The 171,994-nt window shown below is 40.0% G+C and carries 132 protein-coding genes, 7 tRNA genes, 1 CRISPR repeat array and 1 riboswitch (1 of these 141 only partly in view); of the genes, 56 read left to right on the top strand and 83 right to left on the bottom strand.

Annotated elements, in window-relative coordinates:
* Positions 1-739, top strand: a 739-nt coding sequence (locus QYZ87_09570; protein MDN4754761.1) for a fumarate hydratase, incomplete at its 5' end; no start/stop codon positions are given.
* A 21-nt stretch (positions 740-760) separates the two neighbouring features.
* Positions 761-1,321 (top strand): Fe-S-containing hydro-lyase, encoded by a 561-nt coding sequence (locus tag QYZ87_09565; protein ID MDN4754760.1) that lies wholly within the window; start codon positions 761-763, stop codon positions 1,319-1,321.
* Between the two features lie 132 nt (positions 1,322-1,453).
* On the opposite strand, the gene QYZ87_09560 is transcribed toward QYZ87_09565, so the two are convergent.
* Positions 1,454-1,828 (bottom strand): hypothetical protein, encoded by a 375-nt coding sequence (locus QYZ87_09560; protein ID MDN4754759.1) that lies wholly within the window; start codon positions 1,826-1,828, stop codon positions 1,454-1,456.
* A 441-nt stretch (positions 1,829-2,269) separates the two neighbouring features.
* Here QYZ87_09560 and kdsB point away from each other — a divergent pair, with 441 nt between their 5' ends.
* Genes kdsB through QYZ87_09540 form a run of 4 tightly spaced genes read left to right on the top strand, consistent with a single transcriptional unit; the run spans position 2,270 to position 7,385 of the window.
* Entirely contained in the window at positions 2,270-3,046 is a 777-nt protein-coding gene (gene kdsB, locus QYZ87_09555) for a 3-deoxy-manno-octulosonate cytidylyltransferase (protein MDN4754758.1), read from the top strand.
* Entirely contained in the window at positions 3,046-5,094 is a 2,049-nt protein-coding gene (gene dnaG, locus QYZ87_09550) for a DNA primase (GenBank protein MDN4754757.1), read from the top strand. Before kdsB ends, dnaG begins: the two co-directional genes overlap by 1 nt.
* Before the next feature lie 24 nt (positions 5,095-5,118).
* Entirely contained in the window at positions 5,119-6,072 is a 954-nt protein-coding gene (locus QYZ87_09545; protein ID MDN4754756.1) for an ABC transporter ATP-binding protein, read from the top strand.
* A complete protein-coding gene (locus tag QYZ87_09540; protein MDN4754755.1) occupies positions 6,069-7,385 on the top strand; it encodes an ABC transporter permease in 1,317 nt (438 codons plus the stop codon). The genes QYZ87_09545 and QYZ87_09540 overlap by 4 nt, the downstream gene beginning before the upstream one ends.
* A 165-nt stretch (positions 7,386-7,550) precedes the next feature.
* Here the strand turns inward: QYZ87_09540 and hemW are convergent, their stop codons facing one another.
* From hemW to uvrB, 13 genes are all read right to left on the bottom strand, one after another.
* Positions 7,551-8,705, bottom strand: a complete 1,155-nt coding sequence (hemW, locus tag QYZ87_09535) for a radical SAM family heme chaperone HemW (GenBank protein ID MDN4754754.1) — start codon at positions 8,703-8,705, stop codon at positions 7,551-7,553.
* A complete protein-coding gene (locus QYZ87_09530; protein ID MDN4754753.1) occupies positions 8,686-9,282 on the bottom strand; it encodes a LuxR C-terminal-related transcriptional regulator in 597 nt (198 codons plus the stop codon). The genes hemW and QYZ87_09530 overlap by 20 nt, the downstream gene beginning before the upstream one ends.
* Before the next feature lie 11 nt (positions 9,283-9,293).
* Complete coding sequence (locus QYZ87_09525; GenBank protein ID MDN4754752.1) at positions 9,294-9,989, bottom strand: hemerythrin domain-containing protein; 696 nt, start codon at positions 9,987-9,989, stop codon at positions 9,294-9,296.
* Between the two features lie 357 nt (positions 9,990-10,346).
* On the bottom strand, positions 10,347-11,231 hold the full coding sequence (locus QYZ87_09520; GenBank protein MDN4754751.1) for an NAD(+)/NADH kinase: 885 nt from the start codon (positions 11,229-11,231) through the stop codon (positions 10,347-10,349).
* Between the two features lie 19 nt (positions 11,232-11,250).
* Positions 11,251-12,228: a ribonuclease Z gene (locus QYZ87_09515; protein ID MDN4754750.1), complete on the bottom strand. Its 978-nt coding sequence runs from the start codon at positions 12,226-12,228 to the stop codon at positions 11,251-11,253.
* 9 nt (positions 12,229-12,237) lie between these two features.
* Positions 12,238-12,645, bottom strand: a complete 408-nt coding sequence (locus tag QYZ87_09510) for a MerR family transcriptional regulator (protein ID MDN4754749.1) — start codon at positions 12,643-12,645, stop codon at positions 12,238-12,240.
* A 116-nt stretch (positions 12,646-12,761) separates the two neighbouring features.
* On the bottom strand, positions 12,762-14,198 hold the full coding sequence (locus QYZ87_09505; GenBank protein ID MDN4754748.1) for an aspartate ammonia-lyase: 1,437 nt from the start codon (positions 14,196-14,198) through the stop codon (positions 12,762-12,764).
* Between the two features lie 81 nt (positions 14,199-14,279).
* A complete protein-coding gene (locus QYZ87_09500; protein MDN4754747.1) occupies positions 14,280-15,533 on the bottom strand; it encodes a DUF1015 domain-containing protein in 1,254 nt (417 codons plus the stop codon).
* Positions 15,534-15,550: 17 nt separating this feature from the next.
* Positions 15,551-16,477, bottom strand: coding sequence for an NAD(P)-dependent oxidoreductase (locus QYZ87_09495; GenBank protein MDN4754746.1), 927 nt, complete (start codon positions 16,475-16,477; stop codon positions 15,551-15,553).
* Positions 16,478-16,660: 183 nt separating this feature from the next.
* A complete protein-coding gene (serC, locus tag QYZ87_09490; GenBank protein ID MDN4754745.1) occupies positions 16,661-17,725 on the bottom strand; it encodes a 3-phosphoserine/phosphohydroxythreonine transaminase in 1,065 nt (354 codons plus the stop codon).
* 118 nt (positions 17,726-17,843) lie between these two features.
* Positions 17,844-19,130, bottom strand: coding sequence for a replication-associated recombination protein A (locus QYZ87_09485; protein ID MDN4754744.1), 1,287 nt, complete (start codon positions 19,128-19,130; stop codon positions 17,844-17,846).
* A gap of 4 nt (positions 19,131-19,134) precedes the next feature.
* Positions 19,135-19,734: a hypothetical protein gene (locus QYZ87_09480; protein MDN4754743.1), complete on the bottom strand. Its 600-nt coding sequence runs from the start codon at positions 19,732-19,734 to the stop codon at positions 19,135-19,137.
* Positions 19,735-19,864: 130 nt separating this feature from the next.
* On the bottom strand, positions 19,865-21,997 hold the full coding sequence (uvrB, locus tag QYZ87_09475; protein ID MDN4754742.1) for an excinuclease ABC subunit UvrB: 2,133 nt from the start codon (positions 21,995-21,997) through the stop codon (positions 19,865-19,867).
* Positions 21,998-22,249: 252 nt separating this feature from the next.
* Here uvrB and QYZ87_09470 point away from each other — a divergent pair, with 252 nt between their 5' ends.
* Together QYZ87_09470 and QYZ87_09465 are read left to right on the top strand one after the other, a co-directional pair.
* Positions 22,250-23,902: an alpha-amylase family protein gene (locus QYZ87_09470; protein ID MDN4754741.1), complete on the top strand. Its 1,653-nt coding sequence runs from the start codon at positions 22,250-22,252 to the stop codon at positions 23,900-23,902.
* 124 nt (positions 23,903-24,026) lie between these two features.
* Positions 24,027-26,549: an outer membrane beta-barrel family protein gene (locus tag QYZ87_09465; GenBank protein ID MDN4754740.1), complete on the top strand. Its 2,523-nt coding sequence runs from the start codon at positions 24,027-24,029 to the stop codon at positions 26,547-26,549.
* 118 nt (positions 26,550-26,667) lie between these two features.
* Here QYZ87_09465 and QYZ87_09460 read toward each other — a convergent pair whose 3' ends face one another.
* Positions 26,668-27,180, bottom strand: a complete 513-nt coding sequence (locus tag QYZ87_09460; GenBank protein ID MDN4754739.1) for a hypothetical protein — start codon at positions 27,178-27,180, stop codon at positions 26,668-26,670.
* 754 nt (positions 27,181-27,934) lie between these two features.
* Here QYZ87_09460 and rplU point away from each other — a divergent pair.
* From rplU to QYZ87_09430, 6 genes are all read left to right on the top strand, one after another.
* Positions 27,935-28,255: a 50S ribosomal protein L21 gene (rplU, locus tag QYZ87_09455; protein MDN4754738.1), complete on the top strand. Its 321-nt coding sequence runs from the start codon at positions 27,935-27,937 to the stop codon at positions 28,253-28,255.
* A 103-nt stretch (positions 28,256-28,358) separates the two neighbouring features.
* The gene (rpmA, locus tag QYZ87_09450) at positions 28,359-28,610 is read left to right on the top strand and encodes a 50S ribosomal protein L27 (GenBank protein MDN4754737.1); all 252 of its coding nucleotides are present in this window, start codon (positions 28,359-28,361) and stop codon (positions 28,608-28,610) included.
* A 293-nt stretch (positions 28,611-28,903) separates the two neighbouring features.
* Positions 28,904-29,344, top strand: coding sequence for an NlpC/P60 family protein (locus QYZ87_09445; GenBank protein ID MDN4754736.1), 441 nt, complete (start codon positions 28,904-28,906; stop codon positions 29,342-29,344).
* Complete coding sequence (locus QYZ87_09440) at positions 29,341-30,051, top strand: HAD family phosphatase (GenBank protein MDN4754735.1); 711 nt, start codon at positions 29,341-29,343, stop codon at positions 30,049-30,051. The genes QYZ87_09445 and QYZ87_09440 overlap by 4 nt, the downstream gene beginning before the upstream one ends.
* A gap of 41 nt (positions 30,052-30,092) precedes the next feature.
* The gene (locus tag QYZ87_09435; protein ID MDN4754734.1) at positions 30,093-30,812 is read left to right on the top strand and encodes a TrmH family RNA methyltransferase; all 720 of its coding nucleotides are present in this window, start codon (positions 30,093-30,095) and stop codon (positions 30,810-30,812) included.
* Positions 30,809-31,474, top strand: coding sequence for a peptidylprolyl isomerase (locus tag QYZ87_09430; protein ID MDN4754733.1), 666 nt, complete (start codon positions 30,809-30,811; stop codon positions 31,472-31,474). Before QYZ87_09435 ends, QYZ87_09430 begins: the two co-directional genes overlap by 4 nt.
* An 18-nt stretch (positions 31,475-31,492) precedes the next feature.
* On the opposite strand, the gene QYZ87_09425 is transcribed toward QYZ87_09430, so the two are convergent.
* Both QYZ87_09425 and QYZ87_09420 read right to left on the bottom strand, forming a co-directional pair.
* On the bottom strand, positions 31,493-31,807 hold the full coding sequence (locus QYZ87_09425) for a hypothetical protein (GenBank protein ID MDN4754732.1): 315 nt from the start codon (positions 31,805-31,807) through the stop codon (positions 31,493-31,495).
* 269 nt (positions 31,808-32,076) lie between these two features.
* On the bottom strand, positions 32,077-32,973 hold the full coding sequence (locus QYZ87_09420; GenBank protein ID MDN4754731.1) for a M48 family metallopeptidase: 897 nt from the start codon (positions 32,971-32,973) through the stop codon (positions 32,077-32,079).
* Positions 32,974-33,093: 120 nt separating this feature from the next.
* On the opposite strand from QYZ87_09420, the gene QYZ87_09415 reads away from it, so the two are divergent.
* The 8 genes from QYZ87_09415 (at position 33,094) to glyA (ending at position 41,100) form a co-directional block, all read left to right on the top strand.
* A complete protein-coding gene (locus QYZ87_09415; protein ID MDN4754730.1) occupies positions 33,094-33,627 on the top strand; it encodes a hypothetical protein in 534 nt (177 codons plus the stop codon).
* 35 nt (positions 33,628-33,662) lie between these two features.
* A complete protein-coding gene (locus QYZ87_09410) occupies positions 33,663-34,241 on the top strand; it encodes a cob(I)yrinic acid a,c-diamide adenosyltransferase (GenBank protein MDN4754729.1) in 579 nt (192 codons plus the stop codon).
* Between the two features lie 308 nt (positions 34,242-34,549).
* Positions 34,550-36,520 (top strand): threonine--tRNA ligase, encoded by a 1,971-nt coding sequence (gene thrS, locus QYZ87_09405; protein MDN4754728.1) that lies wholly within the window; start codon positions 34,550-34,552, stop codon positions 36,518-36,520.
* A 69-nt stretch (positions 36,521-36,589) separates the two neighbouring features.
* Positions 36,590-37,162: a translation initiation factor IF-3 gene (infC, locus tag QYZ87_09400; protein ID MDN4754727.1), complete on the top strand. Its 573-nt coding sequence runs from the start codon at positions 36,590-36,592 to the stop codon at positions 37,160-37,162.
* Between the two features lie 69 nt (positions 37,163-37,231).
* Positions 37,232-37,429: a 50S ribosomal protein L35 gene (gene rpmI, locus QYZ87_09395; protein MDN4754726.1), complete on the top strand. Its 198-nt coding sequence runs from the start codon at positions 37,232-37,234 to the stop codon at positions 37,427-37,429.
* A gap of 143 nt (positions 37,430-37,572) precedes the next feature.
* Entirely contained in the window at positions 37,573-37,920 is a 348-nt protein-coding gene (rplT, locus tag QYZ87_09390) for a 50S ribosomal protein L20 (protein MDN4754725.1), read from the top strand.
* 171 nt (positions 37,921-38,091) lie between these two features.
* A complete protein-coding gene (gene cysS / locus QYZ87_09385; GenBank protein MDN4754724.1) occupies positions 38,092-39,585 on the top strand; it encodes a cysteine--tRNA ligase in 1,494 nt (497 codons plus the stop codon).
* Between the two features lie 234 nt (positions 39,586-39,819).
* A complete protein-coding gene (gene glyA, locus QYZ87_09380) occupies positions 39,820-41,100 on the top strand; it encodes a serine hydroxymethyltransferase (protein MDN4754723.1) in 1,281 nt (426 codons plus the stop codon).
* A gap of 359 nt (positions 41,101-41,459) precedes the next feature.
* Here glyA and QYZ87_09375 read toward each other — a convergent pair whose 3' ends face one another.
* Complete coding sequence (locus tag QYZ87_09375; GenBank protein MDN4754722.1) at positions 41,460-42,602, bottom strand: IS256 family transposase; 1,143 nt, start codon at positions 42,600-42,602, stop codon at positions 41,460-41,462.
* 330 nt (positions 42,603-42,932) lie between these two features.
* On the opposite strand from QYZ87_09375, the gene QYZ87_09370 reads away from it, so the two are divergent.
* Together QYZ87_09370 and QYZ87_09365 are read left to right on the top strand one after the other, a co-directional pair.
* Positions 42,933-44,459, top strand: a complete 1,527-nt coding sequence (locus tag QYZ87_09370) for a PAS domain-containing protein (protein MDN4754721.1) — start codon at positions 42,933-42,935, stop codon at positions 44,457-44,459.
* A 345-nt stretch (positions 44,460-44,804) separates the two neighbouring features.
* Complete coding sequence (locus QYZ87_09365) at positions 44,805-45,392, top strand: TMEM175 family protein (protein MDN4754720.1); 588 nt, start codon at positions 44,805-44,807, stop codon at positions 45,390-45,392.
* Between the two features lie 541 nt (positions 45,393-45,933).
* On the opposite strand, the gene QYZ87_09360 is transcribed toward QYZ87_09365, so the two are convergent.
* From QYZ87_09360 to gdhA, 4 genes are all read right to left on the bottom strand, one after another.
* Positions 45,934-48,990: an NAD(P)(+) transhydrogenase (Re/Si-specific) subunit beta gene (locus QYZ87_09360; protein ID MDN4754719.1), complete on the bottom strand. Its 3,057-nt coding sequence runs from the start codon at positions 48,988-48,990 to the stop codon at positions 45,934-45,936.
* A gap of 11 nt (positions 48,991-49,001) precedes the next feature.
* Positions 49,002-49,349, bottom strand: a complete 348-nt coding sequence (locus QYZ87_09355) for an NAD(P) transhydrogenase subunit alpha (protein MDN4754718.1) — start codon at positions 49,347-49,349, stop codon at positions 49,002-49,004.
* A 77-nt stretch (positions 49,350-49,426) separates the two neighbouring features.
* A complete protein-coding gene (locus QYZ87_09350; GenBank protein MDN4754717.1) occupies positions 49,427-50,584 on the bottom strand; it encodes an NAD(P) transhydrogenase subunit alpha in 1,158 nt (385 codons plus the stop codon).
* A gap of 536 nt (positions 50,585-51,120) precedes the next feature.
* Positions 51,121-52,452, bottom strand: a complete 1,332-nt coding sequence (gdhA, locus tag QYZ87_09345; GenBank protein ID MDN4754716.1) for an NADP-specific glutamate dehydrogenase — start codon at positions 52,450-52,452, stop codon at positions 51,121-51,123.
* Between the two features lie 417 nt (positions 52,453-52,869).
* Positions 52,870-53,066, bottom strand: a riboswitch (cobalamin riboswitch).
* A 941-nt stretch (positions 53,067-54,007) separates the two neighbouring features.
* On the opposite strand from gdhA, the gene QYZ87_09340 reads away from it, so the two are divergent.
* The gene (locus QYZ87_09340) at positions 54,008-55,735 is read left to right on the top strand and encodes a DUF262 domain-containing HNH endonuclease family protein (GenBank protein ID MDN4754715.1); all 1,728 of its coding nucleotides are present in this window, start codon (positions 54,008-54,010) and stop codon (positions 55,733-55,735) included.
* Positions 55,736-55,867: 132 nt separating this feature from the next.
* On the opposite strand, the gene QYZ87_09335 is transcribed toward QYZ87_09340, so the two are convergent.
* Complete coding sequence (locus QYZ87_09335) at positions 55,868-56,041, bottom strand: hypothetical protein (protein ID MDN4754714.1); 174 nt, start codon at positions 56,039-56,041, stop codon at positions 55,868-55,870.
* A gap of 330 nt (positions 56,042-56,371) precedes the next feature.
* Here QYZ87_09335 and QYZ87_09330 point away from each other — a divergent pair, with 330 nt between their 5' ends.
* The 8 genes from QYZ87_09330 (at position 56,372) to QYZ87_09295 (ending at position 64,316) form a co-directional block, all read left to right on the top strand.
* A complete protein-coding gene (locus QYZ87_09330) occupies positions 56,372-56,623 on the top strand; it encodes a hypothetical protein (protein ID MDN4754713.1) in 252 nt (83 codons plus the stop codon).
* A gap of 531 nt (positions 56,624-57,154) precedes the next feature.
* Positions 57,155-58,438, top strand: a complete 1,284-nt coding sequence (locus tag QYZ87_09325) for a phage integrase SAM-like domain-containing protein (protein ID MDN4754712.1) — start codon at positions 57,155-57,157, stop codon at positions 58,436-58,438.
* A gap of 11 nt (positions 58,439-58,449) precedes the next feature.
* On the top strand, positions 58,450-58,875 hold the full coding sequence (locus QYZ87_09320; GenBank protein MDN4754711.1) for a selenium binding protein: 426 nt from the start codon (positions 58,450-58,452) through the stop codon (positions 58,873-58,875).
* A gap of 10 nt (positions 58,876-58,885) precedes the next feature.
* On the top strand, positions 58,886-59,905 hold the full coding sequence (locus tag QYZ87_09315) for a hypothetical protein (GenBank protein MDN4754710.1): 1,020 nt from the start codon (positions 58,886-58,888) through the stop codon (positions 59,903-59,905).
* A 223-nt stretch (positions 59,906-60,128) separates the two neighbouring features.
* Positions 60,129-60,437 (top strand): DUF3853 family protein, encoded by a 309-nt coding sequence (locus QYZ87_09310; GenBank protein ID MDN4754709.1) that lies wholly within the window; start codon positions 60,129-60,131, stop codon positions 60,435-60,437.
* A gap of 14 nt (positions 60,438-60,451) precedes the next feature.
* Positions 60,452-61,528 carry an AAA family ATPase gene (locus tag QYZ87_09305; protein MDN4754708.1) on the top strand — a complete coding sequence of 359 codons (1,077 nt, stop codon included), beginning with the start codon at positions 60,452-60,454 and terminating at the stop codon, positions 61,526-61,528.
* 207 nt (positions 61,529-61,735) lie between these two features.
* On the top strand, positions 61,736-62,689 hold the full coding sequence (locus QYZ87_09300) for a toprim domain-containing protein (GenBank protein MDN4754707.1): 954 nt from the start codon (positions 61,736-61,738) through the stop codon (positions 62,687-62,689).
* 226 nt (positions 62,690-62,915) lie between these two features.
* Positions 62,916-64,316 (top strand): mobilization protein, encoded by a 1,401-nt coding sequence (locus QYZ87_09295; protein ID MDN4754706.1) that lies wholly within the window; start codon positions 62,916-62,918, stop codon positions 64,314-64,316.
* Between the two features lie 48 nt (positions 64,317-64,364).
* Here QYZ87_09295 and lnu(AN2) read toward each other — a convergent pair whose 3' ends face one another.
* From lnu(AN2) to QYZ87_09270, 5 genes are all read right to left on the bottom strand, one after another.
* Positions 64,365-64,859, bottom strand: coding sequence for a lincosamide nucleotidyltransferase Lnu(AN2) (gene lnu(AN2) / locus QYZ87_09290; protein ID MDN4754705.1), 495 nt, complete (start codon positions 64,857-64,859; stop codon positions 64,365-64,367).
* A 24-nt stretch (positions 64,860-64,883) separates the two neighbouring features.
* Entirely contained in the window at positions 64,884-66,089 is a 1,206-nt protein-coding gene (mef(En2), locus tag QYZ87_09285) for a macrolide efflux MFS transporter Mef(En2) (protein ID MDN4754704.1), read from the bottom strand.
* Positions 66,090-66,415: 326 nt separating this feature from the next.
* Positions 66,416-66,500, bottom strand: a tRNA-Ser gene (locus tag QYZ87_09280).
* A gap of 33 nt (positions 66,501-66,533) precedes the next feature.
* A tRNA-Gly gene (locus QYZ87_09275) sits at positions 66,534-66,606 on the bottom strand.
* Between the two features lie 77 nt (positions 66,607-66,683).
* Positions 66,684-68,831 carry a SurA N-terminal domain-containing protein gene (locus tag QYZ87_09270; protein MDN4754703.1) on the bottom strand — a complete coding sequence of 716 codons (2,148 nt, stop codon included), beginning with the start codon at positions 68,829-68,831 and terminating at the stop codon, positions 66,684-66,686.
* A 360-nt stretch (positions 68,832-69,191) separates the two neighbouring features.
* Between QYZ87_09270 and QYZ87_09265 the strand changes: the two genes are divergently transcribed.
* Positions 69,192-70,334, top strand: coding sequence for an IS256 family transposase (locus QYZ87_09265; GenBank protein MDN4754702.1), 1,143 nt, complete (start codon positions 69,192-69,194; stop codon positions 70,332-70,334).
* Between the two features lie 361 nt (positions 70,335-70,695).
* Here the strand turns inward: QYZ87_09265 and QYZ87_09260 are convergent, their stop codons facing one another.
* The 4 genes from QYZ87_09260 to QYZ87_09245 form a co-directional block, all read right to left on the bottom strand.
* Positions 70,696-72,834 (bottom strand): M3 family metallopeptidase, encoded by a 2,139-nt coding sequence (locus QYZ87_09260; GenBank protein ID MDN4754701.1) that lies wholly within the window; start codon positions 72,832-72,834, stop codon positions 70,696-70,698.
* 336 nt (positions 72,835-73,170) lie between these two features.
* A tRNA-Leu gene (locus QYZ87_09255) sits at positions 73,171-73,256 on the bottom strand.
* A gap of 33 nt (positions 73,257-73,289) precedes the next feature.
* Positions 73,290-73,372 (bottom strand) — tRNA-Leu (locus QYZ87_09250).
* Positions 73,373-73,649: 277 nt separating this feature from the next.
* Positions 73,650-74,954, bottom strand: a complete 1,305-nt coding sequence (locus QYZ87_09245) for a solute carrier family 23 protein (protein ID MDN4754700.1) — start codon at positions 74,952-74,954, stop codon at positions 73,650-73,652.
* Positions 74,955-75,370: 416 nt separating this feature from the next.
* Between QYZ87_09245 and QYZ87_09240 the strand changes: the two genes are divergently transcribed.
* Entirely contained in the window at positions 75,371-76,915 is a 1,545-nt protein-coding gene (locus tag QYZ87_09240) for a DUF853 family protein (protein MDN4754699.1), read from the top strand.
* 380 nt (positions 76,916-77,295) lie between these two features.
* On the opposite strand, the gene dhaK is transcribed toward QYZ87_09240, so the two are convergent.
* From dhaK to QYZ87_09190, 10 genes are all read right to left on the bottom strand, one after another.
* Entirely contained in the window at positions 77,296-79,107 is a 1,812-nt protein-coding gene (gene dhaK, locus QYZ87_09235; GenBank protein ID MDN4754698.1) for a dihydroxyacetone kinase subunit DhaK, read from the bottom strand.
* An 11-nt stretch (positions 79,108-79,118) separates the two neighbouring features.
* Positions 79,119-80,258 carry a glycerol dehydrogenase gene (locus QYZ87_09230; GenBank protein MDN4754697.1) on the bottom strand — a complete coding sequence of 380 codons (1,140 nt, stop codon included), beginning with the start codon at positions 80,256-80,258 and terminating at the stop codon, positions 79,119-79,121.
* Positions 80,259-81,493: 1,235 nt separating this feature from the next.
* On the bottom strand, positions 81,494-84,880 hold the full coding sequence (locus QYZ87_09225) for a hypothetical protein (GenBank protein MDN4754696.1): 3,387 nt from the start codon (positions 84,878-84,880) through the stop codon (positions 81,494-81,496).
* Entirely contained in the window at positions 84,880-85,140 is a 261-nt protein-coding gene (locus tag QYZ87_09220) for a hypothetical protein (protein ID MDN4754695.1), read from the bottom strand. Before QYZ87_09220 ends, QYZ87_09225 begins: the two co-directional genes overlap by 1 nt.
* A gap of 420 nt (positions 85,141-85,560) precedes the next feature.
* A complete protein-coding gene (dnaK, locus tag QYZ87_09215) occupies positions 85,561-87,486 on the bottom strand; it encodes a molecular chaperone DnaK (GenBank protein MDN4754694.1) in 1,926 nt (641 codons plus the stop codon).
* A 274-nt stretch (positions 87,487-87,760) separates the two neighbouring features.
* Positions 87,761-89,140, bottom strand: coding sequence for a TolC family protein (locus QYZ87_09210; protein MDN4754693.1), 1,380 nt, complete (start codon positions 89,138-89,140; stop codon positions 87,761-87,763).
* 20 nt (positions 89,141-89,160) lie between these two features.
* Complete coding sequence (locus QYZ87_09205; GenBank protein MDN4754692.1) at positions 89,161-90,300, bottom strand: efflux RND transporter periplasmic adaptor subunit; 1,140 nt, start codon at positions 90,298-90,300, stop codon at positions 89,161-89,163.
* 36 nt (positions 90,301-90,336) lie between these two features.
* The gene (locus QYZ87_09200; protein ID MDN4754691.1) at positions 90,337-91,611 is read right to left on the bottom strand and encodes an ABC transporter permease; all 1,275 of its coding nucleotides are present in this window, start codon (positions 91,609-91,611) and stop codon (positions 90,337-90,339) included.
* Between the two features lie 13 nt (positions 91,612-91,624).
* Entirely contained in the window at positions 91,625-92,911 is a 1,287-nt protein-coding gene (locus QYZ87_09195) for an ABC transporter permease (protein ID MDN4754690.1), read from the bottom strand.
* Positions 92,908-93,588, bottom strand: a complete 681-nt coding sequence (locus tag QYZ87_09190) for an ABC transporter ATP-binding protein (GenBank protein MDN4754689.1) — start codon at positions 93,586-93,588, stop codon at positions 92,908-92,910. Before QYZ87_09190 ends, QYZ87_09195 begins: the two co-directional genes overlap by 4 nt.
* A gap of 983 nt (positions 93,589-94,571) precedes the next feature.
* Here QYZ87_09190 and uvrA point away from each other — a divergent pair.
* Positions 94,572-97,436 carry an excinuclease ABC subunit UvrA gene (gene uvrA / locus QYZ87_09185; protein ID MDN4754688.1) on the top strand — a complete coding sequence of 955 codons (2,865 nt, stop codon included), beginning with the start codon at positions 94,572-94,574 and terminating at the stop codon, positions 97,434-97,436.
* Complete coding sequence (locus QYZ87_09180; GenBank protein MDN4754687.1) at positions 97,426-99,744, top strand: UvrD-helicase domain-containing protein; 2,319 nt, start codon at positions 97,426-97,428, stop codon at positions 99,742-99,744. The genes uvrA and QYZ87_09180 overlap by 11 nt, the downstream gene beginning before the upstream one ends.
* Positions 99,745-99,847: 103 nt before the next feature.
* Here QYZ87_09180 and gcvP read toward each other — a convergent pair whose 3' ends face one another.
* The 7 genes from gcvP to clpP all read right to left on the bottom strand — a co-directional run bounded on the left by gcvP (position 99,848) and on the right by clpP (position 109,356).
* Positions 99,848-102,703, bottom strand: a complete 2,856-nt coding sequence (gene gcvP / locus QYZ87_09175) for an aminomethyl-transferring glycine dehydrogenase (protein ID MDN4754686.1) — start codon at positions 102,701-102,703, stop codon at positions 99,848-99,850.
* 83 nt (positions 102,704-102,786) lie between these two features.
* Positions 102,787-103,428 carry an MBL fold metallo-hydrolase gene (locus tag QYZ87_09170; protein ID MDN4754685.1) on the bottom strand — a complete coding sequence of 214 codons (642 nt, stop codon included), beginning with the start codon at positions 103,426-103,428 and terminating at the stop codon, positions 102,787-102,789.
* A 6-nt stretch (positions 103,429-103,434) separates the two neighbouring features.
* Positions 103,435-104,079: a 16S rRNA (guanine(527)-N(7))-methyltransferase RsmG gene (gene rsmG, locus QYZ87_09165; protein MDN4754684.1), complete on the bottom strand. Its 645-nt coding sequence runs from the start codon at positions 104,077-104,079 to the stop codon at positions 103,435-103,437.
* Between the two features lies 1 nt (position 104,080).
* Positions 104,081-104,971, bottom strand: coding sequence for a DUF3298 and DUF4163 domain-containing protein (locus QYZ87_09160; GenBank protein ID MDN4754683.1), 891 nt, complete (start codon positions 104,969-104,971; stop codon positions 104,081-104,083).
* 30 nt (positions 104,972-105,001) lie between these two features.
* Positions 105,002-107,185: a DNA helicase RecQ gene (gene recQ / locus QYZ87_09155; protein ID MDN4754682.1), complete on the bottom strand. Its 2,184-nt coding sequence runs from the start codon at positions 107,183-107,185 to the stop codon at positions 105,002-105,004.
* A gap of 170 nt (positions 107,186-107,355) precedes the next feature.
* Complete coding sequence (gene clpX / locus QYZ87_09150) at positions 107,356-108,639, bottom strand: ATP-dependent Clp protease ATP-binding subunit ClpX (protein ID MDN4754681.1); 1,284 nt, start codon at positions 108,637-108,639, stop codon at positions 107,356-107,358.
* A gap of 9 nt (positions 108,640-108,648) precedes the next feature.
* Entirely contained in the window at positions 108,649-109,356 is a 708-nt protein-coding gene (gene clpP, locus QYZ87_09145) for an ATP-dependent Clp endopeptidase proteolytic subunit ClpP (protein MDN4754680.1), read from the bottom strand.
* A gap of 455 nt (positions 109,357-109,811) precedes the next feature.
* Between clpP and QYZ87_09140 the strand changes: the two genes are divergently transcribed.
* Positions 109,812-112,091, top strand: a complete 2,280-nt coding sequence (locus tag QYZ87_09140; protein MDN4754679.1) for a lamin tail domain-containing protein — start codon at positions 109,812-109,814, stop codon at positions 112,089-112,091.
* Between the two features lie 389 nt (positions 112,092-112,480).
* Here the strand turns inward: QYZ87_09140 and QYZ87_09135 are convergent, their stop codons facing one another.
* From QYZ87_09135 to QYZ87_09120, 4 genes are all read right to left on the bottom strand, one after another.
* Positions 112,481-113,650 (bottom strand): alkaline phosphatase, encoded by a 1,170-nt coding sequence (locus QYZ87_09135; protein MDN4754678.1) that lies wholly within the window; start codon positions 113,648-113,650, stop codon positions 112,481-112,483.
* Positions 113,650-114,519, bottom strand: a complete 870-nt coding sequence (locus QYZ87_09130; GenBank protein MDN4754677.1) for an endonuclease/exonuclease/phosphatase family protein — start codon at positions 114,517-114,519, stop codon at positions 113,650-113,652. Before QYZ87_09130 ends, QYZ87_09135 begins: the two co-directional genes overlap by 1 nt.
* A gap of 115 nt (positions 114,520-114,634) precedes the next feature.
* Positions 114,635-116,272, bottom strand: coding sequence for a RagB/SusD family nutrient uptake outer membrane protein (locus QYZ87_09125; GenBank protein ID MDN4754676.1), 1,638 nt, complete (start codon positions 116,270-116,272; stop codon positions 114,635-114,637).
* A 24-nt stretch (positions 116,273-116,296) separates the two neighbouring features.
* Positions 116,297-119,428, bottom strand: coding sequence for a TonB-dependent receptor (locus tag QYZ87_09120; GenBank protein ID MDN4754675.1), 3,132 nt, complete (start codon positions 119,426-119,428; stop codon positions 116,297-116,299).
* 604 nt (positions 119,429-120,032) lie between these two features.
* Between QYZ87_09120 and QYZ87_09115 the strand changes: the two genes are divergently transcribed.
* The 4 genes from QYZ87_09115 to ppdK all read left to right on the top strand — a co-directional run bounded on the left by QYZ87_09115 (position 120,033) and on the right by ppdK (position 127,535).
* On the top strand, positions 120,033-120,416 hold the full coding sequence (locus QYZ87_09115; GenBank protein MDN4754674.1) for a BlaI/MecI/CopY family transcriptional regulator: 384 nt from the start codon (positions 120,033-120,035) through the stop codon (positions 120,414-120,416).
* Positions 120,417-120,418: 2 nt separating this feature from the next.
* Positions 120,419-121,816 (top strand): M56 family metallopeptidase, encoded by a 1,398-nt coding sequence (locus tag QYZ87_09110; protein MDN4754673.1) that lies wholly within the window; start codon positions 120,419-120,421, stop codon positions 121,814-121,816.
* A 529-nt stretch (positions 121,817-122,345) separates the two neighbouring features.
* The gene (locus tag QYZ87_09105) at positions 122,346-124,745 is read left to right on the top strand and encodes a transglycosylase domain-containing protein (protein ID MDN4754672.1); all 2,400 of its coding nucleotides are present in this window, start codon (positions 122,346-122,348) and stop codon (positions 124,743-124,745) included.
* Between the two features lie 57 nt (positions 124,746-124,802).
* On the top strand, positions 124,803-127,535 hold the full coding sequence (gene ppdK, locus QYZ87_09100; GenBank protein ID MDN4754671.1) for a pyruvate, phosphate dikinase: 2,733 nt from the start codon (positions 124,803-124,805) through the stop codon (positions 127,533-127,535).
* 81 nt (positions 127,536-127,616) lie between these two features.
* Here the strand turns inward: ppdK and QYZ87_09095 are convergent, their stop codons facing one another.
* The 4 genes from QYZ87_09095 to dapA form a co-directional block, all read right to left on the bottom strand.
* Positions 127,617-129,629, bottom strand: coding sequence for a DUF4954 family protein (locus QYZ87_09095; GenBank protein MDN4754670.1), 2,013 nt, complete (start codon positions 129,627-129,629; stop codon positions 127,617-127,619).
* Positions 129,630-129,711: 82 nt separating this feature from the next.
* A complete protein-coding gene (locus QYZ87_09090) occupies positions 129,712-130,233 on the bottom strand; it encodes a nitroreductase family protein (GenBank protein ID MDN4754669.1) in 522 nt (173 codons plus the stop codon).
* Complete coding sequence (locus QYZ87_09085; protein ID MDN4754668.1) at positions 130,226-131,476, bottom strand: nucleoside permease; 1,251 nt, start codon at positions 131,474-131,476, stop codon at positions 130,226-130,228. The genes QYZ87_09090 and QYZ87_09085 overlap by 8 nt, the downstream gene beginning before the upstream one ends.
* 41 nt (positions 131,477-131,517) lie before the next feature.
* Entirely contained in the window at positions 131,518-132,474 is a 957-nt protein-coding gene (gene dapA / locus QYZ87_09080; protein ID MDN4754667.1) for a 4-hydroxy-tetrahydrodipicolinate synthase, read from the bottom strand.
* A gap of 107 nt (positions 132,475-132,581) precedes the next feature.
* Between dapA and QYZ87_09075 the strand changes: the two genes are divergently transcribed.
* From QYZ87_09075 to QYZ87_09065, 3 genes are all read left to right on the top strand, one after another.
* On the top strand, positions 132,582-133,307 hold the full coding sequence (locus tag QYZ87_09075; protein MDN4754666.1) for a DUF5715 family protein: 726 nt from the start codon (positions 132,582-132,584) through the stop codon (positions 133,305-133,307).
* A 16-nt stretch (positions 133,308-133,323) separates the two neighbouring features.
* Positions 133,324-134,076, top strand: coding sequence for an HAD family phosphatase (locus QYZ87_09070; GenBank protein MDN4754665.1), 753 nt, complete (start codon positions 133,324-133,326; stop codon positions 134,074-134,076).
* A gap of 937 nt (positions 134,077-135,013) precedes the next feature.
* Positions 135,014-135,907: a mechanosensitive ion channel gene (locus QYZ87_09065; protein MDN4754664.1), complete on the top strand. Its 894-nt coding sequence runs from the start codon at positions 135,014-135,016 to the stop codon at positions 135,905-135,907.
* 53 nt (positions 135,908-135,960) lie between these two features.
* On the opposite strand, the gene QYZ87_09060 is transcribed toward QYZ87_09065, so the two are convergent.
* Genes QYZ87_09060 through tsaD form a run of 5 tightly spaced genes read right to left on the bottom strand, consistent with a single transcriptional unit; the run spans position 135,961 to position 142,704 of the window.
* Positions 135,961-137,889 (bottom strand): RecQ family ATP-dependent DNA helicase, encoded by a 1,929-nt coding sequence (locus tag QYZ87_09060; protein MDN4754663.1) that lies wholly within the window; start codon positions 137,887-137,889, stop codon positions 135,961-135,963.
* Between the two features lie 17 nt (positions 137,890-137,906).
* The gene (gene recJ / locus QYZ87_09055) at positions 137,907-139,628 is read right to left on the bottom strand and encodes a single-stranded-DNA-specific exonuclease RecJ (protein ID MDN4754662.1); all 1,722 of its coding nucleotides are present in this window, start codon (positions 139,626-139,628) and stop codon (positions 137,907-137,909) included.
* A 21-nt stretch (positions 139,629-139,649) separates the two neighbouring features.
* Positions 139,650-141,188: an ATP-dependent DNA helicase RecQ gene (locus QYZ87_09050; GenBank protein MDN4754661.1), complete on the bottom strand. Its 1,539-nt coding sequence runs from the start codon at positions 141,186-141,188 to the stop codon at positions 139,650-139,652.
* Positions 141,185-141,658: a CinA family protein gene (locus QYZ87_09045; protein ID MDN4754660.1), complete on the bottom strand. Its 474-nt coding sequence runs from the start codon at positions 141,656-141,658 to the stop codon at positions 141,185-141,187. Before QYZ87_09045 ends, QYZ87_09050 begins: the two co-directional genes overlap by 4 nt.
* A 5-nt stretch (positions 141,659-141,663) precedes the next feature.
* A complete protein-coding gene (tsaD, locus tag QYZ87_09040; GenBank protein ID MDN4754659.1) occupies positions 141,664-142,704 on the bottom strand; it encodes a tRNA (adenosine(37)-N6)-threonylcarbamoyltransferase complex transferase subunit TsaD in 1,041 nt (346 codons plus the stop codon).
* A gap of 542 nt (positions 142,705-143,246) precedes the next feature.
* Between tsaD and QYZ87_09035 the strand changes: the two genes are divergently transcribed.
* From QYZ87_09035 to cas2, 3 genes are read left to right on the top strand one after another with little or no spacing between them, the layout of a single operon-like run.
* Positions 143,247-147,884 carry an HNH endonuclease domain-containing protein gene (locus tag QYZ87_09035; GenBank protein ID MDN4754658.1) on the top strand — a complete coding sequence of 1,546 codons (4,638 nt, stop codon included), beginning with the start codon at positions 143,247-143,249 and terminating at the stop codon, positions 147,882-147,884.
* Positions 147,885-147,898: 14 nt separating this feature from the next.
* Positions 147,899-148,834 (top strand): type II CRISPR-associated endonuclease Cas1, encoded by a 936-nt coding sequence (gene cas1, locus QYZ87_09030; GenBank protein ID MDN4754657.1) that lies wholly within the window; start codon positions 147,899-147,901, stop codon positions 148,832-148,834.
* Between the two features lie 6 nt (positions 148,835-148,840).
* Positions 148,841-149,173 (top strand): CRISPR-associated endonuclease Cas2, encoded by a 333-nt coding sequence (gene cas2 / locus QYZ87_09025; GenBank protein ID MDN4754656.1) that lies wholly within the window; start codon positions 148,841-148,843, stop codon positions 149,171-149,173.
* A gap of 127 nt (positions 149,174-149,300) precedes the next feature.
* A CRISPR array of direct repeats spans positions 149,301-149,808; the repeat unit is 47 nt; unit sequence GTTGTTGCTAATATCAAAGATATTAAAAAATGAAAGCAATTCACAAC.
* 93 nt (positions 149,809-149,901) lie between these two features.
* On the opposite strand, the gene QYZ87_09020 is transcribed toward cas2, so the two are convergent.
* Together QYZ87_09020 and QYZ87_09015 are read right to left on the bottom strand one after the other, a co-directional pair.
* Complete coding sequence (locus tag QYZ87_09020; GenBank protein ID MDN4754655.1) at positions 149,902-150,048, bottom strand: hypothetical protein; 147 nt, start codon at positions 150,046-150,048, stop codon at positions 149,902-149,904.
* Positions 150,049-150,068: 20 nt separating this feature from the next.
* Complete coding sequence (locus tag QYZ87_09015) at positions 150,069-150,836, bottom strand: hypothetical protein (protein ID MDN4754654.1); 768 nt, start codon at positions 150,834-150,836, stop codon at positions 150,069-150,071.
* 124 nt (positions 150,837-150,960) lie between these two features.
* Between QYZ87_09015 and QYZ87_09010 the strand changes: the two genes are divergently transcribed.
* Positions 150,961-151,170: a hypothetical protein gene (locus QYZ87_09010; GenBank protein MDN4754653.1), complete on the top strand. Its 210-nt coding sequence runs from the start codon at positions 150,961-150,963 to the stop codon at positions 151,168-151,170.
* Here the strand turns inward: QYZ87_09010 and QYZ87_09005 are convergent, their stop codons facing one another.
* Positions 151,171-151,398 (bottom strand): hypothetical protein, encoded by a 228-nt coding sequence (locus tag QYZ87_09005; protein ID MDN4754652.1) that lies wholly within the window; start codon positions 151,396-151,398, stop codon positions 151,171-151,173.
* 497 nt (positions 151,399-151,895) lie between these two features.
* Here QYZ87_09005 and QYZ87_09000 point away from each other — a divergent pair, with 497 nt between their 5' ends.
* Positions 151,896-152,282, top strand: a complete 387-nt coding sequence (locus tag QYZ87_09000) for a hypothetical protein (protein MDN4754651.1) — start codon at positions 151,896-151,898, stop codon at positions 152,280-152,282.
* Positions 152,283-152,424: 142 nt separating this feature from the next.
* Here the strand turns inward: QYZ87_09000 and ribH are convergent, their stop codons facing one another.
* From ribH to QYZ87_08980, 4 genes are all read right to left on the bottom strand, one after another.
* Complete coding sequence (gene ribH / locus QYZ87_08995) at positions 152,425-152,925, bottom strand: 6,7-dimethyl-8-ribityllumazine synthase (GenBank protein MDN4754650.1); 501 nt, start codon at positions 152,923-152,925, stop codon at positions 152,425-152,427.
* A 215-nt stretch (positions 152,926-153,140) separates the two neighbouring features.
* Positions 153,141-153,213: transfer RNA gene (locus QYZ87_08990), tRNA-Phe, on the bottom strand.
* Between the two features lie 109 nt (positions 153,214-153,322).
* Complete coding sequence (locus tag QYZ87_08985; GenBank protein MDN4754649.1) at positions 153,323-154,345, bottom strand: M28 family peptidase; 1,023 nt, start codon at positions 154,343-154,345, stop codon at positions 153,323-153,325.
* Positions 154,346-154,349: 4 nt separating this feature from the next.
* A complete protein-coding gene (locus QYZ87_08980; GenBank protein ID MDN4754648.1) occupies positions 154,350-155,588 on the bottom strand; it encodes a pitrilysin family protein in 1,239 nt (412 codons plus the stop codon).
* A gap of 125 nt (positions 155,589-155,713) precedes the next feature.
* Between QYZ87_08980 and QYZ87_08975 the strand changes: the two genes are divergently transcribed.
* Entirely contained in the window at positions 155,714-156,349 is a 636-nt protein-coding gene (locus QYZ87_08975; GenBank protein ID MDN4754647.1) for an SIS domain-containing protein, read from the top strand.
* Here the strand turns inward: QYZ87_08975 and QYZ87_08970 are convergent.
* The 7 genes from QYZ87_08970 to QYZ87_08940 form a co-directional block, all read right to left on the bottom strand.
* The gene (locus QYZ87_08970) at positions 156,346-156,780 is read right to left on the bottom strand and encodes a DUF805 domain-containing protein (protein ID MDN4754646.1); all 435 of its coding nucleotides are present in this window, start codon (positions 156,778-156,780) and stop codon (positions 156,346-156,348) included. The two genes, QYZ87_08975 and QYZ87_08970, sit on opposite strands and share 4 nt — an antisense overlap.
* Complete coding sequence (locus tag QYZ87_08965; GenBank protein ID MDN4754645.1) at positions 156,770-158,263, bottom strand: family 10 glycosylhydrolase; 1,494 nt, start codon at positions 158,261-158,263, stop codon at positions 156,770-156,772. The genes QYZ87_08970 and QYZ87_08965 overlap by 11 nt, the downstream gene beginning before the upstream one ends.
* Entirely contained in the window at positions 158,250-159,107 is an 858-nt protein-coding gene (gene panC / locus QYZ87_08960; protein ID MDN4754644.1) for a pantoate--beta-alanine ligase, read from the bottom strand. Before panC ends, QYZ87_08965 begins: the two co-directional genes overlap by 14 nt.
* A 137-nt stretch (positions 159,108-159,244) precedes the next feature.
* Positions 159,245-160,873, bottom strand: coding sequence for a chaperonin GroEL (gene groL / locus QYZ87_08955; GenBank protein ID MDN4754643.1), 1,629 nt, complete (start codon positions 160,871-160,873; stop codon positions 159,245-159,247).
* A 30-nt stretch (positions 160,874-160,903) separates the two neighbouring features.
* A complete protein-coding gene (locus tag QYZ87_08950) occupies positions 160,904-161,179 on the bottom strand; it encodes a co-chaperone GroES (GenBank protein MDN4754642.1) in 276 nt (91 codons plus the stop codon).
* A 192-nt stretch (positions 161,180-161,371) separates the two neighbouring features.
* Positions 161,372-161,445: transfer RNA gene (locus QYZ87_08945), tRNA-Asn, on the bottom strand.
* 34 nt (positions 161,446-161,479) lie between these two features.
* Positions 161,480-161,553: transfer RNA gene (locus QYZ87_08940), tRNA-Asn, on the bottom strand.
* 822 nt (positions 161,554-162,375) lie between these two features.
* On the opposite strand from QYZ87_08940, the gene trxA reads away from it, so the two are divergent.
* The 5 genes from trxA (at position 162,376) to ispE (ending at position 165,788) form a co-directional block, all read left to right on the top strand.
* Positions 162,376-162,759, top strand: coding sequence for a thioredoxin (trxA, locus tag QYZ87_08935; protein MDN4754641.1), 384 nt, complete (start codon positions 162,376-162,378; stop codon positions 162,757-162,759).
* Positions 162,760-162,980: 221 nt separating this feature from the next.
* Positions 162,981-163,157 (top strand): hypothetical protein, encoded by a 177-nt coding sequence (locus QYZ87_08930; GenBank protein MDN4754640.1) that lies wholly within the window; start codon positions 162,981-162,983, stop codon positions 163,155-163,157.
* Positions 163,158-163,229: 72 nt separating this feature from the next.
* Complete coding sequence (locus QYZ87_08925; protein MDN4754639.1) at positions 163,230-164,138, top strand: type II CAAX endopeptidase family protein; 909 nt, start codon at positions 163,230-163,232, stop codon at positions 164,136-164,138.
* The gene (nfo, locus tag QYZ87_08920) at positions 164,128-164,976 is read left to right on the top strand and encodes a deoxyribonuclease IV (GenBank protein ID MDN4754638.1); all 849 of its coding nucleotides are present in this window, start codon (positions 164,128-164,130) and stop codon (positions 164,974-164,976) included. The genes QYZ87_08925 and nfo overlap by 11 nt, the downstream gene beginning before the upstream one ends.
* 8 nt (positions 164,977-164,984) lie before the next feature.
* Positions 164,985-165,788, top strand: coding sequence for a 4-(cytidine 5'-diphospho)-2-C-methyl-D-erythritol kinase (gene ispE, locus QYZ87_08915; protein ID MDN4754637.1), 804 nt, complete (start codon positions 164,985-164,987; stop codon positions 165,786-165,788).
* A 280-nt stretch (positions 165,789-166,068) separates the two neighbouring features.
* On the opposite strand, the gene QYZ87_08910 is transcribed toward ispE, so the two are convergent.
* From QYZ87_08910 to QYZ87_08880, 7 genes are all read right to left on the bottom strand, one after another.
* Complete coding sequence (locus tag QYZ87_08910; protein MDN4754636.1) at positions 166,069-167,211, bottom strand: IS256 family transposase; 1,143 nt, start codon at positions 167,209-167,211, stop codon at positions 166,069-166,071.
* A gap of 177 nt (positions 167,212-167,388) precedes the next feature.
* Entirely contained in the window at positions 167,389-167,772 is a 384-nt protein-coding gene (locus QYZ87_08905; protein ID MDN4754635.1) for a diacylglycerol kinase family protein, read from the bottom strand.
* 4 nt (positions 167,773-167,776) lie between these two features.
* The gene (locus tag QYZ87_08900) at positions 167,777-168,466 is read right to left on the bottom strand and encodes a phosphatase PAP2 family protein (protein MDN4754634.1); all 690 of its coding nucleotides are present in this window, start codon (positions 168,464-168,466) and stop codon (positions 167,777-167,779) included.
* Positions 168,466-169,245, bottom strand: a complete 780-nt coding sequence (locus tag QYZ87_08895; protein ID MDN4754633.1) for a tetratricopeptide repeat protein — start codon at positions 169,243-169,245, stop codon at positions 168,466-168,468. The genes QYZ87_08900 and QYZ87_08895 overlap by 1 nt, the downstream gene beginning before the upstream one ends.
* Positions 169,246-169,247: 2 nt before the next feature.
* Positions 169,248-171,080: a BatD family protein gene (locus QYZ87_08890; protein ID MDN4754632.1), complete on the bottom strand. Its 1,833-nt coding sequence runs from the start codon at positions 171,078-171,080 to the stop codon at positions 169,248-169,250.
* A 37-nt stretch (positions 171,081-171,117) separates the two neighbouring features.
* Complete coding sequence (locus tag QYZ87_08885; protein MDN4754631.1) at positions 171,118-171,858, bottom strand: hypothetical protein; 741 nt, start codon at positions 171,856-171,858, stop codon at positions 171,118-171,120.
* Positions 171,855-171,994, bottom strand: partial view of a VWA domain-containing protein gene (locus tag QYZ87_08880; protein MDN4754630.1) — the 3' portion only. Its footprint extends 901 nt past the window's final position; 140 of the gene's 1,041 nt are visible here — the last part of the coding sequence; its start codon lies off the right edge, out of view; its stop codon occupies positions 171,855-171,857. Before QYZ87_08880 ends, QYZ87_08885 begins: the two co-directional genes overlap by 4 nt.

Raw genomic sequence — 171,994 nt, 5'->3', positions numbered from 1 at the left:
CAAGCTTTCTGATCGTTCTCCTCTGGGTCAAGAGATCCTTGGGACACTCCTAGAAAATAGTGAAATCGCCCGTGATAATAAGAAGCCTCTCTGCCAAGATACTGGTATGAGCGTGGTATTTGTTAATATGGGTCAGGAGGTTGAAGTCGTTGGTGGTTTTATAGGTGATGCTATTAACCAGGGTGTACGTGAGGGTTACGAAGATGGTTACCTCCGTAAATCTGTGGTAAATGATCCTATTCTTAGAGAAAATACTAAGGATAATACACCTGCCGTAATCCACTACAATATTGTTCCTGGTGATAAATTTGAGATACACATATCTCCTAAAGGCTTCGGTAGCGAGAATAAGAGTCAATTGAAGATGCTAACACCTAGTCAAGGTGAAGAGGGTGTAAAGGATTTTATCCTACAAGTAGTAAGCGAAGGAGGAGCTAATGCCTGCCCTCCACTAATCATAGGTGTAGGTATAGGAGGTACTATGGAGCGTTGTGCATTCCTTGCGAAGAAGGCACTTCTTCGCCCTGTTGGAGAAAATAGCACTAAGCCTCATATTGCAGCTATGGAAAAGGAACTACTAGAGAGAGTCAATAAGCTAGGTATTGGCCCTGCTGGATTTGGCGGAGACACCACAGCTCTAGATGTGCATATTGAAGCAGAAGCTACACACATTGCAGGACTACCTGTAGCAGTAAACATTGGTTGCCATGCAACACGTCATGCATCGGGAGAACTATAAACTTAAGATAGAATCAATATCATGGAAGAAAATAGAAGAGTAATCACACCACCACTTACAGATGATGTAATTCGTACACTTCATGCTGGTGACATGGTGTTTATCACTGGTACTATCTATACAGCACGTGATGCTGCTCACCTTCGTCTTGTGGAGATGCTAGAGCGTGGCGAAGAGATGCCATTTGACTTTGAGGGTCAGATTGTGTATTATGCTGGTCCAGCTCCTGCAAAGCCAGGTGAACCTATTGGCTCTGTTGGTCCAACAACAGCAGGTAGAATGGATGCCTACTCCCCTACTCTTATGCGTAAAGGTCTTAAAGCTATGATAGGCAAGGGCCTTAGGAGTGATGAAGTAGTCCAGACGATTAAGGATGAGACTGGAATATACTTTGCCGCTATTGGTGGTGCAGCAGCACTCATGTCACAAGCTGTAAAAGAGGCAGAGGTTATTGCTTTCGAGGAGCTAGGAACTGAAGCGATTCGAAAACTAAGAGTGGAAAACCTTCCTGTGATTGTTGCTATTGATAGCGAAGGAAACAACTCATACATACAGGGTAGAGCTACTTACGAAAGAAAGTAATAGACTATCAATAAGTATTAGATAAAGGTCGGAACTCCTGTATTGGACTCCGACCTTTTCCTTTCGCACTAAATCCGCCCGCCCTTTGGGAACTGATTTTCATCTTCTTTTCCTCTGTACTCTTGATGGAAATTAATGTGCCTCGAAAATGCTTACTGATCTACCTTTATTCATTATGAAGGGTTGGTATCGACTAAACTTTACTGAATCAACACGTACAATACCTGAAAAGTCAATGATAGACCGCGAAAGGGCTTCAATCTTTTTCAGCCTGTCTTCTTTCAGTATCAATAATGTATTGATGTCATCGAACATCGTTAATCTTCTTAGCTCTGACATATCAGTATAACTACATATAATCCCATTAGCTTCAATCAAAGAATCTGAGTCCATATAGGGAATTACGACATAAAAATGAGTCCAATCTCCACCTTGTATAGTATCTAATGAAAAGACCTTATCGACTTCTATTCTTTCAACTTTAGTCTCTAATTCTTTCGAACTCATAGTGTTTTCTTTACGACAAGACACAAGAGAACAAAGAAGCATCATAAACACCCATGTAGCACTACTGATAATATGTTTATTTCCCATAATTAATAATCCTTTAGAAGTTTAAAATTGCTTCTTGACGACCTCTACATTTTTACAATTTTCCAGTTAATTGTTTCAGTACTATCAATGAACATCGGATAGTTCCACATCTTCAAAGATACATAAATGCAAAATAATCAGCATGAGTTATTTTTAACTACAATTCATTCAACCCATAACTTATATATCATCCTATTCATATCATGAAAAAAACAATTCACCTCTATAATACAGCTACTCATGTCATTTCTTATGTTTCTAATGTCTAACCCCTGAATAATATGATTCTTAATCCTAAAATTGTCTCAAACTTTAGTATATTTGTGTCTAAGTGAAATAATAGCGTAAACCCTTATGAATAGCAGTGCACAAAAGCTCAAGATTCTCGGAATCATTCCTGCTCGGTATGCCTCTACAAGGTTACCAGGTAAGCCCCTATACACTATTGGGTCTAAGACTATCATTCAGCATGTTTATGAGAGAAGCCAAGATGTACTTCAGGAGGTCATAGTGGCTACAGATGACCAACGGATATACGATGAGGTCAAGAGCTTTGGTGGCAAGGTTATAATGACTTCAACAAAACATAAAAGTGGGACAGACCGCGTGTCAGAAGCCTTAGGAAAAACGAAAGGTACATTCGACGTCATCATCAACATTCAGGGGGATGAACCCTTTGTGTCTAAGACGCTATTAAAGGATTTAATATCAGCCTTTAGTGATACTAAGACTGATATTGCTACACCTATTCATCCCTACCCTAACGGCACAAGTTTCGAAGAGTTATCAAATCCCAACCAAGTTAAGGTTGTGACGACATCGGATGGATATGCACTCTATTTTAGTAGATACCCAATTCCCTATTTTCGAGACCTAGGAAACGACTCACAACGTTCATCAATACATTACTATAGACATATTGGACTTTATGGATATCGCAGTGAAGTCCTCAAACAAATCACAAAACTCCCAATAAGTCCATTAGAGCAATCTGAGGGGCTCGAACAGCTTAGGTGGCTACAGGCTGGATATAAGATAAAGACAGTCCTCACAAATGATATAAGCATTGGTATTGACACACCTAAAGACTTAGAACGAGCTAGAGAATACTACCTCTCACATAATCTATAATGATAGAAAGAAGAATCATAGATCAGATTATTGATCGGGCAGAAATTGCGGATGTCGTAGGAGACTTTGTCACACTTCATCGAAAGGGACGTGATTATGTAGGACTATGTCCTTTTCATGATGACTCACATCCTTCATTTAATGTATCCGTTTCCAAAAATATCTGCAAATGCTTTGTCTGTGGCGAGGGCGGTACCCCTCTATCCTTCTTAATGAAGCATGAAAACCTTTCTTTCCCAGAAGCTATAAAGTATCTTGGGAAAAAATATGGGATACAGGTTATAGAGCAAGAGCTTTCGCCCGAACAAGAACAAAGAAAGAGCGAAAGAGAGAAACTACTGAATGCTAATAACTTTGCACGAGATAAGTTTGCTAACGAGTTACAGCAAGGAGCAGAAGGGAGAAGAATAGCTCTGAGTTATTTCAGGGAAAGAGGTTTGACGGATGAAACCATACAGAATTTCGAGCTAGGATACTCTCCAGCAGAGTGGGACTTTCTTGTAAAGGCTGCCAAAAATCAGGGGATTGATTTTACTATTCTCGAACATCTAGGATTGATCAGCAAAAGCAAAAAGGGAGATTGGTATGACCGCTATCGAGAAAGAGTCATCTTCCCAATCCACTCAATTAGTGGAAACATAGTTGGTTTTGGTGGGAGAATCCTCAAAAAGGTAGAGCATGTAGGTAAATATATTAATTCCCCTGCATCCGACTTATACGATAAAAGCAATGAGCTATACGGTCTATACTTCTCGAAACGAGAAATCTCAAAGAAGGATAAGTGCCTCGTCGTTGAGGGATATATGGACGTCTTATCTATGTTCCAAAGAGGGATTCAAAACGTAGTAGCCAGCTCAGGGACAGCACTCACCAGTCAGCAAGTCCAATTGGTCAAGCGATATACATCTAACATCACACTCATCTTTGACGCAGACAATGCTGGGCTAAGTGCTACCCTTAAAGGGTTAGATATATGCTTACAAAAGGGGATGAGCGTCAATATCCTTCGACTGCCTGAGGGAGAAGACCCCGACACCTTTGCAATGACTCATACTCTTGAGGATATAGAGGAATTTATCTCAGCTAATGAAGAGGATGGCATATACTTCAAGGAGCGGATACTCACCGAACAGCTAGGAGAGGAGCCACAAGCTAAGGTACAGATTATACAAGAGGTTTCAGAATCCATCTCATTCATAGATGACGACATCGTTAGAGAGGTCTATATCAATAATATTAGTGCCATCGTAGGGCTATCGGTGGAGGCTCTAACACAGCGAATCAATCAAATCCGACAAGATCGCTACGAAGAAGAAAGGCGGGCTAAAGCACGCGAAATAGAAAGGCAGAAAAATAGGCAATCTGCAGATGATTCACAGCAAAAAAGTGGTACCTTCACCAACCTTTCGACTCAGGCACCATTTAGAGGATACCAAAAAGTAGCCTCAAAGGTAAAGAAGCCTAAACTTGAACACCCACTAAATGTCTATGAGATAGAGTTGCTAAAGTATTTAATCCACCATGGCACCCGATTCATTGAGGCTTATGAGCTCAATTCCGGTGTAATTGGTGCCAGCGTGATAGATCTGATCTATGACCAGACTAGAGACCTCGAAGAGAAGGATGTATTGACACCAGCCTTTAGTAAGTTAATGGATGACCTTATAGAGGAGCAAGAGGTTAACCCATCTTTTAATCCTAAGACATTCATCCCTTCGTACGATGATCCCAGCATTCTCCACTTTGGTAATCAAATCATCACGGAAGATAATAAACTTAGTCCTCTGCATCAATCATTTGTGGAAGAGCAAGAAAGTGAGCAGGAACTGGAGAAGTTAATTCTAAAAGATATAACCAGTTATAAGAATGCTGTGCTAGAAAATGAAATCGCTTCACTGATCAAGCAAATCAATGAGGCGTGCAAAAATAATGATACAGATACTGGGATGTCTCTATTGGAGAGATTATCAGAGCTAAATAGACAAAAACAAACTATTGCAAATATACTTGGGGACAGGACACTTACCCCACCAAAGAGAATTAAGTAATCAAAAAATAGTAAATAAGAGACAATGAGTAACTATGTAATTGAAGTCAAGGACGTGGTCAAAGACTATGCTCAGCATCGCGCACTTGACCATGTAAGCCTAGATATCCCAGAGGGAAAAATCTACGGCTTATTAGGGCCGAACGGTGCAGGCAAAACCACTCTCATACGTATCCTCAATAGGATTACAGCTCCAGATAGTGGTGAGATTATTTTCGATGGCAGGCCTTTCCAACCCAGTGACGTTAATCTTATCGGTTATCTACCAGAGGAAAGAGGGTTATACCGAAAAATGAAGGTTGGGGAGCAAGCGATCTACCTAGCTCAGCTTAAGGGAATGAGTAGAAAAGATGCTAAGAGAGTCCTTACTGAATGGTTTGAGAAAATGGATATCATGCCCTGGTGGAATAAGAAGGTACAAGAACTCTCTAAGGGGATGGCTCAGAAAGTACAATTCATATGCACAGTTATTCACAAACCTAGGCTACTTATCTTTGATGAACCTTTTAGTGGTTTTGACCCCGTCAACGTAGAGTTACTCAAAAACGAAATATTAGAGCTACGAGATCAAGGACACACTATTATCTTCTCCACTCACAACATGCAGAGCGTGGAGGAACTTTGTGACAACATGACACTTATTAATAAGAGTCATGTAGTCCTTCAGGGAGATGTCCAACTCATCAAACAGAGCTATAAAGGAGATACATACAAGTTTGTATTTGAAGGGGATCTCAATATCCCATCCTCAACGAAAGAAAGGTACAATATCAGAGAAAATCATATAGATCGCTACGGAAGGACCACTATGGTTCTTGAAAATATGAATAACTTCGGTGCTAAAGAAATTATCACTGAGTGGAATAGCTTTTCGAATATTGTTCAGTTTGAGGAGGTCATCCCTAGTATGCATGAAATTTTCTTAGATGTCGTTAGTAATGGCAAATCAACTTTAAAAGAGAAGGAGGTAACACTATGAATAAATTCTGGATTGTACTCAGAAAAGAGTATCTATCGAAAGTCAATAAGAAGTCATTTGTCATCATTACGTTTTTAACGCCACTTCTTATTATTGCCATTACACTAGTACCTATGCTTTTAGGTATGAGTGCTAGAGATAATTCAGAAAAGACGGTTATGGTTATTGACCAAACCAATAAATATTTTGACAACATCGCATCTCAAAAATCCAAGGATGGATTTAAGTTTGTCAAAGGTGATGCAGATATAGCTCAGCTACGTGATAAAAAAGATGATAATTATTATGCCTATGTAATGATATCGGATGACCTGTTGGTTAATCCTAAAGCCATTACAATCTATTCACACTCATCTATTGTCCCCACTCTGGGCTATCACATATCGGAAGCATTGGAGCCAGCACTAAGGAAAGAAAAGATAGACTCCTATGGTATTCCAGGACTAGAAAAAATCATTGATGACACTAAAGTGAGCATCAATGTCTCCTCTGTCCAATGGAGCGACAGTGGAGAGGAAAAAGAGAGCTCTGCTATGGTGGCGATGGTTATTGGAGAAATCTTCAACATCCTGCTATTCATGTTCGTGATAACATACGGTAGTATGGTAATGACGAGTGTGATGGAGGAAAAGAAAAGCCGAATCGTTGAGATCATAGCCTCCTCCGTTAAGCCTACCACACTACTTTTTGCAAAAATGGTAGCTATCGGTTTGGTCGGTGTCACTCAGGTAATGCTATGGGCGATCTTATTGGTGCTAGCGTTCATCCTCTCACAAGTTTTTATGATAGGAAGTGCAACGCTTGACCTCCAGCAGCTGTCTGCAAATATGTCAACTGCAGGAGACTTTGATCCTGAAATGATTCAAGAGATCATCCTGCCACTTTCTAACTTTAACTTCGGAGGTATGTTCATTGCCTTTATCTTTTACTTTATTTGTGCTTACCTATCTTTCGCAAGTATCTTTGCAGCGATTGGTGCAGCTATGGATTCGGACGAAGATGTAAGCCAGATGACGATGCCTATCACTCTGTTCATGCTGTTTGGTTTTTATGCAGCATTCTACTCTGCTGATAATCCATTTGGACCACTAGCATTATGGGGATCATTCATACCATTTATCGGGCCTAACGTAATGATGGTTCGCCTTCCATTTGATCCACCAGTATGGCAGATAGTAGTTTCTACCATAATGATGGTAGTCACCACATTAGTGATGGTATGGCTAGCCGCTAAGATATTCCGAGTTGGACTATTAATGTACGGTAAGAAGCCATCCGTTAAGGAGATGATCAAGTGGGTCTCGTATAAATAACTCGTATAAAGGATGTTGCACTTCTTGCAACACTATCAAGTAACAAAATTCTTTTTTAGATAAAGCAAAAAGGTTGTACCGATTTTACCATCGGTACAACCTTTTTAATATCTGCACTTCTACACGTAAGATATATACGTTACCTCATCCTTGTCTTGCTAAGAATTATGATAATGAGAGCTGTAAAATGATAGCATCAGATAGGTTGATCCCAACCTCAGTCAACCGTAATCGATCACCAGACTGAGTTAACCAGCCTCTATCTATCATCATCTTAACCTGTGTCTGATCCAGTTCTTTACCCATCTCCTTTATATCCGCCAGAGAGATACCCTCTATAGTTCTCATTCGTGTCAAAAGATACTCCTCGAACTCCACTTCTCCAGAAATATACTCATAGCTTCTATTGAGAAAACCGGCTCCTCTCATTAGCTGACGATTATACTCATCTACATCAGAGGGATTGTATGACCTCCATGGATGAATATAACTATGTGCTGAAGGTCCTAAGCCGATATAGGGTATGCCTTGCCAATAAGATGAATTATGTCGCGACCGCCTACCTGGCTTGGCAAAGTTAGATATCTCATAATGCTCATAGCCCGCCTCTACTAATCTCTTTTGGACGATGCTTGACATCTTTAGACTCATTCCCTCATCCACCTCCTGAAGTTGCCCACTCTCAAGGGCTCTAAAAAAGGGAGTCCCCTCTTCATAAATCAAGTGGTATGTAGAAATATGCTCAGGGTCCATAGCTATAATTTGATCCAAATCAGCTTCTAGATCCTCAAGAGTCTCCTCAGGGATACCATAGATAAGGTCTAGAGAGATATTCTTCACCCCTAGGTTCTGAAAATAGCCATACATTCTTATGGTATCTTCTCTCTTGTGCCTCCGTCCCAAGGTATTTAACAACTTAGGCTGAAAGGACTGAGCTCCAATACTAAATCGGTTGACCCCATGAGCCATGTGCTTCTCCACATCCATCTGTGACAAATCACCAGGATTACATTCCATAGTGATCTCTATATCATCCTCTAGAAGATATGAAGATCTCAAAGTCTGTAAGATCTCCCCTACTTCGATATGACTAAGCAGAGACGGTGTTCCCCCTCCAAAATAAACACTTTGAATAGGTACACCCTCTAGCTCATATGAGCGTTTCACAGCCTCCACCTTCAAAGCCTTTACAAATCCGCTCTGATACTTGACCCCCTCTACAGAATAAAAATCACAATAAGGACACTTTGTAACACAAAATGGGACATGGATATAAATCCCAGCACATTCACTTCTCACGTTATAGGTCTTTAATATCATCTAATGACACAAGCTTATTCATGATAGCATATATGGTAAGACCAGAAGCACTATGAATATTAAGCTTACGGGCTATATTTCTCCTATGGGTGATAATCGTGTGAGGAGAGAGGTAAAACTCCTCTGCTATCTCTTTATTGGTAAGCCCCTTCACTACAGCAACCACCACATCCTTCTCTCTTGGGGTAAGAGCATCCTCTTCATACTCTTCGATAGCTAAGACACTCTCCAGTACATTAAATTTTTCAGCAAAGCTTTCGGTAACCAAAATCTTTCCATCAAAATTATTGCACATATCATCCTCAACCAGAGTAGAACAATAGGCAACTATCTTCAGATCAGCTTGTCCCACTTCCTTCTTCACAAGTGGTATAAGAGGATCTGAAAAGATGATAGGACTAACAATAAGAAGCTCTACGGGATCCTCTCTTAGCTCTTCCAACAATTGATAATTATCCTTTGCGGAACGAATATTAAGTGTCGCTCCGCCGACTGCTTTGAGTCCTTTCTTAAGACACTCAACCTCAGTCTCCGTAGGAAGTGCTATTAATACATTATACATTATTTCTTTGTCCACGATGTCCCTCCTTATTTTCTTAATTCCTTCTCAATTGACTTCACCGTAGGAATAAAAAGATAATCCTCGACGTCATTATGATCCCTCAGTTCGTCACCGCAGCTGAATAACTCATGCAATATATTATTAACCTCATAATTGGGCTTCATCGTGTAATATTTAATAAAGATATTCTTAAGCTCTAGCATCTTCAGCTCCACCTGGTCATGACGTTGCTCAAAAATCTCTATCGAGTACTTAGGATCAAGCTCCCCTTGGATCAACTTTTCGACATAAGGGAAGACAACCTCATCCTCATATCTCATATGATGATACACTTCTGAAACGTATTCATCAAAATATTTTTTGGTCACAAAGATTACTTCCTCAGGGGCATCTGAAATAACTTCTGTAAGTTTTCGCTGGATACTAGGCAGACGGTAATCAAGAAAATAGCTATGACTGTTTCTCAAAAACTTGATCACCAATGGTAAATTAAGCTGCTCATGAGTGTCATAACCTCCTTTTTCATGACCATAGAAAATAAGATGTACTATCTGAAGGAATGTATCCATATCTACATTATTCTCCTCACACACCTCTCTAATCGTTTTGTCCCCCATCCCTAATGGGATTTCAAAGCGAAAAATCAAAAGTAGTATTCGGTAATGATCACTTAGTAAGTCAGCCATCTTACTATTTGGGGTGTATTGCTTTATTCTTGCCATATCATTTGATGTTTACAATTATTTACTTATATACAAATATACATTTATATTTGTTCACGCCCAATAGCCCCAAACGGGTTAAGCATTAGAAAGTCTCTACTTTCTCTTACGCACCTATCATACGTGTACCTTCAAAAAAACATCAATTAACGAACCATAACGCCTAGCTATAGGGAGGAGAAATGTTTCCTATATAAAACATTTTTTCTTTCTATAGGAAGAAGAAATCGTTCATATAAGATAAATTATCACTCTTCCCAGAGGCGAATTTTTCACCCTCATTTTGCTACGCTATAGCTCTGAAATGAGTATGGCTGAGTATAGAAAAACAACAAACGGAGCAATTTAGTAGGAACTTTATAGGCGAAAGTCCTTACCCCACATCAACTTATTTCTAAGCGTCTCATAAAAAGAGTATTGCAATGGATGAAGGACATTTAATTTTTTGTCAGACAGCTTAATGTGAATCTTATCACCGACATTATGTGAGTGACTTTTGCCATCACATGCCAATAAAAATGTCCCTGTCCTACTTTTAACTGAGACTGTTACCTCTACTGTATTTGGGAGGACTATGGGACGCATCGTCAACATATGAGAGGCAATTGGTAACACGGTAAAAACAGGACTAGTAGGATGAATTATAGGCCCATTAACGCTTAGGGCATAAGCTGTAGATCCTGTCGGTGTTGAGACTAATAGCCCATCTGACTCATAGCTCGCAAGGTAGTCTCCATTGGCTTGGACATCAAGGGTAATCATACTAGCTGTATCTTGCTTAATCATAGCTACTTCATTCAGCACGACTCCTCTAGAGATGAGTTCTCCACTACTCTTTTCCACCACTATCTCTAATAAGTCACGTCGCTCAGTATTAACTACACCTGTAATAATATCGTCCCAGATTGCCCCGAAATCTTCTGGCTGTATGTTAGCGAGGAAACCAAGCCGCCCACTATTGATGCCAATAATCTTTGCTGGTGTTCCGGCAATCATCTTTGCTGCACGCAGAAATGTACCATCGCCTCCAATACTTAATAATAAATCAGTATAGCTATAGGTATGTGATGACATAATCCCAACGCCTCCTAACTGATACCCATTAGAAATTAGGTAAGCATAAAAGCGTTCTTCAATCTGAACTGAATGATCAATTGAAAGGTTAAGAATGAAATCCATTAGTCTTCTTAACTCTTCTGGATCTCCTTTTTGATGAATAGAACCGCAAACTGATATTTTCATATCTCTTCGAAAGTCTAAATTATTTTTGCTCCCTTAATTGTTCCAAACTTACTAATAGTCCATCCTCAGCAGCTATTGTATTATTAAAGAGGGATTGGCATTCATGGATAAGTTGGTCATTGGACTTTTTATTGGTATATCTTCCACTATAGTGCCCTATCATGAGATGAGATACGTTCGCTGCAGATGCAATACGTGCGGCATCACTCGTGGTACTGTGCATAGTCATCTTGGCACGTGCTTCCATATCATTCATAAAGGTCGCTTCGTGGTATAGGAGATCTACCTCCTTGACACACGGAATGACATTTTCAGAATAAGCAGTATCCGAACAGTAAGCATAGCTATATGGCCTTCTGGGCGGAGTAGTCAGCTTGGTATTGGGGATAACCGTACCATCCTCACAGGTATAATCATGTCCTCTCTTAATGAGTCCAAAGTAAGCCATCGGAACACCATAAAAATCAGCCATCTCTCTATTTAGATGAAGCATACGTGGACGTTCATCGAACCTATAGCCATAAGTTTTGACTCTATGCTTAAGGGGAAAAGCATGAACCGTAAGCGTATTATCCTCATAAATCTGATGATACTCATCGGTATCTATTTCATGCGAAATGATTCGCTCTTCATCATCTTTACAAAAGAGCTCTACTATCCCATCAATATATTTTTTTATGCCTTGAGGACCATAAATATGGACTGGATAATCAAGACCTATTAAGGACAGCGTACTTAATAGTCCCGGAAGCCCTAAGCAGTGATCACCATGGAGGTGAGAGATAAAAATCCGATGAAGATTCTTAAAGGGAACACCATAACGCATCATTTGCATCTGAGTCCCTTCTCCACAATCGATCATATAGGACTTATCTCGTATCTGCAAGACGTGAGAACTGGGGTAATGATTAGGCTTAGGTAACGCTGAACCAGAGCCTAATACTCTTATATTCATTCCGTCTCCTGCGATGATTTTTCTTCTATCGTTGTTCTTCACTCTATTTGCTTATAATATATCTGGATTGGCTTCGTCTAATTGCTCATCAACCATGGCTCTGAGTGCTGTCACTTTCTTTCTTATGTCCAAAAGTTTGTCACGAATCTTTAATTCTGTTTCTAGACTACCAAGGTCAATAAACTTTGAGACCATAGATAATTGAATCCCTTTCTCTACGATCAGATATCTTAGTCGCTCCACCAATTTCAAATCCTCATTAGTGTACATCCTAGCACCGCTACTAACAGAGCGTTGAGGTTTGAGAGGTGTATGCTTTTCCCATGTCCGAAGCATGTGCTCCTCAATATCAAACATCTCAGCGACTTCGCTAATAGAATAAAAGAGTCTCTGGTCCTTATCATGTCCTTGCTTACGCCAGTACACACCTTTGACATTAGATTTTTTTCGTCGTGCCATAATGAGTATTTCTTTACTCCAAAGGTACTAAAAAAGCCACACATAGCTGATAACGCTATGTGTGGCTGTGCTATATAAGCAATAAAGACTAACTAACGTCTCACTTATGTATGATATTAGCCTTCAAAGTCCTTAAGTGGCTTAATATCTAGGTGAACTGGCTTGATCAAGTTCTGTGGATCAAGGATAGTATCTAGTTGCTCCTTAGAAAGAATACCCTTCTCAAGAACAATCTCTACAATACCCTTACCAGTAGCTACCGCTTCCTTAGCAATCTTAGTAGAGTTCTTGTAACCGATGAATGGATTTAGAGCGGTTACGATACCAAGGCTATTATGAACATCCTCAAGGGTCTTCTCAGCATTTGCCTTAATACCAACGATACATAGCTCACGAAGAGTATCAAGAGCAGTAACTAGATAGTCAGAGCTCTCGAAGCAGCACTGTGCCATAACTGGCTCCATAGCGTTAAGCTCCATCTGTGAAGCTTCTCCAGCCATAGTAACAGCGACATCATTACCAATAATCTTAAGAGCTGCTTGTGTAGCAACTTCAGGGATTACAGGGTTAACCTTTCCTGGCATGATACTTGATCCTGGCTGACGAGCTGGTAGCTCAATCTCACCAAGGCCTGCACGAGGACCACTTGAAAGAAGGCGAAGGTCATTACTGATCTTGCTCACCTTAACAGCAATTCTACGAAGAGCAGCTGAGTATCCAATGAGGTGTGATGTGTCAGATGTAGCACCTACTAGGTCATGTGCTAAAGAGATATCCCATCCAGTAATATCACGTAGTGCATCAATACATGCTTCAGCATACCCTGGCTCAGAAGTAATACCTGTACCGATAGCTGTAGCACCCATGTTCACAACAAGAAGCTGATCAGAAGCATGCTTAAGATTAGGGATTTCTTCTTCAAGGATAGAAGCAAAGCCATTGAAAGTCTGTCCAAGTGTCATTGGCACAGCATCCTGAAGCTGAGTACGTCCCATCTTCACAACGTCTTTGAACTCTTCACCTTTCTTACGAAGTGCTTTTACCATCTCTTCGATATGAGGGATAATAGCAAGATAAGTTCTGTATAGACCTAAGTGGATAGCAGTTGGATATGCATCATTGGTAGATTGTGAACGGTTCACGTGGTCATTAGGTGTACAGTGCTTAGCATAATCACCTCTTTCGTAACCCATGATCTCTAGAGCACGGTTAGCAATCACCTCATTAGCGTTCATGTTGGTAGATGTACCTGCTCCACCCTGTATCATATCTACAGGGAAGTGCTCATGGTGCTTTCCATCACGAATCTCTTCACATGCTTGAACAATCGCGTCTTTTACCTCATCAGTTAGAAGACCTAGCTTGTGGTTAGCAATTGCTGCACCCTGCTTTGTGATAGCCAAAGCTTCAACAAAGTATGGATAAGTATTTACTTTGAATGGAGAGAACTTGAAATTAATCATTGCTCTCTCAGTCTGAATACCATAAAGATGCTCGTTGTCAATCTCCATAGCTCCCAAAAGGTCGCTCTCTGTACGCTTCTTATTTGACATATTATATATTAGTTATAAATTAAAAGTTTTTTTGATAGGCAAGTTCATAATGAACTCGCCTATCTTTTTTATATGATCTATTTACTTATCGTCCTCAAGTGAGTGAATTACGAGACCACTACGTAGCTTAGGTTCAAACCAAGTAGTCTTTGGTGGCATAATATTACCAGAATCGGCAATATCAATAAGCTGTTGCATAGAGACTGGATAAAGTGCTAAAGCAGCAACCATCTCACCGTTATCAACTCTACGCTCCAATTCTTTGAGTCCACGAATTCCACCTACAAAATCAATTCTCTTACTTGTACGAAGATCTTCAATCCCTAAAATATCTCTAAGAATTAAATCAGAAGATACTGTAACGTCTAGTACACCGATAGGATCTTTATCATCGTATGTACCAGGCTTAGCGGTCAGTGAATACCACTTACCACCTAGATACAAACCAAAGTTGTGCAACTTATTAGGCTTATATGTACCTTCTTTTTCTTCAACGTCGAAGTTCTTTGATACTTTTTCCAAAAATTCCTCTGGGGTATTACCATTCAAATCCTTAACTACACGATTATAGTCTATGATATGAAGGTGACTTGCAGGGAAACAAACTGCCATGAAGTAGTTATACTCTTCATCACCAGTATGATTAGGGTTATTACGACGCTTTTCGTCACCAACAAGAGCTGCAGCAGCTGATCTGTGGTGTCCATCAGCGATGTACATGACAGGGATATCAGCAAAAGCTTTTGTGATAGTTTCAATATCCTTGTCATCACTTACCACCCAGAAGTGGTGACCAAAGCCGTCAATCTCAGCTACGAAATCGTACTCTGGCTCAGTCTTTTTATACTTATCAATGATATCCTGTAGTATCTTATTGTCCTCGAAAGAGAAGAACACAGGCTCTACGTTAGCATTATTCACACGAACATGCTTCATGCGGTCCTCTTCTTTGTCTTTACGAGTCAATTCGTGCTTCTTGATGTTACCCTTCATGTAATCATCAACATGAGCCCCTACCACTATACCATACTGAGTACGGCCATCCATTGTCTGGGCATAGATGTAGTAACAAGGTTTCTCATCCTGTACCAACCAACCTTCATCGCGGAACTTCTTGAATTGAGTAGCTGCCATCTGATAAACATCCTCGTCATGCTCATCCTTTCCTACAGGAAAGTTGATCTCTGGACGAATGATATGATATAATGACATCTCATTACCCTTTGCTTCCTCACGAGCTTCTTCGCTATTAAGGACATCATAAGGGCGAGAATTCACTTTCAATACAAGTTCTTTAGGAGGTCTTATTCCTTTAAATGGTTTTACAATTGCCATTGCTGTTTCTTTTATAATTACTTATTCACTCTAAATTTCTCGTTACCATCTTTGATGAAGCCCACGATTTGAGAAGCAGCAGCCATACCTGCATTAATATTTGCTTCAGCAGTCTGAGCACCCATCTTCTTAGCAGTAGCTAGATATTGTTTTGGGAACTTCTCAGCGATTTCGGCTTCACAGTCTGGCTTAACATCAGTTAGATAGCTAAGGTCAGGACGATCTGCTAGGACTTTCTTAAGGTCTTCTTCATTGACAAGATCCTTACGTGCGATATTAACGATAATACCACCCTTTGGCATAGCGTTCATCATTTCATAGTTGATCATACCCTTAGTATTGGCTGCTGATGGCATAGCGATGACCATTATATCCACTTCACTGAACATGGTTTTTCTATCGTTATAGAACATATACCCATCTTTCCAGAAGTGGTTAGATGGAGTAGAGCGACTAAATGCTCTGACATCCATACCAAAACCTTTAGCGATACGAGCTGCATTCTCACCGATGTTACCATAAGACATAACACCAAAACGCTTGCCCATTAATTCACTACCGCTACCACCGCCTAAGTGAGCACGCTTGTGGTGAAGTAGAAGTGCGAAGACTAGCTCGGCAACAGCATTGGCGTTCTGACCTGGGGTGTTCATCACCACTACATTATGCTTAGTAGCAGCTTCACAGTCCACATTGTCATAACCAGCACCTGCACGAACCACAATCTTAAGGTTCTTAGCTGCCTCGATGACCTCAGCATCAATTTTATCTGAGCGAACAATCATAGCATCTACGTCAGCTACGGCTGCAAGAAGTTGACTCTTCTCTGTGTACTTTTCACATAAAACGAGTTCAAAACCGTTACCCTCAATAATATCTCTAATTTTTTCTACTGCAATAGGAGCAAAAGGCTTCTCTGTTGCAATCAATACTTTAGTTGCCATACGAATATTTAATATCTATTGTTATCTATCTTTAGTCTCTTTTATTTGCTGTGCTAGGTAGTTACTCTACATAGAATTGCAGAATAACTACCTAGCCAGCTAGTAAAATATATCTTACTAATCAACTAAGCTGTTTTTCCTATAGTAAGTTACCTGCTTAGAGATCCGTAATATCTTTGTCAATTAGATCTTACGCTCAAACTCCTTCATTACGTCGATAAGAGCCTTAACACTTTCAATTGGAAGAGCATTGTATGTAGATGCACGGAAACCACCTACTGAACGGTGACCCTTAAGTCCCATCATACCCTTAGAAGTAGCAAAGTCTAAGAACTCTTTCTCAAGCTCCTTGTACTCATCTTTCATCACGAAACAGATGTTCATTAGTGAACGATCTTGCTCACGTGCAGTACCACGGAATAGCTTAGAGCTATCAATAGCATCATATAGAAGACCAGCTTTCTCGATATTCTTCTTCTCCATTGCTTTCACGCCACCAAGCTCTTTATACCATTTAAGTGTTTGAAGAGCAGAATAAACTGGAAGAACTGGAGGTGTATTGAACATACTCTCCTTATTGATATGAGTACGGTAGTCAAGCATAGTAGGAAGATCACGATCCACCTTACCAAGTGCATCCTTACGTACGATAGCAAATGTTACACCTGCAGGAGCTAGATTCTTCTGAGCACCACCATAGATAAGGTCATACTTAGAAATATCAATAGGACGACTAAAGATATCAGATGACATATCACAAACCAAAGGAACTGATACTTCAGGATCCTTGCGGATTTCTGTACCGTAAATGGTGTTATTAGATGTATAGTGGAAGTAATCTACATCTGAAGGTACAGTGTACTCAGGGATGTATGAGTAGGTATCCTCTTTTGAGCTACCAATAACCTCAACTTCACCAACACGCTTTGCTTCCTTAATAGCCTTATTTGCCCAAGCACCTGTATCTAGATACGCAGCCTTAGTCTTTAATAAGTTAAGAGGAGCAACATAGAACTGAAGACTTGCACCACCACCAACAAAAACGACATCGTGTGTTTCAGGAATGTCTAGTAATTCCTTGAATAGAGCACGAGTCTCGTCCATAACAGCAACAAACTCTTTACTTCTATGAGAAATCTCAAGGATTGAAAGACCTGTGCCTGCGAAGTTCTCAACAGCCTTAGCAGTTTCTTTGATTACGCCTTCATTTAGAATAGAAGGACCAGCATAAAAATTGTGCTTTTTCATTTTAAATATTCGAAATTTTATAATGAGTTATTAAATTATTTTCACACGGCATAAAAGTACATATAATAAACAACATTTCCACGGTGGGTAGCTCAAAAGTTGCTATATATCATCATTTTCATTTTTTATGGTCTCTTAAATAGTCAACCAACCGCTGTTCTTGCGAATTTGGAGCAGGTTCCCAAAAGTTCATACCCTCAATTTCATTAGGCAAATATTCCTGCGGAGCATAATGCCCTTCGTAATTATGTGGATAGATATATTCTGCTCCATATCCTAGCTCTTCCATTAAAGATGTAGGAGCATTCCTCAAATGCATTGGAACGGCATAAGGAGGAGCTGTTTTTACGAATTGAAGTGCTTTATCAATGGCGAGATATGCACTATTACTCTTTGGACTACTGGCCAGGTATATAGTAGCTTCTGCTAATGGGATTCTTCCCTCAGGCCATCCAATCTTCTGGACCGCATCAAATGCAGCCTGTGCTATCAATAAAGCATTAGGATTAGCCAGCCCTATGTCTTCGGCCGCTAGTATGACGATTCGGCGGGCAATAAACTTAGGATCCTCCCCACCTGCAATCATCCTCGCGAGCCAATACAAGGCAGCATCTGGATCACTTCCTCTAACACTCTTGATGTATGCCGAAATGATATCATAGTGCATCTCTCCACCTTTGTCATAGACGGCAGGATTTTGCTGAAGGGAATTAGCAATAATCTGGTTCGAAATTACTATCTTATCCTCTACCTTAGCCTCTGGAGTAGTAATCAGCATCTCCAAGATGTTCAATAACTTGCGAGCATCTCCTCCAGCAGCAGCAAATAGTGCCTCACGCTCTTTGATTTCAAACTGATATTCCCGCAGAACAACATCTTCCGAAATGGCTCTCTCAAGCAACTCGTCAAGTGCCTTACTATCCAGGGGCTTTAAGACAAATACTCTACACCGAGATAAAAGAGGGCGTATAACTTCAAAAGAAGGATTCTCAGTAGTTGCTCCTATGAGAGTGACGCTCCCTCGCTCTACAGCATGAAGGAGTGAATCTTGCTGACTCTTGCTGAACCTATGAATCTCATCAATGAATAATATGGGTGTGGCTGCAGAGCCAAATAGGCCTCTTTGATTATCCTCTGCTTGCTGAATGACCTCTCTGACATCCTTAACACCCGACGACACGGCACTGAGGGTATAAAATTTAGTACCCAATTGCTTGCTAATGATGTGTGCAAGCGTAGTCTTACCCACGCCAGGAGGCCCCCAAAGAATAAAGCTCCTTAAGAGACCACTTCGGATCATTTCATACAATGGAGCACCAGGAGCTATAAGATGTTCCTGTCCTACATATTCTTCCAATGTGTTAGGACGTAACCTTTCAGCAAGTGGAGCTAATTGTGCACTCATCTAACTATAGTGAAAAATAGGTTTTGAGTAATCTAACCAATCCATCTTGTAGTGATTTTTTGCCTTCTTCAGAGAAGTGCTTAATACCCATAAACGCCGCATCACTACGATTAAGATATAAGTAGGTCATACCAGCCAAGTAGAGGATGACCTGCTCACGCACCATCTCCTTTTCACTTCCTTTGGGACAGGGTGCAAAGTCCTCGGAGAGTAATTCTACAAGCTGAATATCACGCTTCTGTCCTGTGATATAACCTAGATCAGTACTATCATCAAGTTCCCATAGCAAGAGTTGACGGACTTGATCATTTTCACTAATCCAGTCCAGATATTTCCCTAAAATAAAGCCATATCGCTCAGCCTTATCACTGATATGATCACCAGACTTCATTAATGTAGAAAGATATTTATCAAATCGTGCCGAGTAGGCATGCAGGAGATCTTTGATACTAGAGTACCTTCTCTTCAGTACCTTCATATCCATACGTGACTCTTTAGCTACCATGGTCATCGTAATATCCATCATGTCCACCCTCTTGGAAAGGGTTGTGACGGCATTGAAAATATCTCTCTCAACTTCTTTATTAGTTCTTCTTATTCTCATAAAGGAAACTGATATTATTTATTCGGATGTATGTGTAAGTAAATTTTAGAGATTAATATATTATTGCAAATGCTCAGAATTTAGCTCCTATAAGTGCTCCAAATCTACTCATGTAAAGGTACACAAAATGTTATTTACGGCTAGACTTTCGGTTCTCTAAATGAGCACTTCGCTGGTGTTCCACTGCGTTTAATCTCTTTGAAGCCATTCGCTCTTTATCTGTCACCTGAGAGGAATCTCCTAGGGCTGCTTGTAGCTCGAACAACCTATCTCTATACTGGGCTGCTGAGACAAAGTCCTGTATCTTGGATGCTTCCTCCATAGCCTTCCTCGTAATTTGAATCTGCTCTTCAAGATTATCGGCTTTAAGATAATCAAAGCTTCTCTCTGCCACAGCTGCCTTTTCCTTCTCCAACTTGTACTCCCGAACTGCCTTTGTTTCGATTTGACGACTAGGCCCCGTTAAGTCTAGAATAGATGCACTCTTTTTGAAAATCTGCTTAGGCGTAATGCCATGCTCCTTATTGAAAGCAAGCTGCTTCCGTCGCCTCCTTTTCGTCTCATCAATCGTCATCTGCATACTTGGGGTAACTTTCTTAGCATAAAAAATCACCATTCCATTGATGTTACGAGCCGCTCTACCCGCCGTCTGGGTTAGAGAGCGATGATTACGCAAGAAACCCTCCTTATCTGCATCCAAAATAGCGACTAGTGAAACTTCTGGCAAGTCAAGCCCCTCTCTAAGCAAGTTTACCCCTACCAGGACATCAAAGTCTCCTCGTCTCAGGCCTTCCATAATCTCTACCCTTCGAATCGTAACCACATCACTATGGATATACTCTGTGCGGATCCCCAATTCTGCTAAATGCTCTGAAAGTTCTTCAGCCATTTTCTTCGTCAGAGTTGTCACAAGAGTGCGTTCATTTCTCTCTATTCGAAGATTAATTTCATGCACGAGGTCATCAATTTGATTCTCCTCTGGACGAACCTCTATCACAGGATCAGGCAAACCAGTAGGACGGATAATCTGCTCTACCACTACACCCCCACTCTCCTCCAACTCAAATTCAGCTGGAGTAGCACTTACGTAGATAGTATTATTGGTCAACTGCTGGAACTCCTCAAACATCAAAGGCCTATTATCCAAAGCAGCTGGTAATCTAAATCCATAATCCACCAAATTAGTTTTTCTAAATCTATCACCAGCATACATCCCTCTTACTTGGGGCATGGTCACGTGACTTTCGTCGACAACCAAGAGGAAATCTTTAGGAAAATAATCTAATAAGCAATACGGACGCTCTCCAGCATTTCTACCGTCAAAGTAACGTGAGTAATTCTCAATGCCGTTACAGTAGCCGACTTCCTGAAGCATCGCCACATCATTTGTCACACGCTCATAAAGCCGAGTGGCTTCAATAGTGCGTCCTGTCTTATGGAATAGCTCTACCTGCAATTCCAGATCGTGCTTAATCATCTCTACAGCTCTCATTGTTTGCTCCTTTGTGGTCACGAAGAGATTAGCGGGATAGATATGGACCTCTTCCAAGACAGCCAGCTCTTCGAACGTCAATGGCTGAAAACAACTAATTCGCTCAACCTCATCCCCCCAGAACTCTATGCGATAAGCCATCCCATCATAGCCCTCCACCGCTGGAAATATATCCAAGGTGTCGCCATTATTACGAAACGTACCTGGCTTAAAGACTGATTTATCGTGGATATAATACGCATTGACCAAATCCCTCAAGAGGTCATCACGATTAATGACCTGACCAGACTGTATAATAACCTTCTTAGATGAATAATCCATTGGATTACCCATACCATAGATACAGGATATACTGGCGACGACTATCACATCCCGCCTGCCTGACAAAAGCGAGGCAGTTGTCTTGAGTCGCAACTTCTCAATCTCGTCATTAATAGACATATCCTTTTCTATGTACATATCATTACTAGGCAAGTATGCCTCAGGTTGATAGTAATCATAATAGGAGACAAAATACTCTACCGCATTATTAGGAAAGAATGTTTTAAACTCTCCATATAGCTGTGCAGCGAGGGTTTTGTTATGGCTAAGGATCAGAGTCGGTACATCTAACTCCTTTATGACGTTCGCCACAGTAAATGTCTTACCCGATCCAGTCACCCCCAATAGCGTTTGCTTGGGCTGACCCGAACGGATGCCTTCTGATAATTGTTTGATGGCCTCGGGTTGGTCACCCATAGGCGTATAATTGGCTACTAATTCAAATTTCATATACTACAAAGGTAACTTTATTCATCGAAAAATTGTACCTTTACTATAGGAAAAATGACTCTAATGGCTAGGGATACAAATTTTTAGCCTCTCTGAACTGAAGGCACTCTAATCAAAATTCGTATGATTTAGCCACGACTTCTGATGAAATCTGTTTTTTGAAAAGGAATCGGAAAGAGTCCTACACTTAGACATATCAGATTAGAGCCACCTTTTTCATAGAATAAAAACCATTACATAAGTGAGAATAGAATGAAAAAAAGGATATCCATCTATCAGGTACTACCTCGCCTATTTGACAACCCCAACTGCACCAATGAGCCTCATGGTTCTATCGGGACAAATGGTGTAGGAAAGTTAAACGCTTTTACCGACACTGCTCTTCAAGCTATAAAGGGATTAGGGTGCACTCATATATGGTACACCGGAATCATCGAACATGCTACTAAAACTAAGTTTCAGGGCATCGAGCCTGACCATCCTGATATTGTCAAGGGTGAAGCAGGATCCCCATACGCCATCAAGGACTACTACGATGTGGCTCCTGAATTGGCGACCAATGTAAGCAAACGACACTTGGAGTTCAAACAGCTTATCGAACGCTCTCACGATGCAGGATTAGACGTCATCATCGATTTTGTCCCTAATCACTTGGCACGTCAGTACTATTCAGATTCCAAACCAAGCTATATACATGACTTTGGCGAAGATGATGATACGAGCATCCCTTTTTCTCCACAAAACAACTTCTATTACCTCCCAAGTGAGACACTGACTTTCGGATCATATGTAGAAAGCCCTGCAAAAGCTACTGGGAACAATCAATTCACTGCCCAGCCATCTCATAACGACTGGTACGAAACAGTCAAGCTCAATTATGGGAAAGATTACCAAGACGGAACAGAACACTATACCACACCGCCCAACACTTGGCTAAAGATGTTGGACATACTTACCTACTGGGCTCAAAAAGGTATTGATGGGTTCAGGTGCGATATGGCAGAAATGGTACCTACAGCCTTCTGGAGCTGGGTGATCCCTCAACTCAAGAAGGGGTTTCCACATCTGCTTTTCATCGCCGAGGTCTATCAACCACACTTATACCAAGCATACCTAGCTGCAGGTTTTGATTACCTGTATGATAAGGTAGGTCTTTATGACACCTTAATAGGGGTCATAAAGGGAAAAACATCTACCATAGAAATAGGCAAATCGCATCAAAGCCTAGGTCATATAAATGGGCGTATGCTTCACTTCATGGAGAATCATGACGAACCTCGCCTTGCTAGCGACTTCATCGCACAGTCTGCAGAAAGAGCTTTCCCCGCTATGGCTGTCAGCACACTCATTGATGGAGCTCCGATAATGACCTACTTTGGGCAAGAACTAGGAGAAAAAGGAATGGACGAGGAGGGATTCTCTGGTTTAGACGGTCGAACATCCATCTTTGACTACTGGAGCTTAAAGTCTATGCAACAATGGATAGGTGTCGAAAAAGACTTCTTAGGCACTGCACTATCAACAGAGGCCAAAGCACTAAGAAATAGATACCAAAAGCTCTTACACTTATCTACCTCCCTACCCTCGATTACAGAAGGAAGCTTCTATGACCTTATGTATGTCAACCCTTCTCATGCAGAAAAAGGAGTGTACACCTTCATCCGTAAGAGTAGCCAAGAGATCAGCATAATCTGTGTCAACTTCTCTGAGTCACGCCATACCATTGAGACCCACTTCCCTCCTGAGTTCTTTACCCACTACACACTTGACCCTGCTCAGATTTACCAAGTCACAGAAGAACCCACTGGACTAAGGAGCATCACACAGCTATCCTCTATATACAACTATATCTTTGAAATAGAGCCTTTTGATTACAAAATACACTGCTTATGCCCCATATTATAATCAACGTCCTTTCTTAAATTATCTTAACAATATACTTTTTAACTCATAACCATTTTAGATTGTTACCAATTTTACTACATTTGTCGTGTATTACTAAACTATAACACCCAACCAATAATCTTTTATGCAAAAGTTTAACCTCTTTTGTCTCCTATTCATAGCGACTGCTATGGGGTATATCTTTGTGCCAAATCTATCGGCACAAGAGACAAATAACAAAGTAGTTGTCACAGGCTCTATCGTTGACGACACAGATGCAGAAGTACCCTTTGCCAAAGTCAAAATCAAGCCAAGCCTTGGAGATGGCAGCCAATACTTTGTACAAGTATCGGATAACTTGGGGGCATTCAGAATTGCTCTTCCAGCAGCAGGCAAATACGACATCTCAGTTTCCATGATCGGAATGGACGAATTAAACATGTCATTTGTAGTCCCAAAAGAAAAGTCCAATTATTCTTTGGGTAAGCTCAAACTCAAAGAATCGGCAACCATGCTGGAGAATGTGACCGTAACGGCTACTAAAAAACTGGTGACAGTAGAGGTTGATAAAATCTCATATAGTATCAATGAGGATCCAGAAAGCAAAAGTTCTGACCTGCTAAAGATGTTAAGAAAAGTCCCATTGGTAACAGTTGATGGTCAGGGAAATATCCAAGTCAATGGCTCCAGTAAGTTTATCATCTACAGAAATGGGAAACCAGATAAGATGACCAGTAGCAATCCGAAGGAAGTTCTCAAAAGCATCCCCGCTTCTTCAATCAAAAGCATAGAGGTAATCACTGACCCCGGAGTGAAGTTTGATGCCGAAGGGAGCAGTGCCATCCTTAACATCATCACCGACAAAAACACCTCTCTAGCCGGAGTAGCTGGTACTGCTAGCGTCTCTATTGGAAGCTATGGGAATTTTAATGGAGGATTATATCTGAATGCAAAGGTAGGAAAGTTAGGATTGACTGGAAACATTTTGCACGGTAGATTTGGAGGACGACCTACCGAAAGCTCTACTACTACCTATATTGGGAACAATCATATCTTAAATGATGGAGAAAGCGAAAACAAAGGGTATTACAATATGTTTAATGCCACGATTACTTACGAAATCGACTCCCTTAATCTCTTTTCGCTATCTACTAACGGTATGCCCTATAGAGCTACTATGGATAATAATACCATTGAGCAAAAATGGATCGACGATGTACTCGTTGAGAAAAATAAAAATCAGACCCATTCCTCTTATAATAGAGGTAGCTACTCTATGAACGTTGACTACCAGCACAGCACTAAAAGGGCTGGAGAACTACTTACATTCAGTTACATGTTCGATAGATCCCCTAATAGTAGCGAAAGCAATGTTATTCGAAATGTGCTAGATCTATCGACAGACGAAGTCCTACCCAATACCTTTGGAGAGCAATTATCTAAGACCAACTCGTCCATGAATGAGCACACAGCTCAAATAGATTATACCAGACCTTTCAAGTGGCACTATACGCATAACCTAGAGGCTGGAATCAAATACATCGCTCGTAGATCAGAAAGTACACCAGAGTATTTAATTAGGAATACACCTGATGGCACATTCACACCAGGCTCGCTATTTGGACAACACCTAAACAGTAGCGACCTTGATTATGGACAGGATATCTATGCATTATACATAGCTTGGAGGACCAATTGGAGTCAAAAACTCTCAACCAAAGTGGGCACAAGGGTTGAAAAAAGCACCTTAGACGTAAAGTACAAAGACCTTAAGGATGCTAACTTTACTAAAAGTGAGTTGGACTTTGTTCCACAGGTGAGATTAAGCTACAATATCACACCATTTGACCAAACCTCATTAAACTACAACTTTAGAATACAAAGACCAGGGATCTCTCAGCTGAATCCTTACCGCGACCAGACCAGTGAATTCTGGGTATCGTACGGTAATCCGGATCTGAAGGCACAACGCAATCATAACATTGGATTAACTTACGGACACTTCTCCAGCAAATTCACTATCAATACCTCATTCAACTTCACCTTTAGCAATAATGCCATCCTCTCTTACTCTAAGCAAGACGCAAGCCTACCTGGTGTCATCCAACATACTTACGGTAATCTTGGAAAACGCAGAGGACTCTCAGCCAATGCGTTCATTAACTATACTCCATGGACATGGCTAAGACTTTATATGAATATCAGCGGAAGTAACAATAACCTCTCTAGTAACACCTTAGATGAGACCAAAGACTGGAGCACATTTATTGGTTACACAGGTGGCACATTTACCCTACCCAAGAGCTGGGATCTAAGTTTTTCACTTGGCGGGTATAAGTTCGGTTCCTATCAAATGATTAATGACTTCTCATATTTCACTAGTATTTCTGTAGGAAAGAGTTTATTTAATGACAAGCTTTCACTGTCTCTCGACATCATGGAGCCATTTAGAGATACTATAACAAGGAAGATGCATACTTATGGTGAGGGCTTTGAAACGCATTCGATCAATAAAAATCCAGGTTCTAGAATGTTCAACTTTAGCATCAGATACCGTTTCGGTGAACTCAAAGAACGTATCAAGTCTGTCTCTCGCACCATCAACAATACCGACCTGATGGAAGCGGAGAAAAATCAAGGCAATGCACCTGCGAACACACCGATGTAAATAACATTGTCACGATAGAGTAAAAAAGTACGCTGGACCAGCTTAATGCAGATCCAGCGTACTTTTATCTTATCAGTTCCAAGTTCATTAATCGAACTTCAAGCTCATCTAATCACTATTAGATCGCCATCTCTTTTTGGATTTTTCCCCAGAGGCTAGAGGATGTCTCTACTCTTTGAATCTTTCCATAGGTGGTATGGTAAACCATTGCTGTGCCATTGGAGGCTAACCTACGAATGTCGCCCATTTTTCTACTCATTTTCTTGCCAGATCCCCAAAGCTTTATGTACTTTGAATTTACGTTATCAAGCTGAGCGTAATACTCAGCATCCTCCTGATCCGCGTCTAAGCAAATTGAGTAAACAGGAACTTCAGCATCTCTAGATGGGTTATTACTTACCCATGAATTAACCACTCTCGAGATCGCATCATCTACGGACCATACTACTAATATAGCTTCTGGTTTATCCGAAAATTCAGCTGCGAGATCCCTGCCATCCACCATTATACTTGGTATTTGCTCTCCAGGATTAAACCCCTTATCGGGCTCTGCTGGAAAGGCTCTTCCTGACACCAACATAAGTATGGTGCACGAAATGAGCAGACCAAGCAAGATAGTCTTTTGTCTCATATATGTCAATTTAGTTTACAATATTCCTACAGTCATAGACTTAATACAAGTCATTGACGCAGGCATCCGGGTTTCGGATCTTTATAGAAAACCTCCGCTGAGATTTTCATATTGAACCACAAAGGTAATAATAATTTTTTTACCACAAAATCCGTAAAATCTTTCCACTCAGGGGCTAAATTACATCGGCGACTATCGAAATGAAGTCAATAAGCCTTCACAACTGAAATCACAGAACACATCCCTACATTTACCTATAACCTCTAATCAGTTAAAAAATCATTACCCCAGGCACATCTTATAACGTTTCGTAACACCTCGCCACACAATTAATATATAGTAGTCCCCGACCATACGCATAACCCACTTACAATTAATCGACTACACATCTAAGATACACCTATCAAAAAGCAACAACCCCCTTACATACGATTGCTAAAAAGTACATTTTCGCCTAGACATAGGAAAGAGAAATCCTTCTCATAGGAAAAAATATTTTTCCTATGAGAAAGATAATTGTTTCCTATAGTAAGAAAATCCTAACCATAATTTTTGAGAGCACCCGTCATTTTCATTATCATAAGCTATTCTCATAAAAGAGACTGGATAAAGAGGTATAATGAACAAACAAAAAGCTTGACAAATTGGGGTTTTATTATTACCTTTGCAGCATTATTCCGCGTTGGGTATAGGTAAGCAGCCATATAGTAGGCTCACCCACCGGGTATCACTTTATATAGAAAGGACTATTATAATGTACGGGATCGTAGAGATTCAAGGTCAACAATTCAAAGTGGAGAACGGTCAAAAACTATTTGTTCACCACATCAGAGAAGCAAAAGAAGGAGATACTATCGAGTTTGATCGTGTACTTCTTTTAGATCAAGGGAATGATGCTGTAAAGATCGGTGCACCAACTATCGACGGTGCTAAGGTTGTTTGCGAAGTACTTAAGCCTATTGTAAAGGGCGAAAAAGTACTTATCTTCAAGAAAAAGCGTCGTAAAGGTTATCGTCGTCTTAAGGGACACAGACAACAGTTTACACAACTCGCTGTAAAGGAGATTTTAGGTTAATCCCTTGTTATCAGAATTTATTATCGTATCCTTTTTTCATAAATAAGGAATCGAGGTAATTCTAAGTTTTTGAATGAGTTTAGACTAAGGAAAGGAAAAAGAAATGGCACATAAAAAAGGTGTAGGTAGTTCAAAGAACGGTCGTGAATCGGAAAGTAAACGACTTGGCGTTAAGAAATTTGGTGGTTCAGCTGTAAAGGCTGGTAACATCATTGTTCGTCAGCGAGGCACAAAGCATCACCCAGGTGAAAATGTAGGTATGGGAAAAGATCATACCCTTTACGCACTTGTTGATGGTGTAGTTGTTTTCAAAACCACTCGAGGCGATAGATCATATGTTTCTGTAGAAGCATAAGGTAATTATTTGCCTTACGTCGTATCATCTACTTATTTTTTCAGCAACAGATGTACTGAAGATTCAAAATGAGTAGCAAATATTCTAAAGAGGCTCTCAAGTTTTATCTAAGTTATTCAAAATACTTGGAGAGACTTGTGAGCCTCTTACTTTATAGTTAATGATTGAGATACATGTATTATAGGAGATTTTGGTTTATAATAGTGCTTATCATACTGGTAAGTTTCACATCTTGTACCACCAGTCGGTATTCCTCTAGTCAGGTTTATCTCCCAAGCAATAAGGAAGTTTCGATGGCTGACCTAGCCTCTGCTTTGTCAAAAGAATTGGATATAAATATTCATGAAGTAGAGGATGACCTAGGGCTATATGCATTTGTAGCCGATTGGATTGGAACGCCTTATAGGTTTGGCAGTAACTCTAAAAAAGGAACGGATTGCTCTGGTTTCGCATACCTTCTGTATTTAGATGTATATGACATTAACATCAGCAGATCATCGTCATCTTCTCTCATGGGTAAATCTCAAAGAGTTAGTAGAAACAATCTTCAAGAAGGTGACTTGGTGTTCTTCAACATTAATAATAGGCGTGGTGGGAGAGCCTCGCATGTGGGGGTGTATCTCAAAGATGATAAATTTGCCCATGCCTCTACGAGACAAGGCGTTATCATCTCCAGCCTTAATGAGCCTTATTACAAAAGGACATACATTGGAGCAGGGAGGATAAATAAATGATCTCAATTAAATCAGCTTTGCCTAAGTCTGAACCAAAGCTCGTGCTCTTTGATATGGATGGAATACTCTTTGACACGATGCCCATCCATACATGGTCTTGGAAAAAAGCGTGCGATGAGTATGGGATTCAAGCCGAAAGAGATGAATTCTACTTATATGAAGGGATGAGAGGTATAGATACTATTAATAAGCTATACCATAGGACTTTCGGGGAATATCCTAGTGAAGAAACTAATAGAGAGATATACCAGAGAAAAACGCAACTCTTCCTAGAGTCAAAAGATCATAGCGTCAACAGAATCCCAGGCACACTTGAACTTATAAAATTTCTAAAGGAGCAACGCAATTGTGAGATAGCAGTAGTCACCGGAAGTACGAAGATGAATGCATATCCACGAGTGGAGAAGTTCTATGGCACACTGATACCGCCTGAATTAATCATCACAGCTGAAGATGTCACTAACGGTAAGCCACATCCAGAACCATACCTGAGAGGGATGCAACTTTTTCAACGCACGCCAAGCGAAACGCTAGTCGTAGAAAATGCACCATTGGGGGTTCGGTCGGCAGCATCAGCTGGGGCTTTTACCATAGCCATCACAACGGGACCTATACACCAGATGGTACTTAGAGAAGAAGGTGCCAACCTTATTTTTCCAAATATGAAATCTCTTCAGATATGGTGGAGCCAAATCTTTCCTATTTAAGTATTTCCCAAAGAGAACGCAAGTTGCTTAACTCTCTTAGGATGAAAAAACATCGGGAGCAGTTGTCTCTCTTTATCGCAGAGGGGGAGAAAGTGATCGAACAGCTATTATTCAGCTTCGAGCTGGAGCTACTACTAGTTAATGAATCTGTGGATCCATCCAGTACGAACCTGCTCAATCAGATCTCTTCTGAAAAAATCAGATCAATAGAGTCTAAGCTTATGAGAAATCTCTCTGAGCTAGAAAGCCGGCATGACTTCATCGCTATTTTCAAGAAAAAGGAGTCCCCTACTCTTCCGACTAAAATAAATGACCTTTGCCTAGGGCTGGAGGCCTTACAAAACCCTGGAAATATGGGGACTCTCATTAGGCTATGTGATTGGCTGGGTATCAAATCAATATTGTGTAGCAAGGGCTGTGTAGATCCTTACAGTCCTAAAGTAGTCCAAGCGACAGCAGGAGCTCTTGGAAATGTTACCATTTATCAAGATATAGACTTTCCCCAACAGCTTCCACTACTTTTTGATCAAGTCGTTGGCACAACATTAAGTGGATCAAATCACTTAGACTATACTCCGCCTTCAGACTCCACAATCATACTCTTTGGCAATGAAGGTAACGGACTTTCAGATAAAACCCTGTCGATTTGTAAGGAAAATTTATCTATATTTCCTGCCAAGAGTACTATTAGTGAATCACTAAATGTTTCACTTAGTGCAGCAATACTATTAAGTCATCTTAAACAACAAACAAACTCATGAAAAAAATACTCACCTTACTTTGTTTGATCCTAATGGGAATAACTTCATCCACTAATGCACAAAATGTCGAAAAACAAGTAAAGTTTGTAACTAATAAAGGCAGCTTTACTATAAAGCTATTCAACGAGACTCCATTACATAGGGACAACGTCTTGATGCTAGTAAAAGAAGGGGCATACAATAATCTTACGTTTCATAGAGTGATTCCTAATTTCATGGTCCAGGCTGGTGGTGGCATGAGACACAATGATAGCAAAGGCCTGGAATCGCTAATGGAGAGACATAGCAAAAAGATACCCAATGAGATTAACTACCCTAAGTTATTCCACAAAAGAGGGGCTGTAGCAGCTGCTCGTGTATCTAATGAAGTAAACCCAAATAAAGAGAGTGACCCTATTCAGTTTTACGTAGTTGTTGGGCAGTACTATCTCGAAAGTGAACTCACTCAGATGGCTAAACAGAGCGGAGTAGAGATGAGTGAGGACATTGTCAAAACTTATATGACTCAAGGAGGCTCACCTCACCTAGATAATGAATATACCGTCTTTGGAGAGGTGATTGACGGGTGGAAAACCATCGAGAAGATTCAGAAAGTAGAGACTGACTCCTCTGACGAACCAACGAAGGAGATCTTCATCAAGTCTGCCGAGATTTTGAATTAATATATTTCGTATAAAGACTTATTTTTTCTCCAAGAAGATGGTATAGGTCTCCGACTCAAGTCTTAGTTTTCCCTTCCATACACTATACTCAAAGTGGAGCTCTGTTAACTTTTCAGTTGATGGCACAGGAAAGAAGTGCGGCTTATTTTCGTTCGCCTTCAAGGTCATTTGATCTCTATCAAATGAGACATTACCATAACCCATACGGCTGACACTAACAGCCCCTTCTCTCTGATAACCAACTGAATATATCACGTTGGAAAAGTCCCAATACGGCACAGCTCCTTTAGGGATAGGTATCTCAATGCCAGAGTTATTATCTATCCTTACCATTCTCCACGTACCATCTATAGGCGATGGGGAAGTGTATTTATCACAAGAAGCTAATATGAAACACATTAGCAACACGGAACACAAATAAAGTTTTTTCACAATTATATATTTAATTCGTTATCTTTAATATTATTGGTTACTGCTCTTATTCAACAAGAGATAATCCTAATCAGTTATATTTTTCTTTCACAGCAAATATCAACTAATTAGGACTATCTTAAAGTATTATTATAACTTTATCAATCTCAAGAAGAAGAGGAGAATAAAAATCAATAGTGTGTCTTAATAGGAGTTTTACGATTTTTATTAACCTCTTTGAGGTTAGCAGAATTAGCAGGTGCGTTATTCTTTGGCGATGGTGCTGATTTTAACCCTGACATGAACTCCTGAACCTTTGGAAGCTCTTCTCTAATGGCTTTGATACGTTTTTCATCAGCAGGGTGTGTACTAAGGATATCTTGAGTACTTTTACTTCCTCTAGACATATTCATCCAAAACTTCTCAGCCTCTGTATAATCATACCCAGCGATAGCCATGAGGTAAAGCCCAATCTTATCCGCTTCATACTCATGCTTACGACTGTAAGGTAAAGAAAAAAAGACCTCACTACCCACATTATATAAAATACCCGATACCTGCTGGGTAACAGCAGAACTGCCACTAAGGAGCATCCCTAAAGCATTGGCCCCATACTGGCGTACGATCTGCTGACTCATGCGCTCATTAGCATGCTTAGCTAATGCATGTGCTACCTCATGAGACATCACGGTAGCTAACTGTGCATCATTTTCGGCCACGGGCAAAAGCCCTTCATACACTACAATCTTACCACCTGGCATACAAAAGGCATTAACATCATTGGAGGCAACTAAGTTAAACTCCCAGTGGAACTTCTCTACCTCTGCAGCCATGCCGGTTGATCTCAAGTATTGCTCTGTGGCATTCGCTATCCTCTGACCAATCTCCCGTACACGATTAGTTTGAGTCTTATTCTTGCTGACTTTCGCCTGCTTCATAAACGTTGCATACTGAGATGAACTGGCACTCAATATGGCATCATCTGGAACTAAGTTCAATTGCGATCGACCTGTTAATGCAACAGATGAGCAAGAACTCATTCCTATGGTTATCAATATAATTGATACTATATAATTAAATCTCTTCATAATCTAGTTCTCTAATAATTAATTTCTATATTTGACTTTCGATACTCAAAAGTATCTATTTTAATTGAAAGTCACCATATATTTGGAAGCAGATTGACCAACAAAGTCAAAAGCATCGTTATGAAACCATACAAAAGAAGAAGTCTATACCAGTATAAATTTATTAGGAAAATTCGATATGGAAGAGGTCACGGAGTCCACTCGCCTCTCGCCTTTCAAATCATACAGAATGTCATACAACCATATGGAAGATATTATGCTGAAGATGATTATTGGATAAAGGATAATGAACTGCTACTATTCAGAATGATTGCGAGAAGAAACCCTCAGACACTACACGTCATATCAGATGAAATGATCAATACAGATATGCTATTGGTGGCAAAAAGCGATCTATGTATTGTGAATAATATAGATCAATGTAGTCATAGATCATTACTATATACCGATAAAGCAGAGGTAGCTATAAACTTTTGTAACAAATGCAAAGGAGACATTATACTCACTAGAATCCGTGAAAATAGCTCAAGTGAAAAGAAATTCGAAAAGTTTATATCAAATATTAAGTCAGGTATTGTTATTGATCTATATGACACCGCACTCTTTGTGTATATTAACGATGTTGTGTATCTTTATCGGAGTACAAAAAAGTAATTTTTTTAGAGCAATAACACATGAATGAGAATAATATAAAGAAAAGTCGCCTCTACACAAAGGGTGGCGATAAAGGTATGACTTCATTAGTCAGTGGCAATAGAGTATCAAAGGCATCTCAACGTCTAGAAGCATATGGAACTGTGGATGAACTTAACTCAAATATAGGCCTATTAAGAGCTACGCTTCCTAAAGAAGTTGATCAGGATGATATCTTAGCTATGATACAGAATAGGCTCTTCTCTGCAGGATCATATCTAGCGACGGACAATACCGTAAAGATGGATTTTGAAATCCCTTGTGGGATTAGCTTTGATGACATTAAAACCTTAGAGAAAGAGATTGACACCCTGGATGCAGCCTTACCCAAGCTGAATCTTTTTATCATTCCAGCAGGAGGAATGGCTACAAGCGTAGCGCATATTTGTAGGACTGTCACACGCCGCACCGAAAGAAATATCTATAGATTATTGGAAGTAGATGAAAATGCTGAAGTAATTGAAGAGGTTCGCCTATTTTTCAATCGTCTCAGTGACTATTTCTTCATTTTGGCAAGGACTCTAGCTCGTGCTGAAGGTGGTGCTGAAGTTACTTGGGAAAGCCCTAAGAAGTAACATTTCTTCCAAACTTTAGTTTCTATTGACAGACGAAAAAGAGGAGATCTCGATTTCCTCTTTTTCATATATTTAGAAACTACACAACCTATTCTTTGAGCCTCATTCTACACTGAACATCTCTAGGATGAACAGAGATATATTTATGCCAACATGCGTCCTGATTTTTTTGAATAGGAATCGTGAAAAGTTTTGACTAATCAACAATTTGTTTTCCTCGCTTCAGTTTTCCTTTCTAAGAATAATTAATGTGATCGCTGAAAATTAAGTATATTTGCACCATTATTATAACAAGCCAATTATTGATAATGAATAACATAACTATCACTCTGCCTGACGGGAGTACAAAATCATACGAACAAGGGGTTACTGCACTAAAAGTAGCAGAAGACATTAGCCCTAGACTTGCTAAAGAGGTCTTAGCAGCGACTGTTAATGGTAATGTAGTAGATCTCACACGCCCCATCAATGAGGATGCGAACCTTACTCTTCATAAATGGGATTCCCCAGAAGCAAAACACGCTTTTTGGCATACAAGTGCTCACTTGATGGCCGAAGCTCTTCAAGAGCTGTATCCTGGGATAAAGTTTGGTATTGGGCCTGCGATAGATAATGGATTTTACTATGATGTGGATCCTGGTGAAGGGGTACAAATTAAGGAGTCAGATCTTCCGACTATAGAGAAAAAGATGAAAGAGCTAGTATCTCGAAAAGAGGAACTAGTTCGGAAAAGTATCTCCAAGGAGGATGCACTCAATTTCTGGAATTCAAAAGGTGATGAGTATAAGGTTGAGTTAATTACTGACCTTGATGATGGTACAATCACTACATATACACAAGGAGGATTTACTGATCTTTGTAGAGGTCCTCACCTACCCACAACGGCCCCTATTAAGGCAATAAAATTGCTCAGTGTAGCTGGAGCTTATTGGCGTGGTGATGAAAGCAGAAGACAGCTCACCCGAATCTACGGCATCACCTTCCCAAAGAAGAAGATGCTTGACGATTACCTAGAGCTACTAGAGGAAGCAAAGAAAAGGGATCACAGAAAGATTGGCAAGGAACTAGAGCTCTTTACTTTTTCACAAAATGTTGGAGCTGGCTTACCTCTATGGCTACCAAGAGGAGCACAACTAAGAGCTCAGCTGGAGGACTATCTAAAAAAGATCCAAAAAGCATACGGCTATCAGTCCGTAATTACTCCACACATTGGACACAAGAATCTATATGTCACATCTGGGCACTATGCAAAGTATGGCGAGGATTCATTCAGACCAATTACGACTCCACAAGAGGGAGAGGAGTTCATGCTAAAACCAATGAATTGCCCTCACCACTGTGAAGTATATAAGTCCAAGCCTCACTCATATAGAGATCTACCTGTCCGACTTGCAGAGTTTGGTACAGTGTACCGATACGAGCAAAGTGGTGAACTTCATGGATTAACTAGAGTAAGAGGATTCACCCAAGATGATGCCCACCTATTCTGTCGTCCTGACCAGATAAAGGAGGAGTTCATAAAGGTTATGGATATTATTTTTATTATATTCAAAGCCCTGAACTTCAATGATTATGAAGCTCAGATTTCACTCAGAGACCCTGACAATAGGTCTAAATACATCGGGAGCGATGAAAACTGGGAGCGAGCAGAGAGAGCTATTATAGAAGCCTGCGAGGAAACAGGGCTGAAAGCTGTCGTTGAATATGGAGAAGCAGCGTTCTACGGTCCTAAGCTTGACTTTATGGTAAAGGATGCATTGGGTAGAAAATGGCAATTAGGAACAATTCAGGTAGACTACAACTTACCTGAACGCTTCGAGCTCGAATACATGGGCGAAGATAACCAAAAACATCGTCCAGTAATGATTCACAGAGCACCATTTGGCTCTATGGAGCGATTTGTGGCCGTCCTCATTGAGCATACCGCTGGTAAATTCCCACTCTGGCTAGCCCCAGATCAGGTCGTTATCTTACCGATCTCGGACCGCTTCAATGATTACGCATATCATGTTATGAAGGAACTCAGCAAGAAGGACATCCGTGCATCGGTCGATGATCGTAGCGAAAAGATTGGTAGAAAAATCCGCGATAATGAACTGATGAGAATACCTTACTTACTGATTGTAGGAGAAAACGAAGCTCAAAATGGTACCGTTTCTGTAAGAATTCAAGGAGAAGGTGACCAAGGTTCAGAAGAAATTAGTATCTTTGCTGACCGAATACTCTCACAAGTGGATTCAGAAATGAATGCATGGCGTTATGAGAAGGAGGAAAAATAAGGATAGTAGTAATAATTATTATATCAGGAAACAATAAAAAAATAGATTTATCACCTACGAAAATACTGAATGGCGAATTTTAGAAGACAACAAAGAAATCAAAATAGTAATAAGGATAACGAACCTGATCTTCGTATTAACGAGCGAATTCGTGCTAGAGAAGTACGCTTGGTCGGAGACAATGTTGAACAAGGCGTTTTTCCAATTGCAGAAGCCCGCAGAATTGCTGACGAGCTAGACTTGGATCTAGTGGAGATCTCTCCTAATGCAGAGCCACCAGTATGTAAGGTTTTAGATTATCAGAAGTTTGTTTACCAACAAAAGAAGAAAGCCAAAGAGCAGAAACAGAAACAAGCAAAGGTCGTATTAAAAGAGGTTCGTTTCGGACCACAAACAGACGATCACGATTACAATTTCAAGCTTAGACACGCTATTAGTTTCCTCGAAGATGGAAATAAGGTTAAAGCTTTTGTATTTTTCCGTGGACGCTCCATAGTATTCAAGGACCAAGGTGAGTTACTCCTGCTGCGCTTTGCAAGCGACTTGGAAGAGTACGCCAAAGTTGACCAAATGCCCTTACTTGAAGGTAAAAGAATGACCATGTTATTCTCTCCTAAAAAGGGCGTGGTGAAAAAGAAATAAGAAAACAACCGACGAATGTGGTGCAAACCATTGAAGTCACTTTTAATAACTAAATAATTTTTGACTGGAATGCCTAAGATGAAGACTAATCCCGGTGCTAAGAAGAGATTTACTCTCACCGGATCAGGTAAAATCAAACGCAAACATGCTTACAAAAGTCACATTCTAACCAAGAAGACTAAAAAGCAGAAACGCCACTTAACTAACTCCGGACTTGTAGACAAGGCCAATAAGGGAGCAGTAAAGAAGTTGCTAGCAATTGGTTGATATAGTTGGATGACAACTTTTGAGAATTAAAGCAAATTGAGATTTTTATAACAGGATGTGGATGCTCAACATCAAAGTGCTAAGTTTAGCTTTCTAAAGATAGAAGATAGACAGCCGCTCACATCCAAAAGATTTTTAGAAAAATGCCAAGATCAGTTAATCACGTCGCTTCAAGAGCGAAGAGAAAAAAGATTCTAAAGCTTACCCGTGGTCAGTTCGGTGCACGTAAAAATGTGTGGACCGTTGCCAAGAACTCATGGGAAAAGGGACTTACCTATGCTTACAGAGACAGAAAGACCAAGAAGCGTAACTTCCGTGCTCTATGGATACAGCGTATCAATGCTGCTGCACGCCAAGAAGGGATCTCTTATTCTAAGCTAATGGGCTTACTTAAGGCTAAGGGAATTGAAATAAATAGAAAGGTCCTTGCAGACCTTGCTATGAATCATCCTGAAGCATTTAAGGCTATTGTAGATCAAGCTCGTGCTTGATAGTAGTAGCACACTGAATAAAGTTACATCGTAACTTAAGATGATATGAGACTCCTGGTACATTATTGTACTGGGAGTCTTTTCTTATAAGGGTTCATCAAAGGGCATAAACTATCTGAGATAATATTCTTATATTTGTAAAAGTATTTACCCCATGATTACATTGATATAATGAAGAATAAAGAGGAACTAAGAAATAACTTATCAATATATAACACTCGCACTCGTAAGTACGAAATATTTAAGCCCAAACAGTCTCCTTTCGTTGGGATGTACGTATGTGGTCCCACTGTTTATGGAGATGCACACTTGGGGCATGCTCGCCCTGCCATTACATTCGACCTACTCTTTCGCTACCTCAAGCATCTTGACTATAAGGTGCGCTATGTTCGTAACATTACCGATGTGGGTCATTTAGAACATGATGCAGACGATGGAGAAGACAAGATTGCAAAAAAAGCAAGGCTAGAGCAGATCGAGCCCATGGAAGTGGTACAGTACTATCTCACAAGGTACCACAAAGATATGGACCTATTAAACGTACTTCCCCCATCCATTGAACCGATGGCGAGTGGTCATATCATTGAGCAGATCGAACTCGTTCAGGAGATCCTTAATGCTGGATACGCCTATGAATCCCAAGGCTCTGTTTACTTCGATGTAGAAAAGTACAATAAAGATTATCGCTACGGCATCTTATCTGGACGCAATATAGATGATATGCTGGAGCAGACTCGAGAGCTTGATGGTCAGGACGAAAAAAGAAGTGCGATAGACTTTGCTTTATGGAAAAAAGCCAAGCCTGAACACATCATGCGCTGGAACTCACCTTGGAGCAAAGGGTTCCCAGGCTGGCACTGCGAGTGTACAGCGATGGGACGAAAATATCTAGGGGATGGATTTGACATCCATGGAGGAGGTATGGATCTTATTTTTCCACATCACGAATGCGAAATAGCACAAGCTGTAGCGTCAGAGGGTAAGGAGATTGTCGATTATTGGATGCACAATAATATGATTACCATTAATGGCCAAAAGATGGGCAAAAGCCTTGGTAATTTCATCACCCTCGAAGAGTTCTTTGAAGGCTCTAATAAGTTGCTTGATCAAGCTTATACACCGATGATGATACGCTTCTTCATATTACAAGCACACTATCGCTCTACAGTGGACTTTAGCAATGAAGCCTTACAGGCATCAGCGAAGGGATTGGATCGTCTTATGGATGCTTATTCAGCACTAAATACACTAACCGCAACGTCAAGCAATGTCGAAGAATTGCCAGATTACTTCGCGTCTTGCTATGCTGCACTTAATGAGGACCTTAATAGCCCTAAGGTTATTGCAGAACTATTTGATGCTACCCGAAAAATCAATCAAGCAAAAAATGGCGAAATAGGATTATCTGCGGAGCAAATTACAGAGCTAAAGGATCTATTTGATACCTTCCTATTTGAAATCCTCGGGATGCTACCTTCAGGAGCTTCTGAGTCCAGTGCTCATACCGAAGCCTTTGGAAAAGCAATGGATCTGCTACTAGAGATCCGCCAAGGAGCTAAGGAAGCCAAAGACTGGGCAACCTCTGATAAGATACGTGATGAGCTGAAAAAGATTGGCTTTGAAATCATGGACACCAAAAGCGGTGCCGAATGGAAACTACCTTAAATATTATTATAGAGGCTTAGAAAAGATGGAGGAGATGTCTGGGAAATCAGTATCTCCTCCAATCCTATGATACTGGCTCGAAACCCCCTACTCCAAAAATAGAGAATAACCATGAAATCTATGGTTGTTATGATTTAATTAGTTATTTTTGTAGGGAGCCTACGATACCAGTAGGATGATGGCTTTTCAAGCTCATACACAGATTATACATAACCATTTAATATTTCAATAATAATGAGAAAAGACGAGAAGATTTTCGATTTAATTGCTCAAGAAAAGGAACGTCAAATTAACGGACTAGAGCTAATCGCTTCTGAGAACTTTGTAAGCGATGAAGTACTTGCTGCTATGGGTAGCGTTATGACCAATAAGTATGCTGAAGGTTACCCTGGTAAAAGATACTATGGCGGATGCGAAATTGTGGACCAGTCAGAACAATTAGCTATCGACCGACTAAAGGAAATTTACGGATGTGTATGGGCTAACGTACAACCTCATTCAGGTGCACAAGCTAATAATCCAATCTACCTAACCGTACTTAAGCCTGGTGATACATTTATGGGATTGAACCTTGACCACGGTGGTCACCTCACTCACGGTTCTCCTGTAAATAGTTCAGGTATCCTCTACAATCCTATTGCTTATCAGCTTAAGAAAGAAGATGGTAGAGTAGATTATGATCAGATGGAAAGAGATGCACTTAAGCACAAACCCAAGCTAATCGTAGGTGGTGGTTCTGCTTATTCTCGTGAATGGGATTACGCTCGTATGCGTGACATTGCAGATAAGGTTGGTGCTATTCTCTGGATTGATATGGCTCACCCAGCAGGTTTGATCGCAGCAGGACTGCTTGAGAACCCTGTTAAGTACGCTCACGTAGTCACTTCTACTACCCACAAGACTCTTCGTGGTCCTCGTGGCGGTATTATCATGGTAGGTAAGGACTTCGAAAATCCATGGGGTAAGAAGACTAAGAAAGGCGTAACACGTACATTCACTTCTCTTCTTGATTCTGCTGTGTTCCCAGGACTGCAAGGTGGTCCTCTCGAGCACATCATTGCAGCTAAGGCTGTAGCATTCCACGAAGCCCTTGATCCTTCATTCAAGGATTACCAAAAACAGGTTAAGGCTAATGCTAACACTATGGCTCAAACATTCATGGAACTTGGTTATAAAGTTGTATCCGATGGTACTGACAACCACTTGATGCTCATCGACCTTCGCAAGAAATTCCCAGATCTTACAGGTCGTGTAGCTGAGACTGTACTAGGTCAGGCACATATTACCATTAATAAGAATATGGTACCATTTGATGACCGTTCTGCATTCCAGACTAGTGGTATCCGTGTAGGTGCTCCTGCTATCACCACTCGTGGTGTAAAGGAAGAAGAAGCTAAGGCCATCGTTAAGTTGATCGACCGTGTACTTTCTAATCCAACTGATGAAGCTCTTCATAAGAATGTAGCTATGGAAGTTAAGGAAATGATGAGCAAGCACCCTCTTTTCGCTTGGTAATCAACCTAAACTATCTATATAAAAAGGAGCAGACTTCTATTGAGGTCTGCTCCTTTTTATATTGAAAGAATAATTAAGAGCTCCTATCCACTGGGATAAACGTGACTGTGGGTAGTGTCCCCAAAAGTGTGTACGGCAGAATGCGTCTCTGAAAAGGGTAGTGTCCCCAAAAGTGTGTACGGCAGAATGCGTCTCTGAAAAGCAAACCTACATATTTTTTCGCTTTGTTTTCCATAAACATTAAAGATAGACCAATAAAGAATTAAGGCAAGGCTGTCGTAGCACCGCGGAGACACCGCCTTGCCGTATTCTTTTAGGTTGATATCTTTGTGTTGGAAAATAAAGCACATTGTTGTTATTTACTTTTCATTGTTCTTCCTAAGTCCAAGAGTTAGATCTCCTATTCTTTTCTTCAGATAGTTTGCATTGATTGCAATACTACCTATCAAGTGTAGAGCGGATTCTACGCTAGGTAATGCACATTTATATCGAGCCCCTTTCTTTACCTGTCTATTGAAGCGTTCTATCCAGTTAGTACTATGAATGTACTTGCGAACACTGACGTCGTATTTTAGGTATGTGAAGTAATACTCTATCCTCTGACCGTTAGCTATTTTTGTGAGAAAAGGATAGCTCTTACGCCATCTGAACGCAAAGTTTTTAAAGCTCTCTAGGCCATCTAAAGGTGAGCTTCTTGAGCCGTCTTTACTAAAGACCTCCTGTAGATCACTTGCGATGGCTGACTTATCTCGAGGGCGTATCTTTCGAGTTATTTCTCGCTGTAGATGCACCGTGCAGAGCTGGACTTCCACTTCTGTAAAGTGCTCACGTGCAACCTCTTCAATGTTATTCAACCCGTCTGAAATGATTAGTCCTACCTCTTCGAGTCCTCGGCTTTTTAGATCCTCAAAAAACTCGCCCCAGATGCCGCTTCCCTCTGTTGGATTATTATAGACACCCACGATGTCTCGACGTCCTTCGCTATCTAAACTCATCACTACAAAAAATGCCTCCTTGCTCACACTTTCTCCTCTCCGTACAGGAAGATATGTAGCATCGATAACAAGTGCCTCTAAAGTCCTCGGTAGACGTCTTTGACGCCACTCTTCTACTGCTTCTTGGGTCGATAAGGAGAGACGATTGATTTGACTCGTACTATAACGTTTACCATACAAACGCTCGAATACTCCAGAGATATCCTCCATCGTATTACCGCAGCTATATAGATAACCTGCTAGTTCTCCCATCTCTTTCTCTTGATCTTTGAGAACGCCTAAAATCAAGGGCATGAAGCCCTGCTGTCGAGTTCGGGGTACTCGTAATTCTAGCATATTACCACTCGCAAAGATGCGACGGGGGCGGTATCCATTGCTCACATCGCCACTATCTTCTTTATACAGTTCCCTCTCCCCTTGCATCGCTATTTCGATGATTAACTCCATTAAACGACCAACTCCATTTGGCTCTGTCATCACGTTTGATAGAATTTCCTTAAATTGCATTTGTGTAAGTCTCATCTTCTTGTTTATCTTTTGTTTTTAACTTTTCAAAGATAACATTCTTGGGACTTACACACTTTTTGGGGACAGTATCTGACTGTGAGTCTTGGATTCTTTTGGGCAACAAAGATATTGTGACCGCTTTCATCATGATAAATATCAATCCCATTCCTTATCCAACTAATAATTCGAAACTAAAACCACTAATAATCAAAGAGACACTATAAAAAATCAAAAAAAACACCGAAAGATAACAAAGACACCATTAGCTTGTACTAGATTACATATTATTTGTAGTACATTTATAAAGTATTAATTATTAAAGCAATCATTATGAATAAAATATTTGAGAATGTCGATCTTGACAAACTAACTAGAATGCTGGCAATAAAAAAAGAATTTGACAATGGTCATATTTCTTTAGAAGACGCCAAGAAAAGAATGAAAGAGGAAGTCGGGAAAATCTCGCCTGAAGAATATGCTGCGTCAGAACAACTTCTTAAGGAAAATAACCCCGATGAGTGCCGAAATGAAAACGTCAGAACAATGCTAGACATTTTCGATGGACTCATCCCTGAGACTCAAATAGAGCTCCCTTTTGGTCATCCAATTGATGCATACAAAAGAGAAAACATTGAACTTGAAATACTTCTTGCTACAGGAGAGAGCATTTGGGATCAGGAGTTTATTAAAAATCAGTGGTTGGAACTAATGGAGAAAATCATGCTCTATAAAGTCCATTTTTCTCGTAAACAAAATCAACTCTATTCTATATTAGAAAAGAAAGGTTTTGACAGACCCACCACTACGATGTGGCCCTACGATGACGCGATAAAGGAGGAGATGAATTCAGCGATGCAAGCTCTTCAGAATGATGACTTATCAGGATTTCGTTTCGCTTATCGTGAGATGACTATAGATCTCCGTGATCTTATGGCTAAAGAAGAATTAATCCTATATCCTACATCTCTAAAACTCATATCCGAAAATGAATTTGAGGAGATGAAATCTGGAGATAGAGAGATTGGCTTCTTCATGATAGATATGCCTGAATATATTCAATCCCCAAAAACAGATAAGGAAGATAAAGAAGGATTTGTAGATGAGCTATCCTCTTTACTCCAAAAGTATGGATTGGGAGGGAAAACGACATCCAACGAAGTATTAAATGTCTCAGAAGGTCAATTAACCTTAGAGCAAATCAACCTTCTCTTTCGCCATTTACCCGTAGATATCTCCTACGTTGATGAGAATGAGATCGTTAAGTTTTATACAGACACACCACATAGAGTTTTTCCACGTAGTAAGGGAGTCATTGGTAGAGAGGTCCGAAATTGTCATCCCCCTAAGAGTGTCCACCTAGTAGAGGAAATCATTGAAAAGTTCAGGACTGGAGAAAAAGATAGCACGGACTTTTGGATCAATAAACCAGGGATTTTCATTTATATCAAATACGTAGCAGTCAGAGACGAGCATGGAACATTCAGAGGAGTACTGGAAATGATGCAGGACTGTACGCGTATCAGAGAAGTTGAAGACTCGAGGACCTTACTAACATGGGATGAGGAGCAAAAAGAACAAAAGAAACAAGACCAAGTAGATCCCTCTACGAGTAATTCTCAAAGTGAAATAAGTGACGATGTCACGGCTAAGACAAAGCTGAAAGAGCTACTGAATCGCTACCCTCAGTTGATTCATGACTTACCAAAGATTGACGAAAAGTTCAAAATGCTCAACACTCCGATTGCTAAAGTTATTCTACCTAAAGCAACCATTCAGATGATGAGTCAACGTGCGGACATTCCATTGGATAAACTCATCAAGAAGATAAAAGGGTTGATTGATAACTATAAAAATTAAGATCTTAATAGTTCACTATATACCCCCCAAAAAAACACTATAGGGACTTTAAATAGTTCCTGTAGTGTTTTTTATCTGTCTGAGCATTAAAATAATCTGTTCACACATGGCACATTGAATGTATTTGTTATTGATATTAATATTAACCAAAACCTCCAACAAATTGTAAATAGCATATCTTCCAAACTTACTAATGGCATGCTATTTCTAAAAGGAGTTAGACGAATAAAATCTCCGATACGCAACATTCATTAATCTGATCGAATTAAAAGGACTTTCATGGCTTTTTCTTATATTTACTGAAAAGCATGAACTATACAATGAATAAGAAATGACATTACAAATATGAATAAGGGAAGATTAGAAGCCTTTAGCGATGGTGTACTGGCCATCATTATAACCATCATGGTGCTTTCTATGAAAACGCCAGAGGATGTTACTTTGTCAGCCTTATACCCGGTCATACCAGTATTTATGAGTTATTTATTGAGTTACATATACATCGGGATATACTGGATTAATCACCATCATATCATGCAAGTGACCGAGCGAATAGATGGTAAAATTCTTTGGGCTAATCTCCATCTGTTATTCTGGTTGTCACTTATTCCTTTTAGTACAAGCTGGGTGGGACAAAATCACCTTTCAGCTCTCCCTGTGGCAGTATATGGATTTGTACTATTTATGTCAGCAATTTCATTTAGATTACTTGAAATGGCTCTAATCAAATGTCACGATAGTGATTTCCCGTTGCGAAGTTTGCATAGCGGCGGAAAGAAAGAAAAGTGGTCTATCATTATCTACTTCATATCTATACCCTTGGCGTTTGTATCCGTATGGGGTTCCATCATTGCCTACTTCGGACTGGCATGCTGGTGGCTGATCCCAAGTAAAGAGCTAGAAAAGGAAATGGACGGACGTGACTCTCTCTGATGTAGCGATACACACCATAGCTCGTCTAATAACCAAGGCTAAATAAAACTCCAAAAGCAACTTTTGAAACGTCTTATTAAAGGGAGAGAGATGTTTACTATGAGTAAGCATTAGAAACAATTAAAATATCATTAAGCATTAGATAAATATGAAGGATCCCATACTAATCGTAAGCATGTTAGAGGTATCAGCCTAAAAACATTCCGTCTTCACGAAAATAACGGACATAAAGCACTGATATAAAGGAATAAAAAAATCATATCAAACGTAATCAGAAGTATATTTTTGAGGACTTAGAGAAGCCTCCTTTTTTAGTTATATGAAACAAAAATGTTCTCTATAGGAAAAATTATTTCTTTATATAAGAAGAAGAAAAGTTTCCTATAGAACGCATTTTGCTTGCTTCCATGAGGACTTAGATGAAAAGGCCCTTTCATTTCGTTATAAATATTAAGCACCCTCATAGGTAGTAAAACAAAGAGTGTTCGCTAAACGGTAATTTTAGTGAACACTCTTTAATCTTATCTATAAGTGTATCAGATCATCTTACTTCTGATAGAAGTTTGTCTAATGACTCCTTGGCATCACCGAGCAGCAATGTTACCCCTTCACTTCTTTCATAAAGAGGGTTAGGCACACCAGCATAACCAGGGTTTAGATCATAGTTACAAATAATAACATACTTAGCTTGATCCACATTCAGCACTGGCATACCATATATAGGAGTGCCTTCGGCATCACGTGCTGCTGGATTAAGGACGTCATTGGCACCAATGACAACCACTAAGTCGGTAGCCTTAAAGTCATCATTGATTGCCTCCATCTCATACAGCTCCTCATAATCCACATCGGCCTCGGCTAGCAGGACATTCATATGGCCTGGCATACGTCCAGCTACAGGGTGAATAGCATAACGGACCTTTGCTCCATTCTTTTCTAAGGCATCACCTAGTTGCTTAACTTGATGCTGTGCCTGTGCTAATGCCATACCATATCCAGGAACAATGATCACTGACTTAGCTGACTTAATAACCGTACCAAGGTCAGCCTCTTGCCCTCCATTATTAGAATCGGAGGCTGTACTTTGAAGGTCAGAAATAAGTTCTGCCACACTTTCCTTAGCATCTCCTAGCTTAAGAGTAACACCTTCTGACTTCTCATAAAGTGGGTTAGGTACACCGGCATAACCTGGATTGAGGTCGAAGTTACAAATAACGACATGCTTAGCTTGATCTACATTTAGCACAGGCATACCATATATTGGTGTACCTTCGGCATCGCGGGCAGCTGGGTTAAGGACGTCATTGGCACCAATGACAACTACTAAGTCGGTATCCTTAAAGTCATCATTGATTGCCTCCATCTCATACAGCTCCTCATAATCCACATCGGCTTCGGCGAGCAGCACATTCATATGACCTGGCATACGTCCAGCTACAGGGTGAATAGCGTAACGGACCTTTGCTCCATTCTTCTCAAAGGCATCCCCTAGCTGTTTGACTTGATGCTGAGCCTGTGCTAATGCCATACCATATCCTGGCACAATGATTACTGACTTAGCAGCCTTCATTGTAGCTGATAACTCATTAGTCTTATTAGAAGAGCTTGAAACAGTATCAGTATTTTGAAGCTCTGAAATAAGATTTGACACAGATTCTTTAGCATCTCCTAGCTTAAGAGTTACGCCTTCTGACTTCTCATAAAGAGGGTTAGGCACACCGGCATAACCTGGATTGAGGTCAAAGTTACAGATAACGACATGCTTAGCTTGATCTACATTCAGCACAGGCATACCATATATTGGAGTGCCTTCGGCATTACGCGCAGCTGGGTTAAGCACGTCATTGGCACCAATGACGACCACTAAGTCGGTATCCTTAAAGTCATCATTGATTGCCTCCATCTCATACAGCTCCTCATAATCCACATCGGCTTCGGCGAGCAGGACATTCATATGGCCTGGCATACGTCCAGCTACAGGATGAATAGCATAACGGACCTTTGCTCCATTCTTCTCAAAGGCATCCCCTAGCTGCTTGACTTGATGCTGTGCCTGTGCAAGTGCCATTCCATATCCAGGGACGATGATCACTGACTTAGCTGACTTTAGTGTACTGCCTAGACTATTAACAGGGACGGTTACATCAGCAGAAGAGCTCTTATGGCTTTGTAATTCAGTAATAAGATTTGACACCGTTTCTTTGGCATCACCTAGCTTGATAGTAACGCCATTAGCTCTATCATACAGGGGATTAGGCACACCTGCATAACCTGGATTGAGGTCGAAGTTACAAATAACGACATGCTTAGCTTGATCTACATTCAGCACCGGCATACCATATATTGGTGTACCTTCGGCATCCCGAGCAGCTGGGTTAAGGACGTCATTGGCTCCAATGACAACTACTAAGTCGGTATCCTTGAAGTCATCATTGATTGCCTCCATCTCATACAGCTCCTCATAATCCACATCGGCTTCGGCGAGCAGGACATTCATGTGACCTGGCATACGTCCAGCTACTGGGTGAATAGCGTAACGGACTTTTGCTCCATTCTTCTCAAAGGCATCTCCAAGTTGCTTGACTTGATGCTGTGCCTGTGCGAGGGCCATTCCATATCCTGGAACGATAATCACAGACTTTGCAGCTTTCATAACGTCGGCTAATGAGCTTTGCTTTACTTCAACAGCCTTTTGTGCAGTAGGTTGAGATAAAGGTGTACCTTTATCCTTCTTGCTAGATGGTGCAGAAGTTTTCCCTAATAGGATATCTAGCAAATTACGATTCATAGCTTTACACATAATCTGTGTTAGCAATAGGCCTGAAGCACCCACTATACCTCCAATTGCTACCAGCATAATATTACCAATAGCCATACCAGCAATACTACCAGCTACACCACTAAGTGAGTTGAGTAGAGAAATGGTAATAGGCATATCTGCACCTCCAACTCGAATAGCAAACAGCCACCCAAATAAAGCGGAGACAATCACTGCACTCAAAATTACGCCTGTGAGGGTATTCATAGTGACGAACCATGTCGCCCATACAAAGATAGCTAGTAATAGACCCAAAAGGATACCAATCATCATGGAGTGCTTCTTATACACTACTGGCTTTTGAGGAAGAACTTTATGTAGCTTACCAGCAGCGACTAAACTTCCTGTCAGGGTTAGCATACCAACCATGATAGCTAATACCGCAGTTGCAACCTCGAAAGAAGTCAGAAGAACTCCTGAATGATGGCTTGAAAATAGTGAAATAGCTACTCTCTCTGCAAATACCTCGGGACTCATTATGCCCATCAATGAAACGATACCCACCAGTGCGGATGCACCTCCACCAAGACCATTTAATAGCCCTACAGTTTGTGGCATCTGTATCATGGTAACTTTTTTAGCCAGCATTAGACCTATCAATCCACCTATTACAATGAATAATAGTGCTACCAATATAGAGACCATATCAGCTGCCCAAAGAGCAAATACTACTGCCAAGAACATCGCCAATATACTCAGGCGATTTCCTTTAACAGCACTAGGAACACGACTCATTAACCACAGTCCAAGTACGACAAGTACAGGAATCAATATATTCATAAATAACTCCATTACTTAACTCCTCCTTTCTGCTTTTTGCTCTTAAACATTTTCAGCATTCTCTCAGTAACGCCAAATCCTCCTACTATATTAACCATAGCAAAAATGATTGCGATGCCTGCAATGATGATTGCGACACCTAAAGCAGGGGTAGGTCCAAAGATACTTTCATTAAATATCTTACGAAGTGAAAGTGCATCAATCAACACAATTAATGCTCCTATCACTGTAATTCCAGAAAGAGCATTCATGCCCGACATTAGTGGGGTGTGAAGCAAGCTCGGAATCTTCCGAATAACAAAGTATCCTACTATCGAGGAGACTATAAATATCAATACTAATACAAGTGGATGAGTCATATCTTATTTACAAATAAAAGAGTAGCGTGCCGAGATCTAATGATTAGACACTCGGCACACCACATTAAAATTAAGTATTACTTAGCCATTGCTTCAAGTGTTCCTTCGTGAACGATCTCATGATCACGAGTAACTAAGATCTTCTGGCATATTTCGTCTGTCATATCTAACTGGATCTTACCATCCTTAGTCAAATACTTCACAAGGTGATAAATATTCTGTGAGAACATCCATGTAGAGCTATTTGGTAATAATCCAGGTATATTCTTAATACCATTAATCATCACACCGTGCTTACGTTCTTTATCTCCTGGAGGTGTGATCTCACAGTTACCACCTTGGTCAATAGAAATATCTACAATGACCGATCCAGGCTTCATCTGCTTAACCATCTCTTCAGTGATGATAGTTGGAGCTATCTTTCCTGGCACTAGTGCACTACAGAAGACGATATCCATCTCCTTAATAGTTGGGAGAAGCAATTCACGCTCTTTTGCCAACACATCAGCTGGTAAGTGCTTAGCATATCCACCTTCAGCAATAGCTAATTCGGGAGCGACACCAGTCTCTACAACTTTAGCTCCTAGAGAAGTAGCCTGTTCTGCAGCGGCAGGACGAATGTCTGCCGCATACGTAATGGCACCTAGACGTCTAGCTGTAGCAAGGGCCTGAAGTCCAGCTACCCCTACTCCAATGACCATAACCTTAGCTGGCTTGATCTGACCAACAGCTGTAAACATTTGTGGAACGAAGCTAGCAAGATCGTTAGCAGCCATCAAGATACCCTTATAGCCAGCACATGTACTCATAGAAGTCAAGGCATCAAGATTTTGAGCACGTGAGATACGTGGCACACCATCAAGTGTCAGGCCTATGACACCTTGCTTAGCGAGCATCCTGACCATCTCATGATTTACTGGTGATGCTGGGTGGATAAAAGTAATCAATACTTGCCCCTCGTGCATCAGTTCGACTTCGTGCTTTCCTAGTTTCTCATTAAATAGAGGCTCTTTAACCTTTAGAATCACATCCGCTCTCTGAAAAAGGTCTGCGGTATCTGTAAGTAGTGTAGCCCCTGCTTCCTTATAGTCATCATCATGATGAAATGATGGCTCACCAGCACCTGCCTCAACTAAAACAGTGGCTCCATCTTCAATAAACTTTTTCACAGTCTCTGGAGTAGCCGAAACACGACTTTCGCCATGCATAATCTCCCTTGGAATAGCTATTATCATATTAATATCAAATAAATTGTGACCTTCGGTCCTCTAAGGCCTTAGATCGGTTAATGTATTATAGTAATTTTTGAGTTATTATTTTTATATCACAAATCTATTGATTTCCCTTGCAATTTCAAAATAAATTATCGGCTCAAAACATTACTTTTATCAATATTAGATGAGTATTTCAAGATTAATTGTTATATAACATACTATTTGAACAACCAAAGACAATAGTTGGAGATTACCATTCATTTTTTTAACAAATAAATGACCTTGTTCTATTACAAAAAGATAATATTGCACGAAGGTCTATTCTCTCCGATAGTTCGAGAATCTGCAATGGAATTGGATGATAGATGAGAGGCATAGGGTTCTGAAGCTGAAATTGAAAGTATCATACTTAAGAACGAAAGGAAGTCCGAATGCGAAACGCAGTAGATCTGCTGTGTGGAATACTCTTCAAGCCTATGTAAACAAAGGTCTACATATAAAATATGGGTGTACCAGATATTTGGCACACCCACACTTTTAAGAAACAGAGTTCTAAGTTATACTATACCTTGCTCTAGCATCGCTTCAGCAACCTTCATAAATCCAGCAATATTTGCACCCTTTACATAATTAATGTAGTCACCTTCCTGACCATGAAGTACACACTGCTCATGAATATTACTCATAATTCTATGTAACGCTTCATCAACCTGCTCCGCGGTCCAAGCGAAGTGAGATGAGTTTTGGGACATTTCCAATCCTGAACATGCAACTCCACCTGCATTAACAGCCTTACATGGTCCATACAGCAACTTGTTTTGAACAAAATAGGTAGTAGCATCCAATGTACAGCCCATATTTGACACTTCACATACAGCCAAAGCACCGTTTGAAATGATAGCCTCCGCATCATCAAGATTGAGTTCATTCTGGGTAGCACATGGCAGGTAAATATCCGCTTTCTGCTCCCATGGCTTCTTACCAGCGTAGTACTCTACACCATACTTATCTGCGTATGGCTTAACTATATTTTTGCCACTATTACGTAACTCCAACATGTAATCTATCTTCTCCCCAGAGAGCCCCTCACTATCATAGACATATCCATCAGGGCCTGAAATACAAATAACCTTGGCTCCTAACTCGACAGCTTTTTTGACTGCACCCCACGCAACTTGACCAAAACCAGAGACTGCTACAGTCTTACCCTTAAGAGAGTGCCCATGAGTTTCAAGTAACTGATTCAGAAAGTATATAGCACCATAACCAGTAGCTTCCGGTCTTAAAATAGAACCTCCATATGAAAGACCCTTACCTGTAAATGCACCTGTAGTTTCATTCCTAAGCTTACGATACATGCCATACATATAGCCTACTTCACGTCCACCAACGCCCATATCACCAGCTGGAACATCCGTATTAGGACCTAAATGTCGATAAAGCTCTAACATGTATGCTTGGCAAAAACGCATAATCTCTGTATCAGATCTACCGCTTGGATTAAAGTCACTTCCGCCCTTTGCTCCGCCCAGTGGCAGTGTAGTCAAGGCATTTTTGAAAATTTGTTCAAAACCTAAAAACTTTATAATAGATAGATTCACATTGGGTTGAAAACGAATACCTCCTTTGTATGGGCCGATGGCATTATTGAATTGAACCCTGTATCCAATATTCACCTGCACCTCTTCATTATCATCTACCCAAGGAACTCTAAAGATAATTATACGATCTGGCTCCACCAATCGCTCAATAATTTTATTCCTCTCAAACTCTGGATGCTGGTTATAAACATCCTCTATTGAAGTCAAGACCTCTCTTACGGCTTCTAAATATTCCGACTCCCCTGGGTGTTTTTGCTGTAAGTCTTTTATAATTTCATCTGTTTTCATAATAAATTTATAGATAAAAGAATAATTTATTTATTTATTTTTCATATATGAGTACATTATACTCGCATCCAAAACTAATAAATAAAAACAACTATTCAACAGAAAAGAATCAAGAAACGCAACATTTAACAGAATTAAAGAATTGGACATAAAAAGAGAGTGGACGGGATGCAAAATCAAGTATCCGGCGTCCACTCTCATGAGTGGGAAAACAAAATACCATGGCAGTGATACTTTGTTTAAGCATCTCAATTGTGCAGTGCATACGACTACGGACAGCTTCACAGCTAAACGCACATCTTTTTGAAATATCATTACACCACCTTGAATACTTAGCCCTTAATTGCGAATTAAAAGAAAGGGAATTTATCGACTTGACTAAGTCCAAATGTGGCACCTCTCCAACCCTCGAGAGAGATACATAATGCACGCGACGGCAGGTTTTCTGACTTACTCCCTAACTTAGAACCTTCCCATAGAATAATTCTACAGTGGTTAAAAATCTAAGCAGTTCATGGAGCTCACAGCAGCGGGACTGTACAGGAATCGCACCTGTTTCCCTTTTCCATTATGGAACGAATGCCCATAACAGCACCATCGCGACAAAGATAATAGTTTTCTAACAATATTCATAATAAAACTAGATATTTTTTTCATTATTTATTTAGGCCAGAATAAAATAGTAGCCATCATAGATGAAACTCTGAAAAACAATGGCATTTAAGGCTTCTTAATCCGGATCTAAATTATCATTTTAAATATCTCAATTCTAAACACAAAAAAATTCTTATCATAAAAAAAGGTCCATACTAATAATAGCAATTAGAGTCACATGGTAATTAATAAAGTCAACAACGAAACTTTTTTAACCTTGAACACCATAAGAATATATTTTATTTCGAATGTATTATGCTAGAAAAAAGGTGTATGCTTTTTTCACATCTCCTCCGTCCAAACGAAATCATTACACTCACTTTTTTAAAGCTAATGTATTAAGCCGTATGTATCACATGTATCCAGCATAAATACTCCCTCAAAAGTAATAAATAAATGATGGCGAAATGTTTCAAATCTATAATATCTCCCGTTATATTTAGCAATAACAAAAGAAGAGGAACTCTGTACAAAGTATTAAGTTGGTAGATGGCGAAAAAAAATCATCCACTATCATCATAGTTCAATACATTTTACTAAATAATAAAGTAAAATTCAAAGCAAATAAATACTATTTTCAGCTCAAATGGTTTTATAGTTTTTTAACATTTTAAGTTATTACTATTAATTATACTTTCACTCAGCAAACACGGAAAACTCGTAATTTATATCTCCTTAATTATTCTTAGCAATATCGCACAAACAAAAATATTACTTTTAATGATTAACAGTTAATATTACAAGAAAATTAATAAAAAATAAGTTATATTTGCAATTGTACATTAGCTAACAATTTAAAATATATACCACAATAGGATATTTCCTGTTGATATATACATATATAAATTCAAAGACAAACAAGACTATAATAAAAGGATACAATAAAAAATACAATAAAAATATGGAAGCAGGTAAACGAACAATTAGAGATATATTCAATAGAGGTCGAAATTTAGAGATTCCATTTTTCCAAAGAGCTTACGTTTGGAATACAGAGCAATGGCAACGATTTTTAGAAGATATGCGTATGGTTTCAATAACCAAAAAACCATACTTTTTAGGCTCAGTTATTCTTAAACAACAAGAAACTGCTTCAAACAAAGATTCTATATTGACTGTAATTGACGGTCAACAAAGGCTTACAACATTAAACATATTTTTAAAAGTATTGTGCCTAAAAAACAATTCCGACTCTGATTTTACGGAAACTTTTAAAAAGCAAAGAGATAAATCAATCATTTTGCTTCACAACCATAACGATCAAGATTCCTTTAATAAAGTTGTAAATCTTGAATCACTCCAAATTTTTGAAGATATTTCAGAAAACGACAATATTCTCTCTGCATATAATTATTTTAAAGAAAATATAACTGAAGAAGACTTATCTTATTCATTAGACTTCTTCAATATTTTAGACAATATTTTATTTGTTGGAATTGACCTAGGGTATGAAGAAGATGAACAACAAATATTTGATACAATAAACTCTCTTGGAGTTCGTCTGACTACGGCTGAATTGCTCAAAAATTATTTCTTCAACCGCGACGAAATTGATAATTATGAGAAATATTGGAGAATAATATTTGAAAAAGATGATGAAACAAAAATTTATTGGGACAGAGAAATCACGACGGGTCGTTCAAAAAGAACATTTATAGACCTTTTCTTCTATTCATATCTCCAAATTAAAATTCAGGAATCAGAATTAAAAGTAAAAAATGACGACAAAATTGAGTTCTCAAAAGTTGAAAACCTCTTTGAATCGTATAAACGTTTTATAAGAGATTATCAACTAAATAAAACCGAAATCCTTGATGAAATTAGAGAATACGCGATTTTGTTCAAAAACAATTTTGACTATGATATTATATACAATGAACTTACTAATAATAGTGGAATCGAACGAATAAATGCAATAATTTTTGGACTTGAGACTTCTACTCTAATTCCATATACACTTTACATTCTCAAAAATGTAGATGACAGAAATCAACAAAATGAATTATTTGCATTTATTGAAAGTTATGTTATGCGAAGAATGGTTGTTAAGGCAACAACAAAAAATTACAATCAACTATTCACCGACAGACTTATCTCAAATAAAATCCTATCAAAGGAGCAGTTTATTCAATTTCTTGAAACAAGAAATGATAAAGTAAACTATTTACCAAGTGATACGGAACTAAAACAAGGGTTTCATAATTCTGTGCTTATTAACAAACAAGCATCAGGAATAATATATCTTATTGAATCTAAAATCAGAGACAGAGATAAACAGTCAACACAACTTTTAGGAATCAATAAGTATAGTCTGGAGCATTTAATGCCTAAAAAGTGGGAAAACAAATGGCCCAATGTTCCAACCAAAGAAGCCAAAGAGAACAGAAATTTCAAATTAAAAACATTAGGCAACTTAGCAATAATAACACAATCATCAAATACATCGATCAGGGATGCCAATTGGCCAACCAAGAAAAAAGGAAGCGGAAACAAACAGGGATTAAATCGCTTTTCGAGCGGAATTGAAACACTTGCACCATATCTTGAATTGAATGAATGGAACGAAAGTACAATAGAAAATAGAGCTAAATTCTTATTGAATAAAGCTAAAGAAATATGGAAAGCATAAGAGATGCGAAGTAAAAATACCTATGCATAACATAATTTAAAATTACTGGTGTCCGATAAAACCTAAAAAAATGAGATTCTCAATCACATATTTCATGCGGTTGAGACTCTCATTTTTTAAATCCAATCCCCCCTAATCAAAAAGAGAGAGCAATGTTGGCTCTTCAGAGCCTTCATTTAAGTATGCTTCCCAGTCTTTTTCTGGGTGATTAAAAAGGCTATAGAAGTCCACGTAGTACATCAGCGCTATTCTAACAATAGTTGCCAGTCCAGAGAAGCTCCAAGATCGCGTTAACCCCTTTTTCATTACCATCAAAAGCAAATTCGCTATCAGGGTTATCCAGATTTGGATCTTGATGGCATTGACACAACCTTCATAAAAATATTTCAAAAAAAAACTTTGCTTTAACTGTTAAAAAAAAGCCCTATCTCCCATCTATTACGATAGATAAAAATAGAATATTAAAGCTCGGCCTCCAGCTCATTAATAAAAGATGAGTTATCGTTTCTTCTCATATACTGATCCCCAAAAGTGTGTAAGTCTCTGGAATGTTATCTTTAAAAAGTCAAAACACAAAAGATAAACAAGACCATAAAACTTACACAAGTGCAAATTAAGGAAATTCTATAAAACGTGATGAGCAAACCCCAAAAAGTGACTCAATTAATTGAGCAGATCATAGAGATAGCTATAGCGGTCGAGCGTGAGCTTTACAAAAAAGGCAGTAACGATGTGAGCAATAGTTACTGCCTCCTTCGCATCTTTGCGAGATACAATATGCTACAATTACGAGTTCCCCAGACTTGGCAGCAGAGCTTTATTTCCTTGATTTTAGGCGTTCTCAAAGACCAAGAGAAAGAGATGGGAGAACTAGTAGGTTATATATAGTTGCGGTAACACAATGGCGGATATCTCTGGAGTATTTGAGCGGTTGTAGAAAAAAAGGTATAGCACAAGCCTAAACAAACGTCTCTTTTCATCGACACAAAAAGCAGTAGAAGCGTGACGTAAAAAACGTCATCTTCCGAGAACTTTAGAGGTACATGTCATCAATACTACATTCCCCTCCAATAGGTAAGAGAGGGGGTCGTGTCCGCCCCAAAAAATGTGTACACCTGTAAACAATGATAGCTATTTACATGTAGATTCTAAATAACATAAAAAAGCGAGAGTCACAACTCTACTGAGTTATGACTCTCGCTATACTTAAGAGATCTTTACTTTATTACCCTAAGGAAAGACCTTAAGCGGAGAGGGAGGCTCTCGAACCTGTGCTATCTCAAAATATCACATAATCGCAAATGTCTATTAATAACCAGCTTATTACAATCATAATTAAATCTAAATATTATTGGATATCGCTTGCTATTTCAATTTTTGGGTGTATATTTGGGTGCAGAATTTCAAATACACCCAGTCATGAACATCAAACGAAACATCATTTTTGCACCTGAAAGCCGCAAAAAGAATGGCGTTCCAATCGTGGATAACGTACCCATCCGTATGCGTGTTATATACGCAAGCCACCGCATCGAGTTTACAACAGGCTACCGCATTGATGCAGCCAAGTGGGATGCGGACAAGCAGCGTGTAAAAAACGGATGTACCAATAAATTGAAGCAAAGCGCATCCGAAATCAATGCGGATTTACTAAGATACTATGCCGAAATTCAAAACGTGTTCAAAGAATTTGAGGTACAGGAAACCATGCCGACCACCCAACAGTTGAAAGAAGCATTCAATCTGCGAATGAAAAATGGCAGCGAGGAGCAACAGGAAGATACTAAAATAAGTTTTTGGGAGATATTTGATGAGTTTGTTAAGGAATGTGGTAATCAGAACAACTGGACAGAATCCACATACGAAAAATTTTCAGCCGTAAAAAATCACCTGAAAGAGTTCAAAGAAGATGTGACTTTTGAGTATTTCGATGAGTTCGGACTAAACGAGTATGTAAACTTCTTGCGTGACAAGAAAGACATGAGAAACAGTACCATCGGTAAACAGATGGGATTCCTCAAATGGTTCCTGCGATGGAGTTTCAAGAAAGGATATAATCAAAACATTGCATTCGATACATTCAAGCCGAAATTGAAAACCACCTCAAAGAAGATAATCTTTCTGACATGGGACGAATTGAATAGACTGAAAGACTATCAGATACCCAAAGACAAACAATATCTGGAACGTGTCAGAGATGTTTTCCTGTTCTGTTGTTTCACAAGTCTAAGGTATTCAGATGTTCGTAACTTGAAGCGAAGTGATGTTAAATCCGACCACATAGAAGTTACTACCGTCAAAACGGCAGACAGCCTGAACATTGAACTAAATAAATACAGCAAAGCCATACTTGAAAAATACAAGGACATTCACTTTGAGAACAACATGGCATTGCCAGTCATCAGCAATCAGAAAATGAATGATTATCTAAAAGAGTTGGGCGAGCTTGCCGAAATCAACGAGCCTGTAAGGGAAACATATTATAAAGGAAATGAGCGTATAGATGAAGTGGCACCCAAATACGCACTGTTAAGTACTCACGCCGGAAGAAGGACTTTCATCTGTAATGCCTTGGCTCTCGGAATTCCGGCTCAGGTAGTCATGAAATGGACGGGACATAGTGATTATAAAGCCATGAAACCTTACATTGACATAGCTGATGATATTAAAGCTAATGCGATGAACAAGTTTAACCAACTCTAAATATATTACTTATGTACGAAGATTATACAAGACAATCCCTGCCATCCAAAGAATATAGGGAGTTATTAGGCAGTGCATTATGTGTTTTTAATTCCAATAATGCATTTATCATAGAGAATATCCTAAGAGAGGATGACGGAGCTAATTATAATTGGTATGATTTAATGGACAGAACATCAGGAAATCTATCGAAGCCTATTTCAGATACAATAACAAATAAAGCCGGTTCTAAGATTGCGACTTTATTTAACCAACTGGTAACTCAAAGAAATAGGATAATACATAGTTTCCAAATAACAGATAAGGATGATGAACAAAAACTTGCAACTAAAGATAAGAAAAACAATCAATATGTAATAACTAAAGAAATTCTGTTAGAGTTCATTAAAAATAACGAAGAATTAAGTACTGAACTACATAAGTTCAGAGGGTATTAAATTAAATCATATGGCAGGAAAGATACAGACGATGATTCCCCTATATGGAGAGCTCAACAGAATATACAGAGATTACATAGACAATCATTCTTTCTCTTTTGTCAGGCAGAAATTCATTTCGGATTTCTGTCAGCAGTATAGTGACACAAAATCTTTTGAAGCCGCCATCCTTGAACTGGTGCTTGACAGGCAAAAAGAACAATACACCTTGATACTCAACAGCCTGAAAACCGAAATAGAAAAGAGCATACAGGCTTATGAAACACACCCAATAAGTGATAGTGCCGTAGAGCGTGCTTGCTATCAACACATGGAAAGGTATTCCCTTGAAATTGAAGCCCAACAGGATGTAACAAGGAGCCTAAGCAAGCCGCTGAATGAAGCCAACAACAGGTATGATTCCATTGGCTACAGGGAACATACTGCCGAAGAGGAAAAACAGGCTGAAAAAGAATATGAACGCTGCAAGGCTGAATATGACAAGGAAAGAGCCAAACTGAATGAACTCTATGACCAGCAAAAGGCAGCAAGGAAAGAGGCATTCCAATATATGAAGAACCGTTGTGAGGACATGTACCGTCAAAGTTGCCTTTTTCTGGATATATTGAAGAAATACATTCCTGACGGGAAACGACAGGACGAGCCGAGCAAGCCAATCAGTCAGCAGGAAACGGCGGATGAACAACAAGAGTATTTCAGCATGAAATTGCTTTCGCTCATTCATGAGGTATGTGTTGGAGAACAGTTCGATGAAATTTCCGCACCGGATTTTTATGCCAATATGAACTTGCACCCCTGCAACTGCAAGTTGAGAATTAAACCGAGAGAGAAGATACGTGTATGTTATCTGATATTCCTCATGAGCGAAAAACTCTCCAAACAGGACAAGGACAAATGGAAAGCCGGGATACTGAAACTGCTGGATATTGATGACAGCTACTACAAGTCCAAGTACAAGGAGCCCGTTTCTGATTTCCCCAGTGACAGCAACCAGAATTTTGCCAAGGAAATGGAACATATATTCAGATAATCCGTGATATATCCTGATTCTTTACGAAAGTTCCACTTTTACCACTCAAATTAATTTTTGAGTGGTATTTTTATTTTCTGATATTCAATAAGATACATTGGCATTCGGATTATATCATCCCCATCCTTACCACCCGTATCCATATCTAATTTTGCATCGTTCGAGAACAGAAATAACAGCCAGTGCGCAGGGCTGATTGTTTAACGACTAATTAGATTGGACTATGACAAATATCCAAGAATTATTATCCAAACCCGTCTGGCAGATGACAGGCGAAGAGTTCATCATGTTAAGCAGGCACGCATCCGGTCAGCCGGAAGCGCAGCCGCAGCCCGTAACGGACACAGGCAGGAAGTATGTGTACGGAATACTCGGTATCGCCAAGTTGTTCGGGTGCAGCCTGCCTACCGCCAACCGTATAAAGAAAAGCGGAAAGATAGACAAGGCCATCACCCAGATAGGGCGCAAGATTATCGTGGACGCGGAACTTGCCCTTGAGCTGGCAGGGAAGAAAACAGGCGGACGCAAGTAACGGGAGGAATCGCTATGGACTATATGAAAGACATCCGGGAAATATCGGACGAACAGGCGGTAATCCTCTGGCAAGCCTCACGCCTGAGCCTGTCGGGAAAATACGAAAAAGCCCCTGAAATCCTCAGTGTGAAAGGTTCCGTTATCGGCACGTTGGGAAATTTCAGCGCATCCATCGGCAAAGCCAAAAGCAAGAAGACATTCAATGTGTCGGCTATCGTGGCTGCGGCATTGAAGAACGGAACGGTGCTCAGGTATGCGGCTGAACTTCCCGAAGCCAAGCGGAAAGTGCTTTACGTGGATACGGAGCAAAGCCCCCACCACTGCCTGAATGTGATGGAACGCATCATGCGCATGGCAGGACTGCCCGATGACAGGGACAACGAAAACCTTGAGTTCCTTGCCTTGCGGAAATACACGCCGGAGCAGCGCATAAGGATTGTCGAACAGGCAATCTACCATACGCCGAACCTTGGTCTGGTGATAATAGACGGAATCCGTGACATGGTATATGACATCAACAGCCCCAGTGAATCGACACGCATCATATCAAAGCTGATGCAATGGACGGACGACAGGCAGATACATATCCACACGATACTCCATCAGAACAAGGGGGATGAGAACGCAAGGGGACATATCGGCACGGAGCTGAACAACAAGGCTGAAACCGTGCTGCTCGTTGAAAAGGACAAGAGCAACGGGGACATAAGCAAGGTTTCCGCCATGCACATCCGTGCGATGGACTTCGAGCCGTTTGCCTTCCGCATAAACGAAAGGGCATTGCCCGAACTGATGGAGGACTACCAGACAGAAGCCAAAACACCCGGCAGACCCCAAGGCGGGAAGTTTGATGCCTACAAGGACATTTCCGAGCAGCAGCACCGGATAGCACTGGAAGCCGCATTCTCGTTGCAGGACGAGTACGGGTATAAGGAACTGGGCAAAGCACTGAAAGAATCGTATGCCTTGGTAGGCGTTCCGTTGAGCGACAACAAGCTGGTCAAACTCATCACAGTGTTAAAGAGCAAGCGGATGATAGTACAGGAAAACGGCAGGAAGTACAGGTACGAACCGGATTTCCACTATTAGCCCAATCATCGCAATCACTTCACTTTATTCTTGGGGTCTATATATTAGGATAAAGCGAAGTGGTTGCAGGGTAGCATCAAACCGCTTCACTTTAAGCCGTATTCTATATATACGACAATAAAGTGAAGTGGTTATACAGCCAGTAACCTATATGAAAAGGTACTGGCGAAAAGAAAAACAAACGATAACCGATAAAGACAATCATTTATGGATATACAGACAGCAAAACAAATCAGGCTGGAAGAGTATCTTCACAGCTTGGGATATAGCCCGGTAAAGCAGCAGGGCACCAATCTCTGGTACAAATCGCCGTTCAGGGAGGAAACCGAAGCATCGTTCAAGGTGAACACCGAGCGGAACCAATGGTATGATTTTGCACTCGGCAAGGGCGGCAACATCATCGCACTGGCTTCGCGCCTCTATGCAACGGACAGTGTGCCGTACCTTCTGAAACGCATAGAGGAACAGGCACCGCACGTGCGCCCCGTCTCTTTCTCTTTTCGCAAGCAGTCCTTTACGGAGCCAAGTTTCCAGCAGTTGGAAATCGTGCCGCTTTCTTCCCCTGCCTTGCTCGCTTATTTGCAGGAAAGGGGTATCAATCCGGCACTGGCGAAAAGAGAATGCAGGGAGGCACGGTTTACGCACAACGGCAAGCGGTACTTCGCCGTTGCGTTTCCGAACATATTGGGCGGCTATGAGATACGCAACCGATATTTCAAGGGCTGTATCGCGCCGAAAGACATCACCCACATACGGCAGCAAGGAGAACCGAAGGACACCTGTTACGTTTTTGAGGGATTTATGGACTATCTCTCATTTCTGACCCTGCGGCTCGAAAGCTGTCCGCAATGCCCCGATTTCGACAGGCAGGATTACATGGTGCTGAACTCTGTCGCCAATGTTTCCAAGGCACTCTACCCGTTGGGGAGCTATGAGCGCATCCACTGCTTTTTTGACAATGACCGTGCAGGAATGGAAGCCTTGCGGCAAATCCGCAAGGAATACGACAGCACCCGGCATATACGGGACGCTTCACAAATCTACTGCGGATGCAAAGACCTGAACGAGTATTTGCAGAAGCGCATGGCTGATGAGCAAATGCAATCCGTCAGAAAGAAGAATGACACGCTATCCAAGAAACCGAAAGGCTTCCGGTTATAGCCCACTATAACTACACGCTTCGCTTGCGTAGTTGTGGGCTCTCCCGAGGGGATTAGGGCTTTGCCCTAATGACCCACTCAGGGCGTTTCACCCCTGAGAACCCCGACCAAAGAGTGACCCTCTCTTTGGAAACTCCGCTTATGGGTTGCACCCCTAAGAACCCCATGCGGTTATGAGCGGAAAGCAGCAAACAAAATTAGTAATTACCGAATCAAAAATTGAAAAGATGGCAACAAAATCAAGCATACATATCAAGCCTTGCAACGTGGCATCAAGCGAGGCTCATAACCGGAGGACTGCCGAGTATATGCGCAACATCGGCAAGTCCAGAATCTACATCGTGTCCGAACTTACGGCTGATAACGAACAATGGATAAATCCGGATTTCGGCAGTCCCGAATTGCAGACGCACTATGAGAACATCAAACGCATGGTCAAAGAAAAGACAGGCCGTGTCATGCAGGAAAAGGAGCGTGAGCGCAAAGGGAAGAATGGCAAGATTATCAAGGTGGCGGGATGTTCTCCCATCCGTGAGGGTGTATTGCTAATCAGACAGGACACCACGCTGGAGGATGTGCGTAGGTTTGGCGAAGAGTGCCAAAGGCGATGGGGCATTACACCGCTCCAAATCTTCCTCCACAAAGACGAGGGGCATTGGCTGAACGGTCAGCCCGCACCGGAGGACATGGAGAGTTTCCAAGTAGGCGAAAGGTGGTTCAAACCGAATTACCATGCCCATATCGTATTTGACTGGATGAACCACGATACAGGCAAGAGCCGCAAACTCAATGATGAGGATATGACCGAAATGCAAAACTTGGCATCTGATATCCTGCTGATGGAGCGTGGGCAGTCAAAGGCTGTAACAGGCAAAAAACATTTGGAACGGAACGACTTCATCATTGAGAAGCAGAAAGCCGAACTGCAACGCATGGATGCAGCAAAGCGGCACAAAGAAGAACAGATAAACCTTGCCGAACAGAAACTCCGTCAGGTGAAATCGGAGATACGCACGGACAAGCTCAAAGGCGCAGCCACCGATGCCGCTACGGTCATAGTGAGCGGAGTGGGTTCTCTTTTCGGCAGTGGAAAAATGAAGAAACTGGAACTATCCAATGAAGAATTGCATCAGGAAATAGCCAAACGGGATAAGGGAATTGATGACCTGAAAGCCCAAATGCGGCACATGCAGGAACAGCACGGCAAGCAGATACGTAATCTGCAAGGAATACACAATCTGGAGCTTGAAGCCAAAGACAAGGAAATATCACGACTGAATGCTATTCTTGAAAAGGCGTTCAAATGGTTCCCGATGCTCAAAGAAATGTTGAGAATGGAAAAGCTATGCACTGCCATCGGCTTCACCAAAGAAATGATAGAGAGCCTTCTGACGAAGAAAGAGGCTATCAGGTGCAATGGCAGGATTTATTCCGAAGAGCACAGACGGAAGTTTGACATCAGGAATGATATTTTCAAAGTGGAAAAGAATCCGACCAATGACAGTAAACTGGTACTGACCATAAACAGGCAACCGATTGGCGAATGGTTCAAAGAACAATGGGAGAAACTTCGGCAAGGTTTACGAAAAACAGAAGAGCCAAGAAAAAGTAGAGGATTCAAGTTATGATGTAACGAGGGCTGAAAAAGCTGGGGGAATTGATCCTCCAGCTTTTAATTATGATTTTGAAATAGCATCAAGAATAGATAAGTCATGAATATCCTTATCCCGCAATTCATATCCCGAATGGAATACTTGTTGCCCTTTTGCAGAAATGCAAGGGATGCTTCTGCCTTCAAAGACTGCTGTTCCAAAATAGTCCGGTTGAAATTCATACCAGCCTCCATCCAAGTCGGCTTGTTTGGAAGTGCCGTCCGCATTCAAGACAAAAGGATGGATATCAATATAGCCTAATTCTTTGCTATACAGTTCCACACGGGTGGGCAACCAATTTGTTTCAATTTGATATCCTCTCTCCTGCAAAAGATCAAGGAGTTGGTCTGTATAATTGGCATCAAAATCAATGTCAATATCTCTATGCAAGCGGGTTTGCTGTCCGTACAAGACATCCACTCCCCAGCCTCCATCCAACCAAAACTGCATGTCCAGGCTTTCCAACAAGTCCAAAACTTGAAATAACTCTGTAATCGTAGTGTGTTCTTTCTTTGTCATATAATAATTCTTTAATAAATAATACTATGCGTAATTATCCAACTGCTTGATTGAAGAAATAAAATTTGCACCCACTCCAATCAGAAAGATAACCCATCCGCTGATCATAAAGACGGATGTGATACCCCATGCTTCCACCCAATATCCTGAAGCTACGATACCCAGCATTGATGGAAAGGTACTCAAACTAAAGATGAGAGAAAAAGTCCGTCCAAGCATGTCCGAAGCCAAGTTCTGCTGAATAATAGCGATGAAAAGCGCATGGTAAATGGAATAGGCTATGCCTCCTGTAAATGTTAGGCAAACAAAACCTATAAATGCGCTTGATGGTAAATAACTGGCGCTAATCAGATACAATCCCAATATCACATAAGCCGTATGCATCACTAATGTTTGCTTGCTTTTCAAAGCCTTACAGGCAAGTACTAAACCGCCCAACAATGCCCCTGAGCCCCAACCCATTTCCACAACTCCCATTTGCAAAATGTTTCCGTTGAAATGCAGAAGCGTCATAAAAGGAAATAACGTAAAAACAGGCATAAGGACAAAAGTCACCAGCGTAAAGCATACGAATAAAGGCAAAATGCCCATTGTACGCCGCAAGGTATGCCAACATTCCGTCAGTTCTTTTTTGAAATCTGGAAGAACTTTCGTTTTTTGAAGAGAAGGAATCTGGACACAAAGTAAGGTCAGACAAGCAGCAACAGCTCCGATCACATCTATGAGCAGAATATACTGTATGGGAAGCCAAACAACGAGGCTTGCCCCTACAACGGGAGCTATCACCTCACTGAAGGATTGAATGGAATGGTACAAACCTGATACCCTGACAAGATGGTGCTTGGGAACCAGTAGAGGGATGCTTGCCTGTAAAGCAGGTGCATGAAACGTACTGCCTATTGAACGACAAGCAGTCAATAGATAAAAAAAAGAAAGGTCTTTATAACCCTTGGTTATCACAATAAAAAGACATAGGGTACAGAACGCGATGAACAAGTCCGAATAAAACATCGTTTTCTTTCGATTCCATCTGTCAACATAGACCCCGGCAAACAAGCCTAATACAAATTGTGGTAAAAATCCAGCTAAAATAGCCAGAGATAAAGCTGTCGGGGATTTAAATTCGTTGCTAATCCAAAAAATAATGGAGAAGCCAACAATCGTACTTGTTAAAATAGATATGAGTTGGCCTATTCCTATCACGGCCAAAGTTGATTTCCAATGATTCATTGTGCTAATATTTCATGCGTTTATAGATAAGTACTTTCGTACATTAAGCAAAACGAAATTCTATCCACACAAAAAACTTGTATTATAATCCACTCCTGACGTTGGAATACAATAACAAATACTTTCAGGACGATGTAAAGTCCTGAAAAATCAAACTGAATGGATAGATAAATATTAGTCTTTTCTCATCGGATTCTTTTAATATCGCTACTCTTTTATTATGTAGTGGTTGTATTATCTTAAATAAAACAAAAACACCGACTTTACATTCTTGGGTGTAAAACTGGGTGTTTGTTTTGCAATCTGCTGATTTTCAGCGTTTGCTGCGGAGAGGGAGGGATTCGAACCCCCGGAAGCTCTCACTTCAACGGTTTTCAAGACCGCCGCGATCGACCACTCTGCCACCTCTCCTAAATCTTACAATCTCATTTGAGATTAGACTTGAGCGGAAAACGAGACTCGAACTCGCGACCCCAACCTTGGCAAGGTTGTGCTCTACCAACTGAGCTATTTCCGCGTAAAGATTACCTTTTCTGTTTTGGTGATGCAAAGATACACAAACTTTCTGAATATTGGTAATCTTTTTAGATGAATTTATTGGAATTTCGATCTATTATCTTCAATTTTTGATTTGACGATGATTTGATTAATTGCTTGTGACCGGATTGCTCCACTTCTAGCATTATTAACCATCATTTTCATCTCTTCTTCATTCATTGGAGTAGAACCTTCAGAACGGTTGGTAACATTAATTAAATAAACAGCTCTATCTCCTTTCACTGGCATTACTTTGTTCAACGGAGCATTCTTAGCTGCAGCGTTAATTGCTGGTTCATAACCAATATTTGCTAGTCTTGAAGAGCTATAGGTTACGCTATTAAGAGTATCTATTGGCTGATCGACAGCTGCTGCAAAATCATTAAGACTACTGTATCCTGCTGCAACAAGTTTATCAAACATTGCATCCACTTTTAGCTGCTCTTCGACAATAGGAGTGATCTGCTCTTTGACATCTTCAAATGGGATGATACCAGCGGGAATAAGTTTATTCACACGAGCAATGACGTACTTACTACCACACTCATTGATTTCAGAAACCTCATTCTTCTTCGCGTTCATTACCCAACGAACTACCTTCCGGCTATTATCTATATTCTGAGAGATCATTGGTTGTGATGCCATGACTCTGACATTCTCCATTACCTGATATCCAGCATTCAGAGCTTCTGCAGCAATATCTCCAGACTTATGCTCATTTAAGAATGTAGATACCTCATTATAAAGTAATCCTTGGGTCTCTGAGCTAGGAACCACTGTTCTCTGTGCTATTGCAACATTATACTTAGCAATAGGAGCCTTTGCTTCTTCCACAAGAATAATGTGTTCACCATACTTAGAGGTAAATACAAATGGCTCTCCTATCTTAGCTGAATAAATAGCATCACTAAACTTGGCACTAATAAAATTAGTCGCCATAGCTTCGTTCAGCCAACCAATTTCACCACCCTTACTACTAGAGTTTCTATCCAAAGAGTACGCAGTAGCAGCTTGTGCAAAGCTACTTGGGTTTGCCTTGAGTGCAGTGAGCAAACTGTCCCCATTAACTTGACCTTCGAAAGAGCCAGCAGGGGCTAATACAATGTGTCTTACCTTCAAGCTTTCAGGAGTATTTTTGACACCAACCAACTTAGCTACAGTGAACTTATCACCTTCATCCATAACCTTGCTAACTTCACCTACTGAAGCTCCAGATAGAAAAGCTAGGAAGTCAGCCGAAAATACTTGCGAATTAAACTCTGAAAGTGGAAGATACATATCCATGAAAGGAGTATCAGAAAATTCATCAAGGACTAAAGCTGGACTTTGACCTGAGCTAAGATCATTATGTGCTGTCTCAATATCTGACTTGGCGTTTTCAATATCTGACTTTGAAGGAACTATATTGGCATAGATCACATCTACCATGGCGGACTTGTCTATGGTCTTGAAATAATCTTTATGCTCGTCATAATATTTTTTCAGATCTGCATCTGTTGGGGTTACCTCGATATTAGTTGCTGAGTTAACGCCCTGTTGTACATAAAGAATATCTGCGATACTATTATCACCTTTCATGGCATACTCAACCTCTAGCTTATTGGCTAGGATCGCTCCTGCTAGCAGATTGACATACTTGTCATTAAGTTTTTGCTTCCGAACATTCTTTTCTATATCAACCCACATATTCTTGTATTGGTTGATTTGTGATTGTTCTTCAGGTGTATAATCTGCTTTAGAGTTAATTTGCTTAAGGAAATTAAGCAAGGCCAATTTATCAAATGAGCCTGATTCGGGATTGGCAAACATAGGGTTTTGGCTGATCACAGGAGAGATGTTTTCACCTTGGATCAAGTCAAATGTTTCAGCTGGTGACACTGTAATACCAAGTTTATCAGCTTCACTTAAGAGTACTTGCTCTGCAACCATTCCTTGGAAGACCTGATTTCTAACTTGATTGGTTTGAGAATCATCCAAAGTCGCCATTCCCTGAGATTTATACATCTCCATGACTTGGTTGACCTTGTCCTCATACTCTTGAATCTTTGTAGCCTTACCATTTACAGTAAAGGCATTCATTTCTCTATCTTGCATTATAGAGGAACCGCCTTTGATAATGTCTCCGAAGAGAAATGCAATTAGTGCCCCGCCAATAGCAATGACAAGACATCCTGCTCTGTTTCTAATTTTTTCTAATGTTGCCATATAATATATTTAATGCACTACTTTATTATTAAGTAATAATGCTTCATACCTTTTCAGTCAGCGAAGTTAGCAATTTTTTGATTATTTATCAAACTTTCTACGATTAGAAATAGCATCTTCAGTTTAATAGTATAATATTATTCATTTGAAGTCATACTTCTTTCAGTTCAAATTAACGAAAAGATTCTGGTAATTCATGGGATATATAGGTAGTTTCATATACTTTTTTGAGAAAGCATTATCTTTTATTCCATATAGTTCAATTCAAAGATACTGTCCCCAAAAAGTGTGTAAGTCCCAAGAATGTTATCTTTGAAAAGTTAAAAACAAAAGATAAACAAGAAGATGAGACTTACACAAATGCAATTTAAGGAAATTCTATCAAACGTGATGACAGAGCCAAATGGAGTTGGTCGTTTAATGGAGTTAATCATCGAAATAGCGATGCAAGGGGAGAGGGAACTGTATAAAGAAGATAGTGGCGATGTGAGCAATGGATACCGCCCCCGTCGCATCTTTGCGAGTGGTAATATGCTAGAATTACGAGTACCCCGAACTCGACAGCAGGGCTTCATGCCCTTGATTTTAGGCGTTCTCAAAGATCAAGAGAAAGAGATGGGAGAACTAGCAGGTTATCTATATAGCTGCGGTAATACGATGGAGGATATCTCTGGAGTATTCGAGCGTTTGTATGGTAAACGTTATAGTACGAGTCAAATCAATCGTCTCTCCTTATCGACCCAAGAAGCAGTAGAAGAGTGGCGTCAAAGACGTCTACCGAGGACTTTAGAGGCACTTGTTATCGATGCTACATATCTTCCTGTACGGAGAGGAGAAAGTGTGAGCAAGGAGGCATTTTTTGTAGTGATGAGTTTAGATAGCGAAGGACGTCGAGACATCGTGGGTGTCTATAATAATCCAACAGAGGGAAGCGGCATCTGGGGCGAGTTTTTTGAGGATCTAAAAAGCCGAGGACTCGAAGTGGTAGGACTAATCATTTCAGACGGGTTGAATAACATTGAAGAGGTTGCACGTGAGCACTTTACAGAAGTGGAAGTCCAGCTCTGCACGGTGCATCTACAGCGAGAAATAACTCGAAAGATACGCCCTCGAGATAAGTCAGCCATCGCAAGTGATCTACAGGAGGTCTTTAGTAAAGACGGCTCAAGAAGCTCACCTTTAGATGGCCTAGAGAGCTTTAAAAACTTTGCGTTCAGATGGCGTAAGAGCTATCCTTTTCTCACAAAAATAGCTAACGGTCAGAGGATAGAGTATTACTTCACATACCTAAAATACGACGTCAGTGTTCGCAAGTACATTCATAGTACTAACTGGATAGAACGCTTCAATAGACAGGTAAAGAAAGGGGCTCGATATAAATGTGCATTACCTAGCGTAGAATCCGCTCTACACTTGATAGGTAGTATTGCAATCAATGCAAACTATCTGAAGAAAAGAATAGGAGATCTAACTCTTGGACTTAGGAAGAACAATGAAAAGTAAATAACAACAATGTGCTTTATTTTCCAACACAAAGATATCAACCTAAAAGAATACGGCAAGGCGGTGTCTCCGCGGTGCTACGACAGCCTTGCCTTAATTCTTTATTGGTCTATCTTTAATGTTTATGGAAAACAAAGCGAAAAAATATGTAGGTTTGCTTTTCAGAGACGCATTCTGCCGTACACACTTTTGGGGACACTACCAATTCAAAGAAAGCATCGTGGCGAACTTTACTTAATTGTCGATGCGAAGACCATGGAAGTTAGGTTATAAAAAAGATATAAAAGTAGAAGCACATCAAAATAAGTTTTGATGTGCTTCTACTTTAGTTATGTATATAAATTAATATACACCTTTTCAATTACTTAATACCTCTTGCTGGGAGTAAGCTTGCTGCATTTGGCTTCTCAAGACCAGTAAATTCTGAGAAGCACTCTCCTAGATCTTTAGTATTACCACGGCTTAGTATCTTCTCACGCAAAGAATCACCTACTTCAGGATTGAGTGAACCATGAGCGGTAAAGTATTCTCCAACATTTACAGCGAGAACCTCTGACCATAGGTAGCTATAGTATCCTGCTGCATAACCACCACCCCAAATATGATTGAAGTAAGAAGTCATATAACGTGGTGGAATTTGAGGATCCAATAAGTTAAGCTTTGACAGAGCTTCATTCTCAAAGTTAGCAATATTATCAGCTGTCAAGTCATCAGCACTTTCAAGTGAATGGAAAGCCAAGTCTGCTGAAGAAGATGCAAGGTTTTCACCAAGAGCATATGCTGCATGGTAGTTAATTGATTCGAGCATCTTAGATTTTAGATCTTCTGGCATTGGCTCACCAGTTTCGTAATGCACCGCGAAGTTATTAAACACTTCAGGTACTGATGCAAAATACTCATTGAACTGTGATGGCATCTCTACGAAATCGCGTGTAACATTTGTTCCGCTAAGGGTTTCGTATTCAACATTAGACAATAGTCCGTGTAGAGCATGTCCAAATTCGTGGAACATAGTAGTTACTTCATCCCAAGTCAGTAGATTTGGCTGACCTTCTGGAGCCTTTACAAAGTTACATACATTGTATATAATAGGTAATTGATTGTTACGACGACTTTGGCTATGGAACTCACCCATCCAAGCACCGCCACCCTTAGTAGGCCTACGGAACAAGTCAATATAGATCATTGAGATCTGGCTGCCATCCTTATCAAAGATATCATAAACGCGTACATCTGGATGATAAGTAGGTATGTCAAAGCGTTCCTTGAAAGTAAGACCATAAACTTTTCCAGCAGCATAGAACACACCATCTTCAAGCACTTTTTCAGCCTGCAAATATGGCATCACATCTTCACTACTGAAGTTGTACTTCTCTTGCTTCATCTTGTCAGAGTAATAAAAGCGATCATATGGCTGAAGTTTGAAATCTGACCCTTCTGTCTTTTGTGCATAGGCTTCAATTTCAGCTGTTTCCTTATCTGCAGCAGGTCTGTAGGCCTTAATCAGATCCTCAAAGAAGCTCCATACATTCTCTGGTGTCTGAGCCATAGTATTACTTAGCGAATATGAAGCATAGTTAGGGAATCCCATTATGTTTGCCTTCTTATGGCGTAATTGTGCTATCTCCAAAATGACAGGATAGGTATTAATCTCTCCAGTTCCATTTGAGCGATTGATAGACGCATTATACACTTTTTCGCGAAGTGCACGATTATCTAGACTAGAAAGGATGCCTTGCTGTGTAGTATTGCTAATAACAATTGCATAAGGAGCAGCGATACCTGCTTCTTTAGCATCTGCAGCACACTGATTAATGGCAGCTTCACTTAGACCAGCTAGATCGTTAACGTCTTCAACTGCTACCATAGCCTTATTACGTGCGTCAATGTTCATCTGCACAAACTGTTGTTGCAACACAGCTAAGCGAGCATTAATCTTTTCCAGCTCTGCTTTCTTATCTGAGTCAAGGTTTGCACCAGAACGAACAAATCCTTTGTAAATCTCATCAAGAAGCTTTTTGTCCTCACCCTGAAGAGTTTCGAACTCATTATCATACACCACTTTTATGCGATCAAAGAGCTTATCATTAAATGATATCTCATCACTAAGGGCAGTCAAAAGAGGTATGACTTCATTCTCAATCTCCTTTATTTCATCTGTTCCATCCGCTCCTGAAACAGTAAAGAAGGCACTAGAGACTCTTGAAAGAAGAGCACCGCTATCTTCATAAGGAAGTATAGTATTTTCAAATGTAGGAGCTTCTTCATTATTTACAATAGCCTCAATTTCAGCTCGTTTCTCCTTAATACCTTCTTTAAAAGCAGGTAAATAGTGCTCGTTTTGGATTTTGCTGTAGTCTGGCACATGGTAAGCCAATGTACTAGGTTCCTTAAATGGGTTTCCGTCCATAGGATCTTTTTTCTCTCCAGAGCAACTTGCTGCAAGCATAGTAACTGCGGCCAAGCTCCCCAGAATCATTGTTTTAAATGTATTCGACATGAACTTTCTGTATTTAATTGTTAAACTTGTGTTATTCTTAGCAAACATACCCAAAAAAGTAGATATAGACACCACCTAATACAGGTGTTTGGATATCATAAAAAACGCAGAGTAATAAAGCTATCACTATTAATTACCTATAACTAGTGGAAATAACTTTTTTTTGCAAAAAAGCATCTGCTAACTATCGTAAATTTATCCTATAGGAGGGCGTTCACTTCGTTATATAAAAGAATGTTTTCTCAGGTATGAAGAAACGAGATCTTAGGCAAGATAACTTATTAGAAAAAACGAGTGAGTATTTGACCCTTATCAAACACTCACTCGTAATAATTGTGCACAGAATGAGACTCGAACTCACACACCGAAAAACCAGTACTACCCCCTCAAAGTAGCGCGTCTACCAATTCCGCCACCTGTGCATCATTCCTTCTTATATATACCGAATGTCTTTGTGCCCAAGAAAGGACTCGAACCTTCACGTCATTTCTAACACTAGTACCTGAAACTAGCGCGTCTACCATTCCGCCACTTGGGCAGATAAAACTAGGTGTCATCCGATACATATTAAATGAGGGGTTGGAATAGCCCTCATTCGTGATTGCAAAGATACATATTTTTTCTTTTTTACCAAATTAGCTAATTCGTATTTTTGTACACTGAATCATTTTATCTTTATGCTTTTAAAATAGACTGCTAGTTTTAGAGATTTATTTATTCTTCTATATATATCACAACACTAAATATCAGATCAAAAAAAAAAGACTTTCACTCTTCATAACCCTCACATCATAACGAAAGAGACTCATGAATATCTACTCTGATAATGGTTGGCGATGAAGGAGGTGTTCCATCAAGATCACACTAATAACTCCTACCACAAAACCATTGGCCACTATGGGTTGAATAAAGGCGGGGATACTATCAACCATGTTTTGAGGCAAAAAGGAAGTGTAGAGAGCAAGCATCAGAGGAACGGCTATAACCAACGCATCCTCAAAATTATTAATTAGGTGCCCATTACCGATAAGTTGCAATGAAGACCCTAGTTGCATACACATTAGGTAAAATAATATACCTCCCATCACAGCTTCGGGAATAGAGGTAAGAAAAATAACTACATTAGGAAAGACTGCACAGAGAATTAATCCTATTCCCGCCGGGATTAGAGCATACCGAGAAGCACAACCTGTAGTCATAATTATGCCTGGACTAATAGAGAAATCTACTGGCCCAATGATTCCAAAGCATCCATTCACAGCATTAGATAGCCCCGTCACTCTAAGGCCTCTGACATTTCGCTCCATCTGACGATCAGCACCTATGGCCTGCCCTACTGCTTGCACAGAACCTAACTCATTTATAAATAATGCTACGTAACAGCAGATAAAGGAGAGCAATACTCCTGGATCAAAAACGAATGAAGAGATAAAAAACTCTCTTTCGGCAGGGTCTCCCATAGGTGTACCAAGAGACCAATCCGATGAGATCGCTCTATATACCAGCGTCCCTATGATCATCCCCCACAGCAAGACAGTACTCTTCCAAATGCCACTCAATAGACGATTGGAAATGAGTAAAAATACGAAGAATGTAATAAAGAATAGATACTTTGTCCCCTCAGAAACATCGCCAGAAAAGCACATCTTCAGAATCGTCGGCGTCAGTGTAATAGCTATCAAAGCAAGTATTACTGCGATAATTCTAGGGGTAAAGATTGATTTAATGCGTTTAATGAGAGGTGTAAAAGAAAGAATAAATAAAATTAATCCACCAATAATGATAGAACTATAAATCGCATCAAAGCCCTGAGACTGAGTAGCGATAATCCCCACTAAAAGTACGGTAGCTGGTCCTATCACGATAGGTAAACGATGCCCCCACAATACCTGGACAATAAGAGCAAGTCCGACTAAAGCAAAAAGTTTTTGAATATAAAAAACCTGTCCGATCGAATTGCCATACTGTAGACCACCGACTAAAGCACCTACAATAATCAACGTTGGTATCGTCACCAAGAACCACTGTATGCCATAAAGCAAAAGTGGGACACCACCTAACTTATCTTCCAGTTCGTACCTAAAGCGTTTGTCCGATTTAGCTTCCATCTTTTTCTTCACATAGTTTCACACTTCTATCTCAATAATATCTCTTCAGAGAAAAAGATATCAATTCAGTTACAAAGCTACCCATTAAGCAAAGCATCGCAAAATCCTGAAAACATCATCTCCAGACTATCCTTATATATCAAATTCACAAAAGAGATCAACTCAAAAAGAAATAACACCACCCCTTTATTCCCCCAAAACGATCTCAGTTTGTTTCCTTTTTTTCTCAACTATAATCATGAAAGCAAGGAATAAAGGTCTCGTTGGCAAATATTAATATTTGTATCTGATAAATAATTACAAAGCTTAGAAATCACATTTTTCCGAAATATATCATACTCAACGCTTTGGTCAAGTAATAGGACCAGACAACTGAAATATTATTGATATATTTGTTTTACCGCATACAATAATTACATATCAAAACGATGTTCGATAATCAGAAACGTGCTTATATTGCTATCTCTCAAGACAAAGAGATCACATTAAATCCCCAAATGGCAAATCGCCATGGTTTGATTACGGGGGCTACAGGGACGGGTAAGACTGTTACCCTACAAAACCTCACTGAAACATTTAGTGAAATGGGGGTTCCGGTTTTCGTAGCAGACATCAAAGGGGACTTCTCTGGGATAGCCAAGGCAGGTGGCAATAATTCAAGTGTTATGAAGCGTGTCGAACGTTATCAATTGGCGAAGAAAGGTTTTGAATTTAAGGCTTTTCCCACTCAATTTTGGGATGTATTCGGAGAGCAAGGACACCCTGTACGGACAACCATTACCGAGATGGGACCGCTGCTTCTCGAGCGTCTCCTTAACCTCAATGATACCCAAAGTGCTATCCTATCCATGATCTTTAAGATTGCAGATGATAATAACTTGCTCTTAATTGACCTCAAGGATTTACAAAAAATGGTAGAGTTTGTGGGGAATAATCGCAACGAGTACACTACGAAATATGGTAACATTTCACCAGCAAGTATCGGAGCTATACAGAGAGCGTTACTGAGATTGGAGAATGAAAATGCGGAACATTTCTTTGGCGAACCAGAATTGATAGTGGATGATTTCATCCAAACCATTAATGGCAAAGGGATGGTGAATATCTTGGCAGCTGATAAGTTAATGCACTCTCCACGCATTTACACTACGTTCCTACTATGGTTGCTCTCTAACCTCTATGAGAGTCTACCTGAGGTCGGTGATATGGATAAGCCCAAACTGATCTTCTTTTTTGATGAGGCCCATCTACTTTTCAATGATATGCCTAAGCATCTGTTGGATAAAGTGGAGCAGATAGTCCGTCTCATTCGCTCCAAAGGTGTAGGAATATACTTTTGCACGCAAAATCCTGCCGACATTCCTGACTCCATATTGGGTCAGCTAGGCAATCGTGTACAGCACGCCCTACGTGCCTATACTCCTAAGGATCAGAAGGCGGTCAAAGTGGCCGCTCAGACCTTCAGAGCCAACCCCCAATATGATACCGAAACGGTTATCACGCAGCTAGAGACTGGAGAAGCATTAGTCTCATTTCTAGACGAAAAGGGAGCCCCGCAAATGGTAGAACGTGCTTATATTTTACCTCCTCAGAGCCAGATCGGTCCGATAACAGAGGAGGAACGCAACCAAGTGATCCAAGAATCGCTTGTGTATGGCGTGTATGAAAAGTTAATAGACCGTGAATCCGCCTACGAAATAATCTCGAAGCGACAAGATCTGAAAGCGGAGGAACAGCGACAAGCGGAGCTACAAAAAGAAGCCTTAGCAAGGGAGAAAGAACTAGAAAAGCAAAGAAGGGAAGCGGAACGACAGGCACGTGCTGAAGCTCGAGAAAAGAAAGCGGAGGGAGGTAGCATGCTTGAAGATTTGATTAAGCAAGTCGGAAAAAGCACTCAACGACAGATTAGCAATCAGTTGGGCAGAACCATCACCCGTACCATATTTGGCACCTTCTTCGGTAAGAAAAGGTAATCTCTCCCTCATTGAGTAGAGGCATCTCAGATTATAAATTCACTGAATAGATCTGCCAATTGACCTATGTTTTAACATCTCAAACATGTGTAGGTAGGTTTCTTTTTTGCCGATCAATCCTAGTGTTAGTTTTCAAAGATAACACTCATCTAACTTACAGCTGTATTTTATACGATACTGACTTGGTTGCGATGCCATATATCACGATGTAAAAACACACCTCTCTATCACTTTTTGCATGTAATAGAGAGGTGTAACTATATATTAGTTCAACATTTTCAATAGGCTATTAAAGCAAACGGACTCCAGGCATTGCAATAACTTGTCGAAGTAGACAAACACTTTTCATCACCTAATGTTGCTCGTTACGTAAAAGCTGTTTAGAAGTTTCTAGCAAATGCCGCTAGCTCTGTGAAAATAACTCCTATCCCATAGGCACCTGCATCAGGATAGCCGATACTTCTTTCGCCTACAGTACCAGCTCTTCCAAGATGAGCTACAAATTCCTTTGTCTTCTCAGCTCCCTCTACTGCTGCTTTTGCGGCCACTTCCATAGCGTCAATTAGCTGCATTCCCTGCTCAGCAGACTTTGTCAAGCTTTCTGCAGCAGGGTAGAGTGCGTCTATAAGCGTTTTGTCACCAACGACTGCCCCTCTTCCGAAAGACCTTTCTCCAGTCTCTTGGATTCCCTTTACAGCTGCATGCATCATCTCTGCTAATTCTTTTACGCCTATCTCCTCAGCAGTCTTAACTACCTTTCCTGCATATCTGAAGGCACTGCCCCATAGTGGGCCAGAAGCACCTCCGCAGTACTCCATAATGATTTCAGAAGAGCTGATTAAGAATTCTCCAATATTGCCCTTCTTCCGGGTTGCCCAGTCATTTTTCAACTGTCTAAAGCCTTTTGCGATACTCATACCAAAATCACCATCGCCATTTCGGTCGGCTTCGCAAAACTCTACCTCGTGAGCTATGATGATATCAGCCATCTTGTCAACTAACGTTACCATTCCAGCAGTATTGATAACATCGTTAATTACAGGCTTACCTTTAACCTCATAAGTCGTCTCCTCTCCGTCAATCAACTCTGGCTTTATGGTAACGCTTTTCTTCGCCTTCGTTTCTGATGGAACGGTGCCTAAGACTTTTGACAAGGCATCAATCGCTTCTTCACACGCCTTAGCACGTGAAGATATATCAGTGCCCCACGTCAAAGCAGGTGTAACTACAGGCTCATCCAATAGCTCTATGAGTTCATCATCAAGCCGTAAAAATGATAATGATGCCCCTGCCATATCAATAGAGGTCATGTAGTTACCGACCATAGTCTTATAAATATGGACCCCTTTTTCCTCTAAGATAGTGGTTACAGAGTTATTAAATAAGTACAACTCTTGTAATGGCGTTCCTCCGAAGCCATTGACCAATAATGCTATTTTCTCACCTCTCCTTAAGCCTAGATCCTCCATGATATCTGGGACCATTCTTGCAGCTAATTCATCTGCGGACTGGATCTTCTCACGCGTACGCCCTGGCTCACCGTGAATTCCGACACCAAATTCCATCTCATCATCACCCAACTCAAAAGTGGGTGTCCCTGCTGCAGGGACCGTACCTGATGTTAGTGCAAAACCTAGACTTCTAACATTGTCAGCTACTTTTTGAGCCACTCGCTTCACTTCATCTAATGAAGCCCCTTGCTCCGCCTTAGCACCCGCAATTTTATGTACAAAGACAGTACCAGCGACTCCTCTTCGTCCAACAGTATATAAGCTGTCCTTAACTGCAATATCATCAGCCACGTAAACAGCCTCTACATTTATTCCATCCTCCTTGGCTAGAGCTGCTGCATTATTAAAATTCATCAGGTCGCCCGAATAATTTTTCACTATCATCAAAGTGCCCTTCTCTGACTGAGATAACTTTAGTGCATTATAGACTTGGATCTGCGAGGGGGATGCAAACACATCACCACACACGGCGACGTCCAACATCCCTTTGCCTACAAATCCAGCATGAGCTGGCTCGTGCCCAGAGCCACCACCAGATACTAATGTAACCTTAGATGGATTTATCTCTCTCTTGATGACGACCTTGTATTTCTCTACAAATTCTAACTCTGGATGAGCCTTTGCCATTCCATGACACATGTCATAAACAAATGACTCAGGTGTATTTATGATTTTTTTCATAGTCCAGTTTCTTACCCTTTCTTCGCTTTACTCTTTGCCTCTCTACCTATCTTATCAGCAGTGATTATTGCAGCCTCTACGTCTTTGACAGTAAGAGGGAAGGGCATAAAATGAATACTTTCCTCAGGAATACAAGCCTTTTCTGCTACCTTGGTCAGTCTATCTCCAATATCTTTCACACCTAGATCCTCTAGGCAAACAGGAAGACCGACAGACAAACAAAAGTCTACAACAGTATCAATTTCCGCCTGTTTGGCATTTTCAAGCACAAGCTGACATATAGTCCCGAATGCTACTTTCTCGCCATGAAACATCCCATGTGCATCTTCGAGTACCGTCAAACCATCGTGAATGGCATGAGCTGCAGCTAATCCACCACTCTCAAAACCTAATCCCGAAAGGAGTATGTTTGCTTCTATGATATTTTCAAGAGCTGGGGTCACCACCTTATTATCATTTGCAATCTTTGCCTTATAACCATCTTCTAATAGAATTTTATAACAGAGCTCAGCAAGTGCAGCTGCAGCATTAGTCCCCCTAGCAAGTAGCTCTCCTGTTTCTCTATTAGCACCACATGGCAAGCCAGCATTGACATTACCAAATGACTGAACATTAGCTCTAGCTTCAAAATAAGTTGAAAGGGCATCTCCCATTCCAGATACTAAAAATCTGGTCGGTGCATTTGCAATCACTGTAGTATCTATTAACACTACGCTCGGGCTTTGCTTAAAGTAAGCATAGTCATCAAACTGCCCATCTGGTGTATACAGCACAGCTGAGTGTGACGTAGGAGCATCCGTAGCAGCAATAGTAGGAACGATAATTAACGCTTCACCCTCTGCTATAGTCTTAGCTGTGTCAATGGCTTTGCCACCCCCGAGCCCTATAGTACAGTCACAAGAGTTATCAATAGCAATCTTTTTTAACTTATCTATCTCCTCTCTAGAGGCTTCACCAGCAAAGTCCGCCTTGATAAAATTCACACCATACTTCTCTGCTGTAGCATCTAGTTTATCCTGCACTCTAGCAGCATCATCTTTATGTGCAACAAGTAATGCATTGGTTCCAAATGTTTTCACGAAATAACCAAGATTTAGTATCTCGTCTTCACCTTGTACATATTTTGTAGGACAAATGAAAGCTTTTCTCATAATATTTATTTTAATAATTAAACTATTTATGTAAATCACTACGGGTAATCTGGTTTGACTACACCGCATAATATATTGTAAAAACGATGGGGCTATCCACCCTTTATTCTTATTCTTTATTAGTGAAGTAGCAATTATGCCTTCAACTCCTGCGGAGACTCCACTAAAGTATTCCAATAACTCAGTTGCCGGTTACCTTAAGCCCTCAGTAAGATTTCACCAAGCTATAACAAAAATGTGATCTAAGATTGATAGCAAAAAAACTATTCATATAACTTAGAATTCTTGCTCGAATCATCTACATGACAAAAATCTTCTTCAAACGCAAAAACACAAACATATTGTCATCCCAAATATACCTAAATATATTTCATATCTAAAAGATTTACTCAATTAAGTTACCATTACCTACACATCATACATATCAAAAAGGCACACATTAATATAAAAACCATCACATTATTATCATTTTTGGGCAATACTACTTAAAGACAAAATCTCTCAATAAAAATTTGCGAGACCATTATCTTGTCTATCGAGATATCCTTAAAAAAAGAGACTTAATCTCCCTTTGCCCATAACATCGAAATAAGTCAATTAACAGCTTCGGTATCTTATTACGAACGTGAGTGGAGTCTATGTAAGAAACCACGTTCCTTTAGATACTTGGAAAACTCGAATAACTTTGCGGACAGATGGAGAAAAACTATACCTTCTGACTAAAATAGCTTATGGTCAACGGATAGGGTAATACTTCAGTTACCTCAAAAATGACGTCTGCGTTCGGAAGTACATTCATTACACCGACTGAATAAAACGTTTCAATAGAGATAGGTAAAGAAAGAAGCCGATATAAATGTGGGATACATACTGTGGAATCAGCTCTATACCTGATAGGTAGTATCGCAATCAATGCAACCTACCTGACGAAAAGAATGGGAGATCTAACGCTTGGACTTAGGAAGAACAATGATAAGTAAATAAGAACAATGTGCTTTATTTCCCATCACTAAGATATCTACCGAAAAGACACGGCAAGGCGTTGTCTCCACAATGCTACAACAGCCTTGCCTTAATTTTTTGTAAGTCGATCTTCACTATTTATGGAAAACAAAGCGAAAAAATATGTAGGTTTACTACTCGGAGACGCATTCTGCCGTACACACTTTTGGGGGACTTTAACCGAATGAATTTAAAAACAAGATAAGTGTCTTTTTGAGAGATATTTAAGTGCATTAATCCTTCAGATCTTTTATACTGATTCCCAACATTTGATAAACATCATATAAACATTGGTCTACAAAATCTAACTTCTCTTGTGAGTATTTCAATTCTAAGTAGAGCAACTGCTGAAACCCTTGAATAATCTGATTACTTAAAGGACCATTTTTTAATATATTAATAAATACATTTTTAATCTCGATTTCTTGTTGATTAATATCAAGTTGTGTTTGTGTAATTGCATCCACTAATTTTACACATGGCGTAGCAGAAACCATACTAATATTTTCCATGCAATTGGTATAGTAATTATCTTTAGAATTTATTTTCTTATAAAACTCTTCCAATAATTGTTTTGTAGTCAATGTATATCCTCTATATTTATTTTTAATAAATTCAAACAATGCTGGATGTTCGTCTCCTAAAATATTTTTTATATATTTCTCTGTACTCATTGAAGACTTAATATCGGGTAGATGGAATTTGAAATAAAAAAAGTCATCTGTCAACAATATAGCTTGCTTATCTTCACAAACGAACGAAGTATTAAAAATATAGTCAAAAACAATCCCTTTGTTATCATCTATATCTATATTTCTCTTGACATCAATAAATTTAGGAGAAACAACTGCTTCACAGTTCTTTTCTATCCATTTCAAAAGGCCTTCTAAATATATAATGTTGTTTTGATGTGCATTTTCTGGAATCTGATATTTTATTATGTCTTCGTTTGTTATGACAACTGATAATTCAGATTTTGGTTCTGATTTAAGAATTCTCAATTTCTGTTTTATCATATCTATGGTAATAACTGAAATTAGAAATTTGTGAGGATATGTAATGTCGTGTTCTTTTGCTATCTGGTAAAGAATAGCCAATGAAGAAAAGTCGATAACATAATTAGTTGTATTAACAGGCTGAGGTAATGATTCATAATATAAAAGAGGAATGAGTAAGATACCGTTGTGCTGATAAATCAAACTGGTATAACCACCTAAATACTCATTCCTAAATGCCTGTATTATAACTTCAGTAAAAGATAATTCTTCGTTATAGTATTTATTTATTGCTGTTTCTCTAAGTAATTCCTCTTGTTCGCCATGTTCCCCAAAAAAAGATATTAAATCTTTCTTCATTTCTTCTGGGTCAGAGCTAGTAAAGTTGAACGCTTCCATTGATAATCCCGAAAGAGGTTGCTTTGCTTCTTCTAAGATTCTATCATGTAAATAAAGATACTTATCCATTATTCGCAATATGCGAATTGAATAATCTTTGCTTGACATTTTTTTAATGGATATAACATCACCTAATTTGTGCCCTAATAACTCACCATAGAAATTGTCAGAATTTTTTTTATCCATTTCAAAGAAATAGATTTCGCCATTAGACTCATATTTCACGAAACAGCCATCTGTAATTTCATCAAATTCTTTAAAAATCTCTTTAGTTTGTGATTTTTGCGAATACAAACACGTTGCAGACAGATATGCAGAACGGACAGTCCTTTTATCAGAATACTTATAAAAAATCTCCATTCCTTCAAGAAAACAACCTCTATCAACCAATATACTCGCCACTATTGGTATATTTTGATCAATAGAAAAGGGATAGTCTTCAAAACTTTTTGCCATTGATTTGATTTCACTATCACACCAATTCTCATTAATAAGATCTAAGCACCTTAATTTTAGACATAAAAAAGTCTCATCTTTTTCATGTTTATTTAAGAATGTATTGCAAATTTTCAGGCATCTAATCCAGTTGTGCATAATAACACACAAATCCGCTTCAATTCTCAAGAGATCAGGTTGAAATGAAAAATTTAATCTCCAGTGTTCTAATAACATAAGTAATTCCTTTGAATTTCTTTTGGCTGCATATAAAGACTTAATGTATAAGAACAAATGAAGGTTCTCTACTCCGCTATCAACAATCTTTTTATATAAATCTACAGCAGATTCATACATTTTAAAATAATAGAAAGTATAAGCAATGTGTAATAATAAATTCGGTAGTTGAATAGTAGATGCTAATTCACTCAAAGTCGATATCTGCGTAGAATCCAATATTCCACTAATCAGTGATTTAACAATCGTTTCTATTAAAGTTTTCAATTCCTGATTTTCAAACTTCTTGTTTTGGATAATATCAGATAGTTTTAATTCATCTGTTTCACCTATACCCATTAATGTAAAAATTGAAGCAAGATAGTTATCAACTACATAGTTATCAATTTTCTCAACGGAGTTTATCCAGTCTCGTATTGCTATCCCACATTGGATTTTATCGTTTTTCTTTAGATAACAGAAGGCCCTCAGGTAAAGAATATTCGATTCTTTTAATTCAGAATCATTTAAGATTTCAAGAGCAAAATCTGTTTGTTCATTGAGTTGTAATACATTTGCACAAAGCAAAGCAAAAATGTGGTTCTTGCTTTCCAATTGAAGATATTGATTTCTCATTTTGGAAATATAGGCCTGTTCTTTTGTAAGTACACATTTGATATAAGAATCAAAAAAAAATAATGCTCCATATTTCTTTTCTATTTCAGACCCTTCAATCTTAGCTAAAATCTTCTTCAGAAGTACCTGTATTTTTTTTAGAATGTCAATATCCCCTTGGTTTAATGTCTGAAAAGTGAAGTGATACTTACGAATATACTCTTCAAACAATAAATTTATGTAAAATATATTTTCACTAAAGTTGTTTATTGTTACATCCTGAGGATTGTAACTTTTAAAATCAGGAAGCATTCCGAGCTCTTTCATTATCAAAATACTTTCATACAGATTTTTTTCAATGAAATAATTATACAACATCTGTTGAAATAATTGTTTTTGTTGAACAAATTTTGGTATAAAACCAAAATCATATGTCTTAGCTCTTAAAAAAATGATATACCATGCAACTATATTATACTCATCGTCATATAATAATTCTTTAGCAAGTTCATCAGCCTTATCTAAATCTTCAATTTGTAAATATGCTAGAGCTGCTTGTTCTTTAATTTGAACATTCAACTTGTTTTTTGCATAGGCAGAAATGAAACATTGACACATTTCATATTTGTTCCCCAATAAACGATTACATACTCCTTTTTGATATAATATTTGAGCACATAATTCATTTGAGGGTTGCTGCTTACTTCCAGTAAAACTTTTCTCCAGTTCTTGCAATAATGATAACGCTGTTTCAGGCTTAAACTCTTGTAGTTTAGCTACGTAAGTGTCAAATCTTTCTTTCCATTGTGGCTCTATATTGTCGTAGTTGAATGTACAACCGACAAAACTATCTGTAACATTTCCAATAATAGTATTGGATTTATCTCCATCTTGTTCTATACTAATTTCTTTGTGTTCCTGATTTTTATTTTTGCAAGAAAAACATTTGAACCGCTTCATTATTTTACATTTGTTGTATTACCAATATTACTTCCACTAACATCACCTATTACGGCATTTGAACTACTTCCTTCTTGCTCAATGCAATTTTTATTTTTAATAACAAAAGAATTGTCGTTTCCGACAAAAAAACTCGCAAGAGATACAAATCCTCCAAGAATAGCGACAAATGATTCCGCAGATGCCTCTTTAAAGGCCCATATAACTGTTCCTATCAAATAAATACCGTTTACTATTAGTACTGTTATTTTTGATTTCATTTCACATTTTCTACTATTTTTATTCCTTCTTCTATTCCCCTATTGAGCCAATCATTACATATACCCTAATGTCTCTGAGATCTGAAGATTATTTCGACATATGATTAGAATTAAACATGAAATAGGTATTAGCAAGGCTAAAAAAGAGTTTATAGATGACTCTGTTTACTTGATGTATTTAACCTCAAATACTTTTTGATTCAAGTCATGGTTTTGCACATCTACCCAAAATCCCTTTGAGTACCACAAATATATAAAAAAAATAACATTTTTATCCAGCTAGTATTACAATAACTCAATGAGTTTCATGACCGTTTGTAGGAAAGTTAAGATTAATATATAAAAGAGACGGGGAGCAAGGCGTGCCTTGCTCCCCGTCAGGGTATATATAGTACGCTCATACGAGCGTCGGAAGTATTTTTACTTCACTTCTTCAAAGTCTGCGTCAGTGACATTGTCATCTGAGTTACCAGATTGAGCACCTCCAGTATTAGCACCTGCATTGGCATTTGCTCCTGCTGTTGGGTCTGCACCTGGTTGACCACCTTGCTGTGCATACATCTCCTCTGACATCTTCTGAGCAATCTTATTAAGCTCTTCCATTGCTGTGTCAATAGCAGAAATATCCTGAGCCTTATGTGCTTCCTTCAGTTTAGCTAGAGCAGCCTCTAGTTCACTCTTCTTGTCCGCAGGGATCTTATCGCCCAAGTCAGTCAATTGCTTCTCAGTCTGGAAGATAACACTATCAGCCTGATTGATCTTATCCACACGCTCTTTCTCCTTAGCATCTGCCTCAGCATTAGCTGCAGCTTCTGCCTTCATACGCTCGATGTCGGCATCAGAAAGACCGCTAGAAGCTTCGATTCTAATCTTCTGTTCCTTACCAGTACCCTTGTCCTTAGCACTTACGTTCACGATACCATTAGCATCGATATCGAAAGTTACTTCGATCTGAGGTATTCCACGTGCTGCTGGTGGTATCCCGTCTAGGTTAAATCGTCCAAGGCTCTTATTGTCCTTAGCCATTGGGCGTTCACCCTGAAGGACATGAATCTCTACAGAAGGCTGATTATCAGCTGCAGTAGTAAATACCTGTGACTTCTTAGTTGGGATAGTAGTATTCGCCTCAATCAGCTTAGTCATCACACCACCCATAGTCTCAATACCTAGAGACAGAGGAGTCACGTCCAGTAGAAGGACATCCTTCACATCTCCACTAAGGACACCACCTTGGATAGCAGCACCAAGTGCTACCACTTCGTCAGGATTGACACCCTTAGAAGGTTGCTTACCAAACATCTTAGCCACCATCTCCTGAATAGCAGGGATACGAGTAGAACCACCTACTAGGATAACTTCATCTACATCACTTGCTGATAGGCCTGCATCCTTCAATGCTTGGTTAACTGGTCCCTTACATGCTTGGATGTACTTATCACTAAGTTGTTCAAACTTAGATCTTGAAAGGCTACGTACCAAGTGCTTTGGAATACCATCCACAGGCATAATGTATGGAAGGTTAATCTCAGTATTAGTGCTGCTTGATAGCTCGATCTTAGCCTTCTCTGCAGCTTCCTTAAGTCTCTGAAGAGCCATTGGATCTTTACGAAGATCGACATTCTCGTCCTTCATAAATTCATCTGCTAGCCAGTCAATAATCACGTGATCAAAGTCATCACCACCAAGGTGAGTATCACCATTAGTACTCAAGACCTCAAATACGCCATCACCTAGCTCCAGGATAGAGATATCAAATGTACCTCCACCGAGGTCAAAGACAGCCACCTTCATATCCTTATCGCTCTTATCTAGTCCATAAGCTAAAGCAGCAGCTGTAGGCTCGTTCACGATACGCTGAACCTTAAGCCCTGCGATCTCACCAGCCTCCTTAGTCGCCTGACGTTGTGCATCACTAAAGTATGCAGGCACAGTAATAACTGCATCAGTCACATCAGCTCCTAAGTAATCTTCTGCGGTCTTCTTCATCTTTTGAAGCACCATAGCAGAGATCTCTTGAGGTGTGTAAAGTCTGCCATCAATATCTACACGAGGGGTATCATTTTCGCCCTCAACCACTTTATATGGAAGGCGGTCAGCCTCATCCTTGATCTTTGAGAATCTCTCGCCCATAAATCTCTTGATAGAAGAGACTGTGTGCTGTGGATTGGTTATTGCCTGACGTTTAGCAGGATCACCTACTCTACGCTCGCCTCCATCAACGAACGCTACCACACTAGGTGTAGTACGCTTACCTTCTGCATTTGTAATCACTACCGGTTCGTTATTCTCCAGTACAGCGACACAAGAGTTGGTAGTACCTAAGTCTATTCCAATAATTTTTCCCATGTTCTTTATTATATTTTGTTTGTTATTATTTTCGTTCTTACATGTGTATAGTGGCAAATGATATGCCAACACAGATGACACCCTCAATCAAAGTGACAAAGAGTGCCAAAAATGACATTTTCGGCAGAGTCTCTCCGTATTCACTACCATTGTTATTAGTATTCGTCTCAGACTCTACAATCCCAGAGTTATTAAATGTACCATCCTAAAAAAAGCGGATGCGACATCCGTCACATCCGCTCACAGTATTGTAATTACAATGATAGGTCTATCCTTAATTGGTTAGATCAACAGGGATCTCACCGGTATTAAAGTAAGTCAAGTTTATGGTACGAAGCAATCTAGTATATATAGACTGTAGGTAAGATGCCTGTGCTTGCAACTTACGGTTTCGTGCCTGCTCCCATTCATACGTACTAATACGACCAGCACGATACTCTAGGTCTGCAATATCTAGTGCTTTCTGGCTTAGCTGCAAATTTTCTTTAGATACACGATATTGCTCTTCAGCCTTGAGAAGGTCTGCCTCCGCTAAGACTATATTACGTCGGTCACTATACTGCTGCTGTATGAGCTGTCCTTGTAGCCTAAGCTGTTGGAGCTTGGCTTGCTTGATCTGGTTCCGTACCTGTCCTTTATTATATATAGGAATATTGAGGGATACACCTATATAGCTACGTCCATTGTGTTTCAATTGATCACCAAAATCAGGATTTACCCCTTTAAATCCATCTCCAAAGTTATAATAATAGCTATTGGAATAACCTCCATTAAGAGATAGAGAAGGGATATAACGACTCTTAGCAATCTTGACATCATAAACAGAAAGTTCTAGATCTCTCTGTAATAATGCTGTACGAGGTAAGATCCATTCGTGATTCATGTTATGAGGAGTAGCCTTCTTAAGACTAGCAACAACCGTTTCAGGACTCACTTGCTCAATCTCCAAATCTGTCTCAGAAGTGACACCCATGTCTAGGAGGAGTGATCTTTTGGCACGAGAAACGTCAGCTTGGGTCTCCACAACTGCCAATTGGTCACGACCCATCTGGCTTTCTATCTCAATTTGCTGCGAAAAAGCTACTTTTCCAAGTCTTACCTGCTCCTTGACCTGCTCATAGTACTGCTCAGTAAGGGTTAGATTCTCCTTTGCAGTCATCGCCATTTCTTGAGCCAAGAGTAGCTGAATATAGCTAGAAGCCACCTGTAGAGCAATGTTATCCATAGTCTCAGAGACAATATAATCAGAATTCGCTAAGGCTGCTTTAGTCTTTTGCAATTGGTACCAACGTGCACCTCCGCTGAAGATGGTTAGTTCTCCGCCAATCTGAAAGGACGTATTGGCACTAGATACATCTTGGTACACTTGATTCTTATTCGGTGATCGACCAAATGAGACATTCTCTCCGACAGAAGCATTAACGCTAGGCAGAAAGGCTTCCTTTGATGCTTGATAATCCAAGCCAAGCATATCCACCTGAGGTTGTAAGCTCAGCAATTGTGGGCTATTCTTTTGTGCCAGTTCAATACAATCTGACAGACTTAACTCCCGTCCCTGCACCGAGACCATAGTACTCTTATCTTGTGCTTCAAGCGAACCAAAGCCACAGAAAATGAAGAGGAGGAAAAGGGTTAAAAATTTATTATTCTTCATAATGTCATTCCTTTCCATTATTATTTCTTCGTACTATCCGCAAGCGACAGGCGATTACCTCTCAACTTCTCGTTACCCTTTAGTCCGCTTATGACCTCTACCTTAAGACCGTCTGAAATACCTAACTCTACCTCTTGCTCTGTAAAGTCAGCCTCCTTATTGCCACCATTATTAGCGACAAAGACATAAGTCTTCTTTCCTCGATAACTAACTGCACTTTCGGGAATAGACAGTACATCATACTTACTATCTAATACCACTTCAGCGTTAGAGCTAAATCCAGCCTTAATACCCGTAAGATCATCTCCAGTAAGAGCAGCCTTAACCTCAAATAGTACAGTACCATTCTTGACTACACCTTTTGGTGAAACATACTCCACAACGGCTGGGAATGTACGCTCCTTCAAAGCACCTACTCTGATAATCACCTGGGCACCAACATTCAATTTATTCACATCACTTTCATTCACTTCACCAATGAATAGAAGGTCAGTAAGGTCAGCTATAGAGACTATAGTAGTACCTTCATTGAAGTTATTAGCTTGGATGACATTCGTCCCCACTTTAACTGGTTGCTCTAGGATAGTTCCTGATACTGTGGCACGAACAAGCGTATTATTCTGCTTCTCTGTTCGAGCACTAGATCCCTTTGTGACCAGCTGAAGGGTCTCTTCAGCTGAGTTGAATTCAATCTCAGCACTCTTGTAGTCTGCAAGGCTACGCTCGTATTGCTCCTTTGGAAGAATATTTTGGTCAAAGAGCTGCTTATCTCTCTCATAGATCTCCTTCATCTGCTTCAGTCTCACTTCAGCACTCTCTACCCTTGCAGCAGCATTTTGTACGGTTCCAACATCTGGCACCATCTGAATACGAGCCACTAAGTCTCCTGAGTGCACAAAGTCGCCTGGAAGATGATGTAACTCTGATACAATACCATTCATCTGTGGCTTTACCAAGATCTCATCTCTAGGCTCTATACTACCCGTAAGTACGGTACTCTTGATGATTGAATCATTTTGGGTAGGAGTGACCACTTCGTAGCTGTTACCTTTATCTTTCCCTTTTGTTAGGACAGTAGCGATAACGGCTACCACTACCAGCGCAGCAACAACCCATAGTATTGTGCGCATGATTTTCTTTCCTTTTTTCTGCTTTGCCATTGTAATTATAATATCTGATTAATATGCTTAATATTTTTACTCATCTCTAATTGCATCAATTGCCTTAATCTGCAAGGCTTTATATACTGGTAGAAGTCCTGCTAATACGCCTGCTACTACCATTATCACTACCGAAAGCAATAAGATACCTGGGGTTGGGTAAGGTCGAGTAATATAATTACCCAGTGGTGTCACCTCAGCTAATGACCCTATTCCTAAAGCCACCATCAGACCTAAGATAATACCGAGCATCCCAGCTATAATTATGATAACTAGTGCCTCAGCCATAAATTGCCCTCTGATGTCACTCGGTTTTGCACCAATAGCCCTTCGAACCCCAATCTCACGCTGTCTTTCCCGGACAGTTACCAAAAGAATATTTGAGACACTAATAACTCCTGTAATGAGTGTTCCCATCCCTACGACCCATATCAGGAGATTGATTCCGGTCCCAATCATATCAAATATATTCATGAAGACCTCCATACTCATCGCCATGATTACATTGGAATCCTCAGGGTGAATATTTTGTCGGCGTGCGATAATATCAAACACATCCTTCCGAGCCTCTTCGGTAGTAAATCCCTGCCTTGGGATACCTATGATGTACGTCTGCTTATCATAATTATTCTTGATAGCTAACCCCATTGGGATCTGTACAGAGTACTTGATGCTAAATCCCATATTAAAGTTATCGGAAAAAGGGGTAACCACACCCACCACTCTCATAGCGATGCCTGAGACTTCTATGTAAGTACCTACAATATCGGCAGGATCATCATAGAAATTCTTTGCCATCTCGATACCTACCATGCAGACAAGATTATTGTTATCAACTTCTTCAGGACTCATAGCCCGTCCATGAACTACCACGACCTTGTTGATCTCGGTAAAGTAGTCATATGGTACTCCAGCCACCACAGAACTCTGGCTCTTACTGTTAGCTCTAATTTCCATACTACCCCAGGATTGGGATTCTTCTGTAAAGAACGCAAAGCCAGACACAGTATCTAGAGTCTTATTTTGACTTTTGATATTCAGAAAATCCCTATAAGTGGTAATAATCTGCCGATTAGCCTTATAGCCCTGATAAGGCATGGTAGTTCGCCCAGGCATAAAGAAAATAGAGTTATTAGAAACACCCTCTAGAGATGAAAAGGCGGAGTTCCCTATCCCATTGCCTATACTTATAAGGACGGTGAAGAAAAACATCCCCGCAAAAACCCCTAAGGAAGTGACGATACTGCGTTTCTTATTACTCTTGAGTGTGTACCACAGCTCAGATCTCTGTTCGTTATTGAATAAAAACATCTTAACTTACTTTTTACTTAACATCTCGCATCGCCACAATTGCAGGTATCTTGATAGCTTTGCGGGCAGGACCATATCCTGCTATTACACCTGCAACAATTAGGACAATCAATGCACCAAAAGCGACACCCAAATTGACCTGTGGATTCTCGAATAACTTCATTGTCATCATTTCTCCTGACGTACCTGTCGGTATCATCTGTTGTCCCCAACGATTAAGCGTAGCTAGATAGTCCAGTAAATTAACTAGTCCTACCCCTACTAATAACCCTATCATTCCTGACATGATAGAAAGGAGGAGACTCTCACCCAAAACGAGTGTCATTATATCTATCGGCTTAGCTCCAATAGACTTGCGAATACCAATCTCTCGCATTCGCTCCTGTACAGTTACGTGCATAATATTCGATACACCTATCGTCCCTATACTAAGGCTACCAATCCCCATAATCCATAACATGATTTGGAGTCCCATGAAAATATCATCCATAGTATCTGCCTGATCGGTGCTACTTTCTATATTTATGGCCCACTCATCCTTAGGACTTACCTTTAAGAGTTGTCGTAATACAGCATCTAAGTCCGCTTCTAGGGCCTTAATTTTTGCAGAAGACTTATCGCGAGGATAAATATTGATGTCAGAAATTTTTATCAAGGAATTGGGATAAATACCCAAGTAAGTATTCAGCGGAACATACGCAATTCCAAAGAAAGGATTTGGAGATTTTATAACCCCTACAATCTTAAAGTTCAACCCCTTTAACTTTAGAAGCTCGCCCATAGGGTCATGCCTTTTCCCAAAAAGTTTAGTTACATCAGCATCTGAAATTACTACTACTCGTGCAGCATCATCATGCTCCTGAGCTGTAAATAACCGACCCGAGGTCATCTCTAAAGTATTATATTGCTGTTCCTCCAGAGCTAAAGTAGAGAACCTAAAGTAAGAAGAACCATAATTAGTTGCACCCTCTGAAAAAGAGTTTATAGTAGGGATAACCACTTCTGCCCTGTCTTGGAAGGCTTCTTTTAGATACTGAAATTGATTCTTATTAAGAAAGACAGAACGACCCTCCTGATAACCAGCATACGCCAGCTGTGTCTGCCTTAATTCAATTCCGAGAACAACCTGATCAGCACCTGTGGAGGATACCATACTACGGATACCATTTTCAACCCCCTTACCAGCACCTAGCATGACCACCAGAATGATGATTCCCCATGCAATAGAAAAGCCTGTCAGGGCAGTCCTCAGTTTATTATTTCGGAGCGAATTGGATAGCTCTTGTAGAAATGATTTCATATCTTATCGGTAATTAATCCATCCTTAATATGGATAATCCTATCTGTGGATTCAGCCACACCAGGCTCATGAGTTACGATAAGCATGGTTAGCCTGTCCTCAGTATTAATTTCTCTAAGCAGATTCATCACCTCTATTGTGGTAGTACTATCCAGAGCCCCAGTAGGCTCATCAGCTAATAATATAGCGGGCTTAGTAATGAGAGCTCGTGCCATAGATACTCTTTGCTTTTGGCCACCAGACATTTCGTTCGGTAGGTGATCTTTCCATGCCAAGAGCCCTACTCTATCTAGGTACTCTTCTGCCAGAGCCATACGCTCTTTCCGTGGGACTTTCTGATAATACAGTGGCAAAGCCACATTTTCTGCTGCGGTCTTAAAGGAAATAAGATTAAAAGACTGAAAAACAAAACCGATCTTACGACCTCTAATGTTTGCTGCATCTACTTCCGACAAATCCTCAATAAGTTGCCCATCCAAATGGTAACTGCCTTCATCGTAGGTATCCAAAATACCTAATATATTAAGGAGTGTACTTTTTCCCGAACCACTAGCCCCCATTAGAGAGACCATTTCGCCCTCAAAAACTTCCATGCTTACCCCCTTCAATACATGTAGAGGTTGTGCTCCTGGATAAGTCTTGTGCAGATTTTTAATATCAATAATCGCTTTACTCATTTCTTAATATATAGTTCATTTAATTCAGTTACAAACATTTGGCACCTGATGCAAATGTAATAATTCTACAGTATATTGCAAAACAAACAACCGCCAAAATCTAAAAATCATCAAATCTTTTTTTCTAACCTGACCTACTCCCGTAATTTTTACAGTAAATAAAATAGTTTTTCACTCAGTGTATAGTGGATAAAGACTATCATTTACTCAGTTCGTACTCCGTTGCAGAATTAACCATCACAAAACAGTAACAGTGTATCACATTACTAGTACACGGCAAATGTATGAATAGTTTTTTAAACCACCAAATATGTGAGATAATTATTTATCCAAACTAATGACGATGCACTTGGTTTTTTGGCGTTAAATAGAGATAAGCACATAGATCTAATCCAATATACACAGCGTTGTAAGCCTTACTAAGCACCCTTATTGTAAACCATAATACATTGGTGCAAACATTTTTATGGCGGTAATCACCGACTCGCACTCATTCCAATACACCACAATATAACTCGCATTTGTAGTGTCAGGAATGTAAAATACAAGTCACAATACCAAGTTGATTTTTAGTGACTTAAACGTTAATAACAAAACAAATGACTGACATCATTATAATGCTAGAATTGTTCCTATAGGAAACCGTTCTCCTTGTCATAGGAAAAAAATATGTTTCCTATAGGAAACATTTCTGCTAGACATAACTAAAAAAAAGCTGTACGAAATGGTATCTTTTCTGAATCATTTTGGAATCTCATAAGTGGTTAACTGCAGCTTAGAAACATCCCACCTATACCCTCCATCGTCAACTTAATCTCCTCTATCCTTTCTTCACTCTACGTAGTCTTAAATAGCACATCAACCTCCCTTCAATAGCCTCGATGATTTGATGGCCCTATTATGACGTTCAAATTTCTGGATAGGTCCCTAAATATTGATTACCTTTGCGTGTTAGGCTTGGATGATATTAGGATACTAAGAAGATGAAAATAAATAAGGAGCATATAGGGGATTATCTGGAAGTTGAGGGTGCTCGTGAGCACAATCTTAAGGACATCAATGTGAAAATCCCTAGATATTCGCTTGCAGTAGTGACTGGATTGAGTGGCAGTGGGAAATCCTCATTGGCGTTTGATACGATATACGCTGAAGGCAATAGACGATATTTGGAAACCTTCTCGTCGTATGCAAGGGGGTTTCTAGGTGATTTAGAACGTCCTGATGTAGATAGAATCACAGGTTTATCGCCCGTGATTTCGATAGAACAAAAGACTACAAATAAGAATCCACGTAGTACCGTCGGAACAATTACGGAGGTGTATGACTTCCTAAGGCTCTTGTATGCTCGTACCGCTTCAGCTTACTCTCTTTCATCGGGCAGGGCACTAACAAGCCAAACTGATGAAGAAATCGTGGAGAGTATATTAGAGATATATGCCGGCAAGAAGGTACACCTCTTAGCTCCCATAGTGAAGGATAGAAAAGGTCATTATAGAGAGCTTCTAGAAAATATGCGGAAGAAGGGCTATCTCTATGTCCGTGTCGATGGGAATATGATGGAACTTCGCCCAGGTCTCTCTCTCGCTAGATATCAGAGCCATAGGATTGAGGTCCTTGTGGACAAACTCATTATTGACCCTAAGAATAGTGAAAAGGTTGCTAGATTAAAAGATGCTCTAAGGAAAGCCATGAAACTAGGGAAAGGGCTAATTATGATACAGGGCATCGAGGATGATAATGATTCTCCTAAGTATTATAGTAAAGAGTTAATGGATGATGAGACTGGAGAAAGCTTAGAGGCACCAGCTCCGCACACCTTTTCATTTAATTCCCCACAGGGTAGCTGTCCGAAGTGTAAAGGAATAGGTATGATCCCAGCTCCAGACATGGATAAGATTATCCCAGATCCTAAACTAAGCATCAAGGAAGGTGGCTTGGCTCCGCTCGGAAAGTATCGCCCAAATATGATTTTCAAGCAATTAGAAGCTATCACAGCTCACCATGATACATCTATCAATAAGCCTATTAGTAGCTTTTCTGAGGAGCTGATGGATGATATTCTCAATGGGGTAGATTACACTCTCAAGATCAAACTTGAGAGCACTGGCAAGGTACAACGCCTCTTTGAGTATGAAGGACTGATTGCTTATATGAACAATCTTATAGAAGATGAGGAGGCAAGTAAAAAGGTAATAAAATGGGCCAACCAATTTAATACCTATAAGGTATGCCCTCTTTGCGAAGGGAAGAGACTCAAAAAGACATCTTTGGCCTTTAAGATTGATAATAAAGATATTGCAGAGGTGTCAGAAATGGCATTGCCTCATCTCCTTAAGTGGGTCAAGAATGTCCCTAATGCCATTGAGGAAAGGAAGAAAGTAATTGCGGTTGAGATCGTTAAGGAGATAGTCTCGAGACTAGAATTTCTGCTAGACATGGGACTTGACTATCTGTCGCTTAATAGAACCACGGGGAGCCTCTCTGGTGGTGAGATGCAGAGAATACGATTGGCGACCCAATTGGGTAGCAAACTGGTGAATGTGCTCTATATCCTTGATGAGCCGAGCATCGGACTTCACCAGAGAGATAATACCCGACTTATTAATTCGCTTAAGCTCCTCAGAGATCAGGGTAACTCATTAATCGTAGTCGAGCATGATAAGGAGATGATGCTAGAGGCTGATTATGTGGTTGATATGGGGCCGGGTGCTGGTCGAAATGGAGGAAAGGTCACCTTTACTGGTTCTCCTAAAGAGATGTTGGATGCTGAGACCCTCACAGCACAATATTTAAGAGGCGAGAGAGAAATCAAGATTCCTGAGACGCGTAGAGAGGGGAAGGGACAATTTCTTAAATTGATTGGTGCTACTGGACATAATCTAAAAGGTGAAACGTTGTCGTTACCGCTGGGTAAATTAATTTGTATCACTGGGGTGTCGGGTAGTGGCAAATCTACTTACATTAATGACACGCTATACCCAGCTCTTTCGAAACACTTTTATCGCTCCCTAAAGGAGCCCTTGCCCTATGGTTCGATTGAGGGCATTGAGTTTATTGATAAGGTAGTCCAGGTGGATCAGTCTCCTATTGGTCGTATTCCACGTAGTAACCCAGCTACATATACTGGAGTATTCACGGATATCAGGAACCTCTTCGTAGAGATGCCAGAAAGTAAGATTAGAGGGTATCTGCCAGGGCGTTTTTCCTTTAATGTCAAGGGTGGTCGTTGCGATACGTGTAAGGGCAATGGATATAAAAAGATAGAGATGAACTTCCTTCCGGATGTATATGTCCCCTGCGAAACCTGTAAGGGGAAGCGATATAATAGAGAGACCTTGGAAGTTCGATATAGAGGGAAGTCTATTGCGGATGTCCTGGATATGACTGTTAATATGGCAGTAGAGTTCTTTGAGAACACGCCAAAAATACTAAATAAGATTAAGGCTATTCAGGATGTAGGGCTGGGGTATATCAAGCTCGGGCAGAGTAGTAGCACGCTGTCTGGTGGCGAAGCTCAGAGGATCAAGCTAGCTACAGAGCTGATGAAAAGGGATACGGGTAAGACGATATACTTCTTGGACGAACCGACTACGGGGCTTCACTTTGAAGATATTAGAGTACTTATGAAGATCCTGAATCGATTGGTGGATAAAGGGAACACGGTGGTCATCATAGAGCACAACCTAGATGTCATCAAGGTGGCAGACCACATCATAGATATCGGTCCAGAGGGTGGTGAAAAGGGTGGTAAGATAGTATTTCAAGGAACACCAGAAGAGATGATTCTACAAAATAAGGGGTACACGGCCCCATACCTAAAGGAGGAAATGAGCAATCATGAAGAGTAAAGAAGAGTTACTAGAAGGATTAAATGAAGAGCAGCTACAGGCTGTTCTCCATCGAGGTAGTGATAGTCTGATATTGGCTGGTGCTGGTGCTGGTAAGACGAGGGTCTTGACCACAAAGATAGCCTACTTAATTACGGAGGGGGTAGCTCCATTTCAGATTATGGCTCTGACCTTTACCAACAAGGCAGCCAGAGAGATGAGAGAGCGTATCGCTAACTTGGTGGGTGACAAGATGGCCTCCTGGATCACAATGGGTACTTTCCACTCTATCTTTGCTAGAGAGCTAAGAAAGTATGCGGATAGGCTAGGCTATGATAGTAACTATACCATCTATGATACAACAGACTCAAGGGCGTTGATAAAGATTATACTGAAAGACCTCCAGTTGGATGAAAAAAAGTATAAGCCTAATAAGATTCAATCGCTTATCTCGACAGCAAAGAATGAGGGTATATCAGCTGACGAATTATTTTTCAATCCTGAAGGGGCAATGTTTTACGCCTCTAAGGATATGCCAGCGATGGACAAGGTCTTCAAGGAGTATGAGGAGCGGTGCAAGCGTGCCAATGCCATGGACTTTGATGACCTCTTGCTGAATATGTATAGATTGCTCAAAAATGATGAAGCAGTGAGGGCTGCATTTCATGAGCGTTTTAAGTTTATACTCGTTGATGAGTACCAGGATACGAACCGTGTGCAGGACAAGGTGGTCAAGCTGCTCAAAGCTGAAGATGCCGAAGTTACGGTGGTGGGTGATGATGCTCAGAGTATTTATTCCTTTAGAGGGGCGGTGATTGACAACATCATCAACTTTGGGCAGAACTTTGGGGACGTAAAGCTTTTTAAGCTCACCAAGAACTATCGCTCCACTGGCTCCATAGTGAAGGTAGCAAATAGCTTGATAGAGAAAAATAGGTACCGTATCCCTAAGACTATTGAAGCTGTCGCTGGAGAAGGTGAGAACTTACTCCTCTTCGGTACGAATATAGCTCCGATGGAGGCTCAAATGGTATCTGCTCAGATTTATAAACTGATTGAAGATGGTGCCAATCCCGAAGAGATAGCAATTTTATATAGAACGAATGCCCAAAGCCGTTTATTCGAACAGAACTTAGGGATGTATGGCATCGGTTATCGGATATTTGGGGGGCTCTCTTTCTTTGATAGGAAAGAGGTAAAGGATATTTTATCCTATCTCCGACTTATTATAAACCCTAATGACGACGAAGCCTTTAGGCGTATCTATAATGTCCCAAGTCGTGGGTTTGGGGCAACAACCTTCAATGGACTAGCTCTTGTCGCTAATGATCAGCAGTTGCCTCTGATGTCCGTGGCTAAGAATCCTGAACTGATGAAAGGGGTGGTCCGTGGGGCTGGTATCACTCGCGTCACGGAGTTTGCTACACTTATTGATGAACTTTCGGCTTTCAAGGATGATCAAGAGCCTGATGAGTACCTTAAGAATGTGATCAGGATAACGAAGATTGCCGAGCAGTACAATGATGGATCGGTAGAGTCTCAAGCTAGGTTAGAGAACATTCAGGAGCTCATCAGCACACTTAATGATTATATCAACACGAAATTCGATGAAACAGGACAGACGCCCACTATAGAGGAGTTTGTGACAGAGATGTCACTCTATACTGATAGAGACCAAGAGGATGACGGTAGTCCAAAGATTACTCTTATGACCATGCATGCCTCTAAAGGACTGGAGTATGAATATGTCTTCTGTGTGGGGCTGGAGGAAGGATTAATCCCGAGCGATCGCTCATATAGCGAGTCTGCTATCGAGGAGGAACGTCGTTTGCTTTACGTCGCAATCACACGTGCCAAAAAGTTCTGCACCCTCAGTTTTGCTCGCGAGAGGATGTTACATGGCAAAACTCAAATGTCCTCCCCCACTCGTTTTCTTCAGGACTTTGATGCAACATTGATAGATGACTCTGCTGGGATCATTAAGAAGCGTCGCACTTCTACGGGAAAAAGATCAGCTTATGATCAGGATGATTTGAGGGACAATAGAGATGAAGGAGAGGCTCCAAAAAGAAGGGTTACCAGAATAATCCGAAAGAAAAGTACTAGCTCTGATGGGGTCACTAAAGTTTCGACTCCTACTTCACCTGCTACCAACATCACCTCTTATGAAGACTTAAAAGTTGGAGATATAGTCTATCACGACCACTTTGGTAGGGGTGAGATTCTTGGTTTTTCTGATAGTGTTTCAGGACCTAAAGCATCGATCAAGTTTGATGACGAGAGTACTCGACAGCTCATACTGAAGTTTGCCCGCCTTCGTAAGGAGTAAGTCTCAGCACTTTGATACTAAAAAATTTAAGGGGGTGCCTACATCTTAGCAGGTACCCCCTTAGTTTATATAGTTATAGTAGCCATCTTAAGGCTATTGAGATTTAAAGATCTATATTACAGCAACTGTAAGTAGGGATAAGATTACGGTCGCCATACCCATTATCGATACGACCAACATTAGTCCAATACTTATCATCCTTCAGATACTCCAACGCAAAAGCAGCCTTCTCACGAGAGTATGGGTGCTTCCAATCATCAGATGTGACCTCATACAATGGGTGAGGAGCATTCTTAAGAACATTATCTTCTTGATCAGCTTTGCCATCAACGACCTCTTGGATCTCAGCACGGATAGTTTTAAGAACACTAATAAAACGATCCAACTCAGCTAGAGACTCACTCTCAGTAGGCTCAATCATCAAGGTTCCGTGTACAGGGAATGATAGTGTTGGGGCATGGTAGTTGAAGTCCATCAATCTCTTAGCGATGTCATTCTCATCTATACCACTCATCTCCTTAATTCCACGGCACTCAAGGATCAGCTCATGGCCAATGAAACCATTTTCATCAGTGAAGGTAATACCATAATCATTGACTACCTGAGATTTAATGTAATTAGCATTCATGATAGCTACGGCAGTAGCACGCTTAAGACCTTCAAGTCCTAGCATACGGATGTATGCATAAGTGATACCATACACTACCGCACTACCAAAAGGAGCTGAAGCTACTGGTATCATGTCATGACCATAGTGCAGTGAATGGCTAGGTAAGAACTCAACGAGATGCTTAGCTACACAAATAGGACCTACTCCAGGGCCGCCACCACCGTGAGGTATCGCGAAGGTTTTATGGAGATTCAGGTGACAAACATCGGCACCCATGAATCCTGGGTTAGTGTAACCAACCTGAGCATTCATATTAGCTCCGTCCATATAAACCTGACCACCACACTCATGTACTATGTCGATCAATTGGCGAATCTCACGTTCGAACATACCATGAGTACTTGGATATGTAATCATAGTTGCCGCTAAGCGATCTTTATTCTCAACTGCTTTTTTACGGAAGTCTTCAACATCAATGTTACCATTGTCATCTGACTTAACAATCATGATATCATATCCCGCTAGCGAAGCTGAAGCCGGATTGGTACCGTGTGCTGACGCAGGGAGAAGTACTAAGTTACGATGGCCTTCGCCTTTGCTCTTGAAGTATTCCATGATTACTCTTAAGCCTGAATACTCACCAGATGCACCAGAGTTAGGCATGAAGCTAGCCCCTGAGAAACCAGTGATAGTAGTCAACAAATCCTTAAGATTGTCTAGCATCTCGATATAACCATCTGTTTGATCAGCAGGAGCGTAAGGGTGCATCAAAGCAAATTGTGGATTGCTAAGAATAAATAATTCTGCAGCAGCATTAAGCTTCATGGTACATGAACCAAGAGATATCATAGACTGAGCAAGAGATATATCTCTTTTCTCAAGCTTCTTGATATAACGCATTAACTCTGTCTCAGTGTGATACTTTTGGAAAACCTCAAATTGTAAGAAGTCACTAGTCCTACGGAACTCGTCAAACATATCAAGATGCTGACTTGGAACCTCTGGAGCAGGAACTTCTATGCCCTTAGCTGTCGCAAAGATGTAATACAATACACCTAGGTCACTGTCTTGTGTTGTCTCATCAACGCTGATACCGATAGAACCATCTTCATAGTAGCGGAAATTAACACTACACTCCAAAGCTATCTCACGTATCTTACTTTGTTCTTCTTTTGATAAGCCATTAATGTACAGGGTATCAAAGTAAAACTTATTACCTTGCTTATATCCCATCTTAACTAACCCATCAGAAAGAGTCCGTGCATAGGTATGAATACGACCTGCAATGTCTCTAAGACCATCAGCACCATGATAAACGGCATAGAAGCCAGACATCGTAGCTAATAAAGCCTGAGCTGTACAAATATTGGATGTAGCCTTTTCACGCTTAATATGTTGCTCACGAGTTTGAAGTGCAAGACGGAAAGCAGGCTTATCATTATCGTCTTTTGATATACCGATAATTCTTCCAGGGATCACACGCTTGTACTCATCTGTAGAAGCTAAGTAACCAGCTGATGGACCGCCAAAGTACATTGGGATACCAAAGCGTTGAGCTGATCCAAATACGATATCAGCCCCCCACTCGCCTGGAGGAGTTGTAATGACTAAAGACATAAGATCTGCAGCGACGGCTACTTTTATTTCATTTTCATTAGCCTTTCTTACAAACTCCTTATAGTCCTTTAGTTCACCATTGTCGTTACTGTACTGTATGATCGCACCAAAGAAGTCACTTGAGAAATCGAACTCCTCTGCTTTACCAATGACTACCTCTATACCCCATGGGATAGTCCTAGTTTCGATAACTCTACGAGTTGAATAGAAAATATCCTCTGCGATGAAGAGTTTATTGGCGTCTTTGCGTTTGCGACTACGAATATTCAATAACATACCTGCAGCCTCGGCACCAGCTGTCGCTTCATCAAGAAGAGAACAGTTAGTAAGGCTAAGGCCAGTTAGTTCTGTGATAGTTGTCTGAAAGTTAAATAGAGCTTCTAGGCGACCCTGTGATACCTCTGCCTGATATGGTGTGTAAGATGTGTAGTATCCAGGATTCTCAAGTACATTCCTCTGTATCACAGCAGGGGTGTAGTTGTCATACCAGCCCATACCGATATAAGAAGTAAATACTTTATTCTTATTACCAAGTTCATTGATGTGTTCGATCAATTCGCGTTCGGTCATAGCATCTGGTAGTTCTAGTTCCTTATCTAGCCTGATATTAGATGGGATGACCTTATCAAGAAGCTCATCCACACTACCTACACCAATGCTAGAGAGCATCTTCTGCTCATCTTTGGGGTCACTAACCCCAACGTGTCTGATTGTAAAGTCGTTGGTATTCATAATTATATTATTTCTTAGTAAAAAATATTTTCAAGTCAAATATACATTCTTTTACTCAAAACAACTAGATGATATCTAATGTTTTATACATAATTAGGTCTCTCCCTCCCTATGGTTGTTATAGGACCATGACCTGATAATACAAGTGTACTATCAGGCAACTTCATGAGGACATTTTGGATAGAGTTAATAAGAGTTTCATAGTCGCCGCCCCACAAGTCGGATCGGCCCATTCCATTACAGAAAATAACATCACCACAAAAAATCATCCCATCCCCATTAGGGTCGTAGAAGGTGTAATGTCCAGGTGAGTGCCCAGGGGTCTCTAGAATCTTCAAAGAAGAATGACCAAAATGAATAGTGTCACCCTTCTGTATATCCATTGGAATAGGTGTGAAGTCACAATCAGGAGTCTTAGGCATCCCAAAGGCAGATAACTGAGTAGAAAGATCAGGCAAAACGTTCATATCCACGCATGGTACCTCTATATTAACTCCGAAATAGTCTTCAATAAAACGAGCTCCAAGAATATGATCAAAGTGCATGTGTGTAACGATACAGCGTTCCAGAGTCAATTCATTTTTATTTAAAAACTGAATAAATTGCTGTTGCTCTTCGTGAGAGGAGAACCCTGGATCGATGAGACAAGCCTTATTTGTCTCATCCCATACGATATACGAATTGACTTGCACAAAGTTAACTGTAAAGCAATGGTACTTAATCATATCCGTTTATAATGGTATATATACTATTTTCTTAGTTTCAAAAAATTCATAATCAGGGATATAATTCAGAATATCCTCCTCTATTGCAATCCTCCTGTATCGTTTTAATTCTTCTTGGAGATCCCCACCCTTAAGAGCTATCACTCCGTTGGGCAAAGCATTATTTTGTGCTTTTGTATCAATGAGTCGCTGGGATATATTTACGAGTAAATCCATCTGCATAGCAGCTCTACTGACCACGTAGTCACCTCGGTCACCTTTATACTCCTCAGCCCTACCCCTATAAGTTTTAGCATTTGACAAATTTAATGCTTTGATAATTTCGCTAGCTACGGTTATCTTCTTAGCGATACTATCAATCAATATAAATTCGACATCTGGAAATAAAATAGCTAACGGAATGCCAGGCAGTCCACCTCCTGTACCGACATCGAACACCTTAGTATTAGGAGCAAACTTAGTAAATAAGGCTATACTAAGTGAATGGAGAATATGATGAACAAAAACATTCTCAATATCCTTACGAGAGATCACATTAATTTTAGCGTTCCATTCCTTGTATAACTCCGGCAGAAGTTTGAATTGCTCTTCTTGCGATTGTGTAAGCGAAGGAAATAACCTTTTCAATAGAGTAACTTCTTCGTTATTCATTTTATAGTTTACCTAAAAATTGATACTGTGATCTAAAATATGGAGCTAACACACTATATGGGACCGTTACCTCTGTGGATCCATAGGCATATGCTGCTATTTCATATGGATTATAGTAAAATGTGATACCCTTTTCGGAGAAGTAAAATTCATTCGACATCACGACTTCTGAACCTGTAAGGCTAAATATACCATTGGACTCCTGAAGTTCTTTAATCGATTCTACACCATAGTCAGCTAGGATTTGATCCTCAATCGCATCCAAAATCCCTTGAGCCTTAGGATCCTGAAACAAGGTAGATGGCGATATCGGGCTATGATTCTTCAGGTCATAACTACGACAGCTAAAGATAGAGGTCCCATGGGCACCACCTGAGTACTCGTAATTATTTAATCCAATAGAGACAATCCCATTTTTATTATATAGCAACGAATCACTGAGATAAAACTCCTTCACTAAAAGGCTAAAAGGCGTGTGATCTCCTTCTAAATAGATGCTACTTATTTCACTTATCTCCTCCTTGAACATTGAGATCTGATAGTCCACAAAGCTATTCACAAAAGCCTGAGGATCATCTGCCTTAAGATTCAGTATTTCATGACCATCTGCGACAAATCGATCCAATAGAAAGTCATGTAACTCCTGCCTTAATGGTTCATATTTCTCACTATCAGTACGTGGAAATAACAGCTTTATGTCCACTTTACATTGATCGTCAAGCTCTATCTCGCTTAATGCCTCTTGTACCTTAGGGTCCGTATATCTCACAGAGCTAGAGTAATACTCCCATGTTATAGCATCATTTAATTCACTTCCATCGTCCTTCTTACGACAGGAGGTAACAGAGAATACTATAAGGATCAAGAATGATATTTTGTAAAGTGTCTTCATCGTACTATATATTTAAACAATAAAACCAAATTAATTGGCTAATTCTGACAAGAACATAATTCGAACCAGACGTATTTCATCTTCTTCGTACACCTCTAGTTCGCTCATTGCCTGTTCAATATTACCTGTTGGGGACTGTTTGAAATAGTCAAAGATCTCATCAATAGCATCCTCATCCATGACATCCTCGATGAAATAGACGATGTTAATCTTCGTTCCACTATATACTATAGCTTCAATTTCATCTAACAATTCGGTAAAATCCAGATTATGAGTATTAGCAATATCTTCTAGAGATACCTTTCGATCGATCAACTGAACAATAGACACCTTAAGCTTAGACTTATTTGGTACTGTTCTAATCCTAATATCCTCTGGACGCTCGATCTCATTTTCTCTGACATATTCACGAATAAGCTCCAAAAATGGTTCGCCATATTTCTTTGCTTTGCTCTGCCCTACTCCAGAGATGTTCTGGAGCTCAGTCATGTTAATAGGATAGAATGTAGCCATGTCTTGTAGGCTAGCATCTTGGAAAATAACATAAGCTGGGAGCTCAAGCTTTTTTGCCATCTTTCTACAAAGATCCTTAAGAACAGCATATAACTGAGGGTCGGCTACTCCCGATCCCGCATTTTTCTGCTCCGCCTCTATTTCTTCATCCGCATCATTAATTTGGATTTTAAAAGACGTTGGCTTTCTGATATATGCTTTTCCTTTTTTTGTCAATTCTAGCACACCATACCTCTCCACATCCTTATTGAGATATCCATCTATCAAAGCCTGACGAATGACGGCCTCTAAGACTTCAACCTCTTCACCTTTGCAGCTACCAAACTCTTCTAATTTATCGTGTTTATAATTTTCAACATCCGCAGTTTCCTTACCTGTTACAAAGTCAATAATGTATTCAGTCTTAAATTCTTCCTTTAATATCTTGACTGCTTCAAGTATTGATAATAAACATTCTTTTGCTTCCACAATCTTCTTCTTATTCTTACAGTTATCGCAATTATGACAATTGTCATGCTCATACCTCTCTCCAAAGTAGTGTAATAAAAATTTTCTTCGGCATATTGGAGAATATGAATATTCGGCTATCTCGTCTAAGAGTTGTTTACCAACGTCTTTTTCACTATTACTTTTATTTTTACTCTGCAGGAGCTTTGACATTTTCTGGACATCCTCTTCACAATAGTATGCTATACAGATGCCTTCTCCACCATCTCTACCTGCTCGCCCTGTTTCCTGATAGTAGCTCTCTAAGCTCTTAGGAATGTCATAATGTATTACATATCTGACATCGGGCTTATCAATACCCATCCCAAATGCTATTGTCGCCACAATAACATCAATCCTTTCTTGTAAAAAGGCATCTTGAGTCTCGTCTCTCACCTGGCTATCCATACCTGCATGGTATGGGAGAGCCTTAATGTTATTCGCTTGCAAGACCTCCGCAAAAACCTCTACCTGATTTCGGCTCATGCAGTACACAATACCAGTCTTACCACTATTTGCCTTGATGAATCGAATAATGTCTTTATCGATATCCTTATCTTTTTTTCTCACCTCATAAAATAGGTTCTCCCTATTAAATGAGCTGGTAAAAACATTAGCCGACTCCATCTTGAGGCTCTTCTTAATATCCTCTTGAACTACAGGTGTAGCTGTTGCTGTCAGAGCAACAATAGGACGTGGCATGATCTCATCAACGACAGATCTAATCCTCCTATACTCTGGACGGAAATCATGTCCCCATTCAGAAATACAGTGAGCTTCATCAACGGCATAAAAGGACACCTTTATCTCTCTTAATAGCTCAATATTTTCAAGCTTTGTGAGACTCTCTGGTGCCACATATAGCATCTTGGTAACCCCACTTCTTAAGTCCTCATGAACCTTATCTATTTGAGCTTTAGATAAGGAAGAATTAATGAAGTGGGCTATATTATCATTATTTGAATTGCCACGCAAAGCATCGACCTGATTTTTCATCAATGCAATAAGCGGAGAAATAATCACCGCTGTCCCCTTACTAATTAGTGCAGGCAATTGATAACAAAGCGACTTTCCACCTCCTGTAGGCATTAGGACAAAGGTATCATTTCCGTCCATGATACTATTAATAATCTCTAGCTGATGACCTTTAAATTGATCAAAGCCAAAAAATAGTTTCAGAGTATCATAAAGCTTTCTGGTACGTTCGTCATTCATATTCCAAATAAATCTATTTTCTTACCTATTCTGTGGGTTTCACATCACACTGCAAGAAATTCTTCTTTGCTTAAAGATACGAAATAAAAACGTACAGAAACACCATTTATCCATTTTAACAATTGCTAAATTCTACCAATTCATGAATAATTACCAAGATACACAGCACCTTATACCGCTGTATTTCTGATATGCTTTTCGGCGTATTTCCGAGTGATCCTCATACTCTTTTTGTTCGTTGATGGAGCTTCAAACATTGCATCTTTCATCAACTCCTCAAAGATGCTACGCAGTCCTCTGGCACCAGTTTTATACTCCATCGCCTTTTCGACAATGAGGTCATACACATCATCATCTACCTTAAGGTCAATACCATCCATAGACATTAACTTATGGTACTGCTTGGATATCGCATTGTGTGGCTGTGTCAGTATTGCTCTTAATGCCTCCTTATCCAACGGCGTAAGATAAGTTAGCACTGGTAAACGACCTATCAACTCTGGTATTAACCCAAAGGATCTCAAATCACTTGCCGTGATATACTTTAATAGGCTATCTCCTTCTTGTACATTCTTACCTCTTAGGGCACTTGTATAGCCTACCATTCGAGTATTGATTCTCTGTGCTATCTTTTTTTCAATCCCATCAAAGGCCCCTCCACAGACGAAGAGTATGTTAGAAGTATTTACCACGATCATTTTTTGCTCCGGATGCTTCCGCCCTCCCTGAGGTGGGACATTTACTTCTGTTCCCTCTAAGAGCTTCAGCAAACTTTGCTGAACACCCTCTCCACCTACATCACGGGTGATGCTTGGATTATCCTGCTTCCGAGCAAGCTTATCCAACTCGTCCACAAATACAATACCTCTTTCTGCCGCCTCGACATTATAGTCAGCTACTTGGAGTAACCTAGATAAAATACTTTCGACATCCTCCCCTACATATCCAGCTTGAGTAAAGACAGTAGCATCCACAATCGTAAATGGGACGTTAAGCATACGAGCAATAGTACGTGCCAAGAGGGTCTTACCTGTACCTGTAGGACCCACCATCATGATGTTGCTTTTCTCTAGCTCAACATCATTGGTTTCTTTGATACCCTTCTCCTCAAGTTCTTGATGATAAATCAATCTTTTGTAGTGGTTGTAGACAGCTACTGCCATAGTCCTCTTGGCATCTTCTTGTCCAATCACATACTGATCAAGAAAATCTACAATTTCAGCTGGTTTAGGAAGATCCTCTATCTTAGGCAAAGCAAACTTCTGAGATCTCTGTTCCATCTTTTTAGCCTTCTGCACCGCATTATGTACTGTTGTAGCACATTCATCACAGAGGTTACCTATGGGACCCGGAACCAAGTACTCTACCATACTTGCAGGACGACCACAAATATCGCAGCGTTCTTCGTGTTGCTGACCAGCTCCAATTGTGGACCTGTTATTTCTTTTGGCCATTATGCTATATTACTTTTCTTCTTCCTTCCTTAAAACCTTATCAACAGCACCATACGCTCTAGCCTCTTCGGAGGTCATCCAATAGTCTCTATCGCTATCTCTCTCGACTTCCTCCAGACTTCTGCCTGTATGCTTGCTTAATATTTCATATAGCTCTTGCTTGACCTTTAAGATTTCCCTCACTGTAATTTCCATATCCGATGCTTGCCCCTGAGCTCCACCTAGTGGCTGATGAATCATTACCCTAGAGTGTGGAAGAGCAAAGCGTTTTCCATGCTCACCAGCGACCAATAATATAGCTCCCATACTAGCAGCCATGCCTGTACATATCGTAGATACATCACAGCTGATATACTGCATGGTATCATAAATGCCATAGCCAGCATACACTGATCCTCCCGGAGAGTTAATATATAGTGAAATTTCTTTTCCTGGATCACTTGTCTCCAAGAATAAGAGCTGTGCCTGGATGACATTAGCTACATAGTCGTCAATCGCCGAACCGAGGAATATAATTCTATCCATCATTAATCGACTGAAGACGTCCATCTGTGCTACATTCAGCTGACGTTCCTCTATAATCGTAGGAGATACGTACCCCCTAGATGCCTGATTATTAAATATTTTAGTATAATCATCAAGAACGCCTGAGCTCACATTCAGATGCTTTTTAGCATACAGCTCAAATTCCTTTCCAAATTTCTTTTCGCTTGTCATAAATCCCTTTTTCCTATTTCATTCAAATGTGGTTTCAGCCCTTAGCTTCTATCCACAACACAAATATACACTTTTCGTCACAATCCACACTTTTTCCATGTGTAATTCGTATTGTAACGCCTTGGCAAAAATTATACCATATTATTTTATAAGAATAACAAAGGGGGTAGAGATCACGATGGTGGTCAACGCACAAATAAAGATTTGAAAGAATCTTCCCCTATTGATCATAGGATTATACCTACCTCCATGTAACATTTACGGAAGGGCTACATTAATTATATTACGCCATTAAAAAACACCATTTTATCAAAAAATTTTACCCTAACTACTATCCGTAAAAAGGCGATATTTATTTGTACAATCTAGAATATAAAGGTATCTTGTGATGCTAAATCGAATCATATTCTTATCATAAAGAAGAAATAGCCATGCCTTCAGAAAAACACAGTATTGTGACGGACGTATTTAGGCACCAATACCTCATCATACTTGCTATACTATGGTCCTTTGCGTCTCTTCCTATAAATGCACAGAACTATCCTGATGCTTGGGAAGGCACTCTTGATGTCTTCCAATATGATCAAGGCATACTTAGTTATAGAGACGACGGCGTATCGGGAAGAGCATCTATACATCATAATTACGCGAAACCTAGAAGTGGATATTTGATTTGGAGCTTCGGTACTCTTTTTGAGACCCCTCCGACGACACAAAACAGTTTCTCTCTCACTCTTTTTTCTATCCAGCAAAACCAAGCCTTATACCAATATGTACTGGAGCCTAGCCCTGATAGCAAAGAGATCCTCTTACTAAAAAAGAACTTCCAGATGAGCTCTGGAGTATGGGATAAAATCTCACAAGAAACTCTAGATCGTCACATGCTCCGTTTCGCTTCTACCGCATGGAATGGTCTGGAGATGCGTGTGATTTATGAGGAAGGTATAGGCTTAGTGATGCAGACCTTTTCACCTCATGGTGAGCTACAGACTTCAAAAGAAGTGATCCAGGTGGAGCAAGGCATGCCTGTATGGAAAATAAAACTTCAGACTCAATTTACAGCTAAGAAAAAACTGCAACATTCCTACATGTTACCAGTAGTAACTGATGAGGTCGAGGAGCAGGACGAGAGTCCTCTTAAAATAATAGACTCTAAGGTGGACGAGCTAGGCGAGGTCATACTTAAGTTGAATAAGTCCGTTAATACTTCTCAAGCCATCATAACATGTGATGGACATCACCCGACGATTGCTAATGGTTCTTCTCCTGACATCCTTATTATACAGCTGGGCGAAGTATTTCAAGCAAATACTGAGTATCGGTTTATAATAACCGATTTAATCAACCTTCAGGGAGAAAAAGAGTCTTTGGAATTTACCATTATGGGAAAGTCTGAAGATGAAAGCTCGATCGAAATACCTCAGGGTATCTTCATCACAGAGTTAATGGTGGATCCACCCACATCAGGTAGCCTACGAGATATAAAATATATAGAGCTTTATAATAACAGCGGGGAAGATATAGATCTAGGTTATTTGACGCTTCTTTACAGAAATACAAAATATGAACTCCCTCACTCTAAGTGGGCAAATCATACTTTTGCAGTGGCTTACCCAGAAGCAAATACTCATCCCACAAACATTGGACTACTGGTACCCCTAACCAATTTCCCAGCATTGAGTGGGACATTCACACTAAGATTAGTTGATCCAGACGGGAACATACTGGACCAAATTAATTACTCAAATAGGCTATATGGAGAAGGATTTCCACACGGTAAAGCCTCAGTCGAAAGAGTGGGATACAAACCAGATAGATGGCTAAGGTCAAATCACCCAAATGGAGGTACACCTGGACTACATACGACGATGCGACCACACGTCGGAGTTGAGGCGAGTTCTGTAGTCATCAATGAACTGATGCTTTCACCCAGTGGAACGGCTGAGAAATATATTGAGTTGTATAATCGGTCATCTTCCACAATAGATGTCTCTGAACTTTATCTTACATATGCAAATAAGGAAGAAGCTTCGTCCAGTAAAAGCTGGTTACCTGTGATAAATACGTTCTTACTTAAGCCTGGGGAGTATGTTGTTCTTAGCTCATTTCCAGAAAGCCTTGCTCGGATATTCCCTGATCATGACGCTAATACCTTTGTCGAACGAATAGATTTTCCATCCATCAGCTCTACGTACTCCGAAATAGAGCTTCGCTCTCATGCAGATGACAAAGTAATTGACAGAGTGATCTATAGACGACAGTGGTTGGGTGATGACAGTAGAGACCGCACTGGATACTCCTTGGAACGCATTTCACCTGATCATGATGGTACCGTAAGGAATAATTGGAGGCGGGCGAGGAGCACAGACTCTGAAAGTGGAATAGGTGGTACCCCAGGGGTGAAAAACTCCGTCTTTGGCATCCCTTCTGACACCCCTGATGATAGGAGTTATATCAGCTGGCCTGACAGCCCTGAAATAAATGATATTAAGGAGTTGTATATAATGTTACAGAGATTCGGTGATCTTGCAAAGTTGGATATTTACACCATTGATGGAGCACCTATTTATTCATCTAACGGCACTGCTATTACGGGCATTTTAGATATGATCAGACAAGGCAAAGCTCCCTACCCTACGATGCTAATGGTGGTACACATCACCTTCACGGATGAAGAAAAAGACCCACCGATCGTTAGCTATAGCTCTGTATGGCTTCATCACAATGGAGTGTGATAACCGCTCAACCCCTAAGAAGTCTTCATTGGAATTTTGATTTCTCTAGTATTATCAAGGAGTTTTAGTACTATTATCGTCCTACAAAATATGATCCATCATAATGCTCTCACGACCAAACGTTCTATAGGAAACGAAATGAAAGCCTCCACTCATAGACAGACATTGAAAGAGATAAAAACTCATCCTAAAGGCCGTTGTAGAGAGTGCCACATCCTCTCCATTGAGAGCCGTTCTCCATCTCATAGGAAAAAAATATGTTTCCTATAGGAAACGTTTTTGTTTCATATAACTAAAATGTGGGCACTTCATATCCTAACCAACATCGGTTGATAATTAGCGGTTTTAAAAAGGTTCATAATCGTAGCAGTGAACGCTCCCAAAAACAATTACTCTAAATGACTGTTGATCAAAGCATTTATAATCTTATGAAAAAGATCAGCATTAGAGTATATACCAGTAAAGTCAATAGCTCCAGGGCCATAAACATAGACTGGTACTAGCCTCCCGCTATGACCTCCCGTACTAAACTTCCCTACTATAGTACCCTTATGATCTCCTCCAACCAAAGTAAGTCCACCTGTCTCATGATCAGCTGTAATGATGACGAGGGTATTTCCATTATTTGCAGCCCATTTCATCACTGCTCCAGCAGCTTGATCAAAGTCAGCAGTCTCTTGCATCAATAAATCGAGATTATTTGCGTGTGCATAGTCATCCAACTGTGACCCCTCTATCATTAAGAAAAAACCTTTATTATCCTGAGAAAGATGGTTAAGTGCTGTAAGCGAAACGTCAGTAAGAAAGGCACCCCTTTCTTTAGGTTCTGGCAAATCAACTGAGGCAAGAGCTGCAAAAATCTTTCCTTTATTAATAGCCTTTAGCTCCTCCATGGTAGTTGCTATATTAAACCCCTTCGCTTGAAGCTCGCTGAATAAGTCACGTCCATCTGTTCTACCCTCGCTCATTAGGTATGCCCCTCCTCCAATTACAAGGTCTGCGTTAGAGCTAACATAATCAGCCATAATTTCCTGTGATGCGTCTCGGTCTAGATTATGACAGCAGAAAGCTGCTGGAGTAGCATCCCATAGACGACAGACTGAAACAACCCCTGAGCGAAGTCCATTATCAAATGCAAAGTAGGTCAAGTTGTATCTAGGAGTACCATCTGAATCAACTCCTAAAGTATGATACTTAGCTTTACGACCAGTAGCCATAGCTGTACCAGACGCTGCGGAGTCTGTTATCAAACTATCAAGGGCACAAGTATCCATAAGTCCAGTAACAGTAGCATTTTGGAGCCATACATGTCCTCGATTCAACGACATTAACGAAGATATATGTGAAAGACTCATCCCATCGCCTCTCATCAATACTACATTAAGTGGCTTACCATATATATCAAGCTGCGGGAGTGAATCTACATGATAGGGAGTAGTGCTATGAAGCGTCAATTCTCGGTCTCTGCCTTGCAGCTGCTGCTCTTCCTGAGCGATACACTTAGGTGAGAAGATAAGAACAACAGTAAGGTACAGCAGAGTAAAATAAAGGTTCTTCATTAGTCAATTCTAAAAGTAGTTACGACTGGAGTGTGGTCAGAAAGCCAAATATTACCGTCAACATTGGATGGCTGATCGAAGTTAGTGTAACTCAGTGGTACTAAACCACCACAATAAAAGATATAATCTATACGGTGGCGTTCATTAATAGGGAGACGTCCAAAGTCGTGAAAAGTCCATGCCGTCCCTTCTTTAGACTCCGCCTGGACATAACTATCTTTTAATTGCTCTCCTAAAGAAAGAATTACCGGTGATGATGGGACTGAATTGAAATCACCCACAACTATCACTGGTATAGTACTACTCCACTTAGACACAAGCTTTTTAATCATCTCAGCACTTTTTTTACGAGCTACTTCACCTTGATGATCAAAGTGAGTATTGACAAACAAGATCTGACGATCATCAGAAATTCTTTTGAATAAGGCCCATGTAACTATTCTTTCACAAGCTGCATCCCAACCAAAGCTTGGTCTTTCTGGTGTTTCTGAGAGCCAAAAGTAACTAGATTCAAGCAAGATCAGTTTATTCTTATTGTACAGGATTGGAGCAAATTCTCCTTTTTTCATGCCATCCTCCCGGCCTACCCCAATACATCCATAATCAGGTAGCATTGACTTCAAGTCAATCAACTGCCCATAAAGCACCTCTTGGGCACCTATTAGGTCGGGGTTCTGATCTCTCAGAAATGGCTCTACTAACTCCGTACGATACATCCACATGTTACCTTCATCCTCCTCTGTTTCCATTCGGATGTTAAATGTCATCACCTTAAGTGCGTCGAGGTCAGATGGTTCTTGCGACGACATATGCATTGAGAATGAGGCCAAGAAAGCGACCAAAAGGAATCGTTTCAATTTTTTATACATACTTCCAATTTTTATATCTCAAACAATTTGTATTTAGTAATGACAACAGGGTAATAGCATTCACTACTCTGCTGTCATTACTAGGTAGGTATTATAAAAAAAAATTATGAAACAATCAATATCCAGGATTCTGCTTAAGCTGACCTTTAGAGTTAATTATAACGATAGGTGGATAAGGAAAAACCATCATATAATCCTGATACTTAGCCTTATCCTGATAATCATCATAATAGTCAATCTTAAAACTAGACTTAGAGTCACTTCTATTCTCGTACTTACGAACTCTTGGCCGAGCATTTAACTCCATAGTGGCTATCCTCTTAATCTCATCATTATCCGAACGATGCCAACGCTTTAAATCGAAAAGATGGTCTGTGAACTCAAATGCTAATTCACATCTACGCTCATGATAAAGATCTGCCATCGTGGCAGTCTTCGCTAGGGGTTTGAGATGAGAGCGTTCTCTGATTCTATTTATATCAATTGTCGCAAGATCAGCCCGACCAGTCATCAGGTAAGCTTCAGCACGGAATAGGAGTAACTCGGCAAATCGAAGAATAGGAAAGTTAATTCGTGTAGTCATGAAGTTACCATTCGGATTAACGTAGCCATCATCCATAGCATTCTTATGCTTGAAGGCATCCATATACTTATTAATCTGAAATCCAGACTCTATATCTTGTGCAGCATAGAATCGCATAGTCTCACCGAAATACACAAATTCTTGATCATAAGCTAAAATAGATCTAACCAAACGGTCATTCCCATCTCCATCGAGAAGCATCTCCTCATAGATATCTAAGGTCGGTTTGATTTGACCCCAACCATTATACTTACCCCAACCTTTATTTTCGAGTACAACTCCAGGAAACTTAGATCCACCGCCTAAAGTACCACCATTGCTTGGTACAGTCCATACGTACTCTCTATTCCAGAAGTCAGAAAACTCAGAAGAGAATACCTGATCAAAAGAATCAGCTAGTCCTCTATTATATTCTGTCTCCAGCTCATTCACCAGCTTAATAACCTCAGACCACCTACTTTTATCCCAAGTCGCCCAATACGCATTAACCTTTGCCTTATACCCTATAGCAGCCACCTTGTGTGCACGGCCCCTATCAGCTTCACTGTACTCCTCAAAACGTGGCAAGTACTCTATAGCATGGTCAAGATCTTCAATAATAAGTTGATAATTCTCCATCACACTTTTCCTCTGAGTAGGGATAGAATTATCATAGCCATCTTCATAATCCTCATACCTCACAAAGGGAAACCCTTGCTCATCAGTAGCATATCTATAAGCAAGATAAAAATGAGCAAAGGCTCTCATAAAGTACGACTCCCCTAGAGATCGCTTCTCTATATCAGAGAGTTCTTGTGTAGATTGTTTTTTGAGAAAACCATCAATAGCGAAGTTAGCTCTAGCGATAGACGCATTCAGGTGTTCATACGCACTAGTCAATCTAGACTCATCACCAGTGTACTTGAATGTACAAAGTGTAGTCCCCGAAGATGATCGTCCCCAGACAATATCATTTGCAGCTCCCTGCTCCCAAAATAGATTTCGCCCGAAGAGTTGCTCTTGGTGTATTCTTGCATACATGCCATCAACAATCTTGATAGCCTGATAATCATTCTTGAAGTAGTTATCTGCCGTAGGTGTTCCTTCAGGCTTAACATCCAGAAAACCTTTACAAGCGGAGAAGGTCGCGATTGTCAAAAGGAACCCTATATAATATATTATTTTTTTCATGTCTCTAGTGTTCTATTCGATTCGTTAATAAGTCATTTTTATACCAAAAGAGAAGACTCTAGATACTGGGTACTTCATAGCATCCCAACCTCCAGTCTCTGGGTCCATACCAGAATATTTAGTGAAAGTAAGTAAGTTATCACCACTCATGAAGAGAGATAAAGAACTCATACGATCATTAAGATGATCCCAGTTCCGAATAACATCGGTCAGGTCATACGAAATAGTAACATTCTTGACTCTTAAATAAGAAGCATCCTCGAGGTACCAGTCTGATGGTCTAGAAAAGTTTTGGTTAGGATCATTTTTTGAAAGTCGAGGTATATTAGACCCTGTATTTGTAGGAGACCAGGCATCTAAAATTCTGCTATCCCTATTGAAATTGCCGTTGACATCGCTCATGGTCATATACTTAGCGACATTAAGTGCTTGTGCTCCATGTACGCCCTGCAGCATCAATGATAAAGAAAGCTTTTTGTAAGTTGCTCCTAGAGTCAATGCGTAAGTGAAATCTGGAGTAGCATTGCCCATATATTGGCGGTCTTCATTATCGATATTACCGTCACCATTGAAATCTACAAACTTCAGGTCCCCAGCTTTTGCATTTGGCTGGATTCGTTTCCCATCGTGCGTATAATCCTCAGCTTCTTGATCAGTTTGAAAGATTCCGTCAGTCTTGATAAGATAAAACGAATTGAGAGGCTCTCCTTCAGCAGTCTGAATCATATACGGGATATCACGGAATTCTGAACTTTTCACAGCCCATACCCCTTTAGTACCATCACTATTCATCACTCCTATATTAGATACCCAGTTCTTGAGATATGTTAGGTTACCACTAATTGAGTATGAGAAATCCTTAATAGGATTATTGTACCAATTGAAGCTTAATTCAAAACCCTGATTTTTGATTTCCCCTTCGTTGATTAATGGAGCATCAAGTCCAATTGTACTAGGCCACCCGAGAGTCTGCTCTTGAATTAAGTTGAAAGTTCTTTTGTCAAAATAATCCATAGATAGTGATAACTTATTTCTAAACATCACAAGGTCTATACCCAAGTCTAGTTGTTCAGCGGTCTCCCATGTAAGATTAGGATTGGATTGATTACTAAAGTAGAAAAAGGTATTATACTGAGTATTTATCTCTGCTCCATAATGTGCACCTTCATCCCAGAACGTACGACCAAGAGTCGGGGACTTATAATTCATTCCAACGGAGCTTAAATTACCAATCCGCCCCCATGATCCACGAAATTTGAGGAGTGAGAGGATATCATTTTTAGGAAAGAATCCTTCATTAGAAATCTTCCAAGCAGCTGTCACGGCAGGGAAATCTCCATAGTTTTTGTTCTCTGGGAGACGTCCAGCATAATCTCTTCTCCATGAAGCTGTGGCGAAGTAGCGATCATCGTAACTATATGATAGACGCGAAACAATCGAAAGATTGGCATCAGGTCCACCAAACCAGTCATCCGCTGAAGTACTTTCAGCATTTGGCATATACACCATCGAAGCACTCTCATCGGCAAAGCTCCTACCTATCCCGCTCATTCCGCGAGACTCCCAATGATTTGCAGTGCTTGAGACAAGAGCTCCGACAGAGTGCTTGTCCAATGTGGTATCATAAGTAAGTGTATTCTCGACATCCCATGCCTCTGTGCGATAAGAGTTCTGAGAAAGAGTATTATCTTCATTTGGTTTGCCGGGTTCATCCACGCGAGGATTAAAGTTTTTGTAAAATGAGTTGTAGATATTGTAAGAAAAACGGCTATTGAACTTAAAGCCCGGCACAATATTTTTTACCGTCAAAGAAGAGGTAGACCACAAGTCACTACTTTTATTAAAGCGATTTTCTGCAATCAGTAGGCGAACTGGGTTTACAACGTCTCCGTGAGCAGCAGCTAGGTTAGGACCATACTTTTTGATATATTCGGGGTCCTCAGTTGTGACTCCTCCAAAGCTCCCATCAAGAGGGTTATATACCTCTGCACTCGAAGGCATATAAATGGCTGATAAGATTGGGCCCGTATAAGCATCATTAGTATTTTTGCTTCTACTATCGCCTTGACTCCATATTAGGTCTTCTGAAATTGTCACATAGTTATTAATGTCAAAAGAGCCATTGTACCTTAAAGAAAGGTTTTTATTGTAAGTGCCAATCAGTACACCTTGATTATCATCGTAAGAAAACGTAAAGCGGTTTGCGGAAACGTCTGTACCCACATTCAGTGCTATATTGTGGCGATGATAGGTAGCAGTCCGGAATATCTCATCCATCCAATTGGTACGAGTGGTTGTGATCCATGGATTCTTTGTAGGATTCCAAGCATCGGGAATAGTCCTTCCCGCATTTTTCAACGAAAGCGTACGCATCCTGAGCTGTTCTTCTGCATTAAGTCCTCTTGGTAAGTTTGAGGCCTGTCGAAAACCAACGATACCATCGTAGGAAATAGATGGGGCTCCCTTTCTTGCCTTCTTTGTTGTTACAAGCACTACTCCACCAGCCCCAGATTGAGCTCCATATATTGCTGCTGATGCGGCATCTTTCAGCACTACAATTGACTCTATTTCATTGACTGAGGTTATAGGAGCTCCTGGTACTCCATCTACCACCCAAAGAACGTTATCTCCATTCTGAGAACCTTGACCACGTATTATTAAACTGGGCAAACCTGTTGGATCACCCCCATTAGACTGAACTGTAACACCCGCAAGCTGACCTTGTAACATAGAGGTAGCTGAAGATACGGGGCGTACTGTTAGTTCATCTGTATTAGATATAACTCCTACAGATGCGGATAGGTCTTGCTTACGAGCAGAGGCACCATAACCGATGATCACCACTTCGTCAAGACTTTGAACGTCTTCTTTTAGCTCTATCCTTAGTTCTGTGGTCTCTGATGTTACGGGTATCTCCACAGTCTTATAACCAATATAACTAACCTGTATAATGGCTGGCACTGTTACATTCTTAATGATAAACCTACCATCTAGGTCTGTTATGGCACCTTGAGAAGTCCCTTTCACTTGTACCCTAGCACCTATCACGGCCTCGTTGTAGGACTTTTCCCAAACCAAACCAGAGATAGTCTCTTGCCTTCCACCCTGTGCTCGAGCTTCTCCTAATGTGAAGAACATCAGGGGAATGGAGAGCATAAAAATAAAAAAGAGAAAGCGTTTAAATTGTTGTTTCATAAATAATTTAAAGTTTTTAATGAATTACCACACAAAAATGGGATACTTATCTATTAGCACTTTTTAAGCACTTTTGAATTCGCCGCAAAGGTAAAAGGAAGAAAGCACAAAGCAGTGACACCGATGTTAAGAAGCTGCTATATCCTCAATAATATGATAGATAGAGGGGAGAAGCTGATGTCACAGTATTAGATTAATTAAGTATTGTATGGGCATACATCACTCAGCAAAAAACTTACAACTTCATATAAATATTCTATTTTAAAGACCTTTCTCTAAAAGTGAGTTAAAACTAATTTTCGACACAAATGGAGATATGCCCCTTGGTTATGAATTTTCTCTCTTCCTTTGTAACAGAAGATTTTAGTACATAGAAATCTATTTGAAAACAGCATATTAACTATCTTGATAAGAAACTATATTATAGATCAATAGACCATATCCTGACAATGTTTTATAGGTACTTCTGCGAAAATATCGTAGAAAAAGAGCGAAAAACTTTGTTTATCTCCGAAATATTCGTAAATTGCCTACGAATAAATCGTAACTCCAAATTTTGATCAAAATGGAAAAGAATAATTTTTTAAACGCACTTACTCCTCAAGAGGAAGATATCATGCGAGCTTACTGGATAATAGGCAAAGGGGAAATCAGCGATGCTATAAAAGAGATGAAACATAATGATCTACCCTACACGACAATCGCCTCAACGGTATATAAGCTTGAAGATAAGAAATATCTTAAAAGAGTTGGAAAAAAAAGAGGGTACGTCTTTGCACCAAAAGTTTCAGAGCGTGATTACGCCAATCGTACGCTAAAGTACGTCGTCTCCAACTTTTTTACCGGCTCCTATAAGGATCTAGTCAGTTACTTTGCAGAAGAGCAAAAACTGACCAGAGAAGAGATTAAAGAAATACTTGAGATGATTGATAACGATAGCACAAAATAATTATGGCACTTATTAGATACTTAATATGGTCTAGTGTAGGAATTGCCCTATTCTATTTAATAGACATCCTATTCCTAAGGCGTAGCAATATGCTTAAGGCTCAGCGTTGGTATTATATCTTTGCTATCCTCATCAGCTTAACGCTTCCTTTACTCTCTTCGCTTATCTCTCCCGTACAAGACGTCTTTGAGAGCATGATGCTGCCCAATTTCACCATCACCTATACCCCTTCTCCTGACACCATCGAAAGAGAATTGGTAGCGATGGAGGCTACTGAGCCAATCACATCCGCTATGTGGACCTTAGGATGGTGGAAAAACACTTTACTAATAATATGGGTATCAGGGCTATTTATCCTCGGACTAAGATTGGCAATAGGATGGATTACGTTGCGTCGCTTACTGAAGGGAGCTGAAAAAAGAAAACAAGGCGAAGCAACCCTCTACCTAGTAGATAAGAAAATAGCTCCCTTTACCTATCGGAAAAGTATTGTCATTAATCGTACTATGGCTCATGACTCCATCATGAACTCTATATTATGCCATGAGTTGGAGCACGTTCGACAGAAACATTATAGAGATCTTACCCTCGGAGTATTGCTGCAGCTACTTCAGTGGTGGAATCCCTTTGCGTGGAGTTTGCTCCACAATCAACGCAATACGCTTGAATATCTAGCAGACGAAGGCGTATTAAGCTCTGGACTAGACAAAAAAAGGTATCAATTACACCTTTTACAAGGTGTTACAGGCCTATCCCTAGAGCTTCCACTATTATCATTTTCAGTACAAAACCTTAAAAAAAGAATTTTAACAATGAACACTCAGAAAAAAGAAAAGAAATGGGCTGGCATCATGTGTGCCTTGACCTCAATACCTGTTGCAGCTGTTTTACTATTTAGCACGCAACTCGTTAATGCTAAACCAGCTCCAGATATCTTATTGGATGGCGAAAAGAACAACACCGAAATGATTTCAAAAGATATAAATACCATTGCTCCTGTATCCGAACTTCAAGAACCTACTAGACAGGACCCTCCTAAAAAGGATGGAGAAGTTTTTGAATACACAGATGAGATGCCCGAATTTCCCGGCGGAATGACGGAACTAATGTCCTGGTTAAGTGAAAACATTAAATATCCTGCTGAGGCTGTTAAGCAAAAAATTGAAGGAAGGGTATTTGTGTCCTTTATAATCGAGAAAGATGGCTCAGTATCTAATCTCACAATAGCAAAAGGTGCTCATGAGCTTTTAGACCAGGAAGCTTTGCGAATAGTAGGTCTTATGCCGAAATGGAAACCTGGCAAAGACAAAGGTAAACTAGTTCGTTGTCGTTACACACTACCCATCAGTTTCAAGCTACCTCTAGAGCAGAATAATTCAAAAGATAATGGAAAAGAATGAAATAGGTGCATTATCTCATGACTTAACCAAATATTATTATATATTTATTTGAACCAGTAGGTCGGTGAACTAAGCATCTCCGACCTACTTCCTTTATTTTCGTATACCTATTATACTATACGAACCACAGGAATAGAGATGTTTGACTTATATTTTCTTCAAATATGACTTCATTGACTAATAACAGGGCGGTAGAAAATCTTTTATGAGTTAGATAGAGAACTCTTTCTCTCAAATTACATCATATACTCCACCATGAACATTATTGAGCATATGTACATACATTTTACACACATTAAATTATGGTATTCAGGTTTTATTACGATATTATTACATGCCCCCATAACATGTGAGAGTTCTCCCACTCGGACATGATAGGTAGTGTGGTGCTAAAAGCATACAAAACAAGTAGATATTAGAATAATTAGCTCAAAATGACTATCTTTGTACATAGTAATGAAGATTACTACATATAAATAGTGTATAAGAAAGGTTGTAGTGAAGGCCATAATAACTTCACAAATAAAATATGAAAAAATGGCTTAAGGTTCTGCTTTCAACGCTCTGGATCCTATTTGGGTTAGGTGTTTTAAGCGTGATTGTTCTAATCGCACTAATCGCCAATGGTGTGATTGGCTATATGCCCCCTATTGAAGACTTACAAAATCCTATTGACAAGTATGCATCTCAGTTGATTTCAGAAGATGGAGAAGTCTTAGGAGCATTTGCTCTAAAGGGTAACAATCGGGTCTATGTAACGTACGAAGAGCTTTCACCTCAAATCGTTGACGCATTAATTGCAACAGAAGATAAACGCTTCACAAAACACTCTGGTATTGATGTTAGGGGGGTATTCAGAGCTATATTCAAAACGGTCTTGCTTGGCCAGAAAGAGTCTGGAGGTGGTAGTACGATCACTCAACAGCTGGCAAAGCAGCTATACTCTCCACAAGCAAATAATTTCTTCGAACGTGCTCTACAGAAGCCTATTGAATGGGTTATCGCTGTGGAGTTAGAGCGTTTTTATACAAAAGAAGAGATCATCACACTCTATCTCAATAAGTTTGACTTTCTCTACCAAGCAGTAGGGATAGAATCTGCAGCACAAACGTACTTTAATACAACACCTGCAGAACTCACAACAGAAGAAGCAGCGATGCTAGTCGGGATGTGCAAGAATCCATCGCTATATAATCCTAATAGGTTCCCTGAACGATGCAAACAACGCCGGGATGTAGTGCTATCCTTGATGGCTAAAGAAGGTTACATATCAAAGGAAGAAAAGGAAGAGCTACAAGCGACTCCCATCAAGCTAAACTTCAAACGCCAAAGCCATCGAGCAAGTATTGCCCCATACTTTAGAGAACATCTTAGAAAAATAATGATGGCTCAAAAGCCAGATAAAAGCCACTACTTCGAATGGCAATTAGAGCAGTATGAACGAGATAAAGAGCAGTGGGAAAATAACCCGCTGTATGGTTGGTGTAATAAAAACACCAAAGCAAATGGTGACCATTACAACATCTACACTGACGGTCTGAAGATCTATACCACCATCAATTCTAAAATGCAAGAGTACGCTGAAGAAGCGATGCTAGAGCATCTAGCAGGTGAGATCCAACCAACATTTGACAAAGAAAAGAAAGGACGTTCGAGAGCTCCATTCTCCAATCGCATCTCTGAGGAGGAAATGAAAGCTATCATCGATAGAGCAATTACTCAAAGCGATAGATACAGGACGATGCAGGAGGCGGGCATATCAAAAGCTGAAATCTTAGCAAGCTTTGATGAGCCGACAGCTATGTCCGTCTTTGATTACGCAAAAGAGGACAACCATTATACTACTGTAGTTAAAGATACAGTAATGACTCCTCGAGACTCCATTCTCTACCAAAAGAAATTTTTACGAAGTGGCTTTATGGCAATGGACAGTAGGAGTGGTATGGTACGTGCTTATGTTGGGGGACAGGATTTTTCAACATTCCAATATGATATGGCATCTCAAGGACGCCGTCAAATAGGCTCCACTATGAAGCCATTTCTGTACTCTATGGCAATGAATGAAGGATTCACCCCATGTAATATGATGTTACATGTTCAGCCACACATCCCAGATGAGAATGGTAGGATATGGTCTCCTAAAAATGTCGGAGCGAAGAGAATCGGTGAAATGGTGAGCATTAATTGGGGACTTCAAAACTCTTCCAACTGGACTACAGCATGGCTGATGAGCCAGATGTCTCCCTACACGTTCGTGGACCTGCTACACAGTTTTGGGATCACAGGTAACATAGATCCAGTAATGTCTATTTGTCTCGGAACACCTGATATCACAGTACAGGAAATGGTTACAGGCTTTAGTACTTTTTCAAATGCAGGAATTAGGCCAGAGCCATTATACGTCACACGAATAGAAGATCAGTTCGGCAATGTGGTTGCTGAATTTATGCCTATTCTTCACGAGGTGCTACCAGCAGAAGCAAGTTATAAGACCCTCTATATGCTTCGAAATGTGATGGATGGAGGTACTGGTAGTCGTGTAAGGACAAGATACCATATACAATCTGAAATGGGCGGTAAGACAGGAACCTCACAGAATCATTCTGATGGTTGGTTCATGTGCTTTACACCTCGTATCAGCACAGGTTGTTGGGTAGGTGGAGAGGATAGAGATATCCACTTTGATGGCATACGATTAGGACAAGGGGCAAATATGTCCCTACCTATAGTTGCGAAGTTTTTCCAGAAAGTGTATGCCGACAAGGAACTTCAAAAAAGAGCTGATATACTGGGTATCTCACCTGACTTAAAGTTTGAGATACCAGCTGAATATAGGGATCCTTGTAAGTCTAATGATGGTAGAGTATCAACCCCATATGAGGAAGTTGTTGTTCAGGATGAACAAGGAATAGACCCACTATTTGACTAGAAGACATAGCGAATTTATAAACATATAAAATTAATAACCCTATTTATCTTAAAAAAGATGTCAAAAAAAAGAGTTTACTTCTTCGGCGATGGACACGCTGAAGGAAGGGCAGACATGCGAATGTTACTAGGTGGCAAAGGTGCCAACCTTGCAGAAATGAATCTTATCGGAATTCCCGTGCCTGCAGGTTTTACAATCACCACTGAGGTTTGTCATGAATATTACGAACTAGGTGAGGAAAAACTTATCGAGACACTACGTCCAGAAGTAGAAGCCAATATTGAAAAGATTGAAAAATTAATGGGTGCTAAGTTTGGGAGTGTGGATAATCCACTTCTCATTTCTGTTCGCTCAGGTGCTCCTGCTTCTATGCCTGGTATGATGGATACTATCCTCAACCTAGGACTAAACGAAAAGGCTGTAGAAGGACTAGCAAAGAAATCAAACAACCCTAGATTTGCTTGGGACTCATACCGCCGCTTTGTTCAGATGTACGGTGATGTAGTACTAGGAATGAAACCTACTGACAAAAAGGAAATTGATCCTTTCGAGCAGATCATTCAAGATGTTAAGAAAGAGAATAATGTAGAGCTTGACACTGAGCTAACTGTAGATAACCTTAAGGATCTTGTAAAGAGATTTAAGGCTGCAGTACTTGAGCAGACAGGTCACGCATTCCCAGATGATGTATATGATCAACTTTGGGGTGCTGTTGGTGCCGTGTTTGGCTCATGGATGAATGAGCGTGCTATCATCTATCGTCGTATGGAAAATATCCCTGAAGAATGGGGTACTGCAGTGAATGTCCAAGCCATGGTTTATGGTAATATGGGTGAAACATCTGCTACAGGGGTTTGCTTCTCACGCAACTCTGCTACAGGAGAAAACCTATTCAATGGTGAGTACCTAATCAATGCTCAAGGTGAAGACGTGGTAGCAGGTATCCGTACACCTAGAGAGATAACAAAGATTGGTTCTCAACGCTGGGCTAAAATGGCAAATGTCTCGGAAGAATACCGTGCTAAAGAAATGCCATCTCTAGAAGAGGCGATGCCAGAAATCTACAATGAGCTAAACGATCTTCAGCACAAACTTGAGAATCACTACAAAGATATGCAGGACATGGAGTTTACTGTCCAAGATGGTAAGCTATGGTTCCTACAAACTCGTAATGGTAAACGTACTGGTAAAGCGATGGTAAAGATCGCAATGGATTTACTAGCTGAAGGTAAGATCACTGAAGAACAAGCATTGATGAGAGTAGAGCCTAATAAGCTTGACGAACTTCTACACCCTGTATTTGATCCTAAGGCAGAAAAGGATGCAGTAGAAATCTCTCGCGGTCTTCCAGCATCTCCAGGTGCAGCTTATGGTAAGATCTGCTTCTTCGCTGAAGATGCAGCTAAGCTATTTGCTAATGGTGAAAAAGTAATCCTTGTTCGTAATGAAACATCTCCAGAAGACCTAGCCGGAATGCAGGTTGCTGAAGGTATCCTTACTGCACGTGGTGGTATGACTTCTCACGCAGCTGTAGTAGCTCGTGGTATGGGTAAATGCTGTGTATCTGGTGCTGGTGCTCTTCAGATAAACTATAAGGAAGGGACAGTAACCGTAGATGGTAAAGTGTTCAATGAAGGAGATTACATCTCACTTAATGGCTCTACTGGTGTTATCTATGAAGGTAAGATTACGACAGAAGCAGCCAAGTTAGACCCTGACTTCCAAAAGCTAATGGAGCTTTCTGATAAGAACTCTCGTATGAAAGTTAGAACTAATGCAGACTCTCCTCATGATGCTCAGGTAGCGGTTGACTTTGGTGCGACAGGTATTGGTCTTTGCCGTACTGAGCATATGTTCTTTGAAGGTGAGAAAATCATTGCTATGCGTAGAATGATTCTTGCAGAGAATGAAGAAGGCCGCCGTGAGGCATTATCTCGTCTGCTTCCTCTTCAGCAAAAGGACTTTGAAGGTATCTTCCGTGCTATGAATGGCTTCCCAGTTACTGTTCGACTACTGGATCCACCTCTACACGAATTCGTACCTCATGACGATAAGGGTCAGGAAGATATGGCTAAGGATATGGGCGTATCTCTTGATATTATCAAGCACCGAATCGAAAACCTTCAGGAAGTTAACCCAATGTTAGGTCACCGTGGTTGTCGTCTTGGTAATACATACCCTGAAATCACAGAGATGCAAACTCGTGCAATCCTAGGTGCATGTCTAGAGCTTAAGAAAGATGGCATTATCTCAAAGCCTGAAATCATGGTTCCTTTGATCGGAACTCCTAAGGAGTTTGAGATCCAAGAGAGGGTAATCCGTGAAACAGCTGAGAAGCTATTCGAAGAAATGGGCGATCGTATTGCCTTCAAGGTTGGTACCATGATTGAGATCCCACGTGCTACATTAGTAGCTGATGAGATTGCTAAGAAAGCTGAGTTCTTTAGCTTCGGTACAAACGACCTGACTCAAATGACCTTTGGATACTCTCGTGATGACATCGCTAAGTTCCTACCAATCTATATTGAGAAGAAGATTCTAGAGGTTGACCCATTCCAAGTACTAGATCAAGAAGGTGTTGGTCAATTAGTAGCACTTGGTGTAGAAAGAGGTCGCTCTACTAACCCATCATTGAAGTGTGGTATCTGTGGAGAACATGGTGGAGAGCCAAGTAGCGTGAAGTTCTGTCACAAGACAGGCCTTGATTACGTGTCATGCTCACCATTCCGTGTGCCTATCGCACGTCTAGCTGCTGCACAAGCTGCTATCGCTGAGAAGATGAGTAAGTAAGAACCAACTCATATATAAAGAAAGAAGGGTGAGTCCATTTAGGACTCACCCTTCTTTCTTTTATATTTAACAACTATTGCATCACTTTGAAAGTAATGGCTTTAACTGCTTTTTCACTCTCTTATATAGTTTATCCTTCTTATCCACATGATCCTTAACAGACTGTACGATATCATTATCTTCGAAACCTTCAAGCACAGCATCAGCATAATCCTGATTATCATGCGACTCATCATTAGAATCAAGTGCTATTCCCAAATTAACTCTTCCGATAATATTATACTCTTTCCGAGCATCATCGTATAGGGCCTTATCTATGGCACGTACTGCATCATTCCAGTCATTGAGAATACGCATAACAGTGTCGATGGTAAGATCCTCTACACCCTTTAAATCATACCATCTACACATGAGATAAAAACACCAATCCCACTCCAAATCATAATATCTTTCATGAAGAGATCTAATAGCTCTATTAACTTTGACCATAGAATCGAGCTTACCCGATTTAATATCATCTATGATAGCACTGACAAGCGTAGAGGGAGCGATCATGCCGCTCATATCTATCCACTCACAATCTCCTAAATCTTGATCAGGTAGAAGAGCATTTCTTAAAACGTCCACACTAGGGATTTCTCCAGTTCCAAACTTATTGTAAATCCTCGTAATCAATGAATTTCCGATAAACTTCTCAATACCCCAGCAATAGGTTTGCAACCCTTTTTTCAAACTTGTGGGTCTAAAAAATAGGTTATTGTAAGCATAGACATGATCATGACCACCTAAATAGTCATATAACCCTTTCAACTTTTTGTATGCTACTTCCATCTTACCTACTGTAAAAGGAGATAACAAATTATAATTCACACAGTCTAACTTATTATCTTCTGGACGTTTATTACGAGCTGGCCATTTCTTTGCATCACGCATTGTTCCGACACTCAATAGGTTTCGACCGGGTACCAAAAATGTCTTATTGTCATTCTCAATCATGTAGCTGAAAGGGAAATCAGTAGTATCCACATTATCAACATGCCTTCCCATTACTAAGTTGAAAGCTCCAATTCTAGATGGCCATAGTACATACGAGTCCGAACTAGTCTTACTACCCCTCTCAACTACTCCTCTATGAATTGGACCAAGTTTATAAAGGTGATTACTCTGATTCGACCCCGAACCCGCATTAAGGAATGAGAAGTGTGCTGCGATCAACAAACTACTCTTATGATTGGATACTGTGAATGGTCCAGCAAAGACAGCACAAGCCTCACCATTCTCCAAATGACAGTTCGCAAAGAACAGAGAGTCATGAGCAGAATACAAATGGTCTAATACCGTAGCCTGGCCGATAAAACAACGTCCTACAATTGACCCACCCTTCAATGAAGTCCCTTCAGAAGCCACAAAATTCCGACCTTGGACACTATATCCTACATATATCGGATCATTCTTCTTTGAACAAAGGGTACAGTTCTCTAGGAGTGTTGCACTCTCTATGGATGCACAGTCACCTATCCATGCGTTAATAATAGTATCTGTATTTTTTATCGTCACATTATTCCCGATCGTCCCTCTTGAAGATCTGACTTCAGTAACCTCTTTATCCACCAAGTCATAAATCTTACTTCTCAATTCTGTATCCTGCCCCATCAAAGTCAGCATATAGGCTATAGAGGCACTTAGATTTCTAGAAAGAGGTACCTCCATACCACCGGTTTCATTAAGCACCGCCACTTCAGTGCCAATACCGAAGGAACTCTCTCCCTTCATCGCAATCGTATTTACATTGATAATAGTACATCCATCGCCAATATCATAATTGGAAATAAAATTATTTACATCTTTGATACACGTATGATTACCAACATTACAATTATTCAAGTAAGCATGACTTATACCATTGTTTATCGCGACTCCATATTCGTTATACTTAACTCCGCTTAAATCACCTATTGTACAATCTCCAGCAAAACTAACAGCATAACATGAGTCTGGTGTAAAACCTTCAGCCACTTTTATCCGTTCCCAATCTTCAGCTTTACAATGATTTTTCTCCAACTGCTTTATCTCATCAACTAATAACTTTCTCATGTTAATTTATTTTTATTTAAAACTCAAAAAAAAGCGTCTCAAATTTGATAGAATAACTATCTCCTTTGGACGCTTAACATATTTATAATTTTGAAACGATTTGATTGAAATCTTTACGCCTAAGCGGAAGCTTTCTCGGATCGTCTTTTGGGTAACCCAAGGCTAAAATATTGAGTGGAGTATTCACCTCCAGTTCTAGTCCAAAAAGTTCGCAACACTTCACTCTGTCAAAATCACACACCCATGTACTCCCCACGCCTAATGACCACGCCTCAAGCATCATATGAGTTGTAGCAATGGCACCATCAGTATATACGGTGTTAGCCAGCTTATCAGCATAAGTCCAGCTAGCAGCTTCATCGCCTACAATCATGATATATACAGGCACATGCTGAAACCACTCCTTAGTATAGCACTTTCTGATATTATCTCTAGACTCCTCACTCTCCAAGATATAAAAGTGCCATGGCTGACTATTCTTTGCCGAAGGAGCTATTACGCCCGCCTCTAATATCCTCTGAATGATGTCCTCAGGGATAGCACGACTTTGATCAAATTCTCTTACGCTTCTACGACTTTTCAGAAAGTCTATAATATCATACATTCGCTACCTCCTTTTTCTCATGAAATAAAAAATAAAACGCTACCATAATGACAAACGCATATCCAGCAAAGACATACCATGCCATCGGATACTGCCCTATACTATTATAATGATCCACTACTCGACTGGCTAGTAAAGGACCAAAGAAGGAGCCAAGTCCATTGGTCATCATTAAGAATACACCCTGTGCACTATTTCTCAATTCTACAGGAGCACTTTTATCTACATATAACGCCCCAGAGACATTGAAAAAGTCAAATGCCACACCATAAACCAACATTGAGATGACAAGCATCCAAAGTCCATCTCCAGGATTTCCGGCACCTAATAAGCCAAAACGAATAACCCATGCTAAAAAACTAATCAGCATCACGGTCTTAATTCCAAAACGCTTAAGGAAAAATGGTATAAGTAAGATACACAAAGCCTCTGATATCTGAGAAATTGAGATCAAAACCCCTGAATACTTGACACCAAAAGAATTGGCATACTCTGGAATACGACCAAAATAATTGGTCAGATAATCATTAGCATAAGTATTTGTGATCTGAAGACAGATACCAAGAAGGAAACAGAAAATAAAGAAGATAGCCATGTGTCTCTTCTTAAACAAAGAAAAAGCCTGAAGGCCCAACTTCTCCATCATGGTGCGCTTTCCTGATGAAATAGTCTTTACAATTGGAGACGGTTTGAAAGTCAGCATATACAGAGCTAATGCAAAGCTAAAGATCGCCGCAACATATAACTGTATGTTACTCATCTTAAAACCTGCAATATCCACAATCCACATAGCTACAATGAAGCCAATAGTCCCAAATACTCTAATGGGAGGAAAGTCCTTCACTGTATCCATACCAGCAGCAACCATCTTACCAAATGCCACTGAATTAGTCAGCCCCAGAGTGGGCATATAAAAACAAACACTCAATAACATCAAGGTATAAAGAATGGTATAGTCCGTTTGATTAGCAGCAAAGACAAGAAGAATACCAGAAATAAGATGACATATCGTGATCAATCGCTCAGCCGGCACCCACTTGTCCGCAATAATTCCTACTAATGTAGGCATAAAGAGTGCCGCTATTCCCATTGTCGAAAAGAATGATCCTATCTGAGCCCCTGTATAATTAAGTGTTCCACCCAAGTAAGCCCCCAATGAAATCAGCCATGCCCCCCAGATGGCAAACTGGAGGAAATTCATGATGATTAGTCTAAATTTTAAGTTACTATTGCCTTTTCCCATTGTAAAGTAATAATTCCTATCTAATAAATATTATAATACTATTATTCTTGTGACAAAGAAGCACATAATGGCAAATGCTTCTTAATCTCCTCGTCTTCACACAGTTCTTGCATTAATGAAAGCATCTTCTCTCTATTAGGACTAAGCATTGGGACCAATGGCAAGCGTAGAAACTCTTTCAATAAGCCAAGATGAGCCATTGCACATTTCACTCCTACAGGATTTCCATCAACAAATAACAATGAATATAACTCCTTAAATAGATGATGAATGTGAAGAGCACCTTTAACATCACCTCTCTGGATTAAATGAACCATTTCTCCGAACTCTGCTGGAAACGCATTACCAATGACAGAAATAACACCATCGACGCCCATTGTCATCAAAGGAAACGTGATTGTGTCATCTCCAGAAAGCACACAGAAGTCACGAGGACGGCGTTTCACAATAAGATCAATCTGTGACACAATACCACTAGCCTCCTTGATACCTATAATATTAGGGCAATCATTAGCCAAACGCAAGGTCGTATCTGGTAACATATTCACAGCCGTTCTAGCTGGGACATTGTATAATAATATCGGTAGTGGAGATGCTTCTGCAATAGACTTAAAATGCTGGTACAAACCCTCCTGTGACGGTTTATTATAATAAGGGCATACAACCAAGGCCGCATCGACACCATCCTTAGGCATTTCCTTCAATCGCTCTATAGCTCTCAATGTACCATTAAAAGAGACTCCTACCACGAGCGGTAATCGACCATTATTAACCTTCACACAAGTGCGAATAATTTCATCTTGCTCCTCAATGCTTAAGGTAGGTCCTTCTGCTGTAGTTCCTAGGGCGACTAAAAAATCCGCACCACAATTGATTTGCCGCTCAACTAAGGACTCAAGAGTCTCATAATCAACCGTCTTATCTTCTTTGAATGGTGTCACTAATGCCGTTCCAATACCTCGAAGAAAGAGACGATCCTGTTTTGATTGTTCTATCATATCAATTAATTAATGTCCATCTTATAATAATTAGGATGCACCTCCACAAAGGTAAGTTTTTTTACGGTATATTTGCCATTGAATTGTCGAAAATATTTTTAACATCTATGAGTTCAAAAAAGAATAGTATAAAAATATCACACCATATTATCAACTGGACCCCCTATCTTACTCGCTACATCATTCCCCTTGTGATACTAGCGGCTATTTTGGCATTTGTTGCTGCTCCCAAACCATTACCAAAGAATCCCTACCCCATGAGCGTAATGGAGCGTCACTCTCCATTCAGGTATATAGGTAGCTTTAATAGAGACTTCAATGATCTGAATGATATTCAGCTCGAAAGTGCTATTAGACTTGGTATCCCTCCTGCTGACACTAGAGAGACACTTATGAATAATAAGAATCTAATCAATATCTCAGACTCCAAGCTCTTCAAACTAGATAATCTTACTCACTCTATGCCTCTGCTCATACCTGAAGCAGCCATATTACTAGATGATATTTCAAGAGCCTTTACTGAAGCGTTGCAGAAGGATACGCTTCCACTATACCAACCTATCATCACTAGTGTAACGAGGACTAACGAAGATGTTAGAGGACTAAGCCGAGGTAATCTTAACGCCTCCCGAAATAGTACTCATAGGTATGGGACAACATTTGATATCTCTTGGAAGAGGTTTCACAAAATGGACATGAATGATCCACGTACCTTAGATGATTATGAGCTAAAACATCTACTTGCTATAATTCTAAAGGAGTTACATGAACAGAATAGATGTTATATAAAACATGAGCGAAAGCAGGCCTGCTTTCACATAACTGCTAGATAATCATACGAAAAAAGAGATGTTCTTCATCACTCAGCATACAGAGGAAAAGATTAATCACAATCAACCTAATGAGATCAGGAGCCTTGATCAATTGGCATCTGAATTAAGACAATATGTAAGTTTAGCTAGGATCACCCCTACTGTAATACGTGTGACCAACTCTAGCTACTCATCTACTAAGTTGGTAGCATTAGACCTTGATGGCACATTGACCTCGGTAGAATACATGAATCGGCTAGCCGAATTCACAAATAATAGCCACATCTTAAAATCACTAACAAACTCTGCTATAGAAGGAAAAGTACAATGGGGCCAAAATTTCATCGAAAGAGTCAAACTCCTAAAGGGACTACCAGTAGAGATTGCTAATGATGTAGCTAATGAGATACCACTTGCCACTGGAGCAAAAGAATTCATTGATGATCTCAAAAATCGTGGAATCTCTATCATCATTATTACAGGGGCATATCAGGGGTTAGCTGAGGCAATCTCAAAGAAATTACAAATAGACGAAATCTATTCTTCACAATTTGAGATTAAAAACGACCTTTTCACTGGAAAGATCAAAACTCCTTTTCTAACTCCAGAAAACAAAGCAAAAAAGTTGATGGAGATCATCTCAAGAAAAGGGTTTTCGCCAATTGAATGTACTGCCATTGGAGACAGCTACAATGACATACCGATGCTATCAAGTGCTGGGCAAGCATTGATCTACCATGCCATCCAAAAAGCTCCACTTCCACTTACATTCCTCACACAGTTTATATAAATGTCATAAGCCTAAAAGATCCCCTTAAAGCAACCTATAATCTGTTCAAAATATTCTACTTAAAGGATATATACGTTCATATGAACGTAAGGATATTCTCCTGGATGGACGAACCTTTGGTTAGACTTTTCTTCTCTAATGGGTAGCTTTATCTTCATAGGTAAATGAGCCAACAAAGAAATGAACAACGGATTGTATAACAACTAAAATCAAAAAAGTATAATCCGCGTTGTACAGAGACAAAACAATCTCTTTAGGTATTCGATAGATACATTCGTCTTAGGTCTTCTGATATCTTATCACTCATCGGAAATGTACGAAGTTGCTCTACATCCCCCTTGAACTTTAGCTGAGCTTCCTCTTTACTACTTCATATCCCCGCTCAAAGGGATCAATACGGATTACTAATTGTCCAAATGCTCTGTACAACAATCCACTCTGCCAGCACAAGTGTCAATAAATATTTGTAGATGCGAGTTGCACTCTTCTTCAGATAAAAACCATACTCCATAAATAGCCCTTTTCTAAGTCTTGGGATCGGAATGTTCTTGCTAATTCCTATTGGATCAGACACATAAGTCAATTAAATCATAAAAAGGCCCCTCAACTATGTCAACTTTTTTCAGAAAAAGACCCATACTATATCTTCGAAATATTCTACTCATAGGAAACATATTTTTTTGCTATAGGACGAAGATACGTTTCATATAGGAGAATTTTTAGTGGTTCAGTGAAGTGATTTTCAATGAGACCATATCATCAGATGTCATCTATTATCAAAAGTAAGGTGGTAGTTCATGATTAGACTAAAACACTTACAAATAAGGTTATGAGATTAAATATATCCACATGTGTCGCTGTGGATTCAATAGTGTGTTTTATATCCCTAGGCTTAGTACATTTGTATAGTCTTTATCGTTTTTAAAAAGTGCATTCTATGGAGCAACTAACAAACTTTATAAATAGTGAACTGGGGGTAAAGCTAGTAAAACTTACCATTACCCTATTTATCATCCTGATCATACTTTTTTTCACTAAAAAAGCTATTCCTAAGTACGTTAGAAATACCAATTCTAGATATAAAGCAAGGAAATTCACTAACCTGATTGGCTTTATCCTCATTGCCTTTGCGGTCTTAATAATCTTCAGCCAGCAACTAAATGGATTCACTGTCTTCATCGGTGTAGCTGGTGCTGGTATTGCCTTTGCACTTCAAGAGTTGATAGCGAGCATGGCAGGCTTTATTGTCATCCATACAGCCAACTTTTACAATGTAGGAGATAGAGTCATGGTCGGGGGAATCAAAGGGGATGTCATTGATATAGGTCTATTAAGAACCTCTCTTATGGAAATTGGTGACTGGGTGGATGGTGACCTCTATAATGGCCGCATGACGAGGGTAGCAAATAGTTTTATTTTCAAAGAGCCCGTATTCAATTACTCTGGAGATTTTCCATTTCTATGGGATGAACTAAAAATTCCCATCAAAACAGATAGTGACTTTGAATATGCGAGAGAAGTTTTCCTTGATATTTTAAATGAAATCAATAGCGAATATGCTAAAGAAGCAAAGTCTCATTGGAATAAAATGACGGAAAAACTAATGATAGAGGAGGCTAAGGTAGAGCCATTCATTAGTATGCAGTTTGATCAAAACTGGATTACATTTATATTAAGATACGTTGTGGACTACAAGTCTCGCCGAAGTACGAAGGATAAAATATCAACTAGAATACTGAAAGCTATTCAAAACTCCAATGGACGAATTGAAGTCGCCTCATCAGCTTTCGAAATTACAGAATTTCCCAGCCAGTCGATGTCTAGAAATTGAATAACTAGAGCACTAACGAACAATAGACTTTACAAGGAGGATGAGGAGAAGTCTTACTCCTCATATAGTATCGTATCACCGCTACAGCTAATGGTATAGCCCTCCTCTATTAAATAGGCTATAGAACGCTCTATCTGCTCTAAAGATAAGAGAGGAAAATGATTTTGGATCTCGGATAAAGTTACTTTGCCTTGTGCTTTAAGCCACTCCTCTATTTGATCTATTTTCCTATAGGTGAGTTCATCAGTTGGATTAGCCAAACAATAATCACAGTGACCACATGGCAAAGGATCTTCTATTCCGAAGTATTGCATAAGTATCTGAGCTCTACATTTTCCCTCACTCTGCATATAGTCCACCATGACATCTACTCGATGCTGGGCCAAATCGTATCGCGAAGTATAGACATCTTTACGTATTCTTACGCGTTTTCGTGATACTCTCTGCTGCAGATATCTAATATAGTTACTCCTCTTACCTGGTCGATAATCAATGACATGCCATCTCCTGAGATTTTTCAAGAGAAAGGCTAAATAATCCGGCTCTATTTCTAGGGCATTACATATCATCTGCTCATTGATGGATGAGAATTCTGAGAAAAGCCCCGGATAGGTACGTAATAAGAACTCTATCAAGTCATCGTATATGTGCTCATCGTCAGAAAATAGCGTGTACAGATCATTCCTAGAGGCTGTAATCATTAACTGACTTGGCATATTATGATTCTCCATGTACTCTAGATATCCAGAGATTTGAAGAATACTCAAGGAAGCAGAGACCACATGCATAGGCACCTTATAGGTCTGGCAAAAGTGATATATGTCAAACTCATACATGGCTCCATCGCCTGATTCTATCCCGAGCTGGAAATAATTGCCCAGCCTATCATAAACCTGTAGTATCACATCTTTCGGGGGAAATTCCCTCTCAAGCATGCTATAAATATACCTCTCATCTTCATTAGGGGTATAGAGTAATACCGCATAAGCACCTTCATTATTTCGTCCTGCACGCCCAGCTTCTTGATAGTAAAACTCTGGCGAAGGCGGCGGTGTAGGGTGAATCACTAACGATACATCCTCCTTATTAATCCCCATTCCAAAGGCATTGGTACAGACCATTATACGGATTTCGCCAGCTTGCCAAGCATTTTGTTTCATGGACTTGACCTCTTGTGGTAATCCAGCATGAAAGTAATCGGCACTAAAGCCCTGTTGGATAAGGAAGTCAGCTATTTTCTTGGTTTTGCTTCTGCTTCTAACATATATCAGAGTACTCCCATTAACTCTTGATAGGATATGAGTCATTTCTCTAATCTTATCATAAGTTTTCCGTACCACATAGGTCAGTTTTTTACGGTAAAAACTTCGCCTTACAATGGGTGATGAATCATCAAAACCAAGACTAGTCCGTATATCCTCGACAACACGTGGGGTAGCAGTGGCCGTCAATGCGAGAAAAGGCATCTCTGGGATACGTTTCCTAAAATTAATGATCTTGAGATAGTCTGGACGGAAGTCATATCCCCACTGACTAATACAATGGGCTTCATCAACAACGACAAAGGAGATCTCTAATGACGGTAGATAACTAAGGAAGAGAGTGTTAGACAAGCGTTCTGGCGAAACATAGAGTAGCTTATAAACTCCAAAGGTGCAATTCTCTAAGATTGTAAGGGTTTCTCCACGGGTCAGACCAGCGTGAAGGTAGCCAGCTTTGACCTCCTGTAATCTCAGCTGATCTACCTGGTCTTTCATCAAGGCTACTAGTGGTGAGATGACAAGGACCACACCATGGCACATCAATGAGGGAACTTGGAAGGTAAGAGACTTTCCTCCACCAGTAGGCATGAGTGCAAGTGTATCATGACCATTTAAGATACTATTGATGACTTCCTCCTGCTTTGGTCGAAATGATTCAAATCCCCAATATTCCTTAAGTATCTCTAGAGGGGATTTATCTGTAATCCTCCTGGGCTTCACAATACAACTTGAGGAATCTAGTGGATATGAATATCAATGATATTAAGGGAAACTTCCATCTTACCTTGCTTATTGAACTCCTCTATCGTATATAAGATATCAAACTCATTACCAGCGGTCAGATCTGCTAGGTATTCAGCTTGATTATAAGCAACAGCTTGGTATATAGGCAATTCACCAGGAAGTGAAATCATCATCCGAAGATGTGACTTTTTGTATCCCATAAGTCGGGGTGGAGTGACACAGATGACTCCTTTAGAACAAAATGTAGGCTTTTCATTTCCAGGGCCAAAGGGAGCTAGCTTACGAATCTGCCTTCTCAAGGTAGGGGTTATTTCAGAAAGCTCTAATACAGAATCGATCTTATGCTTAGGCTGCAAGTCTTCCATCGTAAGATCTTCATCAGCTGTTCGATTAGCCAACTGGATAAAGTGATGAAGATTCTTCTTATGTATAGTAAATCCTGCCGCCAGAGTATGTCCACCAAAATTCTCTAGCAGATCTTTAGCTTTCTCTAAGAGTGCATGAATATCATACCCTTCTACACTACGTGCCGAACCATTAATCAGATTATCCATAGTATCGGTCATAACGATTGCAGGCCTATTATATTGCTCTGCTAGACGAGAGGCTACTATACCTATCACACCATTATGCCAGGATGGATCATATACGACTATGAGTTTTCGGTCCAGCATATCAGTAAAGCCCTCCACAATTTCATTAGCCTCTTGTGTGATAGAGTGGTCTATCTCTCTTCGCTGATTATTATACTCATCTATATGATGACTGATCGCTTTAGCCTCTTGGAAGTCTCTTGAGAGTAACAAATCAACTGACTCCCTACCACTTTGCATACGTCCAGAAGCATTGATACGAGGGCCTATCTTGAAGATAATATCCGTCATGTCTAGGACTTTGCTCCTCAACCCACTGACATTGATAATGCTTTTTAGCCCCAGCATCGGACGTCGATTGAGTTTTTTTAATCCATGGTGAGCTAAGATCCTATTCTCTCCGTACAACGGAACTAAGTCAGCGGCGATACTCACAGCTACCAAATCTAGGAGATTATAACAAACACGGGGATCGCTATTATTACTAATAGTGAAGGCCTGAATCAACTTAAACCCTACCCCACAACCACTTAATTCGGGAAATGGGTACTTCGTATCTGGTAATTTGGGATTGAGATTAGCAACCGTATTTGGCAGATACTCATCAGGCATATGGTGGTCACAGATAATAAAGTCTATCCCTAGAGTAGTCGCATAATCTACCATATCATTAGCCTTGATACCGCAATCCAACGCGATAATAATCGTGAATCCGTTCTCTCGAGCAAATTCAATAGCTTTCTTAGAAATACCACTCCCCTCCTCATAACGGTCAGGGATATAATAGTCTATGGCTGTAGTGATTAAGCGAAAATACTTATAGACTAGTGTAACGGCTGTAATGCCATCAACATCATAGTCACCATAGACCAGTATTTTCTCCTTATTACCAATAGCTCGGTTAAGACGATTAACAGCCTTGTCCATATCCGTCATAAGAAACGGATTATGCAGATCATCTAGACTAGGATGTAGATAGGTTTCGAGATCTTCTTTAGAATCAATATTTCGCTTGACAATAATATCAGCGATCTTAGGCAAAAGCTTTCCTTGTTCGGCAAGCTTTCGCGACATTTCTTTCTCTTCTTCGGAAAGTTCATTATGACTCCAAATATGACTCATGATTTTTTACTTTCTACAAACTTAAGCTTTTTTCTGGTAAAAACGTACTGGAAATAGCTCAAACTTTTCCCTCCCGAATAAAACATCTCTACCAAAACGGGTGATTTGAAGATTTCCGCCCATCGAATAATCTATGCTCATCAATCCTTTCATGACCATTTGATAAAGATATTCTCGCCATTCGATAGCTGAAACATCTCTGCCTATACCGTACGTAGGCATAAATTGATAGCCTGCTGCTAGCAATAACCTCTGACGTGAACCTCTCAGAATGTCTATACACATATCAATATTGATGGACTCTCCGGAACGTGCAACCGCACTCATCGCTTTTTGGGCTATAGTAGTACCATCAAAGGCCTTAGGCTTTGGCATCAAACATACATCACAATCATTGCAGTCCGAATCAACCTCGGTACCAAAATAGCTAAGCAAGACTCGACGACGACATACATTCCCTTCGCAATATCGCTTCATGTAATCCATCTTAGACGTAGAGACCGCCAGCATGCCACTATTCTGAATCAATTTCTGTAAGACAAAGATATCGGCATAACTATAATAAAGTATCGCTGTAGCAGGCTTACCGTCACGCCCAGCCCTACCGATCTCTTGATAATAGCTTTCGATATTTTTGGGCATATTGTAGTGGATGACCCACCTAACATCGGGCTTATCGATCCCCATACCAAAAGCGACCGTAGCACAGACCACCTGTATCTGCCCTCCTAAAAATAAGCGATGGACGATCTCTCTATCCCCTGCACTCATGAGTGCGTGATAACTGAGAGCTTTTATATCCTGATCATTAAGATAGCGTGCAACTGCTTCAGTATCATCACGCTTGGTACAATAAATAATCCCTGCTGAATTATCCCCTTGCTGCTCGATATAATCAGCTATCTCACGTAGCTTATCTTTTTTCTTAAGCCCCCTTCTAACTTCTAAGTATATATTAGGACGGTCAAAGTCTCCTATCAATTGTACAGGATCTTTAAGCTGAAGCTTAGCGATAATATCTTTTCGTGTAGATTCATCAGCAGTAGCGGTAAGGGCTATAATCGGCAGATCAGGATACCGTTCTTTCAGGACTCCTAATTGTGAATATTCTGGGCGGAAGTCGTGACCCCACTGACTTATACAGTGTGCCTCATCTATCGCGATCATAGAGACATTGGTACGTCTGAGCATCTCACCTCCGAAGGGAGATAGTAACGTCTCCGGACTGATATAGAGTAGTTTAATCCGTCCTGTATGCAAACTCTGAAGAACGTGTTTTCGATACTCATTTGTAACACTACTATTGATGGTAGCGGCTAATATTCCTTGTGCTTGAAGGGATAGAATCTGATCTTTCATCAGTGCAATAAGAGGTGAGATCACCAAGGCACAGCCATCTAAGAGCATAGCTGGCAATTGATAGCAGAGGGACTTACCACCTCCTGTAGGCAAAACGACTAATTGATCTTTCCCTGATAAAACACCCTCAATGGCTTCACGCTGAAGTGGTCTAAAAGTACTATGACCAAAGAATTGTTCTAGTACCTGATCCAAATTCATAAACCTTCCTTTCTCATCATATTCAGCATTAATTCTAATGCTTTCTCTACCGCATACGACATATTTTTTACTCGCCCTCTATCCTCAGCTCTGATCAAAAAGGCTTCAATAGCATAGGGTGTCTTGATGCCAATCCATACAGTACACGGGTTAAACCCCTCAGAAGAGGCATCACAGACACCCGTTGTGGATATAGCATAATCGCTACCTGTGAGTTGAGCGATACTCATGACCATACCTTTAGCACAAGCCTCGGTCACCAATCCACGACCCAACTCCTTATCCGTCAATCCTAATAGCCCACGTTTGCACTCCTCAGTGTATGCAGTAATACCTGCTTTCATCCACTGAGAAGCACCACTCTTGGAGGTCAAGGCAGCTGAAAGCAGTCCTCCAGTACAGCTCTCAGCTACCGAAATGCTTCGACCTCCATTAATAAGAATATCCGCTATCTCTGAAACATACTCCATACTCATCAGATAATCACTCGTGAGTATGGTGCATCAGACAAGGCACTTCTATAACCAGCCGCAAACCGATAAGCTCCAGCAATCGCTACCATAGCAGCATTATCAGTAGTGTATGCAAAAGGTGGTATAAAGACATCTCGTCCGGTTCGCTTACCATATTCGATAAAGGCATCTCGGAGTGCAGAATTAGCTGAAACACCTCCAGCCACAGCGACTTGCTTTATATCTAAATCATCGGCAGCCTTTTCCAACTTATTCATCAAAATCTCCACAATTGTGTGCTGCAATGAAGCACATAAATCCTCCTTATTTTTCTCAATAAAGTCTTTATCTTTTTCTAGTTCATCCCGAAGCGTATAGAGGAAGGACGTCTTCAATCCACTAAAGCTATAATCATACCCCGCAATATTTGGCCTAGCAAATCTAAAAGCATTTGGATCTCCGATATTACCTAACTTATTAACAATCGGGCCACCTGGATATCCGAGCCCAATCACCTTAGCACACTTGTCAAATGCCTCTCCAGCAGCATCGTCAATAGTCTTCCCGATGATCTCCATATCCAGAGGACTCTTGACAAGTATAATCTGTGAGTTACCACCCGAAACAAGCAGACAAAGGAATGGGAATTCTGGAGTCTCGACTCTTTCCTCCCCACTCTGAATAAAGTGAGCTAAGACGTGTGCCTGTAGGTGGTTCACATCCACATGTGGAATGCCAAGCCCCTCGACCAACCCCTTTGTAAATGAATTTCCCACCAGAAGTGATCCCAAAAGACCTGGACCACGTGTGTAGGCTATCGCATCAATATCCTTAAGCTCTATTGATGCTCTCTTCAACGCGGTATGGACCACTGGCATAATATTCTTCAAATGATCTCTACTTGCAAGCTCTGGCACCACACCGCCATATTCCTCATGGACTTTTTGGCTTGCTATCACATTAGAGAGCAATACATCACCATGAATAACCGCTGCAGAGGTATCGTCACAAGAGGACTCTATACCCAAGATATAAAGTCCTTGATCTATATTTATTTTACTCATTAACCTACTATTGAATTTGTTTATATATATGCAAATCTAATCATTTTTAGTCAAGGGTACTTATTGAAATCATCAACTCCGCAGCACTTGAAAAGATAAAAAATTCTAATCAACGCCCTACATCATAATAACATGGTTATTTCCATAGTTAAATTAATTCTGCTAAAATAAAGTGTAAATCATACAGACTAGATACTTTTACATGAACACACAAAAGAAATCAACAAAAAGAGCATGACATTTTATTGATTTACACATTATAATTGCCTATCTTTAATCATCCTTTAAAATACAAACAACATAGGGCAGCGCATATTACAGATTTTTAAGGATTAGGCAAAACAGCACCACAACAAGAATTAGATTAAATATATAAAATCTAGATATAGCAAAAAAAAGCCCCGCAGATAGGCGAGGCACTAAATGTTTTCACAACGGAATAATCCTTATTGTGAATTGCTTTCAAGCACAAACATAATAATTATATTTGATACAACAAAGAAAACTTAAAATATTATTAAATACTTCATACTAGCATTATTATGAAAAAGAACATTTTAGGACTTGACTTGGGCACTAATAGCATCGGATGGGCTTTAATTGAGCATGACTTTGAGACCAAAGAAGGAAAAATATCTGGGTTAAGCACACGGGTTATCCCCATGGCACAAGATGTAATAAGTAAATTTGGAGAGGGACAATCTATCCCTCAGACTGCTGATCGCACCAAATATAGAGGAATTCGAAGATTATATCAGAGAGATAATCTCCGCCGCGAACGACTACATCGAGTATTACATATTTTAGGATTTCTGCCTTCCCATTATGAAGAAAATATTGATTTTGAAAAGAATCTTGGGCAATTTAAGATAGAGACAAAAATAAACTACCGACCCTCTTCAAATGGTAACTATGAATTCATATTCATGGATTCATTCCAAGAGCTGGCTAATGAGTTCAGAAAGGCTCAACCAGCTTTAATTAAGAACGGAAAGATAAGGATTCCCTATGATTGGACCATATACTATCTACGAAAGAAGGCACTACATGATAAGGTGACCAAAGAAGAATTAGCATGGATTCTACTCAACTTTAATCAAAAGAGAGGCTACTATCAACTAAGGGGTAAAGAGGATGAAACAGATAATAATAAAAATGAAACTTATGAAGTACTTAAGGTAGCTAGGGTCGTAGATTCTGGTGAAGTAATAAAAAAAAGTGGAGCCATCCTATATGATGTATACTTTGAAAATGGTTGGAAATATCACAAACAAATAACAAAACCAGAAGACTGGATTGATAAGATTAAAGAGTTTATCGTCACCTCCACTACACTAAAAGACGGCTCTATAAAACGGACATTCAAAGTCGTTGACTCAGAAAAAGATTGGATTGCAATTAAGGAGAAAACAGAGAAGGAAATTGAGAACTCTGATAAGCATGTTGGCGAATACATCTATGAAACCCTTCTCAAAAATCCAAAACAAAAAATACATGGAAAACTAATCAGAACAATTGAAAGGAAATACTACAAAAAAGAACTTCAAGCCATACTCAAAAAACAAATAGATCTACATAAAGAGCTAAATGATAGAGCACTTTACAATGCATGCATAGAAGAGCTTTACGCTAAAAATGAAGCTCATCGATCAAATATCAAGGATCGTGGCTTTGACTACTTATTTATCGAAGATATCATCTTTTACCAACGCCCACTTAAAAGTAAAAAGTCCTCCATCTCTAATTGCCAATATGAATACAAGATTTACCATACACGAGACAAAGAAACGGGAGAATTGGTCCAACGAAAGGCACCACTAAAGGCGGTTCCTCGCTCCCACCCTCTATTCATTGAGTTTCGCATGTGGCAATTCCTTCGAAATCTTAAGATATACGAAAAGCAAACTGTCACAGATCTAGATGTCACAAACAAATTCTTAAAAACAGAGGAGGATTGGTGTGATCTATTCGACTTTTTGATGGATCGGAAAGCTATCAATCAAAAACAATTCATTAAGTACTTTACTAAAAATAAAGTCATAAATAGGTCTGATGAAGAGAGGTATAGGTGGAATTTCCCAGAAGATTTGCCCTATCCTATGAATGAGACTAAAGCACAATTCATAAGTCGGCTAAAAGGCATTCCTGGCTTTGATCTTAATAAAGATCTAACATTCTCATTCCAAATGAACCTATGGCACATTATATATTCCGTAAGGGACAAGGTGCAATACATAAAGGCACTACAAACATTTGCTATCAAGAATGATATTGACACAGTCAGTTTCGTTGAAAGCTTCAAAAATCATCCTCCTTATCCTGCAGAGTATGCTTCCTACTCCGAAAAAGCCATAAAGAAACTACTCCCACTCATGCGTATAGGAAGATATTGGAATTATAATGATATCCTAAGTGATGCCATTCGGAACGTTGAGGATATTATGGAGCGCATTAATGCCCTTCCACTCACCCAATCCATGACTATAGAAAATACCACACTATCCAAAGCTATCTCCAACGTGGCTGACGATGCAATACCCAAGCAGCTAATTCGTAGTTTTATCCCATTCAGAGACAAAAATCCCCTATCAGGATTAAACACGTACCAAGCATGCTACGCCGTTTATCAGCGTCACTCTGAAGTAAGCGAAATCACTCGCTGGCGTACACCAATGGATATTGACAATTATCTAACTGAATTCAAGCAACACTCATTGCGTAACCCCATCGTAGAGCAAGTCGTTACAGAGACACTACGAACAGTTAGGGACATCTGGCAACACTACGGTAACGGAGCGGAAAATTTCTTTGATGAAATTCATGTAGAGATAGGTAGGGACATGAAAAACTCCGCAGATAAACGCAAAGCAATAAATGATAGAAATAAGGAAAATGCTCAAACAAATTTACGAATTAAGGAATTACTGAGAGACTTACAAGAAGAATACTCTGATCAAGAAATTCGTCCTTACTCTCCTAGCCACCAAGAGCTCCTAAAGTTATACGAAGAGGGTATTCTTCAAAACCCAAACAGCTCGTATGAGAAATTGAGTGAAGAAGAGGTCAAGAAAATACGAAGGAACAGAGAGCCGAGCAAAAGTGATATTCGTCGATACAGACTCTGGCTAGAGCAGGGATATGTCTCACCCTATACTGGTCAGGTCATACCACTAAGCAGACTATTCTCCGAAGATTATCAAATAGAACACATCATTCCACAATCACGTTTCTTTGACGATTCGATGGTAAATAAGGTGATTTGTGAAAGTGAGATCAACCCAAGCCCATACAAAGGAAATCAGACCGCAGCCGAGTTTATAAAGAAGATGGGTAATTCTAAAGTACAACTTAGTAACGGCAGAGGATCTGTACCTATTCTAAATCTTAATGAGTATGAAAAGCATTGCAATCGTTACTTTAAAAACAATCGGAAAAAACTTGAGCTGCTACTGATGGAGGATATTCCAGAGCGATTCTCTGACCGTCAGTTGAACGACACTAGATACATCAGCAAATTCATTAAAGGACTACTCAGTAATATCGTTCGCGAAGAAGGTGAAAGAGAAGCCACCTCCAAGTCACTACTCACTTTGCCTGGCGCGATTACAGCCAAACTCAAGCAAGATTGGGGACTAAATGACAAATGGAACGAAATCATCACCCCACGCTTCCAAAGGCTTAATGAAATGACACACTCCTCTGACTTCGGTTATTGGGATTCTAAGATTAATGCTTTCCGTACTCAGGTGCCTGATGAGATTGAAAAAAGTGGATTTAATAAGAAGCGTATTGATCATAGACACCATGCTTTGGATGCTCTTGCGATTGCTTGCTGTAGAAGAGAACATATACAATACCTGAATACGCTTAATGCAGGAAAAGACAAATATGACTTACGAGCAAAGCTATTAATTAGAAACAATCAAGGAGATTATACCAAGACCTTCCAATTACCGTGGCAACACTTCCCAGTCGAGGCTAAAAATGCCTTAGAAACAACTATTATCAGCTTCAAACAAGATCTGAGAGTCATCAATAAAACAACAAATAAAACCTGGCAATGGAGAGCACACAAAGATGGTAATTATAAGAAAGTGACGGTCAAGCAAACGAAAGGTGATGGATGGGCTATCCGCAAACCATTACACAAAGAGAAGGTCTATGGGGCGGTGAAAATCATTCGGTTTGTGGAGATAGAAAAGTCACTGGACTCTTGTCTAAATACACCAAATCAAATTATTGATCAAGAGATCAAAGAAAGAATACTTGAATTACATGAGAAATTTCAGGGAAATACCAAAAAGATGAGAGCTTACCTCAAAGAGCACCCTATCATAATTAATAATGAGGTTATTGAAAAGATAAAGGTCTTAGAAAAGGTTGAGACTAAAAATGCCACTGCTATTCGCAAGCCTCTTTCAGAAATCACCAATCGTGGACACATAGAAAAGATAACGGATACTGGCATTCAGAAAATCCTGAACAATCACATCCTGAACTACATAGATGAAAAGGGAAATGAAGATTTCAAAAACGCTTTTAGTACCGAAGGCATTGAAGCCTTGAATAATAATATCGTAACACTCAATGGAGGAAAGCAGCATCAACCGATTTATAGAGTAAGATTATATGAAGAAGGGACTAAATTTCCTGTATCTGAAGATAAGAACAGTAAAAAATCTAGAAAGTACGTAACGACGGCGAAAGGCACAAACCTCTTCTTTGCAGTTTACTGGGATACTGACGAAGAGAAACGCAGATATGAAACTGTTCCATTCAATGAAGTTATGGAGCACCAAAAGCAACGTGCCACACTAGGGTCTGAAGCTATGAAACAAACCCCACTTATTCCCGTAAATAATGAATTGGGCCAAATACTCTTCACCCTTTCTCCAAATGACTTGGTTTATGTCCCATCGGATGACGAATTAGAGAAGCCCCACTCTGTAGATATGAATCATTTGACCAAGGAGCATATTTCTAGGATTTATAAAGTTGTTAAATTTACAGGCAATAGATGCTTTTTTATCCCATTGAATGTAGCATCTCCGATCTATAACGGAGTGGAGTTTTTAACTAATAACGCTATTGAAAATAACACTATGGGTAATAGTATAAAAGAGTTATGCTGGAAATTAGAGGTTAATCGACTTGGAAATATTGTAAAAATAATTCGGTAACGCTGTATGTTAGTATGATTAAGAAAACCGTATACTTTGGCAATCCCGCTTATCTCTCACTAAAGAATAATCAATTAGTGATTAAAATTCCTGCGGTCGAAAAGAGTAAAGAGTTTACTGAATCATTTAAGGAAGAGAGTACCCGACGTATCCCCATTGAGGACATCGGGATACTCATCCTTGATCACAAACAGATAACATTGACACATGCCCTAATGGAGAAATTATTAGAGCATAATTGCGCCCTTATTACATGTGACAGCAAGCGAATGCCTACGGGATTACTACTACCTCTAACAGGAAATAGTATCCAGACCGAGAGATATCGCTATCAGATTGAAGCCTCTATTCCACTAAAGAAACAGCTATGGCAGCAAACCGTTGAAGCAAAGATTGGTAATCAAGCACATGTCTTATCACGTACTACAGGAATCACGACCAAAAAGATGGAGCGATGGCAAAGGACAGTTAAGAGTGGCGACTCTGATAATCATGAAGCACAAGCTGCAGTCTATTATTGGGCAAATCTCTTTCCTAAGATAGATAGCTTTGTAAGAAATAGAGACGGAATACCCCCAAATAATCTACTCAATTATGGATATGCTATTTTACGTGCCACCGTAGCAAGAGCTTTAGTAGCCAGTGGTCTGTTACCATCATTAGGCATTCACCATCGAAATAAATACAATGCTTACTGTCTTGCAGATGATATAATGGAGCCATACCGACCATTTGTAGATTTGGTAGTCATTGAGTTGATGCATAAGACATCAGATATCTCTACCATTACCCAAGATCATAAATGTCATTTGTTAAGCATTCCTACTCTAGATGTCATCATCCAAGAGAAAAGGAGCCCCTTAATGATAGCAGTCCAACAAACGACTGCATCATTAGCCCAATGTTACATGGGTGAACTACGTAGAATAAAATATCCAACATTTATTTGATTAGATATGTCACGATTTGAAGAATATAGAATTATGTGGGTCCTAGTTTTTTTTGATTTGCCAACAGAAACAAAGAAAGAAAAGAGAGCTTACGCAGACTTCCGAAAAAACCTCCTAGATGATGGATTCAGAATGTTTCAGTTTTCCATATATCTACGTCACTGTGCTAGTCGTGAAAATGCTCAGGTACATATCAATAGAGTAAAAAAATGTATCCCATCTAACGGACATGTCGGGATACTATGCATCACGGATAAGCAATTTGGGAGCATGGAACTCTTTATCGCAAAGAAACCCAAGCAAACACCTCTACCATTTAAGCAGTTAGAGCTCTTTTAGTAATATTAAATGGATACAGAAACAGAAAATCCCACTCTAAGGTGGGATTTTCTGTTTTGAACAACATGAATTTCTAATCCTAAAAAACCTCATATCTAGCTGATTTATAGCAAAATACTAAAATCGAGTTGTTGCTAATATCAAAGATATTAAAAAATGAAAGCAATTCACAACACCTCGCATCGGATGTACCGCTTAGAAAGGGTTGTTGCTAATATCAAAGATATTAAAAAATGAAAGCAATTCACAACTCGCCACTCTTTGAGTTTTCTATGTATTTTGTTGTTGCTAATATCAAAGATATTAAAAAATGAAAGCAATTCACAACACATACTTCGAGTAGAGCAGGTCAAACCTAGTTGTTGCTAATATCAAAGATATTAAAAAATGAAAGCAATTCACAACTACGCCTTTAAGTCTTGTTTGCAATACCTTGTTGTTGCTAATATCAAAGATATTAAAAAATGAAAGCAATTCACAACATCCCCGTCCTCGCTTCTTACACAAGTGGCGTTGTTGCTAATATCAAAGATATTAAAAAATGAAAGCAATTCACAACTGTGCCGTCAGAGGGCAAGTACGTAGACAGTTGTTGCTAATATCAAAGATATTAAAAAATGAAAGCAATTCACAACCTGGAAATTATAAGATTACAAAACGATGCTTACAGCCTTACGTTTAACACAAATATACGAATAAATTACTAACATACAAATGGTTAGTGAAATTCATCCACCTTTCCATCCAAATCTTTTTGCTTTATTCTCGTATCTTTCTCTAGCAGCATTCTCTTTTCTAACCCTGTGACTCCTATACGCCGCATCTACTCTCTTATTTTTAGACATCTTCCCGTACTTTTCACTCCCAGAAGCCATCTTATTACCTCCTTTCTATTTTATTCAAATCTAACGACCCTCTTATCGTATCTCCTAGACGAAATCTTCTCATTACCGCCTATCGTGTTCCAAAGCTTTTGCCCCCTTATAGGCTTCTTTATCGTTCCGTACTCCTCTATGATTTTATCAGCGAAATCATTGTAAAACGCAACCAAAGTTGGATTTTCCTCAATGCATACCGTTTCCACATTCGCGGAACTTCTTAAGTTCGCACTCCCCTGCATAACTATCCTCCTCCCATCCTTGCATTCCATCGTAACCGTCTTCGTATGCGTTCCAGCTACGGCAAACTGAAATCTATTGTCGTGGTCTAAATTCTCGTAGATATATGGGACTATACCTCTGCGTTCGTGTGCATACTGATACGCTGAAATAACCAAATCTATCTTATCTACCAACTCCCACTCCATAAGTCGCCTTAAGCTATCCACATTCTCGTATCCCATCGACAGAGTAGTTATCACCATCCTCTCCACTTTTATGTCGTGAATATCAATCATCGCTTCGATAAGGTCGCCAAAGACAAATGTACCCCCCACAATAACATTATACCTTTCGCCCTTTTGCGGGTTTAATTCCTCAGCAAGCTCCTCTGCATGCTGATACCTCACGTTCTCCTCCCTAACCACATATGCCTTTGGCCTCACGTATCTCGGTTCAATCGCCATGTCGGTAAATCCACCGAACATCTCCGTATCTATTTCAAACCCAGCATCCGCACCTCCAAAGTCAAAGGCGGTATCGATGTTAAAATCCATATTCTCCATACTGCATCACTCTTTAATCTTAATTACTATACAATATACTCATTTTCTGTGAGTTATGCAAGTTTTAGTGTGTTATTTTAATTTGTAGTATATTTGCCTATATTGCGTTTTAGATGTAGGAATTATGAGTGAAGATAAAAAATATACAATAGAGGAGATAAACATATTTATTGGCAAACTTAGAGAATGCTTAGAGAAAATGGGTGAAACAAAAGACTTCATCGATTATGCTTGTTGCTCAGAGTTTGAAATGTCAGAGACTAGCAAAATATCATACTGGTCAAACGTCATGTGGCAATCTCCACAAGATTATGCTTATATGCTAACTATGTAACTATAGCATTCTATCTCTGTACTGCAAAAGCTCATCATAATCATCAAAAACTCTTAACTCTTCTATTTTAATTGGGGGTAACTTTCCCCATTTCTTCAAGCTTTCCTTTACAGACTTCGGAAATATCATTGCTACGACTGGGTATTCCTTTTTTCTTGGGTCTGTGTCGGCTAGTGCTTTCCAATCATCTGGTGCATAGTCACGGCTGAAAGTTGTTGCTAATATCAAAGATATTAAAAAATGAAAGCAATTCACAACGGAACGTAGCATAGACCTTTCATGCTTATGGTAGGTGATCCCATCTATCCACTAGATAACACACAATAGAGAGGCCTACAAAAAAAATAATATAATAATGAACCGTAAAACATCTAACGGCATCTTCTCACGTAAATTGACACACTACGCTTGATGCCCCCAAAAATCCTTTTAGACCTTGTAATCATTTATGAAAGGCTCTTACTATAGCTCTTTATTGAACTCATCTAAATCATAATAAGGGAAATATTGGTCCAAGGTGATATATAAATAGAGTTGGGTAAACTGAAGAAAAGTTAGAAGCAGCTCAAGACAATACAGAGTTACACAAAAGATCTTAATTAGAACACGTTTTCAAGCTAAAGCCTTGTTACATCTCCGATTTTTTGCCTACATTTTCATCGTAATTAATTATCCGTAATTAATTAAATGTAGCATTAGATTATTATTTATTGAACAATTAAATTATGAAACAATTAAAAATTTTATTAGCAGCAACAGTCCTTTTATTGACTTTCGGACTTTCTTCATGTAATCAGAACAACCCTTCTGAGGCTGATCTATTTACAGGTAAGTACATCGGTAATGTGACATACATCAAGACAGGCGAAGGTGGTAAGACTATCACTGATGACGACGTCACCATTACAGTGATCAAAGTAGGTAACAATTATGACTTCCATTTTTCTCATGATATCCCATCAATTACTGGGGTTGAGATGAAAAAGAATGACGATTCCCTTGTAACCATTGGCACTGATGGTCTGAAAATCATTAAAATAACTGGTGAAAAGCTGAACATCAGCTACACAACAGACGAAGGCAGTTGGACCGTAATAGCAAAACGCAAATAAGGATTTAAACAACAATTAGGCGTATAAGTCAAAGTGGTTTGTAAAAAGAATTTGAAGCCGATTTGATAATTAAGTATAGGTCTAAAATTAAAGGGCTGGTTTCCATAGAAGGAAATCAGCCCTTTATCATATAATGCTATGATTACTTATAATCAACCATCTTTAGAGCTGTGATAGCACACTCCACTCCTTTATTACCAAGTCTCCCTCCAGATCGATCAAGAGCTTGCTGCATATCATCAGTTGTCAATACACCATTAATGACTGGTATGAGATTATCTAGTCCTGGAAATTGCTGATACATATTAAGGTGACCGATATTAATCATAACACTCTGAGAGATATAGTCAAAATGTGGAGTCTCTCCACGGACTACACTTCCAAGTACTATGATAGCATCACATTTGTTTGTTGATTTCGCTCTAGTCTTAGCAGCAGCATATATAAGCTCAAAACTACCAGGCACGTACGAAACAAATATATCTTTTTCGCGAACATCATGCTTGATAAGAGTTTCGATAGCACCCTTAAGTAGTCCATTAGTAACCTCGCTATTCCACTCGGATACTATTATAGAAAAGCGTTTTTTCTTGCCTGATGGCACAGCACTAGGATCGTATTTACTTAAATCTGTAGTTGACATTATTCTTCTAGTAATTCATAAAAAATTAATATTCATCTCAAAGATACACATTTCTACGAATAGCCGAAATCATAGGGCATGATATATGCAACCCATATCTCTATGACACAGATGCACGGTTAGTTATAAGTCTCTAAAAACAAGGATTTTCCCCAAAAAGTGAAGGGTCGCGACTTCAAAATAATGAAGATCAACGACCCTTCGGGGGGAGGGAGTGGTACCACCTGGATTTGAACCAGGGACACACGGATTTTCAGTCCGTTGCTCTACCAACTGAGCTATGGCACCATCATGTTTAGCTACTTGGGGAGTTGCTTTCCCCTTTTGCTCTGCAAAGATACTATAAAAATCTAAGTTGACAAACTTTTAAGCACTTTTCTCTAATAATTTCTCAAATTTATAGCGAAGATTGGTCTAAATCCAGTAAAACTTGCCATACGGTCTCCCCTACAGCCTGTAAAGTTTCTACACTTATCCTCTCTATATTATCATTATGAGTATGCCAGTGCTCTCCAAACCCATTCACGGTATTTGGATCGTAATTGATTATATCCACGCAGGGAATCCTCAGGTTCTTAATCACAAAAAAGTGGTCATCAGTGATGGCCCCACCCATCTTATTGACAAAAAATTTCTGAAGTCCTCTCTCCTCGGCTACCTGCCATATCTTAGTCACATAAGTACCAGCAGACTCTTGGGAAAAATATTCGCGATAAAAGGTAGCATCTTCTGCACCCACCATGTCAAGTAAAATCCCAAACTCTGGAGCGTAACCCTCCTTATGTAGGTTACGTGTCCAATATTGTGTTCCTAGAGCCCAGGTCTCTTCACTATTCCCTTTATAATCTACACCTACAGGCACACCATAATCCTCAGCATCGAAGAAAATCAGATCTACTCCAATGTTATTTAAGCCCACTATATTTAGCAATCTTGCTAGCTCCAGCATCACGCCAGGACCACTGGCACCGTCATCAGCACCATCTATAGGTTTCTTAGTCATACTCGGGTTATCATCATGATCTGCCACAGGTCTAGTATCCCAGTGAGCAAAAATCATTATTCTTCGCTCCAACTCAGGACGATAACTACCAATAATATTAACGGCGTTTAATAAAGTGCCATCATAAGCTGTTAGGACCATCTCCTGCTCATGAACCTCGAGTGATTGCTTCTTCAATTCATCTATCAAGTACGCTGAGCAAGCTTTATGAGCGTCGCTATTGGGTACCCTAGGACCAAAATTCACTTGTTTCTCTATATGCTTATAAGCATTATCAGCAATGAACGGAGATGGCTCTACCACCTCCTTAGTCGATTCTTTCTCTTTTTCACTCCCTTTTTTATCGTCGTGACATGAAGTCAATACCAGAGCGGTAGTGACGACACACACGACAAACCATAATACACTTTTATTCATATCATTATTCTTCTTTTCCCTCATAGATAAGGGTGGATATATTTCTTTCATGAAAAATCATGTTGGCGACCTCATGCAGGCTCTCTAATGTAACTCCATCCAATCGCTTGTACATCATTTCGAGATCATCATATTTACCTTTGAGCAATAACTGCCGTCCAAAGTTAAGGAATGTCGATTCACTATTCTCCGTCGCCATTGCAGCCTGACCTTTCAGCTGCTTAACCCAAGCCCTTAGGGCTGTTGGGGTGATACTATTTTTCTTGATGGACTCTAACTCCTTGAGCGTGGTCTCAAGTGCCGGTATAGCGTGAATAGGGTCACTTCCAAAGTATAACTGCCACCAACCTACATCAGGTAGGACGGACAAACCAGATTCAACACCATAAACCCAACCTTTCTGCTCTCTAAGCAGCACACTGAGCCGACAATTCATACTTGACCCTGCTAAGATATTGAGCAATACGGAGGCCTCGGTACGCTGATGATCAATGAGACGTGGAGCTTCCCCACCGATTAATGTATGTGCCTGGAATGTCTGTGTCTCTATCTTTTTATCAAAGTGAGTCACTTCTATCTTTTCTGTACCCCTATTGGTAATGGTCTTAGCCTCGAAGGGGTCTGACAAGTACTTTTCAACTAAGTACGAAAATCTCTTCTCTGTGATTTGTCCCATACAGAAGAATATCATCTTCTCAGGTACAAAAGCCTGTGCTGCGTAGCTTCTACACGTTTCGCTACTCATTCGCATCAAGCTCTCATAGGCCCCTAATATAGGGTGACCCAAACTATTATCTGAGAATAGATACTCCTCAAAGTCATCATAAATCTGCTCCGAGGGAGAGTCCTTATATAGATTAATCTCATCTGCGACGACGACCCTCTCCTTCTCAAGCTCTTTTTGGGGATAGATTGAGTTTCGGATGATGTCATTAAGTAGCTCAATACTCCGAACTAAATCTCGTTTTGGAGCGGAGGTATATACAAAAGTATTATCCTTAGTCGTATAAGCATTTAATTCCCCCCCGACTAACTCCATTCGATTAATGATATGCCAAGCTTTACGATGCTTGGTCCCCTTGAAAAGCATATGTTCGACAAAATGAGCCAAGCCAGGATAAGCTTCTGGATCATCACGGCTACCACTTCGAATAGCAAAGCCACAGTATGCAACCTTGCTATGGGTAGGCAAAAGTGCTACTCGTAAACCATTCGGTAGGGTATATGTTATGTATGTTGTCAATCTTTATTTAACTTTGCGTATTAAAAAATAATGATGCCTCTAGACTCCTAATATAGCATGGCATACTAGTCGCAAATTTACCAATTAACTTGGTGCAAGGTATCATTTTAAGAGAGTTTGTAATTATGGAAAAAGGTCAGATATCAGATTATACAAATATAGAGAAACTGGGAGCCCTTCTTAAGGAAGAGGCTAGGGTCATCAGCAATATCCCTATTGACGAGGGTTACCATGATGCCGTGGAACTGATCCTAAAGCACGTGCACCAGTTAGGTGGCAAACTAATCACAAGCGGGATGGGCAAAGCCGGACAGGTTGCGGGTAATATAGCCACCACATTCTGCTCAACTGGTACTCCTGCTACGTTCTTACACCCAAGTGAAGCTCAGCATGGAGATCTCGGTATCATTACTAAGAATGACCTACTCTTAATCATCTCTAATTCAGGAAAGACTCGTGAAATCTTAGAATTGGTAGATTTAGCACGCAGATTCATCCCAAACATCCCGTATATCTGTATTACTGGAAATAAAGAGAATATCCTAGCAGAGCAGGCGAATGTCATATTATATACTGGTGGTCAACCTGAGATATGTCCTCTGGGACTGACACCTACCACTAGCACTACCGCGATGACCGTCATTGGAGACTTGTTAGTCGTCAGTACGATGAGTGCTATCGGATTCACTGAGGATGAATACTCCAAACGTCATCATGGCGGATATCTTGGAGCTATATCCAGAAGAAAAAACGCTCTCTAGTATTCTTTATCTTCTCTCCGACGCTGCATCAGCAAAACCACACAATAGGTAATGATACCGACACAAGCGTAATAAACTATCTGGCTCCACTCAAATGGATGGTTACTGATAATGATTGTGAAGTAAAAGGCTGCTGGTATAACAAATGCCAATAGTCCCGACTTACCAATGTCTTGGAATCTACGAAAAGTAGCGGCTAGACTCAAAACTGTAAATCCCCAAAAGAACCCCTCCACCACACTGGTGGCATGCTCATTGGAGATCTCCACCAATCTAAAAGTAAGAATAAAGAGTACCACCGTCAGCATAAATAGCATAGAGATATAGCTAAAGTACTCCTTCACGCCTGAAGTTCCCTCAAAATTTAAGATCCCTTTAAATCCCCTCTTCACCCCATCCCAATAGGTTATTTTTGTCTCCTTACTTTTCATTTTCCGTATTATAGTATAACGCACCCACAGGTTCGAGAGCTTCTAAGGATAAGGTACTCATATAACTCCCTACTTTAATGTATATAGTAGTCTCCTTTTCTATCTCATTCCAAGGGATGACCACCTCACTATCCCTCGTGATGGTATAAAGATCAGTATCAAGGTTGGGTTCATCACACTCCTTAGTCAGATAGATCGTGTAATATTCACCGCCACCCTTCCAAGAAACCTTCAGTCCATCCACTTGCTTTTCGAGCATTAAGTCTCTAACCGCATTATCCGAAAAACCCTCACTACTCTTGTATATGTATGGCAATCTTTTTTCATACCCCCATCTTTGAGAGATCCCTCGATAGAGTCCATGCTTCTGATCTAATAACTGCTCTGTTCTAAATAATATCGCACCAGCTATCTTTCGATTCGATCCAATCTGATCCACCTGATCCAAGACTATCTTAGGAGCCCAGTTACCTTCATTATTTAGCACTCTGTAGGCCCCTAGCCCCATGACTATAGGAGTGCCATTCATAACATTTAGCCAGTCTCTCACATAGGGAGCAAAGCGATCATCTTTGTAGTACAGCATCGGCACAATAAAGTCCACCAAACCCTTCTTACCCCAAGCAGCTGGATCTTGATAGACATCAGAATATGCCGTCCATCCTATCCTTCTTTTGGCAGTAGGTAACTCCCTATAGGCTCCTAATACTGCCGTACTTAAGAGCACACTTTTCTTATGATGATTTATCTCGTCCTTAACCTCAGCTACAATTTTTTCAATATTACCTCTTCGCCAATCTTCTAAGGGCACACCTCTACCCATTGATCTATGCATATTAGCATCAGGAAACCGCTGAGCGTTATCAGGATAACGAATATAATCTAGATGAATACCGGCTACATCATAATGATCTAAAAGCTCTTTCACCAACCTACGCATGTGAAATGCAGTCTCCACACGGGCAGGATCCATATACCACTCACCTTGGTAATGCAGGCAGGACTGTCTATACTTATTAACATAAGCATTAGCAGGCAATCGTCTGGCATATCTATCATTACCCAATGGGATAACAACATACCAAACATGTAGAGCTATACCTCTCTTATTACACTCATCGATAGCAAAGGCCAATGGATCATACCCTAGGCTCCCCTGACTCCTAGTAGATAGGAAATCGGGACTCATCGATTCCAATTCGGATGGATAAATCAAGGTACCCCTACCCCTAACCTGTAGAAAGACGGTATTAATACCAGCTCTCTCCAAACGATCTAATATCGTCACTAACTCCCTTTGCTGTTGTTCTTCATCTCTAGTATTAGCAGCGGGCTTTTTGGGCCAGTCCAATCCATATATTGTGGTCAGCCATACCGCACGCATCTCTTGCTTTCGCTTCGGCAATTCGTGAGCAGATAAGGCAAGGCAGCCACAAAAGAGATACAAAAACAATAAGCCTACCCTCAGACTATTCTTCACCATTAAAAGCAATATGATCAATTAGACGAACATCATCTCCGCAGAAAACTGTGATACAGCCCACCGCATTAGGTTGCCATTCAGAGATCTCCTCCAAGGTATCCCCATCAACGATACTAAAATACTCGACCGTCAGTAATGGATTACCATTAATCTGCTGTACCACTTGTGTATGTACAGAGTCTATACTCATACCCTTTTCTTTGGCCTCAACGCCATCCTGCAATGCTTTATATATCTCTGGTGCCGCAGCCCGCTCCTCAGCACTCAGCTTATTATTGCGGGAGCTCATCGCTAGTCCATCCTCCTCTCTAATCACTGGACAAGAGACAATTTCCAACCCCTTCATATCTGTTGATAGCTCTATCATCCTCTTGATGACCGCAATTTGCTGGAAGTCCTTCAATCCAAAGAAAGCCTTATCGGGCTTTACCAATCGAAATAGTTTACTTACGACCCACACAACTCCCTGAAAATGACCGGGACGATGTGCACCCTCCATTACCTCAGCGACCCTCCCAATCTGATAGTCTGGTGCTTTTTCACCAACATCATACATATCCTCAGGAGTTGGCATAAATACAAGATCCACACCTGCACCTTTCAGAAGCTCTATGTCATCTTCGCTATTATGGGGATAAGTTTTCAGGTCATTGGGATCATTAAACTGAGTTGGATTGAGAAATACGCTCACTACTGTGAGATCGCACGATTGCTTTGAGCGATTGACCAAACTCAGATGGCCTGCATGTAGCCCTCCCATAGTAGGAACAAAACCAACACTCTTTCCCTCTCTTATTTCGCCTAGTTTCTGTACTAGTTCTTCTCTTGTCTTAGCTATTTTCATTTTTGTAGTCTATTATGTAATACTAAAGATGTACAAAGATACCACTTCCATTTGTAGTATTAAAAAAAAAGATTGAGGTGTGCTTGGATCGTATTAGCACTCCTCAATCTTTTTGAATTATATTTAGTGGTCAGAGATTACATCATACCACCCATACCACCTGGTTGTGGCATCATAGGAGGATTCTCCTCTGGAATGTCAGTAATCACGCATTCTGTAGTCAAGAACATTCCTGCAATTGATGCGGCATTCTCTAGAGCTACTCTTGCCACCTTAGCTGGATCGATGACACCAGACTCAGTCAAGTGCTCATACTTATCTGTACGTGCGTTGTAACCATAGTCGCCCTCGTTCTCACGAAGTTTCTGGATGACGACTGCACCTTCCTTACCAGCATTAGCAAGGATCTGACGAAGAGGCTCCTCAATTGCTCTGCGGATGATTTGGATACCAGTAGTCTCATCATCAGTATCTCCTACTAGCTCATCCAAAGCCTTAGATGCACGGATATAAGCTACACCACCACCTGGTACTGTACCTTCTTCAATAGCAGCACGAGTAGCACTAAGTGCATCCTCTACTCTATCTTTCTTCTCCTTCATCTCAACTTCACTTGGTGCACCTACATAAAGGACAGCCACACCACCTGACAACTTAGCAAGACGCTCTTGAAGCTTTTCCTTATCATAATCAGAAGTTGAAGCCTCGATCTGACTCTTAATAACCTGAACACGTCCAGCAATAGCCTCAGCATCACCAGCACCGTTCACGATAGTAGTACTATCTTTATTGATAGTTACCTTCTCAGCCGAGCCAAGCATCTCCATAGTAGCACTCTCTAGTGAAAGACCAGTTTCCTCAGAGATGACAGTACCACCAGTTAGGATAGCAATATCCTCTAGCATAGCCTTACGACGGTCACCAAAGCCAGGAGCCTTAACAGCTGCGATCTTAAGTGCACCACGAAGACGGTTAACCACTAGAGTAGTAAGAGCTTCACTCTCGATATCCTCAGCAATGATTAACAAACCTCTACCAGACTGAGCTACAGGCTCAAGGATTGGTAGGATCTCCTTAAGAGTGCTGATCTTCTTATCATAAATCAAAATGTATGGATTCTCGAAGTCCACAAGCATCTTCTCTGTATCAGTCACAAAGTAAGGAGAGATGTAACCCTTATCGAATTGCATACCTTCGACTACCTCTACTGTAGTCTCCATACCCTTCGCTTCTTCCACGGTGATGACGCCTTCTTTCTTGACTTTCTCCATAGCTTCAGCGATAAGCTTACCGATGGTCTCATCACCATTAGCAGAGATCTTAGCGACGTGCTCGATACGAGAAATATCATCACCCACTTCTACGCTCTGCTTTTTGATAGAGTCAACGATAACAGCTACCGCCTTGTCAATACCACGCTTAAGCTCCATAGGGCTAGCACCAGCAGCTAAGTTCTTTAGACCAACATTGATAATGCTCTGAGCCAATACTGTAGCAGTAGTAGTCCCATCTCCAGCATCATCATTAGTCTTAGTAGCAACCTCCTTAACTAACTGAGCACCCATATTCTCAAATGGATCCTCCAGCTCAATTTCACGTGCTACTGATACTCCATCCTTAGTGATCTGAGGAGCACCAAACTTCTTATCAAGGATTACATTTCTACCCTTTGGGCCTAGTGTCACCTTAACGGCATTCGCCAATTGGTCCACACCACTTTTCAGAAGCTCTCTTGCTTCACTCTCAAATTTAATTTGCTTTGCCATATATCTTATAATATCTTTTTATAGTTCGGATTACTTTTCGATGACCGCCAAGACATCACTCTGACGCATCATAATGTACTTCACTCCATCGAATTCGAGTTCTGTCCCAGCATACTTACCGTACAATACAGTATTGCCTTCCTTTAGAAGCATCTTCTCATCTTTAGTGCCTTCTCCAACAGCCTTTACTGTACCTTGAAGTGGTTTCTCTTTAGCTGTATCTGGGATAATGATCCCGCTAGCTGTCTTCTCTTCTGCTGCAACAGGTAATATCAATACTCTGTCTGCTAATGGTTTGATTGTCATTTCTAATCAATTTTAATATGTTATAAATTAAATGTCATAACTCTTTATGAAGAGATATGAAATAAGCGTGCCAAAGACTCAGCTCCCTCTTACTGCTGACAAAACTGCCATCCTATGACAACTTTTACCCCAACTGTGACAAAAAATCAATAGTAAAAAAAAGGAGACACCCACTTGGATGTCTCCCGCTCGCTCTTCCTCTTGGACTTGAACCAAGGACCCTCTGATTAACAGTCAGATGCTCTAACCAACTGAGCTAAGGAAGAATTTGTGTGTATTAACTTTCTAAAGTATCTTCAGCTCTTCCTCTTGGACTTGAACCAAGGACCCTCTGATTAACAGTCAGATGCTCTAACCAACTGAGCTAAGGAAGAATTATTTACTGCAATGACAGTCTTTTTTGACTACTGCTCCGCAAAGATACAACCATTTTACGAAGTATGCAAATATTCAAAAGAAAAAATTCACTCCTTTTTCACTCCTAATCCATACGATCTTAACCACAAATAAGGAAATAGTTCTGAAGATAATTACTTGAAATCGTTCGGATGTCGGTCTAGAACTATAATTTCAGCAAATGTATAGCAATATGACAATCCCCCACTCGATACAACTAAGAGCCATAAATTGTCTGAAATTAATGAGACAGCATAGTTATACGGACTACAAAATGAAAGGGAGAGATTAAAAAATCGGCTCAGTTATTAGCTGATTTCTTCCTATATAAAGGATTTCTTCTTCTCATAGAGAAAATTTCTTTTTCCTATATGAAACAATTCTTTCTCCTATGTCTAGCAAAAATGGCCTCCATATGTCCCACAAATAGCATAAACCAAAACATTTTGTTAGGAATCACTAAGAGGGGTCAAATCCTCTATACATCTACATAATCAAAACACCTCCTTAGTAAATATCATGATGATACACTCTATAGAATTACAATACGTTACAACAGATGATACAATCACTCAAAAACTATTTTACACTTAAGTGTGACGAACAATAATAGGACTCATATAGTTGTATAAATATCATACGAATGTGATTACGAACAGTTCGTGAAGTGATAGTGTTAGGTCTGTGGCAAAGCTTAGAGGATAGCCCGATATGGATACCCATGTGATACTTACCTACGGTGGACTAAACGCGTATAAATAATAAATTTAGAAATCATTACACGGACGTAGTGACAATGAATAATAAAAGAAGAAGTTATGTCTAAGACGATTGAACTAACGAAAGCGGACTTTTTAGAAAAAGTCATGAACTATGAGAAAAACCCGGAAAACTGGGAATATCTGGGCGATAAGCCTGCCATCATAGACTTTTATGCTGGGTGGTGTGGTCCATGTAAAGCATTATCTCCTGTCCTGGATGAGCTATCTGAAGAGTATGCTGATCAGATACACATATATAAAGTCAATACTGAAGTAGAGCTAGAGCTGGCAAGTATCTTTGGCATTCGTAGTATCCCTACACTCCTTTTTGTTCCGATGGAAGGAGCTCCTCAGATGGCACAGGGAGCCCTACCCAAAGATGCGTTGGTACAAGCTATTAACGAGGTATTACTAAAGAAATGAGAATCATAAACGGCGATGAATACTAATCATAAGTTTATAGTAGGGTATGTAATAGCTTCGATACTGCTATTCTTGATTATTATGATCCCTACATTCTTTGGGTTCTATGATTTGAGGACTGCTGTATTCATTACCATAGGAGCAGTACTCGCTGACCTTGTGAGTCTATGGATAAGAAGAAGACTCACCAAAAGGAGGCAAAAGAGTAATTCATATTAGAGATGATAAGTAAGTATTCTCCTGATGAAGCTTCTGAAACAGGTAGTGATATCATCGTAAGTGTCGGGTATGGTTCGCGAAGAACTATTCCCGACACTTATGATATCGTAAATGGCTCTCCTTATAGCGGCTCTATACTCTCTCACTATATTGTTTCTAGATATGAAAGAACTCTCTGAGATTGTGTGGGCTTATCGTAATATAGTATCTTTGCTTTTAGACTTTATCACATATAAAACTTATTATAACTAATGCCGCAATATAAGTCTTACAATCAAGCTGCAAAGCCTAGCATAGGATATTTATTTGCAATCCTTGGATTCGCAATGATTCTGGGCATCATATCCTCTGTACTTATCACGCCTTTGCTCAACTTGGCGATAGCTGATGAAGCATACCTAATATTCGTCACCCAAATCATCAATGCTATCTTAACGATGCTAATACCAGCATGGCTGACCGAAAAGTATTTTAGGTCTAAGCACTTTACATATCTATATGAAGCAAAGATAACCGATCTTAATCGCCAGTCTATATTCTATGCCATAGTCTTAATATTGGCAGTCATCCCATTGGTCTCTACATCTTCATATCTTATGGAACAACTTCCTATCCCCAAGTTTCTAGAAGAGGCCATAAATAGGATTGACGCTATGCTGGACGAGACTTATGATCTTTTCTTACTCGAAAAACGACCTCTTGGCATCATCCTTAGCTTGATCTCTATAGCGGTCATAGCTCCTATTGCTGAAGAATACCTATTTCGTGGTGCCATCCAAGGGTGGATACTATCACACGCTAAGAATGTTCACATCGCGGTATGGATAACAGCATTTATATTTAGTATGATACATATGCAGTGGAGTGGTTTTTTAGCTCGCTTCTTTTTAGGTGCGATACTTGGATACACTGCTATATATGGGGGTATATGGATGGCTATATTTCTTCACTTCCTGAATAATCTATTCACGTTTATTCTTACGCAGATGTATGGTGCAGAAGATATTTATCTAAGTCCAGTCACGACTGAGGACTATATAATAATCGTATCGTCCACATTATGTTCCATTGTAATCATCTACTATATTTTCAGCCGGATGAAAAAAAAGAACGAGAGAGAATTAAAATTAGATACAAATAGAAATGAATATGAGAACTAAATATATAGGAGCACATGTCTCCGCAGCTGGAGGTGTAGAAAATGCACCCATTAATGCTCACGATATAGGGGCAAATGCTTTTGCCCTTTTTACTAGGAACCAGAGGCAATGGAATCCTAAGCCGCTGACGGATGAGCAGATTGAGAGCTTTCATAAGAATATGGAAAAATATGGATTTGATCCTAAGTATGTACTCCCACACAATAGCTATCTGACCAACTTGGGATCTCCTGACGAGGACGGCTTAAAAAAGAGTAGAAATGCTTTCCTTGATGAGATGCAGCGTTGCGAAGTACTAGGGCTAAAGATGCTTAACTTCCACCCTGGAAGCCATCTAAAAAAGATTTCTGAATCAGATTGCTTATCACGTATTGCCGAGAGTATCAATATGACCTTACAAGAGACTAAAGGGGTTGTCGCGGTACTTGAGAATACTGCAGGACAGGGCACCAATATGGGACATCGCTTTGAGCACCTAGCTGAGATTATTGATCAAGTGGAGGATAAGAGTAGGATCGGGGTCTGTATTGACACGGCTCATACACTGGCAGCGGGCTATGAAATCCGTACCGAAGAGGGCTATTACGGAACCATGAGAGAGTTTGACAACATCGTGGGGCTGAATTATTTGAAAGGGATTCACCTGAATGACTCTAAAAAGGAATTGGCTACAAGGGTGGATCGTCATGACTCTATTGGTAAGGGTGTGATGGGAATGTCGCTTTTCGAACTTCTCATAAATGACCCTCGGACAGATGAGATCCCAATCATCTTAGAAACGCCTGATCCTGACCTGTGGAAGGAGGAGATAGAGCTACTTCGTACATTTGCTGAATAAAATATGTCATGATTACTTTTCCCAAAGCAAAAATAAATATAGGGTTACGAGTACTACGTAAGAGAGCTGATGGGTATCACGATATCCAGACTCTGATGTACCCCATCCCCTTAACTGATGTCTTGGAGATTATCCCCTCCGATATTGAAATGAAGTATGACTTTGGAACATTAGACTTTGAAGGGGTGCCTGAAGACAACCTTGTGACGAAAGCATACTTTGCTCTCAAGGAGGATTATCCATCACTCCCCGCTCTTGAAATCATACTTCGCAAAAGGATCCCAACAGGTGGAGGACTGGGGGGCGGCTCTTCTGACGGAACGAATATGTTGCTTGGGATTAAAAGGTTATTTGGCCTGGAGGTCTCTAGTGAACGGATGCATCAGCTAGCAACTTCTCTAGGTGCCGACTGTCCTTTTTTCCTCAAGGACGAGCCTCAATTGGCAGAAGGTATCGGAGAGCAACTTGAGCTCTACCCTTTAGACCTAAGAGGTAAGTGGTTGACACTATTAACATCAGAAATCCATATCAATACAGCTAGTGCATATGCAAGCATCACTCCTAGTGATGAGGGTGATGACCTAAGGGAGCTATTGGCTCTACCAATTAAGGAGTGGAAGGGGAAGGTCGTTAATCACTTTGAATCAGCTATCTTTGCACAACACCCTATTCTAGCTGATGGGATCAAAAGGCTATACGATGCAGGTGCTGACTATGCTTCGATGAGTGGCTCTGGACCGACCCTTTATGCTATCAGTGATTCGCCACTAAAGGTTGCTTGGGATGGCAAATCATACAATCTACAGCTATAGGTCATGTCCTTCTAAATTGATACAGACGACCCCGAGCTTTTAAGCCTAATTATGCTTTAGCTCGGGGTCGCTTTTTAGGTAGTGTCCCCAAAAGTGTGTACGGCAGAATGCGTCTCTGAAAAGCAAACCTACATATTTTTTCGCTTTGTTTTCCATAAACATTAAAGATAGACCAATAAAGAATTAAGGCAAGGCTGTCGTAGCACCGCGGAGACACCGCCTTGCCGTATTCTTTTAGGTTGATATCTTTGTGTTGGAAAATAAAGCACATTGTTGTTATTTACTTTTCATTGTTCTTCCTAAGTCCAAGAGTTAGATCTCCTATTCTTTTCTTCAGATAGTTTGCATTGATTGCAATACTACCTATCAAGTGTAGAGCGGATTCTACGCTAGGTAATGCACATTTATATCGAGCCCCTTTCTTTACCTGTCTATTGAAGCGTTCTATCCAGTTAGTACTATGAATGTACTTGCGAACACTGACGTCGTATTTTAGGTATGTGAAGTAATACTCTATCCTCTGACCGTTAGCTATTTTTGTGAGAAAAGGATAGCTCTTACGCCATCTGAACGCAAAGTTTTTAAAGCTCTCTAGGCCATCTAAAGGTGAGCTTCTTGAGCCGTCTTTACTAAAGACCTCCTGTAGATCACTTGCGATGGCTGACTTATCTCGAGGGCGTATCTTTCGAGTTATTTCTCGCTGTAGATGCACCGTGCAGAGCTGGACTTCCACTTCTGTAAAGTGCTCACGTGCAACCTCTTCAATGTTATTCAACCCGTCTGAAATGATTAGTCCTACCTCTTCGAGTCCTCGGCTTTTTAGATCCTCAAAAAACTCGCCCCAGATGCCGCTTCCCTCTGTTGGATTATTATAGACACCCACGATGTCTCGACGTCCTTCGCTATCTAAACTCATCACTACAAAAAATGCCTCCTTGCTCACACTTTCTCCTCTCCGTACAGGAAGATATGTAGCATCGATAACAAGTGCCTCTAAAGTCCTCGGTAGACGTCTTTGACGCCACTCTTCTACTGCTTCTTGGGTCGATAAGGAGAGACGATTGATTTGACTCGTACTATAACGTTTACCATACAAACGCTCGAATACTCCAGAGATATCCTCCATCGTATTACCGCAGCTATATAGATAACCTGCTAGTTCTCCCATCTCTTTCTCTTGATCTTTGAGAACGCCTAAAATCAAGGGCATGAAGCCCTGCTGTCGAGTTCGGGGTACTCGTAATTCTAGCATATTACCACTCGCAAAGATGCGACGGGGGCGGTATCCATTGCTCACATCGCCACTATCTTCTTTATACAGTTCCCTCTCCCCTTGCATCGCTATTTCGATGATTAACTCCATTAAACGACCAACTCCATTTGGCTCTGTCATCACGTTTGATAGAATTTCCTTAAATTGCATTTGTGTAAGTCTCATCTTCTTGTTTATCTTTTGTTTTTAACTTTTCAAAGATAACATTCTTGGGACTTACACACTTTTTGGGGACAGTATCGCTTTTTATGTATTGTAATGGTTCTTGCTCCACTTATTACTTGTGAGGTAACTTTCAGGAGACAAACTATAAATAAAAATTATGCGTTACAGTGCTAATAAGTAGGGAATAAAAATGATTAATCCGATAATAGCCGCTATAATAGCTGCAAAGAGCACTGCTCCAGCAGAATAATCCTTGGCTCTTTTTATCAATTCAGAATACTCCTGACTTACTTCATCAGCAAGAGTTTCGATCGCACTATTGATCAACTCCAATGAAAAGACCAAAGCAATACAGAGAAGTAATAGAAGCCACTCTATCCTCGTCACTTGGAAGATAAATCCAAAGATAATGACTAATAATAAGGCTAGAGTGTGAATCTGTAGATTATATTCACTCTTAACTCCATGAAAGATCCCTCGAAACGCATATCGAAAACTCTTTCGTAGCCGTTTTAGTGAAAAAGTACTCTTTACTCCTTGCCACATAATACTATCGATATAATTGGATTACGAGTGGAGATAATACCCACAAACTGAAATAGAAGGCTCCAATTAAGATAGCAAATATTCGCTCGCGGCCCTTGATATATGGTACTGTAGCCTCCTGAAGTGTCATTGAGAAAAAAGCAGATCGAGCCTCTCGATACAGCCAATATAAAAATACGCCTATAAGCATGCCGCAGAGAATCCCTGGAATTACATCGGTAACGAAGTGTACGCCTAGATAAATCCTAGAATATGCAACAGTCAGCGTTGTGATAAAAATAAGTATCGTGTACCACCTATTTCGTATCACCAATGAGGAGAATGTTGCGAAAGCAAGGAAATTCGTCGAATGACCTGAGATAAATCCGTAATTTCCTCCTCTATAATTGAGAACAGTCTTAACAGCATCCAGAGTTTCAGGATGGTGAGTAGGTCTATATCTCTGAAAGAGGGGTTTGATAATACCAGATGAAAGACTATCAGCCATGAAGACTAATAATCCAATAAATAGTAATAACAATAAGAATTCTCGATAATCTTTCTTATAAGAAAAAAGAATAAAAAAGGGAATAAGTACTATAATCCATGGAAGTGGAGCTGAGATAAGATACATCACTCCATCTAGGTATGGGGTATGGGGAGAATTGAGAAAAAGAAAAAAATCCTTTTCCCAACCGACAAGACTTTCTACCATTATCTTTCACTAAAATTATTAATGATTTCAAAGCTCTTACTTGGGATCCAACCAATTGTGCCATCAGGTAGCTTCACCTCTGAGAACCCACCTAATTCTTGTTGCTGCACAACCTTCAGACCTGAATGAACCACCACGATATCTTGTGCTGAACTATCTGGTGAACTCTTAACGGTCACAACTTCGCTCATCAGAATCCCTTCTGTATCATCATTGATAAAGTTATTTAATCGATGCATCAACGTGATAGAAAGGATAAATAATATCAGACTTACCACAGAGGCCACCAATCCGATCTTTTGCACCCTAGCACGTTTGTTTCTCAAAAAGAGAAATAAACCAATAGTGAAGAAACCGAACGTAAATATAGAAGTCAGCATCCACCCCATTAGGGTAAACCAATGCGATGCACTGTCCAGCCACTTTGAGATGAAGAGCTTCCGTACAGGGTCCATCTTATCAACAATTTGGTTGCTAGCCAATTCGAGATTAAAATGAATATCACTATCGGCAGGATCTATACGATACGCACGTTCGAAACACAAAATAGCATCAGCTAGATCACCATTCTTATAGTACGCACAACCTAAGTTGTAGTACAATTCAGCTGTCGGTGCAGAAGCAATACTTAGTGCTTGCTTATATTGATCTATGGCCTCAACGTAATTAGCATCACCGTAGGCTAAAGATGCGGCATTAGAAAATTCTGATTCTTGGGCATGACCTCCAATATGTATGAATAGAGCCATTAAGAGGCTTATATAAATCTTCTTCATCATCGTCATTTCTTCTTAAATTTGATTCGTTCCAAACGATCAATTACGCTAGATGCACGATCGTACAACTCATCTCGCTTACTCTGCTCTCCCATAGGCGTATATTGTGCCATCTCTAATGTAGATAGTATGGATAATACTTCCGTGGTTACATCTTTTGGAACCCCCATACCAGGCAACTTAGTCTGAATATTATCCTTAGATAGTTCAGAAAGTGGGATGTGAAACTTATCGCTTAGATAACTATTCAGCCCCCTTAGTAAAGCTTCATAATAGGCAGATGGCTCTCCTTTGCTACGATTCTTATTCGCTAAGACGAGATACTTCCTTGCCTTTTGTCCAGCTTTCCTACTTCTATTCGATGCGGTATCTATATTACTCTTCTCTTTACGAACATCAATAATGAAGATTAAAATAAAAGTAAGTATATATAAGAATAATCCGAGATAGAAAGTTGATAAGTCTGAAGCTCTATACTTGGTCGGATTTTTCATCGGCTTAAGGTAACGAATATCCTGTCCTAGATACTTCACATCTTCACGTCCTGACATACCGGAAACAGCAGTAGAGGCATCCCCGCCTTTACCCTTATCCACGTGTAACTTAACCTCTGGAATCTTAATCGTCTTATAGCTACCAGCAGAAGGATCAAAGTAGGCGAAGTTGGTCTCGGGAATTACAAAATCTCCAGTATATCGAGGGACAGCAAAAAATTCTTTGGACTTTGTGCCAGAACTTCCTGACGCGGTAGTACGAACATCTTCATCAACTTTAGGGTCATATGGCTCGAAGCCCTCTGGTAACTCAGGCTCTGGAATCTGTATCAACTTAAGATTACCTGTGCCCTCAAGATTAAGCTTCATGCTAAAGCTCTCATTAGTCTTAAGGACTCTACTAGGTACATCAGCAGATAACTTAAACTGCCCTACTGCACCATCGAAACCCTCTGGCTTAGGCTCTGGAAGAGGCTTGACATTAATAGAGAATGGGCGAGACTTGACGGTCTGGCTAACCTCCTGAAACTGGTCTTGAAAACTACCAAAGAAGCTCTCTACGGGTTGATTTACCCGTACTACCATATAGACATCGAAAGTCCCCTCTGGGATGGTCAACTTTCCAGACTTCTGTGGATAAAGTAGCACACTATAGATATTAACCGTATAGAAAGGCTTACCATTCACAGACTCTACATCTATCTGTCTCATTCCGCCCAAATCTACCTCCTCCTTGATGAAGCCATCAAACTCAGGTAACTTGATCTTAGGAATATCATTTGGTTGCCGACTAGAGTAGAGCTTGAAGTTAACTAATATTGGTTCTTGCTCATAGACCGTTGTCTTATTAGGTGTAGCAGAGACATATAGCTCCTTACCACTTATATTAATACGCTCTCCCTTACTCTCCCTCTGGGTATTTGGATCACTGCTACCTCCTGCAGCTTCGGCACTAAAGACCTTAATCTTACGTGCAGCTGTCTTGTAAGTAGAGCTACCCACCTTAACGGATGCAGCAGGAATCATATAATCCCCTTCACTATTAGCCAAAAGTGTATAAGTATAGATGGTGGACTTATGCTGACTCCGCTTCCCATTCACTATCGATATGCTCGATGACTTAGATACTGCTGGACCATAGAGAACCTCTAACCCCTTAGGATCATCCATCTGCATATCCTTTCCCGAGTTATTCAATACGAACTGAACTTGAAAAGGCTCACCTGCAATAATCCTATTGGGGACATTTACATCAAATGAGATATTCTCATTCTGAGCATAAAGCACACTCCCCATAAGTGTTAATAACACTATCAATATGTATTTTCTGATATTTATCATCATGATATCCTCTTAGCCATCTTAGATTATAAATCGTGGATCACCAATTCTTCTTACGAGAGCGTTGTTGTTGTTGCTGTTGCTGCTTGATCTGCTCAATCTTGCGTTGCGTTTCTTTCTCGTCTTGCATATACGCCTCTAATATCTTTTCGGCATTACTCTTTGACATCTGCTGCTCGCTCTGATTTTGCGGATCCTTTGGCTTATTCTGCTTTTGATTATCCTCTTTTGTTTCCTGCTGATCTTGCTGTTGATTCTGGTCTTGGTTCTTATCTTGATCCTTCTGATCATCCTGATCTTTTTGATCTTGATTATCATCATCACCACCGCCTCCACCATTCTCTTGCTGCTCCAGTAACTTCTGAGCCAATGCTAGATTGTATCTAGTCTCATCATCTGAGGGTCTGCGTCTCAGTGACTCTTTGTAAAGCTCAATGGCTTTAGCATAATCCTTAGCTGCCATCATCAAATTCCCAGCGTTATGAGCGACATCAGCCCCACGCTCAGCAGGTAATAACTCTACCTCCTTGAGCATAGACTGATAGACCTTACCAGCTTCTTCACCACGCTCAGTACGATACAGAGTATTAGCTAAGTTATAATTAGCCTCAATATCACCACCATTTATCTCCAACGCTTTGCGATAATCAATTTCGGCTTTCTGATACTGTTTATCCTTATACAACTTATTGCCTTGTCTGACCTGTTGCCTTACCTCTTTTTGAGAAAAAGCAGGTACGAAACATAAGCCTAGGAATAATATTAGTAAATATTTTTTCATTGCTCGGCAGATTTATTTCTATCTTCAAATAACTTGACTTTTCTCAAGTATCTATTCTTACGCTCTAAATAAATGAAATCCAATATCAACAACAACAATGCAAAAATCAGGGGGATATAATACATCTCATTGTAAG

The organism is Porphyromonadaceae bacterium W3.11 (assembly GCA_030434245.1).
In the GTDB taxonomy this organism is placed as follows: domain Bacteria; phylum Bacteroidota; class Bacteroidia; order Bacteroidales; family Porphyromonadaceae; genus Porphyromonas_A.
The sequence above is the reverse complement of the archived record's forward strand: the minus strand, read 5'-3'. Positions and strand labels throughout refer to the sequence as shown.

Coding starts and splice junctions, on each gene's coding strand:
- QYZ87_08985 (MDN4754649.1), bottom strand. CDS start 154,345: ATGAATAAAAGTGTATTATGGTTTGTCGTGTGTGTCGTCACTACCGCT.
- QYZ87_09465 (MDN4754740.1), top strand. CDS start 24,027: ATGCAAAAGTTTAACCTCTTTTGTCTCCTATTCATAGCGACTGCTATG.
- QYZ87_09375 (MDN4754722.1), bottom strand. CDS start 42,602: ATGCAATTTAAGGAAATTCTATCAAACGTGATGACAGAGCCAAATGGA.
- gcvP (MDN4754686.1), bottom strand. CDS start 102,703: ATGAATACCAACGACTTTACAATCAGACACGTTGGGGTTAGTGACCCC.
- QYZ87_09260 (MDN4754701.1), bottom strand. CDS start 72,834: ATGTCGAATACATTTAAAACAATGATTCTGGGGAGCTTGGCCGCAGTT.
- QYZ87_09540 (MDN4754755.1), top strand. CDS start 6,069: ATGAATAAATTCTGGATTGTACTCAGAAAAGAGTATCTATCGAAAGTC.
- recJ (MDN4754662.1), bottom strand. CDS start 139,628: ATGAGTCATATTTGGAGTCATAATGAACTTTCCGAAGAAGAGAAAGAA.
- QYZ87_09000 (MDN4754651.1), top strand. CDS start 151,896: ATGAAACAATTAAAAATTTTATTAGCAGCAACAGTCCTTTTATTGACT.
- QYZ87_09485 (MDN4754744.1), bottom strand. CDS start 19,130: ATGAGTGCACAATTAGCTCCACTTGCTGAAAGGTTACGTCCTAACACA.
- QYZ87_09220 (MDN4754695.1), bottom strand. CDS start 85,140: ATGAAATCAAAAATAACAGTACTAATAGTAAACGGTATTTATTTGATA.
- clpX (MDN4754681.1), bottom strand. CDS start 108,639: ATGGCCAAAAGAAATAACAGGTCCACAATTGGAGCTGGTCAGCAACAC.
- QYZ87_09035 (MDN4754658.1), top strand. CDS start 143,247: ATGAAAAAGAACATTTTAGGACTTGACTTGGGCACTAATAGCATCGGA.
- recQ (MDN4754682.1), bottom strand. CDS start 107,185: ATGAATGACGAACGTACCAGAAAGCTTTATGATACTCTGAAACTATTT.
- QYZ87_08950 (MDN4754642.1), bottom strand. CDS start 161,179: ATGACAATCAAACCATTAGCAGACAGAGTATTGATATTACCTGTTGCA.
- QYZ87_09195 (MDN4754690.1), bottom strand. CDS start 92,911: ATGAAATCATTTCTACAAGAGCTATCCAATTCGCTCCGAAATAATAAA.
- QYZ87_09565 (MDN4754760.1), top strand. CDS start 761: ATGGAAGAAAATAGAAGAGTAATCACACCACCACTTACAGATGATGTA.
- QYZ87_09305 (MDN4754708.1), top strand. CDS start 60,452: ATGGACTATATGAAAGACATCCGGGAAATATCGGACGAACAGGCGGTA.
- QYZ87_09205 (MDN4754692.1), bottom strand. CDS start 90,300: ATGGCAAAGCAGAAAAAAGGAAAGAAAATCATGCGCACAATACTATGG.
- rpmI (MDN4754726.1), top strand. CDS start 37,232: ATGCCTAAGATGAAGACTAATCCCGGTGCTAAGAAGAGATTTACTCTC.
- kdsB (MDN4754758.1), top strand. CDS start 2,270: ATGAATAGCAGTGCACAAAAGCTCAAGATTCTCGGAATCATTCCTGCT.
- ribH (MDN4754650.1), bottom strand. CDS start 152,925: ATGTCAACTACAGATTTAAGTAAATACGATCCTAGTGCTGTGCCATCA.
- glyA (MDN4754723.1), top strand. CDS start 39,820: ATGAGAAAAGACGAGAAGATTTTCGATTTAATTGCTCAAGAAAAGGAA.
- QYZ87_09430 (MDN4754733.1), top strand. CDS start 30,809: ATGAAAAAAATACTCACCTTACTTTGTTTGATCCTAATGGGAATAACT.
- QYZ87_08975 (MDN4754647.1), top strand. CDS start 155,714: ATGGAAAAAGGTCAGATATCAGATTATACAAATATAGAGAAACTGGGA.
- QYZ87_09200 (MDN4754691.1), bottom strand. CDS start 91,611: ATGTTTTTATTCAATAACGAACAGAGATCTGAGCTGTGGTACACACTC.
- hemW (MDN4754754.1), bottom strand. CDS start 8,705: ATGATATTAAAGACCTATAACGTGAGAAGTGAATGTGCTGGGATTTAT.
- QYZ87_09065 (MDN4754664.1), top strand. CDS start 135,014: ATGGAGCAACTAACAAACTTTATAAATAGTGAACTGGGGGTAAAGCTA.
- QYZ87_09495 (MDN4754746.1), bottom strand. CDS start 16,477: ATGGCAACTAAAGTATTGATTGCAACAGAGAAGCCTTTTGCTCCTATT.
- rplU (MDN4754738.1), top strand. CDS start 27,935: ATGTACGGGATCGTAGAGATTCAAGGTCAACAATTCAAAGTGGAGAAC.
- QYZ87_09440 (MDN4754735.1), top strand. CDS start 29,341: ATGATCTCAATTAAATCAGCTTTGCCTAAGTCTGAACCAAAGCTCGTG.
- cysS (MDN4754724.1), top strand. CDS start 38,092: ATGAAGAATAAAGAGGAACTAAGAAATAACTTATCAATATATAACACT.
- QYZ87_09545 (MDN4754756.1), top strand. CDS start 5,119: ATGAGTAACTATGTAATTGAAGTCAAGGACGTGGTCAAAGACTATGCT.
- QYZ87_08925 (MDN4754639.1), top strand. CDS start 163,230: ATGCCGCAATATAAGTCTTACAATCAAGCTGCAAAGCCTAGCATAGGA.
- QYZ87_09470 (MDN4754741.1), top strand. CDS start 22,250: ATGAAAAAAAGGATATCCATCTATCAGGTACTACCTCGCCTATTTGAC.
- QYZ87_09085 (MDN4754668.1), bottom strand. CDS start 131,476: ATGGGAAAAGGCAATAGTAACTTAAAATTTAGACTAATCATCATGAAT.
- QYZ87_09300 (MDN4754707.1), top strand. CDS start 61,736: ATGGATATACAGACAGCAAAACAAATCAGGCTGGAAGAGTATCTTCAC.
- QYZ87_09295 (MDN4754706.1), top strand. CDS start 62,916: ATGGCAACAAAATCAAGCATACATATCAAGCCTTGCAACGTGGCATCA.
- QYZ87_09130 (MDN4754677.1), bottom strand. CDS start 114,519: ATGTATAAAAAATTGAAACGATTCCTTTTGGTCGCTTTCTTGGCCTCA.
- cas2 (MDN4754656.1), top strand. CDS start 148,841: ATGTCACGATTTGAAGAATATAGAATTATGTGGGTCCTAGTTTTTTTT.
- ppdK (MDN4754671.1), top strand. CDS start 124,803: ATGTCAAAAAAAAGAGTTTACTTCTTCGGCGATGGACACGCTGAAGGA.
- QYZ87_09160 (MDN4754683.1), bottom strand. CDS start 104,971: ATGAAGACACTTTACAAAATATCATTCTTGATCCTTATAGTATTCTCT.
- uvrB (MDN4754742.1), bottom strand. CDS start 21,997: ATGAAATTTGAATTAGTAGCCAATTATACGCCTATGGGTGACCAACCC.
- QYZ87_09110 (MDN4754673.1), top strand. CDS start 120,419: ATGGCACTTATTAGATACTTAATATGGTCTAGTGTAGGAATTGCCCTA.
- QYZ87_09435 (MDN4754734.1), top strand. CDS start 30,093: ATGAAAAAACATCGGGAGCAGTTGTCTCTCTTTATCGCAGAGGGGGAG.
- QYZ87_09310 (MDN4754709.1), top strand. CDS start 60,129: ATGACAAATATCCAAGAATTATTATCCAAACCCGTCTGGCAGATGACA.
- QYZ87_09010 (MDN4754653.1), top strand. CDS start 150,961: ATGAGTGAAGATAAAAAATATACAATAGAGGAGATAAACATATTTATT.
- QYZ87_09480 (MDN4754743.1), bottom strand. CDS start 19,734: ATGAGAATAAGAAGAACTAATAAAGAAGTTGAGAGAGATATTTTCAAT.
- QYZ87_09180 (MDN4754687.1), top strand. CDS start 97,426: ATGAAGAGTAAAGAAGAGTTACTAGAAGGATTAAATGAAGAGCAGCTA.
- QYZ87_09125 (MDN4754676.1), bottom strand. CDS start 116,272: ATGAAAAAAATAATATATTATATAGGGTTCCTTTTGACAATCGCGACC.
- QYZ87_09050 (MDN4754661.1), bottom strand. CDS start 141,188: ATGAATTTGGATCAGGTACTAGAACAATTCTTTGGTCATAGTACTTTT.
- groL (MDN4754643.1), bottom strand. CDS start 160,873: ATGGCAAAGCAAATTAAATTTGAGAGTGAAGCAAGAGAGCTTCTGAAA.
- QYZ87_09120 (MDN4754675.1), bottom strand. CDS start 119,428: ATGCTCTCCATTCCCCTGATGTTCTTCACATTAGGAGAAGCTCGAGCA.
- nfo (MDN4754638.1), top strand. CDS start 164,128: ATGAGAACTAAATATATAGGAGCACATGTCTCCGCAGCTGGAGGTGTA.
- QYZ87_09355 (MDN4754718.1), bottom strand. CDS start 49,349: ATGACTCATCCACTTGTATTAGTATTGATATTTATAGTCTCCTCGATA.
- rpmA (MDN4754737.1), top strand. CDS start 28,359: ATGGCACATAAAAAAGGTGTAGGTAGTTCAAAGAACGGTCGTGAATCG.
- QYZ87_08905 (MDN4754635.1), bottom strand. CDS start 167,772: ATGTGGCAAGGAGTAAAGAGTACTTTTTCACTAAAACGGCTACGAAAG.
- QYZ87_09335 (MDN4754714.1), bottom strand. CDS start 56,041: ATGAAAAAGGGGTTAACGCGATCTTGGAGCTTCTCTGGACTGGCAACT.
- QYZ87_09090 (MDN4754669.1), bottom strand. CDS start 130,233: ATGTATGATATTATAGACTTTCTGAAAAGTCGTAGAAGCGTAAGAGAA.
- infC (MDN4754727.1), top strand. CDS start 36,590: ATGGCGAATTTTAGAAGACAACAAAGAAATCAAAATAGTAATAAGGAT.
- QYZ87_09265 (MDN4754702.1), top strand. CDS start 69,192: ATGCAATTTAAGGAAATTCTATCAAACGTGATGACAGAGCCAAATGGA.
- QYZ87_09340 (MDN4754715.1), top strand. CDS start 54,008: ATGGAAGCAGGTAAACGAACAATTAGAGATATATTCAATAGAGGTCGA.
- QYZ87_09230 (MDN4754697.1), bottom strand. CDS start 80,258: ATGAGAAAAGCTTTCATTTGTCCTACAAAATATGTACAAGGTGAAGAC.
- gdhA (MDN4754716.1), bottom strand. CDS start 52,452: ATGAAAACAGATGAAATTATAAAAGACTTACAGCAAAAACACCCAGGG.
- QYZ87_09095 (MDN4754670.1), bottom strand. CDS start 129,629: ATGAGAAAGTTATTAGTTGATGAGATAAAGCAGTTGGAGAAAAATCAT.
- dapA (MDN4754667.1), bottom strand. CDS start 132,474: ATGATAGAACAATCAAAACAGGATCGTCTCTTTCTTCGAGGTATTGGA.
- QYZ87_09520 (MDN4754751.1), bottom strand. CDS start 11,231: ATGAAAATATCAGTTTGCGGTTCTATTCATCAAAAAGGAGATCCAGAA.
- rplT (MDN4754725.1), top strand. CDS start 37,573: ATGCCAAGATCAGTTAATCACGTCGCTTCAAGAGCGAAGAGAAAAAAG.
- QYZ87_09170 (MDN4754685.1), bottom strand. CDS start 103,428: ATGATTAAGTACCATTGCTTTACAGTTAACTTTGTGCAAGTCAATTCG.
- QYZ87_08890 (MDN4754632.1), bottom strand. CDS start 171,080: ATGATGATAAATATCAGAAAATACATATTGATAGTGTTATTAACACTT.
- QYZ87_09445 (MDN4754736.1), top strand. CDS start 28,904: ATGGCTGACCTAGCCTCTGCTTTGTCAAAAGAATTGGATATAAATATT.
- QYZ87_09015 (MDN4754654.1), bottom strand. CDS start 150,836: ATGGAGAATATGGATTTTAACATCGATACCGCCTTTGACTTTGGAGGT.
- uvrA (MDN4754688.1), top strand. CDS start 94,572: ATGAAAATAAATAAGGAGCATATAGGGGATTATCTGGAAGTTGAGGGT.
- ispE (MDN4754637.1), top strand. CDS start 164,985: ATGATTACTTTTCCCAAAGCAAAAATAAATATAGGGTTACGAGTACTA.
- panC (MDN4754644.1), bottom strand. CDS start 159,107: ATGAAAATAGCTAAGACAAGAGAAGAACTAGTACAGAAACTAGGCGAA.
- QYZ87_09370 (MDN4754721.1), top strand. CDS start 42,933: ATGAATAAAATATTTGAGAATGTCGATCTTGACAAACTAACTAGAATG.
- QYZ87_09020 (MDN4754655.1), bottom strand. CDS start 150,048: ATGGCTTCTGGGAGTGAAAAGTACGGGAAGATGTCTAAAAATAAGAGA.
- clpP (MDN4754680.1), bottom strand. CDS start 109,356: ATGACAAGCGAAAAGAAATTTGGAAAGGAATTTGAGCTGTATGCTAAA.
- QYZ87_09510 (MDN4754749.1), bottom strand. CDS start 12,645: ATGGCACGACGAAAAAAATCTAATGTCAAAGGTGTGTACTGGCGTAAG.
- dhaK (MDN4754698.1), bottom strand. CDS start 79,107: ATGAAAAAAATCATAAATACACCTGAGTCATTTGTTTATGACATGTGT.
- QYZ87_09365 (MDN4754720.1), top strand. CDS start 44,805: ATGAATAAGGGAAGATTAGAAGCCTTTAGCGATGGTGTACTGGCCATC.
- QYZ87_09460 (MDN4754739.1), bottom strand. CDS start 27,180: ATGAGACAAAAGACTATCTTGCTTGGTCTGCTCATTTCGTGCACCATA.
- QYZ87_09105 (MDN4754672.1), top strand. CDS start 122,346: ATGAAAAAATGGCTTAAGGTTCTGCTTTCAACGCTCTGGATCCTATTT.
- QYZ87_09560 (MDN4754759.1), bottom strand. CDS start 1,828: ATGAGTTCGAAAGAATTAGAGACTAAAGTTGAAAGAATAGAAGTCGAT.
- QYZ87_09320 (MDN4754711.1), top strand. CDS start 58,450: ATGTACGAAGATTATACAAGACAATCCCTGCCATCCAAAGAATATAGG.
- QYZ87_09210 (MDN4754693.1), bottom strand. CDS start 89,140: ATGAAGAATAATAAATTTTTAACCCTTTTCCTCCTCTTCATTTTCTGT.
- QYZ87_08885 (MDN4754631.1), bottom strand. CDS start 171,858: ATGAAAAAATATTTACTAATATTATTCCTAGGCTTATGTTTCGTACCT.
- QYZ87_09315 (MDN4754710.1), top strand. CDS start 58,886: ATGGCAGGAAAGATACAGACGATGATTCCCCTATATGGAGAGCTCAAC.
- QYZ87_09350 (MDN4754717.1), bottom strand. CDS start 50,584: ATGATAATAGCTATTCCAAGGGAGATTATGCATGGCGAAAGTCGTGTT.
- rsmG (MDN4754684.1), bottom strand. CDS start 104,079: ATGAATAACGAAGAAGTTACTCTATTGAAAAGGTTATTTCCTTCGCTT.
- QYZ87_09425 (MDN4754732.1), bottom strand. CDS start 31,807: ATGGTAAGGATAGATAATAACTCTGGCATTGAGATACCTATCCCTAAA.
- QYZ87_09415 (MDN4754730.1), top strand. CDS start 33,094: ATGAAACCATACAAAAGAAGAAGTCTATACCAGTATAAATTTATTAGG.
- QYZ87_09505 (MDN4754748.1), bottom strand. CDS start 14,198: ATGTCAAATAAGAAGCGTACAGAGAGCGACCTTTTGGGAGCTATGGAG.
- QYZ87_09360 (MDN4754719.1), bottom strand. CDS start 48,990: ATGAATATATTGATTCCTGTACTTGTCGTACTTGGACTGTGGTTAATG.
- QYZ87_08965 (MDN4754645.1), bottom strand. CDS start 158,263: ATGGTGAAGAATAGTCTGAGGGTAGGCTTATTGTTTTTGTATCTCTTT.
- QYZ87_09330 (MDN4754713.1), top strand. CDS start 56,372: ATGAGCAAACCCCAAAAAGTGACTCAATTAATTGAGCAGATCATAGAG.
- QYZ87_08930 (MDN4754640.1), top strand. CDS start 162,981: ATGATAAGTAAGTATTCTCCTGATGAAGCTTCTGAAACAGGTAGTGAT.
- QYZ87_09525 (MDN4754752.1), bottom strand. CDS start 9,989: ATGGCAAGAATAAAGCAATACACCCCAAATAGTAAGATGGCTGACTTA.
- QYZ87_09075 (MDN4754666.1), top strand. CDS start 132,582: ATGAGTTCAAAAAAGAATAGTATAAAAATATCACACCATATTATCAAC.
- QYZ87_09420 (MDN4754731.1), bottom strand. CDS start 32,973: ATGAAGAGATTTAATTATATAGTATCAATTATATTGATAACCATAGGA.
- QYZ87_09070 (MDN4754665.1), top strand. CDS start 133,324: ATGTTCTTCATCACTCAGCATACAGAGGAAAAGATTAATCACAATCAA.
- QYZ87_08895 (MDN4754633.1), bottom strand. CDS start 169,245: ATGATGAAGAAGATTTATATAAGCCTCTTAATGGCTCTATTCATACAT.
- QYZ87_09115 (MDN4754674.1), top strand. CDS start 120,033: ATGGAAAAGAATAATTTTTTAAACGCACTTACTCCTCAAGAGGAAGAT.
- dnaG (MDN4754757.1), top strand. CDS start 3,046: ATGATAGAAAGAAGAATCATAGATCAGATTATTGATCGGGCAGAAATT.
- QYZ87_08900 (MDN4754634.1), bottom strand. CDS start 168,466: ATGGTAGAAAGTCTTGTCGGTTGGGAAAAGGATTTTTTTCTTTTTCTC.
- QYZ87_08910 (MDN4754636.1), bottom strand. CDS start 167,211: ATGCAATTTAAGGAAATTCTATCAAACGTGATGACAGAGCCAAATGGA.
- QYZ87_09500 (MDN4754747.1), bottom strand. CDS start 15,533: ATGGCAATTGTAAAACCATTTAAAGGAATAAGACCTCCTAAAGAACTT.
- QYZ87_09270 (MDN4754703.1), bottom strand. CDS start 68,831: ATGGCAACATTAGAAAAAATTAGAAACAGAGCAGGATGTCTTGTCATT.
- QYZ87_09135 (MDN4754678.1), bottom strand. CDS start 113,650: ATGAAGAACCTTTATTTTACTCTGCTGTACCTTACTGTTGTTCTTATC.
- dnaK (MDN4754694.1), bottom strand. CDS start 87,486: ATGGGAAAAATTATTGGAATAGACTTAGGTACTACCAACTCTTGTGTC.
- serC (MDN4754745.1), bottom strand. CDS start 17,725: ATGAAAAAGCACAATTTTTATGCTGGTCCTTCTATTCTAAATGAAGGC.
- QYZ87_08970 (MDN4754646.1), bottom strand. CDS start 156,780: ATGAAAAGTAAGGAGACAAAAATAACCTATTGGGATGGGGTGAAGAGG.
- QYZ87_09045 (MDN4754660.1), bottom strand. CDS start 141,658: ATGGAGTATGTTTCAGAGATAGCGGATATTCTTATTAATGGAGGTCGA.
- QYZ87_09190 (MDN4754689.1), bottom strand. CDS start 93,588: ATGAGTAAAGCGATTATTGATATTAAAAATCTGCACAAGACTTATCCA.
- tsaD (MDN4754659.1), bottom strand. CDS start 142,704: ATGAGTAAAATAAATATAGATCAAGGACTTTATATCTTGGGTATAGAG.
- QYZ87_09240 (MDN4754699.1), top strand. CDS start 75,371: ATGTTCGATAATCAGAAACGTGCTTATATTGCTATCTCTCAAGACAAA.
- thrS (MDN4754728.1), top strand. CDS start 34,550: ATGAATAACATAACTATCACTCTGCCTGACGGGAGTACAAAATCATAC.
- cas1 (MDN4754657.1), top strand. CDS start 147,899: ATGATTAAGAAAACCGTATACTTTGGCAATCCCGCTTATCTCTCACTA.
- QYZ87_09225 (MDN4754696.1), bottom strand. CDS start 84,880: ATGAAGCGGTTCAAATGTTTTTCTTGCAAAAATAAAAATCAGGAACAC.
- QYZ87_09325 (MDN4754712.1), top strand. CDS start 57,155: ATGAACATCAAACGAAACATCATTTTTGCACCTGAAAGCCGCAAAAAG.